The sequence below is a fragment of the Streptomyces sp. NPDC040432 genome (genome assembly GCF_055595445.1).
Window position 1 is genome coordinate 1 of the sequence record NZ_JBVIVP010000013.1, and the last position, 168,446, is coordinate 168,446.

Sequence of the window (168,446 nt, forward strand, 5' to 3'; positions counted from 1 at the left end):
CCGCAAACTCAGCGACGGCGAAGGCCCCGACGGCGAGAAGAACATCGTCCAACTCATCCACGACGGACAGGTCGACCTGATCGTCAACACCCCGTCCCACAGAGGGGGCGGCGACGTCGGAGGCGACGGCCACGCGCTGCGGGCCGCCGCTGTCGCCCGGTCCGTCCCGTGCCTGACGACGGTGCGGGCGTTCGCCGCGGCCGTCCAGGGCATCGACGCGCTCAACCACGCCGAGATCGGGGTGCGTTCCCTCCAGGAGAACGTCGCCGCGCTCGCCCGGCTGCGCACGGCGCAGCATCAGGGGGCGGTCCTCCACCGGTACGTCGCCCCGGGCCTCCCGTACGCCCGGTCCAGGGAGCGGGAGACCGGCGCCGAGTGCGCCGTACCGAATCTCTGACAATTACTCATCCCGAGGGAATGACGGGGCGAGTCAGACCGTGCCACACCCCTTCGTCCTGGAAGGTGGGGCGGTCCGCTTCCACAGGCGTGCCGTCCCAAGAAGGGTCCTCATGAGGAACACCAGAAGTCTTCTCGCTCCGGGTCTGACCTGCGCGCTGCTCTCGGCCGTCCTCACGACCGGCACCACCTCCGCGCTCGCGGCGGACGGGCCGGAACACGAGGCGGGCAACAAGACGGTCATCGTGAACAACGGTAGCCACAACAACATCGGGGGGCGGGACAACCTCGTCGGTTCCGGTCACACGGCGGGTACCGGGCACACGGTGTCGTCCGGGACCACGGGCCCGGGCGCGGACACCGACGAGGTCAGGCTGCGCGTCCTCAGGCAGAGCCTCCGGGGCCTGCAGACCATCCCCATCCCCGGGTTCCTCTGCCCGACGGATCACCCCTGGCTCATCGGGCAGAACTACTCCGGCGGGGAGAACGTCCCCCGCGGTGTCGAGGTCGTCCAGGCGGGTTCCAACATCGCCGTCGCCATCGAGGAGCAACAACCGGTCCTGGAGGGACTCGCCACGGGCTGGACCGGCAGTTCGCTGCACTCCGCGACCAACTGGGACGTCCGCACGCACGCCCTGGAACTCTGGGCACACTGCAGCTCGGACCCTTCCCGGGGGTACAACCCGAATCAGGGCTGAGGCCGCGCCGGCCCGCGGCAGGTTCCGGACGGGGCGCCGGGTGTCCGGTGCTCCTTCCGGGACCCGGCCTACGCGCCCAGGTAGGCCCACGCCCGGATGCCGGAGCGCAGGGTCACCCGGGTCCTGGCGTAGTCGTGGACCTCATAGGCGTCCGCGGCTGCCAGTTCCTCGTCGGTGATCGAGAAGACCGTGCCGTCGACGGCGTCGGCCGCTTCGGCCGAGGCCACGAGGAGGGGGTGCCGGTCGGTTCCGCTGTCGGCGATGACCTCGGGGTCGGTGATGTCGATGTAGGTGATCCGGAACCCGGGCAGTGCGTCGGGCGTCCCGTCGAGCGCCCTGCCGAACCGCGCGCGCTGCACTTCGGGGAACCGCAGGGTCCCGTAGGAGAACAAGTGGTGGCGGGCCGGGCCTGACATGCGGAGGACCTCCTGGATCGCCTGCCGTGACGTGATCGCCCCAACCTACCGAACGGGGACGGCAGCGGAACGCCGACCCCTCGTCGGGCAACCCGGTTGCGGCCACGCCCTGTTGCCCCGTCGATCCGGTGGCGCGGAGTCAACCGTTCAGGAGCAGGAGCGGCGCCGGGGCGCCGTCCACCCATCCTTCGCCGATCACGGCCAGGGCGTCGCTCACGGCGGCGCCTCGGAGGAACGCGGCCCGGTGACCGCCGACGACCCTGGCCCCGGCCTCCTCCCAGGCGACGGGCACCAGTCGCGCCGCACCGGGAGCGGGCCGTACGTTCCCGGTCACCGCGACCCGCGGCAGTGCGGGCAGGCCACGGCCCGCGAGCCCGGCGATCAGTGGCGCGAGCAGTGTGTGGGCCGCGACGAGAGCCGCGTACGGGTTTCCCGGCAGGCCCACGACCCAACGTCCGTCGGTGAGACCGGCCAGCAGTTGCGGGTGTCCCGGTCGGCAGGCCACGGTGTCGACGACCATCCGCGCGCGGGCGTCGTACAGGAACTCCCGCAGCTGGTCGGTGGCGCCGACCGAGGTCGATCCGGTGACCACGACGACCTGCGGACCCCGCGCGGCGCGCACGGCCCGGCCCAGCAGCCCGGCGGGCCGGTCGGGAACGTGCTCCACCGACACCGCCTCTCCGCCGAACGCGGTGACCAGGGGCGGCAGCAGCGGCCCGAGCGCGTCCCGGACCCGGCCGGGTCCGGGCGGGCCGGACCGGTCCAGCTCGTCCCCGGTGACGAACACCCCGACCGTCGGCCGGGGTCGTACCCGCAGCGCGTCGTGGCCGCAGGACGCGGCGAGCCCGATCAGCGCCGGCCCGATCCGGGTGCCGGCAGGGGCGAGACGGGATCCGGCCGGGGCATCCTCACCGATCCGCCGGATGTGCTCCCCCGGTGCGGGTGCCGGCCCCGACAGCAGGCCGTCCTCGACGCCCGCCGACTCCAGCGGCAGCACGGCGAGGGCGCCCGCCGGCACCGGGGCTCCGGTGGAGATCCCCACCGCCTCACCCGGGGCCTGCCGCCCCCGGCGGACGCCGCCCGCCCGGACGGAGCCGACGACACGCCACGGTCCGGGGCCGGCCACCGCGTACCCGTCCATGGCGGCCGTGTCGAACGCCGGAAGGGGGCCGGGCGCGCACAGGTCCGCGGCCGTGGTGAGTCCCGCCGCCTCGGCGAGCGGTACCGTGCGGGCGGCCAGGGGCAGCGGCGCCCGGTGCGCCAGCTCCCGGGCCCGCCCCCAGGGCACCTCCCGGGCGGGCGGGGCCGCGCCGGGCAGGGCGGTGGCGGGCACAGGGGTGGTGTCGGTCTTCGCGGGCATGTCGCCAGCCTGCGGCGGCGGTTTTTCCGTCATGCACGGGGAGCGTTGCGTTCTCGCGCCGCTCCCCTCACCGCAGGCCCCGGCGAGCGGTGAGCACCACATCGAGCACGCTCGCAAATGCGGCAAGGAAATCGTGAAGTGCTTGCAGGTGCGATGCTTATCGCGGATTTAGACTCTTGGATGATTTACTGAACCCACAGGGGCCCCAGTGGCCCGATTCCGTTCCAGGAACCAGTCGCACCCGCGGGTCGACGCCTGGTTCACTGATGCGGACGCCCCACCCCCGGGACTGCTTGCGGCTCTCGCAGCCCCGGGTCGGCGCGGCGAAGGAAGCCCCTGCGTGCCGATCGCGGTGTTCGACGCGCAGGGGCTCCGTCACGCCGGGCACAGCCGCGCCGGCTCCCGTCACAGGACGTTCATCAGGATGATGGCCGCGAGGTTCAACAGGATGACGGCGATGACCCCGCCCACCGCCATCCAGGCCCGCTGCGATTCGTCCATGGCCATGAGGAACCTCCCGGCTCGGGCGTGTCGCCACGCGCGGCTCCGGCGCGGGCCGGCCCGCCCCGGCCATCATGCCCCCGTTCCCCCGGGAGCACAGTTCGGCCGCCGGGAGCGGCCGGTCAGGAGACCCAGCCGGTGGTCATGCCGATGACGGCGGAGCCGTCCCCGTCGGCCAGCTTCGTGCCGGTGAAGTCTCGGGCCCACTGCGAGGTCTGAATGCGGAACGCGGGGCGTTCCGCGGTCAGCGCCTCCATGACCGCCTCGGCCGCACCGGCCGGGGTCTGGGCGCCGTCCATGAACTGGCTGACCGTGCGGTTCACGTAGTTGTGCATCGCGTCGGCGTACGGGCCGGCGGCGGCGATCGTGCCCTCGATGTCGAGTCCGAGGTTGTTGACGAACTCCGTCGCCACCGCGCCGGGTTCGACGACCGACACGCTCACGCCGACGGCGCCCGCGACGGGGGCCAGGCTCTCCATGTACCCCTCGACGGCGAACTTCGCGGCGCAGTACGCCTCGTTGAAGGGCTGACCCACGACGCCGCCGACACTGGTGACCGTGACCAGTCGGCCGCCGGAGGCCCGCAGGTGCGGCAGGGCGGCCTTGGAGACGTTGAGCACGCCGAAGAAGTTGACCTCCATGACCTCGCGGACGTCGGCGACCGTTTCGAGTTCGAGGGTTCCGACGTGTCCGGCGCCCGCGTTGTTCACGACGGCGTCCAGGCGCCCGTGGTCGGCGATCACTCCGTCGATCGCGGCGGCGACGGAGCGTTCGTCGACGACGTCGAGCTGCCGGATGTCGATTTCCACCCCCGCCTCGGCGGCGGCCTCGCGCAGGGCGTCGGCCCGACCGGTGTCACGCAGGGTGGCGACCGTGCGCCAGCCCGCGCGGGCCGCCGCGACGGCTGCGGCCAGGCCGATCCCGGAGGAAGTTCCGGTGATCAGGACGGTGGGGCGGGCCTCGCCGGGTGTGGTTTCGGGTGTGGCGGGAAAGGAGGTCATGACGGTTGCCTTTCACGGAACGTGATTTATGTGCGTGCACACACACCATAAAGTTATGTGTGCGTGCACGCAACCTCTAGACTGCCGACATGCCGAAGAAGCTCACCGAAGCCGAGATGCAGCCGGCCGACCACGCCTTCTACGGACTGGTCTGGGCCGGGACCGTGATGACCGACCGGGTCGACCGGGCCCTGGTGAAGGCGCACGACCTCCCCGTGTCCTGGTTCGAGGTGATGCTGTGGCTCGCTTCCAGCCCCGAGCCCGTGCCCGCTTCCGTCCTCGGCAACAGCACCCTGCTCAGCCGCAGTCAGGTGTCGCGGGTCGTGGACGCCCTGCAGGCACGGGGCCTGGTGACGCGCACACCCTCGACCCGCGACGCCCGGTCGGTGGAGGTGTCCCTCACGGATGCGGGTCGCACGGTCTTCGCCGAGGCCGACGCGACCAGGCGCGAAGCCCTGGCGCCGGTCTTCACGGACCTCCTGGACGAGCGGGACCTGGAGGCGCTGGGCACCGTGTGGCGCAAGCTCAAGACCACGAAGGACGTCAAGGGCGCGTAGCGCCCGCGGCATCCGGGACGTCCGACGCGATCCCGGCCGCGGCGGCGAAGAGACGGGCGCAGCGACGCGTCATGGCGTCGGGGGTCTGCTCCGGGTGCTTGACCCACCAGCGGACGAGGGTGGCGACCAGGTCACGCCAGACGTACTTGAGCGCGTCGGCGTCCAACGGGTCGGTGGATCCGACCGTGCGCAGCAGTTCGGCGGTGCCGCCCGCGGCGAGGCCGTCGATGGCCGACCAGTACTCCGAGGCACGCAGCACGGCCTCACCGCCGGGCGGCAGGGTGGTGTCGTAGAGGACGAACCACGCCTCCCGTCGCCCCTCCAGCGCGGTGAAGAGGGCGCGGAGCACGCGCAGGGGGGTGTGCGAGGCCGCGGTGGCGTCCGGGCCCATGGCCGTGCGGATCGTGCCGAGGATGCGGTCGCCGACGGGCACCAGACAGGCGACGTACAGGTCCTCCTTGGTGCCGAAGTACTGGTGGAGCAGCGTCTTGGTGACGCCCACCCGGGCCGCGATCGCGGGGAGCGAGGCGGCCGCGTAGCCGCGGGTCCCGAACTCCTCCGTGGCCGCTTCGAGCATCTGTTGCCGGCGGTGCTGCCGCGGGACTCCCTTGGTGCCGGCTTTCGAAGGAGGGGTTGCCATGGGCGGATATTATCAGTAAGTAATTTACCCCTAGGTAAATTCCTGCCACCTCCGGAGCGCCTCCATGGCCGGCACCACCGTTCCCTCGTCCCGTACCCGCTCCTGGTGGGGCTGGGGCTGGGCGGACGCCCACCCCGACGACGCCGAGTGCGTCGCGATGGGCGCCCTGCTCCCCGGCACCCTCGCCCGTCCGCTCCCCGTTCCCCGCGTCGCGGACCTGGACATCGCCCGGCCCGCGGTCGAACCGCCGTCGAGCCTCGCCCACCTGGTCCGCGACGACCCGGAGGACCGCGCGGCGCACGCCATGGGCAAGGCGTACCGCGACGTCGCCCGCGCCCTGCGCGGTCGACCGGGCCGCATCCCGGACCTGGTGGCCCGGCCGACGGACGAACGGGGCGTGGCGGACCTGCTGGACTGGGCCGGTGACCGGGAGATCGCCGTCGTCCCGTACGGCGGGGGTTCCTCCGTCAGCGGGGGCGTGGAGTACCGCGGCGACGCCCACCGGGCCGTGCTGTCCCTGGACCTGACGGCCATGGGGCGCGTCCTGGAGGTCGACACCGAGGGCCGGGCGGCACGCATCCAGGCGGGGGCGCTCGGGCCGGACCTGGAGGACCAGTTGCGGCCGCACCTGCTGACCCTGCGGCACTTCCCGCAGAGCTTCGAGTTCTCCACCCTGGGCGGCTGGCTCGCCACCCGGGCCGGCGGCCACTACGCCACCGGGCGCACGCACATCGACGACTTCGTGCAGTCGCTGCGCGTCGTCACCCCGGCCGGCACCAGCAGTTCCTGGCGGCTGCCCGCCTCCGGCGCCGGCCCCTCCCCCGACCGGCTGTTCCTGGGGTCGGAGGGGGCGCTCGGAGTCATCACCGAGGCGTGGGTGCGCCTCCAGGAACGCCCCCGCCACAAGGCGTCCGCCGCGGTGACCTTCACGGACTTCCAGGACGCGCTGCGGGCGGTCCGCGCCCTCGCCCAGTCCGACCTCTCCCCCGCGAACTGTCGGTTGCTCGACGCCGGCGAGGCCGCCCTGGCGGGCGCGGCGGGCGGTGACCGTTCCGTCCTGGTGCTGGGATTCGAGTCGGCGGACGAACCGGTGGCCCGACCGTTGGAACGGGCCGTGCGGCTGGCCCTCTCGTACGGCGGCCGGCGCGACGGCGCCGCCGGCGCCCGGGGCGGGGCGTCGAACGGGGTGCCGGGCGGGGCTCCGGGCAGCGACGCGGCCGTCCGCGCCTGGCGGTCCGCGTTCCTGCGGATGCCCTACCTGCGCGACGGCCTGGCCAGGATGGGGGCCGTCGCGGAAACGTTCGAGACGGCCGCGACCTGGGACCGGATACCGGGCCTGATCGAGGCCGTGCGCACCGAGGTGGGCGCCGCGGCGGTCAAGGCCACCGGGTACCCCGCGACCGTCAACTGCCGCTTGACGCACGTGTACCCGGACGGCGCGGCCCCGTACTTCACCGTCCTGGCCGCGGGCCGCGCCGGTGACGAGGTGGCTCTCTGGGACGATCTCAAGGCGGTGGCGGGCGAGGTCCTGCACCGGCACCGGGCGACCATCACCCACCATCACGCCGTAGGTCGCGACCACCGCGCCGGCTACGACCTCCAGCGCCCCGAGCCCTTCGCGCTCGCGCTGCGGGCCGCGAAGGGGGCGTTGGACCCGCGGGGCATCCTGAACCCCGGCGTGCTCGTGGATTGAGCAGCCGCCGTACGGATCCGGCCCGCCGGTCGGCCGGATCCGTACGGCCGCCGGCGTGGGATCTCAGCCGCCCGTCACCACACCGACCAGGGCACGCGACAGGTGTGCGGGCCGGCGCCTTCCGGGCACAGGCCCCCGATCACCGCCTTGCGGAGGGCCCGGTGGGTGCGCAGCGAGCAGACCAGGCGGACGTGCAGCTCGGCCGCTTCCCGCAGGCCGCGGTCCTCTCCGGGGTGCTCGACGGCCCACTGCTCGGCGAGGAAGTCGTAGTCCTGCGCCAACGACGGGTCGTCGGCGGCGCGCACGAAGGTGCGCCGCGTGACACGGGCCGCGCGGCGGGCGACCTCCCGGTCCACGACTTCCGCGACCCGGGCCAGCCCGTCGGCGTCCGCGTACAGGCCGAACCTCAGCATGCGTGTCCTCACCGACCGCACCCGTCCTCTCCCCATGACCGCGCTCAGGTCCGAGCGCTCGGGGCCATGATCCCGCGCACGTCCCGGGCCGTCGACAGGGTTTCCTTCCGTCGCGCAACCGGTCAGCCCCTGCGTCACCCGTCCGGCTCAGCGGAATCGCCCGTACGGCAGTCATGCCGGATCGTGGCCCGTGGTACGCCCGGCGGATCGGAGGTCGGCTGTGAACCGGTACCGGCAGGCCGCCCGCGGCGGGTGGACGCACCTCCCCACCCACGGGTGGGAGCAACCCCCGAGGAGTGACCGGCACCGCCCCCGTCCGCTCCGCGACCTCCTGGGAGGCACCGTCGTGCGCCGTTCGAAGCCCCTCACCCTCGCCTGCCTGCTCCTGCTCCTCGGCGCCTCGCCGGCCGGCGTACCGGCCGTCGCCGCGCGCGCCGACGTGGCCCCCGTCGCGGCCTGCCCGGCCGGACAGGCATCCCTGCGCGGTACGTGCGTACCGTCCGATTCCGCGGAGTTCGTGCGCGACCGGGTGCGCGACGCGCTCGCCCGGTACAAGCTGACCGCGGCCATGGCGGAGGTGTGGATCGACGGGGAGCGCGTCACCGAGGCCGCCGCGGGCCAGGCGATGACGGGGGTGCCCGCCACCACCGACATGCGCTTTCGGATCGGCGCGGTCTCCATCCCCTACCTGACGACCGCATTGCTGCGGATCGTCGACCGGGGCGGGGCCTCCCTCGACGACAAGCTGTCCCGCTGGCGCCCGGACGTGCCGCACGCGAACGAGATCACCCTGGGCATGCTGGCCTCGACGACCTCCGGCTACGCGGACTACGTCCGGGACCCGAAGTTCATCGCGGACCTGTACAAGAACCCGTTCCGGAACTGGACGGCGCGCGAACTCGTGGAGATCTCGGTGTCCAAACCGCTGGTGCGGGCACCCGGTTCGGGTTTCGCCTACTCCCACGCCAACTGGGTGCTCCTCGGCGACGTCATCTCCCGGATCGAGGGGCGTCCGCTCGCCGAGGTGATGGAGACGGACGTCCTGGGGCCGATGGGCCTGGACGCGACCGACATCCCGACGACGGCCGAGATCCCGGCACCCGTGCTGCACGGATTCGACAACGAGCGCGGCGTGTTCGAGGACGCCACGTACTGGAACCCCTCGTGGACGCTGGCGCCGGGCGCGGTCATGACCGGCACCCTGGGCGACATGGCGAAGTCGTTCACGGCGATCGGCGAGGGCGAGCTGCTGTCGGCCGAGTCCCACCGCAAGCAGCTGGCACCCGTCTCGCGGATCGATCCGAACACCTCGTTCGCCCTCGGCCTGGCCGTGCAGAACGGCTGGATCCTGCAGAACCCGTCCTTCGCCGGGTACGCGGGAGCCGTCGCCTACCTGCCCTCGAAGGGGATCGCGATCGCGACGGTCGCGACGCAGGGCCTGGGCAGCACCGTGCAGAACGCGGCCTCGTCCTTCCTGGCGGACATCGCCAACCACCTCGCCCCGGAGGCCGCCCTGAAGGCGGAGTGACCCACGGTGCGCCGGCGGCCGAAATGCCGCAGACTCCTCTAAGAGGCTCGACCCGGTAGGGCCCGCGCGTCGCGCGCGGGCCGCGATAAGGGTGTGTTGGCGTGCTCGATGTCCCGATGTGGTTGTGGGGGACGTTCGCCGCGGCCGTGGTGGTGTCGCTGGCGGTGGACCTGCTGGCCCACCGCACCGCCCACGTGATCGGCTTCAAGGAGGCCGCCCTCTGGAGCGCCCTGTGGGTGGGTCTCGCCCTCGCCTTCGGCGGGTTGGTCTTCCTCGTCCTCGGCACGACGGCGGGGACCGAGTACACGACGGCGTGGTTGCTGGAGAAGAGCCTGTCCGTCGACAACCTGTTCGTCTTCGCGGTGATCTTCGCCTACTTCAAGGTGCCCCGCGAATACCAGCACCGGGTGCTGTTCTTCGGGGTGATCGGCGCCCTCGTGTTCCGGGGGATCTTCCTGTCCCTGGGCGTCGCCGTCGTCAACCGCTTCACCGCCGTGCTGTTCGTCTTCGCCGCCGTGCTCTTCTACAGCGCCTACAAGCTCATGAAGGACGAGGAGGACAGCTTCGACCCGGGCAAGAGCTTCGCCGTGCGGATGCTCCGCAAGGTCGTGCCCGTCCGCGACGAGTACGCGGGGACGAAGTTCTTCGTGAAGGAGGCCGGCAAGCGCGTCGCGACACCACTGCTCGCCGTGGTCGCCGCGATCGAGGCGGCCGACCTCATCTTCGCCGTCGACAGCGTCCCGGCCGTCCTCGCGGTCAGCGACGACGCGTTCATCGTCTACACGAGCAACGCGTTCGCGATCCTCGGCCTGCGCGCCCTGTACTTCCTGCTGGCCGGGCTGTTGGACCGGTTCCACTACCTGAGCAAGGGTCTCGCGATCATCCTCGCCTTCATCGGGGTCAAGCTCATCCTCCAGGCGTCCCACAAGATGATCAGCCCGAGCGTTCCCGAGATCCCCTCGCCGGTCAGCCTGGCCGTCATCGTCGTCGTCCTGGCCGGTTCCGTCCTCCTCAGCGTCCGCCGGCCGCCCGCCGCGGAGGAGGACGAGCCGTCCCGGCCGCCCGCCGGCTGAACCCGAGCGGGGCGCGGGAAGGCGGCCTCGGAGGACGACCTCCCATTTCGGGACAAACGGGCTTATTGTTAAAAAATGAGTAAAACCGAGCATGAGACCGGTCCCCAAGGGGCGCTTGCGTGCCCGGCCTGCAAGCAGTCCGTGAGCACGACCATCAAGAGACGGCACAAGACGCTGGGGGTCTACGTACCCGTGTGGATCCCGGGCCCCTGCCACAATCCCGTGTGCCCCGACTACCTGGCGGACACCCGACAGGCCGACCACGGCCACGTCGAGCACGGCCACGGGGCCCGCTGAACTCCCCCACACGTCCCGACCCGGTCCGCCGGCGCGGACCGGGTCGGGACGGCGGTCCCGTCAGCGGCCCCAGCGCAGGGCGGCCGTCTGCACGGGGGCGTCCCACAGCCGCAGCAGTTCGTCGTCGGCCCGGCACAACGTCACGGAGCAGCCGGCCATGTCCAACGAGGTGACGTAGTTGCCCACGAGGGTCCGCGCCACCGGCACTCCCCGTGCCTCCAGGATCCGCGCCACCTCGGCGTGGAACCCGTACAGCTCCAACAACGGCGTCGCCCCCATCCCGTTGACCAGGGCCAGCACCGGACCGTCGGCGGGGGCCACCGCCGCCAGGTCCTCCAGCACGGCGGCCACCGCCACCTCGGCGATCTCCCGCGCGGGCATCATCGGACGCCGCTCACGGCCCGGTTCCCCGTGGATCCCGACGCCGAGCTCCAGTTCGCCGTCGGGCAGGTCGAAGGTCGGGCTGCCCTTGGCCGGGGTCGTGCAGGCGCCGAGCGCCACACCGAAGCTCCGCGAGGCGGCGTTCACCCGGCGGGCCAGTGCCGCGACCCGCTCCAGCGGCGCCCCCTCCTCGGCCGCCGCCCCGGCGATCCTCTCCACGAAGAGGGTGGCCCCGGTGCCGCGCCGCCCGGCCGTGTAGAGGCTGTCGGTCACCGCGACGTCGTCGTCGACCAGCACCCGCTCGACCCGGATCCCGTCCTCCTCGGCGAGTTCGGCGGCCATGTCGAAGTTGAGGACGTCGCCGGTGTAGTTCTTGACGACGAACAGCACGCCCCGGCCCGAGTCGACGTCCGTGGCCGCCCGGAGCATCTGGTCGGGCACCGGCGAGGTGAACACCTCGCCGGGACAGGCGGCCGACAGCATCCCGTGACCCACGAAACCGGCGTGCAGGGGTTCGTGGCCGGAGCCGCCTCCGGACACCAAACCGACGCGCCCGCCCTCCTTGGCGTCCCGCCGTACGACCACCCGCCGCTCCACGTCGACGGCGAGGTCGGGGTGGGCGGCGGCCATCCCCCGCAGGGCGTCGGCGACCACCGTTTCCGCACTGTTGATCAGCATGTTCATGGAGTGCCTCCCGGGCGGGCCGATTTCGGTCGGCGGGCCGGTCGCAGCCGGTCGCCGCGCCCCGCCGTACCCCCAAGTGTGCCGCCGCGTCGGGGAGATCCGCGAGGGTGCCGCGCCCGCGGGTCCATCCGCGCGCCGCCGCGTCCGACCTCCGTCGAAACCCGTACACATGTGGCATATGTTCGGGATCGCGGGGAACACGTCCGATATTGAACTAATTGCGCAGTGCGCGGGTCGTGGGACGGCCGGGGACCGGCCGTCGGGAAAGGGGCCCCCATGGTCAAGCGACTCAAGGACTCAGGGCTGGTCGGCGAACTCTCCGCCGAGTTCGCCGGAACCATGGTCCTCATCCTCTTCGGCTGCGGGGTGGTGGCCCAGGTCGTCGCCGGCGGGGGCCTCACGGATCCGCCGGGCGGCCTCGGCAACCACGACAGCATCGCCTGGGCGTGGGGCCTCGCCGTCACCCTCGGCGTCTACGTCGCGGCGCGACTGAGCGGCGCCCACCTCAACCCGGCCGTGACCGTCGCCCTCGCGGCGTTCAAGGGCTTCCCGTGGCGCAAGGTGGCCCCCTACGCGCTGGCGCAGACCGCCGGCGCCTTCGTGGCGGCTCTGATCGTCCGGTGGAACTACACCGAGGCACTCGCCAAGGTCGACCCCGGCCACACCATCAAGACCCAGGGCGTGTTCTCCACGCTGCCCGCCAACGGGAACACCAACCTTCCGGTCACCGAGTGGGGTGCGCTGCGCGACCAGATCATCGGCACCGCGATCCTGCTGCTGCTGATCCTCGCGGTCACGGACCTGATGGGCACGCCGCCGGGCGCCAACCTGGCCCCGTTCATCGTCGGCCTGATCGTGGTCGCGATCGGTATGGCCTGGGGCACCAACGCCGGATACGCGATCAACCCCGCACGTGACTTCGGCCCCCGACTGGCCAGCTTCCTCACCGGCTACGGCGGGGCCTGGCGGGATCAGTACGGGCAGTTCTACTACTGGGTCCCGATCATCGGCCCCCTCATCGGCGGTCTGTTGGGCGCGGGCCTGTACAAGGTCCTCATCGGCCGGTTCCTGCCGACCGCCGAGCCGGAGCCCCCCGGTCGGGTACCCGCTCCGGACGAGGGCTGAGCGACCCGGAGGGGGTCCGCGGGACCGTCCCGAGAGAGTGACCGACCCGAGAGGAGGCCTGCCATGGCCGACTTCGTCGGAGCAGTGGACCAGGGGACCACCAGCACCCGTTTCATGGTCTTCGACCACGCGGGCAACGAGGTGGCGAGGCACCAACTGGAGCACACCCAGATCCTCCCCCGTTCGGGCTGGGTCGAGCATGACCCCGTCGAGATCTGGGAACGCACCAACTCGGTGATGCAGAACGCCCTCCGGCACGGGAACCTCGCGGCTTCCGACCTGGCGGCCATCGGCGTGACCAACCAGCGGGAGACGACCGTGGTGTGGGATCCGCGCACCGGGCGCCCCTACTACAACGCGATCGTCTGGCAGGACACCCGTACCGACTCGATCGCGGCGGCCCTGGAACGGTCGGGCCGCGGGGACGTCATCCGGCGCAAGGCCGGCCTGCCACCGGCCACCTACTTCTCCGGCGGCAAGATCCAGTGGATCCTGGAGAACGTCGACGGGGTCCGCGCCGCCGCCGAGGAGGGGCACGCCCTCTTCGGCAACACGGACTGCTGGGTGCTGTGGAACCTCACCGGCGGCCCCGACGGAGGCATCCACGCCACCGACGTGACCAATGCCTCCCGGACGATGCTGATGGACCTGGAGACCCTCGACTGGGACGACGAACTCCTCGGGTTCTTCGACGTGCCCAGGGCGATGCTCCCGAGCATCAACCCGTCCTCCCACCCGGACGCCTACGGGCGGACCCGTACCTCCCGGCCGCTGCGCGGCGCCGTCCCCATCACCGGGGTCCTCGGCGACCAGCAGGCGGCCACCGTCGGCCAGGTCTGCTTCGCTCCGGGCGAGGCCAAGAACACGTACGGCACCGGCAATTTCCTCGTCCTCAACACCGGTACGGAACCGGTCCGGTCGCAGCACGGGCTGCTCACGACCGTGGCCTACCGGTTCGGCGACGAGCCCGCCGTGTACGCGCTGGAGGGTTCCATCGCGGTCACCGGCTCCGCGATCCAGTGGCTGCGCGACCAGTTGAAGATCATCAACAACGCGCCCGACAGCGAACGTCTGGCCCGCACGGTCGAGGACAGCGGCGGCATCTACTTCGTCCCCGCCTTCTCCGGCCTGTTCGCACCGTACTGGCGCTCCGACGCCCGCGGCGCCATCGTGGGACTCGCCCGCTACCACGACGACGGCCACCTGGCGCGGGCCGCGCTGGAGGCCATCTGCTACCAGAGCCGCGACGTTGTGGAGGCCATGGAACAGGACTCCGGCGTCCACCTCGACGTGCTGAAGGTGGACGGCGGCGTGACCGCCAACGACCTGTGCATGCAGATCCAGGCCGACGTCCTGGGCGTGCCGGTCAGCCGACCGGTCGTCGCGGAGACGACCGCACTGGGCGCCGCCTACGCCGCCGGTCTGGCCACCGGCTTCTGGCAGGACACCGACGAACTCCGCACCCACTGGCAGGAATCCCGGCGCTGGACTCCCCAGTGGTCCGAGGACCGGCGCGCGCAGGGGTACGAGGGCTGGAAGAAGGCGGTGGAACGCACCCTCGACTGGGTCCGGGTCGAATAGGCCCGGCTCGTCCCGTCCCCGCACATGCGCCGCGCCGCACGGGGTAGGCGCCGCCCATGGAAACAACGCTCCGACCCACGATCACCACGGCTGCCGAAACGTCGGGCGGGGCCTGGCTGCTCCCCCTGATCGGCATCGTCGTGGCGGTGCTGCTGATCGCCGCCGTCTGGTGGGGGATCAAGCGCCGTCGGACCCTGCGCACCGGGCCCACGGACAGCGGGCCCTCGTCCCCCGGCACGGCCGCGACGCCGCCCCCGGCGGACGCCGGTGACTTCTCCGGAGGGCGCGGCCACGCCGGGCCGCACGACTTCCCCGGCTACGGGAACATCGGGGACGGCGGCGAGAAGCGCGAGGGCTGACCGACCGCCGGGCGCGATCGCAGCCCACCCGAGCCGTGGCACGCCCGCCGACCGTCGGCGGGCGTGCCACGGCGTACCGGCCCCGGGGCCGGTTCAGGAGCCGAGGGCGTCCTCGACGTTCTGCTGCCAGTAGCCGACGGTCAGCGAGCTGTCGTAGTGGACACCGGCGGCCGGCAGCGAGGGGGTCGCCGACGCGCCGCCGCTGCTGTTCGGCGTCATGCCCTGGAAGGCGACGGTGAGCCGGTGACCGGTCGTGCCGCCCTCACCGCTCCCGTCGGCCGCCGACAGCAGGGCCGCCGCGTAGCCGGACCCGCCGGGCGCGAGGGACACCACGGCCTGCGGCTGGGTCTCCTTACGGGCGGTCGGCGCCCACTGCATCTCGTCGAAGCGCAGCACCGGGTAGTACGTGAGGTCGCACGTCCTGGATCCGGTGTTCTTCACCGTGATCAGCATGTGGTTGAGGGGACGCGTCACCGGCTGGACCGTGACGGTGGTGTTGGAGCCGTTGCACAGGACGCGCTTCCCGTCGGCGGCCTGCTCCGAGGAGCCCTTCCCGTTCGTGGGACCGGCGCCGGTCTGCACTCCGCCCGTCGTCCCGGTTCCGCCCTTGGCCCCGGCCTGACCGCCGGGGGTCCCCTGCCCGCCGGACGCGGCGCCCTGGGGGGTGTTCGTGACGCCCTTCGCGGAAGGGGTCGCCGAGGCCGCCGCCGCTCCCTCGTCCTTGAGGCCGGTGCCGTCCTGGCAGGCGGTGAGGGCGAGCGCGGCCACGACGGCGACGGCCGCGCCGACGAACCGTCGGGAGGTGGGGGTGACGGACGTCGTGGTGGGGGCGGAACGGAACACGAACATGGCTGATCGCCTCTCATACGGGTTGCCCGCGGCGGCGGTCGGGACCGGCTGCCGGGGGCGGTGTGCTTGGATGGCATCAGCCTGTGCGGTGATCCGTCCCGGTCACCACCACCAACGGGTGATCAGGGATGCTGGGACGCCCACACAGGCTCTGAGCTGCTGAAACAACCTGTTCCCGGGACGCGGAACGGGATATCCGGGTGGGAGGAACAGTGTCGGAAGACACTGCTGGGTCCGAGTTCGCCGTGCTGTTGCGCGAGTTGAAGGACCGGTCCGGCCATAGCTACGGGACGCTCGCCAAGCGGCTCCACATGAGCACGTCGACCCTGCACCGGTACTGCGGCGGCGACGTCGTCCCGGCGGAGTACGCGCCGGTCGAACGGCTCGCCCGGCTCTGCAAGGCGTCGCCCGAGGAACTCGTCGCACTGCATCGGAGTTGGGTCCTGGCGGACGCGAACCGCCCCCGCAAGGGCGGCGATCCGGGCAGCAGGGCACAGACACGGGCCGCGGCGGCCCCGGCGGCCCCCCTCTCCCCGGAGTCGCCGATGCCGCAGGTGCAGGCGTCGCCGTCCCCGGAGGCAACGGGTTCGCCGTCCCCGGACGCCCGGGCAACGCCGACACCGGAGGCGGGGCCGGACCCGGCGGCACAGGTACCGCCCACCCCGGGGGCTCAGGCAGCTGCGGCCCCGCCCGCACGGCCGGACGCGGCGCGGGCGTCGCGGGCCACGGAGGTGCCGCGTTCCCCGGCGGAGGAGGCCTGGCCGCCCACGGCCGTGGGGCGTCACGTGCCGGATACCTCGCGGCGCCGGCCGCGCCGGCCCGTACTCGCCGGGATCGCCGTGGCGGTCGTCGCCGGGGCGGTCGCCCTCGCGCTGAGCCTGTCGACCTCGGACACCGGCGCCCGGGGGCGTCCCGCCGGCGCCGCCGCGTCGGCGCCCGGCGAACCGGGCCGACCGGGTGGCGGGACGGCTTCCGTGGGTCCGTCGACGGCTTCGTCCCCCGCGTCCCCGTCGGGGTCCCCGTCCGCGTCCCAGGACACCGGACCGGGCCCCGCCGGCGCCGTTCCCGGGACGGCCGGTACGGGAACGGCCGCCGGATCCGCTCCCTCCTCCCCCGCCGGAGGGCAAGGAGGCGCCGGCCCCGCGGCCGGCGCACCGCTGACGGTCGCGGCCCAGCCGCACACCTGGGAGTCGCCCTGCGGCCAGCACTACCTGATCGACAAGCCGCCGACCGAGGTGGGGCCCCCGCCCCTCGAACGGGACGCACCGGCATGGGTGGCGGCGTCCGGAGCGGTGGCGGCGGGCGAACAGTACGTCACGCTCACCCTTCAGGGTTCCGGGAAGGAGACGGTGGTCCTGGAGAGCATGACCGTCCGTACGGCCGGCAAGCGCACGCCCCTCGCCTGGAACGACTACGCCATGGGCTACCCGGGCGTCGGCTGCGGCGCCGGCGTGCCGACGCGTTCGTTCACCGTGGCCCTCGACGCCGCGCGCCCGGCCTTCGCCCCCGTGGCGGGACAGCCGAACTTCCCGTTCAAGGTGAGCGAATCCGCGCCGGAGGTGTTCTACGTCAAGGCGGACGCCTCCGCGTACGACGTCAGCTGGTACCTGGAACTGGCCTGGTCCAGCGGTTCCCGGCAGGGAACCCTCACCATCGACCACAACGGCAAGCCGTTCCGCACCAGCGGCCACAACGGACGGCCCGGCTTCGAGTTCCCCCTCGGCGGCGACGGATGGGTGCCGGCGGGATCGACGACCTGACCGGGAGCGACCGGCGGTGTACCGGGAGCGCACGGTCGCCGGCGTCCCGGAGCGGTTCCGGACGATCGAACATACGATGGGCGGGAACCGGCGCGGACGGCTCGCGGTGCCGCCCGCCCAGAGCGCTCGGGGTGGAGACGACGTATGGCACAGGCCGCCGATCCGGCGCGGACCGTCATCCTCACGGTGGACGACGACCCGGGGGTCTCCCGCGCCATCGCCCGTGACCTGCGGCGCCGCTACGGCGCCGAGTACCGGATCGTGCGCGCCGAGTCCGGCGAGTCCGCGATGGAAGCGCTGCGCGAACTGAAACTGCGCGGGGACCTGGTCGCGGTGATCCTCGCCGACTACCGCATGCCGCAGATGAACGGCATCGCCTTCCTCGAAGAGGCCATGGGCGTGTACCCGGGAGCGCGGCGCGTACTGCTCACCGCGTACGCCGACACCAACGCGGCCATCGACGCGATCAACGTGGTCGACCTCGACCACGACCTGCTCAAGCCCTGGGACCCGCCGGAGGAGAAGCTCTACCCCGTCCTGGACGACCTGCTCGCGGCCTGGCGTTCCAGCGACCACCGCCCGGTGCCCGCCACGAAGGTGGTCGGGCACCGCTGGTCGGCGCGTTCCTCGGAGGTCCGCGAGTTCCTCGCCCGCAACCAGGTGCCGTACCGCTGGTACTCCTCCGACGAGCCGGAGGGACGACGGTTGCTGGAGGCGGCGGGGGCCGACGGGCAGCGACTGCCGCTGGTGGTGACGCCCGACGGCGGTGTGCTGGTCGAACCGGAGGCGCCCGAACTGGCCGCGCGTGTCGGGCTCGCGACGACCCCCACCGCCGACTTCTACGACCTCGTCGTGATCGGCGGCGGCCCGGCCGGCCTCGGCTCGGCGGTCTACGGGGCCTCCGAGGGGCTGCGTACGGTCCTGGTGGAGCGGTCGGCGACCGGGGGACAGGCCGGACAGAGTTCCCGCATCGAGAACTACCTCGGTTTCCCGGACGGCGTCTCGGGCGCACAGCTCACGGAACGCGCCCGCCGGCAGGCCGGTCGGTTCGGCGCCGAGATCCTCACGGCGCGCGAGGTCACCGGGCTGGAGGTCAACGGTCCGGCGCGCGTCGTCCACTTCTCCGACGGGTCGACGGTCGCCGCGCACAGCGTGATCCTGGCGACGGGCGTGTCGTACCGGCAGCTCCACGCGCCGGGCTGCGACAGCCTGACCGGCTGCGGGGTGTACTACGGCTCGTCCCTCACCGAGGCGGCCTCCTGCCACGGGCAGGACGTGTACATCGTGGGCGGCGCCAACTCCGCCGGGCAGGCGGCGATGTACCTGTCGCGCGGCGCCAAGTCGGTGACGCTGCTGGTGCGCGGGGACTCCCTGGCGGCGTCGATGTCGTACTACCTGATCCAGCAGATCGAGGAGGCCCCTAACATCACGGTGCGGCCCCGGACCGTGGTCGACGAGGCGCACGGCGACGGGCACCTGGAGCAGTTGACGCTCCGGAACGTGGACAGCGGGGCGACCGAACTCGTCGACGCGCAGTGGATGTTCGTCTTCATCGGCGCGGCCCCGCTGACGGACTGGCTGGACGGCACGGTGCTGCGCGACGAACACGGCTTCATCCTGGCCGGGCCGGACCTCACACCGGACGGGCGGCCGCCGGCCGAGTGGGAACTGGACCGTTCCCCCTACCACCTGGAGACCAACGTCCCGGGCGTGTTCGTGGCGGGCGACGCCCGCGCCCGGTCCGCGAAGCGCGTCGCGTCCGCCGTCGGAGAGGGAGCCATGGCCGTGATGCTCGTCCACCGGTACCTGGAGCAGTCGTGAGCGGGCAGGTCATGCCCTGCGCCCCGCAGGAGATCGCCTCGCTGTTCCTGTTCGAGAAGCTGTCCCCGGAACAGCTCGGCCGGCTCTGCTCCGAAGGGCGGGTGGAACGGTTCGACGTGGGACCGGTGTACACCGAGGGCGACCCGGCCACCTGCTTCTTCGTGATGATCGAGGGCACCGTCGTACTGGCCCGCCGGGTCGGCGGCGACGACGTGGAGGTGAGCCGCACCTCGCAGCGCGGCGTGTACGCGGGAGCCATGCAGGCGTACCTGGGTGAACAGGTGCCGCAGACCTACACCAACTCGATGCGGGTGACCGAACCGACCCGGTTCTTCGTGCTGCCCGCGGAGTCGTTCGCGGACGTCATGCGCGAGTGGTTCCCGATGGCCGCGCACCTGCTGGAGGGGCTGTTCTTCGGTTCGAAGAACACGCAGCGGGCGATCGGGCAGCGTGAACGGCTGCTGGCCCTGGGGTCGTTGTCCGCGGGTCTCACGCACGAGCTGAACAACCCGGCCGCGGCGGCCGTACGGGCGACCGCGGCGCTGCGCGAGCGGGTGGGCAAGATGCGGCACAAGTTGGCCGTCATCGCGCAGGGCCCCTACCCGCGCGAGGTCATCGCCGGCCTGATCGACATCCAGGAGCGCACGGCCGAACGTGTCGCCAAGGCACCGGCGTTGAGTCCGCTGGAGGCTTCCGACCGTGAGGACGAGCTCGCCGACTGGCTCGATGACCACGGCATCACCGAGGGCTGGCGGGTCGCACCGACCTTCGTGCAGGCCGGACTGGACACGGACTGGCTGGAGCAGGTCGCGGCCGCCGTCGACGAGGACGTCCTGCCGGGTGCGATCGGCTGGCTCAACTACACGGTCGAGACAGAGCTGTTGATGGACGAGATCAACGATTCCACCACGCGCATCTCCCATCTCGTGGACGCGGCCAAGCAGTACTCGCAGCTCGACCGCGCCCCGCACCGGGTGGTCGACGTCCATGAGCTCCTCGACAGCACCCTGCTGATGCTGTCCGGCAAGATCGGTCCCGGGGTGCGGGTGGTCAAGGACTACGACCGCTCGGTGCCGGACGTACCGGCCTATCCGGCGGAGCTCAACCAGGTGTGGACCAACCTCATCGACAACGCCGTCTTCGCGATCGGGAGCACCGGCGGCGAGGGCACCCTGACGGTCCGCACGGCACGGGAGGGCGACAGGCTGCTGGTGGAGTTCCGTGACACGGGACCGGGCGTTCCGGCGGACGTCCGCAGCCGCATCTTCGACCCGTTCTTCACCACCAAACCGGTCGGTGAGGGCACCGGTCTCGGCCTGGACATCTCCTGGCGGATCGTCGTCAGCAAGCACCACGGGAGCCTCCAGGTCGAATCCGTCCCGGGTGACACCCGTTTCCAGGTCCTGCTCCCGCTGACCGCTCCGGAGGTCGGGGAGTTCACCGGAACCGACACCACCGAGGAGGACCCCGCATGACCGGCATCGACGGCATCGACCCGAGCGCCCCGCCCAGCGGCACCGGGTGCGCCGACTGCGACGAGGCGGGCGGCTGGTGGTTCCACCTGCGACGCTGCGCCGAGTGCGGCCACATCGGCTGCTGCGACTCCTCACCGGGCCAACACGCCACCGCGCACTGGAAGTCCAGCGGCCATCCCCTGGTACAGAGCTTCGAGCCCGGCGAGGGATGGTTCTGGGACTACGCCACCGACGCCATGTACGAGTCGGGTCCCGAGCTGACGCCACCGGACGCCCACCCTGCGGACCAGCCGTCCCCCGGGCCGGCCGACCGCGTCCCGCAGGACTGGCCCGGCCTGCTGCACCGCTGAGGACCGGCCCGCCCGCACCGGCCCCCGGCCTCGCCCCGCCGTGGTAGGGGGCGACGGCGGGGGCCGGCGGGGATCAGCAGGAGCGGACCGGCTGGAGGTTGTGGACGAAGCGCGCCGAGACCCAGCCGTTGGAACCCTGGATCCGGTACCAGACGGGATTGCCGTCCACCCAGCCGCCCCGCTTCTGGCAGTTGAGCAGGATCCGCTGGTGCGGACGCAGCACCTTCACGACGCCCGAGTACACCGTCGGCTTCTGCCGGACGTGGAGCGGCGCGTCGGAGACCACCTCACCGACCGGGTAGGCCGCCTTGGGGGCGCCCGGCGCGGGGAGGGATCCGTACTGCCCGGTCGCCATTGCCGTCGCGGCGCCGGGGCCGATCAGCACGGCCGCTCCGACCACGCACGCGAGTACCGTTGTCTTCATCCTTGCACCGCTCTCCGCAGATCCGTACCGGCATCGAGTGGCCGGCGGGCGCTCGGCCTCTTCAGCACCCCCCTCGACTATCCGCGCGGGCAACCCGTTCGGCGGGCGGACACGCCCGCCCTCCTCCGGATGGCCCCCCGGGTCGCGGACCTGACGTGCGTTCAGCTCCCCGAGCGCGGGCCGATAGGGTGTTCGACGCCTCATGGCGGCGCGTGACCCACCCGTGTGACCCACCCGTGTGACCCGCACCCCCACGGAGCTCGTACGGCAGGCGTGATACCCGGAGGCACGAAGTGAGCGGGACCAGACCGATCGACCGGGCCCGGTCGGCCCCCGGTGGCGCCCTGAGGGCGTTCCTCCGGGCCTGCAGGGCGAGCGACGACGAAGCCCCCAGGGCCGAGCGCGTCGACGACCCGGCCATCGGCCGGATGCAGCGCGCGCGGATGGCACTGGGCTTCGGCGCCGGCCTCTGGCTGATCGTGTCGTACCCGCTGAGCGACGGCGGCGAGGAGTTCGTGCTCGGCAAGATCGTCGAGCTGGGCTTCTCCTGCCTCGTCCTGACGATCGGATCCGTGGTCGGGATCACCACCTTCCTCGTCATGAGCAGCCGGGACAGGCGCCGCGACTTCGCCGGGCGACTGCCCAGGCCGGTCATGACGCTCGTGATGCTCGCCACCGGCCCGCTCCTCACGTGGGCGTCGCTCAAGTCCCTCCGGGGAGAGTTGCTCCCCGCCGATGCCCTGCAGGGCGTCATGGCGTTCTTCGGCGACGGGATCTTCGCCAAGCTGGTGGTGTTCCTGCTGCTCGCCGCCGGATGGCTCGCGTCCGTCGCCGTACTGCTCGGCTCGATCCCCTTCACGCTCTACTCGGCCTACTTGTGCGTGTTCACCTGCATCCGGGCCGGGGACGTGCACCAGCTGCTTCCCGCGCTGATATCCCCCCTGCTGGTCTGGTCGCTCCTCGCCTTCCAGCTCTTCATCGGTCCCGACGTGGCGGCGCCCCCGCTCGTGCTGTACACGTTCATGTTCGGTGGCCCCCTGTCGGTGACGGCGCTCTCGGTCTGGGAGGTGCGCCGACTGCGCGTCCGCCACGGCATCACCCTGCGCGACGCGCTGGACCGCTGATCCGTCGAATTCGGCGCCAGCGCGCCGCCGGGCCTCAACTGCGCCAGGCACAGGGCGGATTAGGCTCGGCCCGATGACGGAGAATGAGATCCAGCTCAAAGCGATCGCCGCGCTCACAGCCATCAGGTCCGGCGCCGACAGCCAGTTCGTCTCCGACCTGCTGGGAGAGGTGATCCCCGCCGAGTTCGTCGTTCCGGTCGACGCCGGCCTGGAGGAGACGGGCCTGGCCGTGTTGCGGCAGGTCTCCCAGCCGCTCAATGCCCTGGTCAACGGCTTCATCCTCGCCTTCGACGTCGTGGCCACGGCGCTCGACGCCGCGGAGCTCGACACCTCCACCGAGGACCTCCTGCAGACCCTCGCCCTGAGCCTGGCGGTCGAGGACACCGAGTGACCCGGCCCCTCCGGGGCCGGTCCCGGAGGGCTCCCCATTCCTGACGCACCGACGGCCCGCGCCCCTTTCAAGGGCGCGGGCCGTCGCATGTTTCCGGCGTCCCCCTCGGCTCGACGGGGTCGCGTGGTCGGCCGGGGGCTGCTAGTTGTCGATCTGGAGGGTGGCCATCATGCCCGCGTCCTCGTGGTTGAGGATGTGGCAGTGCAGGACGGTCTTGCCCGTGTAGTCGAGGAAACGGGACCGGACCACGATGTTGCCGCGGGCCGGGACGTCGACGGTGTCCTGGAACCCGTAGTTGACCTGGGGCTTCCCGTTGATGCTCATCACCTGGAAGTCGTTGGTGTGGACGTGGAACGAGTGGACCTCGTCACTGTCGTTGCGGATCGTCCATTCCTCGACCGTGTTGAGCTTGACCCGGAAGTCCGTGCGGTTGTGGTCGAACTGCTTCTTGTTGATGTAGAACTGCGTGCCGTCCGCGTTCTCCGTGAACACGATCGTCTTGCGACCCGCGACGGTCGCCGTCCCCAGGTCGTCCACCGGGGCGAACGTGGTCGGCAGGGCAGCCTGCTCCACCGGTTCGCCGGAGGTCTCCACCGTCGCCAGGGTGGCCTGCGGGAACTGGTTGCCGGCCTTGCCGGAGTTGTACGGCAGGGTCTGCAACTCGACGGTGCCGGCCTTGCCGCCCTGCACCAGTACGTCGTACCGCGCGCCCGCCGGGATCACGATCGAGTCGGCCGAGTACACCTTGTTCACCGGGTAGCCGTCCTGGGCCACGACGTGGAACTTGCTGCCCGGCAGCGCGACCTTGTAGAAGATGTTCGCCCCGATGTTGGCCAGGCGCCACAACTGGGTCTCGCCGGGCTTGATCCGGATGCGCGGGTTGAGCTGGCCGTTCACGGTGCGGGTGGTCGGCGCGCCCATCTTGAGGTCGGCCGTCTTGATCTGGTCGCCGACGATCTGGAAGTCCTTCAGCGCCACCACGTGCTGGGTGATGCCGCGCAGCTCCGGCGGCATGTACCGGTCGAGACCGTCGACCACGATGATGCCCGCCATACCGCCCGCCGTCTGCGCGGCGGACAGGGTGTGCGGGTGCGGGTGGTACCAGTACGTTCCCGGTTCCAAACTCTTCGGGAATTGGTAGGCGAAGTCGAAGGTCTTGCCCGGTGCGATGTTCAGGAAAATATTGTCGGAATTACCGGTCGGTGAAACGTGCATTCCGTGCACGTGGAGATTCGTCTGCTGGTCGAGCTTGTTCTCGAAAGCGATCTCCATCCGGTCGCCCGGTTGCAGCCGCAGTGTGGGCGGCATGTACAGGCCGTTGTACGTGAGCGCCCACAGGGGCCGGCCCGCGAGTTGGACCTGCTTCCGCTCGACCACGATGCGCGTCTTCAGCAGGCCGTTGCGGCTCACGACCTGAGCCGGGTCACGGAGATCCTCGGTGGCCGCGGCGGTCAGCGCCGGTGAGGGCGAAACCGTGGCGGCGGGCGTGGCCGCGACGGAGGCCGAGGGCGCCGCTCGCCCCTCGCCCGTCTTCGCGGTACCGCAGCCCGAGGCCAGGGCGAGCGCGCCGAGCAGCGAGGCGACAGCGGTCCACCGGGCGAATTGATGTCTTCTCATCCGGACTCCGAGACGTAGTGGGCACTCTCCACGACCCTGGGGGGGCCGCCTTCGGGAGATCATGCCGCGCCGTGGTCCGGAATGAATTCAATGACCCGCGTTTCGCCGGCAAAGCCGGATCATTCCGACCCCCGCCGGAATTAATGTCGTACCGCTCCGGAAATGACCAGCCCCATCGCCCGGACGTCGTCGTCCAGGCGCCGGAAGTGCCGCAGGAACCGCGCGGCGTCCGGGCCGACGCCCGGGCCGGCGGCGCGCGCCCCGAACTCCGGCCCGAGGGTCGCCGCACCCGAACGGGCGCCCCCGGACTCGGCGGTGGCGCCGTCGGTGTCGCGGGTACGGCCCTCGTCCCCGGTGCCCCCGGGATCACCGGTGTCATCGGTGATCAGTGCCGTGAGGAGCGCCAGCTTCCCGTTGACGGCGCCCAACGCCTCCCCCAACAACGGTTCGGCGGGTGACCGGGACCAGGCTCCGGGTGCCAGCCGCTCCGCCTCCACCGCGAGGGTCCTGGCGTGGTAGGCGCAGGTCTCCAGCAGGCCCATCAGCCGGAGCGCCGCACTGCGCCGGTTGCGGTGCGGTGCCACGGGGTGGACGACCGGCGTCACCGACCGGCCGAGCTCCTCGACGGCCCGGTCCAGGGCCTGCGCCGCACGGACGGGGGTCGCCGGCTCCTCCGGGAGGCGCGGGGCCGATCCACGGCCCGTTCCCGGACCGGGTGCGGGTCGCGGTCCGGTCACCCTGCGCACGGTCGCCTCCAGCGCCCCGGCCAGGGCGGTCAGGGCCGCGGCGAACTGGACGTCCGTCTGCCGGGCCGTCGCCCGGGGCAGGATCACGACGGCGGCGAGGACCCCGCACACCACGCCGAACCCGGTCTCCGCCATCCGGATGGGCAGTAGGCCACCGGTGTAGTCCCCCAACAGGTCCGACAGCAGCGCGATCATCAACGTGATGAAGAAGGTGGCGACGGTGTACGACAGGGCGGCCGTGTACGCCATGCCGAACACGCAGGCGAGGGTGAGCAGGAAGGCCGCCCACGGGTGCCCCGCGAGTCCCGCCGCCACGACGATGCCGACCAACATCCCCGCGGCGGTGCCGAGCACCCTCCGGTAGCCCTTCAGCGCGATCTCGCCGGTGGAGGAGGTGTTGAAGAAGACCATCCAGCAGGCCAGGACGGCCCAGTACCAGTGGTCGACGGAGATGAGCTGACCGCCGACCGTGGCGACGGCCGCACCACAGGCGACCTGTACGGCCGCACGGGTGGTCGGACGGCTCCACCCCACCGGACCCTCCGTGGCGGGCCGCCCGGACGGGATCGGTCCGGCCCCGGGCGTCGTGGACGCACCGGGAGCGGCCTGCCGGGGGTCGCCCCGGAAGGCGACCCGCAGTGCGGCGGCGGCCTGCACGAAGTCCTCCACGGCCAGGTACGCCTCGGCTTCGACGGCGTCGGTGTCCGGGGGCGGGGTGGAAGGCCGCGGGAACGGTCCGCCGGCCAGGGCCGGCCCGAGGGCCCGTACGCGCACGGCCAGGTTCTCGGCCCGCGGCGGCGCCGACGACCCGGCAGCGGGGCCCTCCGCCGCGGCGGCGCCCCCACCGGGCCGCGAACCGTCTCCGGGCAGGTGCAGCCGGTGCGCGAAATCGGTGGCGCCCGTCCCGCCCTCGACAGCCCGGAGCACCATCACCACCATGCGTTCGGCCCGTACGTCGACCTCCGTCATCCGGGACCGGACGAGGTCGGCGACCGGCGGGGACGCGCACACCTCGACGCTGTCCTGGAGCATGAGCGCGCACGTGTGCAGTCGCACCAGGCGACGCTGGACCGCCCGCAGCCTCGCCCGGGACGCCGGCCCGGGCGTCCCGTCACCGAGCAGCTCGGCGAGGGCGGAGGCCAGGTCCTCCAGGCACGTCCGGACCGACCGCTGGAGTCGTGCGAACGACCGGGCCGGTGTCGTCCTCAGGAGCGCGAACCGGACGACCGCCCCGCATCCGAACGCCACCGCCACGGCCGCCCACAGCCGTGGGAGCTCCGGCGTCGTGAACGTCACGAACTGCATGACGAAGTACATCTGGAAGGCGTTCATGCCCAACGCGGTGCCGCGCGGACCGTAGCGGCGGATGTACACCGTGACGAACAGCAGGGCCACGAACACCGCGCCCGACACCTTCGGGTACGGCTCCAGCAGCACGGCGACCGTCGCGGAGGCCAGTGCGACCGGCAGGCTCAGGGCGTGGGTGACGGCCTGCTCGCCGGGCAGCGGCCCGGTGAGCACCATCGACCACACCAGCGCCGACGAACCGGCCGCGACCAGGTAAGGGGTGGCGAAGCCGAGCGCCCATAGGACGACCAGGGTGAGGCAGATCGCGAGGACGGTGTTGGCCGCCCCGACGAGACGCACCAGCCCGGGATCCGCCGCGCCGAGCGCCTCGCGCACGGAACGCGGTTTCTCGCGCGTCGCAGCCGCTTTCCCGTCCACCGCGCCGTCCTTTCCGGCCGCCACCCTTCCAGTGAACCGCGAGTCCGGCCCGGGCACCGTTCGGCGCTCCACGGCCGTACGCCCGCGGGCCCACCGGGGGCAGAAGGAGGCGGACCGGCGGTTGCCGGTCCGGAAGGGTGCCGGGGCGTAGCGGGATGTGCTGTGGGGGTCTACTCACGGATTGGTCACCGTCGGGTCCTGCACCCGAGTGAGCGGTTGCCGTCACAGCCGCGCATGCTCCTCATGTCGCGGACTTCCCGTACTCCCGGCCTGCTGTTCCTTTGTTCCCACCCCTGTGCGCACCTCCGACCCTACGAACCCGGCGGACCCGTGTGAGCCTTCGTTCGGTCGGCGCGCCGGGTCGCCGGCGTTCCTCCGATCGGTCCCCCCGCACCGACCCCCTCGACCGCTCGGGGGGCACCCGCCGCCGCTCGGCGCCGTCGTCCCACGGCTCGTCCGTTCGTATGACCGGCCCGGGCCCCGTGCCTCCCTAATGTCGTACGCAGAACCCCCACCGAGAGGAGCACGACGATGGTGAAGACCACAGCGGCCCCCGTCACGGGCCGCGGCGCACCGCTGGGAATCGAACTGGTTCCCGCGGCCGCCCGCCGGTACACCGACCCGATGACGCGCTGTATCTCCTGCGCGGGCCCCCCGCCCCCGCCCCCGGGCTGCAGCACCCGCGTCCGGTTCTGACGGACGAACGGCGGAGGCCGGACCCCGAGGAAGGGTCCGGCCTTCCGCTGCTGCCCCCACAGCCGCACCCTCACCCGCCGAGTCCGCCCCGGCGGGTTTCGTCGTGCGCCACCGCCCGTGGCCCGGCGGTGCTCGGGGTGCCTCGGGCGGGGCGCCCGGCGAGCCGCTCGTACTCGTCCCGTCCATCACCCCGGACCGCGGCGCGCACTCCCGACGCCCCAAGACCGTGCCGTGGCCGGCCGCGGCACGGCACGGCACGGCACGGCGGGCGCCCCCGCACGGCACGGCACGGCACGGTCGGGAACGAGACCACGGCCGCTCCCGGATTGCGCCCCCGGCCATTCGCGGCGGGCGTCGCGGAAACGCCCGAGGGGCCCGGAGCCGCGCACGGCTCCGGGCCCCTCGGGGACACACGGTCAGGCTATGGCCTTCTCACCGGTGGGAAGGGAGCTGATCGCCTTCTCACCGGTCGGAAGGGAGCTGATCGCCTTCTCCGACGGCAAGGAGTTGAGCTCCTTCCCCGACGGAAGGACGTTGAGCTCCTTGCCCGACGGAAGGGAACTGATCGCCTTCTCCGACGGCAGGGCCCTGAGGTCCTTGCCCGACGGAAGGACGTTGAGGTCCTTGCCCGACGGAAGGACGTTGAGCTCCTTGCCCGTCGGTATCCGGTGTTCGGGGGTGGCTGCGGCCAGGCTCTTGCCGCCCGAGGCCTGCAGCTGCGGGCCGGTGGCGGCCTGGGCGGTGAAGGCGGTGACTCCGGTGAGGGCGAGTACGCCCGCGGTCAGTCCGGCAGTGGTGAGAGCTCGGGTCGAGAACATGTTCCTGGGCCTCCGGTGGTTTCGGGTTGCGGCGCGACGGGACCGGTTCGGTTCCCAGGGGCGGGATTGCCCCGAGCGCTGGTTCCAGTGAAGCCGGCGGCTCCCGCTCGACGCGTCCCCCGATCGGTCCACGGGGTGGAGGAACGGGTGGGGAACGCCGGCTGGATCGGGCCGAACGGCAGCCGGAGGGCGGAGCGGGCCGGTCGAACCGACGCCGCGCCGCGGAGGGTCTGGCGGAGCGGGGAACGGTGCGTCATCCCGGGAGCCCGCCGAACGGATGACGAGCGGGCGCGCACGCCCTGCCTAGCGTGAAGGCGCGGTGAATCCACCGTTGACCCCACTCTGACGAAGGACGCGCCATGCCCACCTCACACGTCGCCCCGCCCCGCCTGACCGAACCGCTCCTGGACGTCGCCGAGGTCAACTTCGACCTCGCGGAGGAGCGCGACTGGATCCCCCCGCTGGTAGCACCCGCGGCCCGGTGACCGGGGGTGGCCCGGGATCGACGTGAACGTCGGTTCCGGGCCCGCCCTCCGGAAGCCTCCAGCCCCACCCCCTGCCCCCCTCCCCCGCACAGCAAGGTGAATCGCATGCCCCGGAACCTCACGGAGATCGACCGGATGCTCGGTACCGACCCGCGGTTCGGCTCCGCCGACACCATCGACGCCCGCAACACCGCACGGTTCCGCGTCGGATTGCGGATCCTCGCCGGGCGTCATCCGCGCCACGCGACGGAGTTCGGTCGCGTCGGCCGACTGCCGACCGCCGGCCTGCGGCGCCTCCTGTGCGATCCGGTGCTCCACAACGCCTTCGAACGTGACCTCGCCGTGGCCCTGAGCCGGCCGTCCGAGCCGAGCACCCTGGCCCTGATGCTCCGCCAGTCGGGCTCCACCAAGGACGCGCTGGGCCCCTGCGAAGGGCTCATGGAAACCCACCACCAGCCGTGGCCCGCACTCGGACCGGCCTGGGTGTGGACCTCCACCCTGCCGGAGGAGGCACACCCGATGCTCACCGCGCTCGGCCGGCGGCGTGACGACGTCTTCGAGGAGATGGGGGTGAGCCGCCGGGTCGAACCCGACGCCGAGGCACTGACCGCGCTGTCCCGGGGAGCCGAGTTGCTCGCCGAGTTGCTCCCCCACACCGGGGCGGGTGCCCTGCGGCACGTCGCGCTGGTCGGGTTCGCCGAGGGCGAGGACGAGGACGGCAGCGTGCACTCCTTCGCCTGTGGCGACCGGCTGCCCTCCGCGCTCTTCCTGTCCCCGCACGCGCTGACCGACCCGTGGAAGGCCGCCGAACTCCTCTTCCACGAGTCGCTGCACCTCAAGATGTTCGACATCATGCGCACCGGCGCCCTGGTGTCCGACATCGGCCGGATGACAGGGGTGCCGCCCTGGCGGGTGGTGGACTGGAACCTGCGCCGGGTCTACAGCTCCCTGCACGTCTACGCCCACATGGTGCTCTTCTTCGCCGCCGCTGCCGCCGCCCCGGCGGACCTGCGGCGCCGCTTCGGGGAGCCGCCCGCCCGCGAGTCGGTCGGTGCCTGCACGCCGGGCAGCGTCGCCGCGGCGGAAGGCACGTACGCGACGAGTGAGGAGCGCACCCGGTACCTGGCCTGCCAGGCCCTGCACGCCCACGGGGACGCGCTGACCTCGGACGGCCGGGCCATGGTGGTGCGACTCCTCGACGCGGTCGCTCCGCTGGTTCCCGGACTCCCGCCCACGGACCGGCGGCCGGAACCCGCCGCCGACCGGGTACCGGGGTCGGCGCCCGACCCGGCGGCCCTCCCGCATCCCGGCGGCTACCACCAGCGACGGCCGATCACGGTCCTGCCGCTCCAGGACCAGGGCACGCTGCTGGCCGTCGCGCCGGGATCGAGCCGGATGGTGTGGTTGAACGCGCACGCCTGGTTCGTGTTCTCACTGTGCGACGGCCGGGACCTGCGGGCCATGGAGGCGGCCTACCTGCCGCAGGCTCCGGGTGGCCCGGCCGGTCTCGGGGCGGCGTTGGAGGCCCTGCTGTCCGCCGGCCTGATCGCCCCCACCGGCGCGCCGCCGCCCGCCGGTGTCACCGTCCCCGCCACCACCCGCACCGCCGCTCCGGCCGCCGCCGGATCCCGTGCGACCGAGGGAGCAACGCGATGAACTGTCACCTCTGCCGGACGGACTCCGGACACCACCGGCCCGCCGAGGCCGTGTGCCGCGTGTGCGGTGCGGCGGTCTGCGATGCGCACGTGCGCGTGGCGCGCCGGGAACTGACCCAGGCCCGGGGCATGGGCACGAGCAGTGTCCGCGTGGTCGCGGCCATGCACTGCGCGCGGTGCGGCGGCTGAAGCGGCGGCCGCATCGCGTGGCCGACGGCCGCACCGCTTCGGTCGCCATGACGACCGGTCCCGGAGGCGATCGTCCGGGGCCGGTCGGATGCGGGCCCCGCTCCGTGTTCGCGGGGGCGGCGCCTTCCGTCTCCGGCCCCGTCCCCACGACACCCCGTGACACCGTCACTCCAGCATGTGCGTCCGCATCGCCTTCGCGACCGCGGCGCCGCGGTCGGAGACGCCGAGCTTCTCGTACAGCCTGCGGATGTGGGTCTTGACGGTGGTGGGGGCCAGGTACAGCTCCTTGGCCATGTCGGGGACCGACAGGCCCTGGGCGATCATCTGGAGGACCTGCCGCTCGCGTGCGCTGAGCAGTGGTTCCTCCGATCGGGCCCGCAGCCGGACCTCCGAGGCCAGCCCGGTGACGAGCTCCGGGTGCAGCACGTTCTCGCCCTTGGCGCAGGCCATCACCGCCGCGATGATGTCGTCGCGGTCGGACTCCTTGGACAGGTAGCCCGCCGCGCCCTCCTGGACCGCCCGGTACACCACGTCGCTCTCGGTCGTGGCCGAGAGCAACAGCACGCGGGTCGGCAGTTCGTCCCGGGCGACGGCGTGCGCCACCTCCAGGCCGTCCAGTTCGGGCATGCGGTAGTCGAGGAGGGCCACGGCCGGGCGGTGTTCGCGGATCGCCTCCAGGGCGGTGCGGCCGTCACCGACCGCCGCCACCACTTCGACGCGGCCGCTGCCGTTGAGCGCGGAGACGATTCCGTCCCGGTACACCGGGTGGTCGTCGCCGACCACGACCCGCACCCTGGGCTGTCCGTAGGTCATGGTGCCTCCACATCGGCGCGGTCGGGCTCGGGCAGGGTGACGCGCACCCAGGTGCCCCGTTCGGTGGGAACCAGCTCCATGCGGCCTCCCAGGGCCTCCACCCGGGCCCGCTGCGAGGCGAGTCCGATGTGTCCTTCGGCGAGTCGGTCGGCGAGCACCTCCTCGTCCATGCCGACGCCGTCGTCCCTCACCTCAAGAATCACCGCTGCTCCGGTGTCCCGCAGCCCCACGCGGACGTGATCGGCCCCGGAATGGCGTTCGACGTTGGCCAGCAGCTCCCGTGCCAGGCCGAACACGACCGGGTCGACGCCGTGGCGCCGCGGGTGGTCCAGCTCGCATTCGACGGCGATCCCGGTCCGCTTCGAGGTCGTCCGGGCGAGGGAGCGCACGGCGGCCGCCAACCCTGCCTGTTCCAGTACCGACGGGTGGAGCGTGACGCTGACCTGCCGCAGTTCCTGCGACACGTCCCCGAGCAGTTCGAAGGCCCGTTCCAGCAGGGCGGACGCCCCGTCCGGGGTCTTGCGGGCCTGGCTCAGGTCCTGGCGAACGGCCAGGACCGTCTGCAACGGTCCGTCGTGCACGGACTCGGCGACGGTGCGGCGCTCGCGCGCCTCGGCGGACACCACGTCCCGCAGCAGGATCGACCGGCTGATGGTGAGGGCGGCGACCCGCTCCAGCCGGCGGTCCTGCACCCGTGACACGGCCATCGCCACCACGCACAACAGGACCAGCATCGCCATCAGCGCCAGCCCCTCCGCACCGCTCAGCTCGCGGCGGAAGGCCGAGTCGGTCAGCACGGAGCCGCCGGCGGCGATGGCGGCCACGGACAGCAGCAGTGCGCGCCTGCCCGGGTGGGTCGCCGTGAAGAACGGCAGGAACGCCAACAGGCCCAGGGAGAGGTAGCTGCCGATGGACAGGAACTGCAGGGCGGACACGGCGGCCACGTCGACGATCGCCATCGGTGCCAGCCGGCGGATCCGCTGGGCCCGCTCGGGGCGGTGGCGCCACATCCACCAGGTGACGAGGGACACCAGCCCGTACCCGCCGACCAGCACGAACTGCGCGGGCCACTGGTCGGGGGGCGTACCCGCCCAGGCCACGAGCGCCATGACGCCCACCAGAGCCAGTCGGAAGATGCTGCGCAGCCGCTGACCCTGCCGGTCGAAGTCGAGGAAAATGTCCGCGACGGCCTCGGCCCCGGGGGCGTCCGGTGCCACCGGCGGCCAGTGTCCGACCGCGCGTCCCGCTGCCGTTCCGCTGCCACTGTGGCGCACACGCCCAGTTTAGGTACCGCTGTGCGGATCCTGCCGTACGTGGGGTTTCCGCACCCCCGGTTCCGATCGTGGGCACCGTGCCCGGCATCCCACCCGTGGGGGTCGTGCACGGTGCCCCGCCAGGCCCGGCGCGGCGGGCGGTGGACGTCAGGCGGAGGCCGGGTGCGGCAGGGCCCCGGCAGCGTGCAGGATCCCGCGGGCCCGGCTCAGTTCGGCGCGCAGTTCACCGAAGTCGTCGGGGAAGTCCTGGTCGCGTTCGACGAGGGTGGCGCGCACCGACGTCGTACGGTTCAGCAGTTGGAACAGCAGGTGCCATACCGCCTCGGGCACGGGGGCGCTGTGCGTGTCGGTGGCCATGTGCCCCTCGTCGCCCTCCGTCCCGCCCGCGAGGTGCACCTGGACGACGCGTTCCAGCGGGATCGTGTCGAGGAACTCCTGGGCGTCGTAGCCGTGGTTGCGGGAGTTGATGTCGAGGTTGGTGAGGTCGAGCAGCAGGCCGCAGTCGCAGTGTTCCATCACCTCGGTGATGAACTGGGCCTCGGTCAGGGGCGACGGCAGGTCGAGGTAGTAGGTGATGTTCTCCAGGATGAGGGGGACCCCGACGGCGTCCTGCACCCGCTGCGCGCGGCGGCCCACGGCCGCCGCGATCTCCCGCAGTCGTGGCAGCGGTACGAGGGTGCCCAGGGAGATCCCGCCGGCCCGGGTGAAGCAGAGGTGGTCGCTGAACCAGGGTGCGTCGATCTCCGCGACCAGTGCGGCCAGCGCCTCGACGTAGCCGGCGGCCGGTTCCTCGGGGGCGCCCAGCGACAGCTCCAGGCCGTGCGGCACGAGCCGGTGGTGCTTCCTGAGCCGGTGGAGCCGTTCGCGGGCGTCGGGCGGTGCGTCCAGGTAGTGCTCGGTGATGATTTCCAGCCAGTCGGCGGCCCGGGGATGGGCGTCGATCTCCGCCGAGATCTCGGTGCGGTAGCCGAGACCGGAGCCGAGGTACGGAAGGTCGGCAAGCATTCCTGGTCCTCCTGTCCGTGGGACGGGCACCGGGAAACCGGCGCTGCCGCCACGCTAGGGCGGGCCCGGGGCCGGCCCTGTAGTGCGTTCGGGTGACGGGACGGGGGACGGGGACGTACCCCGCACGGACCTCGGGGAGGACACGGCCCGACGGTCCCGGCGGGAACAGTCGAAGGAGCACCACCTCCCCGAACCTGCTGCGTCACGGAGCTCACGACGATGAACAGAGCTGTCCTTTCCGAGTTCGCCGGAACCGCCCTGCTGGTCTTCTTCGGTGTCGGGGCCGCCGCCATCGGCGCCCCCGTCATCGGGCCGACCGGCGTCGCCCTCGTCTTCGGCCTGGTCCTCGTCGGCCTGGCCTACGCCCTGGGCCCGGTCTCCGGCGCCCACCTCAATCCCGCCGTCACCCTCGGCATGCTGTTGGCCCGGCGGATCGGTCCCCGTAAGGCCGCGGCCTACGCGGTGGCCCAGTTGGCCGGCGGCGTCGTCGGCGCGGCCGTCCTGTACGCGCTGGCGCGAACCATCCCCGGTTTCGTCACCCAGGGGACCTTCGGGTCCAACGGCTGGGGCGTCCGCTCCGAGATGGGCATCAGCGGCGCCGGTGCCTTCCTGACCGAGACCGTCCTCACCCTGCTCCTGGTCCTGGTGGTCCTCGGCGTCACCCGTCGGACCGCCGCGCCGGGCGTCGGTGGCGCCGCGGCCGGCCTCACCCTGGCCGCGGTGGTCTTCGTCGGCTTCCCCCTGACCGGCACCGGGGTGAACCCGGCGCGCAGTCTCGGCCCGGCCCTGTTCGCGGGCGGTGCGGCCCTGTCGCAGCTGTGGCTGTTCCTGCTGGCCCCGCTGGTGGGTGGCGCCCTGGCCGCCGGCATCGACCGGTTGCTCCATCCGGTGGCGGTCGTGGCCCTGCGGTCGGCGGAACCCCTTCGGGGGACGACACTGAGGATCCCGGCGGCCTGACCGCAGGTCCCGTGCCCGCCGGTGAGCGGCGCGACGGTCCCGCACCCGGACGCCGGGGGCGGGACCGCCTGCGGTCCGGGGCCCGGTCGGCCCGGTCCGCGGATGGTCGGACGTCAGCGGGTCGGCGCCTCGCGGAGCAGTTGGGCGGCCAGGGCGAGCGCGGTGCCGTGCGGCGAGGTCAGGTCGAGGCCGGTCAGGACGGTCAGCCGGGTCAGCCGCTTGTCCACCGTGTTGGGATGGACGCCCAGCGCGGAAGCGGTGGCTCGGCGGTCCAGGCACAGCTCCAGGTGGGTCCGCAGCGTCGCCAGCAGTTCGGGCCGGTCGGCCGCCGGATCGAGCAGGGCGGCGATGCGTTCACCGCTCGGACCGGGCCGCGACAGGTGGAACTCCAGCAGTACGTCGTCCAGCCGGTGCACCGTGCCGGCCGGCAGGCCCCGGGCCCGGGCTATCCGGACGATCTCCCCGGCCGTCCGGGCCGCCTCGGGGATCCCCGCCGCGTCCGTGGCGACGGCCGCCGCCACGCGCACCGGCGCCCCGTAGCCCTCCTCCAGGAGCCGGGCCAGATCGTCGGGCACCTCCCCGCAGCGGGGGACGACGGCCTGACCGAAGGCTCCGCCCCCCTCCGGTGCTCCGTCCGTCAGGGCGGGTACGTCCGCCCCGAAGGCCGACTGGAGGGCCGCGCGGATCCGGCTCCGGCGACGGCGCTCCGCGACGGGACCGTCCGGGGCGTCCACCCGCCCGGCGTGGAAGGCGAGGAGCAGCAGCGGGCCGTCCAGGACGAGGCCCGCGCGGCGCGCCTCGTCCGGGTCGAGCACCCCGTGCAGCAGGCCGCGCACCAGCCGGATCCGGTCCGTGCGCCGGTCGCTCTCCAGGGCGTCCCGCTGGTGGAGGTAGTGCTGCGTGACCGCTCCGACGACCTCGGCCTGGGACTGGAACAGCAGGTCCACGAGCTCGGCGAGGGCCGGTCCGTCGTCCGGCCCGGCCTCCTCGCGCATCACCTGCCACAGTCCGTACACGCCCATCGCGTACGTGCGGAGCAGCAGGTCGAGCGGCACCCCCTCCTCGGCGCGCTGCGCGGCCCGCTCCCGGAACAGCCGGTATCCGTCGGGGGCGGCGGGCGGGGAGATCACGCCCCGGAGGAAGAGGCGGACACCGTGGCGTACGGTTGCCGCGATCTCCAGGTCCTTGAGGTCCGCGGGCAGGGTTCCGTAGCCCGGCACGCTTTCGAAGAACTCCCTGCTCATCCGTCGTGCCAGGGCATTGGTCCGGGATTCGCAGCGCACGGCCAGTGCGCGGGCGGAGTCGGAAACCACGCGTCCCCCCAGAGTCGCGAGATGTGACGCATCACCCTAGTGGCCCCGTACGGGTGTGACGAGAACCGGTGTCGCCACCGGGCCGGCGCGCCCAGACTCGGCTCCCGGGGCGCCGCTCCGGCACCTCCCCCGATCGGCGCGGCGCCCTGCCGAACCACGACGGGGCGCCGGCCCACCGCGGGCGCGCCACCCGATCGGACCGAGAAGGAGCCACGCGCATGACCGCACCCTCCGCACCCGCCTCCCCGGAACCGCGCGCCGGTGGCGCGACCCACGAACGCTCGCGGGAGTACCTCGCGTACGCCGACCGGGTGTGGCACGGCAAGGCGGACCTCGGGGCCCACCTGGCCGGGGAGTTCACCGGGAACCGGCTGGTCCTGGTGGGCCCCGGCATCGGCTTCTACCCGGGCTTCGCGAATTCGATGACCTTCGACACCGGCGAGGGCCTGGTCCTGGTGGATTCCGGCGACGTGATCACCGCCGCGGACCGGCACGCGGCGGTGCGCGCCTTCTCCGCGGATCCGGTGCGCGCCGTCGTGCTCACCCACGGCCACGTCGACCACGTGGGCGGGATCGCGCCCTTCGACGCCGAGGACCGGAGCCCCGAGGTCGTCGCCCACGAGGCCGTCGCGGCCCGCTTCGACCGGTACCGCCGGACCGCGGGCTACAACACGTGGATCAACCGCCGCCAGTTCGGCGTCCCGTGGCTGGAGTGGCCCACCGACTACCGCTACCCCGACACCACCTACCGCGACCGGTACACCCTGCGTCGGGGCCGCCTCACCTTCGAGCTCGTGCACGCCCGTGGCGAGACCGACGACCACACGTACGTCTGGGTGCCCGAAGCCCGGACGCTGTGCACCGGAGACCTGTTCATCTGGCACTCCCCCAACGCGGGGAACCCGCAGAAGGTGCAGCGGCACCCCGAGGAATGGGCCCGGGCCCTGCGGGACATGGCGGCCCTGGGGGCGGAACTGCTGCTCCCCGGACACGGCGTTCCCATCGTGGGGGCCGAGCGGATCCACCGGGCCCTCACCGACACGGCCCGGCTGCTGGAGACCCTGTGCGACCGGACCCGCGCGCTCATGAACGAGGGTCTCCGTCTGGACGAGGTGGTGCAACGGGTACGCGTTCCGGAGGAATTGCTCGCCCGGCCCTACCTCCACCCGGGCTACGACGAACCGGAGTTCGTCGTCCGCAACCTGTGGCGGCTGTGGGGCGGCTGGTACGACCTCAACCCCGCCCACCTCAAGCCCGCCCCCGAGGCCGAGGTCGCCGTCGAACTGGCCGCCGCCGCGGGCGGTGCCCGCGCGCTCGCCGACCGGGCCGACCGGCTGCTGGCGCAGGGGCGGCTCCGGCTGGCCTCGCACCTGGCCGAGATGGCCGCCCTCGCCGCGCCCGAGGACGTGGAGGTGGCCCGGATCCGGGCCCGTGTCTACACCACCCGGGCCGGTGTCGAGCAATCGACGATGGCCCGGGGCATCTTCGCCTGGGCCGCAGCCGAATCCTCCGCGCTGGCCGAACGGACGGACGTGGCCACGGAACTGGCCCGTACGCCCCAGGGCGCGCGGCGCGCGGGGGGCCGGATCGGCGTGGGCCTCACCGACGAGGGCGACGCGCCCCGCGAGGAGACCGGGGTCGGCGGGGACACCCGGTCGACCGGGGAGACCGGCCGGAGCGACCCCGACTCCGAGGAGCTCATGGCCGGCGGTCGCGGTACCGACGGCAGCCAGGTATGACGGTCGTCTCCACCCGCCCGCCCGGCGACGCTCCCGCGCCGGCCGGGGCCTGGGCCACCGCCTGGATGTTGCTGCTGTTCATGGTCGTCAACTTCGCCGACAAGGCGGTACTGGGTCTGGCCGGCCCCGAGATCATGCGCGAACTCGGCCTCAGCAGGCAGGAGTTCGGTGCCACCCAGGCCGCGTTCTTCGCCCTCTTCTCGCTGTCCGCGGTCGGCGTCTCCCTGCTCACCCGCACGGTGCGCACCACCGTCCTGCTGCTGCTCATGGCCTTGGCCTGGTCCGCCGCCCAGCTGCCGATGCTGGCCGCTTCCGCCGGTTTCGGAACGCTGATCGCCACCCGGGTGCTGCTCGGCGCGGCGGAGGGCCCGGCCGCGCCGGTCGCCGTGCACCACCTGTACGGCTGGTTCCCGCAGCACGAACGCACCCTGCCCACGGCCGTGCTGCTGGTCGGGGCGGCCGTCGGCGTGGCGGTGGCGGCCCCCGCCCTGTCCCTGGTGATCGGCTGGTGGGGATGGCGGTGGGCCTTCGGCGTCGTCGGCTGCGCGGGTCTCGTCTGGGCCGCCGTGTGGGCGGTGCGCGGCGGCGAGGGACCGCTCGCGCCGCCGCTCACCGGGCGGGCCCGCAGCCGGGGCCCGTCGGACGCGTTCGACGGGACGGGCCCTCCCGCCGCGGCCCGGGTCGGCGGCGTCGGCGAGCCGTCGCTCCGCCGGATCCTGCTGTCGCCCACCGTCCTCGCCGGGGGCTTCGGGTGCTTCGCCGCCTACTGGCTGATGAGCTCGCAGCTGACCTGGGTCCCGGACTACCTGCACACCGCTCTGGGCTGGGACACGCACCAGGTCGGCATCGCGGTGGCCGCCGGAGCGCTCGCCAACGCCGCCGTACTCCTCGGCCACGGCATGCTGAGCCGCCGTCCGGCGGCCCCCGGACGGCGGAGCCTGCCGCCCGGAGCGGGCGCGGGGCTGCTGATGGTCTGCTCCGCCGCGGCGGTGGCGGTGTTCGGCACCGCGCAGGCCCTGTGGCTGAAGCTGCCGATGATGCTGGGCATGGGCCTGTCCATGGTGATGATGACGGTCGGTCAGACCGCCTGCGGCCGCATCACGACGCCCCGTCTGCGGGGTGTCGTCCTCGGGACCGTGGTCGGCGTCGCCTCCCTGGGCGGGGTGCTGGCCCCGGTGGTGCTGGGCCGGGTGGTGGACGCGGCGCCGACCGCGGTGACCGGCTACACGCACGCCTGGCTCCTGACCGCCGCGCTGCTCGCCCTCGCCGGCCTGCTCGCGGCACTGTTCCTCCGCCCGGAACGGGACGCCCGCCGCCTGGGGATCCCGGAACCCTGATGTCCGCTGGTCACCGGCCGGAACGTCCTGCCGCCGGGCCCGCCGCCCGGAAGGGAGTCGGCGGCGGTGGCGGCCGGTCCCCGGGGCGACGTTCCGCCTCGCCGCCCACCCGGCACCACCGCCGCCGAACACGGAGCGGAGCCGCGGGCACACCTGTCGAACCGAGCACGTGCGCCCGCGGCCGCTCCGCGGGGCTCGCGCGGTCGCCGACCGACTCCCTGTACGGAGAGGGTCGGCCCGCAGGACCGCGCGAGGGGGCGCACGGGCGTCGTCCCCCCACGGGCCTCCCGTGCGCTGTGCCCACGCTACGTCGCGCCCGGGGCCCTGTCTCCGACCCCGACCACTCACATGCACCAGCCCCGGAACCACTCAGTGCGCCACCCCCGCTCGCCCGATCGGAGGACGCGGCCGGGGCACCCGGGCCGGCCTACTCGGAGAAACCCCCCACGCCCGCCACCGGGGCGGCGTCGGGCCGAAGGCCGGAGGGCCCCTGCCATGACCAGCACCCCCACCACCGCCACCGGTTCCACCGAGCTCCCGCGCGGTCCGCACGCCGCGCACGGGGTCCTCGACTCCGTCGAGCACGCCGTCGCGGAGATCTCGGCGGGCCGTCCGGTGATCGTCGTCGACGACGAGGACCGGGAGAACGAGGGCGACCTGGTGTTCGCGGCCGTGCACGCCACTCCCGCGCTGATGGCGTTCACGATCCGGCACACCTCCGGTGTCATCTGCGCCCCCATGCCCGCGGACGCGCTCGACGACCTCCGGCTGCCCCCGATGACCACGGTCAACGAGGACCCGAAGGGAACCGCCTACAGCGTGTCCACCGACGCCCGGGACGGCATCACCACGGGGATCTCCGCCGCGGACCGCGCCCGCACCGTCCGTCTCCTCGCCGATCCCTCCACCGGCCCGGGCGACCTGACCCGCCCGGGGCACGTGTTCCCGCTGCGGGCCGTCGAGGGCGGGGTGCTGGTCCGCCCCGGACACACCGAGGCCTCCGTCGACCTGATGCGCCTGGCCGGTCTCCCGCCCGTCGGGGTGATAGCGGAGGTCGTCAACGACGACGGGACCATGGCCCGGCTGCCCGAACTGCTGGTCCTGGCGGAGGCCCACGGTCTCGCGGTGATCTCGATCGAGGACCTGGCGGCGTACCGGCGCCGGACCGAGCCCGGGGTGGAGCGCGTGGCGACCGTCACCCTTCCCACGCCCTTCGGCGAGTTCACCGCGGTCGGCTACCGGGCCACGGACACGGACTCCGAGTACGTCGCCCTCGTCGCGGGCGGTCTCGACGAGCACGGCGAGCTGCCCGGCACCGACGCGGACGTGCCGGTGCGGCTGCACTCCGCCTGTCTGACCGGGGACGTCTTCGGCTCGCTGCGGTGCGACTGCGGACCGCAGCTGGACGAGGCCCTGCGCCGCATCGCCGCGCACGGGCGCGGAGTGGTGCTCTACCTGCCCGACCACGAGGGGCGGGGCATCGGCCTGGTGCAGAAGCTGCGCGCGTACGAGCTCCAGGAGGCGGGACGCGACACGGTGGACGCGAACCTGGACCTCGGGCTGCCCGCCGACGCCCGGGACTACGGGGCCGCCGCGGACGTCCTGAAGGACCTGGGCGTCCACGCCTGCCGGCTGCTGACCAACAACCCGGCCAAGACCACCTCGCTCACCGACCACGGGGTACGGGTCGGCCGGACGGAGCCGCTCGCGGCGCCCGCCGGTGATCACAACATTCGCTACCTGGTCACCAAGCGGGACCGGATGGGCCACGACCTGCCCTGGCTGGTCTCGTAGCCGCGCGCCCCGGCGCCGCCGCGAGGTCGGTACGGCCTCGCGGACGGTGCTGCCCGACATCGACCGGAGCCGATATCGGCTCCGGTCGATGTCGCCGCCCGTCGGGTGTCTCCTCCGGTCAGGTGTCGCGGTCGCAGGCCGCGCAGATCACCACGCCGCTGAGGGGCGGCCACCAGGCGGCGCCGGCCTCCCCGGGCCGGTCGCCGGGCGTCGGCCGCAGGCCCGCCGTGCTCATGCCGCACAGGGTGACCGGTCCCGGCGCCGTTCCGGAGTCGTCCGTCTCGGCCGCGTGGACCGTGCCGATCCCGTCGGGGGCCGTTCCGTCGAAGGGGGGACCGTCCGTCCCGCCCGCCCGTACCTCGTGGACCGCCGCGTATCCGTTCACGCGTCCCACGGTAGGGCGGCGGCGCCGGTGTCGCCGCCGCGGCGGGCCCGCTCCGTCCGCCCGCCGACCGAACGGAGCGCGCGCCTCAGTGGTGGCCGAGGAACCGGGCGGCCACGGTCTTGCGGGCCATCAGCATGGCCACGCCCACCGCGACGGCCACCAGTACCTCGATCGCCACGAACGGGAAGCCGTTGAGGTTGGCCCCGGCGATGGCGGCGAGCGAGGTGGCGCAGTCGCCCGCGGTCACCGCGAGGAACCAGACGCCCATCATCTGGCTGCCGTACTTCTCCGGCGCGAGTTTCGTCGTCGCCGACAGGCCGACCGGCGACAGGCACAGCTCGCCCACCGTCTGGATCAGGAAGATGAGGGCGAGCCAGAGCGGCGAGACCCGCGTGCCGCCCTCCGCGGCCGCAAGGGCCAGCAGGAACACGGCGAACGACAGGCCCACCAGGATGAGGCCCATCCCGAACTTCGCCGGCGTGGAGGGTTCACGGTCCCGGCGGGCCAACCACTGCCACAGCCAGGCGAACACGGGGCCGAGCGCCATGATGAACAGCGGGTTGAGCGACTGGAACCAACTGGAGGGGAAGGCGAAGCCGAACAACGTGGTGTCGGTGTTCTCGTCGGCGAAGATGTTGAGGGTGGAGCCGCCCTGGTCGTAGACCATCCAGAAGACGGCGGCCGCGACGAAGAGCCAGATGTAACCCGACACCCGGGACTTCTCGGCCGCCGTCAGTTCCGGGTCCCGCCGGATCCGCGCCAGGGTCCATGCCGGGAAGACGAGCCCCAGCACGGTGAGCGGGACCATCACCCAATTGAGGGTGTAGTGCCCGGACAGTCCGACGACGAGGTAGAAGACGACCGGAACGAGCAGCCAGAGCAGGCCCTTGCGCAGCATGGCCCGGCGCGCCGTCGCGTCCATCGGCGCGGGGACGAGGTCGCTGTGCGGGCTCAGCGAGCGCCGCCCCAACAGGTACTGGGCCAGTCCCAGGGCCATGCCCACGCCGGCCACCGCGAACCCGAGGTGGTAGCTGACCTTCTGACCGATCGTGCCGATGACCAGCGGCGCGAAGAAGGCACCGAGGTTGATGCCCATGTAGAAGATCGTGAAGGCGCTGTCGCGGCGCTCCTCCAACGGCCCCTGGTACAGGTGGCCGACCATCGTCGAGATGTTGGCCTTGACCAGGCCCGAGCCGACCGCGACGAAGAACAGCCCGGCGAAGAAGAACGCCGTCGTGGGCACCGCCAGCAGGAAGTGCCCGATCATGATGATCACGCAGGCCGTCGTGACGGACCGCCGGGGCCCGAGGAAGCGGTCGGAGACCCAACCGCCGGGCAACGTCAGCAGGTACACCATGGAGACGTACACGCTGTAGATCGCCACGGCGGTGCCGGTGGAGTAGCCGAGGCCGCCCTCGGCCACCGGAGCCGCCAGATAGACGGCCAGCAGGGCGCGCATGCCGTAGTAGCTGAACCGCTCCCACATCTCGGTGAGGAACAGTGTCGCGAGTCCTCGTGGGTGTCCGAAGAACGTCCGCGGTTCGACTTCCCGGGCCTCTGTGCCCACGGTGCCCCCGTACTCCTGGTTCCGACCTGCGCGATGACAGCTGCAACGTACGTCGGAGCGGGGGCGCAGGTGCGGTGGCCCGGCCCGGCGGGCCGCGCGGGTCCGGTGGAGTTCCGCCGTTCGGTGGCGTCCGCCGTCCCCACGGACGCCGGAGCGGGCGGAGGGCGGCCCGCCCGTTCAGCCGCCCAGGCGACGGACCTCGCCCGTCACCACGTCGGCGATGCGTTGCGCCTGCACGTCGGTGATGACCAGTGGTGGGGTGAGCCGGATGACGGGGTGGGCGGTCGGGATCAGCACGCCGGCCTCGGCAGCCCGCCCCGGCAGCAGCCGGGCCCGTTCGGCCACGGCCGGGTCCTCGGTGAACTCGACGGCGAGCATCAGGCCGCAGCCGCGCACCGCGCGGACCCAGGGCAGTTCCTCCAGCGGTCGCAGGGCCGCGAGCAGCCGGGCGCCGGTCTCCGCCGCGCGTTGCGCGAGCCCCTCCCGCTCGATGATGTCCAGGTTGGCCAGGGCGACGGCCGCGGCGGTGGCGTGCCCGCTCGCGGTGAAACCGTGCAGCAACGGGAAACCGTCCAGCATGCGCAACGCACGCTCCCCCGTCAGGACGGCACCCATGGGGATGTAGCCGCTGGTCAGGGCCTTGGCGGTGACCACCAGGTCGGGGCGCATGCCGAATCGGGGCGAGGCGAACCAGTCCCCGGTGCGGCCGTATCCGGTGGCGACCTCGTCGGCGATCAGCAGGATGCCGTGGTCGTCCAGGACGCGGCGCACTCCGGGCCAATAGCCCTCCGGGGGAACGATGTTGCCGGCGAAGCCCATGACGGGCTCGCCGATGAGGGCGGCCACCCGGTGCGGACCGGCTCGGGCGAGGGCGCGTTCGAGTTCGGCGAGGAGCGCGGGCACCGGACGGGGACCGAGCCGCGAGGGGTCCGGCCTGGTCAACCGGATCACGTGGCCGGGCGGCGGGCCGAGTCCGCGGTGGGCCGCCGGCGCCGTGGTCACCGCGAGGGCTCCGGCCGTCATGCCGTGGTAGCCGCCGTCGAGCGCCAGGACGAGGGGGCGGTCGCTGCCGTCGTGCTGGAAATGGGCGAGCCGGGCGAGTTTGAGTGCCGTCTCCACGCCCTCGCTGCCCGAGCTGGTGAAGGACACCCGGCTGCCGGCGACGGGCGACAGTTCGGCCAACCGCTCGGCGAGGAGCAGCGCGGGTTCGTTGACGGGTCCCGCGTGCAGGGGGAAGGCGGAGAGTTCGCGCATCTGGGCCGCGGCGGCGTCGGCCAGTTCGGTGCGCCCGTAGCCGACGGCGCACTGGCCGAGACCCGCGAGGGTGTCGACGAGTTGCCGTCCGGTGCTGTCCCACACCAGGGCCCCGCGTCCGCGGACCAGGCACAGCCGCTTCGCCGGCTCCCGGCCGATCACCCCCCTCGGCAGCAGCACCGGGTAGGGGCGCCGCGGTGGGGCGATGTCCTGGCCGGCGCGGACGTCGGCCCCTGCGATGGTCTTGGACTTCATGACGTTCTCCTTCGGCGGGGCGCCGCCACGGGGGTCCGTCGGCCGGCCGCACTGGACGCCGATCCCACGTTAGGAGCACGGCCGCGGGCCGGCGGTCATGCATTCGATCGATGGCCGAGAGGAGCGGTCGGGGCGGCGTCCGCCCTGCTGCCGCTCGTCCGACCGGACGACAAGGGCGGCCCGGGCGCGGTGACACGGTGGCGTCATGACTCCCCTCTCCCGGACCCTCGGTCAGCACCCCCTCGGTCACCGGCCCCTCGGTCACCGGCCCCTCGGCCGGCGTCTGGCGGACGTCGTCGAGACCCGGGGTCTGGAGCCGGTGCCCGACGAGGAGCGCACGGCCCGCGTCCGCGGCCTGTTCCCGACCTGGATGGCCGGCAACACGAGCGTGCTGCTGCTGGCCATGGGCGCGGGGCTGACCGTCGCGGGTCACCTCTCCCTGGCGCAGGTCCTGATCGTGGCGGTCGTCGCGCCCGTGGTCTCGTACGGGATCGTCGGCATCGTGTCCGTGGCCGGCAAGCGCGGCGGGTCGCCCGGACTCGCGCTCGCCCGAGCCGTGTTCGGCACCCGTGGCAACCTGCTGCCGGGCACGGTGATCTGGGTGGCCCGCTGGGGCTGGGAGACCATCAACGCCGTCACCGGCGCCTACGCGCTGCTCACCGTCCTGCGTCTGGTGACGGGGGCCGGGGAGAGCACCGTGCTGATCGTGGCGGCGCTCGCGCTGTTCGTGACGGGCAGTTTCGTCGTGTCCGGACTCGGCCGGTCGGCCCTGCAGCGGGCCGGTCTGTGGGCGGCCTGTCTGTTCGGCGCGTTCAGCGTCCTGGTGATCGCCCGGGTGGCGGCCACCACCGACTGGTCCGCCGTGTGGCACCGCTCCGGCGGTTCCACGGCCGTGCTGGTCGCCGGTATCGGCACCATCGCCGCGGGCGGGATCAGTTGGGTTCCCTCCGCACCGGACTTCACCCGGTACCTGCCCCGGACCGCCTCCGCGACGGCGATGGTCGCCACCACCGTCGGCGGGGCGGCCCTCGTGGTCACGCCGCTCGTCACCGTGGGCGCGGTCCTCGCCGTCGGCAACCCCGGCTTGGCGGCGGCCCCCGACCCCGTCGCGTTCATCGGCGGACTGCTGCCCGGATGGCTCGCCGTGCCCTACCTGCTGACCGCGGTCGCCGGCATGGTCCTGATCAACGCGATGTCGATGTACTCCGCCGGGTTCACCGCGCAGACCCTGGGAGTTCGACTGCCCCGGGTGTGGGCGGTGTCCCTGAACGCGGCCGTGAGCCTGGTCCTCGGAACACTGATCATGGCGGTCGCCCGGAGCTTCCAGAGCACCTTCGTGTCGTTCCTCACCCTGCTCTCGGTGGCCTTCTCCGCCTGGACCGGGGTGTTCGTCGCGGACATGCTGCGCCGACGGGCCTACGACCCCGCCGGGCTGCTCGACCTCCGCCCCACCGGCCCGTACTGGTACCGCGCGGGCCTCGCTCCGGGCCGCATCGCCGCCTGGGCCCTGGCCGTCGGTACCGGGCTGCTCTTCACCCGGGTCGCCTGGTTCGACGGTCCCCTCGCCTCGACCTGGCCGGGCCGGTACGGCCTCGGCTGGGTCGCCGGCATCGCCGTCGGCGCCCTGCTCGGTTGTGCCACCCATCCACGAAGTCCCTGAGCCCCCCTTCAGACAGGAGAGAAGCCATGCGTGCCTCACTCATCCAGCTCAGCGTCGACGCCTCGGAGAACGCCGAGGACCGCCGCTCCCGTGTGCTCCGTTCGGTCGTGCGGCGGGCCGGCGACGACCTCGTCGTCCTGCCCGAGCTCTGGACCGCCGGGGCGTGGGCGCACGACACGTGGGACCGCGACGCGGAGGGTATGGACGGGCCCACCGTCGCGCTCATGGCCCGGGCCGCCCGCACGGCAGGGGTGTGGTTGCACGCGGGGTCGATCCTGGAACGCGGCCGCGACGGCACCCTGTACAACACGGCGCTGGTCTTCGACCGGGACGGCGAACTGCGCGGCCACTACCGCAAGATCCACCGGTACGGGTTCGACAGCGGCGAGGCCGTGCTGCTGGGGGCGGGGGACGCGGCCACCACCCTCCTCACCGACTTCGGGACGCTGGGCCTGGCCATCTGCTACGACCTGCGTTTCCCCGAACTCTTCCGGGCCCTGGTCGACGCCGGCGCCGAGCTGATCGTCGTCCCCGCGGCGTGGCCGGCCGGCCGGCTGGAACACCTCAGGCTCTTCGCCCGCACCCGCGCGGTCGAGGAGCAGGTGTTCATGCTCACCTGTGTGGCGGCGGGCGAGCACGGCGGTGTGCGCCAGGCCGGGCACAGCATGGTGGTGCACCCGTGGGGCGAGGTCCTGGCCGAGGCCGGTCCGGGCGAACAGGTCGTGACCGTCGAGCTCGACATCTCCGAGGTCGGGCGCGTCCGCAGGGAACTCCCGGTGCTGCGCGACCGGGTCCTCGGCATCCCGACGCCGGTCCGCTCCTGAGCGTTACCCCCGGGCCCTCCGGCCGGCCCCCGCGTCCGCGGCCTTCCGGGCCCCGTCCGCTCATCCTTCGCCGGCCGCCGGTGCCGTCGCGCGCAGCAGGCGCGCGGCGAGCTCCCGGCGGCCGGCGACGCCGAGCTTGCCGTACACCCGGTGCAGGTGGTTCTCGACGGTCCGGTGCGAGAGGTGCAGCAGTCGCCCGATCGCCTTGTCGGTGAGGCCCCGCGCCGCGAGCAGGGAGATCTCCGTCTCGCGCAGGGTCAGTCCGCGGTGGGCACCGAGGACCTGCAGGACGGGGGTACGGGCGCCCCCGCAGCGTTCGACAAGGGCGTGCACCTCCCGCTCGGCCGCCCTGGCCTGCCGTTCCCGGCCGCCCTGACGCAGCGCCGCGGCGGCCGTGCCCCGGCATTCGGCGGCGAGCAGCAGCGCGCCCCGGTCCTCCAGTTCGACCGCGGCGGCCAGGAGCCGTGCGGCGTCCCGGGCGGCCCAGGCCCCGGCGAGCCCGGCCCGAAGCAGATGGGCGGGTTCCGGGACCGCCTCCGCGAGCGCCGCCAGCCGCGGCGCGGCCCAGGCGGCGTCCCCGAGCCGTACGAGATCGGTGAGGAAGAGGGACTCGCGTCCCCGCCGGCCGAGCCGCAGGGCCTCGACCGCGCCCCGCCGCAACTGCTCCCTCGCCCTGCCGAGTTCGCCGCCGCAGGCGTACCGCCAGGCTTCGCCGAGCAGCAGCTCGGGGGCATCGGTGTCCCCGGGGCCGTCGGGCGGTCCGGCGGAGACGGGCTCGTCGGGAGGTCCGGCCGTCGCCGCGTCGTCGGAAGGTCCGACGGAGGCCGCGTCGTCGGAAGGTCCGACGGAGGCCGCGTCGTCGGAAGGTCCGGTCGTCTCGGCATGGTCGGTGTGGCCGTCGGGCCGGCAGGCGGCGGCCCGGCCCTCGGCGACGGCCGCCGCGGCCGTGGCGAGGTCGCCCTGTTGGGCGGCGGCCACCGCGAGCAGGCCGGACGCCTCGGCGAACACACCCGTCCGCTGCCTGCGCGAGGCGTGCGCGGCGTCCGCGAAGAGCCGCCGCGCCCGGTCCAGCCGGCCCGCGGCCAGCTCGGCGCGGCCCAGGGCGAGGACCAGGCGCCGACTCTCGTGGTCGCGTACGGCCGACCGGGCCTCGTGCGCCGGGCGACCGTACGCCCGGGCCTCCGGCAGCCGCCCGGCGGTCACCAGGGCCTGCACGAGAACCCGTTGCTTCGCCGCCTCCATGACCAACCCCGTGTAGACGGGAGCCTCATGCGGTACCGGGGCGTCGACCGCGGCGCGCGCCCACCGCACGGCCTCCTCGCCTCGCCCGAGGGTCCCCAGGGCCAGGGAGCGGACCAGGCAGGCCCGCAACCGGACGCTGTCCGTCGGCGCCTCGTGCGGGCCGCCCGCGGGCACCAGCGGCGCGGTCAGTTCCAGCGCCCGGGCACCGTCGCCCATCCCCTGGGCGACGACGGCCTCGGCCAGGGCCAACTCCCCGGCACCGGCCTCGCCGCGCACCCGGGGGCGGGCCGCCTCGATCACCGCCCGGCACACGGCGGGCGGAGATCCCAGGCCGTGGACGAGGTTGTGCACCCGGGCCCCGAGGACGAGCAGCGTGTCCGCCTCGGTCCGGGCGAGGGCCGCCGCGCGTGCCAGGGTCCGTTCGGCGGCGGCGCACTCGCCCGCCCGGTACCGGGCCTCGGCGAGCAGGAGCAGGGCCGCCACACCGTGCTGTCCCTCGGGCACCGCTTCGAGGAGCCGGCGGGCCCGGCCCGGGTCCGCCGTGTCCGAGGCCCGCACGGCCGCCGGGTCGAGGGGTTCGGGGTGTCCGTGGCCCGTCGCCTCCAGCAGTCGGACGGCGATCAGGCCGGGGTCCGTCCCGCGCCGGGCCCCGGAACGCTCCGTCAGCGCGGCGCTTCGCAACAGCAGGTCCCTGCGCCGCACCTCCGTCAGTCCCTCGCGCAGCACCCTGGCGTGGAGCGGCAGGACCAGGCCGACGTCACGGCGACGGCCGTCCGTCCGGACGGCGATCAGGGCGGCGCGCTCCAGGGCGTCCACGGCTCGCGGACCGGCCACGTCCAGCAGGTGGTGCAGGGGCAACGGCCCGCACACGGCCAACGCCTCCAGCACCGGCGAGGCGTCGTACGGGCGTACCTCGTCGTGCACGCGGCCGACGAGGTACGGGGTGAGCGGCACCTCGGCCGCGTCCAGGTCCCAGATCCGGCCGTCGCCGGTGAGGGCCCCTCCGGCCAGGGCGCCCCGGACGAGTTCGCGCAGGTACAGCGGGTTCCCGCCGCTCAGGTCGAAGAGGAGGCCCAGGGTGCGGTCCGTCACGGGCAGGCCGAGGGTCCGCTCCAGCAGCAGAGCGGTGCGGGCACGGTCCAACAGTGGCAGGTCGACGCGGCGTACGCGGTCCTCGTCGGTCAGCGTCGCCACGGCGGTCGGGGGCCTGTCCCCGGGCGGGGCGGAGCGGGCCGTCGACAGCAGGAAGACCTGCTGGTCGTCCATCAGCCGGCGCACCAGCAGGGCCGAATCGGGATCGAGGTGGTGCAGGTCGTCGACGAGCAGCACCTGCCGCCCGGGCCGGCCGGCCCGCCGGCGGTCGAGTCCGCGGCCGACCTCGGCGTGCAGGGCGGCCGGTGGCAGTGCGCGGGCGTCCGGGGGCAGCAGGTGGGCCACGGCCCCGAACGGCACGTCGGCGCCGGCGGTGGTGGCCCGCACGGCCAACGTGGCGTGCCCCGCCCGGGCGGCTCGGGCGAGGCACTCCCGGGCCAGCCGGGAGCAGCCGGCGCCGGCCGGACCGAGGACGAGGAAACCGTCCCGCTCCGGGTCGGCGAGGTCCCGCGTGAAGGTCCGCACGTACGCGTCACGGCCCACGAGCGGCCAGGGCGTTCCGGGCGCCGTGGCGGCCTCGGTGGACCCGGCGGCCGGTGCGGTCCCGGTGGGGGAGCCGGTCGTGTACATCGTGGTCACCGCGGTGTCATACCGCCGGCCGGGGCCGGTGGGCGGCCCCGGGCGGGGCGACGCACGCCACTTGGGCGTCGGTGTCGCGACGGACGTGCATGAGCAGTACCTCTGGAGGATCTGTGGGACCGCGGCCCAGTCTTCCGGCGGGAATCGCGGATGTCGTGAGTGGTTTCCACTCAGACCGGCCGGGCTCGGACCGGCCGTCCCGACGGGTGCGCGGACGGCGGGGGCAAGCCCCGGCCCTCCCCACACTCGCCCCCGAACGAGCACGTACGGTGTCCTCCGTCCGGTCGGACCCCGGACGTCGAAAACCGTCCGGGGTCCGACCGGACGGACGACAGCGGGCAGGCCGCGGGGCGGGGCCGATGCCTTCCCACGAGGCGCCCAACGCCGGTCCGCCCGGCACCGGGTGACGGCCCGCGGGTTCCTCCTCACGAAGGGCCGGTCGTAGGACGGGGCACGAAGCGGGCACGCGGTGTGCTGGAAATCGGAGAACTCCTCGGAAAGGTTCATGTCATGGACACAGCGCGCCCGTTCCGGTCCGCACCCGGCACCGCCACCGCTCCGCGCACCGCCGGCGTCCGGGCCGCCGCGCCGCTCGACGCGGCGGACGGGGCCCGGACCCCGCTCCTCGCCCGGCTGCTGCCGCGCGTCGCCGGTTGGCCCCCTCCGGAGGCTTTCGGCGACGACGCTTCCCGGCCGTGCTCCCACCACAGTTGACCCACTCATCCACCCAAGGAATTCCCATGTCCTGGAACACCCGGCTCCTGCCCGACCTCCGCGGCAGGTCCGCCGTCGTCACGGGCGGCACGGCCGGAATCGGCTTCTTCGTCGCCGAGCAACTCGCCTCGGCCGGCGCCCACGTGACCCTCGCGGGCCGCAGCCCCGAACGGACCCGGGCCGCCGTCGCGGCGCTGGCCCGCTCCGCGCCCGACGTCCTGTTCACCACCGTCCGCCTCGACCTCGCGGATCTGGAGTCGGTGCGCGAGGCGGCGGAAACCATCCGCGCCGCGGGCCCGCTGGACATCCTCGTCAACAACGCCGGGGTCACCGCCGCTCCCCACCGCGCCGAGACCCGCGACGGTTTCGAGCTGATGTTCGGCACCAACCATCTCGGTCCCTTCGCCCTGACCCTCCAACTGCTGCCGGCGCTCGTGAGCGCCGGTTCCGCGCGCGTGGTCTCGCTGGGCAGCCTCACCCACACCCGGGCGAGCATCGACTTCGACGACCTGCACGGCCGGGACTCGTACCGTTCGATGCGGAACTACGGGCGGTCCAAGCTCGCCGCCATGCTGTTCGCCTTCGAGCTGGACCGCCGACTGCGGGCCGCGGACTCGTCCGTCGAGAGCCTGGCCGCGCATCCCGGCTGGGCCGTGGACGGCCTCACGCCCGCCCGGCCCCCGATGTGGGAGCCGTCGCGGTGGCACCGGCTCCGCAGCCGCCCGCTCGCGGCGATGGCGCAGGGCAAGGACCGGGGCGCGTGGCCCGTGGTGCGGGCCGCGGCGGATCCCGACGGGCAGGGCGGGCAGTACTTCGGGCCGGGCGGCCCGGGCTCCCTGCGCGGAGCCCCCTCGATCGAGCACGCCGCGGACCACGCCTACGACGAGTCGACCGCGGGCCGCCTGTGGGAGGCCTCCGAGGCGCTGACGGGCGTGCACTGGGAGCGGGCGCTGTCGGCCTGCTGAGGTGCGCCGCACCCCGCCATCCCCTCGGTCATCCCCTCGACGGACCGATCGAAGGACACGGGCCGCGTCCGCCCCGTGGTGTTCTCGTGGGGAAGGCGCGGACAGCCCGCGTCGCACCACCCGAACGGAGATGATCACCATGGCAGAAGTAGCGACGGAACTCACGGCGGAGCTCTCGGCGGACCTCGCGACGGAACTGGCCCACACGCTGGAACAGGAGTTCGGCGCCACCTCGGCCACCGTGCTCGTGAGCCGGTAGCGGAGATCCGACGAGCGTGAGCCGCGCGGCTTCCCCCGGACGTCCCCGCTCCGCGCCCTCCCCCGGCCGGGGTACCGCCCATCGGCGGTCCCCGGCCGCACCGCGTCCCGGCCACGAGGCCGGAGCCCGCAGCCGACCGCCCGAGGGCGGCCCCCACAGCCCCTCCCGAAAGCGACCCTCCCCATGACCAGCCGGACCCGGCCGACCTTCCGGACCCGCCCGCCCGCCCCCCGCCCGCCCCTGGCCCGCGTCCCCGTGGCAGGCACCTCCCCAGCGGCTCCGGAACGGAGCGTCGAGCGGCTCGGCACCCACCGTGTCGTCGACGCCGAGACCACCTGGCGGCGGCTGCGACCGCTGCTGGCGGACGCGGGGATCACCCGCGTGGCCGACCTGACGGGCCTCGACGACATCGGCGTGCCGGTCTGGCAGGCGGTCCGCCCCAACTCCCGCAACCTGTCCGTCTCCCAGGGCAAGGGCTTCACGCACGCGCTGGCCCGTGTGTCGGCGGTCATGGAGTCCTACGAGTCGTACGCCGCCGAGCAGGAGCGGCCCGACGCCATCACGGCGACCACGGCGGGCCTCGCCGGGGAGCTCACCTACGACCCGTACGCCCTCGGTACCACCCCCGGCCACCGCCCCCGGCCCACCACTCCCCTGCGCTGGTGCCCCGCCGAGGATCTGACCGACGGCAGCACGACGTGGCTGCCGACCGCGGCAGTCACCGTGGACCTGCGGGTCCACCGCGCCTGGAGGCCGCCGGCCGGTTCGGGAGTCTCCAGCAACGGGCTCGCCGGCGGGAACACCCTCACGGAGGCCTCCCTGCACGCGTTGCTGGAGGTCGTCGAGCGGGCGGACCTCGCCCGCGTCCACGCCGCCGGGAGCCTGTGGGCGCGGGCCCTCCCGGTCCGCGCCGGCCGGGCCGGCGCGGCCGCGACCGTCCTGCGCAGGTGCGCGGCGGCCGGAGCCGTCGTCGAGGCGGTGGACTGCACGGGCCCGTGGGGGGTGCCCACGTTCGCGGCGCGCGTGTGGTCGTCGAGCGTGCCGGCCTGGTTCTCCGGGTCGGGCACCCATCCGGACGCCGACGTCGCACTCTCCCGGGCGGTCACGGAGGCGGTCCAGTCCCGGCTGACCGCGGTCGCCGGAGCCCGCGACGACCTGCCTCCCACCCACTTCACCCTCGGCGGGCCGGCAGCGCGCAGCGGCCCCCACCGGGAGGGGCCGGACAGTGACGTGCTGCTGGCCCGACACCGGGACGCACCCGCGGACGACCACCCGGCGGCGCGCGACCTCGACGCGGACCTCCGGCGGCTCACGCGCCTGGCCGAGCGCCACGGCCTGCGGGTGCTCCGCACGGACCTGACACCCGTCGGTTCGCCCTTCGCGGTCGTGCGCATCGTCGTCCCGGGCACCGCCTTCGACCACAAGGCCTGGAGCTGATGTGATGACCACCGCCCCCACGGCCCACGCCGACCCCACCGCGAGCACCACCCCCGCCGACCCCACCACACGCACTGTCCGCACTCCCCACGGCAACCGCACCACCCGCACCGTCGTCACCGTCGGCCCGACCCTGACGCGCGCAGAAGTGCTCCGCTACCTGCCGGGCGCCGAGGTCCGCGAGCCCGTCGCGGCGGGCCAGGTCCTGCGCTGGGGTCTGGGCCCGGGGGACCGCCTCCTCGTCATCGACGGCCTGTTCCTCCAGTCCCGGGCCGTGCGCCACAAGGAACTGCTGGCCCTCCTCGACCGGGGCGTCGAGGTGTACGGGGCGTCCAGCATGGGCGCACTGCGCGCCGCGGAGCTCGCACCGTTCGGCATGGTGGGCATCGGATCCGTGTTCCGCGCCTACCGGGACGGGGAGATCGTCGCGGACGACGAGGTCGCGCTGGTCCACGCCGACGCCGAGGCCGATCACCGGCCGCTCGGCTGGGCCCTGGTCGACCTGCGTCACGCGGTGCGCCACGCCGTCCGCACCGGGACGGTGGGCCGGGCCACCGGTGACCTGATCGTCGACGCCGCCCGCCGGCTCCCCTTCTCCTGGCGCGACTCCCCCACCGTGCTGGAGGCCGCCCGCCGTGCCGGGGGCGACCCCCGCGAGCTGGGCGCGTTCGCCACCGGGTACGCCCGGGGCGGCCCCCGCATCAAGCGTCGTGACGCCCTGACCGCCGTGCGCCACCTCGCGCGCCGCCCGGGCCGGGGTCCGGCTGAGCGCCCCCCGGTCGAGGGCGACAGCGGCCGGCTCACCTACCGGGGGGTCCCCACCCCGCTCTCCGAAACCGTGTTCCTGCGGGCCTGGCGTGCCACGCCGCTGCCGCACGGGGCCGCCGTACCGCCGGGTGGTGACGTCCCGGCACAGTCCGCCGGCGCCGGGTCGACCGGCCCCGGGCCCGGTGTCCGGACCCCTTCCGGTTCCGGCGGTCCGGCGGACGTGGGCTGCGAGCAGGTCGCCGAGGCGATGGCGCTGACCTGGCCCGGCTTCCCCGACTTCCTGCGCGACCTCGCCGCCCGGGAGCTGCTCGCCACCCTGGATGAGCCCGAACCCGAGCCCCGCACGGGAGACGTCATGGCCGAGCTCGCGGCCCGGCTCCGCCCGCTGCACCTCCCGACCGACGGGTCCGGGGCCGCTCCGTACGCGGCGCTCCTGCGGCCCCGCGAAGCGGCGCTGCCCGCGGCGCGGGCGTCCGCCCTGTTGGCGACCCGGATGTGGCGCGCCACCACGCTGCTGGACTGGCTCACTCCCGTCGTCGCCGCCCTCGTCGACCACCCTGCGTTCGCGCGCACCGCGGCGGAGTTGGTCGCGGCCCGTGGCGTCGTGGTGCCGGCCGAGGAGGAGGAGTCGCGGACCGCCGCACAGTGCGCCCGGCTGCTGCGGGCCTGGCGGGTCGCCGACGCCACGGAGGTCCTGCCGGCGCTACGGGAACGCGGCTTCCTCGACCTCGCGGAGTTCGTCGGGACCGTCCGCGCCCACCTGCCGTTCCTCGTGGCGTCGGACACCGAACCCGCGGCCCCGTGAACCCCTGTCCGGTCCCCGTGACGTTCCCGGGGGCCGGTGGGCGCCGCACGGCCCGGCGGGGCGTGGAGGGCGGAGCGGGCCGGTGCCCACCCTGCGGTTTTCCGCAGGGTGGGCAGCGCGGGAAACCGCACCGGGCCGGACGGGAATCCTCATACCGGTGCTGAGCTGCGCTTCCTAGCGTGGAGGGGAGATCGGGGCGGTCGTCCCGGTCGACCGGACCGACCTCCTGGAGCTCCTTCATGCCCCTCGACATCGCGGCACTTCCCCAAGAACCCTCCGACGGCTTCGCGGGTTGGGCCGCCGGCCTCGTGGACACGCTCGGTGGCCCGGGGGCCGGTCTGGCGGTCGCCCTGGAGAACCTCTTCCCGCCGCTGCCCAGTGAGGTGATCCTCCCGTTGACGGGTTTCGCCGCCTCGCAGGGGGTCCTCAGCCTCGTCTCGGCGCTGTTCTGGACCACCCTCGGCTCGGTCGTGGGCGCCCTGGCCCTCTACTGGATCGGCATGCTCTTCGGCCGCGAGCGGATGCACGCGATCTGGGCGAGGCTGCCGCTGGTGAAGGCCTCCGACCTGGAGCGCACCGAGGCGTGGTTCGCCCGGCACGGTACGAAGGCCGTGTTCCTCGGCCGGATGGTGCCCATCTTCCGCAGCCTCATCTCGGTACCGGCGGGCGTGGAGCGCATGCCGCTGACGGTGTTCCTGATGTTGACGGCGCTGGGCAGCCTGATCTGGAACGGCGTTCTCGTCATGGCCGGTTACTGGCTGGGCGAGCAGTGGGACGTGGTGGAGGCCTACGTCGGCGTGCTGTCCAAGGTCGTGCTGGCGCTGGTCGTCGTCGCCCTGGTCGCCTACCTGGCGGTCCGGCTCCGCGGTCGCGGCCGGGCTCAGCACCGCCGCACCCCGTGACCTCCGCCACCGGCACGGCGGGCACCGCACCGCCCGGACGATCTTGTCCGGGCTCCGGGGCCGGCCTAGGCTCGGGCTCCGTGCGGGGGGATTTCACGGAGGGCGCCGCGCACGGCGCGCGCCTGCCGGAAGCGTCGGGCACCGGTGCCCCGGGCGGGACGGCGACCGGGCGCCCCTCCCTGCCGCGGCGCGGACTCGGGATGCTGACCGGTTGCGCGACGGCCCTGCTGGGGTGCGCGTACTTCCTCCTCGTCGGAACCGCCCTCGGCGCGTTCCTGCTGTGGCCGCGGACGCGGCCGGACGCCCTGGCCGTGCTGATGGGCGGCGCCCGCCGGCTGGCCGCAGCCGAACGGCTCCGCCGCACCGCGTTCTTCGGGGACCGGTTCCCCGCCCGGTACGAGGCCTCCGACCGGAAGGTGCTGCGCTACCTCGCGGCCCGCGGTCCTTCGGGACTGCTGTGCGCGGTGGTGCTCGGGCTGCTCGGCTTCGGCGCCGCACTGGCAGGCCTGCTCGTCGCGGGGGCGTTGCGCGGCAGCGTGGACCGGGCGGAGTTCCTGACACAGGTACTGCTGGGCGGGGTGCTGCTCTTCCTGAACGTGCAGGGTCTGCTCTCGCTGGCCTCCCTCGACGCCCGGATCGCCCGCTCCTGCTTCGGGCCGTCCGAACGCGAGCTGATGCGGCGCCGCATCGACGAACTCGCCTCCAGTCGGGCCGCCGTCGTCCGGGCGGTGGACGCGGAACGCCGCCGCATCGAACGGGACCTGCACGACGGGGTCCAGCAACGGCTCGTGGCCCTCGCCATGTTGCTCGGCCGGGCCCGGCGCAGCCACGGCCGCGACCCCGACCGGGCGGACGTACTGCTGCTCCAGGCACACCAGGAGTCCCGGGACGTCCTGACCGAGTTGCGCGAAGTGGCCTGGCGGGTCTACCCGTCCGCGCTGGACACCCTGGGGCTTGAGGAGGCGCTGGGCGGGGTGGCGGAGCGGTGCGGCATTCCGCTGCGCACCGAGTTCGACGTCGCCGGGAAGCTGCCCCAACCGGTGGAGACCGCGGCCTATTTCGTGGTGTCGGAGTCGGTGACGAACGCGGCCAAGCACGCGGGGGCGACGGCCCTGTCGGTACGGGTGTCCCGACGCGGGAACATCCTCACCGTGGAGGTCCGGGACGACGGCGGGGGCGGCGCGGACCCGGCGGGTCCCGGGCTGAGCGGCCTGCGCGGCCGGGTGGCCGCCCTCGACGGAATGCTGCACCTGGACAGCCCCCTCGGGGGACCCACCACCGTGACCGCGGAGCTGCCGTGCGCGTGATTCTCGCCGAGGACTCGACCCTGCTTCGGGAGGGCCTCGTACGGCTGCTCGTCGAGGAGGGCCATGAGGTGCTCGCCGCGCTGCCCGACGCGGTGTCGCTGCTCCGGGAGGTCGAGGCGCGGCAGCCGGACATCGTCGTGGTCGACATCCGGATGCCCCCGACCCACACTGACGAGGGACTGCGGGCCGCGGTGGAGATCCGCGAGCGGTGGCCCGCCGTGGGTGTCCTGGTCCTCTCCCAGCACGTCGAACGCAACTACGCGGTCCGGCTGTTGTCCTCGAACGCGGAACGGGTCGGCTACCTGTTGAAGGACCGGGTGGCCGAGGTCGAGGAGTTCCTCGACGCGTTGGAGCGGATCCACGCGGGCGGCGCCGCCATCGACCCCGAGGTGGTGCGCCGGTTGGTCGTCCACACCACCCACGGCGATCCGCTTGCCCGGCTGACCCCGCGCGAACGCACGGTGCTGGAGGCGCTGGCCGAGGGGCTCACGAACACGGCCATCGCGCGTCGCCTGCACCTTTCGCTGAGTTCGGTGGAGAAGAACCTCAACGCCGTCTTCGACAAGCTCGACCTCTCCCGCACCACGGGGTACAGCCGCCGCGTCCTCGCGGTGCTCCGCTACCTGGAGTCCTAGGGCGTGTTCGCGGTGGTGATCGTGGGACCGGAGCCGGAGCTGCTTGCCGGGAATCGGGGCGCCGTCGACGGGGTTGGAGGGGTCATGCGAGCGATTCAGGTGTACGAAGTGGGCGGTCCCGAGGTGCTGCGGGAGGCCGAGGTGGACCAGCCGTGCCCGGGTCCGGGCGAGGCGGTCGTGGAGGTCGCCGCATCCGGGGTGAATTTCCTCGACGTCTACCACCGCGAAGGCCGGTACAGCCTGCCGCTGCCCTTCACGCCGGGCACCGAGGGCGCCGGCACGGTCGTCGAAGTCGGACCCGGCGTCGCCGACGTCGCAGTCGGGGACCGGGTCGGTTGGGTGGAGATTCCCGGTACGTATGCCGAGCGGGCCGTCGTGGACTCCTCCCGGCTGGTGCCGCTGCCCGACGATATCGGCTTCGAGACAGCCGCCGCCGTGCTCCTCCAAGGCATGACCGCGCACTATCTCGTCAAGGACGCCTACCCGGTGCAGGGGGGCGACACGGTGCTCGTGCATGCGGCTGCCGGCGGCATGGGGCTGCTGTTGACCCAGCTCGTCACCCATCTCGGCGGCAGGGTGATCGGCACGACGTCGACCGCGGCGAAGGCCGAGTCGGCGAAGCGTGCCGGGGCCGCCGAGGTGATCCTTTCCTCGGGGGTCGACGATCTCGCAGCCGAGGTGAGGCGGCTCAACGGCGGTCAGGGGGTGCCGGTCGTCTTCGACGGCGTCGGCGCGCACACCTTCGACGCGAGCCTCGCCGGCCTGCGAACCCGCGGCCATCTCGTGCTCTTCGGCGCGGCAAGTGGTGCCGTGCCGCCGTTCGATCCGATTCGGCTCGCCCACGGCGGTTCGCTGACCCTGATCCGGCCCAGCCTCGGGGACTTCATCGCCGATCGGTCCGAACTGCTCCGACGGGCCGCCGATGTGTTCGAGTGGGTGCGCTCCAAGGCACTTGAGGTCACCGTAACGGGCCGCTACGCGTTGTCCGAGGCCGCCCGGGCCCACAGCGATCTGGAGGCCCGCCGTACCACCGGCAAGCTGCTCGTCGTACCCGGTGCGACCGCCATTGGACGCCGCGAGGATGCGCGGAGCTGATCGCGGGTGACGACGTCGGGGATCTTGGGGACTGGGATGTCGAGGAAACGCCTGGGGCGTTGGTAACGGATGCGCGGGTGGTGGAACCGGATTCCTCCTGTGTGCCTCTCACCGGTCGGACGACGAGGAGGCTGCGGATGACGGACCGGACGGGCGGGGCCGGCGGGATCGGTGCGACGGGCAGGACGGAGGCCGGTCCTCGGGGCCGGCGGCGACCGCGGGAGGTCGAGGTCGCCTGGTGGCTCACCGTCCTGGCCGTCGTGGTGGAGGTCCTGGTCTGGGTATCGGGTTCCTTCCTGGTCGCGCCCACGGGTCTGGACGAGCTGAGCGAGGTGTCCGGCAGGTCGGCCGCATACCGCCAACTCGCCCTTTCGGGTGCGGTGATGGCGGTTCTGCTCGCCGGCTGGCTGATCCTGGCCCGTTACGTGCGGGCCGGTCGGGGCCCGGCCCGGACGGTGCTGGCCGTCCTCACGGCGCTGAGCCTGCTGCTGTCGTTCGCCGATTCCGGCATGAACGGGCCGTGGCCGGACGGGTGGCAGCTGTTCTCGGCGCTCCCCGAGCTGCTGGCCGCGACGGCCGCGGTGTTCACGTACCTGCCCGGGGCGCGCGGACACTTTCCGACCCGTGCGCGGCAACCCGCCTGACGGGCGGGTGCGCCGGCCGTCCCCGAGGGACCGTCACGCGGCGCCCGTCATACGGGCGTAGACGACGACGTTGCTGTCGTAGTAGTGCTTCTTCGGGTCGAAGTCGCCGCCGCAGGTGACCAGGCGCAGGCCCGCGTGGTCGAGGTTCTTGTACACCTCCAGTGTGGGAAACGCGGCCTTCGGGTATTCGGCGACCTTGTCGACGGTGAACGTGACGGTCTTCTTGTCGCGCCGCGTCACCTTGATGGTGTCGCCGGCCTTCATCGTCCTCAGCTTCTCGAAGACGGCCGAGGCGCCGTTCCAGGTGACGTGGCCGGCGATCACGGCGGGCCCCTGGGAGCCGGGCGTCGGCCCCGGTTCGTACCAGCCCGCGAGACCCGGGTCCTTCGGGGTCTGCATCGTCCCGTCCCCGTTGAGCCTCAGCGTTTCCAGGGAGCTGGAGAGGCCGAGGGACGGGATCGTGATCTTCTGTGGTTCCGACCGGGCGAGGGCGGGTTCTGCCCGGCCCGCTCCCGAACCGGCCCCCGTTCCCTTCTGGGAGCCGTCTCCGGCGGCCCCTCCGTGGCCGCCGGCGGACGCCTCCCCGGTGGGGGCTCCTTCCTGGGCCGGTGCCGCGGCCTGTGCGGCGCGACCCTCGGGCGCCGGGTCCTCGCCGCCGCACCCGGCCAGCAGCAGCGCGGCCAGGGCCGCCGCGGCGAGGGGTGCCGCGGTCCGTCGCCTGCGGGGCGGCGCCTCGGACATCGCGTGCGGGGCGGACCGGACGTCCTTCACGCGGCGTCCTCCTCGGTCCGCGCGGGGCCGCCTTGAGGCACGGTGGCCCGCTTGCGCACGAGCGTCATCGCGCCCGCCATCGCCGCGTACGCGAGGACCGCCACGCCCGCCGCCGTTGCCAGCGGCACGGCCGTGTCCTGCGGGGAACCGCCGCCCGTCTCGATGGCGCCGACCGGGACGGACCCGACGGCGGCGCCCTTGACCTCGCCGCAGTTGGTCGGAGCCGTGGCCTCCTGGGGCAGCTTCGGGTCGAGCTCGCTCTTGCCGGCGCCGCCGACGTCGTACTTGTCGTTGCCGTTGCGGTCGATGCCGTGCTGCACGACGTGCAGGTCCTTGATGTGGTCGACCACGTCCTGGCCGACGGTGATCGTCCGCTGGTAGGAGAGCTTGCCCGCCTTGTCGGCGACGGGCATGCGGTCCACCGCGAGTCCGCTGGTCGCCTTGGTGTCTCCGGACGTGGTGAGCGAGATGTTGATGTCGCCGTAGTCGACGGTCGCCTCGGTGTTGTTGAGGATCCCGTCGCCGTTGGTGTCGTCACTCGCGTCGGGGCAGTGGAAGTCGTGCCCCTTGGTCGAACCGTGCAGGTGCTGGGCCGAGGGCTGTCCCGGCACCATCCCCTCGGACTCGATCTGCACCGTCAGCTGTTTGCCCCTGAGGCTGAGCATGACCGTCCCGCGTGAGCCCGAGTCGTTCAATTGCGCCAGGTCGATCTGGTACGACTTGCCCTCCTCGGCGAGAGCCGGGCCGGAAAGGCCCAGGGTCAGGAACACCGCGGCGGGCACGGCGGAGATGACCACGAGTCGGCGGCCGGCACGCTTGACTATCACATTCGCTCCTGTTCCTCGGATCCCCGGGACGGGAATCACGGATCGCACGGATGAAACGATCCTCGGGAGAGGATCTCCGTTACTTCTTCGAAGCTCCAACAGCATTGGATTGGTGCGGAGTTGAAGAATTCTTCGGAAATTCGACGTGCCCGGTCACGCGGCTGCCCACGGCGCCGTCGACAGGGGCCCGCCGGTCATCCAGATGCGTGACACGTCGTCCGCCAGGCGGGGGGAGCGGGCTGCCGCGCACAGCATTTCCGACAGCACGAGGATCCCCCGCGCCGTACACCTCGGGTCGCTGTTCCGATGCAGCCAGATGACCGCGTTGATCATGGGACGGCGCCCCACGGGAAGGTCCGTGCGCCCGATGCCCGCCACCGCCTCCAGGTCGGAACACCCCCCGCCGAACGGAAGGGCCGCCGTGCGGGGCATGCCCGGTGGCGCGACCGAGTCCCGCACGTGGCGGAAGTAGGCCTCCGGCGGGGCCTGTCCGTCCTCGAAGGTGTTGCGGAAACCGACGACCCGAACGTCCGAATCCCGCGGGAGGAACTCGATGTACAAGTCGATGGACAAACCCCTCAACCGAATGTTCAGGGGCAGGTACCGCACCGGTTCCTCCCCGGTGCCCGATCTTCTGGGAAACCACAGGGCTTCCGCCGCACCGGACCGGACGGCCGACACGAGCAGTCGGTATTCCGCCACCGTGGCGTCCTCCACGGAGAACGAAACGGTGTTCAGCACGACGGCATCCGCCGGTCGGAGGAGATCGGAACCCGCGCTCCCCGTCGGAAATACCGTCGCAGCCGGTTCGATCCCGCCGCATTCACGCACGACACATCCACCGCCTTCGACATCACCCCGGTCGACGACGGCTCTCATCGCCCTTGTCGCCGGGCCTGGTTCGGTCCGGTTCTTTGTAGTCGGCCATCCGGGGCGGAAACGAATACTTGGCCTCTGATGCCAAAAACTCCTCACGCGATCGCGAATCGATCACCCTCCGCACGATCCGCGGTACCCGCCGCCATGACGGCGTGGCCGGCTCCCGGCCCGCTCGGGCATCCGGGTGGTGGCGCGCCGTGTCGGGCCGGCGCCGCCGGGCCGGTTCGTCATTCTGGGCCGGGCGCGGCGGCGCACCTGCCGCTGCCCCTTCCCCCGAGCGAGAAGGAGTACGACATGCCCGCGGACACGGTGGAGCGGTTCCTCGCGGCCCTGGACCCCCGGCAGCGGGAGGCCGTCACCGGCAGACCGCACGAGGAGCAGGAGCGCCTCGCGGCCGCGTGGGAGGAGGAACTGGCGTCGGACGACGAACTCGACACCCTCGACGAGCTCTCCCCGCCCGCGGCGGAGGCCGAGGCGGCCCGCCGCGTCATGGACCGCGAGGCATGAGGCGGCCGGGCGCGGCCGCCGGGCACGGCGGCCCGGCGCGCCGGCCCGGCGGGGCGTTCAGTCCCCGGGGGTTTCCAGCGGGCGCAGGAAGCGGCGTTCGTAGCGCTTGATGCAGCGGGTCTCGCGCGCCAGCTCGAAGGCCGCCTGGCACTCCGGATCGGACATGCTGTCCGTCCGGTACTGCTCGTAGGCCGCGAAGCCCGGGAAGGAGAAGAGGGCGTACGCGATGTCGCTGTCGCCCTCGCCGGGCAGGAAGTACCCGTGGTGGGTGCCGCCGAAGCGGTTGACCAGCCGGACCCAACGGCGCCCGTACTCCTCGAAGTCCGCGAGTTTCTCGACGTCGATCTCGTACTTCAGATGAATGGTGATCATCCACCCATCATGCCCTCGGGCAGCGACGGAGCCGCGGCCAATCCCGCCCTTCCGCGGGGGCGGAGCGCCGAAACCTCGTACGCTGCGACGGAGTGGGAGACGTCGTGGAGGGGGATTCGCATGTCCTTGCAGAAGGGCGCCAACGTGCCGGTGCCGAGTGCCGGGGTCCGGGTGGAGCTGGGTTGGCGCGGTGGGCCCGGGGCGCCGGACGTGGACGTTTCGGCCCTGTTGCTGACGGCGGCCGGGAAGGTGAGGTCGGACGACGACTTCGTGTTCTACAACCAGCCGGTGCACGCCAGTGGTGCCGTGCGCCACGAGGGCCGGCGCCAGGACGGTTCGGGCCCCCTGGAGACCATCACGGTGACGTTGTCGGCGGTGGAGCAGGAGATCGCGAGGGTGGTGGTCGCGGCGTCCACGGACGGCACGTTCGGGCAGGTGGCCGGCCTGTTCGTGCGCGTGCTGGACGCGGACAGCGGCGTGGAACGGGCGAGGTTCGACGCGACGGATGCCACCACCGAGACCGCGTTCGTGCTCGGGGAGCTGTACCGGCGGGCCGGGGCGTGGAAGTTCCGTGCGGTGGGCCAGGGTTACGCATCCGGTCTGGCGGGGCTCGCGACCGATTTCGGCATCACGGTCGACGACCCCGCCCCGCCGGCGCCGGCGCCGGTACGGCAGCCCGTGCGGCCGGCGGTGGGTCCGTCGGTGGCCGGTCCGCCGGCTCCACGGATTCCGCAGGCCCCGCCGGCCCCCGAGCCGGCCCACACCCAGCCCGTGCGGCTGTCGAAGATCACGCTGACGAAGGCGGCGCCGGCGGTGTCGCTGGCCAAGCAGGGGGCCACCTCCGGCGGCATGCGGGTCAACCTGAAGTGGAGCGCGGCCGCTCCGGCCCGTGGCTGGATGCGGAAGGGGAAGGAGGCCGTTCGGCTGGAGGACGTCGACCTCGACCTCTCCTGCCTGTGGGAACTACGGAACGGAACGATGGGGATCGTCCATCCCATCAACAACCAGTTCGGCTCGTTCGACCAGCCCCCGTACGTCCTGCTGGACCAGGACGACCGGACCGGCGGCAGCGAGGACGGCGAGAACCTCATGATCAACCTCGATCACACGGCCGACATCAAACGCCTCCTGGTGTTCGTGTCCATCTACGCGGGCGCCACCAACTTCGCCGGCCTGCAAGGGGTCGCCACGCTGTACCCGCCCGTCGGGCCGCCGATCGAGGTCCGCCTGGACGAATGCACCGTGCCCGCGCCGGTGGCCGCGATCGCGCTGATCGAGAACGTGGGCGGCGAGTTGATCGTCCGGCGGGAGGCGAAGTACCTGGTGCTGCCGCCCGGCATCCTCAAGCAACAGGCGGTGGACCTGGCGTACGGGTGGGGCATGAGCTGGGAGCCCGCCTCCAAGGACTGACCTCCGCCTGCCGCCACGAGCCCCGGCAGGGGCCGGGAGGAACGCCCCGACGCGAGTGCCCGCGTCGGGGCGTTCCTTCGTGGCGGGCGGCGCGTGCGGTGTCCGGCCCCGTGGTGACTCGTGCGTACTGCACGCCCCGTCGGTGACAGCCGTGACTGTCGCGGCCCTCTCCCGGCGTGACAGCGTGAGGACGTCACCGACCGAGGGAGCAGGAGTGAACAAGGGGTACGCCGCCTTCTGCGACGCCGACCGCTGGTTCTACGACGCGCCGTACCGGCGGGCCGAGGAGAACTACCCGGCCGCGCTCGCCCCCGTACCGGCGGGGTGGCAGACGCACCGCAGCGGGGACTGGCTGGCGCTGCGCCCCCTGGACGCCCGACTCCCCTCCCAGGGATGGAAGATCCACGTCTCGGCGTGCCTGGACAACGCCGAGTCCGTCCTGGAGCGGGTCCACCGCTACTGCGTGGACCGCGGGATCGCGTTCAAGTTCGTACCGAGCCGCTACCTGCTGCACCTGCGCAACGCGAAGTACGCCGACCGCGCGGCGAGCGGCAAGTTCCTCACCGTGTACCCGGCGGACCAGGAGCAGTGCGGGCGCATCGCGGAGGACCTCGACGCGTTGCTGGCCGGCGAGCCGGGCCCGTACATCCTGAGCGACCTGCGCTGGAACGACGGCCCCGTGCACCTGCGCTACGGCAGCTTCACCCTGCGGCACTGCTACGACGACCGCGGCGAGCTCGTCCCGGCGATCGAGGCCCCCGACGGCCGGCTCGTCCCGGACCCGCGGGGGCCGGTGTTCCAGCCGCCCGAGTGGGTCGAACCGCCCGCGTACCTGGCGCCCCACCTGGCCGGGCGGGCCGCGCTCACCCTGGAGGGACTCCCCTACACCGTCGAGCGGGCCCTGCACTTCTCCAACGGGGGCGGCGTGTACGCGGGGCGGGACGTCCGCTCCGGCGAGCGGGTCGTCCTCAAGGAGGGACGCCCCTTCGCGGGGCTCGCGGCCGACGGCGCGGACGCCGTGACCCGGCTGCACCGCGAACGCCGGGCCCTGGAACAGTTGGCCGGTCTGGACTGCGTGCCCGCGGTGCACGGCACCTTCACCGTCGGGGACCACCACTTCCTCGTGATGCAGCACTTGGAGGGCAAGCCCCTCAACACCTACTTCGCCCGCCGACACCCGTTGATCGAGGCGGACCCCGACCCCGAGGCGCTCGCCGAGTACACCCGGTGGGCGCTGGAGATCCACCGACAGGTGACGCGGGCCGTGGAGGCCGTGCACGCCCGCGGCATCGTCTTCAACGACCTGCACCTGTTCAACGTGATGGTCGCGGAGGACGAGGTGACCGGTGCGCCGTCGGTCGCGCTGCTCGACTTCGAGGCCGCCGCCCACGTCGACGAGGGGCTGCGCCAGACCGTCGCCAATCCGGCGTTCGTCGCCCCGGCCGACCGGCGCGGTTTCGCCGTCGACCGGTACGCCCTGGCCTGCCTGCGCCTGGCCCTGTTCCTGCCGTTGACGAGCCTGCTGGTGATGGACCGGGCGAAGGCGGCGCACCTGGCCGACATCGCCGCCGAGCAGTTCCCCGTACCGCGGGAGTTCCTCGACGAGGCGGTACGGGAGATCCTCGCCGGGACCGAGGACGGCTCCGGGACCGAACGCGGTTCCGGTTCCGGCGGCCGGTCGGTGGCTGCCCGTCGCCCCTACCTGCCGGTCGAGCCGGGCAGTTGGGAGGCGGCCCGCGCCTCGATGACGGCGGCGCTGCGGGCGAGCGCCACCTTCGACCGCGACGACCGGCTCTTCCCCGGGGACACGGCCCAGTTCGCGACCGCCGGGGGCGGAACCGGCTTCGGCCACGGAGCGGCCGGTGTCCTGTACGCGCTCGCCGAGACCGGCGCCGAACCGTGGCCCGAGGCCGAGGAATGGCTGTTGGCCCGGACGAAGGAACCGGCCTCCGGCATGCCGTTGGGCTTCTACGACGGCCTCGCCGGTCTCGCCTGGACCCTGGAACGGCTCGGCCACCGGGACCGCGCCCTCGCCCTGGCCGAGCAACTGCTGTCCCAACCCTGGCAGTCGGCCGGGCCCGACCTGCACGGCGGGCTCGCCGGCATCGGCCTGGCACTGGACTCCCTGGGGTCGACCACCGGCGAGGGCGCACTGCACGCCGCGGCCCTGCGGTGCGCCGAACTCCTCGGCGAGCCGGCGGCCGGACCGAAGCGGGCCGGTCTGCTCCACGGCCACAGCGGCCCCGCCCTGCTCCACCTGCGACTCTACGAACGCACCGGGGAACGGGAGTTGCTGAGCCGGGCCGGCCTGGCCCTGCACCGCGACCTCGACCGCTGCGTGACCAGTGCCTTCGGCACCCTTCAGGTCGACGAGGGGTGGCGCACGATGCCCTACCTCGGCGCCGGCAGCGTGGGCATCGGCATGGTGCTGGACGACTGGCTGGAGCACGCCGGGGACGACCGCTTCGAACGGGCCCGGCCGGAGATCGTGCGCGCCGCCCAGGCGACGTTCTACGCGCAGCCCGGCCTGTTCCGCGGCGCGGCCGGCATGATCCTCCACCTGGCGCGGACCACCACCCCCGGCCCGGGCTCCGACCCCGGGGACATAGCCCGGCAGGTGGAGGCCCTGGCCCGGCACGCGGTCCCCTACCAGGGCTTCCTGGCCTTTCCCGGCGAGCAGATGATGCGCCTGTCCATGGACCTGTCCACGGGCACGGCCGGCGCTCTCCTCGCCCTCGGCAGCGCCGCGCCCGGCGGGCGCGCCCAGCTGCCGTTCCTCCCGCCGCCGCGGTCCTTCGCGGCGGCCCCAGAGCCGGTCCCCGTCACGGGGGCCGTGACCCATCGGAACACCACAGTGAAGAGGAATCAGACATGACGCTTCTGGACCTGCAGTCGATGGACACCCCGAAGGAAGAGACCACGGAGGCCGCGCACCTGACCGGCGGCGGCAGCCGCGCCAGCCTGCTTCTCTGTGGCGACAGCAGCCTCAGCATCACGACCTGTAACTGATCAGGTCATTCCGGGCCCGGGCGGTTCACCGCCCGGGCCCGCACCACACCCCTGGAGCCGCCGCCCATGACCGCGCCCGATCCCGTAGGTGAGGCGGCGGCCGCCCGCGGCGCCGACAGGGCCCTGCGGGCGGCCGCGCGCCACAGCGCCGGCCGGCTCGCCGCCGGCGCCGCCTGCTCGGTGGGCGCCGCCGCGGCGGCCCTGGCCGAACCGGCCGTCCTCGGCCACACCCTCGACCTGCTGCTGCGGCAGGACCCCGCCGGTGCCCGGTGGACCGCGTGGTGTGCGGCGGTGATCACTGCCGAGGTCCTCCTCGACGCCGCCACGGCCCGGCTGGGCGGCGGCGTCGACGCCCGCTCCACCGCCTGGCTGCGCCGGACGGGCCTCGCCCGCCTGCTGCGCACCGCCCCGCACCACGCCGCCCGCCACTCCCCCGGTGAACTCTCCGCCAGGCTGACCTCGCACGCGACCACCGCCGGCGGTGTACCGGCGGCCGTCGTCGGCGCGGCCGTGGCCCTGCTGCCCCCGGTCGGTGGACTGGTGGCCCTGTTCCTGGTGGACGTGTGGACCGGGTTGGCCTTCCTCGTCGGGCTTCCGCTGCTCGTCCTGCTGTTGCGTGCCTTCGCCCGCGATTCCGGTGCCAGCGTCAGCCGTTACCAGGAGGTGCAGCTCGCCCTGGCCGGCCGCCTCGTGGAGGCCCTCGCGGGCGCCCGTACGATCGCCGCCGCCGGCACCTCCGAGCGGGAACAGGCCCGGGTGCTGGCCCGGTTGCCGGAGCTCGACGCCGAGGGACGGCGGACGTGGCGGATCTACGGTTCGACCGTGGCCCGCACGAGCGCCCTCATGCCGCTGCTGCTGTACGTGGTCCTCGGGGTCGGCGGGGTCCGCCTCGCGGACGGCGCGCTCGGGGTCGGCGGGCTCCTGGCGGCGGTCCGCTACGCGGGCCTGGCGGCCGGGGCCGGCGCGGTGACGGGCCGACTGTCGGCCGTGGTCCGCGGCCGGGCCGCTGCCCGCCGCACGGCGGCCCTCTTCGAACTGCCCGAACTACCGTACGGAACGCGCCGGTTGCCGGAAGGTGGACCGGGCGCGCTGGAACTGCGCGGGGTGCGCGTGGTGCGTGCGGGCGCCGTGATCCTGCACGACATCGACCTGCGCATCCCCGGCGGGACGACCGTGGCCGTCGTCGGCCGCTCGGGCTCCGGCAAGACGACGCTGGCCGCCGCGGCGGGCCGGCTCACCGACTGCGACGGAGGTCGGGTACTGCTCGACGGCGTACCGCTGGACGAGCTGTCCCCGGCGGAACTGCGCCGGGAGGTCGGCCACGCCTTCGAACGGCCGGCGCTCTTCGGCGCGGACGTCGCGGGCGCGCTCGCGTTCGGCGGCGGCCCCGCACCGGACCAGGAGGCCGTGCGCGCCGCCGCGCGGGCGGCCGGCGCCGACGCCTTCGTGCGCCGCCTGCCGAACGGGTACGCGACGGCGCTCGCCGGGGCGCCGATGTCCGGTGGAGAGCTGCAACGCCTCGGGCTGGCACGGGCGTTCTGCCGCGCGGGGCGACTCCTCGTCCTGGACGACGCGACATCGAGCCTGGACACGCTCACCGCCCGGGAGGTGGAGCGGGCCCTGGCCGTGGACGTCCGGCCGGGCACCCGTCTGGTCGTCGCCCACCGCATCTCCTCGGCCGCCCGCGCCGACCTCGTCGTATGGCTCGACGCGGGACGGGTCCGGGCGACCGGTCCGCACGCGGAGCTGTGGCGGGACCCCGCCTACCGGGCGGTGTTCGGCGACGGCACGGAGGACGTCGCGGCGCCGGCGCCGGGACGTGCCGACGAGCCCGCCTCCGGGCCGACCGACGGTGTCGCGCGGTGGGGCGTGCAGGAGCCGCCCGGCCGGGAGGCGGTCCGGTGAGCGAGTACGGAACGTGGCGGCGCGTGTCCCGCGAGGGCCGCCGCTTCCTGCGCGAACGGCCCCGCTCGCTGCGCAGGCTCGCGCTCTGGTCCCTGCTGGAGTCCGCGCACACCTTCCTCGGCGGGTACGCGGTGGCCCGCGCCCTCGACGACGGTTTCCTCGCCGGCCGCACCGGTGCGGGCATCGGCTGGCTGGCCGTGGCCGGTGCGGGAGCCCTGCTCGGCGCGCTCGCCCTGCGGGGCGTGTTCGGTGGGCTCGCGGACCTGGTCGAACCGCTGCGGGACGGTCTGGTGCGGCGCTCGGTGCGCCAGGCGCTGGGGCGGGCCGTGGCCGATCCCGGGCGGGCCGGTGACGCGGGCGCGGTCTCCCGCCTCACGCAGCAGACCGAGATGGCCCGGGACTCCTTCGCCGGACTCGTCCTGGTCGCCCGGTCGTTCGTGTTCACCGCCCTGGGCGCACTGCTCGGGCTGGCCGCCCTCGCTCCCGTCCTGCTGGTCCTCGTACTGCCCGCCCTGCTCCTGGGCACGGCCGGCTTCCTGGCCACGCTGCACCCGATGGCGCGCGTGCAGCGGGCGGCGCTCGACGCCGACGAGGCCCTGTCCGCGCGCGCCGCCGAGCTGGCGTCGGGGCTGCGCGACGTCGTCGCGTGCGGCGGCGCCACGAGCGCCGGAGCCGGTGTGGAGCAGCTGATCGCCGAGCAGGAGCGGCTCACCGTCCGGCTCGCACGGTGGACCGCCCTGCGCACGCTGGCCCTGGGCGTCGCGGGTCGGCTGCCCGTCGTGGTGCTGCTCGCCGCGACGCCCTGGTTGCTGGGGCGTGGTGTGAGCACGGGCGCGGTGGCCGGGGCGCTCACCTATCTCGTCCAGTCGCTGCTCCCGGCCCTGGACGCGCTGATGACGGCCCTGGGCGCGGCGGGCACCCGGCTGCTGGTGGTACTGGACCGGTTCTGCGACCCGGAACCGGGGCCTGCGCAGCGGCCCCCGGGAACGGTGACGCCCACCCCGCCACCCGCGCCCACGGCCGTCCCCGTTCCCGCGCCCGCGCCCGCGCCCGCGCCCGTATCCGGGGCGGCACCCGCGCCGCCGGCCGTGGAGTTGCGTCGGGTCCGCTTCGCCTACGGCCCCCGGGCGGAGCCGGTGATCGACGGCCTCGACCTGCTGGTCGGGTCCGGCGAGCACCTGGCCGTGGTGGGGCCGAGCGGCATCGGCAAGTCCACCCTCACCGCGCTGATCGCCGGACTGTTGCCACCGGGCGGCGGCACCGTACGGGTCGCGGGGGCGCCCGCGCGGGGCGCCCCGGGGTCCGGCCCCGACGTCCGCCGGACGCTGCTGCCCCAACAGGCCTACGTGTTCACGGGCACGGTCCGGGAGAACCTGACCCATCTGTGCCCCGATCGGGTGTCCGGGGCACGGGTGGAGCGGGCCGCGGCCGCCCTCGGCGCGGACGGGCTCGTGGCCCGGCTCGGCGGGCTGGACGCGGTCGTCGACCCGGGCCGGCTCTCGCAGGGCGAGCGCCAGCACCTGGCCCTCACCGCGGCCTACCTCTCCCCCGCTCCGCTGCTGTTGCTCGACGAGGCGACCTGCCACCTCGACCCCCGGACGGAGGAACGAGCCGAGCGGGCGCTCGCCGAGCGCCCCGGCACCCTGGTGGTGGTCGCGCACCGGATCTCCTCCGCCGTCAGGGCCGACCGGGTCCTCGTCCTCGACGGGACCCGGGCGGTGTGCGGCACGCATGCGGAGCTCCCGGCCAGGTCGCCCCTGTACCGGGATCTGGTGGGCCTGTGGAACGCGCGCGGGTGAGGCGCGCACGGCGGGGCGATCGCCCGTCCGCCGTCGAGGTGCGGGGTGGGGAGGTCGGGCCGGTGGCTCAGACCCAGCCGGCCCGCCGGGATATCCGGATGGCATCGATCCGGTTGCGGGCGCCGGTCTTGCGTGTCACGGCGGCCATGTAGTTGCGCACGGTTCCGCTGGCGAGGTGCAGCGCGCGGGCGATCTCCGCCACCGAGTCGCCCTCGGCGGCCCGGGCCAGGACGCTCAGCTCGCGCGGACTGAGCGGCATGGGGTCGGCCTCCATGAAGGCGGAGGCGAGCGTGGCGTCGATGAAGCGTTCCCCCGCGGCGACCTTTCCGATGGCCCGGACCAGCCGGTCGGGCGACCCGTCCTTGTCGACGTAGCCGAGTGCCCGCGTCCGGAAGGCGCGGCCCAGCGTGCCGGGCATGTCGGCCCGGGCGAGTACGAGCAGGGGTGCGGGACAGTGGGGCAGCAGACGGCCGGCGTCGGTGTCGGTGTCGGCGAGGAGGGCCGCCGACACCTCCGGACAGTCGAAGTCCACGACCGCCACGTCGGGTCGTAAGAACTCCGCCTGACGCGCGGCGGCGCGCCAGCCGGAGGAGGTGACGTCGAAGTCGCCTTCGGATCTCAGAAGCGCGGCCAGGGCGGACCTCACCAGGCACACGCTGTGCAGCACCAGGACCTTGGTCATCGGGGTTCCCCTCGTGTGACGAGCGATCAGCACCAACCGGCTGCCCAGCTACCGCCATGGGGGAACGTCCCGACGGGAGGCGTACGGGGGCGCGTGGCCGAAGCCGGGCGCTCCCCGGTCCCACCCCCGGGCGACCGATGGCCGTCCCACCTCGGCGGGTGTCCGGGAAGCGCCGCCCGGGCCCTCGACCCGCCGACATCCGGACGGGCTGATTCCGCGCGCATTCGGCGGGATCCGCCCGCCGGGCGCGGGAGGCGGCGAGGCGTGGCGCGCCGTGCGGCGGGGCCAACCGGGGTGCCGTGGTCGGGAGTCGGGTTTCGGACGACGCTCAGCGGCCACACGGACATGGAGCGACGGACCACGAGGAGAGGAAACACCCATGACGACGATGGCCCTGCTGATCGCCCCCATGGTGCTGGCCCTGCTGCTCGTCCACCGCAAGGGCGGCCATCGTGCCCGCCACCGGGCGAGCCGGTTCTGAGCCGGGTACCGGCCCGCCCGGGTCGGCATCAGACACGAGCGGAAGCGAGGTGAGCGCGGTGTCCATGCGTGCGAAGGGGTGGGCCAGGTCCTTCCCGGTGCACAGAGGGGTGCGCGAGGCCCGCCGGTGGACCGGCGAGCACTTGGACTCCCTGCGGTGGACGGCCGATGCCCCGGACACGGCCCACTCCGTCCTGCTGACGGTTTCGGAACTCGTCACCAACGCGCACGTCCACGCGCACAGCAGCGCCCGGTTGGTGCTGACGTGGGACGGGCAGTGCCTGCACGTCAGCGTGGCCGACAGCGACCCGAGCCTGCCCGCCGCGCGCGATGCCTCCCGGGAGGCGACCTCCGGGCGGGGGCTCGCCATCATCGACGCCCTGGCCGACGCCTGGGACGCCCATTCCTTCCACGGCGGCAAGACCATCACCGCCTGCTTCCACCCCCGGCTCACGCCCGCCCCGCACTCCGGGGCGGGCCCCGGCCCGGAGGCGTGAGCCTCCCGCGCCCCGGGCCCGAGGTCAGCCCCTCGGTCCGTCCTCGGATCCCGGCCCGGGGGACGTACCGAGGGCCGGCTCCGGTTCGGCCGTCCTGATCTCGGGCTCCAGGCCCTCCGCGACGGCGGTACGGCGGCGTCCCGCGTCGGCCCGCCACGCCTCGAAGACCAGCGTCGTGGCGGTGACCACCACGAGCCCGAGGAGCCAACCCCCCACGACGTCACTGACCCAGTGCACGCCGAGCGCGACCCGGGTGTAGCCGACCCCGAGGACGCTCGTCACCGCCAGCGCCCACGGGAGGAAACGCCAGGCGGGCGGCACCAGCGGGAGCAGGACGAGGAGCAGCACCGCGCAGGAGACCATGGCCGTCATGGCGTGCCCGGAGGGGAAGGAGAAGCCGGGCGCGTGGGAGACGGGGTCGGGCAGGTGCGGGCGCGCGCGTTCCACGACGTTCTTGGTGAGGAACCCGATGAGGGCGCCGGCCGTGGCGGTGACGGCGGCCCAGGCCGCCAGGCGCCACGCACGGCGCCGCAGCAGCCAGATCACCAGCAGGGCCACGAGCAACCGCATGGTCACCGGGTCCCACAGCACGCCGGTGAGGAACTCCAGCACCCGCACCCGGTCCGGGTTCTCCAGGGCGGCCCGGTGGAGTCGTTCGGCGGTGTCCCGGTCGAGGCGGTACAGCGGCGGCCAGCGGGATTCGACGAGCACCAGGGCGAGGACGAACGGCACGCTCACGACGACGGTCGCGGCCACCGTCAGCACGAGCCTCGTGCCGAAGGCCGCGTCGGGACCGGAACGTCCGGTCAGGAACGCGCGGACCGCGTGACGTCGGGAGCGGGGGTCGGGTCCGGGGCGGGGCGGGCGCTGTGCCATGGGTACGCGACTTTCGATCGGGGGCGTTCGGACGGGAACGGGCGGGCGCGCCGGGTCAGACTCCGGGGTCCTGCGCTACGGGCTCGCGCACACCGGCCCGTACGGCTTCCAGTTGGGCGGAGAAGGAGAGACCCAGGAACAGGGCCATGGAGGTCAGGTAGGACCACAGCAGCAGCGACACGAGAGCGCTGAGGGGCCCGTACACGCTGGTGAAGGTGCTGCTGGCGCCGACGTACAGGCTCAACGCCCAGGTCGCCGTGATCCACAGCAGGAGGTACACGACGGCGCCGAAGGCCAGCCAGGTGTAGCCCGGCTGGTCGCGACGGGGGGCGAGGCGGAAGATCGCGCTGGTGGCCAGCACGGCCAGCAGCACGCCGACCGGCCAGCGCAGGACGTCCCAGGCGCGGATGGTGGTGGGCCCGAGGTGGTAGACCTCGGCGAAGGCGTGGGTGAGGTCGGCGCCGAGGACGGTGAGGACGAAGCTCAGGCCGAGGGGGAGGCCGGCGAGGACGGCCATGACGACACCGCGGGCGTACTTGCGCAGGAAGGGCCGGTCGCGTTCGTTGCCGTATATCCGGTTGGCGCCGCGCTCGACCTGGCACAGGCTCGTGGTGACGTTGACGAGGGAGAAGAGCAGGCCCAGCCAGAGCGCGAGCTGGCCGCCGTCCCCGGCGTGGCGTCGGCTCTCGCGCAGGGCCTCGTCCACCACCTCCCGGCTGGGTCCGCTGGTGATCCGTCCGATCGTCAGCTCGGCCACCCGGCCGATGTCCTCGGTGTGCAGAACGCTGGACAGACCGATGGCGGCGATGGCCATCGGCACGATGGACAGGACGGTCTGGAGGGCGAGGGCACGCGAGTGGCTGAAGCCGTCCGCGTAGCGGAAGCGCACGAAGGAGTCGCGGGCCAGGCTCCATCCCCCGTAGCGGCGCAGGGCGGCCCAGGCCTCGTCCCCGGACAGTTCCTCGCCCACCACGTCGCGTCTCTGCGGTACCCGGGTCGCGGTTCCCATCGGCTTCCTGACTGTGTGGTCCCGGCGCGCGGAGCGACGGGGAGGGCGGGTTCAGTGGTGGGTGGGGCGGGGGCGGGCGGGCGCGCCGCGCTCTTCTTGGACGGTGCGCTCGTGCGCGGCGTGCACGTCACGGGCGTCGGGTGCGGCGTGCGCCGCGCGGTCGTGCGCGACCGTCCCCGGGGTCCCGGGCAGGCGGACGCGCAGGGCGCCCGGTTCCACCTCGGCGAGGAGTCGGGAACCGTCGGCCATGGTGTCGCCGTCGACCTCCCGGGGCTGCGCCCCGGCGAAGCGGATCTCGATCCGCCGGGCGCTGAAGTACTCCAGGGACCCGCCGGCCGCGGTCCGGCGGCCGGCCGGCGCGGGGGCGGACCCGCCGTCCGCGGAAGCGCCCCCGCGGACGACCCGGGAGGCCAGGTGCCCGGCTGCGGCGAGCCAGCCCGCGGCGCCCCGGGGGTCGAAGAGCACCACCTCCAGCATTCCGCTGTCCGGCCGTGCCCGGGGCAGGAGTTCGAGGCCGCCCTGGAGGGCCCCGACGTTGCCGATGACGACCATCCGCGCCCGGCGGCGCCGGACGCCGCCATCGTCCAGCCGTAGGGACAGCCGCATGCCGGGGTCCGCCAGGTGGCGGGCACCGGACAGCACGTAGGCCACCCATCCGAGGCGGGCCTTGAGGGCGGGCGAGGTGTCTCCGACGGTGGCGGCGTCGAAGCCGGCGCCCGTCATCACGGTGAACCGCGTCGACGGGAGGCCGTCGCCGCGCACCCGTCCCACGTCGATCGGGAAGTCACCGCCGGTGAGGGCCCCTTCGAGGGCGTCCCGCGGATCCAGGGGGAGGTCCAGGTTGCGGGCGAGGAGGTTGCCCGTCCCGCAGGGCACCAGCGCGAGCGGGACGCCGGTGCCCGCCACGACGTCGGCGCAGGCCCGGACCGTGCCGTCCCCGCCGCAGACGACTACCAGGTCCACTCCGGGCTCGGCGCACTCCTCGGGCAGGGTCCCGCAGGGCTGTTCGACGGAGGTGTGCGTCCACCGCTGCTCCGTGTACCCGTGGCGTCGGAGGTCGAGCCGCACCTGCTCGGCCAGGTCGTCGCCGCAGCCGTGCGGATGGCGGACCACGACCGCCGTCCGTCCCGCAGCTCCCCCGACCGTCCCGCCGCGACGCCCGCCGTCCCGGGCTTCCGGGACGGCCCGGTCGAAGGGGTCGGCGGGGACGAAGGGGTCGGCGCGGTCGAAGGGGTCGGCCGGCCCGTCGGCGGTCGGTCCGGGCACCGCCGGGAGGACCGTGTCCGAGCCGTCCCTCGGGCCTTCGTCGGCGTCACGGGTGCGGCCGGCCAGGAACACCGCGCCCACGACGAGCAGCGTGGCGACGCCGTTGAGCAGGCCGCCCACCACGTCGGACGGGTGGTGCATGCCCCGGTACATCCGGGACACCCCGACCGCCGGCGGGACGAGCGCCAGGACCGTCGCCGCGACGTACCTCCACGGTCCGCGGACCCGGGTCCACACCAGCACCGCGAGCCCTCCGAACAGGGCGACGGAGGCCCCGACGTGGCCGGACGGGAAGCTCGACGTGGGCGGCGCGCCGTCCAGGCGGGGCACGTCCGGGCGGGGGCGTTCCACGCACATCGTCACGGCCAGGAAGACCGCCGACTGCACGGCGACCGAAGCACCCAGGAAGACGGCGTCCGCCCACCGCGGGGTGCCGGGCAGCACCAACAGGGCGACGACGCAGAGCAGCGTCACGCCGACGATCCCCTCCGTCGAGGCGATGATCGACAGCCACTCCGTGACGGAGTCCGCCCACGGGGTCCGGTGCGCGGCGAACGCGTCCGTGACGCGGTCCTCCATCGGCAGCAGCCGCCGGGCCACCGGCGCCCCGGTCACGAACAGGCCCAGTGCCACCATCGCGGCGAACTGGGCCGGTACGAGCCACAGGAGCCGGGTGCGTCTCGCGGCGGTGCCGCTTTCCGTCGTCATGGCGACCTTGTTGCCCGTGACGGCCCGTTGATGCGCGCGGGGTGTCACGGACCGTGGCCGGGGCCGCCGCGGCGTTCACGACCGGGCGGCCCCGATGTGACCGCCGTCACAACCGGCCGGTGTCACGTCCGTCGCCGCTCCGCTGTCCCTCATTCGGATCGCCCCACGAAGCGAGCGAAGGGATCACCAGGATGAAGGCCGTCATCGTGTGCGTCTCCGTGTCACACGGCAATACGCGCCGCGTCGCCGACGCCATGGCCCGGGTGTTGGGCGCGCGGGTCGTCACCCCCGAGGAGGTCGACGTGGGGCAGTTGGCCGCCGCCGACCTCGTGGGGTTCGGCTCGGGCGTCTTCCTCGGCAGGCTCCACCCCCGACTGACCGAACTCGTGACGACGCTGCCCGCCTCGCGGGGCCGGGCGTTCGTGTTCGCCACCAGCGGGCTCCCCGAGCTGCCCCCGGCCCCCTTCACCCGCCCCCTGGTCCGGCGCCTCGAAGCCAAGGGGTTCGAGGTGGAGGGGAGCTTCTCGTGCCGCGCGTTCGACACCTGGGCCCCGTTCAGGATCGTCGGCGGCATCAACAAGCGGCGTCCGGACGCCGGCGACCTGAGCGCCGCGCGGACGTTCGCCGAGCGGCTGCGCGACGGGAGGGAGCCGGCGTCCTGACCGGGGGGCGGGTCCCCCCTCAGCGTTCGGGACGTGATCCCGACAACGGATCGGGGGCCTCCGCGCCGCCGCCGGCCCGGAGCGCGGTCAGCGCCGCCTCGTGGAGGGCCGCCAGGCCGGCTTCCGGGAGCGGTACGGGGCTGCCGGTGAGGGTGTACCACTCCCACGCCCCCGTGTACTGGACGGTCAGCGCGGCACTGCCCGCGCCGTCGTCCTCGGTGGCGAGGGTCAGTTCGCCGGTGATGACACCGACCTCGTCGGTCATCGCACCGCCCGGCCCGGCGGTGACGAAGCCGACCAGGCGCACGCCCGCCTCGGGCTGGGTACGGGGAGCGGGGACGGTCCGCGTGTGTTCCTGCTGCTGTTGTCCGGTCATGACCTGGCGCATGCCCAATTTCGGCCGCGCGAGCCGTCCGCCGCCCGGGGTCGTGGTCCGGGGACGCCGCTGTCACTCGTACGGATCAGTGCGTCGCCCCGCCGTCGAGGTGGCCGTCCGGCCGCGGCGCGGCGGTGGGCGCCGCGGTTGTCCGCCCGCAGGAAGTAGTGGCCCTCCCGGCGCCTACAGTGGGAGGCTCGCCGTCACCCGCAGCGCCCCGCCGCGGGACCGATGGCGCGAGAACCGGGGTGCGGTCATGGGCGACAGTGCGGTCGCGGCGTCCGACGGTGACGCGGACGCCCTCTTCGGCCTGGAGGAGCTGCGGTCCGGTCCCGCGCTCGGCCCGTCCGGCGGGGGCGGCGGACGCACCGCGTACGGGCCGCTCCACCGGGACTCCCCGGCCGCCCGCAGGCTGCTGTCCGTCCGGGAGATCCACGCGGAGCCCGCAGCCGCCGCGTCGCCCCGCGGCCGGGAGATCCTGGCCCGCTACCCGGACGCCCGGATGATCGACGTCGACTCGCACTGGCGGATCCCGGAACTCCACGGCAACGCCGGCAACCTCGAACGCTGGGTCCGCGTCAAGAGCGAGGTCCTCGTCCTGGGCGAGAAGAAGACCCTCGCCACACGCCCCAACGGCCGATCCGCCGACTGGATCGCCCCCGGCCCGTCGAACGGCTGCGCGATGGCCTGCGCCTACTGCTACGTACCGCGGCGCAAGGGCTACGCCAACCCGATCACCGTCTTCACCAACATCGAGCGGATCATCGCCCACCTCGACCGGCACATCACCCGCCAGGGGCCGAAGCGGGAGCCCACCCAGTGCGACCCGAGCGCGTGGGTCTACGACATCGGCGAGAACGGCGACTGCTCGGTGGACGCGCTGATCAGCGAGAACGTCGCGGACCTGGTGCGCGCCTTCGCGCACCGGCCCACGGCGAAGGCCTCGTTCGCCACCAAGTATGTCAACCCCGACCTGCTGCTCCTCGACCCTCGCGGCCGCACCCGGGTGCGGTTCTCCGTGATGCCGCCGCGCGACTCCCGGCTGCTCGACATCCGCACCAGCCCCGTGGAGCAGCGGATCGCGGCCGCCGCCGATTTCCTGGAGGCCGGGTACGAGGTCCACTTCAACCTGTCGCCCGTGGTCGTCCGGCCGGGGTGGGAGGAGGACTGGAGCCTGCTCCTGCGGCACCTGGACGACGTCCTGCCGCAGGCGGTCAAGCGGCAGGCGGCGGCCGAGGTGATCATGCTGACGCACAACCGGGACCTGCACGAACTGAACCTGGGCTGGCACCCCCGGGCGGAGGACGCCCTGTGGCGGCCCGACATCCAGCAGGCCAAGCGTTCCGAGAACGGCAGCTGGAACGTCCGCTACCGCAACGACACCAAGGCCGAGGCCGTCGAGACCGTACGGCGTCTGGTGGCAGCCCACGCCCCGTGGCTGCGGATCCGTTACGCGTTCTGACGCCGCCGGCGCCCCGCACACCGCCCCGTCAGGCGTCGAGCTCCGCCAGGCCTTCCCGCCACCGGGTCGCGCGCTCCGCCTCGCCCTGCTCCCACCACGGGGTGCCGCGTTCCCCGAGCGCCACCTTCGCGATCCGCACCCGGTCCCGGGCGGCGCGCTCCGCCCCGGGGTCCTCGGCGCGCCGAGCGGCGCCCACCGCCCGGCGCGCCGCCATCAGGTGGACCCGCAGGCGGGCACCGATTTCCTCGGGCACGGCCGGGTCGGTGGCACGCCATCGGCGGCCGCCGATGACGACGTGGTGTCCGTCGGGGGTGAGGGGCGGCGGCTGTTTCCGGGTCACCGGGGGCGACTGCCCCCGGCCGCCGACATCAATCCTCCCGAACCGTCGGCGCGAGGCGGACCCCGCCCGTCGCGAGCGCCGGCGCCCCACGGATCCCTTCCGTGCGCGCATACAAACACCACGGACGGGCACGCGGTGCTCACAAGGTGTGGTTGGCGTAGAGAAGGAGTGCCCGTGCTGCCCAGCAAGGTGACCGACAGTGGCGTGCTGATCATCCGTCTGCGGTCGGACCTCGACATCGGCAGCCGTGCCGCGGCGGCCTGGGAGATCGAGGACCTCCTGACGGCCCACCGTGCGGCACCCGTCGTCCTGGAGCTGTCCGGTACCGGGGTGAGCCCCGCGGTCGTGAGCACCGTCGTGCGGGCCCACCGGACCTGCGCCGACGCGGGCGTGCCCCTGGCCGTGGTCGCCCCGGGCCCCGAGGCGCGGCGCGCACTGACCATCGGCGTCGGGGCGCACGCGCCGTACGTCCACGCCACCCTGCCGCAGGCCGTCGAGGCCGTCACCACCACGCTCGGCGCCGCCGCGTAGTCCCGGCCCCGTCAAGGGGCCGACACCTCCCGTGCCCGCGAACCCCGGCCCATCGGCCGGGGTTCGCGGGCACGGGAGGTCGCCGGGGCTAGTGTGGGACTGTCCGTCCCCCCCGTGCGCGGCAGATGAGGCTGGTCAACGTGTCGACATCGAGTCACGACATTCCGGGGGCGCCCTGCTGGGTCAGCCTGCTCGTCCGGGACCCCGACTCCGCTCGGCGCTTCTACACGGCCGTGCTCGGCTGGGAGATCCGGCCCAACCCCTTCGGGGACGACTTCGCCGTGGCGTTCCGGGACGGCGCCCCCGTCGCGGGCATCGGCGCCGTCACCGACGTCTTCGACGTACCGGCGGCATGGACGCCGTACTTCGCCGTCCAGGACGCCGACGTCACCGCGTCCAGGATCCGCGAGCGGGGCGCCACCATGGCCGTCGGCCCCCTGCCCTTCGGGACGGGGCGGGCGGGGCTGGCCGCCGATCCGGCCGGAGCCGTCTTCGGGATCTGGGAGGGGGTCGTCGTCCCCGACTGGTCCGTGGGACGCGGCAGCGCCCCGGCCTGGCTCGAACTGCGGACGCGCGACGCGTTCGCCGCCGCGATCTTCTACGGGGAGGTCCTCGACTGGGCGGGTGAGCTGCCCGGTTGCTGCGTCGTGTCCTACGAGCACGACCACGTCGTGCTGCGGCACGGGCGTGACACCATCGCCCGGATCCGCGGCGGCGCACTGGAAGCGGCGCCGGACCCCGAGGTCCGTCCCCGCTGGCACGTCCACTTCCGGGTGCCCGACCTGGAGGCGGCGATGGAAGCCGCCGACCGGATGGGCGGCAGGACCGCCTCTCCGGTCGAGAACTCCCCCACGAGCCGCCGGGTCGTCCTCGTCGATCCCGACGGGGCGCCCTTCACCGTCGTCGCCCCGCGGGGCGCGGGCACCTGAGCCGCGCGGGACGCCGGTACGGGTCCGCCGCGGCTCCCGCTGCCCGCCGGTCCGCCGCCACGACGGCCCGCCGGGAGTCGTGGTGGAAACCGGCGACGCCGACCGACGGGCCGGGGCGCGGCGGGGGCGGTCAGTGGGTGGCGATGGTCCGGTTGATCCAGTCCTTGTACGCGGACACCGACGTCCAGATGCCGGGACCGCTCCCACAGTGCGGGTCGACGGCGTAGTCGCCGTCGCCGGAGGTCACGCCGACCAGTTCCCAGCGTCCCGCGACGCGCTGGACCTGCGGGCCACCGGAGTCCCCGGAGCAGGCCATGGCGCCGCGGACCCGGCTGCTGGTGCAGAGTTCGCCCTTGCCGTTGATGTCCATGCAGTCGGTCGTGGCGGTGCGGCGCGTGTCCAGTTCCTGGAGGCGGTCGGGGAACACCCACCGCCCGGGCTCGGGGTCGTCGACCACGGTGCCGAAGCCGATCACCCGGGTGTCCGCGCCGACCGCGGGGGCGCGGCCGGCGATGCGGACCGGCTGCTCGCGGACGGGGCGGTCCAGTTTCAGGAGGGCGATGTCGTCGTTCGAGCGCTTGTCGCCGGAGGAGTCGAAACCGGGGTGGACGAACTTGCCGACGATCTTGCGGACGGTGCCCCCGGCGTTCCGGTGGTCACTGCCGACGCGGACGGTCCCGCTGGGGTGCGCGGGCATCACGTCCTGCGCGCAGTGTCCGGCCGTCACCACCCACTGCGGAGCGATGAGGGCCCCTCCGCACATGGCGTCGAGGGAGCCCTCGCCGTCCCCGGGCGTCATGGGGATCGCCACCATGAACGGGTAGGGCTCCGAGGAGTCCGTTCCGCGGACGATCGCCTGGGCCCCGGTCCCCGTCGCCGCCGTGTACAGGGCGGCGACCGCCCCCACGGCCACCGCCCGGTTCAGCAGGCGGCGTCCCGGAAGGGACCGGGCGGCCTGCCGGCGGTGTCGGGCGTGCAGTGGGGCGGAACCAGCCATGACGGGAACTTTCGCGCGGGGGCGGTGGGCAATCGGACCAAGTGCTTCCGGTCGCGTTTCCTGTTCCCCGTCCTCGCCGCGCTACACCTCCGCGCGCCGTAGGAGGGTCACAGCCGCCAGTACGTCCCCGCACGCGAATCGACGTGCACCACGTGCCGACCGACCCGCACCACGTGGTGGTCCGGGCCCGACCAGGAGCCGGTGGCCCCTTCGGCGCCGGGCAGGGGCGTCCAGATCTCCAGGAAGGTGCTGCCGTCCGGGTTGGTGCCCCGTTCGACGAGGTCGGCGCCGTCCCGCCGGAGGGTGCCGGTGTCCTCGCCGGGCTCGCCCGTGAGGTGGTGGAAGCGCACCCGCTCGCCGTCGAAGGAGGTCGTGCCGGCGAAGCCACGGCTGTCGGCGTAGTACCGGCCGACCTGCAACCACACCACTTCGCGGTCCTCGACGAGGGGTCCGCCGTCGCGGCTGATGCCGCGCCGGAGCCAGGCACCGCGCTCGGGCGGCGGGACGCCGGGACCCACCGCAGGCCGGCCGGCCGGGTCAGTGCCGGTCATGGTTGGCGGCGTCGGCGTCCACGGCCGGCAGCGTCAGCGGTACGTTGCCGCGCCCCGCCTGCGAGTACGGGCAGACCACGTCGGCCCGGTGCAGCAGGGGCTGGAGGTCCGCCGCCGCCCAGCCGGGAAGGCTCACCGTGAGGGCCACCGCGAGACCGTGGCCGGCGGGGCCTCCGACGGCGTGCGCGGTCGTTTCGTACAGGGTGCCGGTGAGTGGCACGGCCATGGCGTGGGGCCCATCTGCTCGACGAGGAAGCCGCCCGGGTGCGGACGGCGGATGGCGCCGCTCGTGCGGCACCTCGCGCGTCGTCGTGCGTAACCGGGTACGGCGCGTCTCGTCCGGGGCCGTGGATCCGGCCGCCGGAAAATCTGGCAACGGCGGACGTCACCCGGGGACGGGCCGACGGTGACCTTCCTCACCCGCCACCGGCCCGCCGGCCACGGCCCCGCCCGCCGGCGGCGCGGGCCGGTGCCGGCCGCGGTATGCCCCGGGAGGCATGCCCTCCCAGCGGGTGAAGGCGCGCACGAGGGCCGTCGCGCCGCTCAGGCCGACCAGCGGGGCGATCCGGTCCAAGGACAGGGTCGTGGTCTCCAGCAGTCGCCTGGCGCGGGCGTGGCGGGCGGCGTCGAGGAGCTCGCGCCAGGACGTGCCCTCCGCCCCGAGGGCCCTGCGCAGCGTCCGGACACTGAGGTTCAGCTCCTGGGCGGGCCCCTCGGGGCCGACGTCCGCGAGCACGGCGCGCTCCAGCCACCGGCGCACCCTCCCGGCCGTGGTGACCTCTGCGGACAGCCCGTCCAGGAGCCGGTCGGCGTAGGCCCGGTGCAGCGCGTTGAGGGCCGGGTCGTACAGGGGGCGGCGCCGGTCGAGGTCCGCGTTGCCCACCGTGATCGCGTTCTCCTCAGCGTCGAAGGCGACGGGGCAGCCGAGGACGCGGGCGTACGGTTCGGCCGCGCCGACGAGGGGATGGGCGAACGACACCGCCAAGGGCGCCCAGTCGTCGCCGGCGATCCATCGGGCGGCCCGCACCATGCTGCTGATGACGGCCTCCACCTGTTGCGGGTGCATGGCCGTCGGGGCGACGTTCGGTCGGTAGCGGATCCGGCTGTGGCCGGGGCCCCGGTGCAGGGTCACCGTGCCCGCCTGGCTCACCAGGGGGTGGTAGCGCTCGGCCGCCAGCGCGGCATCGGCCAGGCCGGCGCAGGTGAGGACGAGGTGCCCCAGGATGTGCAGGCCTTCGGGCCGGATGCGGTCGCCCACGAGGAGCCCGGTGTGCGGTCCGGCACCCGGGGCGCCGAGCACCTCGTCCCACAGGGCGCGCATCTCACCGAACTCCAGCCGGTCCGTGGGCAGCGCCCAGGCGGCGGATCCCCCGGCGCCGTCCGACGGGGCGCCGAGGACGGAGAGGGCGTAGCTCGCGGTGACGGAGGGCGGCTCGCTGGTGGACACGACCGCCAGTCAATGCGGGCGCACCAGCCCCGTCAACACCCTCGGGGGGCGGAGCCGGTCGGGAGGGTCAACGGATTGGCCTCGCGGGTCAATGACGGGGCGGCGGAGCACCTCTAGGGTCGGCTCCGGACCACCGGGGGGGATCAGTGGCCCCTCCCGGGCTCCGGAGCCCGGGAGCCCGGGACGCGCGCCGGCCCGATCCCCGCCGCTCAGAGGAGTACGCCGTGATTCTCTTCCTGCTCCCCGCAGGCGACTACGACCCGACCGAGGCCGCCGTGCCCTGGGCCGCGCTGCGGGACGCCGGCTTCGAGGTGCGGTTCGCGACCCCCGGTGGGGAGGTCGCCCTCGCCGACCCCCGGCTCACGGACCTCGGCTTCTCCTGGCTCTCGCCCTGGCTGATGACCCGTCGCGCCGAACTGGCCGCCTACCGGCGCCTCACCGAGGACCCCTGGTTCCGCTCCCCCGCCTCGTACGGGGAGATCGATCCGGACGCCGTCACGGGCCTGTTCGTACCGGGCGGTCACGCGGCGGGGATGCGGACGCTGCTCGACGACGCCACCGCACAGCGGTTGTTCGCCCGGATCTTCACCCGGGGGCTGCCCGTGGGCGCCGTGTGCCACGGCGTCCTGCTCGCCGCCCGGGCCGAGGATCCCGCCACCGGACGCTCGGTCCTCCACGGTCGGCGGACGACCGCGCTGACGTCCTTGCTGGAGTTGACCGGCTGGAACCTCACCCGGCTCTGGCTGGGACGCTACTACCGCACCTACCGCACCACCGTGCAGCAGGAGGTCACCGCGGCGCTCGCCGATCCGACCCACTTCCGCGCCGGTCCGCCCCTGCCCGTCCGTGACACCGCCGCCCGCACCGGACGCGGCTTCACCGTCACGGACGGCAACTACGTCTCCGCGCGGTGGCCCGGGGACTGCCACCGCCTGGCCGCGGACTACCTGTCCCTGGTCCGCGCCCACGCGGCCGGGGCGGCGCGCCCGACCGGTTGAGTGCCGCCCGTGCCCCGGGCACCGGTGGGCCGGCCCCCTCGCCCGCTGTCGTACCCGCGCGGCCCGGCGGTGGGGCCGCGCGGTCACGTTCGGCCGAATCCGACCCGAGCACCCGCTCGTGTCCCGTGCTTATCTTCGTTCATGGATATCTCCGCAGGACGTCCGTACCCCCTCGGCGCCACCCACGACGGCTCGGGGACGAACTTCGCCCTCTTCTCCGACTGCGCCGAGAAGGTGGAGCTCTGCCTGATCGGTGAGGACGGCGGCGAGCACCGGATCGCGCTCCCGGAGGTGGACGGGGGCGTGTGGCACGGCCGGGTGGCCGACGTCGGCCCCGGACAGCGGTACGGCTACCGCGTCCACGGACCCTGGAGCCCCGACGAGGGCCTGCGGTGCAATCCGGCCAAGCTGCTGCTCGACCCCTACGCGCGGGCGATCGACGGCCAGATCGACGGCGACCCCTCCCTGAGCGGGCACTGCGACACCGACCCGGGCCGTCCGGACGACCGCGACAGCCTGGGGCACGTCCCGCTCGGCGTCGTGACGGGCGGGGAGTTCGACTGGGAGGGGGACCGCCCTCCGGGCCACGCGTTCCACGACTCGGTCATCTACGAGGCGCACGTGAAGGGGCTGACCTTCCGCCACCCGGAGGTGCCCGAGGAACTGCGGGGCACGTACGCCGGGGTCGCGCACCCGGCCGTCGTCCAACACCTGCTGGCGCTCGGCGTCACCGCCATCGAACTCATGCCGGTGCACCAGTTCACCCAGGACGGTTTCCTCACCGACCGGGGCCTGTCGAACTACTGGGGCTACAACACCATCGGCTTCTTCGCCCCGCACCACGCCTACGCGGCCGGAGGGAGCGTCGGCGGCCAGGTCGACGAGTTCAAGTCCATGGTCAAGGAGCTGCACCGGGCGGGCATCGAGGTCATTCTCGACGTGGTCTACAACCACACGGCCGAGGGCAACGAGCAAGGTCCCACCCTGTCGTTCCGGGGGATCGACAACCCCTCCTACTACCGCCTGGTCGACGACAGCCCCGCGCACTACTTCGACACCACCGGTACCGGAAACAGCCTGCTGATGCGGCACCCCGCCGTCCTCCAGCTGATCATGGACTCGCTCCGGTACTGGGTCACCGAGATGCACGTGGACGGGTTCAGGTTCGACCTCGCGGCCACCCTGGCCCGCCAGTTCCACGACGTCGACAAGCTCTCGGCCTTCTTCGACATCGTCCACCAGGATCCGGTCATCAGCCGGGTCAAGCTCATCGCCGAGCCCTGGGACATCGGGGAGGGCGGCTACCAGGTCGGCAACTTCCCCGCCCTGTGGAGCGAGTGGAACGGGCGCTACCGCGATGCCGTCCGCTCCTTCTGGCGGGGGGACGAAGCCTCGCTGCCGGAGTTCGCCGCCCGCATCGCGGGCTCCGCCGACCTGTACCAGTCCGACCGCAGGCGCCCCCGGGCCGGCATCAACTTCATCACCGCGCACGACGGTTTCACCCTGCGCGACCTGGTTTCCTACAACGACCGGCACAACGAGGCCAACGGCGAGGACGGCCGCGACGGCGACGCCGACAACCGCTCGTGGAACTGTGGTGCGGAGGGCCCCAGCGACGACGAGGGGATCCGCCTCCTGCGGGCGCGGCAGCAACGCAACATGATGGCGACCCTCTGTCTGTCCCTGGGCGTGCCCATGCTCGCCCACGGGGACGAACTGGGCCGCACGCAGGACGGCAACAACAACGTCTACTGCCAGGACAACGAACTCGCCTGGGTGGACTGGGACCTCGGCGCGGAGCACTCCGAACTGCTCGCCTTCACCCGCAGGGCCCTGGCCCTGCGCCGCGCGCAGCCCGTCCTGCGCCGTCGGCGCTTCCCGCAGGGCGCCCCCACGGACGCCGCCGCTCCGGTCGCCGACATCGTCTGGCTCGGCCAGGACGGCACGAGCATGACCCCGGAGGACTGGGACCGGTCCGACGCCCGCCGCGTCGGCGTCTACCTCTGCGGGGACAACCTCACCGCGGACGGCGGCGACGGGGCCGCCGCGCGACCGGACTCGCTGCTGCTGATGTTCAACGCCTCGGACGAGGACGCGTCCTTCCGGCTCCCGCCCGCCGCCTACGGGGAGACCTGGACGGTGGCCCTCGACACGGCCCTCGACGGCGACGACGCGCAGGACGAGACGGAGGTCAAGGCGACGGCGACGACCGTCCTGACCGCCCGCAGCATGCGGGTCCTGCGCCGCCCCGCCAGGAGGCCCTGACCACGGGCGCGGCGCGGTGGGCGCGGGCGGGGCCGGCCCCCGGTACCGCCCGCGTCCCTACGCGTACGCACCGTCGTCCGGCTCGTCCGCCGGCACGTCGATGACGTGCATGGCGGCCTCCTCCGCGCCGGCCGCGCCGCCGTCGATGCCGTGATCCCGCGCGAGGAGTTCGCCGGTGGTGTTGGGGTGCGCGCCCTCGTCCGGAGCGGTCAGACGGCCCGCGCGCACCGTGCCGGTCTCCTCGTCCCACAGTTCTCCGTCGCCTCCGGGCAGGTCTCCCAGCCCGTCGCCCGGATCCTGGCCCGTCTCGGGCACCTCCTGGGACAGCCGCCGGTCGAGGGACTCGCCCTCGCGCTGCTCGGCGGCGGTCGTCCCGTACTTCGTCACGCCCAGTGGCTTCTCCGGCGGTGAGTAGCCCTCGTCCAGCATGTCGTCGTACGTCCGCTCCCCCACGGCGTTCTGCAGGTCGAGCGGTGCGGCGTCCGCCTGGTCCTCGTTGTCGCCCGTCGGCTGGTACACGTCGTCCGCCATCTGTTGCCCGTCGCTCATGGCACTCACGCATCCCGTCCTGTCCGCCCGGTCCGCCCGCCCCGACCGGGGGTGTCGGGGGTCGGCCTGCGGCGCTCCTGCTCGTTCATCGATCGTCCCTTCCGTCCGGACCTCGGGGTGTCGTTCGACCACGCTCGGAGGGCGGGCCGGGTCGGCACGGGGCGGGCCCGTCACCCGAGACTGGGCGCCTACCCGCCATCGGCCGCCCCAAGCAGTGCCGGGGCCCCGCTCGGGGTGTGATCAGCGGGATAGGGTGCGGCATGTCCAACGCGCCGCTCGACCTGTCCGCTCTGGAGCGCCTGCCGCTCCTCTCCCGCGTGGAGGACGGCCATTCCCTGCCGATGCTCCTGTGGGTGCCCGGCCGGGGTCGTCGCATGATCTCCAGTGCCCCGCTGGGCGGAGGCATCGGAGAGCGCCGGTGGGTGCTCAACGCCCAAGTGGCCCACGGGTACCGGCGGCTGGATCCGGACGTCCACCTCGCCGAACTCGCGGCGCGGGCCGGGGCCCCGGGGCCGGGCGTGGGTCTCATGACGGCCGCGTCGGTCGCCGACCACGGCGTCGCCTCGGACGGGGGCGTTCGGGCCTTGGCCTCCGCCGGGCTCGGTGTGCGGGGCTGGGCCGCCGATCCGGCCCCGGGCGTCCCGGGGCCGAGGCCGGCGGGAACGATCAACATCATCGTGTCCGTGCCCGTGGCCCTCTCCGACGCGGCCCTGGTGAACGCGGTCGCCACGGCCACCGAGGCCAAGGTCCAGGCGCTGCGCGACGCGGGCGTGGACGCCTCCGGTACGCCGACGGACGCCGTGTGCGTCGCCGCGTTGCGGCCCTCGGACGGAGGTCCGGTCGAACCCTTCGCCGGCCCGCGGTCGGTCTGGGGGGCGCGGCTGGCCCGGGCCGTGCACGAGGCCACCCACCGCGCGTGTCTGCGCGGCGGGGGCCCCGAGCGGCTCGCCGCCCCGGGAGGGACGGGGAGCCGCTCGGGAGGCCGCGTCAGCGGTGGGTGAAGTCCGGGGACCTCTTGTCCACGAAGGCGCTCATGCCCTCCTTCTGGTCCGCGGTGGCGAAGACGGCGTGGAAGAGGCGTCGTTCGAAGCGGACGCCTTCGGCGAGGGTCGTCTCGAAGGCCCGGTTGACGGCTTCCTTGGCCATCATCGCGACGGGCGCGGACATGCCCGCGACGGTGTCGGCGACGGCCAGGGCCTCGGCCATCAGCTGGTCGGCCGGGACGACGCGGGAGACGAGTCCGGCCCGCTCCGCCTCGACGGCGTCCATGGTCCGGCCGGTGAGGCAGAGTTCCATGGCCTTGGCCTTGCCGACGGCCCGGGTGAGGCGCTGCGAGCCGCCGATGCCCGGGATGACACCGAGTTTGATCTCGGGCTGGCCGAAGACCGCGGTGTCGGCGGCGAGGAGGATGTCGCAGAGCATGGCCAGTTCGCAGCCGCCGCCCAGCGCGTAGCCGGATACGGCGGCGACGGTGGGGGTGCGCAGGTCGCCGAGGCGGTCCCAGGCGGTGAACCAGTCGGTGAGGTACATGTCCATGTACCCCTGGGGCTGCATCTCCTTGATGTCCGCGCCCGCCGCGAAGGCCTTGGCGGATCCGGTGAGGACGATGCACCCGACGTCCGGGTCGCGGTCGAGGGCCTCGGTCGCGGCCACGACCTCGTTCATCACCTGGAGGTTGAGCGCGTTGAGCGCCTTGGGCCGGTTGAGGGTGAGGAGGGCGCTGCGGCCCTTGCGCTCGACGAGGATCGTCTCGTACTCGGTGGTGCCGGTCACTGGGTGGTTCCCTTCGGTGCCTCGGTCGCCGCGTCGCGCAGGACGTGGACGATTCCGGAGAAGTCCTGGTCGGCGCCGCTCGCCTCGGCGAACGCGGCGTACATGTCGGCCGCGCGCAGCCCGAGACCGGCTTCGATGCCGCCGGCCCGCAGGGCGTTCGCGGCGAGGCCGAGGTCCTTGGCCATGAGCGGGGCGGCGAATCCGGGTCGGTAGTCGCGATTCGCGGGACTGGCCGGAACCGGTCCGGGGACGGGGCAGTTGGTGGTGAGCGCCCAGCACTGGCCGGAGGCGGTGGAGGCGACGTCGTACAGCGCCTGGTGGGAGAGGCCCAGGCTTTCGCCGAGGACGAAGGCCTCGCTGACGGCGATCATCGAGATGCCGAGGATCATGTTGTTGCAGATCTTCGCGGCCTGGCCCGCTCCCGGGCCGCCGCAGTGCACGGTCTTCCTGCCCATGGCCGCCAGCAGGGGTTCGGCCTCGGCGAACTCCGCCCCGCCGCCGCCCGCCATGAAGGTGAGGGTCGCCGCTTCGGCGCCCATCACCCCGCCCGAGACGGGCGCGTCGAGCGCCCGTTGCCCGGCTTCGGTGGCCGCCTCGTGGGCGGCGCGGGCGTCGGCGACGTCGATGGTGGAACAGTCGATGAACAAGGTGCCGGGCTTGGCCGCCGCGAGCAGGCCCTCGTCACGGTAGAGGGCCAGGACGTGCCGGCCGGCGGGGAGCATGGTGATCACCACGTCGGCGGCGGCAGCGGCCGTCGGCGCGGAGTCCACGATCTCCACCCCGGCCGTCGAGGCCGCGGCCAGGGCGTCCGGAGCCAGGTCGAAGCCGAGGACGCGGTGGCCGGCCGCGACGAGGTTGGCGGCCATCGGGCCGCCCATGTGGCCGAGGCCGACGAAAGCGATGACGGTGGTCACCAGGGCACCTCCTGGAAGGAATCGGTGGCGGCGACGGCCGGTTCGTGGTCGTCGCCGAGCGGTGCGAAGTAGCGGGCCGTGTCGGCGGCCGTCACCTCGGCGAGCGTGGCGGGCGACCAGCGGGGGGCGCGGTCCTTGTCGATGACCTGGGCCCGGATGCCCTCGACGAGGTCGTGCGAGGACAGGGCCGCGCAGGACACGCGGTACTCCTGCTCCAGCACCCGCTCCAGCGGTCCGAGCCCGCGGGCCCGGCGCAGCGAGGCCAGGGTGACCTTCAGGGCCGTGGGGGACTTCGCGGCCAGGGTGGTCGCCGCCTGCTTCGCCGCCGGGACGTCCGCGGCGAGGAGCCGGTCGATGACCTCCTCCACGGTGTCGACGGCGTAGCAGTGGTCGATCCACTCGCGGTGGGAGGCCAGTTCGCCGGCGGGGGCGGGAGCCACGTGCGCGGCGAGGGCGTCGTGGACGCTGCCGTCGGCCAGGTCCGCCACCAGGGCTCCGAGCCGATCGGCGGGGACGAAGTGGTCGGCGAGGCCGCAGAGCATCGCGTCGGCGGCGCCCACGGGGGCTCCCGTCAGCGCCAGGTGGGTGCCGAGTTCGCCGGGTGCCAGGGCGAGGAGGTAGGTGCCGCCGACGTCGGGGACGAATCCGATGCCGGTCTCGGGCATGGCGACCCGGGAGCGTTCGGTGACGATCCGGACCGAGCCGTGGGCGGAGACGCCGACGCCGCCGCCCATGACGATGCCGTCCATCAGGGCGACGTACGGCTTCGGATAGCGGGCGATCAGCGCGTTGAGCCGGTACTCGTCGCGCCAGAAGGCCGCCGACGCGGTGCCTCCCGTGCGGGCGTCCTCGTGGATCGCCCGGATGTCGCCGCCCGCGCAGAGACCGCGCTCCCCGGCCCCGGAGATGACCACCGTCCGCACCGCGGGGTCTTCGCGCCAAGCCGTCAGGGCTTCCTCGATCCGCAGCACCATGGGGTGGCTGAGGGCGTTGAGGGCCTTGGGTCGGTTGAGGACCAACCGGCCGGCCCCGCCCTCCACCCGGACGAGGACGTCGTCCTCCTCCCCGCTCATCGCAGAGCCTCCGTCAGGCCGCGGGCGACGATGACGCGCATGATCTCGTTGGTCCCTTCCAGGATCTGGTGCACACGGAGGTCGCGGACGATCTTCTCGATGCCGTACTCGCTCAGGTATCCGTAGCCGCCGTGGAGTTGGAGCGCCTCGTTGGCGACGGCGAAGCCGGTGTCGGTGGCGAACCGCTTGGCCATCGCGCAGAGCTGCGCGGCCTGCGGGTCGGCGCGGTCGAGCGCTTCGGCGGCCGTACGGACCAGCGCGCGGGCGGCGGAGAGTTCGGTCGCCATGTCGGCGAGGCGGAACTGGAGCGCCTGGGCGTCCAGGAGCCGGGCGCCGAAGGCCTCCCGGTCGGCCAGGTACGAGAGGCTGCGGTCCAGCGCGCTCTGGGCGCCGCCCAGGGAGCAGGCGGCGATGCCGAGTCGACCGCCGTTGAGGCCGTTCATGGCGATGCGGAAGCCGTCGCCCTCGGCGCCGAGCCGGCGGTCCGCGGGGATCCGCACGCCGTCGAGGACGACCTGACGGGTGGGCTGGGCGTTCCAGCCCATCTTGTGCTCGTTGGGTCCGAAGGAGACCCCGGGGTCCTCGCGCTCGATGACGAACGCGGAGATCCCGCCGGACCCGCCCTCCCCCGTGCGGGCCATGACCACGTAGACGCCGGCGGCCCCGGCTCCGGAGATGAACTGCTTGACGCCCGTCAGGACGTAGTGCTCGCCGTCCCGTTCGGCACGGGTGCGCAGCGCGGCGGCGTCGGAGCCGGCGCCCGGCTCGGTGAGGCAGTAGCTGCCCAGGACGTCGGCGGTGCACAGGGCGGGCAACCAGCGGCGGCGCTGGGCGGCGTCCCCGTACCGGTCGATCATCCAGGCGACCATGTTGTGGATGGAGAGGTAGCCGGCGATCGACGGGCAGCCGGTCGCCAGGGTCTCGAAGACGAGGACCCCGTCGGAGCGGGTGAGGCCGGAGCCGCCGTGCTCCTCACGGACGTAGACGCCGCCGAGGCCGAGCGCGGCCGCCCGGCGGATGACGTCGACGGGGAAGTGCTTGGCCTGGTCCCAGGCGACGGCGTGGGGGGCCAACTGCTCCTGGGCGAAGTCGAGGGTGACCTCGGCGAGGGCGAGCTGGTCCTCGGTGAGGGTGGTCACGGCGCTCATCCCATCGTCGGGATGGTGAAGCTCGCGCTCTCCTTGGCCCCGGAGGGCCAGCGCGAGGTGACGGTCTTGGTCCGGGTGTAGAAGCGGATCGAGTCGGGCCCGTGCTGGTTGAGGTCGCCGAAGCCGGACCGCTTCCAGCCGCCGAAGGTGTGGTAGGCGACGGGCACGGGGATCGGCACGTTGACCCCGACCATGCCGGCGCCCACGCGGCGGGTGAAGTCGCGTGCGGTGTCGCCGTCCCGGGTGAAGATCGCGACGCCGTTGCCGTAGGGGTGCTCGGTGGGCAGGCGCAGCGCTTCCTCGTAGTCGGCGGCGCGGACCACGGACAGCACCGGGCCGAAGATCTCCTCGCGGTAGATCCGCATCTGCGGGGTGACGCGGTCGAAGAGGGTGGCTCCGGCGAAGTAGCCGTCCTCGTGGCCGGGCAGGGTGAATCCGCGTCCGTCGACGACGAGTTCGGCTCCCTCGGTGGCCCCGATGCCGACGTAGCGGTTCACCCGGTCGAGGGCGTCCCGGCTGACCAGGGGCCCGAAGTCGGCCTCGGGGTCGTCGGAGCGGCCGACGCGCAGGGTGGAGATGCGTTCCGCCAGCTTGGCGACCAGGGTGTTCGCGGTCTCCTCGCCGACGGGGACGGCGACGGCGATGGCCATGCAGCGCTCGCCCGCCGAGCCGTAGCCGGCGCCGATCAGTGCCTCCACGGCCTGGTCGAGGTCCGCGTCGGGCATCACGATCATGTGGTTCTTGGCGCCGCCGAAGCACTGGGCGCGCTTGCCGTGGGCCGCGGCGGTGGCATAGATGTGCGCGGCGATCGGGGTGGACCCGACGAAGCCGAGGGCCTGGACGCGGGGGTCCTCCAGGAGGGTGTCGACGGTCTCCTTGCCGCCGTTGACCACGTTGAGCACGCCGGGCGGCAGTCCGGCCTCCAGGAACAGTTCGGCCAGTCGCAACGGGACGGAGGGGTCCCGCTCGGAGGGCTTCAGGATGAAGGAGTTTCCGCAGGCCAGGGCAGGTGCGGCCTGCCAGAGGGGGATCATCGCGGGGAAGTTGAAGGGGGTGATGCCCGCGACCACGCCCAGTGGGGAACGCAGCGAGTGCACGTCGATCCCGGTGCCCGCGTTGTCGGTGAACTCGCCCTTCAGCAGGTGCGGTACGCCGGCGGCGAACTCGACGACCTCCAGGCCGCGTTGCAGGTCGCCGTGGGCGTCGGCGACGGTCTTGCCGTGCTCGGAGGACAGCAGCCGGGCCAGGGAGTCCCGCTCGCCCTCGACGAGCTGGAGGAAGCGCAACATGACGCGGGCGCGTCGCTGCGGGTTCCACTGCCCCCATTCCAGTTGCGCCTCCTCCGCGTTGGCGATCGCCGCCTCGGTGTCGGCGCGTCCGGCCAGGGGGACCCTGGCCTGCACCGTGCCGGTGTTGGGGTCGTACACGTCGGCGTAGAGACCGGACGTGCCGGTCGTGTGCTTGCCGCCGATGAAGTGGGTGAGTTCGCGGACCATCGAAGCCTGCTCTCGTCAGGTGAGGATCCGAGGAAGGCGCGGCGCGGGAGCGGTACGGCACCGATCGGGGTGCGGACCGCGGTTCCGACCGCGGGACAGGGAGGGCCCGGGGGCCTTCGTCGAGTCACGAACGCGAGGACAGGGCCTCGTCGTTCGGGGACTCCGCCGGATCACCTGGGCCGTGGTCACGTACCGGTGCCATGCGTGTCTGCTCCATCCTCGTGGACAACACGGATCACCCCACGGCCGGTATCCTGACTCCCGGATCATCGCGTGCTCTCCGGCCTTCCCGACGGATGGCTGCCGTCAGTGGCCTGACCTGCTGGAGAACGCACTTCCCGGTCACAGTGGCGGGACCGCGCCGGATTCACACCGGCTTCCCTGCACCGCGGGCTTGCCACGAACATATAGTTGGACGTCCTAGTAAGTCCACCCCCACCCTTGGCGCGGTCGTGCGAAAACCCCGCCGCCCCGGCGGGCCACCGCGGGTGCGGTGCCCCCATGTCGGCCGTCGGGCAGATCCAGGTGACCTTCGACCGCGCGGAGCCGGAACGCCGCCAGGAGCCGGTTCCACCTCGACGTGCGGGTCGGCACCGGACTCGTCCCGGTCCGGGTCCGGGCTCAGCGGTCCCGGTCGGCGACCCGGTACGGGACGAAGGTGCTGGAGTTCTCGTCGACGGCGAGCGGCCGCCCCAGTGGCGGGACGGCGCGCTGCGGGCAGTCGAGCCGCTCGCAGAGCCGACAGCCCATACCGATGGGGGTGGCCGCCGCCGCGTTGTCCAGGTCGATCCCGTCGGAGTAGACCAGCCGGGAGGCGTGCCGGATCTCGCAGCCGAGACCGATGGCGAAGGTCTTGCCGGGTTCGCCCCAGCCGCCGCGGTGGCGGGTGACGGCGCGGGCGGTCCACAGGTACCGCTGCCCGTCGGGCATGGCGGCCACCTGTACGTGGATCCGGCCGGGCGCCGCGAAGGCCTCGTAGACGTTCCACAGCGGGCAGGTACCGCCCGCACGGGAGAAGTGGAATCCGGTGGCGGACTGCCGCTTGGACATGTTCCCGGCGCGGTCGACACGGACGAAGGAGAAGGGCACCCCACGCAGCCTGGGGCGTTGCAGGGTACTGAGGCGGTGGCAGACGGTCTCGTAGCCGAGGCCGAAGTGGTCCGTGAGGCGCTCGATGTCGTAGCGGAATTCTTCGGCGGCCGTGTGGAAGGCCCTGTACGGGAGGATCAGGGCGGCGGCGAAGTAGTTGGCGATGCCGATCCGGGCCAGCGCGTGCGGGGTCGACCCCGCGGGGAAGTCCTCCGCCGCCAGCCGGTCCAGTTCGCCGCCGTACTCCAGGAGCGCCAGCTGGGTGGCCATCCGGAAGGCCTGCTGGCCCGGCCGCAGCCGGGCGGACAGGTGCAGCACCCGGCCCGAGTCGTCGTAGTGGTGCAGCCGGTCCGAGTCGACGCTCACCCGGACCCCGTGCCGGTCCGCGAGCCGTGCCGAGAGGGCGCGGACGACCTCACCGGGACGGATCCGGATGGTACGGGCCAGTTCCTCGGCCGCGAGGTCGGTGTCGTGGAGGTAGTTCTGGCGCCGGTAGAAGAACTCCCGGATCTCCTCGTGCGGCGAGCGCGGCAGGCCGGTGCCAGGGTCCCCGTCCCGCCCGTCGGCGGACCCCGCCAGTCGCTCGGCCAGCAGTTGGCCGCGGCGGCCCAGGTCGAGCAGCACCTGTGCGACCGCCGGCATCCGGGAGGCCAACTCGGCCAGGTCCGAGGAGGAGACCCTGGCCTCGGCCACCTCCCCGGCCAGCGCCTCCCTCAGGTCCGCGACCAGCCGGCTGGTGTCCCGTTCGGAGAAGAAGCCCGGATCGACTCCGAATGCCTCGGTCAGCCGCAGGAGCACCGGCACCGTCAGCGGGCGGGAGTCGTGCTCCATCTGGTTGAGGTAGCTGGGCGAGATGGCGAGGACCCGGGCCAGCTCCGCCTGCGACATCCGCCGCTCCTCCCGTAGCCTCCGCAACCGCGTGCCCGCGTACGTCTTGCTCACCGCGCCTCCCTCGTTCCACTGACCACCCTATGCGGGAGGGGACCGTTCGCACCCTTCGCAACCTTGGCAAAGTGCGGCGAGAAGATTCGCAAAAGTTGGCATGCGTCCACGATTGATGGCACTGGGTGTCACTGCGAGAGTCGTCCTGCGGCCCGCCGGACCAGGCGGATCCAGGCGGGAGAACCGGGCCCGAATCACGCCCTGATGTCGGGCAACCCGGAAACTCCCGGCTGATGGATCGACAACATTGCTCACTCGTTCCAGGTCAGGGACGGCGGGCCGCGATCCGATACGGCACGTGGTGCCACAGCTTCGCACCTATGGCGTGCGAGGACGTTGAAGCGACTCATGGAGACGGTGACGGTCATGGCAGAGGCGAACACGACGGCGGCGGCCGAGCAGCTCAAGCAGCGGTGGGCCGACGACCCGCGGTGGGCGGGCATCGAGCGCACCTTCACGGCCGAGGACGTGGTGCGGCTCTCCGGCAGCGTCCGCGAGGAGCACACCCTGGCCCGGCGCGGTGCCGAGCGGCTGTGGCGGCAGCTCCACGAGCAGGACTACATCCACGCGCTCGGCGCGCTCACCGGCGGGCAGGCCGTCCAGCAGGTGCGGGCAGGTCTCCAGGCGATCTACCTCTCCGGCTGGCAGGTCGCCGCCGACGCCAACCAGGCCGGGCACACCTACCCGGACCAGAGCCTCTACCCGGTCAACTCGGTCCCCCAGGTGGTCCGACGGATCAACAACGCCCTGCTCCGCGCCGACCAGATCGCCACCGCCGAGGGCGGCTCGGACACCACGGACTGGCTGGCACCGATCGTCGCCGACGCCGAGGCGGGCTTCGGCGGCCCGCTGAACGCCTTCGAGCTGACCAAGGCGATGATCGCGGCGGGCGCGGCCGGCATCCACTACGAGGACCAGCTCGCCTCCGAGAAGAAGTGCGGCCACCTCGGCGGCAAGGTCCTCGTCCCGACCGCGCAGCACGTCCGCACCCTGAACGCGGCCCGCCTGGCGGCCGACATCGCCGACACCCCGACGCTGATCATCGCCCGTACGGACGCCCTCGCCGCGACCCTGCTGACCAGCGACGTCGACGAGCGCGACGCCGAGTTCTGCACCGGTGAACGCACCGCCGAGGGCTTCTACCACGTCCGCAACGGCATGGCCCCGGTCATCGCCCGCGGTCTGGCGTACGCCCCGTACGCGGACCTCATCTGGGTGGAGACCGGCACCCCGGACCTGGCCCAGGCCCGCGAGTTCGCCGAGGCGATCCACGCGCGGTACCCGGACCAGATGCTCGCCTACAACTGCTCGCCCTCCTTCAACTGGAAGGCCGCGCTGGACGACGACCAGATCGCCAAGTTCCAACGCGAGCTCGGGGCCATGGGCTACCGCTTCCAGTTCATCACCCTGGCCGGCTTCCACTCCCTCAACCACGGCATGTTCGACCTCGCCCGCGGCTACGCCGAGCACGGCATGACCGCCTACGTCGACCTTCAGGAGCGGGAGTTCGCCGCCCAGGCGCAGGGCTTCACGGCGGTCAAGCACCAGCGCGAGGTCGGCACCGGCTACTTCGACCTGGTGTCCACGGCCGTCAACCCGGCCTCCTCCACCACGGCGCTCTCCGGCTCCACCGAGGAAGAGCAGTTCCACTAGGGCCCCATCCGGCGGGCCCGCCCGCCGATAGCCGTCCGAAGGCGCCCGAGGCTCCCCCCTCGGGCGCCGACCACCCCCGCCGAGGAGCAGAACCGCATGTCATCCACGTCCCTGACCGCCGGTGTCCGAGTCCTCGGCACACCGGGTGAACGCCACGAGGAGATCCTCACCCCGGCGGCGCTCGACTTCATCGCCCGGCTCGACACCGCGTTCGCGGACCGCCGTACGGAGATCCTCAAGGAACGCCGCCGCCGGTCCGCGCACCTGGCCTCGGGCACGCCCCTGGACTTCTCCCGCGCCACCTCGGCGATCCGCGCCGACGCCGACTGGCGGGTCGCCCCGCCCGCGCCCGGCCTCACCGACCGGCGGGTCGAGATCACCGGGCCGCCGGAGCGGCGGATGGCCGTCAACGCCCTGAACTCCGGTGCCAAGGTGTGGATGGCCGACTTCGAGGACGCCACCGCCCCCACGTGGGGCAACGTCATCGGCGGCCAGCTCACGCTGCTGGACGCCATCGAGCGGCGCATCGACTTCACCACTGCGGAGGGCAAGGAGTACCGCCTCGGCACGGACCTCGCCACGATCATGGTCCGGCCGCGCGGCTGGCACCTCCTCGAAGAGCACCTGGAGATCGACGGCCGGCCCGTGCCGGCCTCGCTGGTCGACTTCGGCCTGTACTTCTTCCACTGCGCGCAGCGGCAGATCGACTCCGGTCACGGCCCGTACTTCTACCTCCCGAAGCTGGAGAACCGGTACGAGGCCCGGCTGTGGAACGACGTCTTCGTACTGGCCCAGGAACTGCTCGGCATCCCTCGGGGCACCGTCCGGGCGACCGTCCTGATCGAGACGATCACGGCCGCCTTCGAGATGGAGGAGATCCTCCACGAGTTGCGCGAGCACAGCGCGGGACTGAACGCCGGCCGCTGGGACTACCTCTTCAGCCTCATCAAGACCTTCGGCCACCGCACCGACTTCCAACTGCCCGACCGGGCCGCCGTCACGATGACCGCCCCCTTCATGCGGGCCTACACCGAACTCCTCGTCCGCACCTGCCACAGGCGCGGCGCCCACGCCATCGGCGGGATGGCCGCCCACGTCCCCAGCAGGGACCCCGAGGCGAACGGGGCGGCGCTCGCCAAGGTCCGGCTGGACAAGGAGCGCGAGGCCGAGGACGGCTTCGACGGCTCCTGGGTGGCCCACCCGGGGCTGGTCCCCGTCTGCCGCGAGGTCTTCACGGGCGTACTGGGACGGCGGCCGAACCAACTGGACCGGACCCGGGAGGACGTCGAGGTCACCGCCGCCGATCTGCTGTCCGTGCGCCGGATCGCCGCGCCGCCGACCCCGGAGGGGATCCGCTCGAACGTCGCCGTGGCCCTGCGCTACTTCGACGCCTGGCTGCGCGGCAGCGGCGCCGTGGCCCTGTACGGGCTGATGGAGGACGCGGCGACCGCCGAGATCGCCCGCGTCCAGATCTGGCAGTGGCTGCGCCACGAGCGGGTGGACCGCGCGACGCTCCTCGACCTCCTGGACTCCGAGTGCGCCGCGCTGGAGGACGAGGACCCCGAGGCCCATGTCCTCGACGCCCGTGAGGTCTTCGTGGACGGCGCGCTGTCCGGGCGGCTCCCCGCCTTCTTCACCCCCGAGGCCTACACCCGTCACCTCGTCCGCCGCGCGGCCGGGCCGGTGACCGCGTGAACGCCCCCGCACGGCCGTCGAGCGGCATCCGGCGGGTCGGGATCGTCGGTGGCGGACAGATGGGGGCGGGCATCGCGGAGGTGTGCGCCCGGGCCGGCCTGGACACCGTCGTCGCCGAAGCCGACGCGGGCGCCGCCCGCGCCGCCCGTGAGCGGATGGCCGTCTCCCTGGAACGCGCCGTCCAGCGGGGCAAGCTCGACCGGATCTCCGCCGAGGACGCCCTGGCCCGGCTGCTGTTCACCAGCGACCTCGACGACCTGGCCGACCGTCAGTTGGTGGTCGAGGCCGTCACGGAGAGCGCCGACGCCAAGATCGAGGTCTTCGCCGCCCTCGACAAGATCGTGGAGGACCCGGAGGCGATCCTCGCCACCAACACCTCCGCCATCCCCGTCATGCGGCTCGGCATGGCGACCGGTCGCGCGGACCACGTGCTGGGCCTGCACTTCTTCAACCCGGTACCGGTGTTGCCCCTGGTCGAGATCGTCTCCTCCCTCCACACAGCGGCGCACGTGTCCGACACCGTCGAGGCCTTCGTCGGCGACACCCTCGGCAAGACCGCGATCCGCTCCCGGGACCGGGCCGGCTTCGTCGTCAACGCCCTGCTGATCCCCTATCTGCTCGCCGCCGTCCGGATGGCCGAGTCGGGGTTCGCGAGCGCGTCCGACATCGACGACGGCATGGTCCTGGGCTGCGCCCATCCGATGGGCCCCCTCAAGCTGGCCGACCTCATCGGTCTCGACACCGTCGCCGCCATCGCCGGATCCCTGTACGACGAATTCAAGGAACCCCTCTACGCCCCGCCCCCGCTCCTGCTGCGGATGGTGCAGGCGGGGCTGCTCGGCCGCAAGACCGGCCGCGGGTTCCACACGTACGGCCGGGACTGAGGGTCCCGGCACGCCGCCCGGGCTCCGAGGGTGCCCCGGCTGAGGGAAGGAGCGGGGCGTGACGAGTGGTGTCGTCGCGCCCCGCTCCGCCGTGTTCCCGGGATCCACTTACGGCGCGCCCCCACGACACCGTACGATGCGTTCTGCTCCGGCCCGTTCGGCGGAGCCCACAACCGAATGCACGCATGCCTGGGGGAAGCCGGTGGGAATCCGGCGCTGACCTGCAACCGTGAACGGGGCCTCGTGCCCCGTGAGTCGGAGTACCCGGGATGCGCTGTGAATTGCTTCCCACTGTCATGGTCTGCAGCGCGAAGCCCCCAGCCCGGGCCGGCACCCCCGGCCGCTTCCCGAGGGAGGCGGCCGGGGGTGGGCGCGTGGGTCGGAGGGATCGTCGGCGCGGACCGTCATCCCTTCCGGAAGAAGGCACTTCATGCGCCCGACCCTCGCCCGCCGCTCCGTGATCACCACGGTCGCCCTCGGTCTCGCCCTCGCCTCCGCCCCGGCCGTGGCCGAGGCCGCCCCGAAGCCGAACACGAACGCGGCCGTCAAGGTCGAACTCACGGTCCAGGGCCCGAACGGGCTGCTCTTCAAGGGCAAGGTCAAGACCAAGGGTCACGACGTCACCACCGCCACCGGTGGCACCCACAAGTGCGACGGCACCAACGGCGGCGCCCACGCCTCCAAGGTGCCCACGCCGACGGCGGCGCTCGACGACGCCGCCCGCAAGAAGGGCTTCACCTGGGACGGGACCTGGTACTCGTCGTTCGACGACTTCTCCGTCGACACCATAAAGAACGTCAGCGGCGGCGGCTCCGCCTACTGGAGCATCTCCGTCAACGGCACTCCGACCCCGGTCGGCGGCTGCCAGTTCAAGATCGGTGCGGGTGACCAGGTGGCCTTCACCTGGACCTCCTTCTGATCCGATCGCGATCACCCCGCGCACAGCGGTGCGGTCCGCGAGCCCCGGGGCTCGCGGACCGCACCGGTGACGGATCGTCAGGCGCCCCACCGCAGCGCGATGGTGTCGCCCACGTTGATGACCTTCTCGCGCAGCGCCCCGGCGAAGGAGGAGCCGTCGACGCTGACCTTCCACGTGTTCGAGCCGCTGTTGGCCTTGCCGTTGACCGTGGTGATGGTGCCGGTCCCGGAGGACGGGGTCACACCGGTGACGCAACCCGACGGCGTGGCGCCGCCCGTGGCCGCGGCCAGGACGTCCCCGAGGGTGGTGGTCGTCCCGGTCGGGGTGAACGCCACGGAGCAGACCTTGAGGTTGCCGGCACCGTCGTCGACGGACAGTGCCAACTTCGTCGCCGTACCCGCGGTGAAGGTGGACTGGGCGACCCACTGCGGAGCACCGGGGGTCACCGGCACCGGCGGGGCCGTGGTGAATCCGCCGCCCGCGACCGCGCGCAGCGCGTCGATGGAGGCGTAGGCCGTGGGGCCGGCATCGGCGGGCTTGTACTTGAAGCCGCCCGCCGGGTTGTACTGGTTGGCGATCAGGAAGTCGATGGGCGTCTTGCCGCTTCCGGTGAGGAAGTCGCCCGTCTGCGGGTTGAAACCGCAGGCGTTCAGGCCCGCCACGCCCCAGCCGTTGGAGCTGGTGTTGACTCCGTAGAGCGAGTTGAACGCGCCGCTGCCGGGGACCAGGGTGCCCTTGAGGAAGTTCTTCGCCTGGACGACGTCCGTGTCGGTGTTCGGGACGCCGGAGACGCACAGCGCGGCCATGGCGGCGCCGGTCATGTCGACGTCGCTCGCGGAGTTCAGGACGGTGGGGTTGCCCTCGCCCTTCTGGTAGGTCCAGCCGCCGTCGACGTGCTGGTTGGCACGGATACGGGTGACGAGGGAGTCCGTGAGCGCCTGCGGGATGCGGTTCGCGCCGCCCTGGGTCCTGGCCCCCCGCAGCGAGAGCGCGGCGAAGACCGTGCCGTTGAAGTTCCCCGACGGACCGAAGTAGCCCGGCTCCGCCGTCTGCCAGTAGGAGTAGATGTGCGCGACGAGGTTGCGGGAGGCCGAGACGCGGGCCGGGTCGATGCCGGCGGCGTAGGCGTTGAGGGCGCCGCGCTCGTAGTCCGTGACGACCGGGGAGGCCTGTGGCCAGCCCGCCGTCGACAGCAGGTTGCGGTAGACGGTTCGGGCGTTCTTCGTGGTGTCACCGCCCGGGTAGACGTCGACGACGGCCGTACCGGTGGCCGCGAAGGCGCTGAACGCCCACTCGTTGGACAGGCCGGCGCCCGCGTACGAACCATCGGCGGCCTGAAGTGACTTGAGGTACGTCACACCGTTCGTCCTGGAGGTCGCGATCTGCGCGGGCGACGAGGTGGCGAAGGCGGGCAGCGCGGTGAGGACGAGGGCGCCGAGCGCGGCGGGCACCGCGAGCGTGAGGCGGCGGGAGGTACGGGGACGGGACATGGCCTGCTCCTGGAATGAGGGACGCCGACCCGACCGGGGCTCGTGCGGGCGGGCAGCCCGGAGCTCGGTGGCGGCCGTCCGAACGCGTGGTACGGCTTGTGCAATGCCTCGCCACACGGGCATTCGGGCTCGGAAACGGCCCCCTGCCGTCCCACACCGCTGCGCGTCAGCCCCGGATTCACACCGGGTTCCCCCACGTGGCAGCCCAGGACGCTACCCGAGTGATCAAGGGTCCGCCAGCCACCGCGAACGGCACCGCCGGAGCGGTGGTCGAGCCCGCCGCCGTGAGACGCAGACCACCTTGACGCTGTCTTTATCCGCGTGGTCCACTCCGACTGATAAGCACTCAGCTCCAGGGGAAGCCGGTCGAAGTCCGGCGCTGACCCGCAACCGTAGGCCCGGCACCGTCCGGGCGAGTCGGAATGCCTGGAGCCAGGTTTTGCAGCGAGAAACGCCGTCGCGGACTACGGCGTGGTTCGAACGGCTTCCCCTGGCCCCGTGGGCCGTGGAAGCCCTTTTGCCACGCACTGGTCCGCCCGGCCGACACGAGGGGCCGTGGTGGGGACCGCAGAGCAATCAGAGCAACGCATGCGCAGCAAGGGGTTGCTGTCGCTCGTATCGGCGGCGCTGCTGACCTTCGCCGCGAGCGTGGTCTTCGTGGGCGGGACGGTCTCCGCCTCGGCCGACCCGATCGAGCAGTGCACGGCCACCACCGGCGCGATCGTCGCCGTCGACTTCGGCCCGTTCGGCGGGAAGGTCGAGCGCGGCTGCGACACCACTCCGACCACCGGGTACGAGCTGCTGCACGCGGGTGACTTCACCACCATCGGCACCGCCCACGACGGGGACGCCTTCATCTGCCGCATCGGCAAGGGCACCGGCACGCAGTACCCCACGCCGGACAAGGAGGACTGCGTCCTCACCCCCCAGGCCACCGCCTACTGGTCGTACTGGATCGCCTCGCCCGGCCAGAAGAACTGGACCTACAGCCCGCTCGGCGCGATGGCCCGCACGCCGAAGCCCGGTGACGTGGACGCCTGGGTGTTCGGCGGCACGGACATCGGCGGCACCTCGGGCAAGCCGACCTTCTCCCCCGACGACGTCCGGGCCGCCGGCGGTACCACGCCCGACCCGACCGTCCCCACGGCCCCGCCGGAGGTGCCCGCGGGAGCGGTCGACGTGTCGGCCGCCACGCGTTGGATCACCGCCGGGCTGACGGACGGGGAACGCGTCGTCGACGAAGGGTCCACCACCGCGAACCACTTCCTGACCACCGAGGCCGTGTTCGCCCTGGTCGCGGCCGATCCCGGGAGCCCGGTGGCGAAGAAGGCCGCCGACTTCCTCTCGACGCCCGCGCAGACCGACGCCTACGCCTATCCGGCCGGCAGGGACGGGATTCCCGACGCCACGGCCGCCGCCCGGCTGGCGCTCGTCGCCGAGGCCACCGGGAAGGACCCCCGTGCCTTCGGCGGGCACGACCTCCTCGGCGATCTGGTGAAGTACGTCTGCCCGCGCGACATCGGTGACGGGGAGACGGTGGAAGGCTGCCTGACCAAGGGCGACTTCCGCACCACCGGCCAGTCCGACGCGCAGGCCATGGCCGTCATCGCACTGCTGAACGGCGGTGTGACGCCGCCCGCCGACGCGGTGAACCGGCTGACCGGCCTCCAGTGCGAGGACGGCGGCTTCACCTCCATCCTCATCCGCTCGGGTGGTTGGTGCGACAGCGACGCGAACTCCACCGGCCTGATCACGCTGGCGCTCCACCGCGCCGGCGGGCACGACGCGACCGTGCAGAAGGCGCGCGACCATCTGAAGAGGACCCAGCTGGCGAGCGGCGCCTGGCCGTCCGCCACCTACTTGACCACGGGCAGCCCGGCATCCACCGGTTGGGCCGCGCAGGCCCTGCGCGCGCTCGGCGACGCGGCCTTCGCGGACGCCGGCATCTCGTGGCTCTCCCGGCACCAGTTCCCCTCGGGCGGATTCGGGTTCGACGAGGAGGACACCGAGTCGAGGCTGTTCGCCACCTCGCCCGTCACCATCGCGAGCGCGAAGAGCGACCTGGTCACGCTGACCACGGGGCGGACCGGACCGACGCCGACTCCGACGCCCACCCCGACGCCGACTCCCACGCCGACTCCGACGCCGACTCCCACGCCGACTCCGACCCCGACTCCCACCCCGACGCCGACCCCGACCCCGACCCCGACCCCGAAGCCCACGCCGACCGACACCGGGCCGACGATCCCGGCCGGTGACGGACCCGACCTGAAGAAGGGGACGGCGTACCTCGGCGACCGGAGCCGTCTGATCCAGGGCCGCTTCTACGAGAGCATGCCCGGGACCGGCTTCGCCGACTACGGCCTGACCATCGACGGCGCCTACGCCCTGGCGGCGACCGGCCAGGACAACGCCACCCTGCGCAACATCGTCGACTTCCTCGACAAGGGCGGCAAGGACGGCAAGGGACGAGGCGTCCACGACTGGACCCTGATCGGCACCAAGTACGCCGCCGGCGGCTCCATCGGCAAGACGGCCCTCCTCGCGGAATCCGTGGGCCGCGACCCGCGCAGCTTCGGCGGTCAGGACCTGCTCGCCGCGCTGTCCAAGGCGGTCTGCCCCGGCGCGTCCCCGGCTCCGGTCAGGTGCGCGGCCAAGGGCAACTACACCAACGCCACCTCCGTCTTCTCCCAGTCACTCGGCATCATGGCCCAGGTCCGCGCGGGCGAGACGGCCGCCGCGGCCGACCCCATCGCCTACCTGAAGAGCCTCCAGGAGCCCTCGGGTGCCTGGCCGAGCCTGATCGGCGAGGCCAGCCAGGCCGAGGTCGACTCCACCACGATGGCCGCCATGGCCCTCGACCTGCTCCCGGACGCCGCCTCGCAGGCAGCCGTGGACAAGGCGGTCGCCTGGCTGGCGACGCAGCAGAAGGACGACGGCGGCTTCCCCGGTGCCTCCGGCAACTCCGTCAACTCGGCCGCCCTCGCCGTCCAGGGACTGTCCCTGGGCGGGGAGAAGTACGCGGGCCCCATCGCCAAGGCCCGCGCGTTCCTCAAGTCGCAGCAGAACGGCGACGGCGGCTTCAACATCGCCAAGGGCTCCCAGCCCGGGTCGGACGTCCGCGCCTCCGCGCAGGCGGTCGGCGGCGCCACCGGCATCTCCTTCGGCACCCTCTCGCGCAACCTGGACGGCACCACCCCGGAGCCCGTGCCCAGCACGACGGGCGGCACGACCGGGGGCACCACGGGAGGCACGACGGGCGGCACCACCGGCGGCACCACAGGAGGCACGACGGGTGGCACCACCGGCGGCACCACGGGTGGCACCACCGGAGGAGCCAACGGCGGCACGACCGGGGGTTCCTCGACCGGTTCCTCCTCCGGCCCCGTGATCGTGACCCCGGGCGAGGACGCGGGCGGTACGGGATCCTCCGGCGGAACCGGCACCTCCGGCGGCACGAACACCTCGGGCGGAACCGGCACCTCCGGCGGAAGCAGCACCTCCGGAAGCTCCGGCGGCACGAGCACCTCCGGCGGAACCGGCACCTCCGGCGGAGCCGGCAACAGCCCCGCCCCGACCGGTCACCTCGCATCCACCGGTGCCCAGGTCGGCGCCCTCGCGGCCGCGGCCGTGATCCTGACCCTCGGCGGCTGGGGCACCATCCGTGCCGCGAAGCGCCGTCGCGAAACGACCGGAGGCCGAGCATGAGCACCCACCGCCTGTTGCGCGCCGTGGCCCGTGCGGCCGGCGCGCTGGGGCTGACGGTGGCGGCCTTCGCCGCCACCGCCGCCCCGGCCGGGGCGGCCCCCCAGCCGATGAGCCAGTGCACCACCTCCTCGGGCGTCGTCCTCGCCGTGGACTTCAGCCGCTGGGGCGGACCCGTCTACCGCTCCTGCGGTACGACGCCCACCACCGGCTACGAACTCCTCAACCAGGGCGGCTGGGCCACCACCGGCACCGGACACGACGGCCCGGCCTTCATCTGCCGCATCGGGTACAGCGGACACCAGGGCGGCAGGCAGTACCCGACCCCGCAGCAGGACGACTGCGTCCTGACCCCGCCCGCCTCCGCGTACTGGTCGTACTGGCACGCCGACCCCGGCCGGAACACCTGGGAGTACAGCCAGCTCGGCGCCATGCTCTACAAGCCGAAGCCCGGCAGCGTCGATCTGTGGATCTTCGGAGCGACGAACATCGAGGGCACCCAGGGGCGTCCGACCCTCACCCCCGATCAACTGCGCGCGAAGAACGCCCGGCCGACGGGTGGGGACAAGCCCGTGCCGCAGGACACCCGCACGGCGGCGCCCCTGCCGCCGAACGTCAACACGGGGCCCAAGCCCGAGAACCCGCCCCCGGCGGCCCCCCGTCCGGCGGACCCGCAGCCCGCCCGGCCGGATCCCGTGCAGCCGCAGGCCCCGTCGCAGCCGTCGGCGGAGAGCCCCTCCCCCACGGACACCACGAGCCCGAGCACGAGCCCGTCCCCCTCCACCACCGAGACAGGAACGGCGTCGCCCTCCGGCCCGCCGTCGCCCTCGGCGACCACCACGGCGGCCGTGGCCGCTCCCGCGTCCGGCCCCCAGGTCGTCGACGCGGCGCCCGCCGCCGACGCGGAGCACGACGCGGGCTCGTACCTGCCGGCCGTCGCCACCGGGGCGCTGGTCCTGCTGATCGGTGCGGCCGCCGTGTACGCGGCCAAACGCCGCCGTCGTACGGAGTAGCCGCGTGTCCCGCACCGCCACCGCGGCCGCGGCGAAGCCACCCGTGTCCGGCCCCGCGCCGGACCCGGGTGGCCGCCGGCTGCCCCGCACCCTGCACCCCGTCGCGTGGTGGATCTGGGCGCTCGCCCTCGCCACCGCCGTCAGCCGCACCAACAACCCGCTGCTGCTCTTCCTCGTCCTGGCCGTCCTCGGTTACGTCATCACCATGCGCCGCACCGAGGCCCCCTGGGCCCGGGGGTTCAAGTACTACCTGTACCTCGCGCTGACCGTCGTCGCGATCCGTGTGGTCTTCCGCGCGGTCTTCGCCACCGGCATCACGCCCCGCGACCACTTCCTCTTCTCCCTCCCCCACATCCCCACGCCCGACTGGTACGCGGGCATCCAACTCGGCGGCCCGGTCTCGCTGGAGGCACTGCTCTCCGCCGCCACCGACGGACTCCGGCTGGCCTGCATGCTGTGCTGCATCGGCGCCGCGAACACCCTCGCCAACCCCAAACGCGCCCTGCGCGTCCTGCCCGGTGCCCTGCACGAACTCGGCGTCGCCGTCACGGTCTCCATCAGCGTGGCCCCGCAACTCGTGCAGAGCGTGCAGCGCGTGCACCGGGCCAAGCGGCTGCGGGCCGGTCGCGCCAAGGGGCTCCGGGCCCTGCGCGGGATCGTCGTCCCGGTGCTCGAAGACGCCCTGGAGCGTTCGCTGCGGCTGGCCTCCGCCATGGACTCGCGCGGCTACGGCCGCGCCGGCACCGCCACCCGCGGTTCCCGTCGCGCCACCGGCGCCCTGATGCTCCTCGGCATGTGCGGCCTGTGCGCGGGGGCCTACGGACTCCTCGACGCCACCGCCCCGAAGCTCCTGGGGCTGCCCGCGATGGCGGCGGGGGCGGTCCTGTGCTTCGCGGGTCTGCGGCTCGGTGGTCGCCGTGTCAGCCGCACCACCTATCGGCCCGATCCCTGGCGCTTCGCGGAATGGGCCGTGGCGGGCTGCGGTGTGCTGTCGGCCGTCCTGCTCTTCGCCAACGTCGGTTTCAACGCCGCCGAACTCAACCCGTCGATCTATCCGCTCAGCTGGCCCACCCTGCCGCCGGTCCCCGCCGCGGCCATCCTGCTGGCGGGCGCCGCCGGCTTCCTGGCACCGCCGCCCTCCGCACCCGTCCGGCCGACCGTCCCCGTACCGCGCACCGAGGAACCCAAGTGATCACCTTCGACCAGGTCACCGTCCAGTACGAGGACACGGCCGAACCGGTCCTGCGGGACGTGGACCTCACCGTCGAGGAGGGTGAACTCTGCCTCGTCGTCGGCCACACCGGCGTCGGCAAGTCCACTCTGCTGGGCGCCGTGAACGGCCTCGTCCCGCACTTCACGGGCGGTACCCTCTTCGGCCGCGTCACCGTCGACGGCCGTGACACCCGCGACCACCCGCCCCGTGAACTCGCCGATGTCGTGGGCGTGGTGGGCCAGGATCCGCTCGACGGGTTCGTCACCGACACCGTCGAGGAGGAACTCGCCTACGCGATGGAGCAGTTGGCGGTCCCGCCGGCCACCATGCGCAAACGCGTCGAGGAGACCCTCGACCTGCTCGGGCTCGCCGACCTGCGCCACCGCGCCCTGCACGAGCTGTCCGGCGGCCAGCAGCAGCGCGTGGCCATCGGCTCCGTCCTCACCGCCCACCCCCGGGTCCTCGTGCTGGACGAGCCCACCTCGGCCCTGGACCCGACCGCGGCGGAGGAGGTGCTGGCCGCCGTCACACGTCTCGTGCACGACCTCGGCGTCACCGTCCTCCTCGCGGAACACCGCCTGGAACGCGTCGTCCAGTACGCCGACCGCGTCATCCATCTTCCCGGCGACGGCCGTGTCGTCTCCGGGGCGCCGGCGGACGTCTTCCGTACGTCGTCCATCGCGCCCCCCATCGTCGAACTGGGCCGGGCCGCCGGCTGGTCCCCGCTGCCGCTGTCCATCCGCGACGCCCGCCGCGCCGCGTCCCCCCTGCGCGGTCGGCTGGCGGGCCGAACTCCGCCGCCGGTACGGACCGCGTCGACGACCGGCGGTTCGCTGTTGCTCGGCGCACGCGGGGTCACCGTGGCGTACCACGGCGTCCCGGCCGTACGGGAGGTCGACCTCGACCTGCGGGGCGGCGAGGTCACCGCCCTCATGGGTCGCAACGGCTCCGGCAAGTCATCCCTGCTCTGGGCCCTCCAGGGATCGGGGCCCCGCAAGGCGGGCAGCGTGGCCGTGGCCGGGCCGGACGGCGGGGCGAAGCCCCTGGACCCGAAGAAGCTGTCGGCCGCCGGGGCGCGCCGTCTGGTGGGTCTGGTCCCGCAGACCCCCACCGACCTGCTCTACCTCGAATCGGTCGAGCAGGAACTCGACCAGGCCGACACCGAGTCCGAGGTGACGGGCGGCGGTGCGCGCGCCCTTCTCGACCGGCTCACCCCCGGCATAGCCGACAGCACCCATCCCCGGGACCTGTCCGAGGGCCAGAAGCTCGCTCTCGTGCTCGCCATCCAGTTGGCCGCGGCCCCGCGGGTCCTGCTCCTCGACGAGCCCACGCGCGGGCTCGACTACCGGGCCAAGAGCGAGTTGGTCCGCATCGTCGACGGACTGGCCGCGGAGGGCCGGGCGGTCGTGATCTCCACCCACGACGTCGAGTTCGTCGCCCGTGCGGCCGACCGGGTCGTGGTCATGGCCGAGGGCGACATCGTCGCCGACGGCCCCACGCCCGAAGTCATCGTCGCCTCACCCGTCTTCGCCCCCCAGACGGCGAAGATCCTCGCGCCGCTGCCCTACCTCACGGTCACCCAGGTGACCGCGGAACTGCCCGACGGCGGGACGGACACCGACTCATGAGCGCCACCGTACGCACCGCCGCCATCCGCATCAACACGCGCACCGGGATCGTCATCGCGATGGCCGCGTTCCTCGGCATCGTGGCGTTCTTCTGGCCGTTCCTCGTGGCGCCGGGCAAGTTCGGTTCGAACTACGCCCCGCCTCTGATCTTCGGCGTCCTGCTCGTCATCGTGCTGTGCGTGGTGATCTCCGAGATCGCCGAGGGCGGCATCAATTCCAAGGCCCTGGCGATGCTGGGCGTCCTCTCCGCCGTCAACGCCGCCATCCGGCCGCTCGGCGCCGGGACCGCGGGCATCGAGACGGTCTTCTTCATCCTGGTCCTGGCCGGTCGGGTCTTCGGACCGGGCTTCGGCTTCACCCTCGGCTGCACCTCGCTCTTCGCGTCCGCCCTGATCACGGGCGGGGTCGGACCCTGGATGCCGTACCAGATGTTCGGCTGCGCCTTCGTGGGCATGCTCGCGGGCTTCCTGCCGAGGGCGGGCGGCCGTCGGGAGGTCGCCCTGCTGGCCGTCTACGGTTCGGTGTCCGGATATCTCTTCGGGTTCCTGCTCAACCTGTCCTTCTGGCCGTTCTCCCTGGATCCGAACAGTTCCATCGCCTATCTCCCCGGTCTCCCCTTCACCGAGCAGTTCCAGCGCTACCTGGCCTTCGACCTGGCCACCTCCCTCGGCTGGGACACCGGCCGGGCCGTCACCAACTTCGTGTGCATCTGCCTGGCCGGTCCCGCCGTCCTCACGGTGTTCCGCCGCGCCGCCCGCAAGGCCCGCTTCCAGGCACCGATCCGCTTCTCGGCCCGCCCGATCCCGCCCGACCGCGGCTGACCGCCGGGCCGTGCGCCGTGCGCGTCACCCGGTCCGGACGCCTTCGGCCTGCGGAGCCCCACGAGGGACGGGAGGGCACCGGCCGGGCTCCGGGTGCACGGCGGACGGCCGCCCGGTAGCGTCAAAAGGGTGGGTTCCGCCCAGAACACTGAGGGCCCGGCACGGCACGGTCGCCGCCGGTGTCGGCAGGGGAACGAGGCCACATGCCGAAGCACGGCATCCACGCGGTGACGACCGCCGGGGTCTGTCTGGTCTGTCTGACGGTGTTGGGCCCCGTGGCGGCGGGCGCCGCCCCCACCGCACCGGTTCGGCCCCCCGCCGGGCAGGGCCCGGTGGACCCGGTCGGGTTCGTCCCCGGGCCCTGCCCGAAGACGCCCGAGCCCGTCGAAGCCCTGGCGGACGCCCGCTGCGGATACCTCAAGGTCCCCGAGAACCGCGCCCGGCCCGGCGGCCGCACCATCGAACTGGCCGTCGCCCGCATTCCCGCCGGCTCCGCGAAGCCCGCGGCCGACCCGGTGGTGTTCATGGCGGGCGGTCCCGGCGCCGACACCTTCGACGACATCCCGTTCCTCGTCGCATCGGGGCTGAACAAGGACCGCGAACTGATCGTCATGGCCCAGCGCGGCAACCTCCACAACCGGCCGAACCTGGCCTGTCCCGAGATCGACCGCTTCAACGCCCGGGCCGTCGGCCTGGGCTACGACGCGCAGCAGGCACAGCAGCTCTTCCTGAAGGCGGTCAAGGACTGCCGGGGCCGTCTGACGGCCGACGGCACCGATCTGAACGCGTACAACACCACGGAGAACGCGGCCGACTTCGCCGATCTGCGCAAGGCGCTGCACATCCTCCGGTGGAACGTCTACGGGTACTCCTACGGCAGCAACCTGGCCCTGACGTACTTGCGCCTGCACCCCGAGGGGATCCGTGCGTTCGCGATCGACTCGATCACGCCTCCCCGGGCCGTGACCCTGCCGTGGACCTGGGGCAGCACGGCCGAGGGCATCGACAACATCCTCGCGGCGTGCGCGGCGCAGCCCGCCTGCGAGGGCCGCTACCCCGACCTCCGGCGCATGCTGACGGAGCAGGTCCGCGAGTTGGAGGCCCAGCCGCTGACCCTGGACGTCACACCGCGGGACGGCGGTGAGCCCGTCCGAACCGTCCTCGACGGGGGCGCGCTGCTGAACCTGATCGTCGCCTCCTCCCCGCGGCCCAAGGACATCCCGGCGGCGCTCGACGAACTCTCCCGCGGCGACCCGGAGCGCTTCGCACAGGCCCGCGCGGGCGCCTCCGTGCAGAAGGTCGGCGAGTTCGCGCACGGCCTGACCAACTCGATCGTGTGCGCCGAGTGGGCGCCGGGCCACTCGGCGGCCGACGTCCTGGCCGCCGGGCGGAAGGCCTTCCCCGGATGGCCGGACACGGTGCTCGCCCAGGTGCCGCAGCTGCCCTTCCAGTACGAGGCCTGCCGGATCTGGAACGTCGCGGACCGCTCGTCCGCCCAGCGGGTGGCCACGGTCAGTTCCGTTCCGGCGCTCGTCATCTCCGGCACGTTCGACGTGAAGACCGCACCGAGTTGGGCGAAGGACGTGGCCCGCGACCTGTCCCGCTCGACCTCCTTGCGGATCCCCGGCATCGGCCACTGGGTGGTCCCGCAGTCGCCGTGCGCGCAGCGCGTGCTGGCGTCGTTCTTCGCCCACCCGACCGATCCCGACACCTCGTGCGCGGACGGTCTCCGACCCGCGCCGTTCACGATCGTCCCGAGATGACCGGGAGTCCGGATGTCACGCCACCACGCGCCCCGTCACCGCCGCTCCGCAGGGCGCCCGCACCTCGCGTCGGCCGCCCTGGCGACGGGTCTCCTCGTCACCGGGCTCCTCGGCGCGCCCGCCCGGGGGCAGCCCCGCACCGACCCCACGCCCACCCCGCGACCGCCGATCGGGACGGTCGCGCGGACGGTGGGTGACGCCCGCTTCGAGCCCGGTTCCTGCCCGAGGACGCCGGAGCCGGTCGCGGCGTTGGAAGGGGCCCGCTGCGGCACGCTCACCGTGCCCGAGAACCGCACCGAGGCCGGCGGTCGCACGATCGAACTCGGTGTCGCGATCGTGCCCGCCGTGACCGGCACGCCGAAACCGGACCCCATCGTGTGGCTCGCGGGCGGGCCCGGCGACGACGCCGTGGGCGAGGCGAAGATGGCGATCGACGGCGGCCTGAACCGCGACCGCGATGTGATCTTCATGTCCCAGCGCGGTACCTACTCGGCCGACCCGACGCTGCTGTGCCCCGACATCGACGAGTTCAACGCGCGCGCGGTCGGCCTCGTGTACGACGCGCCGTCCACCGAACGCCTGCACGTCGAGGCCACGAAGGCGTGCCGCGACCAACTGGCCGGCCGCGGGATCGACCTCGGCGCCTACAACGACATCGAGAGCACCGCGGACTACGACGACCTGCGCACCGCGCTGGGCATCGAGCGGTGGAACCTGTACGGGATCTCCTACGGCACGCACCTGGCGCTGACCTACATGCGCCTGCGTCCCGAGGGCCTGCGCTCGGTGGGCCTCGACGGCATACTCCCGCCGTCCAGGTCGGGTTCGGCCACCACCTGGAGCAGCGCCCGGCAGGGCTTCGACGGCCTGTTCAAGGCCTGTGCGGAGCAGCCCGCCTGCGCCGAGCGGTACCCGAACCTGTCGGCCACCTTCGACCGGCTCGTCCGGGAACTCGAAGCGAAGCCGGTCACCACCACTGTCGAACTGCCCGGCAGCGACAAGCCGGTCAAGGTCGTGCTGGACGGCGGAGCCCTGGTGAACTGGATGACCTCCGCGACCCACGTCGCGTCGCAAGTACCCGCCGCGCTCGACGAACTGGCCCACGGCAAGCCGCAGCGGATCGCCGCCCAGTGGGCGGGAGGCAAGCTGAGCCCCCAGGCCGTGGGGAGGGTCGCGCACGGTCTCGTGTACGGCGTCTTCTGCAGCGAGTGGACCCCGTACGAAACCCAGGCGCAGGCCCTGCGCGGCGGCCAGGAGGCGTTCCCCTCGTTCCCCCGCTCGGTGCAGGCCCAGGCCCCGCAGCTGACGTTCCTCCGTCCGGACTGCGCCGTCTGGAACGTCCCCGCGGCTCCGCCGTCGATCCGGGACGTCACGCGCGGCGACATTCCGACGCTCGCCCTCTCGGGCGGGTTCGACTCGCAGACCGGGGCGGACAACGGGCCGTACGTGGCTCGTACGCTGCCCCGCGCGAAGGTCGTCACGGTCCCGTACGAGCCGCACGTGGTGTTCGCCACCTCGAAGTGCGCCCAGCGGATCGCCGTCTCCTTCTTCGACGACCCGGCCGCGCCGAACACCGCGTGCCTGAAGGACCTCAAGCCGCCGGAGTTCGAGATCGGTGGGTGAGCCCCGTCCGCGGCCCGGCCCGCCCCCGCGCCCCGTCAACCCGCGGTGGCGGGGTGCGGGCACGCCGGCACCGCAGGCTGTTCCTTGGTGCGTACGGCGGGCAACCAGGCCGTGGGAGGCGCGGAGCCCGGCGGGAGGCGTACGCGGAACCAGCGGGTGGACTGCCGGTCCTCCTCGTCGATGATGGGTCGGCCGTCGGGCAGTTGGCAGTCGGCGGCGAGGACGTCTCCGTGCCAGACCCTGGTCGGTACGACGTTGTCCGCGGTGTAGGGCCGCAGGGGATCGATCGCCAGGCCCAGGCTGCATCCCGGTTCCCGATCGGCCCGCTCCTGGCAGCCGCGCTCCGCGTTGAAGATCCGGACCGTGCCGGCCGCCGTGCCCGCGGGGCCGGGCGGTGCGGGCGGTGCGGCCCGTACGGCGTCCGAGCACAGGGTCGCGCCGGCCATCCCGCAGAGCGCGGTGGCGAGGACCGCGGCGCGGGCACGGCCCCGCAGCCGGCCCGCCCCGGGCGTTTCCCGCTGGGCGGCGATGCGGGCGAGCAGGCTCTCCGCGGTGTGCGGGGCGCGCGCCTCGTGGGTCGGGGCGAGGCAGTCGGCGGCCAGCGCGCGCCAGAACGGGGGCACGGAGTGGTCCATGCGCAGCGGGGCCCGCCCCTCGCCGTACTGCTGGACGGCGGCGCCCCGCGCCATGGGCGTCGCTCCGGGGAACGGTGAGCCGCCCGCCGTGAACACCTCGTGGATGACGACGCCCAGGGCCCAGATGTCGGCGCTCGGCCGGACCCGCACGCCGAGTTCTCCGAGGGGCGCCCGCCAGCGTTCGGGCGGGAGGTAGTCCAGGGTTCCCATGGGCGGCGCGTATCCGTGGGTGCCCGTCAGTTCGGTGGCGAGACCGAAGTCCGAGAGCTTCACGGATCCGTCCTCGCCCAGGAGCACGTTCTCCGGTTTGAGGTCCGCGTGGACCCAGCCCGACCGGTGGAGATGGGCGAGGCCCTCGCAGATCCCCGCGATCAGTCGCCCTCGGTCGGTCTCGGGCAGCCCGGCGTCGATGAGGTCCCGCAGACTCCCGGAGGCCCGTTCCATGACCAGGACGATCGCGCCTTCCAGGGCGGGCAGGTCGGGTGCGGCGACGACGAACGACTCCAGGAGGCCGATCAGCCTGGGATGCCCGGCACGGCGCCCGAGCTCGACCTCGCGGCGGGCTGATTCCACGATCCTGCGCGCCTGGCGCGGCGCGAGCCCGGCGGTCGGCATGATCTTGAGCGCGACTTCGGTGGGGACCGGGGGTCGGCCGGCGGTGGCGACGGCGGGCCGAACCGGGTTCCGGTCGGCCGGGCGGGCCGCGTGGACCGTGGACCAGCCTCCGGAGCCGATGAGCCCGGTGACCACCCAGTCGCCCAGCCGGTGGCCCGGTGCGATCAGGTCGATCCGGTCGCATTCCGCGGTGTCTTCCAGGCCGGGCCGCAGCGTCATCGTGCGGCCTGCCGCTCGCGACCGCCCGCCCCGGTCAGGGGAGGCAGCAGCGTGAGGTGATCCTCCCGTACCAGTCCGAACCGCAGCGCGAGCCCGACGATCTCCTCGCGTTTTCCGTTGCGGCGGTCACCCTTGCCCGGTTCGTGGGCGTCCGGGAGGCTGATGCGCAGTTTCTCCTCGGCGAGGTAGTCGATGTGCGAGCTGACCGCCCGAGCGGTCAGTGCGGCGCAGGTGGCGTGCCCCTTGAGCCGGTCGACGATCGCGGGGGTGGTGGGGACCGCCACGCGGGACTGGTCGCGCAGGCGCGGCTCGCACAGCGCGACGAGGACGAGGAAGTACGTGGCCGTCTCGTCCAGGGAGTAGGCGGTGAGGGTGCGGTTGCCCCAGGGGACGCCCATGGCGTCCGGGTCGAGGTAGACGTGGTCGGGGGCGAACACCTGGAAGGACACGGTGACGTCACCGCGGGTGGGCAGCACCACGCGGGCGAACTCGAACGGGATGGGTGCGCCGACCCTGCGGGGCGGAACCCTCAGGTACTCCCCCGCTCCCTCCGGGTTCTCGACGAGGTAGCTGTGGGTGGTGCTGTGGTTCGTGAGCTGCCAGTGGTCGTCGGTCACCCGGATCTCCCCGGCGAGCCGGGAGATCGCGGGATCGGCGAGGCGCAGTTCGACGGGGACCGCCGCGGAGCCGCGTCCGAAACGGGCGACCTCGCCGGGGCCGAGCCGCAACGTGACCGCGTCACCGTGCGGTCGGCCGCTGTCGGCGCCACCGCTTCCCCGCGGCAGATGAACGACCACGCCGCTCATCGTTCCCCCCGTTCCACCCGTCGCGCTTGCCGGACGAGCGGAACGATACTGGCCGTTCAGGGGAGTTCACCGGCGTACTTTGGCCACTTCGCCGGACGGCGCGCGGCGGCCGGCCGGACCGGGTCGTCCCGACCCCGTTCCGGAAGCGACGAACGGGCGTCGGCGTCGGGCCGGGCCCGGCCGTTCGGCCGGAACAGCCGGGCCGGGGCGCGGGCGCCGGGCCCGTGTGCGGGGTGCGGAGGCCTCCTTCCGCTTGCTCAAGGTGGGGAAGGTCACTGCGGCGGGAGGGCCTGAACCGGCTCCGGGGGAGGTTCGCGTCGGGAGCGGAGCGTCGATCGCCCCCTTCGCGTGGCGAGATCCGCACCTTCGGTCAGAGGATCGGGGCGGCCCGGCACCCGGGGACACGACCGCAGGGCCCCCGGGTGCCGGCCGGGCCCGCCGCCGCGCCGGGCCGGGTCACTTCCCGGTGGGGCCGGGAGTGCTGTTGAGCCAGGTCCATTCGGACCAGGTGGCGAAGCCGGTCTGCCACCTGTGGAAGGTGCCGGTGCCGTTCAGGCCGAAGACCTCGATGCGGCCGTCGGCGTTGGCGGCGGCGGTCACCTCGGTGCCGCCGGTGCCGAAGGGCGTCCATTCGCCGAAGGGGGCGTTGGCGGCGGTCTGCCAGCTGTGCACGGCGGTGGTGCCGTTCATCGCGAAGACCTCGACACGGCCGTCGGGGGTGCGTTCGCTGGTGAGTCGGGAGTCCGCGGGGCCGCCGGTGGGTTCCCAGCCGGACCAGCCTCCGGGGCCGGTCTGATAGCGGTGGAACACGCCGACCGGGCCGGAGGCGAAGACTTCCAGGCGGCCGTCGGCGTTGTGGTCGACGGTCAGGTCGTGGCCCCCGACGCCGAAGGTGTCCCACGGGGACCAGCCGCCGTTGGGGGCGGTCTGGTAGCGGTGTTGGAAGGTGGTGCCGTTGAGGGCGAAGACCTCCAGGCGGCCGTCGGGCGACTTCTCCATTTCGACGCGGCTGTCGACCGGGCCGCCGCCCGTGGACTCCCAGCTCGACCAGCCGCCGTTCGCGGTGTCCTGGTACCGGTGGAAGAGGCCGACGGGGCCGGACGCGTGGACCTCGATGCGGCCGTCGGCGTTGACGCCGGCCGCGATGTCGCGGCCGCCCTCGCCGAAGCCCTCCCAGTTCGACCAGCCTCCGGACGGGGCCAGTTGCCAACGGTGCTGGAGGGTGCTCCCGTTCAGGGCGAACAGCTCCAGGCGGCCGTCGGCGTTGGGGGCGATGGCGAGTTCGGCGTCGCCGGGTCCGCCGAGGGGCTTCCAGGCCGACCAGTTGCCGTTGACCTCCTGTTGCCAGGCGTGGTGGATGCCGTCGGTACCGGCGGCGAACACCTCCAGGCGGCCGTCGGCGGACCGCGCCGCCACGACCCGGCCCGACTCCGACGGATGCACCTGCGGCCGGGGTCCCGGGCCGGGGCCCGGGGTGCAGGGCAGCAGCACACCGCGCTCGGCGAGGTGGGTCTCGGGGTCGATGCCCCAGGAGGCGGATCGGTCGCCCCAGATCCGCAGGTGGAGGTGGGGGCCGGTGGAGTTCCCCTCGGATCCCATCAGGGCGATCTGCCGACCGGCCTCGACGTGGTCGCCGACGACGACGTCCCGCCGGCTCATGTGCCCGTACTCGGAGATCCGTCCGTCGGGGTGCTGGATCCGGATCCACTGTCCGTAGCCGGGCTCGTATCCGGAGATCGTGACCTCGCCGTCGGCCACGGCGTGGATCGGCGTCCCCACGTCGTTGGCGATGTCGACGCCGTTGTGGCCGCCGTGGTGGTGTTGGGACACCATGCCGGCGGCCGGGCAGGCCGCCGCGGCAGCGGTGCTCCGGTTCGCGGCGGCCGACGCCGGGGACGCCGGCGCCGTCGGCAGCAGGGCGGCAGCCGCCGTGAGCACGAGGGCCAGTGCCCGGCGGGATGCTCCAGGAAGCACGTGACGCTCCTCCCCTGGGGGGTCTTGGGGTGGGTGGGCACGTCCGGGCGGGGGCCGCACAGCCGTCGACCCGGAAGGTAGCAACGCCGCCTTCCCCGGGGACCCCGGAAGGTTACGGACTGACAGGCGGGAGCCCGTCGGCTACCCGTCCCGGGGTGCGGCGGCGTCATCGGGATTTCATCGGTCGTCCCCACCGTGGCCGTGTTCGAACCAAGGCCCGTACCCAGGGGAAGGACGGCTCGATGGCGCGGAGGAGACACGGGGCGAGGCTGCCGCTGGTGGTGGCGGTCGCGGTCGCGGTGATGAGCACGATGGCGGCCACCGGTTCGCCGGCCACGGCGCCGACCGGTGGCGGACGCGGTCCCGACAAGCCGACGATCCGGTACACGGAGTACGGGATCCCGCACATCATCGCCTCGAACTGGGAGGGACTGGGAACGGGCTACGGATACGCGGCGGCCAAGGACAACATCTGCACCCTGGCCGACACCTATCTGATGGTCAACGCCCAGAGGTCCCGCCATCTGGGGCCCGACGGCAGGGCGAGCCCCGGCCAGAACCAGAACGGCACGAGCAACCTCAACAGCGACCTGTACTTCCAGCGGATCAAGGACGACCGGGTGGTGGAGCGCCTGCTCGACCAGCCGGCCCCCGACGGGCCGGAGCCGGAGGTCAGGGAGACCATTCGCGGCTACGTCCAGGGCTACAACAGGTACCTGGCCGAGACGGGCACGAACGGCATCACCGACCCGGCCTGCCGCGGCGCGGCCTGGGTGCGACCGATCACGGAGCTCGACGTCTACCGGCACGCGCACGCCGAGATCATCATGGGCAGCGCCGACCCGCTGCTGGACGGTCAGGTGAACGCCGCTCCCCCGGGGGCGTCGGCGGCAGCCGGGCAGCCGGCCGCCGCGGCCCCGGCCGGACCGCGAACCACCGCCTCGCCCTCGCCCTCGCCCGAGGAAACCGCGGCGAGGATCCGCGACGCCATGGCGGTGAGTCGGGAACAGAGCATGGGCAGCAACGCGCTGGCCGTCGGCTCGCAGGGCGTGTCGGGCGGCACCGGCATGATGCTGGCGAACCCGCACTTCCCGTGGCAGGGCAAGAACCGGATGTGGCAGAGCCACCTGACGATCCCGGGAAAGCTCAACGTCTCCGGGGCGAGCCTGCTCGGACTGCCCGCGGTGAACATCGGGTACAACGACGACGTCGCCTGGAGCCACACCGTCGCCACGGTCGCCCCGTTCGGGCTGTTCGACGTGCAGGTGGATCTGCTCGACCCGACCAAGTACCTGGTCGACGGTGCCTGGGAGCGGATGACCTCGCAGCAGGTCGGTGTCGACGTGCGGAACGCGGACGGATCCGTCGGCAGGGTCACCAGGACCCTGTGGTCCACCCGGTACGGCCCGATCACCACGTCGATGCAGGGGCAGCCGCTGCCTTGGGTGGTCAGCGCGCACGCGGTGCGGGACGTGAACATGAACAACCTGCGGGCGCTCAACACCTGGTTCCGGCTCGACCGGGCCAAGGACGTCAACGAGGTGGTGAGTGCCCTGGAGAGCACGCAGGGCGTCCCGTTCTTCAACACCGTCGCCTCCGACCGAGGGGGCAAGGCCCTCTACGCGGACATCCAGGCGACCCCGAACATCACCGACGAGCACGCCCGGTCGTGCCTCACCCTGACGGGTCAGCTGCTGTTCAACCAGTCGCTGCGGTTGCCCAACGTGCCGCCGATCTCCATATTCGACGGCAAGCGCAGCGCGTGCGACTGGCCCGACGACCCGAACGCGGTGGCGCCCGGGCTGCTGGATCCGCACAAGCAGCCGCGCCTGATCCGGTCCGACTACGTGGGCAATGCCAACGACAGTGCCTGGCTGGCCAATCCCGAGCAGCCGTTGTCCTTCCCCAGGGTGATGGGCGACACCGGGGCGCCCCGATCGCTGCGCACCCAGGAGCTGATCCTGACCGCGCAGAACCGGATCAACGGCACCGACGGCCTGCCGGGCCGGGGCTTCACACCGGAGACCATGGGGCGGCTGCTGTTCGCCGACAACAGCAGGGCCGCCGACCTGGCCCTCAACGCCACCGTCTCGATGTGCCGGAGCCAGCCCTTCGGACTCATCCTGGTGGACGGCAACCTGGTGAACGTGAGCGAGGCGTGTCCGATCCTGGCGGCCTGGACGGACCACGACTACACGTCGAACAGTCGGGGATCCCTGCTGTTCGCGAACTACTGGTACTTCCTGCTGGGCGGGCAGGGAGTGGAGAAACTGCCGTGGCGGGTCCCCTTCGATCCCAAGGACCCGGTGCACACGCCCAACTCGCTCGATTCGGGTCACTCCTCGGTCCGTGACGCGTTCGGCCGGGCCGTCTTCGCGATGCGCAAGGCGGGCATCGCCCTGAACGCCCCGCTGTCGGACGTCCAGAAGGTCACCCGCGGCGGGGAGCAGATCCCGATCCACGGCTCGATCGGGCAACTCGGCGTGCTCAACGTGATCACTCCGGGCCAGGTCGACGGAAAGCCGGACGTCGTCTTCGGGTCGAGCTTCGTCCAGATGGTCCGCTTCACTGCCGACGGCCCGCCCCAGGCGTTCTCCGTCCTGGCCTACTCCCAGTCGGCCGACCCCGGCTCCCCGCACCACGCCGATCAGACCAAGTTGTTCTCGGCGGGCGGGTGGGTGACCGAGAGGTTCACCGAGGACCTGATCGCGGCCTCACCCGCGCTGCGGGTGGTGGTCCTGGACTGAGTCCGTCCTCCCGACACGTGTCGCGCACCGCGACGACCGACCTCATGAGGGGAAGCACAGTGAAGAGAGCAACGCACGGGTGGCGCACGGCAGTGGCATGGATGGTCGCCGCCGTGGCCGTCTTCGCGCCGACCGGTTCGGCGCAGGCCTCCGACGGCGCCGCGCCGCCGCCGATGGGCAACGGCTTCGGCCTGACCCAGGTCGCCCCGGCGGCGGGAAGCGCCACCAACTTCCATCTCACCGTGACCACGCCCGAGGTCGCGGGAGAGCAACACATCAAGATCATCCTGCCGAGCGGCTACTACGACGACCCGGGCAGGCGCTACCCGGTGATGTACTTCCTGCACGGCTCGCCCGACGACCCGATCCAACAGAACTATCCGGCCCTGTCCATGTCGGACTCCATGATCACCGTCATCCCGGACGGCGGCGCCCGGGGATGGTACGCCAACTGGCTCAACCAGAGGACCGCGGCGGGCGCGCAGAACTGGGAGAACTTCCACCTCAAGCAGGTGATCCCGTTCATCGACGCGAACCTGCGGACCGTCGCCACGAAGAAGGCCCGGGCGGTCGCGGGCATCTCCATGGGCGGGTTCGGGGCCTTCCACTACGCGCAGGCCCGTCCCGACCTGTTCGGCCAGACCGCGTCCCTGTCCGGGGACATCGACCTGTCGGCCCGCTCCATGGACCTGCGGCTGGCCGTCGTCGCCTCCCTCATCGACGCGACGGGCGCGCTCTGCGGGTCCGCCTCCGGAGCCTGCGACCCCAACGACTCCCCCTACAAGCCGGCCGTGGACAGTGACGCCGCGTTCGGCTCCCCGTACCCGGTGTTCAACGTCGATCGGCGGTGGAACGAGGTCGACCCGTCACAGCACATGGACAGGCTCGCCGGGATCGGGGTCTCCATCTACACGGGCAACGGAGGCGGCTCGCCGCTGCAACCGGAGTTCTGGATCCAGGGCGCGGCCCAGAACGTCAAGGCCCGGATGGACGCCCTGGGCATGCCGTACCACTACGTCAACTACGGGGACGGCTCCTCCTGGGGCGCCCACTGCGACGGCGGCCACAACGCCGGCTGCTGGGAACAGGACCTCCGGGACCTGATCCCCAGGCTTGAACGGGCCTTCGCCTCCTGACCCGAGGCAGACGGGGCCGAACGCCTGCCGTCTTCGGCCCACCGTCGGCCCGCCGCCGTCCCGCCCGCCGCGGGGCGACGGCGGGCGTCCTTCGCTTCCCGCACGCGCTACGTGATCGCGGGGCCGGCGTCGTTCAGCCAGGTCCATCGATCCGACCAGGTGGCGAACCCGGTCTGCCACCGGTGGTACACACCGAGGCGGCCGGCGCCGAAGACCTCGATGCGGCCGTCGGCGTTGCTGCCCGCGCCGATCGCGGTGCCGCCGGTGCCGAAGGTCTCCCACGGCGCGTACGAGGCGTTCGGGCCGGTCTGCCAGGTGTGGCTCGCGGTGGCGCCGTTGATCGCGAAGACCTCGACCCGGCCGTCGACGGACCGCGCCGTGGCCAGTTCGGCGTCGGAGGGTCCGCCGCCGGTGCCCGCCCATGCCGACCACGAGGTCGGGCCGGTCTGCCAGCGGTGGAACACCCCGTCGGGATTCGAGGCGAACACCTCCAGCCTGCCGTCCTGGTTGTGACCGACGGCGAGACCGTGCCCGCCACCCCCGAAGTCCTCCCAGGCGGCCCAGCCACCGTTGACTCCGGACTGGTACAGGTGTCCGAACGTGGAGTCCGACAGCGCGAACACCTCAAGCCGCCCGTCGGGGGCCCGTTCCATGGCGAGCCGCGAGTCGGCCGGCCCGCCGCCGGTGCCCTCCCAGTTCGCCCAACTGCCGCCGGGCCCGGTCTGCCAGCGGTGGAACACGCCGTCGGCGTTCGAGGCGAACACCTCGATGCGGCCGTCGGCGTTGCTGCCGGCCGCCAGACGGTGGCCGCCTGTACCGAAGTTCGCCCACGTGGACCACCCACCGCTGGGCGCGTTCTGCCACATGTGGTCGAAGGTGCTGTCCGACAGCGCGAACAGCTCCAACCGACCGTCCGCGTTGGTGGCCACCGCCAGTTGCGCGTTGCGCGGACCGCCCTCGAACCTCCACGGCGACCAGCTGCCGTTCACCTCGGTCTGCCAGGCGTGGTGAACGCCGTCGGCGCCGGCTGCGAAGACTTCGAGACGCCCGTCGGTGGACTTTCCGGACACCACCCGGCCCGGTGCGTTCGGGTGCTCGGGGCCGCCGCCCATCCCGGACCACAGCGCGTCGGCGATCAGCACCGCGTCGGCGGCCTGCAACCCGTACAGGTGGTTGAGGTCCTCCCGCGGTCGCTGCACCCGCCAACACACCTCGCCGATGGCCTCGTTGTTCCATGATCCGCCCTCGAACTGCTGCTCCATCGCGTCGAGGAAGGCGTTGGTGGCGTGGGCCGGGTTCAGTCGTTGCTCCCGACTGCCCCACCAGTCCTGTTGCTGGAACAGCCCCAGGCTGGTGTGGTCGACGGCCTGGGAGTAGTTGTTCATGCCGGCCTCGACGATGATCGTTGCGATGGCGATCGCCGCAGCTCTCCGGTTGAGCCCCCGCTCCTTCACGGCCTGGGTGACCATCCGCGCGCAGGACACCCTGTAGGCGTCGAGGTGGCCGGCCATCCTCGCGTTCAGCTGCGGGTTGAGCTGCGCGGCCATGACGGCGTCCATGGCCGACGGGCCGGCCGGATCACAGGGCTCGGTCGGAATGCCCAGGCCTCGGGGATCGATGAAGTACCGGGATACGCCGTACCGTTCGTCGCCCGGAGCCGGAGCGGGCCCGGTGCGGGCGAGGGCGACCGAGGCGGTCATCCCGACGACCAACACCCACACGCCGGCCACGAGGGCCAGCCCGGTCAGCACGCGCAATATGCCGCTTCTTGCCATGGAATCCCTTCCCGTCGCGAAATCGAGTCCGCGGAATTCGGTCGGCGGTGACAGTAGGGGGCGACCATGAAATACCGATGGAATCGGGGAGTTTCATCGGAATGTCATCGGCCGGTGCCACCGTCGTGCGGTAACGACCACACGGGAGGAACGAATGCGGGCAAGAAGGATCGGCGCCGCCATGGCCGGACTGCTGCTGACGGCCGGGATTTCGCTGGCGCAGGGGTCCACGGCGCAGGCCGCGACGACGGCTTCCTGCGAGGGCACCTACACGATCGTCGTGGGTGGGACGGGAAGCTCCTGGCACAACGACAACTTCACCGGCAACATCCAACAGCACGTCGGATATCCGACCCAGATCCCCAACGGCGCGAGCGCCCGGGCCGGTGTGAACGAGCTGAACCGGCTGGTCCGTGACCAGCGCGCCGCGTGCCCGAACCAACACGTCAAGATGGGCGGGTACTCCCTGGGCGCCGCGGTGGTGCACATCTGGGTCACCGAGAACTGGCAGACGTTCGGCAATGTCAACGCCGTCCTCGTGTCGGACCCGAAGCGGCAGGGCGGTCCCGGGGCCAATGGCGGCGCCGTGCCCTTCGGTGGTTTCGTGGGCTTTCCCCTCGCGGGGGCCGACCGCTACTTCGGAAATGTGCCGGTCAAGACGATCTGCCACTGGGACTACGTCTGCGACGAATCCGCCGGCATTTGGACGTACCCGGGCAACCACGTGAACAACTACCCCAACGACTTCAACATGGATCACCACAACGACAGCGCCAACGAGCAGTGGTACAACGGCGCCTGGTATCCCGCGTAATCACGGACGGGTCGATCCCGCCGCGGGGGCGAGGCCGAGGCCGGCCTCGTCCCCGCGCAGGATCATCCCGCGGGTCCTGCGCAGCATCGGGCTCGGAGCCACCCCGAGGTCCTCGGCCAGCCGGCGGCGGGCGCCGTCGAAGACGGTCAACGCGTCCGCCTGCCGGCCGTTGCGGTACAGGGCCCGCATCAGCATCGCGGCCAGCGGCTCGTTCAGGGGGTGCGCCACGGCCAGGGCGAACAGTTCGGCGATGGCCTCCGAGTCCTGCCCCAGTCGCAGCTGCCCGTCCAGCTTCCGCTGCACGAGGGCGATCCTGCGCTCGGTGAGTCGCAGCCGCTCCAGTTCGGCGAGCGGCCCGGGCAGGCCGGCCAGCAGCTCCCCGCGGAACATCCCCAGCGCCCGGGAGCACAGGCGGACCGCCTCGGCCGGCTCCCCCGCCCGTTCGGCCGTCCCGATCTCGGCGACGAGTTCCGCGAGGCGTGCCACGTCCAGGTCGACCGCGCCGGGCACCAGCCGGTAGCCGCGCCGGGCGGGCCCGATGACGGAGTCCGGGCCGTCCCCCGCGCGCAGGGCCTTGCGCAACCGGTAGATGTACACCGGCACCACGTTCGCCACGGGCGGCTCCATCCCCCATACGTCATCGAGAAGTTCCTGCTGACTGAGCGGCCGTCCCGCGGACAGCGCCAGCGCCGCCAGTACGGCCTGCTGCCGCAGGTGTCCCAGGTTCAGCGTCCGCCCGTCGCGCGACGCCTCCAGGGGACCGAGCACGGAAATCCGTACGGTCGGCCCGGATGCCCGACCGGCGGTGGTGCGCACCGGCCGGGGGCGCGGGCCGCGCCCGGGTAGGGTCAGCCCGCGGTCGAAGGCGTGGACGATCGCCGCGACCCGGTCGCGCAGACCGAGCTTGGCCATGATCCGCGCGAGGTGTTGGGCCACGGCCTCCTCGGGGATGGCGAGCGCGGCGGCGACCTCGTCGTCCCGCATGCCGCAGCCGACCGCGGAGAGCACCTCGCGCTCCTGGTGCCCGAGCGGGGCCGCGGTCCGGTGGTCGGTGGTGGCCGTCGTCGGCATCGCTGCTCCCCGGATTCCGGACAGGTCGGTCTGGCGGGCGCCGACGACAAGGTAGGGCGGGCGGCCGGCGTCGGGGCATCCGGAACGATCCGGAGTGACACGTGTACGGGGTCGGCGACGGCCATGGATGTGCGACAGCGAAGGCCTTCGCCGCCGGTCCGAAACACGGTCGGTCGGCTGCCGGGCGGCAAATGATTGACGGCATGTCATATCCCGTTCACGACTGGGGACGTTCGGGACGGTGTCCGGACAACTCGGTGCGCACATGACGGTCGATTCCGGGCCATGGTCAACCCTTGACGGTGTGTGGGTGTTGTGCGAATCTCTCGACAGGTCTGGACCAATTCTCCTCATGGGTGAGGGCCTTGGGCCACCGAACACCTCGGGAAACCGGCATGCCCGGCGGCCCCGAACGCTCACGGCCGACGGCCGGTCCCCGGGGGTGGACCGGGCGCCGGACGATGACCGAAACCATCACCGAAGCCGGCTGCCGCAGCCTGCCGTCGGCGTCCCCGGACCCCGACGTGCGGCAACCCGCGCCCCAAGTCGCGTCCGCACGTCACCGTGCCGCTCCTCCGCTCCGCTCCGACGTCCTAAGTGAGCCGCCGATGTCCGAAGCACTCCCACCACCCGACCGCACCCCGGCCTCACCGGCCCAGCAGGGCGTCTGGCTCACCGAACGACTCGGACTGGCCCGCGAGGCGTTCCACATGCCGGTACGGATCTCCTTCGATCGGATCGACCCGGCGGCACTGGTCCGCGCGGTGGCCGCCGTGACCGGGCGCCATCCCGCACTGGCCGCCCGGCTGGTGGAACGCGACGGCCGGATCCATCAGGAACCCGCGGAACGCCGACCCGAATTGGAGCAGCTCGAAGCACCCTCGGACGAGGCCGACCTGGAGAAACGACTGGAGGAGGAGGCCGCCCGCCCGTTCGCCCTGGAGACCGGCCCGCTCAGCCGCTTCACGCTGCTGCGGCGCGCCGACGGCAGCGCCGAACTGCTGGTCACCGCGCACCACTCGGTCTTCGACGGCAACTCCAAGGACGTCCTGACCCGCGACCTCGCGGCCGCTTACGGCTCGGCGCCCCTGCCCTCGATCACGGCACCGGATCCGACGCCCGCCCCGGAGCCGGATCCGGACACCGTTCGGAGGGCCGCCGCGTGGTACGGCCCGCGCTGGGCCGCCGCCACCGAACCGGTCCTGCCCGGCGCCCCCCGCACCTCCACCACCGCCGGGACCGGTGAGGCGATCGAGTGGCGCCTCGACGGCGCCGAGTGGGCCGGGCTGACCGCCGCGGCCACCCGCACCGACACCACCGTCTTCGAGTTCCTGCTGGCGGCCCTGCACGGACTGCTGCGCCGCTACGGCGGCGAAGCCGTCCCGGTGTCCGTTCCGCTCTCCACCCGGACTCCCGAACTCGGCGGGGAGATAGGTCTGTTCGTCAACGAGCTGCCCGTCCACGCCCCCGCGGCCGACGCGTCACGGACCTTCGCCGCCTTCGCCGCCGCAGTCCGGGCCGAGCTGCGGGCCGGCTACGCGTACCGCGGTGTGCCCTTCGGAACCGCCGTCGCCGGCCTGGAACCCCGCGTCGGGCTGACCCCGGTCTCGCTCGGCTACCGTCGGCGCGGCCCGGACCCGGACTTCGCCGGGGCCGGCGCCCGGGTGGCCTGGGCGGTGCACAACCGTACCGCCCGCAACACCCTGCACCTCCAGGTCGTGGAAGGCCCCGACACCCCGAACACCCCGGGCGGCGGCCTGGACCTCAGCCTCCAGTTCGACCCGGCCGTGCTCGCCCCCGACGTCGCCCGCCGGATCGTCGGCCACTACAGGACGCTGCTCGCCGGCGCGGTCTCCGCGCCCGGTACCCCGCTGCTGGACCTGCCGCTGCTGGACGCCGCCGAACTCCGCGCCGTCACCAGCGCGCCGAACGCCACCGCCCGGCCCTATCCGGCCGACCGGACCGTGCTCGATCTGTTCCGAGCCCAGGCCGCCGCCACCCCCGGGGCCATCGCCGTCTCCGCCGGAGGCCGCGACGTCGGCTACGGAGAGCTGCGCTCCCGTGTGGACCAGTTGGCCACCGCCCTACGGGCGGCCGGCGTCCGGCCCGGCGACCTGGTCGCCCTCCACCTGGACCGCACCGCCGACCTGCCCGCCGCGCTGCTCGCCGTCCTGGCCACCGGCGCCGCGTACCTGCCACTGGACCCCGGCTATCCGGCCGAGCGGCTCGCCCTCGTCCTGCGCGACTCCGGAGCCGTTCTGGTGCTCGCCGACCACGAGCCGGCGCCGGCGGTCGCCGCCGCGGCACCCGCGGTCCTACGGCTCCCGGCACCGTCCACGGTCGACCGGGCCGCGGTGGAGGCCGCCCCCGACGCCGCCCCCGGTCCGGACGACGTCGCGTACGTCCTCTACACCTCAGGCTCGACGGGCCGCCCCAAGGGCGTCGCCGTCGGCCACCGGGCGTTGGTCAACCTGCTCACCTCCTTCGCCGACCGGCTCGGCTCCGAACCTCGGCACGCCTGGCTCGGCCTGACCTCGCTCTCGTTCGACATCTCCGCGCTGGAGATCCACCTACCGCTGATCACCGGTGGCCGCCTGGTCCTGGCCCCGGACGGCCTCGCCGTGGACGGCCCCGGGCTGCTCGCGCTGATCGGCGCCGAGGGCGTCACCCATGTCCAGGCCACCCCCTCCGGATGGCGGGTGATGCTCGCGGCGGAGAACGACGCCGACGCGCTCGCCCACGTCATCGGCCTGGCCGGCGGCGAGGCCCTGCCGCTGCCGCTCGCCCGCGAACTGCGCTCGCGGACGGCCCGGTTGTTCAATGTGTACGGACCCACCGAGACCACCATCTGGTCCACCTGCGCGGAGATCCCCGTCGAGCCCCGCCAGGTCGGGATCGGCCGCCCGATCGCCAACACCCGGACCTACGTCGTCGACGAGCGGCTGAACCCGGCCCCGCTCGGCATCCCCGGCGAACTGCTGATCGGTGGGGACGGCGTCGCCCACGGCTACCTCGGCCGACCCGAACTCACCGCCGAACGCTTCGTACCGGACCCCTTCGGCCCGCCCGGCGCCCGGCTCTACCGGACCGGGGACCGTGCCGTCCGAACGTCCGACGGCGAGCTCGACTTCCTCGGCCGGATCGACGACCAGGTCAAGATCCGCGGCCACCGGATCGAACTGGTCGAGATCGAGTCCGCCCTGCTGGAGCACCCGGACCTCGCCCGGGCCGCCGTCGCCGTCCACACCGAGGAGGGCGGTGAGCCGTTCCTGACGGGCTACCTGGTCCCGGCCACCGGCACCCGGGCGCCCGCTCCCGCCGCCCTGCGCGACCACCTGTTGCGCACACTGCCGGCCGCGATGGCACCGCAGCGTTGGCTCACCATGGAGCGCCTGCCCCTCACCCCGAACGGCAAGTTGGACCGGCGTGCCCTGCCGGTACCCCCGCGCGAGGCCCCGACGCCGCGGGCGGCCGACGGGGGCGACGAAACGACCGGCGCGGTCCGCCGGATCTGGGCCGAGGTGCTGGACCTGCCCGATGTCGGCCCCGAGGACGACCTGTTCGACCTCGGCGGGCACTCGTTGACGGTGATCCGGATCGCCGCCCGGATCCGCGAAGCGTTCGGCGTGGAACTGGACTTCGACGTCTTCTTCGACGTCCCGACCCCGGCGGGCATCGCCGCCGCCGTCCGCGAGCGCCACTAGGACCTGTCGTCGAACTCCCGTCTGCCTCGCGGTGTCCGGCCGCCCTCCGGGCGACGACGGGACTTTGACGACAGGCCCCAGGCCCCGTGCCCGGTACACCGGGCGCGGCCCGCTCGGCCGCGCCCGGCCCCGCCACGTCCGCACCCCCGAAGCCCCCCGCCGAACGCCCGAACGCCCGAACAGGAACCCGATGACGGATACCCAGGACCTGCCCACCGACTGGTCCGCAGCCAAGCGTGCCCTGCTCAGCCGACGGCTGCGCGGCGCCACGGCGCCGGCCCGGGTGGTGGAGCCCCGCCCCGCGGGCACCGTACCGCCCCTCTCCAGCGGCCAGGAACGGCTCTGGTTCATGGACCAACTCGCTCCCGGTTCGACGGCCTGGACCCTCGCGCCGGCCCGCCGGTTCCGCGGCCCGTTCGACCGCGCCGCGCTGGACGCCGCGCTGACCGATCTGGTGGCGCGGCACGAGAGCCTGCGGATGACCTTCCGCACCACGGAGGCGGGCACCGCCGAGGTCGGCATCGCCGAGCCCGCGCCGTTCGCCGCCCGGCACCTGGACGTCGGCACGGACCCGGACCCGCAGGCGCGCGCCGCCGCCGAGCTCGGCGCGTTGATCGCCGAACCCTTCGACCTCCGGGTCGGCCCGCTGTTGCGCGTCCTCGTCGTCCGGATCGCCGAGGACGATCACGTCCTCGCCTTCGTCATGCACCACATCATCTGCGACGGCTGGTCGATCGACGTCCTCAACCGCGAGCTCGACGTCCTCCACGCCCACCACGCGCACGGCGCGCACGGTGAACTGCCGGCCCTACCGGTCCAGTTCGGGGACTACGCGTGCTGGCAGCGGGACCGGTTGGAGAACGGTGGGCTCGCCGCCTCGCGCGAGTACTGGCGCACCGAGCTCGACGGCGTCCCCGCCCTGGAGCTGCCCACCGACCGGCCCCGTCCGCCGGTGTTCACCTTCGACGGCGCCGCGGTCGAGTTCCGCTGGAGCGCCGAACTCTCCCGCCGGGTGGGTGAGGTGGCGCGGGCCCACGGCGCCTCCACCTACATGGTGCTGATGGCCGCCTTCCAGGCCGTGCTGGGCCGACACGCGGGCCGGCGCGACTTCGCCGTCGGCTCCGCCGTCGCCGGGCGTCTTCACCGTGAACTCGAAGGCGTCGTCGGCGCGTTCGTCAACATGCTGCCGATCCGCGCCCGACTGTCCGCCGACCTCGACTTCGGTCGGCTGATCAGCCGGGTCCGTGGGACCACGCTCGACGCGTACGCGCACCAGGAGGTGCCGTTCGAGCAGATGGTCCACGATCTCGCGGTGGAACGCGACGTCAGCCGCGCCGCCGTCTTCCAGACCACGTTCGCCTTCCAGAACTACGGCGACCCGGCCTCCACCACCGCCGCCCCCGGCTCCGAGGGCTTCGGTTACGAAGCCACCACCACCCATGCCGACCTCGCCCTGTACATGCGCGAGGAGGCCGACGGCGGCCTCTACGGCCTGTTCACCTACCGCACCGACCTGTTCGACGCGGGCACCGTCGAGCGTCTCGCCGAGCGGTTCCGGTTGCTGACCGCTGCCGGCGTCGCCGACCCCGCGCTGGCGGTCGACCGGCTCCCCCTGCTCGACGGGGCCGAGCGGACGGCCGTGCTGGAGACCTGGGCCGTCGGCCCGCCATTGCCCGAGGACGGTCCCGCCACCCTCACCGCGGCGCTGGCCCGTACCGCGGCCCGGACGCCCGGGGCACCGGCGCTGGTGTTCGAGGACCGCACCATGACGTACGGCGACCTCGACCGACGCGCCAACGCCATGGCCCGGCGGCTGCGGGAACTGGGCGTGGGCGCGGACGACCGGGTGGCCGTCTGCCTGGAGCAGTCCGCCGAGCTGGCCGTCGCCCTGGTCGCCGTCCTCAAGGCGGGCGGGGCCTACCTGCCGCTCGACCCCGAGCAACCGCCCGCCCGGCTCGCCCACCTGGTCGCCGACTCCGGGGCCAAGGTGCTGATCACCGACGGCGTGCTGCGCCCGAGGTTCGGCGACCACCCTGCGATCGACCTGCCGGCCGGCGACGGCACCGGTGCGGGCGAGGGCGACGGAGCGCCGCTGGAGGAGGTCTCCGGCGCCGACCACCTCGCGTACGTGATCTACACCTCGGGCTCCACCGGTGCGCCCAAGGGCGTCGCCGTGCAGCACCGCCAGGTCCTCAACTACCTGGCGGGTGCGGGCGAGCGGCTGCGGATCGAACCCGGCTCGTCGTTCGGGCTGCTGCAGTCGCTCTCCTTCGACTTCAGCATCACCATGCTCTACCTGGCCCTCACGACGGGTGGCCGGGTCCACCTGCTGCCGCGCCGGATCGCGGGCGTGGAACTGGCCGCGGAGATCGAGCGGGCCGGCATCGACTACCTGAAGATGACGCCCTCCCACCTGGCGGCACTGACCGCCGACGTGCCCGTCGAGCAGTTGCTGCCGCGCCGTGCGCTGCTCCTCGGCGGCGAGGCCTCCGGCTGGTCCTGGGCGGCCGGCATCGCCGCGCTGGGCCGCTGCGCGGTGTTCAACCACTACGGTCCGACCGAGGCGACCGTGGGGATCACCGTCCACGAGGTCACCGCCGACGGCGTGGGCGCGCCGGGCAACACCCCCATCGGCCGACCGCTCGCCGGTGGGCGCTGCTACGTGTTGGACGAGGCCCGCAACCCCGTTCCGCCGGGCGTGACCGGGGAGTTGTACGTCGGCGGGGACCGGCTCGCGCGTGGGTACCTCGGACGGCCGGACCTGACCGCGGAACGGTTCCTGCACGATCCGTACGCCGACCCGGACGGTTCGCGGCCGTCCGCGACCGACCCGGGCACCCCGTGGACCGGCGGCCCGCGCATGTACCGCACCGGCGATCTCGCGCGCTGGCGCGCCGACGGTTCGCTGGACTACCTCGGCCGGGTCGACGACCAGATCAAGGTCCGCGGCCACCGGGTCGAGCCCGGCGAGATCGAGGCCGCGCTGACCGCCCTGCCCGGCATCACCCAGGCGGTGGTGCTGACCCGGGGCGAGGGGCTCAGGCAGAACCTCGTCGGCTATCTGGAGCGCCCCGCCGGCGGCGCGCCGCCGACCACCGCCGAACTGCGCGCCGCCCTCGGCGAGGTCCTGCCCGACTACATGGTCCCGGCCCGCTACGTGGTGCTGGAGCGGCTGCCGCTGCTCCCCCACGGCAAGGTCGACCGCAAGGCGCTGCCCGCGCCCGCGGACGGCCCCGCCACCGGCGCCCACGTCGAACCGGAGGACGGGACCGAGCAGGTGATCGCCGCCATGTGGGCGGAGCTCCTGGACCTCCCCCGGGTGGGCGCCCTGGACGACTTCTTCGAGCTCGGTGGCCACTCCCTGCTCGCCACCCAGGTGGTCGCCCGGATGCGCCGGGCCTTCCCCGACCTGGCCTCCCCGGTCGGCGTGATGGACCTCTTCAAGCACCCGACGGTCCGTCGGCTCGCCGCGCTGGTGGCGACCCCCGAGGCCGACCGCGGTCCGCGCCGGCTGCTGCACCTGCTCACCCCCGGGCGCCGCGAGCCGGCCGCCAGCGTCGTCTGCGCCCCGTACGGCGGTGGCAGTGCGCTGATCTACAAACCGCTCGCCGACGCCCTGCCGGCGGACTGGGCCCTGCATTCCATCGCCGTTCCCGGCCACGAGCTGGGCGAGGAGGCGCTGGACATCGACGAGGTCGCCCGGCTGTGCGCCGAGGAGATCGTCGCCCACGTCCCCGGACGGCTGGTGCTCTACGGGCACTGCGGGGTCGGCGTCCGGTTGACCGTGGAGATAGCGCGCCGGGTGGAGGCCGCGGGCCGGGAGATCGACGCCGTCCACCTCGGGGGCATCTTCCCGTTCGCCCGGCCGAAGGGGCGCGGCGCCGCACTGGCCGAGCGCTTCGCCGAGCTGTCCGCCCGGTTGCGCAGCGACCAGGGCATGATCAACGCCTTGGCCGCGGCGGGCCTGGACGTGGACGAGGTCGACGAGGACCAGTTGCGGCTGATCGTGCACAACCGCCGGGTCGGCACCAAGGGCGCCGAGCGCTACTTCGGCGAGCTGTACGAGACAGACGGAGGCCGCATCACGGCCCCGGTGATCGCCGTCTGCGGCGACCGCGACCCGGCGACCGAGTTCTACGAGGAGCGGTTCCGCGAGTGGCACCGCATCACCGGGACCACCGCCGTGGTGGTCCTGGACGAGGCCGGGCACTTCTACCTGAAATACCGCGCGGCGGAGCTGGCCGACATCCTGACCGGGGTGCACCGCTCGATCGCCGCCGGCGAGGAAGCCGTCCACGGGCGTACCGCCGACGCCACCTGGTGGCTGGCCGGCCTGTCCCGCGAAGCCGGGACGGAGGCGGGCGTCGAGCCGGACCCCGGACCGGAGCACGCACGGCCCGAGGGGTCGGAGCGGGCCGGGACACCGGGGAAGGCCCGCACGGGCCGCCGCAGGGGCCCCGTCCGCCCCACGATGGGCCGCTTCCTGGCCGTCGCCACCGGCCAGCAGCTCTCGATGATCGGCTCGGCGCTCACCGAGTTCGCCCTGCCGATCTGGGTGTACCTGCAGACCGGCTCGCTGTTCCAACTCGGCCTGCTCGCCGCCTTCGGCCTGGTGCCCGGCATCGTGGTCGCCCCGTTGGCCGGCGCCATCGTCGACCGCGGCGACCGCCGCAGGGTGATGCTGTGGGGCGATGTCGCGGCCGGGCTGACCCAGGCGGCACTCCTGGTGCTCCACCTCAGCGGCTCGTTGGAGACGTGGCACTGCTACGTGATGATCTCCGTGCTCTCGGCCGCGCTGGCCTTCCAGCGCGTCGCCTGGGGCTCCGCCGTACCGCAGCTGGTGCCCAAGCGGTTCCTGGGCCGTGCCAACGGCGTGGTCCAGATGGCGTTCGGCCTGGCCCAGTTCCTCGTCCCGCTGATCGCGGTCGGCATCCTGCACGTGATCGGGCTCGGCGGCATCCTGGTCTTCGACGTCATCAGCTACGTGATCGCCACCGGGGTCACCCTGGCGGTGCGCTTCCCCGACGCGATGGCCGCCACCCGCCGCGAGAGCGTCGCCGCCGAGATCCGGGCCGGCTTCCGACGGGCCCTCGGCAACCGCCACTTCAGGGCCATGCTGTTCTGGTTCGCCGCCCTGAACGTCTTCCTCTCCCCGCTCTTCCTCCTCGTCACCCCGCTGGTGCTCTCCTTCTCCTCGACCGCGGCGGCCGGCTGGGTATCGACCGCGGCCGGAATGGGCGCCGTCCTCGGCGGCCTCACCCTGCTCGTCTGGGGCGGCCCGCGCAGGATGCGGCTGCGCGGAGTCCTGCTGGCCACGCTCGGCCTCGCCGCCGCCTGCGTCATCACCGGGCTGCGGCCCTCGGTGACGTTGGTCGCCGTCGGTGCGTTCGGAATGACCTACGGGCTGGCGCTGCTCAACGGCATCTACGCGACGGTCGTACAGACCAAGGTGCCGATGCGTTTCCACGGCCGGGTGATCGCGGTGAACACCATGGTCGCCTGGTCCACCCTGCCGATCGGGTTCGCCCTGGTCGCCCCGGTCGGCCCCGAGCTGCTCCAACCGTTGATGGACGAGGGCGGCGCGCTGGCCTCCACGGTCGGCGCGCTGATCGGCACCGGCGACGGGCGCGGCATCGGCCTGCTCTACCTGGTGTTCGGGCTCGCCATGGCCGCACTGGTCCTGATCAGCCTCTGCATTCCCGTCCTGGCCCGCTTCGACCGGGAAGTCCCGGACGCCGAGTCCGACGACCTGATCGGCCTGGAGACCCTGCGGGCCCGTACGAAAAGCGAGATGAACGCATGACGTCCCCCACCACGACCCCGATCCCCGCCCCGACCCCGACCCCGACCGTTTCTGCCGCCGGGACCCCGGTCGCCCGGTATCCGCTGACCGACGAGCAGCGCCGCCTCTGGTTCCTCCAGCAACTGAACCCGCGGGACTCCGGGTTCAACATGTACTTGAACCGCCGCTGGAGCGGCCCGATCGACCCGCGGGCGCTGCGCGCGGCGCTCACCCGGCTCACCGCGCGCCACCACGTGCTGCGCACCCGCTTCGCCCTGGACGGCGAGCAGCCCGTCCAACTCGTCGAGCCCGTGCGGGACGTCGAGCTCACCCTGATCGCGATACCCGACGCCGATGAGGCGTCCTTCACCGCGGCCTGCGCACCCCACGTCAACGCCCCCTTCGACCTGGGCGGACGCCCGCCGCTGCGGGCCGTCCTGGTCAGCGCCGGGGAGCACGAGCACGCCCTGGGCGTGGTGGTCCACCACATCGTCTCCGACGGCTGGTCGTTCACCGTGCTGTGGCGCGAACTGCTCGCGCTGTACCGCGAGGAGATCGGCGAGGGCGCGGCCGAACTGGTCGAGCTGAAGGAGCAGTTCGCGGACTTCGCGCTCGCCGAACGGGCCCGGCTGGACGGCGGCGCCGCAGAGGAGGCGGTCCGGTACTGGAGCGGGCGGCTGGCGGGCGTCGGCGCCCTGCGGATGCCGCTGGACCGTCCCAGGCCGGCCGAACCCACCCACCCGGCCGGCTTCGCCGACCTGGCCCTCGGCCCCGACCTCGTCGCCCGCATCGACTCCTTGGCCCGCGAGCAGCGCTGCACCCCGTTCATGGTGCTGCTCGCCGCCTACCAGTGCGTGTTGTCACGCTGGTGCGGCAGCCACGAATTCGCCGTCGGCACCCCGCTGGCCGGTCGCAACGAGACCGCCCACGAGGCGCTGCTCGGCTACTTCTCCCGCACCGGGGTGATCCGCGCGGACCTCACCGGCGAACCCGACTTCCGCACCGTGCTGCGCCGGGTCCGCTCGGCCACGATGGCCGCGCTGAGCCATCAGGACGTCCCGGTCGAGCGGGTGGCCGCCGAACTGGGGCTGCCGGTACTGCCCGGTGTCGGCCCGCTGTACCAGGCGGTGTTCGTCCACCAGAGCCAGTACGACCCGACCGGCGCCGACGAGCGGGCCGTACTGCCCGCGGGCGTCCGGACGGCGAGCATGGATTCCGGTTTCGACCGGGCCAAGACGGATCTTTTGTTGGACAGTTGGCGCACTCCGGACGGCGGGATGACGTTGTCGTTCTGCTTCGACCGGGAGCTCTTCGAGCGTGCCACGGTCGAGGCCCTGGCGCGCCGGACCGGCGACCTGCTCGCCCGAGCCGTCGTGGACGTGGAGGTCCCGCTGCACGGCGACTGGCTGCTGACGGGCGAGGAGCGGGCCGCGCTGCTGGCCCTCGGCGCCGGGCCCGCCGTCACCGAGGACGCGCACCCGATCCTGCACGGCTTCGCCGCCCAGGTCGCCGCCCGTCCCGACGCACCGGCCGTCGAGTGTGCGGGCGACGTCCGTACCTACGCGGAACTCGACCGGGCTTCCACGGAGTTGGCCCGTCGGCTCGGCCCGGTGGCCGGCCGGGTGGTGGGTGTGCGGATCGAGCCCTCCTTCGCGCTGATCACCGCCCTGTTGGCGATCTGGAAGGCCGGCGCCGGCTACCTGCCGCTCGACCCCGCGCACCCGGTCGAGCGCCGGCGGTTGATGCTCGGCGAGGCGGACGCCGCCCTGCTGCTCACCGGGGGCGAGCGTCCGGACCTGGGCGTCCCGGTGCTGGACGTGGCCGATCCGGACAGGGGGGCCGGGGCCGCCGGCCCCGGCGTCGGGTCCGTGGGCGCGGAGCCCGCGGGGGCCGCGCTGCCGGGGACCGACCCGGGCGGCCTCGCGTACGTGCTGTACACCTCGGGCTCCACCGGCGCGCCCAAGGGCGTCGCCGTCGAGCACGCCGCCCTCGCCGAGCGCGTCCGGTGGATGGCCGGGCCGCAGGGGTACGGACTCCGGCCGGGCGACCGGATCGTCCAGTTCGCCTCGATCGGCTTCGACACCCATGCCGAGGAGATCTGGCCGGCCCTCACCGCGGGCGCCTGCGTCGTCCTGTTGCCCGGCGGCGGCCGGATGCTGCCCGACCTGCTGCGCACCGAGGCCGGGCGGTCCGTCACCGTGCTCGACCTGCCGACCGCGTACTGGCAGGAAATGGTGTCCCTCGGCGCGCGGACCCCGTGGCCGCCGGCGTTGCGTCTGGTGGTCATCGGAGGCTCCGAGGCGCGCGCCGTCACCCTCGCCCAGTGGCGGGAGCGGCACGGCGACGGCGTCCGGCTGGTCAACACCTACGGTCCGACCGAGGCCACCGTCATCGTCACCGCGGGCGAGCTCGGCGCCCCCGGCCGCGGGCCGGCCTCCGAGCAGCGCCCGCCGCTCGGCCGTCCGCTGCCGGGGGTGCGGCTCTACGTCCTGGACGAGCGCGGAGGCCTGCTGCCCGCCGGCTCCGAGGGCGAGCTGTACATCGGCGGCGCCGGCCTCGCGCGCGACTACGCGGCCCGGCCCGAGCTGACCGCGCGGGCCTTCCTCCCGGATCCGTTCGCCGACACCCCGGACGGTCGGATGTACCGCACCGGCGACCGCGCCCGGTGGCGCGCCGACGGGCAGTTGGAGTTCCTCGGTCGCGCCGACGACCAGGTGAAGATCCGCGGATACCGGATCGAGCCCGCCGAGATCGAGGCCGCCCTCACGGCCCATCCGGCCGTCGGCCGGGTGGCCGTGCTGGTCCGCGACGGGCGTCGGCTGATCGCCTACGCCGTCCTGCGACCGGCCGACGGGCAGCGGTCCATGGCCGTGCCGGGGGCGGGCGAGCTGCGCGAGCACCTGGCGCTGCGGCTGCCGGCCTTCATGGTGCCGGAGGCCGTGGTGCTGCTCGACACGCTTCCGCTCACCGCCAACGGCAAGCTGGACACCGCGGCCCTGCCCGATCCGGAGCCGGCGGGGGCCGCCACCGGATACCTGGCGCCCCGCACCGATGCCGAGGCCCTGGTGGTCGACCTCTGGCAGGAGGTGCTCGGCCTGCCGAGGGTCGGCGTGCTGGACGACTTCCTCGCCCTCGGCGGGGATTCGCTGCTGGTCACCCGGGTCGCGGCCCGGATCCGGGCGGGCGTCGGCCTCGACGTGTCGATCCGCGACGTCTTCGAGAGCCCCACACCGGCGGCCCTGGCGGCCCGGATCGAGGCGCTGCTGATCGCGGAGATCGATGCCCTCAGCGAGGAGGAGGCCGCCGACCGGCTGACCTGACCCCGCCCGCTCACCGCCCCGTACCCTCACCACCCGCACCGCATCGGAGAACGCCATCGCCATCACCGTGCCGCCCGCCGCGACGACCGTCCCGGAGCTCCTCGACGCGCGGGCCGTCGAACACCCGGACCACGTCGCGCTGCACGTCATCGGCGGTGGGCAACTCACGTACCGGCGTTGGCGCGAGGAGGCGCTGCGGGTCGCGGTCGCACTGGCCGCGGCCGGGGTCGCGCCGGGCGACCGGGTGGTGCTGCGGTTCTCCAACGCGAGCTGGGAGCGGTACGCCGTCGGTTTCCTCGCCGTCCAGTACGCGGGCGGGGTTCCGGTCCCGGTCCGAGAGGACCTCTCCGAGGCCGATGCCGCCGCCCTGGCCGCGCTGGCCGAGGCCGGCACGGTCCTGCGGGAGGCCGGGCGGCCCGAGGTCCCGGGACCGACGGACCTGCGTCTGGACGTCCTGCTTGCGGCGCACCCGGAGCCGCCGGCCGGCCCGCCGCACAGGGTCGGCCCGGCCGACCCGGCCCAGGTGATCGGCACCTCCGGCACCACCGGTGCGCCCAAGGGCGTGCTCGCCGCGCACGGGAACCTGACCGCCGGCCTGTCCACCCACCCGCGGCGGCGCGCCTACGCCCACTCCCGGCACGCCCTGCACGCCTTCCCCATCGGAACCAACGCGGGCCAGGTGATGCTGTTGGGCGCGCTGACGGCCGCGCCCACCACGCTCAGCCTGCCGCGTTTCGACGCGGACGCGTTCGGCGCGGCGGTCGAGGAGTTCAGGATCGGCACCGCCTTCCTCGTGCCGTCGATGGCGATCGAGCTGGTGAACGCGGGCACCGCCGGGCGCTACGACCTGAGCAGTCTGCGCCTGGTCAACTCCTCCGCCGCCGCACTGCCCGTGCCGGTCGCCGCCGCCCTGGCCGCGGCGCTGCCGGGCGCGACCCTGGTCAACACGTACACCTCCGCGGAGGCCTCGCCCGCGCAGATCTCCACCGTGGTCGACACCCGCCGCCCCGGCTCGTCGGGCCGCCCGACGGACCCCGCCGACCTGAGGATCCTGGACGCGGACGGGCTGCCGCTGCCCGCCGGGCAGGTCGGCGAGGTCTGGCTGCGCCAGCCCGGGCCGCCGCGCGCCTACCTGGGCGCCGCCGGGCGGGGCGAGCGGGTGTTCCGGGACGGCTGGGTACGGATGGGCGATGTCGGACGCCTCGACCCGGACGGCCACCTGTACCTGGTCGACCGGGAGAGCGACGTCATCAAGAGCGGGGCGCTGAAGGTGTCCACGCTGCGCATCGAGGAGGCACTGCACGAACACCCCGCGGTCGCCGACGCCGCCGCGCTCGGCCTGCCGCACCCCGTGATGGGCGCCGTCCCGGTGGCGGTCGTGGTGGCCGGGCCCGGCGGGCTGGACCTCGACGGGCTCCGGCTGTTCCTGAGTACCCGGTTGGGCCGGCCCGAACTCCCGGTCCGGATCCTGCTCGCCGAGGACCTGCCCAGGAACCCGAGCGGGAAGGTGGTCAAACACCTGCTCCGTCCGCTGTTCGACGCGCCCGCGAAGCCCACCGGACCCGCGCTCGCCCCCACCGGCCCGACGGAACTACGGCTTGCCGGGCTCTGGCGGCGGCTGCTGGGCCGGCCGGTCACCGATGTGGCCGCCGAGTTCTTCGCGCTCGGCGGCGACTCCTTCCGGGCGGTCCAGCTCGCCACCGCCATCAGCGAGGAGTTCGGGGTACGCGCCGGCACCGCCATGATCTTCGAGCGGCCCTCGCTGCGCTCCCAGGCGGCCTGGGTGGACCACCCCGACCGGCGGCGGCCCGTGACCGGCGCGGCGCCCGCCGGGACGGGGACCGTGACCCCCTACCTGGCCGCGCTCCGCGCGCAGCCGCACGCCCTCGCCCTCACCTCCCAGCAGGAGAACTTCTTCCGCTGGATGGCCGAGGCTCCCGGCCGTGACGCCGGCGCGGTGACGGCCCTGTTCAGGGTGGCCGACCGGCTGCAACCGGAGACCCTGGGCCGGGCGCTCACCGAGGCGGTCCGCCGCCATCCGGCGCTGCGGACCCGGTTCGAGGCGGTGGGCGGGGGCGTCGTGCGGGCGGTCCTGGACGAGGAACCCCGGGTACGGATCATCCTGACCCGGGCCCCGGGGGCCACGGACGCGGAGGTGGACGCCCTGCTGCTGGCCGAGCGCGACCGGCTCACCGACCTGGCCCGCGACCCGATGGCACGCCTCCTCGTGGTCAGCAGATCGGACACCGACCACGTGGTACTGGTCGCGATGCACCACATGGTCGCCGACGGTTGGTCGGTGGGCGTGCTGCTGGCCGACCTCGGGGTGTTCTACTCCGCGCTGCGGCGGGGCCGCACCGCCCCGCCGGCCCGCTCGGGCCCGGGCTACGCCGAGTTGGTGGACTGGGCGAACGCGCACTGGCCGGCCTCCCGGGCCCACTTCGGGGCCGCGCTCGCCGGAGCGCCGGAGGCCGTCGAGCAGTTCGCGGGCCGACGGGCGGTGGACGAGGTGCTCACCAAGGCGCACGAGTTCGAGGTGCCGGCGCCGTTGGCCGAGGCCCTGCGGGCCCGGGCGGCCGAGCTGGGCGCCACCCCCTTCCTGGCGGTCACCGCGGCCTGGACGGGCCTGCTGGCGCGCCGCGGCGGCCGACCCGACCTGGTGGTGATGACCCCGGTGCCCGGGCGCCCGCGCCCGGACGCCGAGCGGACGGTGGGTTGCTTCGTGCAGTCGTTGTTGCTGCGGGTGGACGCGAGCGGCGGGCCGGGTTTCGCCGAACTGCTGGACCGGCTGAGAGCGGTCCACAGCGAGGCGCTGGACCACCAGCTCCACCCGTTCGCCGAGTTCAGTCCGTCCGTGCCCTTCGCGGCCTGGGTCCGCTACGAGGCCTGGGCCGCGCCCGCCCAACTCCCCGGCCTGGCCTGCGAGCCCTGGGAGTTGCCGCGCGGGAGCACCGTGCCCTGGCCGCTGCCGGGCGGCGACCGGGGGGTGCCCGAGCTGACCGTGGTCGAGCAGCCGGACGGCGGCATGCGCTGCTGGCTGCAGTACAACGCGCTGGCCTTCGACCTCCCGGTGATCGCCGAACTGGCCGGGGAGTTCACCGCCGCGCTGACCGCCGCCTGTGGGTGACGTCGCTCAGGGGGCGAGCTCCCTCGCGTCCAGTGACAGCCGCCAGAAGTTGCGGCGGTGCACCTCGTCGAGGTCGGCCTGGAGCGGTGACGGCGGGACGGTCAGGACGGGGCAGGCAGCGTGGGCGAGGCAGTAGCGCGCCACCGAGGGACGGACGAGGCGGCGCAGCGCGTTGCGGGAGCCGCTGCCCACCACCAGGAGGTCGTCGGGGCCGCGGGCGGTGTCCACGAGGGCCGCGCCGGGCGTGGCCCGCACCGTGAGGCCGGCCAGGGCGACGCCGGGCCTCGTGGCGCCGAAGGCGCCGTCGAGCACCTCGCGCAGCCGTTCCACGGCTCCGGCGCGGCAGTCGGTCAGGGCCGGGACGTCGCAGGCGCCACGGCTCGCGAGTGCGCCTCCGGGAGCCTGCCAGGCCATCACGACCCATAGTTCGGCCTCCCGTACCCGGGCCTCCGCGACGGCCCGGTGCAGTGCGGACAGGCTGCCCGGGGTTCCGCTCACGCCCACCACGATCCTGCGCACGCCCATGGTCCTCTCCTGGTGGTCCGTACGTGTTTCCACGGCTCCATGAAAGGGCGGGGGCGGCGCGTGCGGTGGCCGACTGACGTCGTCCTGACGCGCCTGCCGGAACTCATGACGTGTTCCTGACGGCGCGGGGGCCCCGCTGTCAGTGCGGCGTATGGAGTGGGGCCGTCGCCGTCAAGGTCCCGTCATGGGCTGCCCGCCGGGGCGCGGTCACGGGGATAGCTTCGGTGTCCCGCCCCGGCTGCCTCCCCGCATCCGGGGCCCATCCGTCATCCGTGGTTCCTCCGGGAGGGCCCCATGTGTTTGTTCCAGTACGACGACGACCCCGAGCCCGAGGAACGGGTCCCGGCCGGCCCCCTGTTCGTACCGGCCCGGCCGGGACCCGCCCGGGCGGTGGTCCGCATGTTCCGCACCCCGCTGGGTGCCCGTACCGCCGTCGGTTTCACCACGGCGGAGCGGCTGGCCGCGACCCTCGGACCGGAGCAGCCCTGGATCCGGCTGTCCGAGTCCGCGCTCCGCGCGCTGGCCGGACCCCTCGGGGCGTCGTCGCTGACGGTCGATCCGACCCTGACCGCTCCCGCGGTGGCCCCGGCGACGGGCCCCGGCCCGGTCGGCGCACCGGTCCGACAGGCGCCCGAGACCGCGGCCCGGAACGCCTGAAGGGAATCGCACCATGACGATCGCCGCCCTCCCCGAGGACGGGAGCGGTCGGGTCGTCGGCTCCTCCCTCATCGGGCAGACCTACAACCTTCCGAAGGACGACCCGGGCGACGCCGAGGAGGCAGTGAAGCCGGACCTCAGGTGGTTCCAGCCGCGCCCCTCCAACGGGCTCGGCGCCAACAGCGTGAACACGCGGTACTCCCTGATCCTCTCGGGTGCCACCAACCGGTCCGCCGACAACGGCGCCGTCAACGGTCTCTGCACGGCGGGCGCGGAGGAAGGCACCCTGTGCGCCCAGGTCGTCTCCGCCAGGGACGCCGTGATCGCGGACAACTCCACGGCCTCCCACCCGGTGCGGCCCGGGGACGTGCCGGCCGACGCCGTCACCTCCTCCGGTTCGGGCCTCGACCCGCACATCTCCCCCGCCTACGCCGAGCTCCAGGTCCACCGCGTCGCCGAGCGGAACAAGCTCGACGTCGAGCAGGTCGAGAAGCTCGTCGCCGAGCACTCCCGGGGCCGCACCCTCGGCTTCATGGGCGAACCACGGGTGAACGTCCTCGAACTGAACACCGCGCTCAAGGCCTTCACGCAGGGCTGACATCGACCCGGCCAAGGGTCGCGAGCCGGCCGGGCACGGTGCCTCCGTGTCCGGCCGGCTCGAAAATATGCTCCGCAATTGACAGTTGGGGTCCTACGCCGCGGGGCCCGGTGGATGATGACCCCGATATGGCCGGAGCCCGTGCACGGACGCGCTCGCGTCCGCGGTCTGCGTGGCAGGGCGGGCGGGTGCTGCGAGCTGCCGCGTTCACCCTGATCAGCTCGGCATTGGCAGCCGTGGGTCACCACCTGGCCTCGGGGGAGCCCGTGCCCGGGCCGCGGCTCGTGGCCGGGGCCGCCGTCCTCTTCGCCCTGTCGTCGCTCGCGGCCCGCCCCGTCCCGGCCGGGCCGCACGTGTTCACGGCGACCGTGACGGCCCAACTCCTCCTGCACCGGGCGCTGTCCGTGGGGCACGGAGCGGCCCACGGACACACCGGACCGCACGCCGGTGTGCCGGTGCCGGAGGCGGGGCGTGCGGCGCGACAGGCCGTGTGGGCCATGACCGCGGCCCACTGCGTCGCCGCGTGCGTGATGGCGCTTCTCATGCACCGCGCCGACCGTGCGCTGAGCCGCCTGCCGGGGGCGTTGGGTCGGTGGGCCCAGGAGGCGGTCGCGGCTGCCGCAGCGGCCTTCGACGTGTGCCGGCGGCCAGGTGTCCGACCCGGTCCGCGGACCGCGATCGTCGTGCTCGACGGGCACCACGCACGGCCGACGGTGACGACGATGCTCGGTCACGCGGTGGTGCGTCGGGGGCCTCCCACCGGAGGCGCAGGAGACGCTCCCCTGATCCTGGCGGGCTCCCACCTGTGGGGCGAGGCCCGTCCCGCGCACCGAGAGGGTTCCTCCATCATGAACAGGTCACACATCCGCCGCCCGCTCCGCCGACCCGCCCTCGGGGCGGTCGGCGCCCTGGTGCTCCTGGGTCTGGCTGCCGGACCGGCCGCCGCCCACGCCGGAGTCACGGCCTCCGACCCGCGCGCGCTCGCCGAGAACGTCACGCTGACCTTCGAGTCCGAAGCCGAGTCCGACACCGCGGGCATCGCGGAGTTGCGGGTCGTGCTCCCGACGGGCATCGCTCCGGACGCGGTGACGCTCAAGGAGGCGCCCGAGAACTGGAAGTTGACCGTCACCCCGGACGGGTACGCGATCGGCGGCCCGGCTCTGGCCACCGGCACCGATGCCGAGTACAGCATCGCCGTCCGCCAACTGCCCGATGCGAAGTCCCTGGCCTTCAAGACCCTGGAGACGTACGGCGACGGAAAGATCTCCCGCTGGATCGAGGTGCCCGGCAACGGCGAGAAGGTCGACAACCCGGCTCCCGTACTGGAGTTGAAGGCGGCGGCCCCCGGAGCCGTGCCGATCGCCCCGAGCCCCTCGCCGTCGCCGACCCCGAGCGTCACGCCGTCGCTCCAGGCGTCGGCGGCGGCCCCGTCCGTTCCCGTCGCGTCCCCGAGCGGACGGACGGTGGGCGCGGAGGAGGCGGGCAGCGGTACCGGGACCGTCGTCGGCGTGGTCGCGGCCGCCCTCGTGCTCGTCGGCGCCGGCACCTTCTGGTGGATGCGCCGCAGCCGCGACGGGGCCTGACCGACACGGTCGGGGGCCGGGCAGCGGCGCGTACCGGCCCCCGACCGCGGTGCGGCTGCGGCTGCGGCTGCGGCTGCGCCGGGACTACGTGATCCTGACGGTATCGCGCACGGTGACCTGGTCGATGTCGGTGGTGCGCACCGTGAGGTTCAGGGTCCACTCGCCGGCCATCGGCAACCGCAGGTCGTACGTCGCCCAGTACCCCTTCTGGTTCTTGAGCCCGGCGTCCAGCGGCCCGATCCCGAGTTCGTTCTGGGTGAGGGTGAGGCGCAGTTCGGGAACGGTGGCGAGGCCGCCGTCCGCGGTGAACACGACGGCTTCGACGGTGTTCTCCCCGACGCGTCCCGGGGCCAACGTGATCTGCACGGTGCCCCGGTGGTTGGCCGTCCCCATGTCGAACGGGACCGTGACCACCTTCGCCTGCGGCTCCTGCGCGGAAGTCCCCGGAGCCCCGTCGGCGGCGCGGCTGGGCTGGGTTCCGGTGAGCAGGGTCGAGATGGCCAGGACCACGACGCCGAGTACGGCCTCGACGGCGACCGTGCGGCGCAGGCCGCGCCGGTACCCGTCGGGCCGGACGCCGGTCGGACGGGCTCCGTCGGCCGGCTCGCCCCCGTCGGGCACGTCCGCCGTGCCACCGGGCCCCGTCGGCGCCGCCAGGAGTGGCGCTCCGACCGTCTCCACGACCCGCACCCGCTCGGCCGCGGGCGCGGGCACCGTCGCGGTCTCCGTGACCGGCGGCGCCTCGTGGACGAGGCGGGCCGTCCAGCGGCGGGAGAAGGACGCCGCGCACAGCACGAGGGCCACGGCGGCGACCTTCACGACGAGGGTTCTGCCGAACGAGGTGGTGAGCAAGGCGTCCCACGATCCGACCTGCCGCCAGGACTGGTACGTCCCGGTGCCGACCAGGGTCACCACGGCCACGAAGGCCAGGGTGGAGAAGCGGCCGATCGCGGACGCCGGGACGTCCCCACCGGCGGCGCCCCGGCGCCGTAGGAGGACCATCAGGGTGATCAGGCCGCCCAGCCAGATCCCCATGGCCAGCAGGTGCAGTACGGCGACCGGCATGGCCAACGGCACCTGGATCCCTGCGGCGGCGTGTTCCGCGGCGGCCCAGGTGGCCGCCAGGGCCAGGGCGATCACCGCGCCGACCAGGCGGACACCGGCGCCGAGTTCCTCGCGCGGGGTGCCGTCCCCGGTCCGTTCGAGCCGTTCGAGTCGTACGGACGATCGCCTCAGGAACACCGCGGCCACCGCCAGCAGCGCGAGCCGTACGATCAGCGCGCCGCCGGGCCTGCCGGTGGCGGTTCGGCCCATCCCTGCCAGGTCGAAGGCCGAGGCCACGGTACCGCCCGTCTCGTAGGGGCCGCGCAGCAGGAACAGGGCCAGGGTGGACACCGTCAGCGCCACCCAGCCGACTGCCGGCACGCCGCGCACCCGACGGACCGCGGCCGAGGTGGGCCAGCACACCAGGACGAACGCGGCGGCTCCGACGAGGAGGGCCAGTCCGGTGTACGCGACGTACCGGAAGAAGCCGTACAGGCGGCCGGCCGCCGTGTCCTCCGGCGCTGCCGTCCCCACCACCGCGGCGGTCTCGGACGGCTTGCCGATGGAGAAGACGAACGCGCCCGAGATCGGGTGGCCGTCGGCGGAGACGACGCGCCAGGCCACGGTGTAGGTGCCCTCCGGCAGCGTGCCGGACAGCTCCACGCGCGCCGTGTTGTCCTTGCCGTCCGCGTGCTGTGCCGGGCGCGGGTTCGCACGCTCGTTGTCCGGCGACAGCACTCTCAGCGAGTCCTCGGAGAAGCTGACCGATTCGGTGAAGGTGAGTGTGACCTGCCGCGGAGGGGTTTTGAGGACGCCGCCGTCCGCGGGATCGGAGCCGCTGAGGCTCGCGTGCGCGGAGGCCGGGCCCGCCCCGCCGAGGATCAGGGCGAGCACGGCGACGACCAGCGCCAGGACGGTCGACGAGGTCCGCGCGGAAGGCGATCCGGTGTGCATGGAGAGGCAGCCTCCGAAGGGACGGTCGCCGGCGGCGACACCACGGCCCGGATCCCGGTCGTACGGAGGAACAGCCGGGCGGTACGACGCGCCGGGGGCGACGGAACGGACTCCCGGCGGGGCCGGAGGTCATGGCGAGATGTGGACGATAGTGCCGTCGGCCCCCGAGCGGCGCCGGTTGAGCAACTTCGGCTAAAGGACGGCGCGGAAGGCTCCGCCGGGGGCACCGTCCTGTATGGGGCGGCAGGCCCACTCCCCGGCCGCCGGGGCGGTGTCCCGGTCGGCGCCGTAGTCGCCGGTGGCTTCCGGTTCAGGCCTCCTGGCCCGTCGAGGCCAGGACGATCTCGCGGACGGTGACGTGGCGGGGTCGGCCGTAGGCGTAGGCGATGGCGGCGGCCACCTCGTCCGGGTCCAGCGCGCCGCCCGCCGACTCCTTCCACGCCTGGTAGTCGCTCTTGATCCGTTCGTCGCTGGTGTGCGACAGCAGTTCCGTCTCGACGGCCCCCGGAGCCACCGTCACGACCCGGACCCCGGTGGCGGCCACCTCCTCGCGGAGGTTCTCCGACATCGCGTGGACGGCGAACTTGGTTCCCACATAGGCCGCGTGGTTCGGGAAGGTCTTCCGTCCGGCCACCGAGCCGATGTTCACGATGGTGCCCGCGCCCCTCTCCAGCATCCCGGGCAGGACCACGCGGGTCGCGAACAGCAGGCCCTTCACATTGATGTCGAGCATCCGCTCCCATTCGTCCACCGGCTGGTCGGCGATCCGGCCCAGCAGCATCGCGCCCGCGTTGTTGATCAGCAGGTCCACCGGCCCGTACCGCTCCTCGGCCTCCCGCACGGCGGCCTCCAGAGCCGGCCGGTCGGTGACGTCGACCTTCCGGCACATGGCGTCGGGCAGCCCCAGCGCCTCCAGCCGGTCCAGCCGGCGGGCCACCAGGAGCAGCGGGTGGCCCTGGGAGGAGAACAGTCGGGCGGTGGCCGCGCCGATGCCGGAGCTGGCACCGGTGATCACGATCAGGGGCTTGGGCATACCGGTCGGGGTCCTTCCCATCGGGGCGCGGGGACGGCGGGAGCCACAGCGGCACCCGCCGCCGGCTCCCGCCCCAGGAGACCACCGCCGGTCGGACCCTGACCGGCGCCGCCGGGCGTGGTGCCGCACGACCTGCCGGGATACCCCCGCGCGGCGCAACGCCCGGCCGTGCCTCCATCGGCCGGGCGGCGTCGGGCCGTCCGCCCCTCGCGGCCCGGTCAGGAATCGGAGCGGAATGCCCCGTGGACGCGCAGGTCGCCGTTGATCGCCACCTTCCCGTCGTTGGTGTGCATGATCCAGTCGCCCGCGTTGCGCACCGACAGGTGCGCTCCGGCGTTCACCTTCCCCTGGAGGCGCGACTCGCCCTGGACGCGCAGCATGCCGAGCGTGGTGAGGTCTCCGTCGACGGTGACCGTGGCGCCGGCCGTCACCTCGCCCTCGGCCTCCAGCCTGCCGTGGACGATCAGCCGCGGCGGGCCGTCCTGCGTCTCCAGCACGTTGCCGACGCTCAGCCCGCCCTGGAGGGTGAGCCGCTCCTCGACCTGGGCCCGGCGGGCGACCAGGTCGTTCAGGTCCGCCTTGTCGGCCGCGACGGTTCCCCACTGGCGGCTTCCGGCGCCCTGGAAGACGTTCATCCCGGAGGCCGGGAACTCGATCCATCCGTCGGTGCCCGTGCGGCCCTGCACCCACTTCGTATGGATGCCGTTCAGGTCCGCCAGGTCGGCGGCGACGGTTCCCCAGTCCTGCTTTCCGTCCTTGCGGACGTTCACTCCCGACTGCGGGAACTCGACCCATCCCTTGCCGGAGTCCCGGTCCCCCACCCACTGGGTGTTGATGCCGGTCACGCTGATCCTGTCGGCCGTGACGGTTCCCAGGTCGCTTCCGCCGCCGTGGCCGACCCTGATCCCGTCGGACGGGAATCCGATCCACCCGGCGTCGTTCTCGCGTCCCCGGACCCACGTCGCGGTCACGGTGTCGACGTCGGCCCTGGCGGCGGTGAGGGTGCCGAGGTCGCCGGCGGTGTCGCGGAGCTGGGCGCCCTGCGCGGTGAGGACGATCCTGCCCCGGTCCGTCGTGCCCTCGATCCACGGGCTGTGGATGCCGGCGGTGGCGGTGACGCCCTCGAACTCGGGGCTGCGCAGGTGGACGGTGGTGGTGAGGAAGTACCCGGCCTGTTGTCCGCCCGGGGAGGTGGCGATCAGGGTGTACGTGGCGTCCCTCCTGGGCTCCCGGCCCGCGGGCGGCGACCACTGCCAGCCGGCCGCGCCCTGCGTCGGTGCGACGGTCTCCGGTTGGCCCTCGGGGCCCTGGATCCGGTAGGTGAGGGTGTCGGGCCCGTCCCAGCGCAGGACGACGTCCTGCCCGCCGGCCACCAGGGACTGCTCGGCGCGGAAGTTGCTCGGGATCCTGGGCAGTTGCTTCAGCAGGCTCAGGGTCACCGGGTTCTTCTGCACCCTGGCACCGTTCGCCGCCCGCTCCGTCACCCCCAGCAGCACCAGTCCGGCCACGCCCGATACGGGGAAGCCGTCCAGGACCAGGGCCATGGAACCGGCCTCCTGGAACAGTGCGTTCGGCCGGGCGGTCACGGTGAGGACACCCGTGTTTTCGTCCCAGACGACGAGGGGCTCCTCCCCCGGCCTCGTCGCGGTGTTCCGCTCGATCCGGGCGGTGATCGTCTTCGGGTCCGCCGTCAGGTCACCGGCCCCTTGGCCGCAGGGCACCCGTAGCTCGATGGAGTACCAGATCACCTCGTCCATCGTCGGGTTGGAGACGACGACGTGCACCGAACCCTGTCGTTCCTCGCCCGCGACCGGGACCTGGAGCGGAGCCGGATCGGTGAGTATGTCGTAGTGCAGAGAAGCCATGGCTGAGGACCCCCTGTTGACGCTGTCCGACGCTCGCCCCGACGGGCGCAGCCCCTCCAGCACACCACTGACCGGGCGGACCGGCACCCGGATCATCCCCAACCGGCCCGAAACAGACGTTCGCTGTCCGATTCGGGAATCTCCCGATTTCCGGGGGCGCGCCCGGTGCCCAGGGGTCCGCTCGGAGGTGTTCGCCGGACGTGGGTCCGGGCCGAAAATGGTGCCGGGTCCCGCCGCTCGCGGCCTATTCTGATCACCGTCTCCGGACGCGGTGCCCGTGCTCCGCGTCCATCATGGGCGCGCCTTCCCCGCCGGCGTCCGGCTCGCCCCCACCGCGCGCGGTCCGGTCGTCCCCGTGCCCGGAACGCCACCGGACGGGTCGGGGGGAGCCGCGCACGATCCCTCATACCGAAGGCACCCCGTGGACAGTGAGCGCATACGGATCTGCCTGGACATGATCCAGCAGGCGCGGCGGCTACCCCTGGACGACGACCGGCGCCGGTCGTTGGAGCGAGCCGCCGGTGATCTCGTCCGCGACGGTCGTCTGCGGCGTCGTGCCGAGGCCCGCGCGGCACGGGCCGCGGCGGATGCGGAGTTGCTCGCCACCACCGCGACGGGCGCCCGCGACCGCGTCATGGACGCCGCTCTGCCGCAGGCCCCACCGGAGCGGGGTCCGTCGGTCCGCGAGCACGTGCCGCTCCGTCCGGGGCCGTCCGCGGAGCCGCGGTCGCCGGACCGCGCGCCGGCCGGTGACGGCCCGGAACGGCTGCTGAACCGTCCGCTGCGCTGTTACGTCTGCAAGAACCACTACCGGCACGTCCACGACTTCTACCACCTGCTGTGTCCGGACTGCGCCGGTGAAAACCTCGCCCACCGTACGAACCGCACCGACCTCACCGGCCGGCGCGCGCTGCTGACCGGCGGCCGCGTCAAGATCGGCTTCCAGGTCGCGCTGATGCTCCTGAGGGACGGCGCAGAGCTCACCGTGACCAGCCGCTTCCCCCAGGACACGGTGCGCCGGTTCGCGACCGTCCCCGACGCCTCGCAGTGGTGGCCGCGGCTGCGGATCGCCGCGCTGGACCTGCGCGATCCCCGGCAGGTCCTCGCCTTCACGGACCACGTGCTCGCCCGGGGGCTGCCCCTGGACATCCTGATCAACAACGCGGCCCAGACCCTGCGCCGCTCCCCGCAGGCGTACGCCGCACTGGCCGCCGGCGAAACCACTCCGGCCGCCACGTCCCTCGAAGCGCCACCGATATGGACCGCTCCTGGGTTCTCCGTACCCGGTCCGCGCACCGCGCCCCTGCCGTGGACGGCGGAGCTCGCCCCCCGGGTCCCGGCGCCCCCGGCCCTCGCCGCCACCGCGCCCGCGGCGGGCGCCCCACCAGTCGTCCCGCCGGCGCGGGAGGGTGTCGACGAGGCGGGTCTGCTGCCCGAGACAGCCGGGACCAACTCCTGGACGCTGCGCCTGGGACAGATCGACGCGGCGGAGCTGCTGGAAGTCCAACTGGTCAACGCGGTGGCGCCGTTCCTGCTCGCCGACCGTCTGCTGCCCCTGCTGGACTCCTCCCCGCACCCCCACCGCTACCTCATCAACGTCTCGGCGGTCGAAGGCCGGTTCACCGTGCGCAGGAAGACGGGCGACCATCCGCACACCAACATGGCGAAGGCGGCGCTGAACATGCTCACCCGCACCAGCGCGGCCGAGCTGGCCACCCGTGGCATCCACACCTGTAGCGTCGACACCGGGTGGGTCACGGACGAGAAGCCCCTGCCCGCCCGGAACCGGCACGCCGCCACCGGCTGGCGCCCGCCGTTGGACGTCGTCGACGGCGCCGCCCGCGTCTACCACCCCGTCGTGCGGGGAGAGGCCGGAGAACCCGTGCACGGCGTCCTGCTGAAGGACTACCGGCAGGTCCCGTGGTGATCGCTCCGGCCTGCCGGGCGGCTCCCGTGCCGGACTCCCGCGCCGCTCCCGCCACCGCGGGCGCAGGGTTACCCGGTGAGGCCCTCCGGCGCCGCGGCGAGGGGAAACTCCGTCCACACCGTCTTGCCGTCCCGGGTGTAGCGGGTGCCCCATCGCTCGGTGAGCTGCGCCACCAGGAAGAGTCCACGGCCACCCTCGTCGGTGGTGCGCGCCCTTCGTAGGTGCGGAGCGGTGCTGCTGCTGTCGGAGACCTCGCAGATCAGGTTGCGGTCGTGGATGAGCCGCAGGGACACCGGTGTGCCGCCGCCGTACCGGTAGGCGTTGGTGACCAGTTCGCTGACGACCAGTTCGGCGGTGAAGGCCAGTTCCCCCAGGCCCCAGCCGGTCAGCGTGGTGTCCGTCAGGTGCCGTGCCCGGGCTGCGGCGGTCGGCTCCGCGGGCAGTTCCCAGGAGGCGACCCGCTCCGGCGCCAACACGCGGGTCCGGGCCAGCAGCAGGGCGACGTCGTCCGGTGGGTGCTCCGGCAGCAGGGCGTTCTGCACCGCCGCGCACGTCTCCTCCAGCGAGCGGCCGGGCCGGGACAGGACCCCTCGCAGCCGTTCGAGTCCCTCGTCGAGGTCGAGGCCGCGCGCCTCGACCAGGCCGTTCGTGTACAGCGCCAGCAGGCTCCCCTCGGCGAGTTCCAGTTCGGCGGACTCGAAGGGGAGCCCGCCCAGGCCGAGCGGCGGCCCCTCCGGCAGGTCCGGGAGGCTCACCGTGCCGTCGGAGGCCACCACGGCGGGCGGCAGGTGGCCCGCCCTGGCCAGGGTGCAGCGCCGGGAGACGGGGTCGTAGACCGCGTAGAGGCATGTCGCTCCGACGATCTGCCGGCCCTGTGGACGTCCGCCCGCCGGCTCCTGCTCGGCCGCCAGCCGGTTCACCAGGTCGTCCAGGTGGGAGAGGACCTCGTCCGGGGCGTGGTCGAGGCCGGCCAGGGTGTGCACGGCCGTGCGCAGCCGGCCCATGGTGGCCGCGGCGTGCAGACCGTGCCCGACGACATCGCCGACCACGAGGGCGACGCGGGCCCCGGAGAGGGGGATGACGTCGAACCAGTCGCCCCCGACGCCGGTCGCGGGATCGGCCGGCAGATAGAGGTGGGCGATATCGACCGCACTGTATTGGGGCAACTCCTGTGGCAGCAGGCTGCGTTGCAGGGTCAGTGCGGCCTGATGCTGCTGGGTGTAGCGGCGGGCGTTGTCGATGCACACGGCGGCTCGCGCGGCGAACTCCTCCGCGAGGGTGAGGTCGTCCTCCTCGAACGGTTCGGGCCGTTCGGCCCGCCACAGGCTGAGCAGGCCGAGCAGCAGACCGCGGGCCGTCAGCGGTACGACCATCAGCGAGTGGGCGTCCAGACCGAGGGCGCGTCGTGCGCGTTCCGGGTCCTGGAAGTACCAGCCGGGGCTGCTCCGGAGCACCGGTTCGAGGATGGGTCGCTGTTCGGCCAGGCACCTGGCCTGCGGGGTGCGGGGGTCGAAGTGGAAGACCTCGCCGGCGGAGTGCATCACCCGCAGCGCCTCCTCCACGACCGAGTGGACGGCCATCCTGCGGACCGGTCCGCTCTCCTCCTCGGAGGTTTCCTCGCCCCCTGCCACCGACTCCAACAGATCCACCGACACGGCGTCCGCGAGGTCGGGTACGGCGGCGTCCGCCAGCTCCCGGGTGGTCCGGCCGAGATCGAGCGTGGTCCCTATGCGGGTGCTCGCCCGGTTGAGCAGGGCGAGCCGACGCCGGGCCCGATGGCGGTCCGTGACGTCCTCAACCAGCTGGGTGACTCCGAGGATCCCGCCGGAGGAGTCCTCCATCCGGAACGCCGACACCGCGACGACCCGCTCACGATCGGGGTCGCTCCTCAGGTGGCAGGACTGCTCGGTGAAGATCAGGGGAGCGCCCGTTTCCAGCACCCGCCGCAGCCGGGTCTCGATGGTCTCCAGGTCCGGCCCGATGAGGAAATCACCGATGCTCCGACCCCGGATCTCGGCCGCGGAAAGCTGTGTGAACCGGGCGAGCGCCCGGTTGATCCGCAGAATGCTCAGGTCGGGGGCGTGCACGGACAAACCGATCGGGGAGCGCCGGAACAAGCCCTCCAGGACCGATCGGTCCGTCTCCCACCGGATCACCTCCTCGGCCGGGGCGACGACGAGGAACCATTCGAGGGCCGGCCCGGCGCGGATGACGGCGCGGGCACGAAAGCCCAGCTCGACGCGCCGCCCGCTGCGGTGCAGGACGGGCAGGACGCCGGACCACCCCCGGTCCCGCACGCACGCGGCCGCCGCCTCCCGGACCGCCCCGCGATCCCGTGGATCGAACAGGACTTCGAATGCCATGCGGCCCAGCACCTCGGCGGGCAGGTGCCCGAGGTGCTCCCGCGCACGCTCGCTCCAGCCGACGATCCTGCCGTGGTCGTCGAGCACGATCGAGGCCGAGTTCCGCAGCGCGAACGGGTCCTCGGGCACCTCGCCGGATCCGGGCGCTGGTGCGTCCATCGCTGCCACCCTTCGACCCATCGAACGGACCGCGCAGCGGGCATTGCCCCGTGACCACCCGGCGTGACCTGCGATCGAGCGGTCGCCGCCCCTCCAGTATCACCGCGCCGCCGCACGTCGGCAGGGGGCCGGCCACGGCACGCCCCGCCCTCCACGATCCCCCGTGCCGGTCCGAGACGCCGGCGCGGCGACCACGCCCCGACCCGGGCGGTGCCCGGTGGCCCCGGCGACCCGGCCCGCACTGGTCGGCGATCCGCTCCGGCTCGAACCCGTGGTCACCATGCCCACGGCCCTCCAGCGCCGACCGCCGCGCGCCTACGGCGTCGACGAGCACTGGCTGCCGTCGGCCACCTCGGCTTAGGCGGTGGCCGACCGGACCAACCGCCACGGCACCTACCTGCCGGCCCCGGACGGCGACGACGAGCAGGCCTGGGTGGGCGCGCCGCCAGGGCCTGTCGTCAAAGTCCCGTCGTCGCCCGGAGGGCGGCCTCGGGAGTTCGACGACAGGTCCTAGACGTCCACCGCCGCTGCGAGAGCCGATGTTCACGGTCAGCAACGAGGTCGCCCACGGCGGCCTCATGGTCCACGGCACCAAGTCCGAGGCGTTCCGCGATGCGGAACGGGACGGCTTGTCGCCCGGCCGCCGGCTCGACAGCGACGACCCGGCCCGCCCTGCGGACGCCCCGTGGGGCGAACGCGACCGCCCTGCGTTCGAGTTCGTCCTCGACCACTTGCGCAGGCAAGACGTCGGCGTCGAGCGCGTCCGCGTCATCGCCCCTTCCGGGCCCTCGTCGCCGAATGCCAGAAGGTCTGCCGCGGCCACGAAGGGTGGACCTCCGCACTCATCGAGGAGCGCTGCGCCACCGTCCACCGGGCCCAGGGCAAGGAGGCCGACGTGGTCGTCCTCGTGCTCGGCGGCGGCCGGCCCGGCGCCCGCGACCGGTCGGCCCGCACCCCGCACCCCGCACCCCTCACCCCTCACCTGCTCAACGTCGCCGCGAGCCGCGCCGAACGCCGCCTCCACGTCATCGGCGAGCGCAGCCTGTGGGCCCCGATCCCGCACTTCGACGTCCTGGCTTCCGATTTGACGGAGTTCCACCACCTCCGTGACCGCGAAACCCGGCCGCCGGAGAGCGATCAGCCGGACGGGCCGGGGCCGACCGGACCGCCCGCCCCGCGCGGGCACCGTCCGACCCCCGTTCCCGTCCCGTCCGGCGAGAACCCGCCGCTTGGGCACGGCCGTTGACCCCGCCCGGACGACGGGCCGGTCCGCGTCCGGCCCCGTCCGACGGCCGTCCGAGTTCGGTGTCGGACACCCGGCGCGCCTCCAACCTTGGATTACGTCACCGGGGATCACCCGGGACGGAAAACCGCCCGGGGAGGAGCCCCGCGATGGACCTGGTTCATCTGTCCGACGCCCTCTTGAGTCATCTGACCGATCTCATCCCGTACTTGCAGTTCGTCGCCGCGGCCGGCGGAGCCGGGGCCGCGGTGCGCCGGGCCGTCCGCGCGGGCCGCCGCCACCTGCGCGACCGTCGCAGCCGCACCGACGTCGGGGACTGAACGGGAGCACCGAATTCGTGGGAACGGCGGTGCCCGGACACCGCCGTTCCTACGATCGACCCGTGACCGACGAAGAGAACGGCCGGGCCCCGCACGACGGGCCGTCACCCGGCCAGACGCCCCTCGAATGGTTCGCCGACCGGCTCCGCGCCCACGTACGGGAGCGGGGCGGCGGCTCGTACAACGACCTGCTGCGGGCCACCGAGCAGGCGCACCTGCCCGTGGCCCGCAGCACCCTCGCCGACGCCCTCTCCGGCAAGCACGTCCCACGCCTGGAGACCGTGCAGAACCTGGTGGCCGCACTGCACCGCCGGCAGGGGCTGCCCGGCACCTGCGACCTGGTCGCCTGGGAGCGCGACTACGAGCACCTCCTGGACCTCCTGTCCGAACGACGCTCGGGCACCCGTACGGCCGCCGACGCCCGGGCCGCCTCCGAGGGCCGCACCTGGCCGCGCCGGTTCGGCCCGCTGCTCGAACCCGCCCGCTCCTTCCTGGCCCGGCCCGCGCTGCGCGTGCCCCCGGGGCCGGGACGGTACCTGCTCACCGGAGCGGGCGGCGTCGGCAAGACGCAGACGGCCGCCGAGTACGTCCGCGAACGCCTGACGGACGGCACCCTGGACCTCGTCATCTGGGTGACGGGCAGCTCCCGCGAAAAACTCGTGTCCGGACTCGCCCACGCCGCCGCCGAACTCACCGGCACCACCCGGCCGGACGCCGATGACACGGCCGCCCAACTCGAACGCTGGCTGACCCGCTCCCGACGCAGTTGGTGCGTCGTGATCGACGACCTCGACCGGCCCCAGGACCTCCAAGGACTGTGGCCGCCGCACTCAAGGAACGGCGTCACGCTGGTGACGACGCGCCGACGGGACGAGGCCCTGCTGGCCCGCGGCACCGTCATCGACCTCACCTTCTTCGACGAACAGCAATCCCTGGCCTACCTCACCTCCCGACTCGGCCCGCACCACGCGCCCCCCGAAGACCTCGCCGGCCTCGCCTCCGACCTCGGCCACCTGCCCCTCGGACTCGCGCAGGCGGCCACGTTCCTGGTCGACAACGACATCAGCCCGGCCGCCTACCGCATCCGCCTCGCCCGGGAAGGGTCCAAACTCGCAGGCCTCGTCCCCGACGCCGTCATCCCCGACGACTACCCGCTGCCGCTCTCCGCCGCCTGGTCACTGTCGGTCGAGCGGGCGGACGAACTGCGCCCGAGCGGCCTGGCCGGGCCCGTCATGCACGTCCTCAGCCTGCTGGACGGCACCGGCATCCCCGGCGAACTCCTCGCCACCCCGGCCCTGTCCACGCTCGCCCCGCAGCGCTCCGGCGCCGCCGCCCTCGACGACGTCCACGACGCGGTGCACAACCTGCGACGACTGAGCCTCCTCACCGTCGACACCACCGCCACGGCACTCCGCACGGAGGCCGGCCCCACCACCGAACCCGGCCCCGGCGACGCGCTCGCGGGTAAGGCGATACGCATCCACACCCTGCCCCAACGCGCCACCCGCGACCGACTGGACCCATCGGAACGCCGAACCGCGGTGAACACCGCCGCCCAGGCCCTCGTCGAAGGCTGGCAGGCACCGGGCGTCCCGGCCCGCCTCGACCGGGCGCTGCGCGCCAATGCCCTCACCCTCGATGCCCACGCCCGGGAGGATCTGCTCACACCCGTGCCCCACCCCGTGCTCTACCGCATGGGCCACAGCCTCGGCGAGTCCGGGCAGGCGACGGCGGCGCTGCGGCACTTCCGACGGCTGCGCGAAGTCGTCGACGCACGCTTCGCGCCGGACGACGAGGTCAGCCTCGACACCCGGGGACACCTGGCATGGTGGCAGGCCAAGGCGGGCGACCCCGCCGGAGCGGCCCGCGCGTACGCGTCCCTGTACGCCGACCAGACACCCCTGTACCCGCCCGACCATCCCGGCCTGCTCCAGACCCGGCAGAGCGCCGCCGTGTGGCGGGGTGCGGCCGGCGACCCCCGCGGGGCGGTCGTCGAGCTGACGTACCTGTACGAATTGCGCATCAGCCTGGGACGGGCCGCCCACCGCGACACCATCAGCAACCGCAACCACCTCGCCAACTTCCTCGCGGCGGCCGGCGACCACGCCGGGGCCCTGGTCCTGCACGAAAAGGCCTGGCGCGAGGACGAGGCACGCCTCGGCCCCGACCATCCGGACGTCCTGCGCGCCCGCTCCGCGGCCATGCACCACCGGGGCGAACTCGGCGACGTGCCGAGCGCCCTCGCCGCCCTGCGGGACCTCCTCGAAGTCCAGCAGGCGGAAGACCCCGACGGTCCCGACACGTTCGCCACCCGTGCCCGCATCGCCGATTGGACCGGACGTGCCGGCGACCCGACCAAGGCTGTGGCGCTGCTGGAACCGCTGCTCACCGACCGTCTGCGCGTGATGGGTCCGGAGCATCCCCACACTCTGGGAACCCGCATGGACCTGGCCCGTTGGCGTACGGCGACGGGCGAACCGGCCCGCGCCGCGACCGAGCTCACCGAGCTGCTCGCCGACGAGGAGGAACTGCTCGGCCCGAACCACCCCGCCCTCCCGGCCACCCGCACCGCCCTGGCCGAGGCCCTGAACGCGGCCCGAGGCGACAGCACCTGACCTGCGGGTCGGCCGCGCCGCGCCCGGTCAGAGGGTGTCGAACGAGTCGCGCGCGGTGAAGTGGTAGAGCCCGACCCTCGGCTCGGCGACGGTTCCCGTGGTGGGGAGCGGCAGGCTGACGCCGTCGGCGTTCGGCATGTGGCTCGGGTCGGCCAGGATGTTGATCTCGTCGGCCACGGGGCCGGCGCCGCCCGAGGGGTTGAGGTCCACCGCCGCGTACGTGGTCGCCCCGGGCCGCACCGGGTGCGCGGGCGGACCGCCCAGACCCTCGGGCGGCGTGGCCTGGATGCCGAGGGCGGAGCCCTTGGCGCTGAACCCGACGGCGGGGTGGAAGTCGAGGCCGCAGGTGGTGGAACCGTTGTTGGTCACGGTGACGACCCGGACGGTCGCCGGGAAGCCTTGCGGCGAGGTCACCTTGACGGTGATGTTCCCGGCGGAACAGGGGTGGGTGTAGGCGTAGGCGTCCTCGGTGGTCGCGTCGGCGGCGCCCGTCGCCTTCGCCGGGCCTTCGGGTCCCGTCGGCGCCGCGGTGCCCACGGGTCCGCCGGTGCCGCTCGGACCGGCCGCCGTCGGCGTCGCCGAGGCCGAGGCCGCACCGGATGCGACCGGGGTGCCGGAAGCCGCCGGGGTGGCCGTGCCGGCGGTGGATCCCTTGGGCGCCCCGTCCGTGCCACCGCTCCCGCCGCTCCCGCATCCGGTCAGGGCCAGGACGAACCCGACGGCGGTGGCGAGGGCCGCGGCGCGGCTCCGGTGGATGCGCATGGTGGAACTCCCCATCTCCTACGGTCGGACGGCAGCCGCCCGACCGGCAAACCATACGGTCCACCCGGTCCGGGAAACGTGAAGGGACGCCCCACGCGCCGGCCGCCGGATCAACTCGTCCACCGCTCCCGGCAGGCCACGGACGAGCGGCGCGAGCGGCGTCGTCAGCAACAGCCGGCCCGGCGACCACGGTCCGAACTGTGGGGCCCACACGTCCGCGCCGGCTGCGATCAGGGTACGGATCCCATCGGCCCCCGTCGCACGCACCACCGACAACCCCGTTCAGAAGATGCGGCGTTGACCCGTGCAACCCCGGCGTTCCGCGGTCCTCCTCGTATGACGGACCAGGGTGGGCGGCCTGCTGTCGGCCGAGTGTTGGACGATCAACCGGTGATGCCGTGCGGGGGGACGCTGTTAGGTTCGGCCAGGCCGTCAGGACTCCCCCATGGCGACCGCCGATCACCACGCCCGCCTCGGGCCCGCTCCGGCGCCGCACGGGCACTTCGGGCTGCGGTCCGGGCCCCGGCGGGCGCCGCAAGCACCGGGGCACGGGCCGATACCAAGGACGAACGATGACGACGCTGGACCGGATGGACGTGGGCCTGCGCGCCCTGCACCTGCTGGAGGGCCAGCGCATGGCGCAGCGCCTGTTCGCGCACGTGATGGCCACTCAGGTGATCAAGCCCGGGCGCAGTGAGGAAGAGGTCGACAACCGGATCGCGCTGATCGCCCGGGAGGTGTTCGGTGTACGGGCGGGCCGGGTGCGCCGCAGGTTCGTACGGTCGTGGCCGAGCGCCGTGGTGGGCGGGCGCTGTCCGGAACGGGTCATCGGCGCACAGGACCTGGTCGTGCTGGACTTCGAGTCGCTGTTGGCTCCGTACGAGACGGGCTTCGCCCGGACCGTGGCCCTCGGCGACGGTCCCGTGCGCCGGCGCCTCGTGCACGACCTGACCGCCGTGGCCGCCGGTGCCAGGGACGCCTTCCGGGCCGACGAGTCCATCACCGGCCGCGAGCTGTACGCGAAGGTCCGCGGCCTGGCGGCCGGGGCCGGCCGGGTTCTGGGCGTCCCGCATTGCGGTCGACTGACCGGCACCACGGCCGCCGGGCACGCCGACGGGGCACGGCCGGAGGTCTTCATCGGTCCCGGCAACGACCGGCCCCTGCGTCGTGCCCTGGAGGAGGGTTCGCGGGCCCACTGGATCCTTCAGGTCCACCTCCTCGACGAGCACCGCGGCCCCGCCGCCGTGCACACGGAACTCCTCGACCTCGTCTGACCGACCGTTGGTCCGTGCGGGCCATGCCGGGCCCGGGTGCGGCTGGCGGGTGGGCCGGCGGGGCACCTCTGGGGCCGTGACAGAACACAAGAACCATCGATACGCGATCACCGTCGAACGCCGGAACGGCGTCTGGCACTGCACTCGCCTGGACCGCACCGCCCTCACCGGGCTCGACGAGGCCATCGCCGCGGTCCGCGCCGTCGGGGCCTCGGAGCCGGTCTTCGGGTTCTTCAACGCGGACGAGTCCTTCTTCCTGATCCTGCGTTCCGCGAACCCCCGTTCCGTGATCCCTTCTTCCGCGGCGGCCGCAGGCGCTCTGCTGCTCTCGGACGCCCGCGCCGCGCACCGGCACACGCTCGCCGCCCAGGCCCTGGACGCCCTGGACATCGCGCCTCCCGAGGAGGACGCACCCGGCGCGCTCCCGGCCGGGGATCCGGGCATCCTCGCCGATCTGGGGCTCACCGCCGAAGCCATGGCGGCCCTCCTGTCCCGACCGGACGGTGATCCCGACGACCAGCTGCGGGCCGTCGCGGACCGGTGCGGATTCACCGCCGAGTTCGACCGGCTTCGCCGGTAGGGGCGGTCGCCCGGCGCCCGTCACCCGCCCGAGGCCACGGGCGGCCGGTCGGGTCCTTTGAAGGGAACCCGACCGGCCGTCGCTACTTCGGCCCCGGTGCGAGGGGTCCGATGATCGGCGCGCCGTCCAGGTCGGTCATGAAGTCCCGGTGGACCGGCTTCTTGTCCGTCGGCTCGGGAAGGTCCGGGCACGCGATGCCGTTGCCGTCCCGGTCGAGTCCGTTCGGGTCCAGTGGGTCGGCGCGCAGCACCGCTTGCGCGTCGGCCTGGGCCTTGAACACGTCGCAGTCGGTCACGTGCCCCTTGTTCACGAAGGGAGCGACGTCGAACGTGTGCTCCGGAGCCGCATTGCCGGAGCAGGCGGTGAGCATGATCGCCGCGATGACTCCGACCGCCACCGCGATGTGCGGACGACGACGATCCGGTCGCGGCCGGTGATCCGGGCCCGCGTGCGGGATGCGCGATGGGTGCGACATGGCCCTAGACCGATCCCGTCCGGAACACCGCGACGGATTCACCGGCCGGATCGATCCCGTACAGCTTCCCCGTGGTGTTGTTCACGGCCAGCGAGCCGAAGTGTCGGGTCGTGCCGAGCGCATCCTGCCTCAGCAGGGTGGTTCCGTCGGTCACCCCGATGCCGCCCGGCGCCTTCGTGGGGCCCTTGCCGTCGCCCGTCATGAGTTGCGCGACGAAAATCCTGTTGAAGTCCTTCAGCACGGTGACCTTGTGTGCTTGGTTGGCGGGGGCACCTGAAAGTCCGCAGACCTGCGTCTGCTTCCCCATCGTCCGACCTTCGATTCGGCTGATGCGGCCCGCAGCACTGGAGCTGCATCCGGATAGGGTTCCGCCCTTGGAGAAGACGTAGGCCGATGCCGCCGAGGGACTGAAGACCACGCTGATGTGTCCGTAGTTCGTGCCGGGCAGGTCGTCGATCGACGTCCAGCTCTCGTCGGTGGGGTTGATGACGATCGTCGTCCCCACGCTTGTCACCCCTTTGTTGGCCTTCGGGTCTTCGACGCACCTTGCGGCCAGGAGGTAGACGAGGTTGCGGTTCGGATCGATGGCAACCGCACCACGTGCGGAGCCGGATGTGTAGTGCCCGGAGCTACCACCCTCGCAAGTGCTCGTCGGGAACTCCGCCACGACCTTGGCCACATGGGTCTGCGACGAAATGGAGACCAGGCCGATCTTGGGGCTGGTGCCCGTGCCGACACCCTGCTTGACGAAGTACACCACGTGACGCGCGGCGTCGAAGGAGAAGTCCACGCCGGAGCCCGCACCCACGAGCCCCGCACCGGAGAGAGGAATCGGCGTCGCCGATGTGCCGCCGGCAGGGATGTAGGAGACGAAGGAGGCAGGTCCCGAACCGCCCCCGACATAGACGTCACCGTTCTCGGGAGAGACGGCCAGTGCGGCGACGGTTGCCGGGAGCTCGACGCGGGTCACTTGATTGCCGTTGGCCGTGTCGATGATCGCGACGCTGTTCGTACCCCCGACGTAGACCCGCCCAGTGGCGGGGTCGACCCCGATCCGGGTCGGGGCCGACACGGCGCCGGAGACGTCGATCGGAGCACCGACCGGTTCGTCGGTCTTGCCGTCGATCACGGTGACGATGCCCGGACCGCTGAGAGAGCCGGCCACCACGTACACCCGATTGGCCTTTTCGTCGACCGCCAGGTCGATCGGACCCTTGCCCACCGGGATCGAGTCCACCGTGCGCTCCGTCGGCGCGGTCCCGTACAGCGTGAACGAGGACTTCTCGCCCTGTCCGCACTTGTTCTCCGAGCCGACCGCCACCATGTTGTAGACCGGCTCGCCCGTCAGCAGACGGTCGGCCTTCAACTCATCGATGGTCCCGTAGCGTCCGTGCTTCGCGCAGTAGGCCTCTTCTGCCTTTCGCAGGGTGGTCGCGCCCGTCGCGACCGCCTCCTTGCGTCCCTTGTCGCCGATGCCCCTGACGGAGAACGTCACGATGGCGGAAAGGACGCCCAGGATCACGATGACCACGAGCAACTCGATGAGTGTGAAGCCGTCCTGACGTCTGGTGTGCGAGAGGAAGGGACGGTGATCCGGTGTCATGGCGGTCGGGGCTTCCTTCAATCGATGGGTCTTGTCCAGCCCGAGCGCACGCGCGAGCCCTTGCCTCGTCACAAAGTTCCCCGTCGCACGGGGTTGACGTCCCTCGGACCAGGGAGGTCCGGACAGGCGACGCCCTTTCCTTCGCTGTCGAGACGGTTCGGATCGTCCGGCGCGAAGCGCAGGACGGCCTGGGCATCCGCTTGACCGGCGAAGTCCCGGCAGTCGTAGGCGTCGCTGCTGTAGCGCAGGAAGTAGCGGGCGTCGAAGCTTCGATCCGGCTGCGGACAGAGCGCGCTACGGGTTTCGCCGGGACCGCACGTGAAGCGCTCCGCGATTTCACGAACCGGTGTGACGTCGCGCGGCGCCGGCAAGCCGCGACATGCGACGCCGCCTCCGTCATCGAGGCGGTTCGGATCGCGGGGGTCGGTCCGCAGCACCGCCTGGGCATCTGCCTGGTTGGCGAAGTTGATGCACTGGAACGAGTCGCCGTGCGTGACGTATTCCTTGGCCTCGAAGCCCTTGTTGTTCGGGCAGAGGGCGGAGCGCGGGGTGCCCGGCGTGCACCAATCACGCTCGGGTCGCTGGACTTGTGCGGCCGTGCCCGACCCACCGCGCACGAACACCACGACGCCCCACGCCACCGCGATGACCGCGAGAACCAGGGCGACCCGCCTGATCGCGCGCGAGCCCAAGAGCTTGCTCAACACAGCCACACCACGCCTCTGCCCATCGTGCCGTCAACTCCTTCGCCGATTCCTGCAGCGGACCGACGGCATTCGCCCACCAGGCCCGTTGCAGTCCGGATACGTGCATTAGATCCACCGACCGAACGGTTGTCAACGATTGACTACTGGCTGTCCGCGTGAGCACCGTCTAGGCGTGTGCGGCACCCTCGCGCCAGAAACCTGGCAGATGCCCAGGAGTTCTCGGCATTCGCCTGACCCTGTGGACAGGGTGCCGGTGCGGCAGTCGCCGCCAACCAGATCGACTGGGAGTTACGAATGCACATAAGACTCAGCCGCACTCGAAGCGCGTCGCGCTCCGGACGCAGCGCGATGTCCCGGGTACGGAACGCGTTCGCGGTCGGCGCCCTCGCGACGGCACTGATCGGTGCCGGAGCACCGATGGCGTCCGCGACCACGGATTCGGAGGTGGGTGTCGCGAACAACATGTACCCCGCCCTGAAGGACATGAAGGACTACATCGCGACCACCAAGTCGTTCACGCCGTTCGTCGCGAACCCCGCGTCGCAGGTCGGCGGGTTCTGGAACAAGCCGGTGATCGACACCTCGACGATGCGCGGGATCACGTCGGGAAGTCTGCGCCAGCAGCTGAAGAGCGCCGGCCCCTACACCACCTGCAATCCCTCCTCGTCGAACAACTGCGTCAACGGGCCGCTGCACATCGACGCGTTCCTGTCGGCGGACGAAGCCAACGTGGACGCGGTCATCCCGACCGCGAACGGCGGGACCTGCACGGCGAGCGGCAGCGTCGAGTGCAACGGCGACGCCTCGACCAAGCATCTCGTGGCCGTCGGACGCCTGGCGATCTACAGCTGCATCGGCACCTGGGCGGGCTCGACGAAGGGCGACGACCCGTCGAACGCCGCCAGCCCGCCGTTGGCGTTCGGTGCGGACGCCAACGGCAGTGGCAACGGCAAGGCACAGTCGCCCCGTTGTGACGCCACGCCGGTTCCCGGCGGCGCGCCCACCAACATCCCCGATGTGGTGACCTGGCTGAACGCGGCGGGCGGGAACCGGATCGCGGTCGCCGACCCGGCCTCCGCCCCGTTCGGCGCGGCGTCGAAGCAGGCCCTGGTGCAGAACGGGTTCTCTTGGACCGACAGCGGTCCGGGCCAGAACGTGTTCCGCGGCAGTGCCTGCGACAGCGCGGGCACGGCGTGCAAGGTGCGCCTGGAATCCGGCATCAGCCAGGTGCGCGGCGCGGTCACCGCGAACGCGGGTGGCAACACCCAGCTGGGTCTCGTCGCCAAGTCGAACGTCATGAACGTGAGCTGGACTTCGAGCTCGCTGAACGGCACCACGGCCAATGACCCCAACACGTGGACCGAGGTAAACCCGAGCGCGTATTCCGGCTACGGAAACATCGCGCAGTACGGCGTCGCCCTGAGCGGCGGGAACGCCGGCGCCGCGGCCGTCTGGGACGACCTGTTCAACAACGACTGGGACTACGACCCCACCATCCAGCAGACCCTCGCCGCCTACGGCTACTAGGCGAGCCGCAGGACTGCGCGACGGACCGTCGGCCGGCCGGACACACGGCCCGCCGACGGTCCGGGCCCGGCGATCCTCGTCACCGCGCTCCCGCCCTTCGACGGCGGAGGCATCTGACCGCACGCCCGGCAGGCCACACGGCACGCACCGCGCACCACCTCATGGGTCAACGAATTGATCAGCCGAGGTGGCCCTCCGCGTCGTCCCGCCCCGCATTCCCACCGGATCGATGACGAACGGCACGGCTTGTCGCCGATCGACGGCCGCCGTGCCCGCGTCACCGGTTCCCCTGTACCAGGCCCTTAGGAGGGTCCTCACCCATGCACAGACCACCACGCCGACACCTCTCGCCGGACGGTGTCCCCGTCGCGCCCCAGCAGGGGCGTCGGCGCCGCATCCCGACGATCGTCCTCGCCGTGGCGACCGTCGCCATGGTCGCCTACCCGGCCTCGGCGACGGGCGTCAACACGACGGGCTTCGGGACCGCGGCCCACCTCGACGACAACGGTCGCGGCAGCGGCGCCGTCGCGATCGGCGATCTCAACAGCGACGGCAATCCGGACGTCGTGACGGCGATCCGCACCGAGGGCCTCGGTGTGTTCCTCGGCTCGGGCGGCGGCGGCTTCGGCGCCGTGACCAAGTACGCGGCGCCACTGACCTCGACGAGCCGCTTCCTCAACGCTGCGGAGATCCGGGACGTCAACGGCGACGGCCACAAGGACGTCATCGGTCAGGACGCGCGCGGCAACGTCGCCCTGGTCTGGCTCGGCGACGGCTCCGGGGCTCTCGGTGCCGGTACGGCGGTGCAGCTCAATCCGATGCCCGGCTGCGACACCACGGGCGACAACCCGTGCGTCGCGCGCTTCCCGGTCGGCGTCACGGTGGGCGACTTCGACGAGGACGGCAAGCAGGACCTCGCGACGGCCAACGCCAACACCAGCAACGTCTCGGTCGTGCTCGGAAACGGCGACGGCAGGTTCGGCGCGGCGGCCCAGTTCGCCCTGGGCGGTGGCACCGGCCCGCAGGGCGTCGCGGCCACCGACCTCAACGGCGACGGCCACCTCGATCTCGTCACGGCGAACTCGTCCGCCGGCACTCTCTCCGTGCTCCTGGGCGACGGGGCCGGAGGCTTCGGCGCCGCGTCGAGCGTGTCGGCCGGCATGACGCTGCCGTCAAAGCTCAAGCTCGCCGACGTCAACGAGGACGGCAAGCAGGACGCCATCGTGGTGGCGCCCGGCACGCCGGGGCGCGCCGCCGTCCTGCTCGGCGACGGCGCAGGCGGGTTCGCCGCCGCCAGCCTCCTGTCGGCGGGGTCCAACCTCAGCTCCGCCTCGGTGTCCGACCTGAACGGCGACGGGCACGTCGACCTGGTGGTCTCCAGCTCCGGCTCGAACGAGGTCATCGCGTTCGAGGGCAACGGCGCGGGCGCGTTCGGCAGCCCGCTCGTCTTCGGATTGAGCGACGGCCTGAACCCGCAGTCCGCGGCGGTCGCCGACCTCGACGGCGACGGACGTCCCGACGTCGTCACGGCCAACGGCAACAGTTCGGCGGCATACCTCAAGGACGCTTCGGTGCTGCTGAACACGACGAACCGGACGCCGACCGCCGTGAACGACTCCTACGGTCACGTCGGCGCGGACACCGCGCTCGTCGTGGGCGCCTCCGGAGTCCTCGGCAACGACACGGATCCGGACGGCAGCGCGCTGACGGCTTCGCTCGTGACCGGTCCGACGCACGGCACCCTCACGCTCAACCCGAACGGCTCCTTCAGCTACCAGGCCGGCAGTGGCTACGTCGGAAGCGACAGCTTCACGTACGAGGCGACCGACGGCACCGTCGACTCGAACATCGCGACCGTGACGATCAACGTCTCGGCGGGCTGCAACGGGCTCGCCGCCACGATCACCGGCAACGGGACGGTGAACGGTACGAACGGCGCCGATGTGATCGTGACCGGCAACGGGAACGACAGCGTCAGCGGGAACGGCGGCAACGACACCATCTGCGCGTTCGGCGGCAACGACGCCGTGTCCGCGGGCAGTGGCAACGACCACCTCGACGGCGGTGACGGCAACGACGCCCTCAGCGGCGGAGACGGCACCGACGCCCTCAAGGGCGGGGCCGGCAATGACGCGCTCTCCGGTGGCAACGGCAACGACACCGTGGTCGGTGGCGCCGACAGCGACACCCTCTCCGGCGGCAGCGGCGTGGACGTCTGCGCCGGTGACGCCAACGGCGGGCCCACCCTGCCGGGCACGGACGCGATCGCGGCCGGAGGCTCCTGCGAGACCGTCGTCGAGGTGCCGTAACCGACGAGCCGTTCCTTGCGGCTCATCCTGAGATCTCCGCGTGCGGAGCGGGCCCGGGGGGGGGGGGGGGGGGGGGGGGGGGGGGGGGGGGGGGGGGGGGGGGGGGGGTTTTTGGGTGCGCCGCCCAAAGCGCAGCGTAGGGT

General features: G+C 73.3%; 133 protein-coding genes and 4 riboswitches. Of the genes, 78 read left to right on the top strand and 55 right to left on the bottom strand.

Annotation, left to right across the window (positions count from 1 at the left end; all coding sequences use genetic code 11):
• A partial coding sequence (locus tag ACZ58N_RS24495) for a hypothetical protein (protein WP_471163633.1) occupies positions 1 to 397 on the top strand: 397 nt, incomplete at its 5' end.
• Between the two features lie 112 nt (positions 398 to 509).
• On the top strand, positions 510 to 1,094 hold the full coding sequence (locus ACZ58N_RS24500; RefSeq protein ID WP_471163635.1) for a hypothetical protein: 585 nt from the start codon (positions 510 to 512) through the stop codon (positions 1,092 to 1,094).
• Between the two features lie 68 nt (positions 1,095 to 1,162).
• Here the strand turns inward: ACZ58N_RS24500 and ACZ58N_RS24505 are convergent, their stop codons facing one another.
• The 3 genes from ACZ58N_RS24505 to ACZ58N_RS24515 all read right to left on the bottom strand — a co-directional run bounded on the left by ACZ58N_RS24505 (position 1,163) and on the right by ACZ58N_RS24515 (position 4,372).
• The gene (locus ACZ58N_RS24505) at positions 1,163 to 1,510 is read right to left on the bottom strand and encodes a gamma-glutamylcyclotransferase family protein (protein ID WP_471163638.1); all 348 of its coding nucleotides are present in this window, start codon (positions 1,508 to 1,510) and stop codon (positions 1,163 to 1,165) included.
• Positions 1,511 to 1,649: 139 nt separating this feature from the next.
• On the bottom strand, positions 1,650 to 2,870 hold the full coding sequence (locus ACZ58N_RS24510; RefSeq protein ID WP_471163640.1) for a molybdopterin molybdotransferase MoeA: 1,221 nt from the start codon (positions 2,868 to 2,870) through the stop codon (positions 1,650 to 1,652).
• 623 nt (positions 2,871 to 3,493) lie between these two features.
• The gene (locus tag ACZ58N_RS24515) at positions 3,494 to 4,372 is read right to left on the bottom strand and encodes an SDR family NAD(P)-dependent oxidoreductase (RefSeq protein ID WP_471163642.1); all 879 of its coding nucleotides are present in this window, start codon (positions 4,370 to 4,372) and stop codon (positions 3,494 to 3,496) included.
• 89 nt (positions 4,373 to 4,461) lie between these two features.
• Here ACZ58N_RS24515 and ACZ58N_RS24520 point away from each other — a divergent pair, with 89 nt between their 5' ends.
• Entirely contained in the window at positions 4,462 to 4,929 is a 468-nt protein-coding gene (locus ACZ58N_RS24520; RefSeq protein WP_471163644.1) for a MarR family winged helix-turn-helix transcriptional regulator, read from the top strand.
• Here ACZ58N_RS24520 and ACZ58N_RS24525 read toward each other — a convergent pair.
• On the bottom strand, positions 4,916 to 5,569 hold the full coding sequence (locus ACZ58N_RS24525) for a TetR/AcrR family transcriptional regulator (protein WP_471163646.1): 654 nt from the start codon (positions 5,567 to 5,569) through the stop codon (positions 4,916 to 4,918). The genes ACZ58N_RS24520 and ACZ58N_RS24525 overlap by 14 nt on opposite strands.
• A 64-nt stretch (positions 5,570 to 5,633) precedes the next feature.
• Here ACZ58N_RS24525 and ACZ58N_RS24530 point away from each other — a divergent pair, with 64 nt between their 5' ends.
• Positions 5,634 to 7,262 (top strand): FAD-binding oxidoreductase, encoded by a 1,629-nt coding sequence (locus tag ACZ58N_RS24530; protein WP_471163648.1) that lies wholly within the window; start codon positions 5,634 to 5,636, stop codon positions 7,260 to 7,262.
• Positions 7,263 to 7,336: 74 nt separating this feature from the next.
• Here ACZ58N_RS24530 and ACZ58N_RS24535 read toward each other — a convergent pair whose 3' ends face one another.
• Positions 7,337 to 7,675: a hypothetical protein gene (locus ACZ58N_RS24535; RefSeq protein ID WP_471163651.1), complete on the bottom strand. Its 339-nt coding sequence runs from the start codon at positions 7,673 to 7,675 to the stop codon at positions 7,337 to 7,339.
• A 346-nt stretch (positions 7,676 to 8,021) separates the two neighbouring features.
• On the opposite strand from ACZ58N_RS24535, the gene ACZ58N_RS24540 reads away from it, so the two are divergent.
• The 3 genes from ACZ58N_RS24540 to ACZ58N_RS24550 all read left to right on the top strand — a co-directional run bounded on the left by ACZ58N_RS24540 (position 8,022) and on the right by ACZ58N_RS24550 (position 10,573).
• Complete coding sequence (locus ACZ58N_RS24540) at positions 8,022 to 9,203, top strand: serine hydrolase domain-containing protein (RefSeq protein WP_471163654.1); 1,182 nt, start codon at positions 8,022 to 8,024, stop codon at positions 9,201 to 9,203.
• 116 nt (positions 9,204 to 9,319) lie between these two features.
• Positions 9,320 to 10,276: a TerC family protein gene (locus tag ACZ58N_RS24545; RefSeq protein WP_471164008.1), complete on the top strand. Its 957-nt coding sequence runs from the start codon at positions 9,320 to 9,322 to the stop codon at positions 10,274 to 10,276.
• A gap of 141 nt (positions 10,277 to 10,417) precedes the next feature.
• The gene (locus ACZ58N_RS24550) at positions 10,418 to 10,573 is read left to right on the top strand and encodes a hypothetical protein (protein ID WP_471163657.1); all 156 of its coding nucleotides are present in this window, start codon (positions 10,418 to 10,420) and stop codon (positions 10,571 to 10,573) included.
• Positions 10,574 to 10,633: 60 nt separating this feature from the next.
• Here the strand turns inward: ACZ58N_RS24550 and dhaK are convergent, their stop codons facing one another.
• Positions 10,634 to 11,638 carry a dihydroxyacetone kinase subunit DhaK gene (gene dhaK / locus ACZ58N_RS24555; protein ID WP_471163660.1) on the bottom strand — a complete coding sequence of 335 codons (1,005 nt, stop codon included), beginning with the start codon at positions 11,636 to 11,638 and terminating at the stop codon, positions 10,634 to 10,636.
• 276 nt (positions 11,639 to 11,914) lie between these two features.
• On the opposite strand from dhaK, the gene ACZ58N_RS24560 reads away from it, so the two are divergent.
• From ACZ58N_RS24560 to ACZ58N_RS24570, 3 genes are all read left to right on the top strand, one after another.
• Positions 11,915 to 12,763 (top strand): MIP/aquaporin family protein, encoded by an 849-nt coding sequence (locus ACZ58N_RS24560; RefSeq protein WP_471163663.1) that lies wholly within the window; start codon positions 11,915 to 11,917, stop codon positions 12,761 to 12,763.
• A 63-nt stretch (positions 12,764 to 12,826) separates the two neighbouring features.
• The gene (glpK, locus tag ACZ58N_RS24565) at positions 12,827 to 14,344 is read left to right on the top strand and encodes a glycerol kinase GlpK (protein WP_471163666.1); all 1,518 of its coding nucleotides are present in this window, start codon (positions 12,827 to 12,829) and stop codon (positions 14,342 to 14,344) included.
• Positions 14,345 to 14,400: 56 nt separating this feature from the next.
• Positions 14,401 to 14,703 carry a DUF6479 family protein gene (locus ACZ58N_RS24570; protein WP_471163669.1) on the top strand — a complete coding sequence of 101 codons (303 nt, stop codon included), beginning with the start codon at positions 14,401 to 14,403 and terminating at the stop codon, positions 14,701 to 14,703.
• Between the two features lie 93 nt (positions 14,704 to 14,796).
• On the opposite strand, the gene ACZ58N_RS24575 is transcribed toward ACZ58N_RS24570, so the two are convergent.
• On the bottom strand, positions 14,797 to 15,552 hold the full coding sequence (locus ACZ58N_RS24575) for a DUF4232 domain-containing protein (RefSeq protein WP_471163672.1): 756 nt from the start codon (positions 15,550 to 15,552) through the stop codon (positions 14,797 to 14,799).
• Between the two features lie 212 nt (positions 15,553 to 15,764).
• Here ACZ58N_RS24575 and ACZ58N_RS24580 point away from each other — a divergent pair, with 212 nt between their 5' ends.
• The 4 genes from ACZ58N_RS24580 (at position 15,765) to ACZ58N_RS24595 (ending at position 20,958) form a co-directional block, all read left to right on the top strand.
• A complete protein-coding gene (locus tag ACZ58N_RS24580; RefSeq protein ID WP_471163675.1) occupies positions 15,765 to 17,312 on the top strand; it encodes a helix-turn-helix domain-containing protein in 1,548 nt (515 codons plus the stop codon).
• A gap of 144 nt (positions 17,313 to 17,456) precedes the next feature.
• Positions 17,457 to 19,133 (top strand): NAD(P)/FAD-dependent oxidoreductase, encoded by a 1,677-nt coding sequence (locus ACZ58N_RS24585; RefSeq protein ID WP_471163678.1) that lies wholly within the window; start codon positions 17,457 to 17,459, stop codon positions 19,131 to 19,133.
• The gene (locus ACZ58N_RS24590; protein ID WP_471163680.1) at positions 19,130 to 20,608 is read left to right on the top strand and encodes an ATP-binding protein; all 1,479 of its coding nucleotides are present in this window, start codon (positions 19,130 to 19,132) and stop codon (positions 20,606 to 20,608) included. The genes ACZ58N_RS24585 and ACZ58N_RS24590 overlap by 4 nt, the downstream gene beginning before the upstream one ends.
• Positions 20,605 to 20,958 (top strand): UBP-type zinc finger domain-containing protein, encoded by a 354-nt coding sequence (locus ACZ58N_RS24595; RefSeq protein ID WP_471163683.1) that lies wholly within the window; start codon positions 20,605 to 20,607, stop codon positions 20,956 to 20,958. The genes ACZ58N_RS24590 and ACZ58N_RS24595 overlap by 4 nt, the downstream gene beginning before the upstream one ends.
• Positions 20,959 to 21,031: 73 nt before the next feature.
• Here the strand turns inward: ACZ58N_RS24595 and ACZ58N_RS24600 are convergent, their stop codons facing one another.
• Entirely contained in the window at positions 21,032 to 21,382 is a 351-nt protein-coding gene (locus ACZ58N_RS24600; RefSeq protein ID WP_471163686.1) for an SH3 domain-containing protein, read from the bottom strand.
• 293 nt (positions 21,383 to 21,675) lie between these two features.
• On the opposite strand from ACZ58N_RS24600, the gene ACZ58N_RS24605 reads away from it, so the two are divergent.
• Together ACZ58N_RS24605 and ACZ58N_RS24610 are read left to right on the top strand one after the other, a co-directional pair.
• The gene (locus ACZ58N_RS24605) at positions 21,676 to 22,506 is read left to right on the top strand and encodes a hypothetical protein (protein ID WP_471163688.1); all 831 of its coding nucleotides are present in this window, start codon (positions 21,676 to 21,678) and stop codon (positions 22,504 to 22,506) included.
• A 73-nt stretch (positions 22,507 to 22,579) separates the two neighbouring features.
• Complete coding sequence (locus ACZ58N_RS24610; RefSeq protein ID WP_471163690.1) at positions 22,580 to 22,897, top strand: hypothetical protein; 318 nt, start codon at positions 22,580 to 22,582, stop codon at positions 22,895 to 22,897.
• Between the two features lie 141 nt (positions 22,898 to 23,038).
• Here ACZ58N_RS24610 and ACZ58N_RS24615 read toward each other — a convergent pair whose 3' ends face one another.
• From ACZ58N_RS24615 to ACZ58N_RS24625, 3 genes are all read right to left on the bottom strand, one after another.
• Positions 23,039 to 24,514, bottom strand: coding sequence for a multicopper oxidase family protein (locus tag ACZ58N_RS24615; protein WP_471163693.1), 1,476 nt, complete (start codon positions 24,512 to 24,514; stop codon positions 23,039 to 23,041).
• Positions 24,515 to 24,654: 140 nt separating this feature from the next.
• On the bottom strand, positions 24,655 to 27,009 hold the full coding sequence (locus ACZ58N_RS24620) for an FUSC family protein (RefSeq protein WP_471163695.1): 2,355 nt from the start codon (positions 27,007 to 27,009) through the stop codon (positions 24,655 to 24,657).
• Positions 27,010 to 28,097: 1,088 nt separating this feature from the next.
• Positions 28,098 to 28,499 carry a hypothetical protein gene (locus ACZ58N_RS24625; protein WP_471163697.1) on the bottom strand — a complete coding sequence of 134 codons (402 nt, stop codon included), beginning with the start codon at positions 28,497 to 28,499 and terminating at the stop codon, positions 28,098 to 28,100.
• Positions 28,500 to 28,858: 359 nt separating this feature from the next.
• On the opposite strand from ACZ58N_RS24625, the gene ACZ58N_RS24630 reads away from it, so the two are divergent.
• The 3 genes from ACZ58N_RS24630 (at position 28,859) to ACZ58N_RS24640 (ending at position 30,828) form a co-directional block, all read left to right on the top strand.
• Positions 28,859 to 28,984 carry a hypothetical protein gene (locus ACZ58N_RS24630; protein ID WP_471163700.1) on the top strand — a complete coding sequence of 42 codons (126 nt, stop codon included), beginning with the start codon at positions 28,859 to 28,861 and terminating at the stop codon, positions 28,982 to 28,984.
• 105 nt (positions 28,985 to 29,089) lie between these two features.
• A complete protein-coding gene (locus ACZ58N_RS24635) occupies positions 29,090 to 30,640 on the top strand; it encodes a PqqD family protein (protein WP_471163703.1) in 1,551 nt (516 codons plus the stop codon).
• Positions 30,637 to 30,828: a hypothetical protein gene (locus ACZ58N_RS24640; protein ID WP_471163706.1), complete on the top strand. Its 192-nt coding sequence runs from the start codon at positions 30,637 to 30,639 to the stop codon at positions 30,826 to 30,828. The genes ACZ58N_RS24635 and ACZ58N_RS24640 overlap by 4 nt, the downstream gene beginning before the upstream one ends.
• 165 nt (positions 30,829 to 30,993) lie before the next feature.
• Here the strand turns inward: ACZ58N_RS24640 and ACZ58N_RS24645 are convergent, their stop codons facing one another.
• From ACZ58N_RS24645 to ACZ58N_RS24655, 3 genes are all read right to left on the bottom strand, one after another.
• Positions 30,994 to 31,641 carry a response regulator transcription factor gene (locus tag ACZ58N_RS24645; RefSeq protein ID WP_389710207.1) on the bottom strand — a complete coding sequence of 216 codons (648 nt, stop codon included), beginning with the start codon at positions 31,639 to 31,641 and terminating at the stop codon, positions 30,994 to 30,996.
• Positions 31,638 to 32,858 (bottom strand): ATP-binding protein, encoded by a 1,221-nt coding sequence (locus tag ACZ58N_RS24650; protein WP_471163709.1) that lies wholly within the window; start codon positions 32,856 to 32,858, stop codon positions 31,638 to 31,640. The genes ACZ58N_RS24645 and ACZ58N_RS24650 overlap by 4 nt, the downstream gene beginning before the upstream one ends.
• Positions 32,859 to 33,062: 204 nt before the next feature.
• Positions 33,063 to 33,920, bottom strand: a complete 858-nt coding sequence (locus tag ACZ58N_RS24655; RefSeq protein WP_471163711.1) for an MbnB/TglH/ChrH family RiPP precursor modification enzyme — start codon at positions 33,918 to 33,920, stop codon at positions 33,063 to 33,065.
• A gap of 219 nt (positions 33,921 to 34,139) precedes the next feature.
• Between ACZ58N_RS24655 and ACZ58N_RS24660 the strand changes: the two genes are divergently transcribed.
• Positions 34,140 to 34,877: an aquaporin gene (locus tag ACZ58N_RS24660; protein ID WP_471163714.1), complete on the top strand. Its 738-nt coding sequence runs from the start codon at positions 34,140 to 34,142 to the stop codon at positions 34,875 to 34,877.
• A gap of 113 nt (positions 34,878 to 34,990) precedes the next feature.
• Here the strand turns inward: ACZ58N_RS24660 and ACZ58N_RS24665 are convergent, their stop codons facing one another.
• Positions 34,991 to 36,190, bottom strand: coding sequence for an RsbRD N-terminal domain-containing protein (locus tag ACZ58N_RS24665; protein ID WP_471163716.1), 1,200 nt, complete (start codon positions 36,188 to 36,190; stop codon positions 34,991 to 34,993).
• 218 nt (positions 36,191 to 36,408) lie between these two features.
• Between ACZ58N_RS24665 and ACZ58N_RS24670 the strand changes: the two genes are divergently transcribed.
• From ACZ58N_RS24670 to ACZ58N_RS24680, 3 genes are all read left to right on the top strand, one after another.
• Entirely contained in the window at positions 36,409 to 37,929 is a 1,521-nt protein-coding gene (locus ACZ58N_RS24670) for an alkyl sulfatase dimerization domain-containing protein (protein ID WP_471163719.1), read from the top strand.
• Positions 37,926 to 39,266 (top strand): MFS transporter, encoded by a 1,341-nt coding sequence (locus ACZ58N_RS24675; protein ID WP_471163722.1) that lies wholly within the window; start codon positions 37,926 to 37,928, stop codon positions 39,264 to 39,266. Before ACZ58N_RS24670 ends, ACZ58N_RS24675 begins: the two co-directional genes overlap by 4 nt.
• Positions 39,267 to 39,761: 495 nt before the next feature.
• The gene (locus ACZ58N_RS24680; protein ID WP_471163725.1) at positions 39,762 to 41,060 is read left to right on the top strand and encodes a bifunctional 3,4-dihydroxy-2-butanone-4-phosphate synthase/GTP cyclohydrolase II; all 1,299 of its coding nucleotides are present in this window, start codon (positions 39,762 to 39,764) and stop codon (positions 41,058 to 41,060) included.
• A gap of 118 nt (positions 41,061 to 41,178) precedes the next feature.
• Here ACZ58N_RS24680 and ACZ58N_RS24685 read toward each other — a convergent pair whose 3' ends face one another.
• From ACZ58N_RS24685 to ACZ58N_RS24695, 3 genes are all read right to left on the bottom strand, one after another.
• Positions 41,179 to 41,445: a hypothetical protein gene (locus ACZ58N_RS24685; protein WP_471163727.1), complete on the bottom strand. Its 267-nt coding sequence runs from the start codon at positions 41,443 to 41,445 to the stop codon at positions 41,179 to 41,181.
• An 85-nt stretch (positions 41,446 to 41,530) separates the two neighbouring features.
• On the bottom strand, positions 41,531 to 43,012 hold the full coding sequence (locus tag ACZ58N_RS24690) for a peptide MFS transporter (RefSeq protein WP_471163730.1): 1,482 nt from the start codon (positions 43,010 to 43,012) through the stop codon (positions 41,531 to 41,533).
• A 177-nt stretch (positions 43,013 to 43,189) separates the two neighbouring features.
• Positions 43,190 to 44,521, bottom strand: a complete 1,332-nt coding sequence (locus ACZ58N_RS24695; protein WP_471163733.1) for an aminotransferase family protein — start codon at positions 44,519 to 44,521, stop codon at positions 43,190 to 43,192.
• Between the two features lie 205 nt (positions 44,522 to 44,726).
• Here ACZ58N_RS24695 and ACZ58N_RS24700 point away from each other — a divergent pair, with 205 nt between their 5' ends.
• Together ACZ58N_RS24700 and ACZ58N_RS24705 are read left to right on the top strand one after the other, a co-directional pair.
• Positions 44,727 to 46,181: a purine-cytosine permease family protein gene (locus ACZ58N_RS24700; RefSeq protein ID WP_471163736.1), complete on the top strand. Its 1,455-nt coding sequence runs from the start codon at positions 44,727 to 44,729 to the stop codon at positions 46,179 to 46,181.
• A gap of 26 nt (positions 46,182 to 46,207) precedes the next feature.
• Positions 46,208 to 47,005 carry a carbon-nitrogen family hydrolase gene (locus ACZ58N_RS24705; RefSeq protein ID WP_471163739.1) on the top strand — a complete coding sequence of 266 codons (798 nt, stop codon included), beginning with the start codon at positions 46,208 to 46,210 and terminating at the stop codon, positions 47,003 to 47,005.
• A 60-nt stretch (positions 47,006 to 47,065) separates the two neighbouring features.
• On the opposite strand, the gene ACZ58N_RS24710 is transcribed toward ACZ58N_RS24705, so the two are convergent.
• Positions 47,066 to 49,969, bottom strand: coding sequence for a helix-turn-helix transcriptional regulator (locus tag ACZ58N_RS24710; RefSeq protein WP_471164011.1), 2,904 nt, complete (start codon positions 49,967 to 49,969; stop codon positions 47,066 to 47,068).
• A 519-nt stretch (positions 49,970 to 50,488) separates the two neighbouring features.
• Between ACZ58N_RS24710 and ACZ58N_RS24715 the strand changes: the two genes are divergently transcribed.
• From ACZ58N_RS24715 to ACZ58N_RS24755, 9 genes are all read left to right on the top strand, one after another.
• Positions 50,489 to 50,692 carry a hypothetical protein gene (locus ACZ58N_RS24715; RefSeq protein WP_471163741.1) on the top strand — a complete coding sequence of 68 codons (204 nt, stop codon included), beginning with the start codon at positions 50,489 to 50,491 and terminating at the stop codon, positions 50,690 to 50,692.
• A 26-nt stretch (positions 50,693 to 50,718) separates the two neighbouring features.
• Positions 50,719 to 51,657, top strand: a complete 939-nt coding sequence (locus ACZ58N_RS24720; protein ID WP_471163743.1) for an oxidoreductase — start codon at positions 50,719 to 50,721, stop codon at positions 51,655 to 51,657.
• A gap of 442 nt (positions 51,658 to 52,099) precedes the next feature.
• Positions 52,100 to 53,353 carry a YcaO-like family protein gene (locus ACZ58N_RS24725; RefSeq protein ID WP_471163746.1) on the top strand — a complete coding sequence of 418 codons (1,254 nt, stop codon included), beginning with the start codon at positions 52,100 to 52,102 and terminating at the stop codon, positions 53,351 to 53,353.
• A 4-nt stretch (positions 53,354 to 53,357) separates the two neighbouring features.
• Positions 53,358 to 54,926, top strand: a complete 1,569-nt coding sequence (locus tag ACZ58N_RS24730; RefSeq protein ID WP_471163749.1) for a TfuA-like protein — start codon at positions 53,358 to 53,360, stop codon at positions 54,924 to 54,926.
• 239 nt (positions 54,927 to 55,165) lie between these two features.
• A complete protein-coding gene (locus ACZ58N_RS24735; protein ID WP_471163751.1) occupies positions 55,166 to 55,828 on the top strand; it encodes a DedA family protein in 663 nt (220 codons plus the stop codon).
• 80 nt (positions 55,829 to 55,908) lie between these two features.
• Entirely contained in the window at positions 55,909 to 57,135 is a 1,227-nt protein-coding gene (locus tag ACZ58N_RS24740; protein WP_471163754.1) for a sensor histidine kinase, read from the top strand.
• On the top strand, positions 57,126 to 57,770 hold the full coding sequence (locus ACZ58N_RS24745) for a response regulator transcription factor (RefSeq protein WP_471163757.1): 645 nt from the start codon (positions 57,126 to 57,128) through the stop codon (positions 57,768 to 57,770). The genes ACZ58N_RS24740 and ACZ58N_RS24745 overlap by 10 nt, the downstream gene beginning before the upstream one ends.
• 3 nt (positions 57,771 to 57,773) lie before the next feature.
• On the top strand, positions 57,774 to 58,865 hold the full coding sequence (locus ACZ58N_RS24750) for a quinone oxidoreductase family protein (protein ID WP_471163760.1): 1,092 nt from the start codon (positions 57,774 to 57,776) through the stop codon (positions 58,863 to 58,865).
• A 137-nt stretch (positions 58,866 to 59,002) separates the two neighbouring features.
• A complete protein-coding gene (locus tag ACZ58N_RS24755; RefSeq protein ID WP_471163762.1) occupies positions 59,003 to 59,509 on the top strand; it encodes a hypothetical protein in 507 nt (168 codons plus the stop codon).
• A gap of 33 nt (positions 59,510 to 59,542) precedes the next feature.
• On the opposite strand, the gene ACZ58N_RS24760 is transcribed toward ACZ58N_RS24755, so the two are convergent.
• The 3 genes from ACZ58N_RS24760 to ACZ58N_RS24770 all read right to left on the bottom strand — a co-directional run bounded on the left by ACZ58N_RS24760 (position 59,543) and on the right by ACZ58N_RS24770 (position 61,848).
• Positions 59,543 to 60,280 (bottom strand): class F sortase, encoded by a 738-nt coding sequence (locus tag ACZ58N_RS24760; protein ID WP_471163765.1) that lies wholly within the window; start codon positions 60,278 to 60,280, stop codon positions 59,543 to 59,545.
• Positions 60,277 to 61,104, bottom strand: a complete 828-nt coding sequence (locus tag ACZ58N_RS24765) for a hypothetical protein (protein WP_471164013.1) — start codon at positions 61,102 to 61,104, stop codon at positions 60,277 to 60,279. Before ACZ58N_RS24765 ends, ACZ58N_RS24760 begins: the two co-directional genes overlap by 4 nt.
• A 156-nt stretch (positions 61,105 to 61,260) precedes the next feature.
• The gene (locus tag ACZ58N_RS24770; protein ID WP_471163768.1) at positions 61,261 to 61,848 is read right to left on the bottom strand and encodes a ribosome-inactivating family protein; all 588 of its coding nucleotides are present in this window, start codon (positions 61,846 to 61,848) and stop codon (positions 61,261 to 61,263) included.
• A gap of 432 nt (positions 61,849 to 62,280) precedes the next feature.
• Between ACZ58N_RS24770 and ACZ58N_RS24775 the strand changes: the two genes are divergently transcribed.
• The gene (locus ACZ58N_RS24775; protein ID WP_471163771.1) at positions 62,281 to 62,493 is read left to right on the top strand and encodes a hypothetical protein; all 213 of its coding nucleotides are present in this window, start codon (positions 62,281 to 62,283) and stop codon (positions 62,491 to 62,493) included.
• A 57-nt stretch (positions 62,494 to 62,550) separates the two neighbouring features.
• Here the strand turns inward: ACZ58N_RS24775 and ACZ58N_RS24780 are convergent, their stop codons facing one another.
• Complete coding sequence (locus ACZ58N_RS24780; RefSeq protein WP_471163773.1) at positions 62,551 to 62,865, bottom strand: NIPSNAP family protein; 315 nt, start codon at positions 62,863 to 62,865, stop codon at positions 62,551 to 62,553.
• Positions 62,866 to 62,985: 120 nt separating this feature from the next.
• On the opposite strand from ACZ58N_RS24780, the gene ACZ58N_RS24785 reads away from it, so the two are divergent.
• The 5 genes from ACZ58N_RS24785 to ACZ58N_RS24805 all read left to right on the top strand — a co-directional run bounded on the left by ACZ58N_RS24785 (position 62,986) and on the right by ACZ58N_RS24805 (position 70,988).
• Complete coding sequence (locus ACZ58N_RS24785; RefSeq protein ID WP_471163776.1) at positions 62,986 to 64,275, top strand: TerD family protein; 1,290 nt, start codon at positions 62,986 to 62,988, stop codon at positions 64,273 to 64,275.
• A gap of 214 nt (positions 64,276 to 64,489) precedes the next feature.
• The gene (lanKC, locus tag ACZ58N_RS24790) at positions 64,490 to 67,150 is read left to right on the top strand and encodes a class III lanthionine synthetase LanKC (RefSeq protein WP_471163779.1); all 2,661 of its coding nucleotides are present in this window, start codon (positions 64,490 to 64,492) and stop codon (positions 67,148 to 67,150) included.
• The gene (locus tag ACZ58N_RS24795; protein ID WP_281204780.1) at positions 67,147 to 67,284 is read left to right on the top strand and encodes a SapB/AmfS family lanthipeptide; all 138 of its coding nucleotides are present in this window, start codon (positions 67,147 to 67,149) and stop codon (positions 67,282 to 67,284) included. The genes lanKC and ACZ58N_RS24795 overlap by 4 nt, the downstream gene beginning before the upstream one ends.
• 66 nt (positions 67,285 to 67,350) lie before the next feature.
• Positions 67,351 to 69,189 carry an ATP-binding cassette domain-containing protein gene (locus ACZ58N_RS24800; RefSeq protein ID WP_471163782.1) on the top strand — a complete coding sequence of 613 codons (1,839 nt, stop codon included), beginning with the start codon at positions 67,351 to 67,353 and terminating at the stop codon, positions 69,187 to 69,189.
• Complete coding sequence (locus ACZ58N_RS24805; RefSeq protein WP_471163785.1) at positions 69,186 to 70,988, top strand: ATP-binding cassette domain-containing protein; 1,803 nt, start codon at positions 69,186 to 69,188, stop codon at positions 70,986 to 70,988. Before ACZ58N_RS24800 ends, ACZ58N_RS24805 begins: the two co-directional genes overlap by 4 nt.
• A 67-nt stretch (positions 70,989 to 71,055) precedes the next feature.
• Here ACZ58N_RS24805 and ACZ58N_RS24810 read toward each other — a convergent pair whose 3' ends face one another.
• Positions 71,056 to 71,670, bottom strand: a complete 615-nt coding sequence (locus ACZ58N_RS24810; protein ID WP_471163787.1) for a response regulator transcription factor — start codon at positions 71,668 to 71,670, stop codon at positions 71,056 to 71,058.
• Between the two features lie 545 nt (positions 71,671 to 72,215).
• Between ACZ58N_RS24810 and ACZ58N_RS24815 the strand changes: the two genes are divergently transcribed.
• Positions 72,216 to 72,647, top strand: a complete 432-nt coding sequence (locus ACZ58N_RS24815; protein WP_471164015.1) for an ATP-binding protein — start codon at positions 72,216 to 72,218, stop codon at positions 72,645 to 72,647.
• Between the two features lie 24 nt (positions 72,648 to 72,671).
• Here ACZ58N_RS24815 and ACZ58N_RS24820 read toward each other — a convergent pair whose 3' ends face one another.
• The 3 genes from ACZ58N_RS24820 to ACZ58N_RS24830 are packed head-to-tail and all read right to left on the bottom strand — an operon-like array spanning position 72,672 to position 76,506.
• Positions 72,672 to 73,523 carry a phosphatase PAP2 family protein gene (locus ACZ58N_RS24820; RefSeq protein WP_471163790.1) on the bottom strand — a complete coding sequence of 284 codons (852 nt, stop codon included), beginning with the start codon at positions 73,521 to 73,523 and terminating at the stop codon, positions 72,672 to 72,674.
• 55 nt (positions 73,524 to 73,578) lie between these two features.
• Positions 73,579 to 74,532: a YihY/virulence factor BrkB family protein gene (locus tag ACZ58N_RS24825; RefSeq protein ID WP_471163792.1), complete on the bottom strand. Its 954-nt coding sequence runs from the start codon at positions 74,530 to 74,532 to the stop codon at positions 73,579 to 73,581.
• Positions 74,533 to 74,583: 51 nt separating this feature from the next.
• Positions 74,584 to 76,506 (bottom strand): bifunctional phosphatase PAP2/diacylglycerol kinase family protein, encoded by a 1,923-nt coding sequence (locus ACZ58N_RS24830; RefSeq protein WP_471163794.1) that lies wholly within the window; start codon positions 76,504 to 76,506, stop codon positions 74,584 to 74,586.
• A gap of 191 nt (positions 76,507 to 76,697) precedes the next feature.
• Between ACZ58N_RS24830 and ACZ58N_RS24835 the strand changes: the two genes are divergently transcribed.
• Positions 76,698 to 77,168 carry a flavodoxin family protein gene (locus ACZ58N_RS24835; RefSeq protein ID WP_471163797.1) on the top strand — a complete coding sequence of 157 codons (471 nt, stop codon included), beginning with the start codon at positions 76,698 to 76,700 and terminating at the stop codon, positions 77,166 to 77,168.
• 19 nt (positions 77,169 to 77,187) lie between these two features.
• Here the strand turns inward: ACZ58N_RS24835 and ACZ58N_RS24840 are convergent, their stop codons facing one another.
• The gene (locus ACZ58N_RS24840; RefSeq protein ID WP_471163799.1) at positions 77,188 to 77,544 is read right to left on the bottom strand and encodes a hypothetical protein; all 357 of its coding nucleotides are present in this window, start codon (positions 77,542 to 77,544) and stop codon (positions 77,188 to 77,190) included.
• Positions 77,545 to 77,800: 256 nt separating this feature from the next.
• Between ACZ58N_RS24840 and ACZ58N_RS24845 the strand changes: the two genes are divergently transcribed.
• Positions 77,801 to 79,006 carry a spore photoproduct lyase family protein gene (locus ACZ58N_RS24845; RefSeq protein WP_471163801.1) on the top strand — a complete coding sequence of 402 codons (1,206 nt, stop codon included), beginning with the start codon at positions 77,801 to 77,803 and terminating at the stop codon, positions 79,004 to 79,006.
• A gap of 28 nt (positions 79,007 to 79,034) precedes the next feature.
• Here ACZ58N_RS24845 and ACZ58N_RS24850 read toward each other — a convergent pair whose 3' ends face one another.
• The gene (locus tag ACZ58N_RS24850; RefSeq protein ID WP_471163802.1) at positions 79,035 to 79,346 is read right to left on the bottom strand and encodes a hypothetical protein; all 312 of its coding nucleotides are present in this window, start codon (positions 79,344 to 79,346) and stop codon (positions 79,035 to 79,037) included.
• Positions 79,347 to 79,520: 174 nt separating this feature from the next.
• Here ACZ58N_RS24850 and ACZ58N_RS24855 point away from each other — a divergent pair, with 174 nt between their 5' ends.
• Both ACZ58N_RS24855 and ACZ58N_RS24860 read left to right on the top strand, forming a co-directional pair.
• A complete protein-coding gene (locus ACZ58N_RS24855; protein WP_471163805.1) occupies positions 79,521 to 79,877 on the top strand; it encodes an STAS domain-containing protein in 357 nt (118 codons plus the stop codon).
• Positions 79,878 to 80,017: 140 nt separating this feature from the next.
• Positions 80,018 to 80,806, top strand: a complete 789-nt coding sequence (locus ACZ58N_RS24860; RefSeq protein WP_471163807.1) for a VOC family protein — start codon at positions 80,018 to 80,020, stop codon at positions 80,804 to 80,806.
• A gap of 130 nt (positions 80,807 to 80,936) precedes the next feature.
• Here the strand turns inward: ACZ58N_RS24860 and ACZ58N_RS24865 are convergent, their stop codons facing one another.
• The 4 genes from ACZ58N_RS24865 to ACZ58N_RS24880 all read right to left on the bottom strand — a co-directional run bounded on the left by ACZ58N_RS24865 (position 80,937) and on the right by ACZ58N_RS24880 (position 83,801).
• Positions 80,937 to 81,803, bottom strand: coding sequence for a S1 family peptidase (locus ACZ58N_RS24865; RefSeq protein WP_471163810.1), 867 nt, complete (start codon positions 81,801 to 81,803; stop codon positions 80,937 to 80,939).
• A gap of 107 nt (positions 81,804 to 81,910) precedes the next feature.
• Positions 81,911 to 82,354 carry a hypothetical protein gene (locus ACZ58N_RS24870; RefSeq protein WP_471163812.1) on the bottom strand — a complete coding sequence of 148 codons (444 nt, stop codon included), beginning with the start codon at positions 82,352 to 82,354 and terminating at the stop codon, positions 81,911 to 81,913.
• Positions 82,341 to 82,580 carry an OsmC family protein gene (locus ACZ58N_RS24875; protein ID WP_471163814.1) on the bottom strand — a complete coding sequence of 80 codons (240 nt, stop codon included), beginning with the start codon at positions 82,578 to 82,580 and terminating at the stop codon, positions 82,341 to 82,343. Before ACZ58N_RS24875 ends, ACZ58N_RS24870 begins: the two co-directional genes overlap by 14 nt.
• Positions 82,581 to 82,654: 74 nt before the next feature.
• Positions 82,655 to 82,718: riboswitch (guanidine-III (ykkC-III) riboswitch) on the bottom strand.
• A gap of 21 nt (positions 82,719 to 82,739) precedes the next feature.
• Positions 82,740 to 83,801 carry an AraC family transcriptional regulator gene (locus tag ACZ58N_RS24880; protein WP_471163817.1) on the bottom strand — a complete coding sequence of 354 codons (1,062 nt, stop codon included), beginning with the start codon at positions 83,799 to 83,801 and terminating at the stop codon, positions 82,740 to 82,742.
• 224 nt (positions 83,802 to 84,025) lie between these two features.
• Between ACZ58N_RS24880 and ACZ58N_RS24885 the strand changes: the two genes are divergently transcribed.
• A complete protein-coding gene (locus ACZ58N_RS24885; protein ID WP_471163819.1) occupies positions 84,026 to 84,799 on the top strand; it encodes a type 1 glutamine amidotransferase domain-containing protein in 774 nt (257 codons plus the stop codon).
• A 141-nt stretch (positions 84,800 to 84,940) separates the two neighbouring features.
• Positions 84,941 to 87,064 (top strand): glycogen debranching protein GlgX, encoded by a 2,124-nt coding sequence (glgX, locus tag ACZ58N_RS24890; protein ID WP_471163821.1) that lies wholly within the window; start codon positions 84,941 to 84,943, stop codon positions 87,062 to 87,064.
• A 57-nt stretch (positions 87,065 to 87,121) separates the two neighbouring features.
• Here the strand turns inward: glgX and ACZ58N_RS24895 are convergent, their stop codons facing one another.
• Positions 87,122 to 87,613, bottom strand: a complete 492-nt coding sequence (locus ACZ58N_RS24895; RefSeq protein ID WP_471164017.1) for a DUF5709 domain-containing protein — start codon at positions 87,611 to 87,613, stop codon at positions 87,122 to 87,124.
• A gap of 260 nt (positions 87,614 to 87,873) precedes the next feature.
• Between ACZ58N_RS24895 and ACZ58N_RS24900 the strand changes: the two genes are divergently transcribed.
• Positions 87,874 to 88,614, top strand: coding sequence for an adenosylcobinamide amidohydrolase (locus ACZ58N_RS24900; RefSeq protein ID WP_471163823.1), 741 nt, complete (start codon positions 87,874 to 87,876; stop codon positions 88,612 to 88,614).
• On the opposite strand, the gene ACZ58N_RS24905 is transcribed toward ACZ58N_RS24900, so the two are convergent.
• The 6 genes from ACZ58N_RS24905 to ACZ58N_RS24930 all read right to left on the bottom strand — a co-directional run bounded on the left by ACZ58N_RS24905 (position 88,601) and on the right by ACZ58N_RS24930 (position 96,048).
• Positions 88,601 to 89,386: an enoyl-CoA hydratase gene (locus ACZ58N_RS24905; protein WP_471163826.1), complete on the bottom strand. Its 786-nt coding sequence runs from the start codon at positions 89,384 to 89,386 to the stop codon at positions 88,601 to 88,603. The two genes, ACZ58N_RS24900 and ACZ58N_RS24905, sit on opposite strands and share 14 nt — an antisense overlap.
• Complete coding sequence (gene mmsB, locus ACZ58N_RS24910) at positions 89,383 to 90,300, bottom strand: 3-hydroxyisobutyrate dehydrogenase (RefSeq protein WP_471163828.1); 918 nt, start codon at positions 90,298 to 90,300, stop codon at positions 89,383 to 89,385. Before mmsB ends, ACZ58N_RS24905 begins: the two co-directional genes overlap by 4 nt.
• Entirely contained in the window at positions 90,297 to 91,373 is a 1,077-nt protein-coding gene (locus ACZ58N_RS24915; protein ID WP_471163831.1) for an enoyl-CoA hydratase/isomerase family protein, read from the bottom strand. The genes mmsB and ACZ58N_RS24915 overlap by 4 nt, the downstream gene beginning before the upstream one ends.
• On the bottom strand, positions 91,370 to 92,521 hold the full coding sequence (locus tag ACZ58N_RS24920) for an acyl-CoA dehydrogenase family protein (protein ID WP_471163834.1): 1,152 nt from the start codon (positions 92,519 to 92,521) through the stop codon (positions 91,370 to 91,372). The genes ACZ58N_RS24915 and ACZ58N_RS24920 overlap by 4 nt, the downstream gene beginning before the upstream one ends.
• A complete protein-coding gene (locus ACZ58N_RS24925; RefSeq protein WP_471163837.1) occupies positions 92,518 to 94,017 on the bottom strand; it encodes a CoA-acylating methylmalonate-semialdehyde dehydrogenase in 1,500 nt (499 codons plus the stop codon). Before ACZ58N_RS24925 ends, ACZ58N_RS24920 begins: the two co-directional genes overlap by 4 nt.
• Positions 94,018 to 94,244: 227 nt before the next feature.
• A riboswitch (cobalamin riboswitch) is annotated at positions 94,245 to 94,423 on the bottom strand.
• Positions 94,424 to 94,638: 215 nt separating this feature from the next.
• Positions 94,639 to 96,048, bottom strand: a complete 1,410-nt coding sequence (locus tag ACZ58N_RS24930; protein ID WP_471163838.1) for a short-chain fatty acyl-CoA regulator family protein — start codon at positions 96,046 to 96,048, stop codon at positions 94,639 to 94,641.
• 366 nt (positions 96,049 to 96,414) lie between these two features.
• On the opposite strand from ACZ58N_RS24930, the gene aceA reads away from it, so the two are divergent.
• The 4 genes from aceA (at position 96,415) to ACZ58N_RS24950 (ending at position 101,199) form a co-directional block, all read left to right on the top strand.
• Complete coding sequence (gene aceA / locus ACZ58N_RS24935; protein WP_471163840.1) at positions 96,415 to 97,701, top strand: isocitrate lyase; 1,287 nt, start codon at positions 96,415 to 96,417, stop codon at positions 97,699 to 97,701.
• A gap of 96 nt (positions 97,702 to 97,797) precedes the next feature.
• Entirely contained in the window at positions 97,798 to 99,396 is a 1,599-nt protein-coding gene (gene aceB, locus ACZ58N_RS24940) for a malate synthase A (protein WP_471163842.1), read from the top strand.
• Positions 99,393 to 100,280, top strand: coding sequence for a 3-hydroxybutyryl-CoA dehydrogenase (locus ACZ58N_RS24945; RefSeq protein ID WP_471163844.1), 888 nt, complete (start codon positions 99,393 to 99,395; stop codon positions 100,278 to 100,280). Before aceB ends, ACZ58N_RS24945 begins: the two co-directional genes overlap by 4 nt.
• A 131-nt stretch (positions 100,281 to 100,411) precedes the next feature.
• Positions 100,412 to 100,566, top strand: a riboswitch (cobalamin riboswitch).
• 144 nt (positions 100,567 to 100,710) lie between these two features.
• Entirely contained in the window at positions 100,711 to 101,199 is a 489-nt protein-coding gene (locus ACZ58N_RS24950; RefSeq protein ID WP_471163846.1) for a DUF4430 domain-containing protein, read from the top strand.
• Between the two features lie 77 nt (positions 101,200 to 101,276).
• On the opposite strand, the gene ACZ58N_RS24955 is transcribed toward ACZ58N_RS24950, so the two are convergent.
• Positions 101,277 to 102,689: a prenyltransferase/squalene oxidase repeat-containing protein gene (locus ACZ58N_RS24955; protein WP_471163849.1), complete on the bottom strand. Its 1,413-nt coding sequence runs from the start codon at positions 102,687 to 102,689 to the stop codon at positions 101,277 to 101,279.
• A gap of 117 nt (positions 102,690 to 102,806) precedes the next feature.
• Positions 102,807 to 102,883: riboswitch (cobalamin riboswitch) on the bottom strand.
• 394 nt (positions 102,884 to 103,277) lie between these two features.
• Here ACZ58N_RS24955 and ACZ58N_RS24960 point away from each other — a divergent pair.
• The 7 genes from ACZ58N_RS24960 to ACZ58N_RS24990 all read left to right on the top strand — a co-directional run bounded on the left by ACZ58N_RS24960 (position 103,278) and on the right by ACZ58N_RS24990 (position 114,455).
• Positions 103,278 to 106,397: a prenyltransferase/squalene oxidase repeat-containing protein gene (locus ACZ58N_RS24960; protein ID WP_471163851.1), complete on the top strand. Its 3,120-nt coding sequence runs from the start codon at positions 103,278 to 103,280 to the stop codon at positions 106,395 to 106,397.
• Positions 106,394 to 107,407: a hypothetical protein gene (locus tag ACZ58N_RS24965; RefSeq protein ID WP_471163854.1), complete on the top strand. Its 1,014-nt coding sequence runs from the start codon at positions 106,394 to 106,396 to the stop codon at positions 107,405 to 107,407. Before ACZ58N_RS24960 ends, ACZ58N_RS24965 begins: the two co-directional genes overlap by 4 nt.
• A gap of 4 nt (positions 107,408 to 107,411) precedes the next feature.
• Positions 107,412 to 108,599 (top strand): energy-coupling factor transporter transmembrane component T, encoded by a 1,188-nt coding sequence (locus ACZ58N_RS24970; protein WP_471163855.1) that lies wholly within the window; start codon positions 107,412 to 107,414, stop codon positions 108,597 to 108,599.
• Positions 108,596 to 110,248, top strand: coding sequence for an ABC transporter ATP-binding protein (locus ACZ58N_RS24975; protein WP_471163857.1), 1,653 nt, complete (start codon positions 108,596 to 108,598; stop codon positions 110,246 to 110,248). The genes ACZ58N_RS24970 and ACZ58N_RS24975 overlap by 4 nt, the downstream gene beginning before the upstream one ends.
• Complete coding sequence (locus tag ACZ58N_RS24980; RefSeq protein WP_471163860.1) at positions 110,245 to 111,069, top strand: ECF transporter S component; 825 nt, start codon at positions 110,245 to 110,247, stop codon at positions 111,067 to 111,069. Before ACZ58N_RS24975 ends, ACZ58N_RS24980 begins: the two co-directional genes overlap by 4 nt.
• 203 nt (positions 111,070 to 111,272) lie before the next feature.
• On the top strand, positions 111,273 to 112,832 hold the full coding sequence (locus tag ACZ58N_RS24985; protein WP_471163863.1) for an alpha/beta fold hydrolase: 1,560 nt from the start codon (positions 111,273 to 111,275) through the stop codon (positions 112,830 to 112,832).
• 12 nt (positions 112,833 to 112,844) lie between these two features.
• The gene (locus ACZ58N_RS24990) at positions 112,845 to 114,455 is read left to right on the top strand and encodes an alpha/beta fold hydrolase (protein WP_471163866.1); all 1,611 of its coding nucleotides are present in this window, start codon (positions 112,845 to 112,847) and stop codon (positions 114,453 to 114,455) included.
• A gap of 35 nt (positions 114,456 to 114,490) precedes the next feature.
• Here ACZ58N_RS24990 and ACZ58N_RS24995 read toward each other — a convergent pair whose 3' ends face one another.
• From ACZ58N_RS24995 to ACZ58N_RS25005, 3 genes are all read right to left on the bottom strand, one after another.
• Positions 114,491 to 115,924 carry a serine/threonine-protein kinase gene (locus ACZ58N_RS24995; RefSeq protein ID WP_471163868.1) on the bottom strand — a complete coding sequence of 478 codons (1,434 nt, stop codon included), beginning with the start codon at positions 115,922 to 115,924 and terminating at the stop codon, positions 114,491 to 114,493.
• Positions 115,921 to 116,730 carry an FHA domain-containing protein gene (locus ACZ58N_RS25000; protein WP_471163870.1) on the bottom strand — a complete coding sequence of 270 codons (810 nt, stop codon included), beginning with the start codon at positions 116,728 to 116,730 and terminating at the stop codon, positions 115,921 to 115,923. The genes ACZ58N_RS24995 and ACZ58N_RS25000 overlap by 4 nt, the downstream gene beginning before the upstream one ends.
• A gap of 456 nt (positions 116,731 to 117,186) precedes the next feature.
• Positions 117,187 to 118,704, bottom strand: coding sequence for a DUF8189 domain-containing protein (locus ACZ58N_RS25005; RefSeq protein ID WP_471163872.1), 1,518 nt, complete (start codon positions 118,702 to 118,704; stop codon positions 117,187 to 117,189).
• A gap of 242 nt (positions 118,705 to 118,946) precedes the next feature.
• Here ACZ58N_RS25005 and ACZ58N_RS25010 point away from each other — a divergent pair, with 242 nt between their 5' ends.
• Both ACZ58N_RS25010 and ACZ58N_RS25015 read left to right on the top strand, forming a co-directional pair.
• Complete coding sequence (locus ACZ58N_RS25010; RefSeq protein WP_471163875.1) at positions 118,947 to 121,451, top strand: penicillin acylase family protein; 2,505 nt, start codon at positions 118,947 to 118,949, stop codon at positions 121,449 to 121,451.
• Positions 121,452 to 121,552: 101 nt separating this feature from the next.
• Positions 121,553 to 122,587 (top strand): alpha/beta hydrolase, encoded by a 1,035-nt coding sequence (locus tag ACZ58N_RS25015; protein WP_471164019.1) that lies wholly within the window; start codon positions 121,553 to 121,555, stop codon positions 122,585 to 122,587.
• 107 nt (positions 122,588 to 122,694) lie between these two features.
• Here the strand turns inward: ACZ58N_RS25015 and ACZ58N_RS25020 are convergent, their stop codons facing one another.
• A complete protein-coding gene (locus tag ACZ58N_RS25020) occupies positions 122,695 to 124,362 on the bottom strand; it encodes a PLL family lectin (RefSeq protein ID WP_471163878.1) in 1,668 nt (555 codons plus the stop codon).
• 154 nt (positions 124,363 to 124,516) lie between these two features.
• Here ACZ58N_RS25020 and ACZ58N_RS25025 point away from each other — a divergent pair, with 154 nt between their 5' ends.
• Complete coding sequence (locus tag ACZ58N_RS25025) at positions 124,517 to 125,176, top strand: cutinase family protein (protein WP_471163880.1); 660 nt, start codon at positions 124,517 to 124,519, stop codon at positions 125,174 to 125,176.
• Here the strand turns inward: ACZ58N_RS25025 and ACZ58N_RS25030 are convergent, their stop codons facing one another.
• Positions 125,177 to 126,247 (bottom strand): BTAD domain-containing putative transcriptional regulator, encoded by a 1,071-nt coding sequence (locus ACZ58N_RS25030; protein ID WP_471163883.1) that lies wholly within the window; start codon positions 126,245 to 126,247, stop codon positions 125,177 to 125,179. It abuts the gene before it with no gap.
• A gap of 608 nt (positions 126,248 to 126,855) precedes the next feature.
• Between ACZ58N_RS25030 and ACZ58N_RS25035 the strand changes: the two genes are divergently transcribed.
• The 4 genes from ACZ58N_RS25035 to ACZ58N_RS25050 all read left to right on the top strand — a co-directional run bounded on the left by ACZ58N_RS25035 (position 126,856) and on the right by ACZ58N_RS25050 (position 142,180).
• Positions 126,856 to 129,951 (top strand): non-ribosomal peptide synthetase, encoded by a 3,096-nt coding sequence (locus tag ACZ58N_RS25035; protein WP_471163885.1) that lies wholly within the window; start codon positions 126,856 to 126,858, stop codon positions 129,949 to 129,951.
• 190 nt (positions 129,952 to 130,141) lie between these two features.
• A complete protein-coding gene (locus tag ACZ58N_RS25040; protein ID WP_471163888.1) occupies positions 130,142 to 135,754 on the top strand; it encodes an amino acid adenylation domain-containing protein in 5,613 nt (1,870 codons plus the stop codon).
• Positions 135,751 to 139,053, top strand: coding sequence for an amino acid adenylation domain-containing protein (locus ACZ58N_RS25045; protein WP_471163891.1), 3,303 nt, complete (start codon positions 135,751 to 135,753; stop codon positions 139,051 to 139,053). Before ACZ58N_RS25040 ends, ACZ58N_RS25045 begins: the two co-directional genes overlap by 4 nt.
• A gap of 67 nt (positions 139,054 to 139,120) precedes the next feature.
• Positions 139,121 to 142,180: an AMP-binding protein gene (locus ACZ58N_RS25050; RefSeq protein WP_471163894.1), complete on the top strand. Its 3,060-nt coding sequence runs from the start codon at positions 139,121 to 139,123 to the stop codon at positions 142,178 to 142,180.
• 6 nt (positions 142,181 to 142,186) lie between these two features.
• Here the strand turns inward: ACZ58N_RS25050 and ACZ58N_RS25055 are convergent, their stop codons facing one another.
• Positions 142,187 to 142,738: a universal stress protein gene (locus ACZ58N_RS25055; protein WP_471163897.1), complete on the bottom strand. Its 552-nt coding sequence runs from the start codon at positions 142,736 to 142,738 to the stop codon at positions 142,187 to 142,189.
• 261 nt (positions 142,739 to 142,999) lie between these two features.
• Here ACZ58N_RS25055 and ACZ58N_RS25060 point away from each other — a divergent pair, with 261 nt between their 5' ends.
• From ACZ58N_RS25060 to ACZ58N_RS25070, 3 genes are all read left to right on the top strand, one after another.
• On the top strand, positions 143,000 to 143,362 hold the full coding sequence (locus tag ACZ58N_RS25060) for an SAV_915 family protein (RefSeq protein ID WP_471163899.1): 363 nt from the start codon (positions 143,000 to 143,002) through the stop codon (positions 143,360 to 143,362).
• Between the two features lie 13 nt (positions 143,363 to 143,375).
• A complete protein-coding gene (locus tag ACZ58N_RS25065; RefSeq protein WP_471163901.1) occupies positions 143,376 to 143,960 on the top strand; it encodes a potassium-transporting ATPase subunit C in 585 nt (194 codons plus the stop codon).
• 188 nt (positions 143,961 to 144,148) lie between these two features.
• A complete protein-coding gene (locus ACZ58N_RS25070) occupies positions 144,149 to 145,543 on the top strand; it encodes a DUF1775 domain-containing protein (protein ID WP_471163904.1) in 1,395 nt (464 codons plus the stop codon).
• Positions 145,544 to 145,627: 84 nt separating this feature from the next.
• Here the strand turns inward: ACZ58N_RS25070 and ACZ58N_RS25075 are convergent, their stop codons facing one another.
• The 3 genes from ACZ58N_RS25075 to ACZ58N_RS25085 form a co-directional block, all read right to left on the bottom strand.
• Positions 145,628 to 147,541 carry a copper resistance CopC/CopD family protein gene (locus ACZ58N_RS25075; protein WP_471163907.1) on the bottom strand — a complete coding sequence of 638 codons (1,914 nt, stop codon included), beginning with the start codon at positions 147,539 to 147,541 and terminating at the stop codon, positions 145,628 to 145,630.
• Positions 147,542 to 147,851: 310 nt separating this feature from the next.
• On the bottom strand, positions 147,852 to 148,574 hold the full coding sequence (locus ACZ58N_RS25080) for an SDR family oxidoreductase (RefSeq protein ID WP_471163909.1): 723 nt from the start codon (positions 148,572 to 148,574) through the stop codon (positions 147,852 to 147,854).
• A 218-nt stretch (positions 148,575 to 148,792) separates the two neighbouring features.
• Positions 148,793 to 150,439: a hypothetical protein gene (locus ACZ58N_RS25085; RefSeq protein WP_471163912.1), complete on the bottom strand. Its 1,647-nt coding sequence runs from the start codon at positions 150,437 to 150,439 to the stop codon at positions 148,793 to 148,795.
• Positions 150,440 to 150,893: 454 nt separating this feature from the next.
• Here ACZ58N_RS25085 and ACZ58N_RS25090 point away from each other — a divergent pair, with 454 nt between their 5' ends.
• Positions 150,894 to 152,366: an SDR family NAD(P)-dependent oxidoreductase gene (locus ACZ58N_RS25090; protein WP_471164022.1), complete on the top strand. Its 1,473-nt coding sequence runs from the start codon at positions 150,894 to 150,896 to the stop codon at positions 152,364 to 152,366.
• A 68-nt stretch (positions 152,367 to 152,434) separates the two neighbouring features.
• Here ACZ58N_RS25090 and ACZ58N_RS25095 read toward each other — a convergent pair whose 3' ends face one another.
• Complete coding sequence (locus tag ACZ58N_RS25095) at positions 152,435 to 154,888, bottom strand: SpoIIE family protein phosphatase (protein WP_471163914.1); 2,454 nt, start codon at positions 154,886 to 154,888, stop codon at positions 152,435 to 152,437.
• Between the two features lie 163 nt (positions 154,889 to 155,051).
• Here ACZ58N_RS25095 and ACZ58N_RS25100 point away from each other — a divergent pair, with 163 nt between their 5' ends.
• The 4 genes from ACZ58N_RS25100 (at position 155,052) to ACZ58N_RS25115 (ending at position 159,066) form a co-directional block, all read left to right on the top strand.
• Positions 155,052 to 155,249 carry a hypothetical protein gene (locus tag ACZ58N_RS25100; protein WP_471163916.1) on the top strand — a complete coding sequence of 66 codons (198 nt, stop codon included), beginning with the start codon at positions 155,052 to 155,054 and terminating at the stop codon, positions 155,247 to 155,249.
• 534 nt (positions 155,250 to 155,783) lie between these two features.
• Positions 155,784 to 156,134 carry a hypothetical protein gene (locus ACZ58N_RS25105; protein WP_471163918.1) on the top strand — a complete coding sequence of 117 codons (351 nt, stop codon included), beginning with the start codon at positions 155,784 to 155,786 and terminating at the stop codon, positions 156,132 to 156,134.
• Between the two features lie 146 nt (positions 156,135 to 156,280).
• A complete protein-coding gene (locus ACZ58N_RS25110) occupies positions 156,281 to 156,451 on the top strand; it encodes a hypothetical protein (RefSeq protein WP_471163920.1) in 171 nt (56 codons plus the stop codon).
• A gap of 62 nt (positions 156,452 to 156,513) precedes the next feature.
• Entirely contained in the window at positions 156,514 to 159,066 is a 2,553-nt protein-coding gene (locus tag ACZ58N_RS25115) for a tetratricopeptide repeat protein (protein WP_471163923.1), read from the top strand.
• 27 nt (positions 159,067 to 159,093) lie between these two features.
• On the opposite strand, the gene ACZ58N_RS25120 is transcribed toward ACZ58N_RS25115, so the two are convergent.
• On the bottom strand, positions 159,094 to 159,828 hold the full coding sequence (locus tag ACZ58N_RS25120; RefSeq protein ID WP_471163925.1) for a DUF4232 domain-containing protein: 735 nt from the start codon (positions 159,826 to 159,828) through the stop codon (positions 159,094 to 159,096).
• 572 nt (positions 159,829 to 160,400) lie between these two features.
• On the opposite strand from ACZ58N_RS25120, the gene ACZ58N_RS25125 reads away from it, so the two are divergent.
• Together ACZ58N_RS25125 and ACZ58N_RS25130 are read left to right on the top strand one after the other, a co-directional pair.
• A complete protein-coding gene (locus tag ACZ58N_RS25125; protein WP_471163927.1) occupies positions 160,401 to 161,102 on the top strand; it encodes a M24 family metallopeptidase in 702 nt (233 codons plus the stop codon).
• 76 nt (positions 161,103 to 161,178) lie between these two features.
• On the top strand, positions 161,179 to 161,682 hold the full coding sequence (locus tag ACZ58N_RS25130) for a tRNA adenosine deaminase-associated protein (RefSeq protein WP_471163930.1): 504 nt from the start codon (positions 161,179 to 161,181) through the stop codon (positions 161,680 to 161,682).
• 82 nt (positions 161,683 to 161,764) lie between these two features.
• Here ACZ58N_RS25130 and ACZ58N_RS25135 read toward each other — a convergent pair whose 3' ends face one another.
• The 3 genes from ACZ58N_RS25135 to ACZ58N_RS25145 all read right to left on the bottom strand — a co-directional run bounded on the left by ACZ58N_RS25135 (position 161,765) and on the right by ACZ58N_RS25145 (position 164,467).
• Positions 161,765 to 162,079, bottom strand: a complete 315-nt coding sequence (locus ACZ58N_RS25135; RefSeq protein ID WP_471163933.1) for a hypothetical protein — start codon at positions 162,077 to 162,079, stop codon at positions 161,765 to 161,767.
• An 82-nt stretch (positions 162,080 to 162,161) separates the two neighbouring features.
• A complete protein-coding gene (locus tag ACZ58N_RS25140; RefSeq protein WP_471163936.1) occupies positions 162,162 to 163,760 on the bottom strand; it encodes a prepilin-type N-terminal cleavage/methylation domain-containing protein in 1,599 nt (532 codons plus the stop codon).
• Positions 163,761 to 163,828: 68 nt separating this feature from the next.
• The gene (locus ACZ58N_RS25145) at positions 163,829 to 164,467 is read right to left on the bottom strand and encodes a hypothetical protein (RefSeq protein ID WP_471163939.1); all 639 of its coding nucleotides are present in this window, start codon (positions 164,465 to 164,467) and stop codon (positions 163,829 to 163,831) included.
• 348 nt (positions 164,468 to 164,815) lie between these two features.
• On the opposite strand from ACZ58N_RS25145, the gene ACZ58N_RS25150 reads away from it, so the two are divergent.
• Both ACZ58N_RS25150 and ACZ58N_RS25155 read left to right on the top strand, forming a co-directional pair.
• The gene (locus tag ACZ58N_RS25150; protein WP_471163941.1) at positions 164,816 to 165,994 is read left to right on the top strand and encodes a type 2 periplasmic-binding domain-containing protein; all 1,179 of its coding nucleotides are present in this window, start codon (positions 164,816 to 164,818) and stop codon (positions 165,992 to 165,994) included.
• Between the two features lie 320 nt (positions 165,995 to 166,314).
• Positions 166,315 to 168,303: an FG-GAP-like repeat-containing protein gene (locus ACZ58N_RS25155; RefSeq protein WP_471163944.1), complete on the top strand. Its 1,989-nt coding sequence runs from the start codon at positions 166,315 to 166,317 to the stop codon at positions 168,301 to 168,303.
• Positions 168,304 to 168,446 lie beyond the last annotated feature (143 nt).

Excerpts from the sequence above, each read along its gene's own strand:
- glgX (WP_471163821.1), top strand. The coding sequence starts at position 84,941 with ATGGATATCTCCGCAGGACGTCCGTACCCCCTCGGCGCCACCCACGAC.
- ACZ58N_RS25155 (WP_471163944.1), top strand. The coding sequence starts at position 166,315 with ATGCACAGACCACCACGCCGACACCTCTCGCCGGACGGTGTCCCCGTC.
- ACZ58N_RS25080 (WP_471163909.1), bottom strand. The coding sequence starts at position 148,574 with ATGCCCAAGCCCCTGATCGTGATCACCGGTGCCAGCTCCGGCATCGGC.
- ACZ58N_RS25025 (WP_471163880.1), top strand. The coding sequence starts at position 124,517 with ATGCGGGCAAGAAGGATCGGCGCCGCCATGGCCGGACTGCTGCTGACG.
- ACZ58N_RS24755 (WP_471163762.1), top strand. The coding sequence starts at position 59,003 with ATGACGGACCGGACGGGCGGGGCCGGCGGGATCGGTGCGACGGGCAGG.
- ACZ58N_RS24595 (WP_471163683.1), top strand. The coding sequence starts at position 20,605 with ATGACCGGCATCGACGGCATCGACCCGAGCGCCCCGCCCAGCGGCACC.
- ACZ58N_RS25110 (WP_471163920.1), top strand. The coding sequence starts at position 156,281 with ATGGACCTGGTTCATCTGTCCGACGCCCTCTTGAGTCATCTGACCGAT.
- ACZ58N_RS25000 (WP_471163870.1), bottom strand. The coding sequence starts at position 116,730 with ATGAGCGGCGTGGTCGTTCATCTGCCGCGGGGAAGCGGTGGCGCCGAC.
- ACZ58N_RS24625 (WP_471163697.1), bottom strand. The coding sequence starts at position 28,499 with ATGTTCTCGACCCGAGCTCTCACCACTGCCGGACTGACCGCGGGCGTA.
- ACZ58N_RS24570 (WP_471163669.1), top strand. The coding sequence starts at position 14,401 with ATGGAAACAACGCTCCGACCCACGATCACCACGGCTGCCGAAACGTCG.
- dhaK (WP_471163660.1), bottom strand. The coding sequence starts at position 11,638 with ATGAACATGCTGATCAACAGTGCGGAAACGGTGGTCGCCGACGCCCTG.
- ACZ58N_RS25090 (WP_471164022.1), top strand. The coding sequence starts at position 150,894 with ATGATCCAGCAGGCGCGGCGGCTACCCCTGGACGACGACCGGCGCCGG.
- ACZ58N_RS24920 (WP_471163834.1), bottom strand. The coding sequence starts at position 92,521 with ATGAGCGCCGTGACCACCCTCACCGAGGACCAGCTCGCCCTCGCCGAG.
- ACZ58N_RS24610 (WP_471163690.1), top strand. The coding sequence starts at position 22,580 with ATGACGGAGAATGAGATCCAGCTCAAAGCGATCGCCGCGCTCACAGCC.
- ACZ58N_RS24800 (WP_471163782.1), top strand. The coding sequence starts at position 67,351 with ATGACCGCGCCCGATCCCGTAGGTGAGGCGGCGGCCGCCCGCGGCGCC.
- ACZ58N_RS25020 (WP_471163878.1), bottom strand. The coding sequence starts at position 124,362 with ATGGCAAGAAGCGGCATATTGCGCGTGCTGACCGGGCTGGCCCTCGTG.
- ACZ58N_RS25065 (WP_471163901.1), top strand. The coding sequence starts at position 143,376 with ATGACGATCGCCGCCCTCCCCGAGGACGGGAGCGGTCGGGTCGTCGGC.
- ACZ58N_RS24785 (WP_471163776.1), top strand. The coding sequence starts at position 62,986 with ATGTCCTTGCAGAAGGGCGCCAACGTGCCGGTGCCGAGTGCCGGGGTC.
- ACZ58N_RS24655 (WP_471163711.1), bottom strand. The coding sequence starts at position 33,920 with ATGCTTGCCGACCTTCCGTACCTCGGCTCCGGTCTCGGCTACCGCACC.
- ACZ58N_RS24645 (WP_389710207.1), bottom strand. The coding sequence starts at position 31,641 with ATGACCTACGGACAGCCCAGGGTGCGGGTCGTGGTCGGCGACGACCAC.
- ACZ58N_RS24615 (WP_471163693.1), bottom strand. The coding sequence starts at position 24,514 with ATGAGAAGACATCAATTCGCCCGGTGGACCGCTGTCGCCTCGCTGCTC.
- ACZ58N_RS25120 (WP_471163925.1), bottom strand. The coding sequence starts at position 159,828 with ATGCGCATCCACCGGAGCCGCGCCGCGGCCCTCGCCACCGCCGTCGGG.
- ACZ58N_RS25010 (WP_471163875.1), top strand. The coding sequence starts at position 118,947 with ATGGCGCGGAGGAGACACGGGGCGAGGCTGCCGCTGGTGGTGGCGGTC.
- ACZ58N_RS25060 (WP_471163899.1), top strand. The coding sequence starts at position 143,000 with ATGTGTTTGTTCCAGTACGACGACGACCCCGAGCCCGAGGAACGGGTC.
- ACZ58N_RS24815 (WP_471164015.1), top strand. The coding sequence starts at position 72,216 with ATGCGTGCGAAGGGGTGGGCCAGGTCCTTCCCGGTGCACAGAGGGGTG.
- ACZ58N_RS24535 (WP_471163651.1), bottom strand. The coding sequence starts at position 7,675 with ATGCTGAGGTTCGGCCTGTACGCGGACGCCGACGGGCTGGCCCGGGTC.
- ACZ58N_RS24720 (WP_471163743.1), top strand. The coding sequence starts at position 50,719 with ATGTCCTGGAACACCCGGCTCCTGCCCGACCTCCGCGGCAGGTCCGCC.
- ACZ58N_RS24775 (WP_471163771.1), top strand. The coding sequence starts at position 62,281 with ATGCCCGCGGACACGGTGGAGCGGTTCCTCGCGGCCCTGGACCCCCGG.
- aceB (WP_471163842.1), top strand. The coding sequence starts at position 97,798 with ATGTCATCCACGTCCCTGACCGCCGGTGTCCGAGTCCTCGGCACACCG.
- ACZ58N_RS24530 (WP_471163648.1), top strand. The coding sequence starts at position 5,634 with ATGGCCGGCACCACCGTTCCCTCGTCCCGTACCCGCTCCTGGTGGGGC.
- ACZ58N_RS24985 (WP_471163863.1), top strand. The coding sequence starts at position 111,273 with ATGCCGAAGCACGGCATCCACGCGGTGACGACCGCCGGGGTCTGTCTG.
- ACZ58N_RS24965 (WP_471163854.1), top strand. The coding sequence starts at position 106,394 with ATGAGCACCCACCGCCTGTTGCGCGCCGTGGCCCGTGCGGCCGGCGCG.
- ACZ58N_RS25045 (WP_471163891.1), top strand. The coding sequence starts at position 135,751 with ATGACGTCCCCCACCACGACCCCGATCCCCGCCCCGACCCCGACCCCG.
- ACZ58N_RS24630 (WP_471163700.1), top strand. The coding sequence starts at position 28,859 with ATGCCCACCTCACACGTCGCCCCGCCCCGCCTGACCGAACCGCTCCTG.
- ACZ58N_RS24845 (WP_471163801.1), top strand. The coding sequence starts at position 77,801 with ATGGGCGACAGTGCGGTCGCGGCGTCCGACGGTGACGCGGACGCCCTC.
- ACZ58N_RS24715 (WP_471163741.1), top strand. The coding sequence starts at position 50,489 with ATGGACACAGCGCGCCCGTTCCGGTCCGCACCCGGCACCGCCACCGCT.
- ACZ58N_RS24735 (WP_471163751.1), top strand. The coding sequence starts at position 55,166 with ATGCCCCTCGACATCGCGGCACTTCCCCAAGAACCCTCCGACGGCTTC.
- ACZ58N_RS25035 (WP_471163885.1), top strand. The coding sequence starts at position 126,856 with ATGTCCGAAGCACTCCCACCACCCGACCGCACCCCGGCCTCACCGGCC.
- ACZ58N_RS24505 (WP_471163638.1), bottom strand. The coding sequence starts at position 1,510 with ATGTCAGGCCCGGCCCGCCACCACTTGTTCTCCTACGGGACCCTGCGG.
- ACZ58N_RS24915 (WP_471163831.1), bottom strand. The coding sequence starts at position 91,373 with ATGAGCGGGGAGGAGGACGACGTCCTCGTCCGGGTGGAGGGCGGGGCC.
- ACZ58N_RS24520 (WP_471163644.1), top strand. The coding sequence starts at position 4,462 with ATGCCGAAGAAGCTCACCGAAGCCGAGATGCAGCCGGCCGACCACGCC.
- ACZ58N_RS24925 (WP_471163837.1), bottom strand. The coding sequence starts at position 94,017 with ATGGTCCGCGAACTCACCCACTTCATCGGCGGCAAGCACACGACCGGC.
- ACZ58N_RS24500 (WP_471163635.1), top strand. The coding sequence starts at position 510 with ATGAGGAACACCAGAAGTCTTCTCGCTCCGGGTCTGACCTGCGCGCTG.
- ACZ58N_RS24585 (WP_471163678.1), top strand. The coding sequence starts at position 17,457 with ATGGCACAGGCCGCCGATCCGGCGCGGACCGTCATCCTCACGGTGGAC.
- ACZ58N_RS24725 (WP_471163746.1), top strand. The coding sequence starts at position 52,100 with ATGACCAGCCGGACCCGGCCGACCTTCCGGACCCGCCCGCCCGCCCCC.
- ACZ58N_RS24870 (WP_471163812.1), bottom strand. The coding sequence starts at position 82,354 with ATGACCGGCACTGACCCGGCCGGCCGGCCTGCGGTGGGTCCCGGCGTC.
- ACZ58N_RS24820 (WP_471163790.1), bottom strand. The coding sequence starts at position 73,523 with ATGGCACAGCGCCCGCCCCGCCCCGGACCCGACCCCCGCTCCCGACGT.
- ACZ58N_RS24840 (WP_471163799.1), bottom strand. The coding sequence starts at position 77,544 with ATGACCGGACAACAGCAGCAGGAACACACGCGGACCGTCCCCGCTCCC.
- ACZ58N_RS24515 (WP_471163642.1), bottom strand. The coding sequence starts at position 4,372 with ATGACCTCCTTTCCCGCCACACCCGAAACCACACCCGGCGAGGCCCGC.
- ACZ58N_RS24600 (WP_471163686.1), bottom strand. The coding sequence starts at position 21,382 with ATGAAGACAACGGTACTCGCGTGCGTGGTCGGAGCGGCCGTGCTGATC.
- ACZ58N_RS25125 (WP_471163927.1), top strand. The coding sequence starts at position 160,401 with ATGACGACGCTGGACCGGATGGACGTGGGCCTGCGCGCCCTGCACCTG.
- ACZ58N_RS24900 (WP_471163823.1), top strand. The coding sequence starts at position 87,874 with ATGTCCAACGCGCCGCTCGACCTGTCCGCTCTGGAGCGCCTGCCGCTC.
- ACZ58N_RS25140 (WP_471163936.1), bottom strand. The coding sequence starts at position 163,760 with ATGACACCGGATCACCGTCCCTTCCTCTCGCACACCAGACGTCAGGAC.
- ACZ58N_RS24830 (WP_471163794.1), bottom strand. The coding sequence starts at position 76,506 with ATGACGACGGAAAGCGGCACCGCCGCGAGACGCACCCGGCTCCTGTGG.
- ACZ58N_RS24865 (WP_471163810.1), bottom strand. The coding sequence starts at position 81,803 with ATGGCTGGTTCCGCCCCACTGCACGCCCGACACCGCCGGCAGGCCGCC.
- ACZ58N_RS24980 (WP_471163860.1), top strand. The coding sequence starts at position 110,245 with ATGAGCGCCACCGTACGCACCGCCGCCATCCGCATCAACACGCGCACC.
- ACZ58N_RS25030 (WP_471163883.1), bottom strand. The coding sequence starts at position 126,247 with ATGCCGACGACGGCCACCACCGACCACCGGACCGCGGCCCCGCTCGGG.
- ACZ58N_RS24950 (WP_471163846.1), top strand. The coding sequence starts at position 100,711 with ATGCGCCCGACCCTCGCCCGCCGCTCCGTGATCACCACGGTCGCCCTC.
- ACZ58N_RS24660 (WP_471163714.1), top strand. The coding sequence starts at position 34,140 with ATGAACAGAGCTGTCCTTTCCGAGTTCGCCGGAACCGCCCTGCTGGTC.
- ACZ58N_RS25095 (WP_471163914.1), bottom strand. The coding sequence starts at position 154,888 with ATGGACGCACCAGCGCCCGGATCCGGCGAGGTGCCCGAGGACCCGTTC.
- ACZ58N_RS24635 (WP_471163703.1), top strand. The coding sequence starts at position 29,090 with ATGCCCCGGAACCTCACGGAGATCGACCGGATGCTCGGTACCGACCCG.
- ACZ58N_RS24675 (WP_471163722.1), top strand. The coding sequence starts at position 37,926 with ATGACGGTCGTCTCCACCCGCCCGCCCGGCGACGCTCCCGCGCCGGCC.
- ACZ58N_RS24700 (WP_471163736.1), top strand. The coding sequence starts at position 44,727 with ATGACTCCCCTCTCCCGGACCCTCGGTCAGCACCCCCTCGGTCACCGG.
- ACZ58N_RS25015 (WP_471164019.1), top strand. The coding sequence starts at position 121,553 with ATGGTCGCCGCCGTGGCCGTCTTCGCGCCGACCGGTTCGGCGCAGGCC.
- ACZ58N_RS24545 (WP_471164008.1), top strand. The coding sequence starts at position 9,320 with ATGTGGTTGTGGGGGACGTTCGCCGCGGCCGTGGTGGTGTCGCTGGCG.
- ACZ58N_RS24795 (WP_281204780.1), top strand. The coding sequence starts at position 67,147 with ATGACGCTTCTGGACCTGCAGTCGATGGACACCCCGAAGGAAGAGACC.
- ACZ58N_RS24875 (WP_471163814.1), bottom strand. The coding sequence starts at position 82,580 with ATGGCCGTGCCACTCACCGGCACCCTGTACGAAACGACCGCGCACGCC.
- ACZ58N_RS25040 (WP_471163888.1), top strand. The coding sequence starts at position 130,142 with ATGACGGATACCCAGGACCTGCCCACCGACTGGTCCGCAGCCAAGCGT.
- ACZ58N_RS24705 (WP_471163739.1), top strand. The coding sequence starts at position 46,208 with ATGCGTGCCTCACTCATCCAGCTCAGCGTCGACGCCTCGGAGAACGCC.
- ACZ58N_RS24670 (WP_471163719.1), top strand. The coding sequence starts at position 36,409 with ATGACCGCACCCTCCGCACCCGCCTCCCCGGAACCGCGCGCCGGTGGC.
- ACZ58N_RS24695 (WP_471163733.1), bottom strand. The coding sequence starts at position 44,521 with ATGAAGTCCAAGACCATCGCAGGGGCCGACGTCCGCGCCGGCCAGGAC.
- aceA (WP_471163840.1), top strand. The coding sequence starts at position 96,415 with ATGGCAGAGGCGAACACGACGGCGGCGGCCGAGCAGCTCAAGCAGCGG.
- ACZ58N_RS24510 (WP_471163640.1), bottom strand. The coding sequence starts at position 2,870 with ATGCCCGCGAAGACCGACACCACCCCTGTGCCCGCCACCGCCCTGCCC.
- ACZ58N_RS24525 (WP_471163646.1), bottom strand. The coding sequence starts at position 5,569 with ATGGCAACCCCTCCTTCGAAAGCCGGCACCAAGGGAGTCCCGCGGCAG.
- ACZ58N_RS24730 (WP_471163749.1), top strand. The coding sequence starts at position 53,358 with ATGACCACCGCCCCCACGGCCCACGCCGACCCCACCGCGAGCACCACC.
- ACZ58N_RS25085 (WP_471163912.1), bottom strand. The coding sequence starts at position 150,439 with ATGGCTTCTCTGCACTACGACATACTCACCGATCCGGCTCCGCTCCAG.
- ACZ58N_RS24640 (WP_471163706.1), top strand. The coding sequence starts at position 30,637 with ATGAACTGTCACCTCTGCCGGACGGACTCCGGACACCACCGGCCCGCC.
- ACZ58N_RS24995 (WP_471163868.1), bottom strand. The coding sequence starts at position 115,924 with ATGACGCTGCGGCCCGGCCTGGAAGACACCGCGGAATGCGACCGGATC.
- ACZ58N_RS24835 (WP_471163797.1), top strand. The coding sequence starts at position 76,698 with ATGAAGGCCGTCATCGTGTGCGTCTCCGTGTCACACGGCAATACGCGC.
- ACZ58N_RS24810 (WP_471163787.1), bottom strand. The coding sequence starts at position 71,670 with ATGACCAAGGTCCTGGTGCTGCACAGCGTGTGCCTGGTGAGGTCCGCC.
- ACZ58N_RS24575 (WP_471163672.1), bottom strand. The coding sequence starts at position 15,552 with ATGTTCGTGTTCCGTTCCGCCCCCACCACGACGTCCGTCACCCCCACC.
- ACZ58N_RS24780 (WP_471163773.1), bottom strand. The coding sequence starts at position 62,865 with ATGATCACCATTCATCTGAAGTACGAGATCGACGTCGAGAAACTCGCG.
- ACZ58N_RS25150 (WP_471163941.1), top strand. The coding sequence starts at position 164,816 with ATGTCCCGGGTACGGAACGCGTTCGCGGTCGGCGCCCTCGCGACGGCA.
- ACZ58N_RS24825 (WP_471163792.1), bottom strand. The coding sequence starts at position 74,532 with ATGGGAACCGCGACCCGGGTACCGCAGAGACGCGACGTGGTGGGCGAG.
- ACZ58N_RS24955 (WP_471163849.1), bottom strand. The coding sequence starts at position 102,689 with ATGTCCCGTCCCCGTACCTCCCGCCGCCTCACGCTCGCGGTGCCCGCC.
- ACZ58N_RS24990 (WP_471163866.1), top strand. The coding sequence starts at position 112,845 with ATGTCACGCCACCACGCGCCCCGTCACCGCCGCTCCGCAGGGCGCCCG.
- ACZ58N_RS24710 (WP_471164011.1), bottom strand. The coding sequence starts at position 49,969 with ATGTACACGACCGGCTCCCCCACCGGGACCGCACCGGCCGCCGGGTCC.
- ACZ58N_RS24560 (WP_471163663.1), top strand. The coding sequence starts at position 11,915 with ATGGTCAAGCGACTCAAGGACTCAGGGCTGGTCGGCGAACTCTCCGCC.
- ACZ58N_RS24680 (WP_471163725.1), top strand. The coding sequence starts at position 39,762 with ATGACCAGCACCCCCACCACCGCCACCGGTTCCACCGAGCTCCCGCGC.
- ACZ58N_RS25075 (WP_471163907.1), bottom strand. The coding sequence starts at position 147,541 with ATGCACACCGGATCGCCTTCCGCGCGGACCTCGTCGACCGTCCTGGCG.
- glpK (WP_471163666.1), top strand. The coding sequence starts at position 12,827 with ATGGCCGACTTCGTCGGAGCAGTGGACCAGGGGACCACCAGCACCCGT.
- ACZ58N_RS24960 (WP_471163851.1), top strand. The coding sequence starts at position 103,278 with ATGCGCAGCAAGGGGTTGCTGTCGCTCGTATCGGCGGCGCTGCTGACC.
- ACZ58N_RS24895 (WP_471164017.1), bottom strand. The coding sequence starts at position 87,613 with ATGAGCGACGGGCAACAGATGGCGGACGACGTGTACCAGCCGACGGGC.